General features: G+C 56.3%; 239 protein-coding genes, 4 tRNA genes, 8 pseudogenes and 2 riboswitches (2 of these 253 cut by a window edge). Of the genes and pseudogenes, 146 read left to right on the forward strand and 105 right to left on the reverse strand.

All coding sequences use genetic code 11. From position 1 onward, the window contains the following. Positions 1-399: the beginning of a phosphoenolpyruvate carboxykinase gene (locus ROLI_RS02410; protein ID WP_338469222.1), read on the reverse strand. 1,200 nt of this gene lie to the left of the window's left edge; only the first 399 of its 1,599 coding nucleotides appear in the window; the start codon lies at positions 397-399; its stop codon lies off the left edge, out of view. A gap of 315 nt (positions 400-714) precedes the next feature. Here ROLI_RS02410 and ROLI_RS02415 point away from each other — a divergent pair, with 315 nt between their 5' ends. Genes ROLI_RS02415 through ROLI_RS02445 form a run of 7 tightly spaced genes read left to right on the forward strand, consistent with a single transcriptional unit; the run spans position 715 to position 6,087 of the window. Then, the gene (locus ROLI_RS02415; protein WP_187429090.1) at positions 715-1,416 is read left to right on the forward strand and encodes a response regulator transcription factor; all 702 of its coding nucleotides are present in this window, start codon (positions 715-717) and stop codon (positions 1,414-1,416) included. 41 nt (positions 1,417-1,457) lie between these two features. Next, entirely contained in the window at positions 1,458-3,137 is a 1,680-nt protein-coding gene (locus tag ROLI_RS02420) for a sensor histidine kinase (RefSeq protein ID WP_262386422.1), read from the forward strand. Positions 3,138-3,143: 6 nt separating this feature from the next. Beyond that, the gene (locus ROLI_RS02425; RefSeq protein WP_187429163.1) at positions 3,144-3,593 is read left to right on the forward strand and encodes an HPr kinase/phosphorylase; all 450 of its coding nucleotides are present in this window, start codon (positions 3,144-3,146) and stop codon (positions 3,591-3,593) included. Next, positions 3,590-4,480 (forward strand): RNase adapter RapZ, encoded by an 891-nt coding sequence (rapZ, locus tag ROLI_RS02430; RefSeq protein WP_187429092.1) that lies wholly within the window; start codon positions 3,590-3,592, stop codon positions 4,478-4,480. The genes ROLI_RS02425 and rapZ overlap by 4 nt, the downstream gene beginning before the upstream one ends. Positions 4,481-4,483: 3 nt before the next feature. Next, positions 4,484-4,897, forward strand: a complete 414-nt coding sequence (locus ROLI_RS02435; protein WP_187429093.1) for a PTS sugar transporter subunit IIA — start codon at positions 4,484-4,486, stop codon at positions 4,895-4,897. Next, positions 4,894-5,163 carry an HPr family phosphocarrier protein gene (locus ROLI_RS02440; RefSeq protein ID WP_187429094.1) on the forward strand — a complete coding sequence of 90 codons (270 nt, stop codon included), beginning with the start codon at positions 4,894-4,896 and terminating at the stop codon, positions 5,161-5,163. Before ROLI_RS02435 ends, ROLI_RS02440 begins: the two co-directional genes overlap by 4 nt. A gap of 42 nt (positions 5,164-5,205) precedes the next feature. Further along, on the forward strand, positions 5,206-6,087 hold the full coding sequence (locus ROLI_RS02445) for a lysophospholipid acyltransferase family protein (protein WP_187429095.1): 882 nt from the start codon (positions 5,206-5,208) through the stop codon (positions 6,085-6,087). A gap of 12 nt (positions 6,088-6,099) precedes the next feature. Here ROLI_RS02445 and ROLI_RS02450 read toward each other — a convergent pair whose 3' ends face one another. Beyond that, positions 6,100-6,975 carry a 3-hydroxybutyryl-CoA dehydrogenase gene (locus ROLI_RS02450; protein WP_187429096.1) on the reverse strand — a complete coding sequence of 292 codons (876 nt, stop codon included), beginning with the start codon at positions 6,973-6,975 and terminating at the stop codon, positions 6,100-6,102. 154 nt (positions 6,976-7,129) lie between these two features. Here ROLI_RS02450 and ROLI_RS02455 point away from each other — a divergent pair, with 154 nt between their 5' ends. Next, entirely contained in the window at positions 7,130-7,966 is an 837-nt protein-coding gene (locus ROLI_RS02455) for a DUF6473 family protein (RefSeq protein WP_187429097.1), read from the forward strand. A gap of 155 nt (positions 7,967-8,121) precedes the next feature. Here the strand turns inward: ROLI_RS02455 and ROLI_RS02460 are convergent, their stop codons facing one another. The 6 genes from ROLI_RS02460 to ROLI_RS02485 all read right to left on the reverse strand — a co-directional run bounded on the left by ROLI_RS02460 (position 8,122) and on the right by ROLI_RS02485 (position 12,389). After that, positions 8,122-9,048, reverse strand: coding sequence for an electron transfer flavoprotein subunit alpha/FixB family protein (locus ROLI_RS02460; RefSeq protein ID WP_187429098.1), 927 nt, complete (start codon positions 9,046-9,048; stop codon positions 8,122-8,124). Beyond that, a complete protein-coding gene (locus ROLI_RS02465) occupies positions 9,048-9,806 on the reverse strand; it encodes an electron transfer flavoprotein subunit beta/FixA family protein (protein WP_187429099.1) in 759 nt (252 codons plus the stop codon). Before ROLI_RS02465 ends, ROLI_RS02460 begins: the two co-directional genes overlap by 1 nt. 200 nt (positions 9,807-10,006) lie before the next feature. Then, positions 10,007-10,579, reverse strand: coding sequence for a cob(I)yrinic acid a,c-diamide adenosyltransferase (locus ROLI_RS02470; protein ID WP_187429100.1), 573 nt, complete (start codon positions 10,577-10,579; stop codon positions 10,007-10,009). A gap of 18 nt (positions 10,580-10,597) precedes the next feature. Then, positions 10,598-10,789 carry a twin transmembrane helix small protein gene (locus ROLI_RS02475; RefSeq protein ID WP_187429101.1) on the reverse strand — a complete coding sequence of 64 codons (192 nt, stop codon included), beginning with the start codon at positions 10,787-10,789 and terminating at the stop codon, positions 10,598-10,600. An 81-nt stretch (positions 10,790-10,870) separates the two neighbouring features. Continuing rightward, positions 10,871-11,701 carry an SDR family NAD(P)-dependent oxidoreductase gene (locus tag ROLI_RS02480; protein ID WP_187429102.1) on the reverse strand — a complete coding sequence of 277 codons (831 nt, stop codon included), beginning with the start codon at positions 11,699-11,701 and terminating at the stop codon, positions 10,871-10,873. A gap of 58 nt (positions 11,702-11,759) precedes the next feature. After that, a complete protein-coding gene (locus ROLI_RS02485) occupies positions 11,760-12,389 on the reverse strand; it encodes an SH3 domain-containing protein (protein ID WP_187429103.1) in 630 nt (209 codons plus the stop codon). 190 nt (positions 12,390-12,579) lie between these two features. Here ROLI_RS02485 and ROLI_RS02490 point away from each other — a divergent pair, with 190 nt between their 5' ends. Both ROLI_RS02490 and ROLI_RS02495 read left to right on the forward strand, forming a co-directional pair. Next, positions 12,580-14,883: a DNA topoisomerase IV subunit A gene (locus ROLI_RS02490; protein ID WP_187429104.1), complete on the forward strand. Its 2,304-nt coding sequence runs from the start codon at positions 12,580-12,582 to the stop codon at positions 14,881-14,883. Between the two features lie 33 nt (positions 14,884-14,916). Further along, entirely contained in the window at positions 14,917-15,195 is a 279-nt protein-coding gene (locus ROLI_RS02495; protein WP_187429105.1) for a hypothetical protein, read from the forward strand. Between the two features lie 138 nt (positions 15,196-15,333). Here the strand turns inward: ROLI_RS02495 and ROLI_RS02500 are convergent. After that, positions 15,334-16,272, reverse strand: a pseudogene (locus tag ROLI_RS02500) (PQQ-dependent sugar dehydrogenase); the annotation flags it as partial. 345 nt (positions 16,273-16,617) lie between these two features. Here ROLI_RS02500 and ROLI_RS02505 point away from each other — a divergent pair. Continuing rightward, complete coding sequence (locus ROLI_RS02505; protein WP_187429106.1) at positions 16,618-16,776, forward strand: hypothetical protein; 159 nt, start codon at positions 16,618-16,620, stop codon at positions 16,774-16,776. A gap of 174 nt (positions 16,777-16,950) precedes the next feature. Here ROLI_RS02505 and ROLI_RS02510 read toward each other — a convergent pair whose 3' ends face one another. Continuing rightward, the gene (locus ROLI_RS02510) at positions 16,951-17,226 is read right to left on the reverse strand and encodes a hypothetical protein (RefSeq protein WP_222869417.1); all 276 of its coding nucleotides are present in this window, start codon (positions 17,224-17,226) and stop codon (positions 16,951-16,953) included. Between the two features lie 438 nt (positions 17,227-17,664). On the opposite strand from ROLI_RS02510, the gene ROLI_RS02515 reads away from it, so the two are divergent. Then, positions 17,665-18,798 (forward strand): Fic family protein, encoded by a 1,134-nt coding sequence (locus ROLI_RS02515; RefSeq protein ID WP_187429108.1) that lies wholly within the window; start codon positions 17,665-17,667, stop codon positions 18,796-18,798. A gap of 132 nt (positions 18,799-18,930) precedes the next feature. Here the strand turns inward: ROLI_RS02515 and ROLI_RS02520 are convergent. Then, positions 18,931-19,016: transfer RNA gene (locus tag ROLI_RS02520), tRNA-Leu, on the reverse strand. 217 nt (positions 19,017-19,233) lie between these two features. Between ROLI_RS02520 and ROLI_RS02525 the strand changes: the two genes are divergently transcribed. Then, positions 19,234-20,217, forward strand: a complete 984-nt coding sequence (locus tag ROLI_RS02525; RefSeq protein ID WP_187429109.1) for a complex I NDUFA9 subunit family protein — start codon at positions 19,234-19,236, stop codon at positions 20,215-20,217. On the opposite strand, the gene ROLI_RS02530 is transcribed toward ROLI_RS02525, so the two are convergent. Then, complete coding sequence (locus tag ROLI_RS02530) at positions 20,214-21,017, reverse strand: undecaprenyl-diphosphate phosphatase (protein ID WP_187429110.1); 804 nt, start codon at positions 21,015-21,017, stop codon at positions 20,214-20,216. The two genes, ROLI_RS02525 and ROLI_RS02530, sit on opposite strands and share 4 nt — an antisense overlap. Positions 21,018-21,236: 219 nt before the next feature. On the opposite strand from ROLI_RS02530, the gene ROLI_RS02535 reads away from it, so the two are divergent. The 8 genes from ROLI_RS02535 (at position 21,237) to ROLI_RS02570 (ending at position 32,860) form a co-directional block, all read left to right on the forward strand. Continuing rightward, a complete protein-coding gene (locus ROLI_RS02535) occupies positions 21,237-22,667 on the forward strand; it encodes an NAD(P)-dependent oxidoreductase (protein WP_187429111.1) in 1,431 nt (476 codons plus the stop codon). A gap of 103 nt (positions 22,668-22,770) precedes the next feature. Beyond that, positions 22,771-23,196 (forward strand): GFA family protein, encoded by a 426-nt coding sequence (locus ROLI_RS02540; protein ID WP_187429112.1) that lies wholly within the window; start codon positions 22,771-22,773, stop codon positions 23,194-23,196. Then, positions 23,193-23,672, forward strand: a complete 480-nt coding sequence (locus ROLI_RS02545; RefSeq protein ID WP_187429113.1) for a GFA family protein — start codon at positions 23,193-23,195, stop codon at positions 23,670-23,672. Before ROLI_RS02540 ends, ROLI_RS02545 begins: the two co-directional genes overlap by 4 nt. Further along, positions 23,672-28,204 carry a glutamate synthase large subunit gene (gltB, locus tag ROLI_RS02550; RefSeq protein WP_187429114.1) on the forward strand — a complete coding sequence of 1,511 codons (4,533 nt, stop codon included), beginning with the start codon at positions 23,672-23,674 and terminating at the stop codon, positions 28,202-28,204. The genes ROLI_RS02545 and gltB overlap by 1 nt, the downstream gene beginning before the upstream one ends. A gap of 63 nt (positions 28,205-28,267) precedes the next feature. Next, positions 28,268-28,987: a monofunctional biosynthetic peptidoglycan transglycosylase gene (gene mtgA, locus ROLI_RS02555; RefSeq protein WP_187429115.1), complete on the forward strand. Its 720-nt coding sequence runs from the start codon at positions 28,268-28,270 to the stop codon at positions 28,985-28,987. A gap of 55 nt (positions 28,988-29,042) precedes the next feature. Further along, complete coding sequence (locus ROLI_RS02560; protein WP_187429164.1) at positions 29,043-29,708, forward strand: glutathione S-transferase family protein; 666 nt, start codon at positions 29,043-29,045, stop codon at positions 29,706-29,708. A 40-nt stretch (positions 29,709-29,748) separates the two neighbouring features. Further along, positions 29,749-30,792, forward strand: coding sequence for a tRNA epoxyqueuosine(34) reductase QueG (queG, locus tag ROLI_RS02565; protein ID WP_187429116.1), 1,044 nt, complete (start codon positions 29,749-29,751; stop codon positions 30,790-30,792). A 64-nt stretch (positions 30,793-30,856) separates the two neighbouring features. Then, on the forward strand, positions 30,857-32,860 hold the full coding sequence (locus ROLI_RS02570; protein ID WP_187429165.1) for a hydantoinase/oxoprolinase N-terminal domain-containing protein: 2,004 nt from the start codon (positions 30,857-30,859) through the stop codon (positions 32,858-32,860). A 78-nt stretch (positions 32,861-32,938) separates the two neighbouring features. Here ROLI_RS02570 and msrA read toward each other — a convergent pair whose 3' ends face one another. Together msrA and msrB are read right to left on the reverse strand one after the other, a co-directional pair. Then, complete coding sequence (gene msrA, locus ROLI_RS02575) at positions 32,939-33,454, reverse strand: peptide-methionine (S)-S-oxide reductase MsrA (protein WP_187429117.1); 516 nt, start codon at positions 33,452-33,454, stop codon at positions 32,939-32,941. Further along, entirely contained in the window at positions 33,451-33,900 is a 450-nt protein-coding gene (gene msrB / locus ROLI_RS02580) for a peptide-methionine (R)-S-oxide reductase MsrB (protein WP_187429118.1), read from the reverse strand. The genes msrA and msrB overlap by 4 nt, the downstream gene beginning before the upstream one ends. A gap of 135 nt (positions 33,901-34,035) precedes the next feature. Between msrB and ROLI_RS02585 the strand changes: the two genes are divergently transcribed. Then, positions 34,036-34,557 (forward strand): glutathione peroxidase, encoded by a 522-nt coding sequence (locus tag ROLI_RS02585; RefSeq protein WP_187429119.1) that lies wholly within the window; start codon positions 34,036-34,038, stop codon positions 34,555-34,557. Positions 34,558-34,664: 107 nt separating this feature from the next. On the opposite strand, the gene ROLI_RS02590 is transcribed toward ROLI_RS02585, so the two are convergent. Next, positions 34,665-35,534 carry a DMT family transporter gene (locus tag ROLI_RS02590; RefSeq protein WP_187429120.1) on the reverse strand — a complete coding sequence of 290 codons (870 nt, stop codon included), beginning with the start codon at positions 35,532-35,534 and terminating at the stop codon, positions 34,665-34,667. Between the two features lie 138 nt (positions 35,535-35,672). On the opposite strand from ROLI_RS02590, the gene ROLI_RS02595 reads away from it, so the two are divergent. Further along, entirely contained in the window at positions 35,673-36,299 is a 627-nt protein-coding gene (locus ROLI_RS02595; RefSeq protein ID WP_187429121.1) for a LysE family translocator, read from the forward strand. Positions 36,300-36,359: 60 nt separating this feature from the next. Here ROLI_RS02595 and ROLI_RS02600 read toward each other — a convergent pair whose 3' ends face one another. From ROLI_RS02600 to ade, 3 genes are all read right to left on the reverse strand, one after another. Then, positions 36,360-36,647 (reverse strand): HU family DNA-binding protein, encoded by a 288-nt coding sequence (locus tag ROLI_RS02600; RefSeq protein WP_187429122.1) that lies wholly within the window; start codon positions 36,645-36,647, stop codon positions 36,360-36,362. 140 nt (positions 36,648-36,787) lie between these two features. Continuing rightward, positions 36,788-38,251: an AMP nucleosidase gene (locus ROLI_RS02605; protein WP_187429123.1), complete on the reverse strand. Its 1,464-nt coding sequence runs from the start codon at positions 38,249-38,251 to the stop codon at positions 36,788-36,790. Next, the gene (gene ade / locus ROLI_RS02610) at positions 38,248-40,050 is read right to left on the reverse strand and encodes an adenine deaminase (RefSeq protein ID WP_187429124.1); all 1,803 of its coding nucleotides are present in this window, start codon (positions 40,048-40,050) and stop codon (positions 38,248-38,250) included. The genes ROLI_RS02605 and ade overlap by 4 nt, the downstream gene beginning before the upstream one ends. Before the next feature lie 50 nt (positions 40,051-40,100). Here ade and ROLI_RS02615 point away from each other — a divergent pair, with 50 nt between their 5' ends. Continuing rightward, a complete protein-coding gene (locus tag ROLI_RS02615) occupies positions 40,101-40,520 on the forward strand; it encodes a VOC family protein (protein ID WP_187429166.1) in 420 nt (139 codons plus the stop codon). Between the two features lie 57 nt (positions 40,521-40,577). Here the strand turns inward: ROLI_RS02615 and ROLI_RS02620 are convergent, their stop codons facing one another. After that, positions 40,578-41,447 (reverse strand): LysR family transcriptional regulator, encoded by an 870-nt coding sequence (locus tag ROLI_RS02620; RefSeq protein WP_222869418.1) that lies wholly within the window; start codon positions 41,445-41,447, stop codon positions 40,578-40,580. 107 nt (positions 41,448-41,554) lie between these two features. On the opposite strand from ROLI_RS02620, the gene ROLI_RS02625 reads away from it, so the two are divergent. Genes ROLI_RS02625 through ROLI_RS02655 form a run of 7 tightly spaced genes read left to right on the forward strand, consistent with a single transcriptional unit; the run spans position 41,555 to position 48,777 of the window. Further along, positions 41,555-42,310 carry a class II aldolase and adducin N-terminal domain-containing protein gene (locus tag ROLI_RS02625; protein ID WP_187429125.1) on the forward strand — a complete coding sequence of 252 codons (756 nt, stop codon included), beginning with the start codon at positions 41,555-41,557 and terminating at the stop codon, positions 42,308-42,310. Then, positions 42,300-43,289: a sterol desaturase family protein gene (locus ROLI_RS02630; RefSeq protein WP_187429126.1), complete on the forward strand. Its 990-nt coding sequence runs from the start codon at positions 42,300-42,302 to the stop codon at positions 43,287-43,289. The genes ROLI_RS02625 and ROLI_RS02630 overlap by 11 nt, the downstream gene beginning before the upstream one ends. After that, entirely contained in the window at positions 43,286-44,446 is a 1,161-nt protein-coding gene (locus ROLI_RS02635) for an acyl-CoA dehydrogenase family protein (RefSeq protein WP_187429127.1), read from the forward strand. The genes ROLI_RS02630 and ROLI_RS02635 overlap by 4 nt, the downstream gene beginning before the upstream one ends. Positions 44,447-44,452: 6 nt before the next feature. Continuing rightward, positions 44,453-46,489 carry an acetate--CoA ligase family protein gene (locus ROLI_RS02640; protein WP_187429128.1) on the forward strand — a complete coding sequence of 679 codons (2,037 nt, stop codon included), beginning with the start codon at positions 44,453-44,455 and terminating at the stop codon, positions 46,487-46,489. Continuing rightward, positions 46,490-47,269, forward strand: a complete 780-nt coding sequence (locus ROLI_RS02645; protein ID WP_187429129.1) for a carnitinyl-CoA dehydratase — start codon at positions 46,490-46,492, stop codon at positions 47,267-47,269. Positions 47,270-47,288: 19 nt separating this feature from the next. Next, positions 47,289-48,191 (forward strand): SDR family oxidoreductase, encoded by a 903-nt coding sequence (locus ROLI_RS02650; RefSeq protein ID WP_262386423.1) that lies wholly within the window; start codon positions 47,289-47,291, stop codon positions 48,189-48,191. Positions 48,192-48,201: 10 nt separating this feature from the next. Next, positions 48,202-48,777 carry an exopolysaccharide biosynthesis protein gene (locus ROLI_RS02655; RefSeq protein ID WP_187429131.1) on the forward strand — a complete coding sequence of 192 codons (576 nt, stop codon included), beginning with the start codon at positions 48,202-48,204 and terminating at the stop codon, positions 48,775-48,777. Positions 48,778-48,779: 2 nt separating this feature from the next. Here ROLI_RS02655 and dxs read toward each other — a convergent pair whose 3' ends face one another. The 5 genes from dxs to ROLI_RS02680 all read right to left on the reverse strand — a co-directional run bounded on the left by dxs (position 48,780) and on the right by ROLI_RS02680 (position 53,151). Continuing rightward, positions 48,780-50,702 carry a 1-deoxy-D-xylulose-5-phosphate synthase gene (dxs, locus tag ROLI_RS02660; RefSeq protein WP_187429132.1) on the reverse strand — a complete coding sequence of 641 codons (1,923 nt, stop codon included), beginning with the start codon at positions 50,700-50,702 and terminating at the stop codon, positions 48,780-48,782. A 10-nt stretch (positions 50,703-50,712) separates the two neighbouring features. Continuing rightward, on the reverse strand, positions 50,713-51,582 hold the full coding sequence (locus ROLI_RS02665) for a polyprenyl synthetase family protein (protein ID WP_187429133.1): 870 nt from the start codon (positions 51,580-51,582) through the stop codon (positions 50,713-50,715). A gap of 2 nt (positions 51,583-51,584) precedes the next feature. Next, a complete protein-coding gene (locus tag ROLI_RS02670; RefSeq protein WP_187429134.1) occupies positions 51,585-51,827 on the reverse strand; it encodes an exodeoxyribonuclease VII small subunit in 243 nt (80 codons plus the stop codon). Between the two features lie 113 nt (positions 51,828-51,940). Continuing rightward, positions 51,941-52,642: a response regulator gene (locus ROLI_RS02675; RefSeq protein ID WP_187429135.1), complete on the reverse strand. Its 702-nt coding sequence runs from the start codon at positions 52,640-52,642 to the stop codon at positions 51,941-51,943. Further along, positions 52,639-53,151 (reverse strand): MarR family winged helix-turn-helix transcriptional regulator, encoded by a 513-nt coding sequence (locus ROLI_RS02680; protein ID WP_187429136.1) that lies wholly within the window; start codon positions 53,149-53,151, stop codon positions 52,639-52,641. The genes ROLI_RS02675 and ROLI_RS02680 overlap by 4 nt, the downstream gene beginning before the upstream one ends. 170 nt (positions 53,152-53,321) lie before the next feature. Between ROLI_RS02680 and ROLI_RS02685 the strand changes: the two genes are divergently transcribed. Beyond that, on the forward strand, positions 53,322-54,191 hold the full coding sequence (locus tag ROLI_RS02685; RefSeq protein WP_187429137.1) for a branched-chain amino acid aminotransferase: 870 nt from the start codon (positions 53,322-53,324) through the stop codon (positions 54,189-54,191). A gap of 186 nt (positions 54,192-54,377) precedes the next feature. Continuing rightward, positions 54,378-55,046, forward strand: coding sequence for a VPLPA-CTERM sorting domain-containing protein (locus ROLI_RS02690; RefSeq protein ID WP_262386424.1), 669 nt, complete (start codon positions 54,378-54,380; stop codon positions 55,044-55,046). A gap of 359 nt (positions 55,047-55,405) precedes the next feature. Here ROLI_RS02690 and cobO read toward each other — a convergent pair whose 3' ends face one another. From cobO to ROLI_RS02705, 3 genes are all read right to left on the reverse strand, one after another. Next, positions 55,406-56,005: a cob(I)yrinic acid a,c-diamide adenosyltransferase gene (gene cobO, locus ROLI_RS02695; RefSeq protein ID WP_187429138.1), complete on the reverse strand. Its 600-nt coding sequence runs from the start codon at positions 56,003-56,005 to the stop codon at positions 55,406-55,408. 38 nt (positions 56,006-56,043) lie between these two features. Further along, complete coding sequence (locus ROLI_RS02700) at positions 56,044-57,018, reverse strand: DMT family transporter (RefSeq protein WP_187429139.1); 975 nt, start codon at positions 57,016-57,018, stop codon at positions 56,044-56,046. A gap of 69 nt (positions 57,019-57,087) precedes the next feature. After that, on the reverse strand, positions 57,088-57,468 hold the full coding sequence (locus ROLI_RS02705) for a DM13 domain-containing protein (RefSeq protein WP_187429140.1): 381 nt from the start codon (positions 57,466-57,468) through the stop codon (positions 57,088-57,090). 142 nt (positions 57,469-57,610) lie between these two features. Here ROLI_RS02705 and ROLI_RS02710 point away from each other — a divergent pair, with 142 nt between their 5' ends. After that, positions 57,611-58,204: a TetR/AcrR family transcriptional regulator gene (locus ROLI_RS02710; protein WP_187429141.1), complete on the forward strand. Its 594-nt coding sequence runs from the start codon at positions 57,611-57,613 to the stop codon at positions 58,202-58,204. 10 nt (positions 58,205-58,214) lie between these two features. Here the strand turns inward: ROLI_RS02710 and aroC are convergent, their stop codons facing one another. Beyond that, positions 58,215-59,315, reverse strand: a complete 1,101-nt coding sequence (gene aroC / locus ROLI_RS02715) for a chorismate synthase (protein WP_187429142.1) — start codon at positions 59,313-59,315, stop codon at positions 58,215-58,217. A gap of 93 nt (positions 59,316-59,408) precedes the next feature. Then, a riboswitch (TPP riboswitch) is annotated at positions 59,409-59,509 on the forward strand. 36 nt (positions 59,510-59,545) lie between these two features. Between aroC and ROLI_RS02720 the strand changes: the two genes are divergently transcribed. From ROLI_RS02720 to ROLI_RS02730, 3 genes are read left to right on the forward strand one after another with little or no spacing between them, the layout of a single operon-like run. Then, complete coding sequence (locus tag ROLI_RS02720; protein ID WP_187429143.1) at positions 59,546-60,526, forward strand: thiamine ABC transporter substrate binding subunit; 981 nt, start codon at positions 59,546-59,548, stop codon at positions 60,524-60,526. Next, positions 60,502-62,058 carry a thiamine/thiamine pyrophosphate ABC transporter permease ThiP gene (locus ROLI_RS02725; RefSeq protein WP_187429144.1) on the forward strand — a complete coding sequence of 519 codons (1,557 nt, stop codon included), beginning with the start codon at positions 60,502-60,504 and terminating at the stop codon, positions 62,056-62,058. Before ROLI_RS02720 ends, ROLI_RS02725 begins: the two co-directional genes overlap by 25 nt. Continuing rightward, positions 62,045-62,737 carry an ATP-binding cassette domain-containing protein gene (locus tag ROLI_RS02730; protein ID WP_187429145.1) on the forward strand — a complete coding sequence of 231 codons (693 nt, stop codon included), beginning with the start codon at positions 62,045-62,047 and terminating at the stop codon, positions 62,735-62,737. The genes ROLI_RS02725 and ROLI_RS02730 overlap by 14 nt, the downstream gene beginning before the upstream one ends. Here ROLI_RS02730 and ROLI_RS02735 read toward each other — a convergent pair. Next, entirely contained in the window at positions 62,734-63,177 is a 444-nt protein-coding gene (locus ROLI_RS02735; RefSeq protein WP_187429146.1) for a 6,7-dimethyl-8-ribityllumazine synthase, read from the reverse strand. The genes ROLI_RS02730 and ROLI_RS02735 overlap by 4 nt on opposite strands. Positions 63,178-63,252: 75 nt before the next feature. Next, positions 63,253-63,411: riboswitch (FMN riboswitch) on the reverse strand. A 63-nt stretch (positions 63,412-63,474) separates the two neighbouring features. Between ROLI_RS02735 and ROLI_RS02740 the strand changes: the two genes are divergently transcribed. The 5 genes from ROLI_RS02740 (at position 63,475) to ROLI_RS02760 (ending at position 67,661) form a co-directional block, all read left to right on the forward strand. Continuing rightward, positions 63,475-64,107, forward strand: coding sequence for an FMN-binding negative transcriptional regulator (locus tag ROLI_RS02740; protein WP_187429147.1), 633 nt, complete (start codon positions 63,475-63,477; stop codon positions 64,105-64,107). A gap of 39 nt (positions 64,108-64,146) precedes the next feature. Next, positions 64,147-64,758 (forward strand): glutathione S-transferase, encoded by a 612-nt coding sequence (locus ROLI_RS02745; RefSeq protein ID WP_187429148.1) that lies wholly within the window; start codon positions 64,147-64,149, stop codon positions 64,756-64,758. A 200-nt stretch (positions 64,759-64,958) separates the two neighbouring features. Further along, the gene (gene petA / locus ROLI_RS02750) at positions 64,959-65,519 is read left to right on the forward strand and encodes a ubiquinol-cytochrome c reductase iron-sulfur subunit (protein ID WP_187429149.1); all 561 of its coding nucleotides are present in this window, start codon (positions 64,959-64,961) and stop codon (positions 65,517-65,519) included. 12 nt (positions 65,520-65,531) lie between these two features. Next, a complete protein-coding gene (locus ROLI_RS02755; RefSeq protein WP_187429150.1) occupies positions 65,532-66,860 on the forward strand; it encodes a cytochrome b N-terminal domain-containing protein in 1,329 nt (442 codons plus the stop codon). A 12-nt stretch (positions 66,861-66,872) separates the two neighbouring features. Then, a complete protein-coding gene (locus tag ROLI_RS02760) occupies positions 66,873-67,661 on the forward strand; it encodes a cytochrome c1 (RefSeq protein WP_187429151.1) in 789 nt (262 codons plus the stop codon). Positions 67,662-68,354: 693 nt separating this feature from the next. Here ROLI_RS02760 and ROLI_RS02765 read toward each other — a convergent pair. Then, the gene (locus ROLI_RS02765; RefSeq protein WP_187429169.1) at positions 68,355-69,029 is read right to left on the reverse strand and encodes a Crp/Fnr family transcriptional regulator; all 675 of its coding nucleotides are present in this window, start codon (positions 69,027-69,029) and stop codon (positions 68,355-68,357) included. 413 nt (positions 69,030-69,442) lie between these two features. On the opposite strand from ROLI_RS02765, the gene ROLI_RS23930 reads away from it, so the two are divergent. The 3 genes and pseudogenes from ROLI_RS23930 (at position 69,443) to istB (ending at position 71,666) form a co-directional block, all read left to right on the forward strand. Continuing rightward, positions 69,443-69,772 (forward strand): hypothetical protein, encoded by a 330-nt coding sequence (locus tag ROLI_RS23930; protein ID WP_222869420.1) that lies wholly within the window; start codon positions 69,443-69,445, stop codon positions 69,770-69,772. 11 nt (positions 69,773-69,783) lie between these two features. After that, entirely contained in the window at positions 69,784-70,809 is a 1,026-nt protein-coding gene (locus tag ROLI_RS02775) for a transposase (RefSeq protein WP_187429153.1), read from the forward strand. A 55-nt stretch (positions 70,810-70,864) separates the two neighbouring features. Beyond that, a pseudogene (gene istB / locus ROLI_RS02785) lies at positions 70,865-71,666 on the forward strand (IS21-like element helper ATPase IstB). 81 nt (positions 71,667-71,747) lie between these two features. Here the strand turns inward: istB and mtaB are convergent. Beyond that, entirely contained in the window at positions 71,748-73,004 is a 1,257-nt protein-coding gene (gene mtaB / locus ROLI_RS02790; RefSeq protein ID WP_187429154.1) for a tRNA (N(6)-L-threonylcarbamoyladenosine(37)-C(2))-methylthiotransferase MtaB, read from the reverse strand. Further along, complete coding sequence (gene dapF / locus ROLI_RS02795; RefSeq protein WP_187429155.1) at positions 73,001-73,834, reverse strand: diaminopimelate epimerase; 834 nt, start codon at positions 73,832-73,834, stop codon at positions 73,001-73,003. The genes mtaB and dapF overlap by 4 nt, the downstream gene beginning before the upstream one ends. Before the next feature lie 106 nt (positions 73,835-73,940). Here dapF and ROLI_RS02800 point away from each other — a divergent pair. The 4 genes and pseudogenes from ROLI_RS02800 to ROLI_RS02815 all read left to right on the forward strand — a co-directional run. Further along, positions 73,941-74,016: transfer RNA gene (locus tag ROLI_RS02800), tRNA-Lys, on the forward strand. Between the two features lie 340 nt (positions 74,017-74,356). Then, positions 74,357-75,124, forward strand: a complete 768-nt coding sequence (locus ROLI_RS02805) for a hypothetical protein (RefSeq protein WP_222869422.1) — start codon at positions 74,357-74,359, stop codon at positions 75,122-75,124. A gap of 35 nt (positions 75,125-75,159) precedes the next feature. Continuing rightward, positions 75,160-75,630: a hypothetical protein gene (locus ROLI_RS02810; RefSeq protein ID WP_187429157.1), complete on the forward strand. Its 471-nt coding sequence runs from the start codon at positions 75,160-75,162 to the stop codon at positions 75,628-75,630. A 451-nt stretch (positions 75,631-76,081) separates the two neighbouring features. Next, positions 76,082-76,781, forward strand: a pseudogene (locus tag ROLI_RS02815) (IS3 family transposase); the annotation flags it as partial. A 114-nt stretch (positions 76,782-76,895) separates the two neighbouring features. Here the strand turns inward: ROLI_RS02815 and ROLI_RS02820 are convergent. The 5 genes from ROLI_RS02820 to ROLI_RS02840 all read right to left on the reverse strand — a co-directional run bounded on the left by ROLI_RS02820 (position 76,896) and on the right by ROLI_RS02840 (position 79,739). Then, entirely contained in the window at positions 76,896-77,333 is a 438-nt protein-coding gene (locus tag ROLI_RS02820) for a GFA family protein (protein WP_187431841.1), read from the reverse strand. 44 nt (positions 77,334-77,377) lie between these two features. Next, positions 77,378-77,806, reverse strand: coding sequence for a lactoylglutathione lyase (gene gloA, locus ROLI_RS02825; protein ID WP_187431842.1), 429 nt, complete (start codon positions 77,804-77,806; stop codon positions 77,378-77,380). A 76-nt stretch (positions 77,807-77,882) separates the two neighbouring features. Further along, positions 77,883-78,368 carry a hypothetical protein gene (locus ROLI_RS02830; RefSeq protein WP_187431843.1) on the reverse strand — a complete coding sequence of 162 codons (486 nt, stop codon included), beginning with the start codon at positions 78,366-78,368 and terminating at the stop codon, positions 77,883-77,885. Positions 78,369-78,494: 126 nt separating this feature from the next. Next, on the reverse strand, positions 78,495-78,863 hold the full coding sequence (locus ROLI_RS02835) for a hypothetical protein (protein WP_338469223.1): 369 nt from the start codon (positions 78,861-78,863) through the stop codon (positions 78,495-78,497). A 93-nt stretch (positions 78,864-78,956) separates the two neighbouring features. Further along, the gene (locus ROLI_RS02840; RefSeq protein ID WP_222869684.1) at positions 78,957-79,739 is read right to left on the reverse strand and encodes a YdhR family protein; all 783 of its coding nucleotides are present in this window, start codon (positions 79,737-79,739) and stop codon (positions 78,957-78,959) included. A 152-nt stretch (positions 79,740-79,891) separates the two neighbouring features. Here ROLI_RS02840 and ROLI_RS02845 point away from each other — a divergent pair, with 152 nt between their 5' ends. After that, complete coding sequence (locus ROLI_RS02845) at positions 79,892-80,470, forward strand: TetR/AcrR family transcriptional regulator (protein ID WP_187431845.1); 579 nt, start codon at positions 79,892-79,894, stop codon at positions 80,468-80,470. Positions 80,471-80,600: 130 nt separating this feature from the next. Further along, positions 80,601-81,068, forward strand: a complete 468-nt coding sequence (locus tag ROLI_RS02850; RefSeq protein ID WP_187431864.1) for a DUF1348 family protein — start codon at positions 80,601-80,603, stop codon at positions 81,066-81,068. Between the two features lie 141 nt (positions 81,069-81,209). On the opposite strand, the gene ROLI_RS02855 is transcribed toward ROLI_RS02850, so the two are convergent. Next, positions 81,210-81,461: a hypothetical protein gene (locus ROLI_RS02855; protein ID WP_338469224.1), complete on the reverse strand. Its 252-nt coding sequence runs from the start codon at positions 81,459-81,461 to the stop codon at positions 81,210-81,212. 457 nt (positions 81,462-81,918) lie between these two features. On the opposite strand from ROLI_RS02855, the pseudogene ROLI_RS02860 reads away from it, so the two are divergent. From ROLI_RS02860 to ROLI_RS02870, 3 genes and pseudogenes are all read left to right on the forward strand, one after another. Next, positions 81,919-82,074, forward strand: a pseudogene (locus ROLI_RS02860) (IS5/IS1182 family transposase); the annotation flags it as partial. 391 nt (positions 82,075-82,465) lie between these two features. Next, positions 82,466-83,683, forward strand: a complete 1,218-nt coding sequence (locus ROLI_RS02865; protein WP_338469225.1) for a BCCT family transporter — start codon at positions 82,466-82,468, stop codon at positions 83,681-83,683. A 167-nt stretch (positions 83,684-83,850) separates the two neighbouring features. Next, positions 83,851-84,189, forward strand: coding sequence for a hypothetical protein (locus ROLI_RS02870; protein ID WP_187431847.1), 339 nt, complete (start codon positions 83,851-83,853; stop codon positions 84,187-84,189). Positions 84,190-84,538: 349 nt separating this feature from the next. Here the strand turns inward: ROLI_RS02870 and ROLI_RS02875 are convergent, their stop codons facing one another. Next, entirely contained in the window at positions 84,539-86,152 is a 1,614-nt protein-coding gene (locus ROLI_RS02875) for a P-loop ATPase, Sll1717 family (protein WP_187431848.1), read from the reverse strand. A 456-nt stretch (positions 86,153-86,608) separates the two neighbouring features. On the opposite strand from ROLI_RS02875, the gene ROLI_RS02880 reads away from it, so the two are divergent. From ROLI_RS02880 to ROLI_RS02890, 3 genes are all read left to right on the forward strand, one after another. Next, positions 86,609-87,064: a hypothetical protein gene (locus ROLI_RS02880; RefSeq protein ID WP_187431849.1), complete on the forward strand. Its 456-nt coding sequence runs from the start codon at positions 86,609-86,611 to the stop codon at positions 87,062-87,064. A 59-nt stretch (positions 87,065-87,123) separates the two neighbouring features. Continuing rightward, positions 87,124-87,294 carry a hypothetical protein gene (locus ROLI_RS02885; RefSeq protein ID WP_187431850.1) on the forward strand — a complete coding sequence of 57 codons (171 nt, stop codon included), beginning with the start codon at positions 87,124-87,126 and terminating at the stop codon, positions 87,292-87,294. A 79-nt stretch (positions 87,295-87,373) separates the two neighbouring features. Continuing rightward, positions 87,374-87,640, forward strand: a complete 267-nt coding sequence (locus ROLI_RS02890) for a hypothetical protein (RefSeq protein WP_187431851.1) — start codon at positions 87,374-87,376, stop codon at positions 87,638-87,640. Between the two features lie 511 nt (positions 87,641-88,151). On the opposite strand, the gene ROLI_RS02895 is transcribed toward ROLI_RS02890, so the two are convergent. From ROLI_RS02895 to rpmH, 4 genes are all read right to left on the reverse strand, one after another. Further along, positions 88,152-88,268: an entericidin A/B family lipoprotein gene (locus ROLI_RS02895; RefSeq protein ID WP_187431852.1), complete on the reverse strand. Its 117-nt coding sequence runs from the start codon at positions 88,266-88,268 to the stop codon at positions 88,152-88,154. Between the two features lie 501 nt (positions 88,269-88,769). Further along, positions 88,770-88,994, reverse strand: coding sequence for a membrane protein insertion efficiency factor YidD (gene yidD / locus ROLI_RS02900; RefSeq protein WP_187431853.1), 225 nt, complete (start codon positions 88,992-88,994; stop codon positions 88,770-88,772). Further along, on the reverse strand, positions 88,991-89,404 hold the full coding sequence (gene rnpA / locus ROLI_RS02905; RefSeq protein ID WP_187431854.1) for a ribonuclease P protein component: 414 nt from the start codon (positions 89,402-89,404) through the stop codon (positions 88,991-88,993). Before rnpA ends, yidD begins: the two co-directional genes overlap by 4 nt. Positions 89,405-89,428: 24 nt before the next feature. After that, positions 89,429-89,563, reverse strand: coding sequence for a 50S ribosomal protein L34 (gene rpmH / locus ROLI_RS02910; RefSeq protein ID WP_084350332.1), 135 nt, complete (start codon positions 89,561-89,563; stop codon positions 89,429-89,431). 318 nt (positions 89,564-89,881) lie between these two features. Between rpmH and ROLI_RS02915 the strand changes: the two genes are divergently transcribed. The 9 genes from ROLI_RS02915 to ROLI_RS02955 all read left to right on the forward strand — a co-directional run bounded on the left by ROLI_RS02915 (position 89,882) and on the right by ROLI_RS02955 (position 98,635). Then, complete coding sequence (locus ROLI_RS02915) at positions 89,882-90,610, forward strand: TVP38/TMEM64 family protein (protein WP_187431855.1); 729 nt, start codon at positions 89,882-89,884, stop codon at positions 90,608-90,610. Then, positions 90,607-92,025, forward strand: a complete 1,419-nt coding sequence (locus ROLI_RS02920; protein WP_187431856.1) for an FAD-dependent oxidoreductase — start codon at positions 90,607-90,609, stop codon at positions 92,023-92,025. The genes ROLI_RS02915 and ROLI_RS02920 overlap by 4 nt, the downstream gene beginning before the upstream one ends. Before the next feature lie 15 nt (positions 92,026-92,040). Continuing rightward, positions 92,041-93,474, forward strand: a complete 1,434-nt coding sequence (locus tag ROLI_RS02925; protein WP_187431857.1) for a HAMP domain-containing sensor histidine kinase — start codon at positions 92,041-92,043, stop codon at positions 93,472-93,474. A gap of 106 nt (positions 93,475-93,580) precedes the next feature. After that, positions 93,581-93,657 (forward strand) — tRNA-Arg (locus tag ROLI_RS02930). Between the two features lie 392 nt (positions 93,658-94,049). Further along, the gene (locus ROLI_RS02935) at positions 94,050-95,009 is read left to right on the forward strand and encodes a site-specific integrase (protein ID WP_338469226.1); all 960 of its coding nucleotides are present in this window, start codon (positions 94,050-94,052) and stop codon (positions 95,007-95,009) included. After that, positions 94,987-95,970 (forward strand): hypothetical protein, encoded by a 984-nt coding sequence (locus ROLI_RS02940; protein WP_222869686.1) that lies wholly within the window; start codon positions 94,987-94,989, stop codon positions 95,968-95,970. Before ROLI_RS02935 ends, ROLI_RS02940 begins: the two co-directional genes overlap by 23 nt. Positions 95,971-96,093: 123 nt before the next feature. Next, on the forward strand, positions 96,094-96,303 hold the full coding sequence (locus tag ROLI_RS02945) for an AlpA family transcriptional regulator (protein WP_187431859.1): 210 nt from the start codon (positions 96,094-96,096) through the stop codon (positions 96,301-96,303). Between the two features lie 457 nt (positions 96,304-96,760). Next, positions 96,761-97,930, forward strand: a complete 1,170-nt coding sequence (locus tag ROLI_RS02950) for a type I restriction-modification system subunit M (RefSeq protein ID WP_187431860.1) — start codon at positions 96,761-96,763, stop codon at positions 97,928-97,930. Positions 97,931-98,308: 378 nt separating this feature from the next. Beyond that, complete coding sequence (locus tag ROLI_RS02955; RefSeq protein ID WP_187431861.1) at positions 98,309-98,635, forward strand: hypothetical protein; 327 nt, start codon at positions 98,309-98,311, stop codon at positions 98,633-98,635. Positions 98,636-98,771: 136 nt separating this feature from the next. Here the strand turns inward: ROLI_RS02955 and ROLI_RS02960 are convergent, their stop codons facing one another. After that, positions 98,772-99,521: a hypothetical protein gene (locus ROLI_RS02960; RefSeq protein WP_187431862.1), complete on the reverse strand. Its 750-nt coding sequence runs from the start codon at positions 99,519-99,521 to the stop codon at positions 98,772-98,774. Between ROLI_RS02960 and ROLI_RS02965 the strand changes: the two genes are divergently transcribed. Together ROLI_RS02965 and ROLI_RS02970 are read left to right on the forward strand one after the other, a co-directional pair. Continuing rightward, positions 99,501-99,992, forward strand: coding sequence for a monooxygenase family protein (locus ROLI_RS02965; protein ID WP_222869687.1), 492 nt, complete (start codon positions 99,501-99,503; stop codon positions 99,990-99,992). The two genes, ROLI_RS02960 and ROLI_RS02965, sit on opposite strands and share 21 nt — an antisense overlap. A gap of 189 nt (positions 99,993-100,181) precedes the next feature. After that, positions 100,182-101,311, forward strand: a protein-coding gene (locus tag ROLI_RS02970) for an IS3 family transposase (protein WP_338469156.1) whose coding sequence is annotated in 2 segments (ribosomal slippage) — positions 100,182-100,428 and positions 100,428-101,311 — 1,131 coding nt in all. Because the reading frame shifts where the segments join, the coding sequence is not laid out codon by codon here. Between the two features lie 101 nt (positions 101,312-101,412). Here the strand turns inward: ROLI_RS02970 and ROLI_RS02975 are convergent. From ROLI_RS02975 to lepA, 3 genes are all read right to left on the reverse strand, one after another. Further along, the gene (locus ROLI_RS02975) at positions 101,413-101,847 is read right to left on the reverse strand and encodes an acyl-CoA thioesterase (protein WP_187430438.1); all 435 of its coding nucleotides are present in this window, start codon (positions 101,845-101,847) and stop codon (positions 101,413-101,415) included. Between the two features lie 276 nt (positions 101,848-102,123). Continuing rightward, the gene (locus tag ROLI_RS02980; RefSeq protein WP_187430439.1) at positions 102,124-102,450 is read right to left on the reverse strand and encodes a hypothetical protein; all 327 of its coding nucleotides are present in this window, start codon (positions 102,448-102,450) and stop codon (positions 102,124-102,126) included. A gap of 236 nt (positions 102,451-102,686) precedes the next feature. Further along, positions 102,687-104,486, reverse strand: coding sequence for a translation elongation factor 4 (gene lepA, locus ROLI_RS02985; RefSeq protein WP_187430440.1), 1,800 nt, complete (start codon positions 104,484-104,486; stop codon positions 102,687-102,689). A 72-nt stretch (positions 104,487-104,558) separates the two neighbouring features. Between lepA and ROLI_RS02990 the strand changes: the two genes are divergently transcribed. The 4 genes from ROLI_RS02990 to ROLI_RS03005 all read left to right on the forward strand — a co-directional run bounded on the left by ROLI_RS02990 (position 104,559) and on the right by ROLI_RS03005 (position 107,914). Then, entirely contained in the window at positions 104,559-105,485 is a 927-nt protein-coding gene (locus tag ROLI_RS02990; protein ID WP_187430441.1) for a hypothetical protein, read from the forward strand. An 88-nt stretch (positions 105,486-105,573) separates the two neighbouring features. Next, the gene (locus ROLI_RS02995; protein WP_316247455.1) at positions 105,574-105,846 is read left to right on the forward strand and encodes a DUF6161 domain-containing protein; all 273 of its coding nucleotides are present in this window, start codon (positions 105,574-105,576) and stop codon (positions 105,844-105,846) included. A gap of 301 nt (positions 105,847-106,147) precedes the next feature. Then, positions 106,148-106,624, forward strand: a complete 477-nt coding sequence (locus tag ROLI_RS03000; protein WP_187430443.1) for a type VI secretion system tube protein Hcp — start codon at positions 106,148-106,150, stop codon at positions 106,622-106,624. A gap of 192 nt (positions 106,625-106,816) precedes the next feature. After that, on the forward strand, positions 106,817-107,914 hold the full coding sequence (locus ROLI_RS03005; RefSeq protein WP_187430444.1) for a porin: 1,098 nt from the start codon (positions 106,817-106,819) through the stop codon (positions 107,912-107,914). A 278-nt stretch (positions 107,915-108,192) separates the two neighbouring features. Here ROLI_RS03005 and ROLI_RS03010 read toward each other — a convergent pair. The 6 genes and pseudogenes from ROLI_RS03010 to murA all read right to left on the reverse strand — a co-directional run. Then, positions 108,193-108,435 (reverse strand): annotated as a pseudogene (locus ROLI_RS03010) (nuclear transport factor 2 family protein); the annotation flags it as partial. An 8-nt stretch (positions 108,436-108,443) separates the two neighbouring features. After that, positions 108,444-108,905, reverse strand: coding sequence for a low molecular weight phosphatase family protein (locus tag ROLI_RS03015; RefSeq protein WP_187430446.1), 462 nt, complete (start codon positions 108,903-108,905; stop codon positions 108,444-108,446). Next, a complete protein-coding gene (locus tag ROLI_RS03020) occupies positions 108,906-109,385 on the reverse strand; it encodes a UPF0262 family protein (RefSeq protein WP_187430447.1) in 480 nt (159 codons plus the stop codon). Between the two features lie 70 nt (positions 109,386-109,455). Beyond that, on the reverse strand, positions 109,456-110,760 hold the full coding sequence (hisD, locus tag ROLI_RS03025; protein WP_187430448.1) for a histidinol dehydrogenase: 1,305 nt from the start codon (positions 110,758-110,760) through the stop codon (positions 109,456-109,458). Between the two features lie 48 nt (positions 110,761-110,808). Beyond that, positions 110,809-111,276: a DUF2948 family protein gene (locus tag ROLI_RS03030; RefSeq protein WP_187430449.1), complete on the reverse strand. Its 468-nt coding sequence runs from the start codon at positions 111,274-111,276 to the stop codon at positions 110,809-110,811. Beyond that, the gene (gene murA, locus ROLI_RS03035) at positions 111,273-112,541 is read right to left on the reverse strand and encodes a UDP-N-acetylglucosamine 1-carboxyvinyltransferase (protein ID WP_187430450.1); all 1,269 of its coding nucleotides are present in this window, start codon (positions 112,539-112,541) and stop codon (positions 111,273-111,275) included. Before murA ends, ROLI_RS03030 begins: the two co-directional genes overlap by 4 nt. A 270-nt stretch (positions 112,542-112,811) precedes the next feature. Here murA and ROLI_RS03045 point away from each other — a divergent pair. From ROLI_RS03045 to ROLI_RS03055, 3 genes are all read left to right on the forward strand, one after another. Further along, positions 112,812-112,886, forward strand: a tRNA-Thr gene (locus ROLI_RS03045). A 394-nt stretch (positions 112,887-113,280) separates the two neighbouring features. Continuing rightward, a complete protein-coding gene (locus ROLI_RS03050) occupies positions 113,281-113,817 on the forward strand; it encodes an efflux RND transporter permease subunit (protein WP_262386534.1) in 537 nt (178 codons plus the stop codon). Between the two features lie 42 nt (positions 113,818-113,859). Beyond that, positions 113,860-114,210, forward strand: coding sequence for a copper-binding protein (locus tag ROLI_RS03055; protein WP_262386528.1), 351 nt, complete (start codon positions 113,860-113,862; stop codon positions 114,208-114,210). 49 nt (positions 114,211-114,259) lie between these two features. Here ROLI_RS03055 and ROLI_RS03060 read toward each other — a convergent pair whose 3' ends face one another. Next, positions 114,260-114,790: a Crp/Fnr family transcriptional regulator gene (locus tag ROLI_RS03060; protein WP_187430452.1), complete on the reverse strand. Its 531-nt coding sequence runs from the start codon at positions 114,788-114,790 to the stop codon at positions 114,260-114,262. A gap of 68 nt (positions 114,791-114,858) precedes the next feature. On the opposite strand from ROLI_RS03060, the gene ROLI_RS03065 reads away from it, so the two are divergent. The 7 genes from ROLI_RS03065 (at position 114,859) to ROLI_RS03095 (ending at position 118,114) form a co-directional block, all read left to right on the forward strand. Further along, positions 114,859-115,443 (forward strand): hypothetical protein, encoded by a 585-nt coding sequence (locus tag ROLI_RS03065; protein ID WP_187430453.1) that lies wholly within the window; start codon positions 114,859-114,861, stop codon positions 115,441-115,443. A gap of 101 nt (positions 115,444-115,544) precedes the next feature. Beyond that, positions 115,545-115,826: a hypothetical protein gene (locus ROLI_RS03070; protein WP_222869546.1), complete on the forward strand. Its 282-nt coding sequence runs from the start codon at positions 115,545-115,547 to the stop codon at positions 115,824-115,826. Between the two features lie 107 nt (positions 115,827-115,933). After that, positions 115,934-116,428 carry a DUF411 domain-containing protein gene (locus ROLI_RS03075; RefSeq protein WP_187430455.1) on the forward strand — a complete coding sequence of 165 codons (495 nt, stop codon included), beginning with the start codon at positions 115,934-115,936 and terminating at the stop codon, positions 116,426-116,428. 119 nt (positions 116,429-116,547) lie between these two features. Continuing rightward, positions 116,548-116,673 (forward strand): c-type cytochrome, encoded by a 126-nt coding sequence (locus ROLI_RS03080; protein ID WP_316247456.1) that lies wholly within the window; start codon positions 116,548-116,550, stop codon positions 116,671-116,673. Between the two features lie 66 nt (positions 116,674-116,739). Further along, positions 116,740-116,889 (forward strand): hypothetical protein, encoded by a 150-nt coding sequence (locus ROLI_RS03085; RefSeq protein ID WP_316247454.1) that lies wholly within the window; start codon positions 116,740-116,742, stop codon positions 116,887-116,889. After that, positions 116,886-117,230 carry a copper resistance protein CopC gene (locus tag ROLI_RS03090; protein ID WP_187430456.1) on the forward strand — a complete coding sequence of 115 codons (345 nt, stop codon included), beginning with the start codon at positions 116,886-116,888 and terminating at the stop codon, positions 117,228-117,230. The genes ROLI_RS03085 and ROLI_RS03090 overlap by 4 nt, the downstream gene beginning before the upstream one ends. Before the next feature lie 5 nt (positions 117,231-117,235). After that, entirely contained in the window at positions 117,236-118,114 is an 879-nt protein-coding gene (locus ROLI_RS03095) for a CopD family protein (protein WP_187430513.1), read from the forward strand. A 24-nt stretch (positions 118,115-118,138) separates the two neighbouring features. Here ROLI_RS03095 and ROLI_RS03100 read toward each other — a convergent pair whose 3' ends face one another. Then, complete coding sequence (locus ROLI_RS03100) at positions 118,139-118,411, reverse strand: metal-sensitive transcriptional regulator (RefSeq protein ID WP_187430457.1); 273 nt, start codon at positions 118,409-118,411, stop codon at positions 118,139-118,141. A 171-nt stretch (positions 118,412-118,582) separates the two neighbouring features. Here ROLI_RS03100 and ROLI_RS03105 point away from each other — a divergent pair, with 171 nt between their 5' ends. The 3 genes from ROLI_RS03105 to ROLI_RS03115 all read left to right on the forward strand — a co-directional run bounded on the left by ROLI_RS03105 (position 118,583) and on the right by ROLI_RS03115 (position 120,866). Continuing rightward, positions 118,583-119,041: a DUF305 domain-containing protein gene (locus tag ROLI_RS03105; protein WP_222869551.1), complete on the forward strand. Its 459-nt coding sequence runs from the start codon at positions 118,583-118,585 to the stop codon at positions 119,039-119,041. A gap of 17 nt (positions 119,042-119,058) precedes the next feature. Then, positions 119,059-119,847: a MauE/DoxX family redox-associated membrane protein gene (locus ROLI_RS03110; RefSeq protein ID WP_187430458.1), complete on the forward strand. Its 789-nt coding sequence runs from the start codon at positions 119,059-119,061 to the stop codon at positions 119,845-119,847. Positions 119,848-120,308: 461 nt separating this feature from the next. After that, the gene (locus tag ROLI_RS03115; RefSeq protein ID WP_187430459.1) at positions 120,309-120,866 is read left to right on the forward strand and encodes a YgjV family protein; all 558 of its coding nucleotides are present in this window, start codon (positions 120,309-120,311) and stop codon (positions 120,864-120,866) included. A 60-nt stretch (positions 120,867-120,926) separates the two neighbouring features. Here ROLI_RS03115 and ROLI_RS03120 read toward each other — a convergent pair whose 3' ends face one another. After that, positions 120,927-121,262: a hypothetical protein gene (locus ROLI_RS03120; protein WP_187430460.1), complete on the reverse strand. Its 336-nt coding sequence runs from the start codon at positions 121,260-121,262 to the stop codon at positions 120,927-120,929. A 281-nt stretch (positions 121,263-121,543) separates the two neighbouring features. Here ROLI_RS03120 and ROLI_RS03125 point away from each other — a divergent pair, with 281 nt between their 5' ends. Then, positions 121,544-121,801: a hypothetical protein gene (locus ROLI_RS03125; RefSeq protein WP_222869556.1), complete on the forward strand. Its 258-nt coding sequence runs from the start codon at positions 121,544-121,546 to the stop codon at positions 121,799-121,801. A gap of 146 nt (positions 121,802-121,947) precedes the next feature. Continuing rightward, complete coding sequence (locus ROLI_RS03130; protein ID WP_222869548.1) at positions 121,948-122,265, forward strand: transposase; 318 nt, start codon at positions 121,948-121,950, stop codon at positions 122,263-122,265. Between the two features lie 78 nt (positions 122,266-122,343). Here the strand turns inward: ROLI_RS03130 and thyX are convergent, their stop codons facing one another. Next, positions 122,344-123,276, reverse strand: coding sequence for an FAD-dependent thymidylate synthase (gene thyX / locus ROLI_RS03135; protein ID WP_187430462.1), 933 nt, complete (start codon positions 123,274-123,276; stop codon positions 122,344-122,346). A 183-nt stretch (positions 123,277-123,459) separates the two neighbouring features. On the opposite strand from thyX, the gene ROLI_RS03140 reads away from it, so the two are divergent. From ROLI_RS03140 to ROLI_RS03150, 3 genes are read left to right on the forward strand one after another with little or no spacing between them, the layout of a single operon-like run. Then, positions 123,460-123,888, forward strand: coding sequence for a VOC family protein (locus tag ROLI_RS03140; protein ID WP_187430463.1), 429 nt, complete (start codon positions 123,460-123,462; stop codon positions 123,886-123,888). Then, on the forward strand, positions 123,885-124,598 hold the full coding sequence (locus tag ROLI_RS03145) for a DUF1194 domain-containing protein (protein ID WP_405048988.1): 714 nt from the start codon (positions 123,885-123,887) through the stop codon (positions 124,596-124,598). The genes ROLI_RS03140 and ROLI_RS03145 overlap by 4 nt, the downstream gene beginning before the upstream one ends. Further along, positions 124,582-125,316, forward strand: a complete 735-nt coding sequence (locus tag ROLI_RS03150; RefSeq protein ID WP_187430464.1) for a DUF1194 domain-containing protein — start codon at positions 124,582-124,584, stop codon at positions 125,314-125,316. The genes ROLI_RS03145 and ROLI_RS03150 overlap by 17 nt, the downstream gene beginning before the upstream one ends. On the opposite strand, the gene ROLI_RS03155 is transcribed toward ROLI_RS03150, so the two are convergent. The 3 genes from ROLI_RS03155 to ROLI_RS03165 all read right to left on the reverse strand — a co-directional run bounded on the left by ROLI_RS03155 (position 125,310) and on the right by ROLI_RS03165 (position 126,573). Continuing rightward, positions 125,310-125,822: a winged helix DNA-binding protein gene (locus ROLI_RS03155; RefSeq protein WP_187430465.1), complete on the reverse strand. Its 513-nt coding sequence runs from the start codon at positions 125,820-125,822 to the stop codon at positions 125,310-125,312. The two genes, ROLI_RS03150 and ROLI_RS03155, sit on opposite strands and share 7 nt — an antisense overlap. Positions 125,823-125,915: 93 nt before the next feature. Continuing rightward, positions 125,916-126,182 (reverse strand): succinate dehydrogenase assembly factor 2, encoded by a 267-nt coding sequence (locus ROLI_RS03160; protein WP_187430466.1) that lies wholly within the window; start codon positions 126,180-126,182, stop codon positions 125,916-125,918. After that, positions 126,166-126,573: a helix-turn-helix domain-containing protein gene (locus ROLI_RS03165; RefSeq protein WP_187430467.1), complete on the reverse strand. Its 408-nt coding sequence runs from the start codon at positions 126,571-126,573 to the stop codon at positions 126,166-126,168. The genes ROLI_RS03160 and ROLI_RS03165 overlap by 17 nt, the downstream gene beginning before the upstream one ends. Positions 126,574-126,660: 87 nt before the next feature. Between ROLI_RS03165 and ROLI_RS03170 the strand changes: the two genes are divergently transcribed. Then, positions 126,661-127,863 carry a pyridoxal phosphate-dependent aminotransferase gene (locus tag ROLI_RS03170; protein ID WP_187430516.1) on the forward strand — a complete coding sequence of 401 codons (1,203 nt, stop codon included), beginning with the start codon at positions 126,661-126,663 and terminating at the stop codon, positions 127,861-127,863. A gap of 571 nt (positions 127,864-128,434) precedes the next feature. Here ROLI_RS03170 and ROLI_RS03175 read toward each other — a convergent pair. Continuing rightward, positions 128,435-128,641: a cold-shock protein gene (locus tag ROLI_RS03175; RefSeq protein WP_187430469.1), complete on the reverse strand. Its 207-nt coding sequence runs from the start codon at positions 128,639-128,641 to the stop codon at positions 128,435-128,437. Positions 128,642-128,815: 174 nt separating this feature from the next. Here ROLI_RS03175 and ROLI_RS03180 point away from each other — a divergent pair, with 174 nt between their 5' ends. After that, the gene (locus ROLI_RS03180; protein ID WP_187430470.1) at positions 128,816-129,133 is read left to right on the forward strand and encodes an ArsC/Spx/MgsR family protein; all 318 of its coding nucleotides are present in this window, start codon (positions 128,816-128,818) and stop codon (positions 129,131-129,133) included. Between the two features lie 2 nt (positions 129,134-129,135). Here the strand turns inward: ROLI_RS03180 and ROLI_RS03185 are convergent, their stop codons facing one another. From ROLI_RS03185 to ROLI_RS03205, 5 genes are all read right to left on the reverse strand, one after another. Continuing rightward, positions 129,136-129,684 carry a DoxX family protein gene (locus ROLI_RS03185; protein ID WP_187430471.1) on the reverse strand — a complete coding sequence of 183 codons (549 nt, stop codon included), beginning with the start codon at positions 129,682-129,684 and terminating at the stop codon, positions 129,136-129,138. Next, the gene (locus ROLI_RS03190) at positions 129,685-130,440 is read right to left on the reverse strand and encodes a DNA-binding domain-containing protein (RefSeq protein ID WP_187430472.1); all 756 of its coding nucleotides are present in this window, start codon (positions 130,438-130,440) and stop codon (positions 129,685-129,687) included. It abuts the gene before it with no gap. Beyond that, a complete protein-coding gene (locus ROLI_RS03195) occupies positions 130,437-131,282 on the reverse strand; it encodes a DUF692 family multinuclear iron-containing protein (RefSeq protein WP_187430473.1) in 846 nt (281 codons plus the stop codon). The genes ROLI_RS03190 and ROLI_RS03195 overlap by 4 nt, the downstream gene beginning before the upstream one ends. A gap of 89 nt (positions 131,283-131,371) precedes the next feature. Further along, the gene (locus ROLI_RS03200) at positions 131,372-131,674 is read right to left on the reverse strand and encodes a DUF2282 domain-containing protein (RefSeq protein ID WP_187430517.1); all 303 of its coding nucleotides are present in this window, start codon (positions 131,672-131,674) and stop codon (positions 131,372-131,374) included. 392 nt (positions 131,675-132,066) lie between these two features. Beyond that, positions 132,067-132,450: a hypothetical protein gene (locus tag ROLI_RS03205; protein ID WP_187430474.1), complete on the reverse strand. Its 384-nt coding sequence runs from the start codon at positions 132,448-132,450 to the stop codon at positions 132,067-132,069. Between the two features lie 479 nt (positions 132,451-132,929). On the opposite strand from ROLI_RS03205, the gene ROLI_RS03210 reads away from it, so the two are divergent. Then, positions 132,930-133,271, forward strand: coding sequence for a hypothetical protein (locus tag ROLI_RS03210; protein WP_187430475.1), 342 nt, complete (start codon positions 132,930-132,932; stop codon positions 133,269-133,271). 117 nt (positions 133,272-133,388) lie between these two features. On the opposite strand, the gene thrS is transcribed toward ROLI_RS03210, so the two are convergent. Continuing rightward, positions 133,389-135,335: a threonine--tRNA ligase gene (thrS, locus tag ROLI_RS03215; RefSeq protein ID WP_187430476.1), complete on the reverse strand. Its 1,947-nt coding sequence runs from the start codon at positions 135,333-135,335 to the stop codon at positions 133,389-133,391. Positions 135,336-135,526: 191 nt separating this feature from the next. On the opposite strand from thrS, the gene ROLI_RS03220 reads away from it, so the two are divergent. After that, the gene (locus tag ROLI_RS03220; protein WP_187430477.1) at positions 135,527-135,772 is read left to right on the forward strand and encodes a hypothetical protein; all 246 of its coding nucleotides are present in this window, start codon (positions 135,527-135,529) and stop codon (positions 135,770-135,772) included. A 1,026-nt stretch (positions 135,773-136,798) separates the two neighbouring features. On the opposite strand, the gene ROLI_RS03225 is transcribed toward ROLI_RS03220, so the two are convergent. Next, entirely contained in the window at positions 136,799-137,557 is a 759-nt protein-coding gene (locus ROLI_RS03225; RefSeq protein WP_187430478.1) for an SRPBCC domain-containing protein, read from the reverse strand. A 115-nt stretch (positions 137,558-137,672) separates the two neighbouring features. On the opposite strand from ROLI_RS03225, the gene ROLI_RS03230 reads away from it, so the two are divergent. The 4 genes from ROLI_RS03230 to ROLI_RS03245 all read left to right on the forward strand — a co-directional run bounded on the left by ROLI_RS03230 (position 137,673) and on the right by ROLI_RS03245 (position 140,469). Next, positions 137,673-138,425 (forward strand): carboxylesterase, encoded by a 753-nt coding sequence (locus ROLI_RS03230; RefSeq protein ID WP_187430479.1) that lies wholly within the window; start codon positions 137,673-137,675, stop codon positions 138,423-138,425. A 9-nt stretch (positions 138,426-138,434) separates the two neighbouring features. Then, positions 138,435-138,869 carry a VOC family protein gene (locus ROLI_RS03235; RefSeq protein WP_187430480.1) on the forward strand — a complete coding sequence of 145 codons (435 nt, stop codon included), beginning with the start codon at positions 138,435-138,437 and terminating at the stop codon, positions 138,867-138,869. A gap of 17 nt (positions 138,870-138,886) precedes the next feature. Then, on the forward strand, positions 138,887-139,513 hold the full coding sequence (locus ROLI_RS03240) for a hypothetical protein (RefSeq protein WP_187430518.1): 627 nt from the start codon (positions 138,887-138,889) through the stop codon (positions 139,511-139,513). A 179-nt stretch (positions 139,514-139,692) separates the two neighbouring features. Then, the gene (locus ROLI_RS03245) at positions 139,693-140,469 is read left to right on the forward strand and encodes an alpha/beta fold hydrolase (RefSeq protein ID WP_262386537.1); all 777 of its coding nucleotides are present in this window, start codon (positions 139,693-139,695) and stop codon (positions 140,467-140,469) included. Positions 140,470-140,477: 8 nt separating this feature from the next. Here ROLI_RS03245 and phaZ read toward each other — a convergent pair whose 3' ends face one another. Beyond that, on the reverse strand, positions 140,478-141,755 hold the full coding sequence (phaZ, locus tag ROLI_RS03250) for a polyhydroxyalkanoate depolymerase (RefSeq protein WP_187430482.1): 1,278 nt from the start codon (positions 141,753-141,755) through the stop codon (positions 140,478-140,480). A 108-nt stretch (positions 141,756-141,863) separates the two neighbouring features. Here phaZ and ROLI_RS03255 point away from each other — a divergent pair, with 108 nt between their 5' ends. The 5 genes from ROLI_RS03255 to ROLI_RS03275 all read left to right on the forward strand — a co-directional run bounded on the left by ROLI_RS03255 (position 141,864) and on the right by ROLI_RS03275 (position 146,848). Beyond that, positions 141,864-143,669 (forward strand): alpha/beta hydrolase, encoded by a 1,806-nt coding sequence (locus ROLI_RS03255; RefSeq protein ID WP_187430483.1) that lies wholly within the window; start codon positions 141,864-141,866, stop codon positions 143,667-143,669. 138 nt (positions 143,670-143,807) lie between these two features. Next, on the forward strand, positions 143,808-144,254 hold the full coding sequence (locus ROLI_RS03260; protein ID WP_187430484.1) for a phasin family protein: 447 nt from the start codon (positions 143,808-143,810) through the stop codon (positions 144,252-144,254). A 134-nt stretch (positions 144,255-144,388) separates the two neighbouring features. Further along, entirely contained in the window at positions 144,389-144,946 is a 558-nt protein-coding gene (gene phaR / locus ROLI_RS03265; RefSeq protein ID WP_187430485.1) for a polyhydroxyalkanoate synthesis repressor PhaR, read from the forward strand. A 327-nt stretch (positions 144,947-145,273) separates the two neighbouring features. Next, positions 145,274-146,638: a formimidoylglutamate deiminase gene (locus ROLI_RS03270; protein ID WP_187430486.1), complete on the forward strand. Its 1,365-nt coding sequence runs from the start codon at positions 145,274-145,276 to the stop codon at positions 146,636-146,638. 36 nt (positions 146,639-146,674) lie between these two features. Next, the gene (locus tag ROLI_RS03275; protein WP_187430487.1) at positions 146,675-146,848 is read left to right on the forward strand and encodes a GntR family transcriptional regulator; all 174 of its coding nucleotides are present in this window, start codon (positions 146,675-146,677) and stop codon (positions 146,846-146,848) included. Positions 146,849-147,005: 157 nt separating this feature from the next. Here the strand turns inward: ROLI_RS03275 and ROLI_RS03280 are convergent, their stop codons facing one another. Next, a complete protein-coding gene (locus ROLI_RS03280) occupies positions 147,006-148,235 on the reverse strand; it encodes an aminopeptidase P family protein (RefSeq protein WP_187430488.1) in 1,230 nt (409 codons plus the stop codon). A gap of 127 nt (positions 148,236-148,362) precedes the next feature. Here ROLI_RS03280 and ROLI_RS03285 point away from each other — a divergent pair, with 127 nt between their 5' ends. Beyond that, positions 148,363-149,256, forward strand: coding sequence for a LysR family transcriptional regulator (locus tag ROLI_RS03285; protein ID WP_187430489.1), 894 nt, complete (start codon positions 148,363-148,365; stop codon positions 149,254-149,256). Between the two features lie 41 nt (positions 149,257-149,297). Here ROLI_RS03285 and ROLI_RS03290 read toward each other — a convergent pair whose 3' ends face one another. Together ROLI_RS03290 and ROLI_RS03295 are read right to left on the reverse strand one after the other, a co-directional pair. Continuing rightward, positions 149,298-150,500, reverse strand: a complete 1,203-nt coding sequence (locus ROLI_RS03290; protein ID WP_262386531.1) for an MFS transporter — start codon at positions 150,498-150,500, stop codon at positions 149,298-149,300. Between the two features lie 18 nt (positions 150,501-150,518). Continuing rightward, entirely contained in the window at positions 150,519-151,127 is a 609-nt protein-coding gene (locus ROLI_RS03295) for a dimethylsulfoniopropionate lyase (RefSeq protein ID WP_262386532.1), read from the reverse strand. A gap of 582 nt (positions 151,128-151,709) precedes the next feature. Between ROLI_RS03295 and ROLI_RS03300 the strand changes: the two genes are divergently transcribed. The 7 genes from ROLI_RS03300 (at position 151,710) to ROLI_RS03330 (ending at position 157,670) form a co-directional block, all read left to right on the forward strand. Beyond that, the gene (locus ROLI_RS03300) at positions 151,710-152,396 is read left to right on the forward strand and encodes a DUF1194 domain-containing protein (protein WP_187430490.1); all 687 of its coding nucleotides are present in this window, start codon (positions 151,710-151,712) and stop codon (positions 152,394-152,396) included. A gap of 134 nt (positions 152,397-152,530) precedes the next feature. Then, complete coding sequence (gene sdhC, locus ROLI_RS03305; RefSeq protein ID WP_187430491.1) at positions 152,531-152,914, forward strand: succinate dehydrogenase, cytochrome b556 subunit; 384 nt, start codon at positions 152,531-152,533, stop codon at positions 152,912-152,914. 10 nt (positions 152,915-152,924) lie between these two features. After that, a complete protein-coding gene (gene sdhD / locus ROLI_RS03310) occupies positions 152,925-153,296 on the forward strand; it encodes a succinate dehydrogenase, hydrophobic membrane anchor protein (RefSeq protein WP_187430492.1) in 372 nt (123 codons plus the stop codon). 55 nt (positions 153,297-153,351) lie between these two features. Next, positions 153,352-155,157 (forward strand): succinate dehydrogenase flavoprotein subunit, encoded by a 1,806-nt coding sequence (gene sdhA, locus ROLI_RS03315; protein ID WP_187430493.1) that lies wholly within the window; start codon positions 153,352-153,354, stop codon positions 155,155-155,157. Positions 155,158-155,263: 106 nt separating this feature from the next. Continuing rightward, positions 155,264-155,593, forward strand: coding sequence for a hypothetical protein (locus tag ROLI_RS03320; protein ID WP_187430494.1), 330 nt, complete (start codon positions 155,264-155,266; stop codon positions 155,591-155,593). Positions 155,594-155,612: 19 nt separating this feature from the next. After that, complete coding sequence (locus ROLI_RS03325; RefSeq protein ID WP_187430495.1) at positions 155,613-156,392, forward strand: succinate dehydrogenase iron-sulfur subunit; 780 nt, start codon at positions 155,613-155,615, stop codon at positions 156,390-156,392. Between the two features lie 432 nt (positions 156,393-156,824). Continuing rightward, complete coding sequence (locus tag ROLI_RS03330; RefSeq protein ID WP_187430496.1) at positions 156,825-157,670, forward strand: DUF1989 domain-containing protein; 846 nt, start codon at positions 156,825-156,827, stop codon at positions 157,668-157,670. A gap of 3 nt (positions 157,671-157,673) precedes the next feature. On the opposite strand, the gene deoD is transcribed toward ROLI_RS03330, so the two are convergent. From deoD to ROLI_RS03345, 3 genes are all read right to left on the reverse strand, one after another. After that, positions 157,674-158,378: a purine-nucleoside phosphorylase gene (gene deoD, locus ROLI_RS03335; RefSeq protein ID WP_187430497.1), complete on the reverse strand. Its 705-nt coding sequence runs from the start codon at positions 158,376-158,378 to the stop codon at positions 157,674-157,676. Positions 158,379-158,462: 84 nt separating this feature from the next. Further along, positions 158,463-160,430, reverse strand: a complete 1,968-nt coding sequence (locus ROLI_RS03340) for a protein meaA (protein WP_187430498.1) — start codon at positions 160,428-160,430, stop codon at positions 158,463-158,465. A 98-nt stretch (positions 160,431-160,528) separates the two neighbouring features. Continuing rightward, the gene (locus tag ROLI_RS03345; RefSeq protein ID WP_187430499.1) at positions 160,529-161,122 is read right to left on the reverse strand and encodes a GNAT family N-acetyltransferase; all 594 of its coding nucleotides are present in this window, start codon (positions 161,120-161,122) and stop codon (positions 160,529-160,531) included. Between the two features lie 45 nt (positions 161,123-161,167). On the opposite strand from ROLI_RS03345, the gene ROLI_RS03350 reads away from it, so the two are divergent. The 6 genes from ROLI_RS03350 to ROLI_RS03375 all read left to right on the forward strand — a co-directional run bounded on the left by ROLI_RS03350 (position 161,168) and on the right by ROLI_RS03375 (position 168,187). Beyond that, positions 161,168-162,538 carry a 1-acyl-sn-glycerol-3-phosphate acyltransferase gene (locus ROLI_RS03350; RefSeq protein ID WP_187430500.1) on the forward strand — a complete coding sequence of 457 codons (1,371 nt, stop codon included), beginning with the start codon at positions 161,168-161,170 and terminating at the stop codon, positions 162,536-162,538. Between the two features lie 150 nt (positions 162,539-162,688). Further along, positions 162,689-163,969, forward strand: a complete 1,281-nt coding sequence (gene ccrA, locus ROLI_RS03355; RefSeq protein WP_187430501.1) for a crotonyl-CoA carboxylase/reductase — start codon at positions 162,689-162,691, stop codon at positions 163,967-163,969. 370 nt (positions 163,970-164,339) lie between these two features. Then, on the forward strand, positions 164,340-165,059 hold the full coding sequence (locus tag ROLI_RS03360; protein WP_187430502.1) for an autoinducer binding domain-containing protein: 720 nt from the start codon (positions 164,340-164,342) through the stop codon (positions 165,057-165,059). 128 nt (positions 165,060-165,187) lie between these two features. Further along, a complete protein-coding gene (locus ROLI_RS03365; protein ID WP_187430503.1) occupies positions 165,188-165,853 on the forward strand; it encodes an acyl-homoserine-lactone synthase in 666 nt (221 codons plus the stop codon). Between the two features lie 91 nt (positions 165,854-165,944). After that, a complete protein-coding gene (locus ROLI_RS03370; protein WP_187430504.1) occupies positions 165,945-167,489 on the forward strand; it encodes an ATP-dependent RecD-like DNA helicase in 1,545 nt (514 codons plus the stop codon). Then, on the forward strand, positions 167,486-168,187 hold the full coding sequence (locus tag ROLI_RS03375) for an SDR family oxidoreductase (protein ID WP_187430505.1): 702 nt from the start codon (positions 167,486-167,488) through the stop codon (positions 168,185-168,187). Before ROLI_RS03370 ends, ROLI_RS03375 begins: the two co-directional genes overlap by 4 nt. Before the next feature lie 45 nt (positions 168,188-168,232). On the opposite strand, the gene ROLI_RS03380 is transcribed toward ROLI_RS03375, so the two are convergent. The 9 genes from ROLI_RS03380 to ROLI_RS03420 all read right to left on the reverse strand — a co-directional run bounded on the left by ROLI_RS03380 (position 168,233) and on the right by ROLI_RS03420 (position 177,632). Further along, complete coding sequence (locus tag ROLI_RS03380) at positions 168,233-169,003, reverse strand: TIGR02186 family protein (protein ID WP_187430506.1); 771 nt, start codon at positions 169,001-169,003, stop codon at positions 168,233-168,235. Between the two features lie 2 nt (positions 169,004-169,005). Continuing rightward, on the reverse strand, positions 169,006-169,920 hold the full coding sequence (locus ROLI_RS03385; protein ID WP_187430507.1) for a sulfite exporter TauE/SafE family protein: 915 nt from the start codon (positions 169,918-169,920) through the stop codon (positions 169,006-169,008). A gap of 96 nt (positions 169,921-170,016) precedes the next feature. Continuing rightward, positions 170,017-170,985: an ABC transporter permease gene (locus ROLI_RS03390; protein WP_187430508.1), complete on the reverse strand. Its 969-nt coding sequence runs from the start codon at positions 170,983-170,985 to the stop codon at positions 170,017-170,019. Then, complete coding sequence (locus tag ROLI_RS03395; RefSeq protein ID WP_187430509.1) at positions 170,985-172,079, reverse strand: ABC transporter permease; 1,095 nt, start codon at positions 172,077-172,079, stop codon at positions 170,985-170,987. The genes ROLI_RS03390 and ROLI_RS03395 overlap by 1 nt, the downstream gene beginning before the upstream one ends. A 3-nt stretch (positions 172,080-172,082) precedes the next feature. Beyond that, complete coding sequence (locus tag ROLI_RS03400; RefSeq protein ID WP_187430510.1) at positions 172,083-173,648, reverse strand: ABC transporter ATP-binding protein; 1,566 nt, start codon at positions 173,646-173,648, stop codon at positions 172,083-172,085. 4 nt (positions 173,649-173,652) lie between these two features. Then, entirely contained in the window at positions 173,653-174,648 is a 996-nt protein-coding gene (locus ROLI_RS03405) for a BMP family protein (RefSeq protein WP_187430511.1), read from the reverse strand. 954 nt (positions 174,649-175,602) lie between these two features. Next, positions 175,603-176,637 (reverse strand): hypothetical protein, encoded by a 1,035-nt coding sequence (locus ROLI_RS03410; protein WP_187432153.1) that lies wholly within the window; start codon positions 176,635-176,637, stop codon positions 175,603-175,605. A gap of 14 nt (positions 176,638-176,651) precedes the next feature. Next, the gene (greA, locus tag ROLI_RS03415; RefSeq protein WP_187432154.1) at positions 176,652-177,122 is read right to left on the reverse strand and encodes a transcription elongation factor GreA; all 471 of its coding nucleotides are present in this window, start codon (positions 177,120-177,122) and stop codon (positions 176,652-176,654) included. Between the two features lie 129 nt (positions 177,123-177,251). Then, positions 177,252-177,632 (reverse strand): VOC family protein, encoded by a 381-nt coding sequence (locus ROLI_RS03420; RefSeq protein ID WP_187432155.1) that lies wholly within the window; start codon positions 177,630-177,632, stop codon positions 177,252-177,254. A gap of 77 nt (positions 177,633-177,709) precedes the next feature. Here ROLI_RS03420 and soxR point away from each other — a divergent pair, with 77 nt between their 5' ends. The 4 genes from soxR to ROLI_RS03440 all read left to right on the forward strand — a co-directional run bounded on the left by soxR (position 177,710) and on the right by ROLI_RS03440 (position 182,706). Continuing rightward, positions 177,710-178,165, forward strand: coding sequence for a redox-sensitive transcriptional activator SoxR (gene soxR / locus ROLI_RS03425; protein ID WP_187432156.1), 456 nt, complete (start codon positions 177,710-177,712; stop codon positions 178,163-178,165). Positions 178,166-178,318: 153 nt separating this feature from the next. Next, positions 178,319-179,968, forward strand: coding sequence for an electron transfer flavoprotein-ubiquinone oxidoreductase (locus ROLI_RS03430; RefSeq protein WP_187432157.1), 1,650 nt, complete (start codon positions 178,319-178,321; stop codon positions 179,966-179,968). Positions 179,969-180,099: 131 nt separating this feature from the next. Next, the gene (locus ROLI_RS03435; protein WP_262386699.1) at positions 180,100-181,797 is read left to right on the forward strand and encodes a tetratricopeptide repeat protein; all 1,698 of its coding nucleotides are present in this window, start codon (positions 180,100-180,102) and stop codon (positions 181,795-181,797) included. A 9-nt stretch (positions 181,798-181,806) separates the two neighbouring features. Continuing rightward, on the forward strand, positions 181,807-182,706 hold the full coding sequence (locus ROLI_RS03440; protein ID WP_187432159.1) for a 4-(cytidine 5'-diphospho)-2-C-methyl-D-erythritol kinase: 900 nt from the start codon (positions 181,807-181,809) through the stop codon (positions 182,704-182,706). Here the strand turns inward: ROLI_RS03440 and ROLI_RS03445 are convergent. Next, positions 182,682-183,683 (reverse strand): polyprenyl synthetase family protein, encoded by a 1,002-nt coding sequence (locus ROLI_RS03445; RefSeq protein WP_187432160.1) that lies wholly within the window; start codon positions 183,681-183,683, stop codon positions 182,682-182,684. The two genes, ROLI_RS03440 and ROLI_RS03445, sit on opposite strands and share 25 nt — an antisense overlap. Positions 183,684-183,738: 55 nt before the next feature. On the opposite strand from ROLI_RS03445, the gene ROLI_RS03450 reads away from it, so the two are divergent. The 3 genes from ROLI_RS03450 to ROLI_RS03460 all read left to right on the forward strand — a co-directional run bounded on the left by ROLI_RS03450 (position 183,739) and on the right by ROLI_RS03460 (position 184,968). Further along, the gene (locus ROLI_RS03450) at positions 183,739-183,954 is read left to right on the forward strand and encodes a DUF2007 domain-containing protein (protein WP_187432161.1); all 216 of its coding nucleotides are present in this window, start codon (positions 183,739-183,741) and stop codon (positions 183,952-183,954) included. After that, complete coding sequence (locus ROLI_RS03455; RefSeq protein WP_187432162.1) at positions 183,951-184,691, forward strand: tRNA1(Val) (adenine(37)-N6)-methyltransferase; 741 nt, start codon at positions 183,951-183,953, stop codon at positions 184,689-184,691. The genes ROLI_RS03450 and ROLI_RS03455 overlap by 4 nt, the downstream gene beginning before the upstream one ends. A gap of 112 nt (positions 184,692-184,803) precedes the next feature. Then, positions 184,804-184,968: a YdcH family protein gene (locus ROLI_RS03460; protein WP_187432163.1), complete on the forward strand. Its 165-nt coding sequence runs from the start codon at positions 184,804-184,806 to the stop codon at positions 184,966-184,968. Here the strand turns inward: ROLI_RS03460 and ROLI_RS03465 are convergent. The 5 genes from ROLI_RS03465 to ROLI_RS03485 all read right to left on the reverse strand — a co-directional run bounded on the left by ROLI_RS03465 (position 184,965) and on the right by ROLI_RS03485 (position 190,122). Beyond that, positions 184,965-185,834, reverse strand: coding sequence for a DMT family transporter (locus ROLI_RS03465; protein WP_187432164.1), 870 nt, complete (start codon positions 185,832-185,834; stop codon positions 184,965-184,967). The genes ROLI_RS03460 and ROLI_RS03465 overlap by 4 nt on opposite strands. Further along, positions 185,831-186,775 (reverse strand): transcriptional regulator GcvA, encoded by a 945-nt coding sequence (locus ROLI_RS03470; RefSeq protein WP_187432165.1) that lies wholly within the window; start codon positions 186,773-186,775, stop codon positions 185,831-185,833. Before ROLI_RS03470 ends, ROLI_RS03465 begins: the two co-directional genes overlap by 4 nt. A gap of 308 nt (positions 186,776-187,083) precedes the next feature. Then, positions 187,084-187,806 (reverse strand): acetoacetyl-CoA reductase, encoded by a 723-nt coding sequence (gene phbB / locus ROLI_RS03475; protein WP_187432166.1) that lies wholly within the window; start codon positions 187,804-187,806, stop codon positions 187,084-187,086. A gap of 137 nt (positions 187,807-187,943) precedes the next feature. Further along, positions 187,944-189,119 (reverse strand): acetyl-CoA C-acetyltransferase, encoded by a 1,176-nt coding sequence (locus tag ROLI_RS03480; RefSeq protein ID WP_187432167.1) that lies wholly within the window; start codon positions 189,117-189,119, stop codon positions 187,944-187,946. Positions 189,120-189,279: 160 nt separating this feature from the next. Beyond that, on the reverse strand, positions 189,280-190,122 hold the full coding sequence (locus tag ROLI_RS03485; protein ID WP_187432168.1) for an EAL domain-containing protein: 843 nt from the start codon (positions 190,120-190,122) through the stop codon (positions 189,280-189,282). A 672-nt stretch (positions 190,123-190,794) separates the two neighbouring features. On the opposite strand from ROLI_RS03485, the pseudogene ROLI_RS03490 reads away from it, so the two are divergent. The 3 pseudogenes from ROLI_RS03490 to ROLI_RS03500 all read left to right on the forward strand — a co-directional run. Continuing rightward, positions 190,795-190,938: pseudogene (locus tag ROLI_RS03490) on the forward strand (IS3 family transposase); the annotation flags it as partial. A gap of 65 nt (positions 190,939-191,003) precedes the next feature. After that, positions 191,004-192,110 (forward strand): annotated as a pseudogene (locus tag ROLI_RS03495) (IS3 family transposase); the annotation flags it as partial. A 107-nt stretch (positions 192,111-192,217) separates the two neighbouring features. Next, positions 192,218-192,835: pseudogene (locus tag ROLI_RS03500) on the forward strand (IS110 family transposase); the annotation flags it as partial. 844 nt (positions 192,836-193,679) lie between these two features. On the opposite strand, the gene clpA reads toward ROLI_RS03500, so the two are convergent. After that, complete coding sequence (gene clpA, locus ROLI_RS03505; RefSeq protein ID WP_187428281.1) at positions 193,680-196,001, reverse strand: ATP-dependent Clp protease ATP-binding subunit ClpA; 2,322 nt, start codon at positions 195,999-196,001, stop codon at positions 193,680-193,682. Positions 196,002-196,176: 175 nt separating this feature from the next. Further along, complete coding sequence (gene gloB, locus ROLI_RS03510) at positions 196,177-196,944, reverse strand: hydroxyacylglutathione hydrolase (protein ID WP_187428361.1); 768 nt, start codon at positions 196,942-196,944, stop codon at positions 196,177-196,179. Between the two features lie 62 nt (positions 196,945-197,006). Between gloB and ROLI_RS03515 the strand changes: the two genes are divergently transcribed. The 7 genes from ROLI_RS03515 (at position 197,007) to ROLI_RS03545 (ending at position 204,171) form a co-directional block, all read left to right on the forward strand. Next, positions 197,007-197,741: a class I SAM-dependent methyltransferase gene (locus ROLI_RS03515; protein ID WP_187428282.1), complete on the forward strand. Its 735-nt coding sequence runs from the start codon at positions 197,007-197,009 to the stop codon at positions 197,739-197,741. A gap of 314 nt (positions 197,742-198,055) precedes the next feature. Next, positions 198,056-198,616, forward strand: coding sequence for a F0F1 ATP synthase subunit delta (locus ROLI_RS03520; RefSeq protein WP_187428284.1), 561 nt, complete (start codon positions 198,056-198,058; stop codon positions 198,614-198,616). After that, positions 198,617-200,155 (forward strand): F0F1 ATP synthase subunit alpha, encoded by a 1,539-nt coding sequence (gene atpA / locus ROLI_RS03525; protein WP_187428285.1) that lies wholly within the window; start codon positions 198,617-198,619, stop codon positions 200,153-200,155. Between the two features lie 11 nt (positions 200,156-200,166). Next, a complete protein-coding gene (locus ROLI_RS03530; protein WP_187428286.1) occupies positions 200,167-201,042 on the forward strand; it encodes a F0F1 ATP synthase subunit gamma in 876 nt (291 codons plus the stop codon). Positions 201,043-201,061: 19 nt separating this feature from the next. Then, positions 201,062-202,486: a F0F1 ATP synthase subunit beta gene (gene atpD, locus ROLI_RS03535; protein WP_187428287.1), complete on the forward strand. Its 1,425-nt coding sequence runs from the start codon at positions 201,062-201,064 to the stop codon at positions 202,484-202,486. A 12-nt stretch (positions 202,487-202,498) separates the two neighbouring features. Further along, positions 202,499-202,915 (forward strand): F0F1 ATP synthase subunit epsilon, encoded by a 417-nt coding sequence (locus tag ROLI_RS03540; protein WP_187428288.1) that lies wholly within the window; start codon positions 202,499-202,501, stop codon positions 202,913-202,915. Between the two features lie 458 nt (positions 202,916-203,373). Then, entirely contained in the window at positions 203,374-204,171 is a 798-nt protein-coding gene (locus tag ROLI_RS03545) for a prolyl oligopeptidase family serine peptidase (RefSeq protein WP_222869345.1), read from the forward strand. A 119-nt stretch (positions 204,172-204,290) separates the two neighbouring features. Here ROLI_RS03545 and ROLI_RS03550 read toward each other — a convergent pair whose 3' ends face one another. Next, positions 204,291-204,944, reverse strand: a complete 654-nt coding sequence (locus ROLI_RS03550) for a hypothetical protein (protein ID WP_222869346.1) — start codon at positions 204,942-204,944, stop codon at positions 204,291-204,293. Between the two features lie 530 nt (positions 204,945-205,474). Next, positions 205,475-206,494 carry a ribose-phosphate pyrophosphokinase gene (locus ROLI_RS03555; protein WP_187428291.1) on the reverse strand — a complete coding sequence of 340 codons (1,020 nt, stop codon included), beginning with the start codon at positions 206,492-206,494 and terminating at the stop codon, positions 205,475-205,477. 113 nt (positions 206,495-206,607) lie between these two features. On the opposite strand from ROLI_RS03555, the gene ROLI_RS03560 reads away from it, so the two are divergent. Continuing rightward, positions 206,608-207,207: a 2-hydroxychromene-2-carboxylate isomerase gene (locus tag ROLI_RS03560; protein ID WP_187428292.1), complete on the forward strand. Its 600-nt coding sequence runs from the start codon at positions 206,608-206,610 to the stop codon at positions 207,205-207,207. A gap of 18 nt (positions 207,208-207,225) precedes the next feature. Beyond that, positions 207,226-207,492 carry a hypothetical protein gene (locus ROLI_RS03565; RefSeq protein ID WP_187428293.1) on the forward strand — a complete coding sequence of 89 codons (267 nt, stop codon included), beginning with the start codon at positions 207,226-207,228 and terminating at the stop codon, positions 207,490-207,492. Here the strand turns inward: ROLI_RS03565 and ROLI_RS03570 are convergent. The 7 genes from ROLI_RS03570 to ROLI_RS03600 all read right to left on the reverse strand — a co-directional run bounded on the left by ROLI_RS03570 (position 207,476) and on the right by ROLI_RS03600 (position 213,318). Next, complete coding sequence (locus ROLI_RS03570; protein WP_187428294.1) at positions 207,476-208,516, reverse strand: low specificity L-threonine aldolase; 1,041 nt, start codon at positions 208,514-208,516, stop codon at positions 207,476-207,478. The genes ROLI_RS03565 and ROLI_RS03570 overlap by 17 nt on opposite strands. Then, positions 208,516-208,986 (reverse strand): YcgN family cysteine cluster protein, encoded by a 471-nt coding sequence (locus tag ROLI_RS03575; RefSeq protein WP_187428295.1) that lies wholly within the window; start codon positions 208,984-208,986, stop codon positions 208,516-208,518. The genes ROLI_RS03570 and ROLI_RS03575 overlap by 1 nt, the downstream gene beginning before the upstream one ends. Continuing rightward, positions 208,983-209,915, reverse strand: coding sequence for a bifunctional riboflavin kinase/FAD synthetase (locus ROLI_RS03580; protein ID WP_187428296.1), 933 nt, complete (start codon positions 209,913-209,915; stop codon positions 208,983-208,985). Before ROLI_RS03580 ends, ROLI_RS03575 begins: the two co-directional genes overlap by 4 nt. A 78-nt stretch (positions 209,916-209,993) precedes the next feature. After that, positions 209,994-210,437, reverse strand: coding sequence for a MaoC family dehydratase (locus ROLI_RS03585; RefSeq protein WP_187428297.1), 444 nt, complete (start codon positions 210,435-210,437; stop codon positions 209,994-209,996). Between the two features lie 90 nt (positions 210,438-210,527). Further along, positions 210,528-211,400, reverse strand: a complete 873-nt coding sequence (locus ROLI_RS03590; protein WP_187428298.1) for a TIGR01459 family HAD-type hydrolase — start codon at positions 211,398-211,400, stop codon at positions 210,528-210,530. Positions 211,401-211,954: 554 nt separating this feature from the next. Further along, the gene (locus ROLI_RS03595; protein WP_187428299.1) at positions 211,955-212,875 is read right to left on the reverse strand and encodes a manganese-dependent inorganic pyrophosphatase; all 921 of its coding nucleotides are present in this window, start codon (positions 212,873-212,875) and stop codon (positions 211,955-211,957) included. 89 nt (positions 212,876-212,964) lie between these two features. Then, entirely contained in the window at positions 212,965-213,318 is a 354-nt protein-coding gene (locus ROLI_RS03600) for an MmcQ/YjbR family DNA-binding protein (protein WP_187428300.1), read from the reverse strand. A gap of 210 nt (positions 213,319-213,528) precedes the next feature. Between ROLI_RS03600 and ROLI_RS03605 the strand changes: the two genes are divergently transcribed. The 5 genes from ROLI_RS03605 to ROLI_RS03625 all read left to right on the forward strand — a co-directional run bounded on the left by ROLI_RS03605 (position 213,529) and on the right by ROLI_RS03625 (position 218,314). Continuing rightward, positions 213,529-214,191, forward strand: coding sequence for a DUF2161 domain-containing phosphodiesterase (locus tag ROLI_RS03605; protein ID WP_187428301.1), 663 nt, complete (start codon positions 213,529-213,531; stop codon positions 214,189-214,191). Positions 214,192-214,378: 187 nt separating this feature from the next. Further along, positions 214,379-214,666: a co-chaperone GroES gene (gene groES / locus ROLI_RS03610; protein ID WP_187428302.1), complete on the forward strand. Its 288-nt coding sequence runs from the start codon at positions 214,379-214,381 to the stop codon at positions 214,664-214,666. 89 nt (positions 214,667-214,755) lie between these two features. Further along, positions 214,756-216,399 carry a chaperonin GroEL gene (gene groL / locus ROLI_RS03615; protein ID WP_187428303.1) on the forward strand — a complete coding sequence of 548 codons (1,644 nt, stop codon included), beginning with the start codon at positions 214,756-214,758 and terminating at the stop codon, positions 216,397-216,399. 216 nt (positions 216,400-216,615) lie between these two features. Continuing rightward, complete coding sequence (locus ROLI_RS03620) at positions 216,616-217,350, forward strand: ATP-binding protein (RefSeq protein ID WP_338469227.1); 735 nt, start codon at positions 216,616-216,618, stop codon at positions 217,348-217,350. Positions 217,351-217,465: 115 nt separating this feature from the next. Further along, a complete protein-coding gene (locus ROLI_RS03625; protein ID WP_187428305.1) occupies positions 217,466-218,314 on the forward strand; it encodes a DMT family transporter in 849 nt (282 codons plus the stop codon). Here ROLI_RS03625 and ROLI_RS03630 read toward each other — a convergent pair. After that, positions 218,280-218,735: an NUDIX domain-containing protein gene (locus tag ROLI_RS03630; protein WP_187428306.1), complete on the reverse strand. Its 456-nt coding sequence runs from the start codon at positions 218,733-218,735 to the stop codon at positions 218,280-218,282. The two genes, ROLI_RS03625 and ROLI_RS03630, sit on opposite strands and share 35 nt — an antisense overlap. A 72-nt stretch (positions 218,736-218,807) precedes the next feature. Between ROLI_RS03630 and ROLI_RS03635 the strand changes: the two genes are divergently transcribed. Next, positions 218,808-219,599, forward strand: coding sequence for an alpha/beta fold hydrolase (locus ROLI_RS03635; RefSeq protein WP_187428307.1), 792 nt, complete (start codon positions 218,808-218,810; stop codon positions 219,597-219,599). Continuing rightward, positions 219,586-220,731 (forward strand): alpha-D-ribose 1-methylphosphonate 5-triphosphate diphosphatase, encoded by a 1,146-nt coding sequence (locus tag ROLI_RS03640; protein ID WP_187428308.1) that lies wholly within the window; start codon positions 219,586-219,588, stop codon positions 220,729-220,731. The genes ROLI_RS03635 and ROLI_RS03640 overlap by 14 nt, the downstream gene beginning before the upstream one ends. Positions 220,732-220,736: 5 nt before the next feature. Here the strand turns inward: ROLI_RS03640 and ROLI_RS03645 are convergent, their stop codons facing one another. The 3 genes from ROLI_RS03645 to ROLI_RS03655 form a co-directional block, all read right to left on the reverse strand. Next, entirely contained in the window at positions 220,737-221,804 is a 1,068-nt protein-coding gene (locus tag ROLI_RS03645; RefSeq protein WP_187428309.1) for a 5-(carboxyamino)imidazole ribonucleotide synthase, read from the reverse strand. Next, positions 221,797-222,285, reverse strand: a complete 489-nt coding sequence (gene purE, locus ROLI_RS03650; protein ID WP_187428310.1) for a 5-(carboxyamino)imidazole ribonucleotide mutase — start codon at positions 222,283-222,285, stop codon at positions 221,797-221,799. The genes ROLI_RS03645 and purE overlap by 8 nt, the downstream gene beginning before the upstream one ends. 93 nt (positions 222,286-222,378) lie before the next feature. Beyond that, positions 222,379-222,603, reverse strand: coding sequence for a YdcH family protein (locus ROLI_RS03655; protein WP_187428311.1), 225 nt, complete (start codon positions 222,601-222,603; stop codon positions 222,379-222,381). A gap of 158 nt (positions 222,604-222,761) precedes the next feature. On the opposite strand from ROLI_RS03655, the gene ROLI_RS03660 reads away from it, so the two are divergent. From ROLI_RS03660 to ROLI_RS03670, 3 genes are all read left to right on the forward strand, one after another. Beyond that, the gene (locus ROLI_RS03660) at positions 222,762-223,175 is read left to right on the forward strand and encodes an Hsp20 family protein (RefSeq protein WP_187428312.1); all 414 of its coding nucleotides are present in this window, start codon (positions 222,762-222,764) and stop codon (positions 223,173-223,175) included. Positions 223,176-223,179: 4 nt separating this feature from the next. Further along, positions 223,180-223,413, forward strand: a complete 234-nt coding sequence (locus tag ROLI_RS03665; protein ID WP_187428313.1) for a DUF1150 family protein — start codon at positions 223,180-223,182, stop codon at positions 223,411-223,413. Positions 223,414-223,487: 74 nt separating this feature from the next. Next, a protein-coding gene (locus ROLI_RS03670; RefSeq protein ID WP_187428314.1) for a PhzF family phenazine biosynthesis protein crosses the window boundary here: on the forward strand, positions 223,488-224,252 show its 5' portion. The gene runs 117 nt beyond the window's last position; the window shows 765 of its 882 coding nt (coding positions 1-765); it begins with the start codon at positions 223,488-223,490; its stop codon lies beyond the right edge, outside the window.

Raw genomic sequence — 224,252 nt, forward strand, 5'->3', positions numbered from 1 at the left:
CCCGTGCCAGGCCAGCTCCGTGATCATGCGCACATTGATCGCATGTTTCGGGTCAGCACCGCCAATCAGATCCTGAACGAAATAGTCCCGCCCTCCCATATGCGCAATCATATCCGCATAAAGCGCGTCAAACCCTTCTGGCGACATCGCGGCGTTGTTTTCCCACCAGATCGTTTCCGTAACACTTGGCGTTTTAACGACATGTTTATCCTTGGGGGAGCGCCCGGTGAATTTCCCCGTCGTGACCAAAAAAGCACCGCCTTTACCCAAGCTGCCTTCGCCTCGGCCAAGCGCTTGTTGGATCAAATCGGGCTCGATCAGATTGTAATAAACGGTTCCGGTCCCGGCGATCCCTTGATCTTCAAGCGTAAAATCTGGGTTTACCCGTCCATGTGTCATCTGTCGTTCTCCTTTTCGGCGCAACAGTTACATGCGCATAGGGGTCTTAACATGACGTTTTTGCAATTGAACAGGACGCTTTGAGTCGTTAGCGCCACCATCGTAGATTTTGTTTTGAGACTTTTAAATATGCGCCGATGGCGGTTCGTGTCGCGCGTTTAACTGGTGCATAATTCAGTCATTAGTAATCAAATTATGACCCCAATACCTTCGAGTGTCGTGCTGATTCGCACTTGATCAGAAGTTTAACGGGTAACGACGCATTCTGTTGTCTGAGACTTCAAACAACAAACGAGCAGTACAAGGAAACGGGCAATGTCAAGAATAGCTTTGGTTGATGATGACAGGAATATCCTGACCTCTGTGTCCATGACGCTGGAAGCGGAGGGCTTTGAGGTTGAAACCTACAACGATGGGCAGGCCGCGCTTGATGCCTTCAACAAGAAGCTCCCCGATATGGCAGTGCTGGATATTAAGATGCCGCGTATGGATGGCATGGATCTGCTGCAACGGTTGCGTCAGAAAACAGCGATGCCGGTCATTTTTTTAACTTCGAAGGATGATGAAATCGATGAGGTGCTCGGCTTGCGGATGGGGGCTGACGATTACGTCAAGAAGCCCTTTTCGCAACGTCTTCTGGTGGAGCGAATTCGCGCGCTTCTGCGGCGCCAGGACGCTGTGGCAGGTGATGTGGTTGCCGACAGTGAAGAAACCAAGGTGATGGAGCGCGGCGATTTGCGTATGGATCCCCTGCGCCACGCGGTCAGCTGGAAGGGGAATGATGTTTCTCTGACCGTGACCGAATTTCTGCTCCTACAGGCGCTGGCCCAGCGGCCCGGTTTTGTGAAATCGCGCGACCAACTTATGGATGTCGCCTATGATGACCAAGTCTATGTGGATGATCGCACAATCGACAGTCACATCAAACGCCTTCGTAAAAAAATGCGAACGGCAGATGACGCATTCTCGGCAATAGAGACCCTTTATGGCATCGGGTATCGGTACAACGGGGAATAAGCAGACAAATGGTTTCGGCCGAGAGGAACTTTATACGCGACATGACGCCTCCGCCGGCTCAAAATGATGGTGTTGATGTTGGGGCCGCTACTGATAGGCCGGATGCGGATGAAAATCGAAGCTCGCACAGGAGCCGCAGCATTTTATTCCTGCGTGCGTCGCCGTTGACGCGTAAGATCATCACGCTGAATCTGATTGCGTTGACGTTTCTTTTTGCTGGCTTCGCTTATCTGAGCTCCTCGCGAGATAGTTTGACGTTGCAACGTGCTCTGTCCCTTGTTTCGGAAGCTGAACTGATCGCAGATGTGATCGAGGCCAGGTTGCCGGTGGATCGTTTCGTTAATCTTGCAACAGATGATACAATCGAGTTAGGCGTGTTGTTGGGCGGCTTGAATTTGCGCAGCGGTGTAGAAGTATTTGTGTTTGATCAATCTGAAACGATGATTGCGAATATTGAAGGCAGCCAGGTTTTTGGTCTGGATTCCAGTACGATACACTCTGAGACCTTTTTGACGGATGGATTGGCGTGGCTCTGGGCAAGGGTTTTGGCCCCACTCAAGCTGGGGAAAGAGGCAGATACCACCCCTTTGGAAGAAAAGTTAAAGCCCTGGGTAGGTGATGGTTTCTCCAAGGGGACACAGATACGCAACGAGTTTGACCTGGCGGGTGGTAAACTGTTCGCCGTAGTGACCCCAATATTACATGATGGAACGGCGATTGGCGTCGTCGCCGTTGCTACTGCCGCGGGAGAAATTGATGGGCTCGTTCGCGGTGAACTTGAGAGCGTGTTGCAAATGTTCTTGATCGCAACCGTGGTTTCAATCGGGCTCAGCTTGGTTTTGGCGTCGACCATCGCCAACCCGTTGTGCGCCCTCGCCGCGGCTGCCGAATTAGGTCGCGACAAAAACGCCCGTAAAATGAAACCCGGGCGAATTCGAATTCCAGACCTGACCGCCCGTCCGGATGAAATTGGTCGTCTGAGTGGCGCATTGCGCGGGATGGTCTCGGCGCTCTACAATCGAATTGATGGCAATGAACAATTCGCCGCCGATGTTGCTCATGAAATTAAGAACCCGCTTGCTTCCCTGAGATCCGCAGTCGGCACGTTGCGCATGGTTAAACGTGAAGATCAGAGAGATCGACTGCTGGATGTTATTGATCATGACGTGCGCAGATTAGATCGTTTGGTGAGCGATATTTCGAATGCATCGCGTCTGGATAGTGAACTGGTCAAGGAAGAAGAGGAAGCTTTCGACGTTCTTCTGACGCTGGGCAATCTGGCGAGACACCTGGGGGAGGAGGCGCAATCAAAAGGGATCTCCTTTGTAACCGATTTTCCGCAGGAACCGATCGCCTTATACGGGTTGGAGGCGCGATTGGCGCAGGTATTTGTCAATTTGATTACCAATGCGATTTCTTTTTGCGAAGAGGGTGATACCATCCGTATCTGGGCGCGTACCAAACAGAACCGGGTCCTGATTGTTGTTGAGGATACCGGGCCGGGCATACCTGATGAGGCATTGGCGAAAATTTTCAATCGCTTCTATTCGCAGCGACCAGAGGAGCATTTCGGTAATAACTCGGGGTTGGGTCTCGCGATATCGATGCAGATTGTAGAGGCACATGGAGGGGTCATCTGGGCAGAAAACATCCGACCGACTGCGGTAGATATCACTTCCGAGCCGTTGGGTGCACGCTTTGTCGTGGGATTGCCGATTTGAAGTTTGATGAAGAGTTCGCCTTTTTCCACTGACGGCGCGGCCATCACGCTGCACGCATCTTGCGTTTCCTATCAGGGAAACGGGGTTATTATTCTTGGCGCATCCGGTACGGGCAAGTCGAGTTTGGCGCTGCAATTGATGGCATATGGTGCCGAATTGGTGGCAGATGATCAAACCACCGTGACGGTGCGCAATGGTCTACTTAGTGCAAGTAGCCCGTCGATTCTCAAGGGGTTGATCGAAGCCCGAGGCGTGGGATTGCTGCGGGCAAACCATCTTCCTGAAACGGAGGTTGGTCTTGTTGTCGATCTAGATCGTCTTGAAACCAAACGGTTACCTGAACTGCACAGGACCAATCTGGCTGGGATCGACGTGGTCTGCCTTCACAAAGCTGATTGCCCCCATTTCCCTGCCGCGATTTTGCATTACCTTCGTAGTGGAAGGTGGAAGCCATGAACGAAGATTCCAATACCACGGCGCGTCGCATTGTCCTGGTCAGCGGGCCATCAGGTGCCGGGCGCTCCAGTGCGCTCAATGTACTGGAGGATGCGGGTTTCGAGGCTGTTGATAATCTGCCGCTGCGTCTTTTGCCTCATCTGTTTGAGGCAGCAGGTCATGACCGACCGCTTGCTTTGGGAATTGATCCCCGCAACCGGGAGTTTTCAACAAATAGCGTTATTGATTTATTGGGGGGGCTGGCGGGTATGCCGGGCCTGGCGGCCGAGCTGCTTTATCTTGATTGCAGCACGGATGTTTTGTTGCGCAGATATTCAGAAACCCGGCGACGACACCCTTTGGCCCCCAACGGTCGCCCTTCCGATGGCATCGCGCAGGAATTGCAGATGCTTGAACCTTTGCGTGCGCGTGCGGATGTGCTCATCGACACAAGTGAGCTCAACATCCACCAGTTGCGGGCTGAAGTGGAGCACTGGTTTGCACCTGAAGGCCAGCGACGGCTGACCGTTTCGGTTCAATCTTTCTCCTACAAGCGTGGATTGCCGCGCAGCGTGGACATGATTTTTGATTGCCGGTTTTTGACAAACCCCTATTGGACGCCCTCTTTGCGCGCACTGAATGGCACCGATGTCGCGGTCAAAAACCATGTCATGGCTGATCTAAGATTTGCGGCGTTCTCTGATAAAGTGTTGGATCTGAGCCTGCTGTTGCTGCCGGCTTATCGCGAAGAGGGAAAATCATACTTTTCAATCGCCTTTGGGTGTACGGGCGGCCAGCATAGATCCGTGGTTATGGCGCAAGGACACGCATTGCAGCTTGCAGAGGCAGGGTGGCAGGTGTCAATAAGGCACCGCGAATTGGACCTGCGAAAGAAAGACGAGGCTTGAGCCGTGATCGGTATCGTAATTGTCGCACATGGCGGTTTGGCTAAAGAATACCTTGCTGCTGTCGAACATGTTGTTGGGACGCAGGTGGGTATCAAGGCGATAGGGATTGATGCAGATCACAATCGCGATGCGAAGGAACGCGATATTTGTGTCGCAGCGGATAGTGTGGATACCGGTGGGGGTGTCGTCATTGTGACCGATTTATATGGTGGGTCGCCATCAAACCTCAGCCTGCTTGCCTGCCAACCTGGAAATCGACGGATCTTGTATGGGGCGAATTTGCCGATGTTGATAAAACTGGCGAAAAGCCGTCAGAAAACAGTTCCTGACGCGGTACGGCTGGCATTGGAGGCGGGTAAGAAATACATCGATAGCCATAACATCAGCCATGATCCGGAAAGTAGATCAAATCCATGACCGACTGCACGTTAAAAATTGTGAATGAAAAAGGGCTGCATGCGCGTGCGTCAGCAAAGCTCGTGGAGGTTGTTGAAGGGTTTGACGCGCAAGCCGAGATATCCAAAGACGGGATGACAGCATCAGCAGACAGCATCATGGGGCTTTTGATGTTGGCAGCGTCCAAGGGAAGCTTTATTGAAGTGAGTACGTCCGGCCCCGATGCCGATGCGCTTGCAGAGGCCCTATCGGCTTTGGTGTCAGACATGTTTGGCGAAGGGCAGTAAGGAAACATGCGCGATTTTGAACGAAATACAGGGTAGCAGGTCTTGGTAGAGAGCACGCAAGACGTAAATGTAGCCCAAGGCGAGTCAGAGCCGGTCAATTTTGCGCAATATGACCGCAGAAGCCTTTCCTATGCGTCGACTTTTGAGGATCCGTGGAAGTCAGCCGTGATCCGGGTGATCGAGGCGTTTACAGGAAAACTGACCATTCTGCGTCTGGTCAAGAAGTTCGAACGCCGCGGCACACCCAAGGGTCAGGCGTTCTGGCGGGCTGCTCTTGACGTGATGGGGATCGACCTCCTTACACCACAAGAACAGCTTGACCGGATCCCCAAAACCGGCCCCGTCATCGTGGTGTCCAACCATCCGCATGGCATGGTGGATGGTATGATTTTCGCCGATCTGATCGGCCGAGTGCGGCCTGACTATCGAATTCTGACCCGATCCCTTTTGACAGTGATTGATGAAGTGGCAGGGTCTTACATGATCCCGGTCCCGTTTCCGCATGACCCCAACGCGCAACGCAAAGGCGTGGAAATGCGCGCGAATGCAATGAAACATCTTAAGGAAGGCGGCGTCGTGGCGCTTTTCCCATCGGGTGGTGTTGCCGCATCCGAGACGTTTTTCGGACCCGCGGTTGAGGCGGAATGGAATGTCTTCACCGCTAAATTGATCCGCCGATCTGGCGCGACGGTTGTTCCTCTCAAATTTCTGGGACAGAATTCACGCGCCTATCAGATTGCGAATAAAATATCGCCAATGTTGCGACAAGGTCTTTTGCTGCATGAAGTCGTCCACTCTTTGAACAAGCCGCAAGCGCCCATCGTGGGGCACCCGTTGTCGAACGATGAGTTGCGCAAATGGGATGATGACCCACGTGGCTTCATGGCCTGGCTGCGTGAGCACACGTTGTCCCTGAAAGACTGACCGCAACAGCACCTAGCGGGTGGGTACCGGCGTGTCGCCTCTGTAATCATAAAACCCGCGATCGGTTTTGCGCCCCAGCCAGCCAGCCTCAACGTATTTTGTCAGCAAAGGGCAGGGCCTGTATTTCGTGTCCGCGAGCCCGTCATGCAGCACGTTCATGATGGCAAGGCAGGTGTCCAGACCGATAAAATCCGCAAGTTCCAGCGGGCCCATGGGGTGATTGGCCCCCAATTTCATTGAGCTATCGATGGATTGAACGCTGCCAACCCCTTCATAGAGCGTATAAACGGCCTCATTGATCATCGGCATCAATATCCGGTTGACGATGAAGGCCGGAAAATCCTCGGCGGAGGCCGCCGTTTTCCCCAGACGGTCCACCACTTTTTTGCAGGCGGCAAAGGTCGGCTCATCCGTTGCGATGCCGCGAATAAGTTCCACCAATTGCATCACCGGTACGGGGTTCATGAAGTGGAACCCCATGAATTTCTCGGGCCGGTCGGTCCGGCTCGCCAGCCGTGTAATGGAGATCGACGACGTGTTCGACGTCAGGATCGTATGCGGTTCAAGATGAGGCAAAAGATCTTCGAAGATCGCTTGTTTGACCGATTCCCGTTCGGTGGCCGCCTCGATAATAAGGTCCACCGTGCCGAGTTCGATCAGATTTGGCGTGGTCTTGATACGTTGCAAAGCCTGCGATTGGTCGTCCTGCGTGATTTTGCCGCGCGAAACCTGGCGCTCCATGTTTTTGGCCATCAAGGCCATCGCCGTGTCCAGCGCATCCTGACTGATATCATTCAGGACGATGTCATATCCGGCCAAGGCCATAACATGCGCAATCCCATTGCCCATTTGGCCTGCACCCACAATCCCGATTGTTTTGATGTCCATCGGACGCCCCTTTTCTTTGGCTCATCCTACGGTGCATGTTCAGTCGGTCGCAAGGTCAAGCGTTCGTAAAAATGCAGATCAAATTGTCGGTTTAACAAAATGTAAGGGCGGGTGGTGCAGATTGAACAGTGGGTGATTTAAGTGAGGTGGGTTTATGACCTATGACGTATTGGGAGCGGGGGCTCTCGATTATGCGCCGTGTCGTTATGGCAATTCGAAATTACTGTTCAGAGGGCCTGAACGTAGGATAGATGTCCCCTATGTTGCCTTTCTTGGCGGTACCGAGACCTATGGGAAGTTTATAAAGTGCCCGTATCCGGCGCTGGTAGAAAGCGATTTGGGCGTAAATTGCATCAATTTCGGCATTTCCAATGCGGGAATTGATGTCATGTTATGCGATCAGATGTTGGGTGACGCTGCAAATGGCGCGGAAGTCACTGTGATTCAGGTGATCGGTGCGCAGAACCTTTCAAATCGTTTTTACACGGTGCATCCCCGGCGCAATGATCGGTTTGTAAGTGCCTCAACACTGCTGATGTCAATATATCCAGAGGTCGATTTCGCGGAGTTTCACTTCACCAAGCACATGTTGAGTTGCCTGCTCGAGGTTTCGACCGACCGATTTTCCGCAGTCAAAGCTGAATTGCAAATGGCCTGGTCGGCACGCATGAAGCTGCTGATGAACCGGATTTCAGGGCAAAAGGTGCTGCTCTGGTTTTCGGATCATCCGCCGCTGGAAGAAGGACCTGTCGGGGTGAACCCTTCGATGGAGAAGGCGCCTCTTTTCGTAACACGAAAGATGCTCAAAGATTTGAACTCGATTGCGGATGGATACGTCGAGGTTGTCGCAACGCCACAGGCGCTTGCAGCGGGTGTTGATGGGATGGTTTTCAGCCAGATGGAAGCCATGGCGGCGGCGGAAATGCTGGGTCCAAAGGCGCATGGCGAGGTGGCGCTAAAGCTAGGTAAGGTTTTGCATTCAATGATATAAAAAGAGCCGCGCAGAGGTTTGCGCGACCCTTACGATTAACAAACTGTTCTCCTAGAACGTTCCGGCTTCAGTATGACACATCCCGGATCGCCTTTTTCTTCGAAATTATCGAATGTCAGACATCTAAAAGAAATGCATGCTTGGGCCAAAACGCCTTATAGTTTCTCAATAAGTTCTGGGACGGCGGTGAACAGATCCGCCACAAGGCCGTAGTCGGCAACCTGAAAAATCGGGGCCTCCTCATCCTTATTGATGGCGACAATGATCTTGGAATCCTTCATGCCCGCAAGATGCTGGATCGCACCCGAAATTCCCACGGCCACGTAAAGATCAGGTGCGACGACCTTGCCGGTTTGTCCGACTTGCCAATCATTGGGGGCGTACCCGGAATCGACCGCCGCACGTGATGCGCCGACCGCTGCGCCGAGCTTATCTGCAAGCTTTTCGATCAAGGCAAAATCATCTTCCGACCCCACACCACGACCACCCGATACAACCACACCTGCAGAGGTCAACTCGGGACGGTCACTGGCCGCGACCTTATCCTCAACCCATTCACTCAATCCGGGGTTGGTCACGGCGGATATCGATTCTACTGACGCAGACCCTCCCTCACCGGCTGCATCAAAGGTCGATGTCCGGAAGGTGATAACCTTGATCGCATCGGCGGATTTCACGGTTTGAACCGCGTTGCCCGCATAGATGGGCCGCTCGAATGTAGTGCCATCCACCACACCCGATGCGTCAGAGATCACCATCACATCGAGCAAAGCTGCCACGCGGGGCATGACATTCTTGGCGTCCGTGGTCGCGGGTGCAACGATATGCTCGTAATCGCCCGAGAGCGAAACGATCAGCGCGGCGGTGGATTCTGCAAGGCGATGACCCAAGGATGCATCCTCAGCCACCAGCACTTTGCTGACACCGTCGATTTTGGCAGCCGCTTCACCAGCCGCCGCAGCCGACCCACCCGCCGCGAGCACAGTGACATCGCCCAGCATTTTCGCGGCCGTAACCGCCTTTGCCGTGGCATCCATTGCCAATTCGCCGTCGGTAACTTCTGCAAGGAGTAGAACAGCCATTACACAGCCCCCGCTTCTTTGAGTTTCGATACCAGTTCATCAACAGAACCGACCTTTATGCCCGCGGCCCGCGTTTCCGGCTCGACGGTTTTGACAATCTCCAGCCGCGGCGTCACATCAACGCCGTAATCGGCGGCGGTTTTCTCCTCCATCGGCTTTTTCTTGGCCTTCATGATGTTGGGCAGTGACGCATAGCGTGGCTCGTTGAGGCGCAAATCCACGGTGATGACCGTGGGCATGGTCACTTTGATCGTCTGCATGCCGCCATCCACTTCGCGGCTGACCACAGCGTGATCGCCTTCAATCGCAACTTCTGAAGCAAAGGTCGCCTGGCTCCAGCCCATCAAAGCGCTCAGCATCTGACCGGTGGCGTTCATATCATTATCAATCGCCTGCTTTCCGCATAGCACCAGACCGGGCTGCTCTTCGTCCACGATGGCCTTGAGGATCTTGGCCACGCTCAACGGCTCGATGTCTTGATGCACATCATCGGCTGCGATCACCAGAATGGCGCGGTCCGCGCCCATCGCCAATGCCGTGCGCAGGGTTTCCTGACTTTGCTTGACACCAATCGAAACCACCACGACCTCATCGGCCTGACCGGCTTCTTTCAAACGGATGGCCTGCTCGACGGAAATCTCGTCAAACGGGTTCATCGACATTTTCACGTTGGCAAGATCAACACCCGAACCATCCGCTTTGACGCGGACCTTTACGTTGTAGTCGATCACGCGTTTGACAGGTACTAGAACCTTCATTGGCGGTTATCTCCTTGGAATTGCGACTCACACAATGCGCAAGTCTGACGTTGTCTGAGAAGTGGTTTACCCAAGGCGGTGCGCATGAAACAGCGTAAAATCGTCATGCCTGGGCACAAGAACGCCGCGTTTCCTATGATTCCACTGGATTGTGGCGAAAATTCCCGATCACGTTCCTTTTCCGCTACTACAAATTTGGCCTAGCGGTTGGCACCGGGCACCCACAAAACATCATCCTTGCCACCGTTATTGGCGTGGCGCGCTGCTACGAAAAACCAATCACTCAGACGGTTCAGATATTTGACGGCCGCCGTATTGATTACTTCCATGCTCGCCAATTCCACGCAAAGCCGTTCGGCGCGCCTTGAGACCGTGCGGCACACATGCATATGCGCAGATAAAGCAGAGCCCCCCGGAAGAATGAAACTGCGCAACGCATCAAGGTTTGCGTTCATCGCGTCAATTTCTGCTTCCAATCGGTCGACTTGAGCGCTGATCATCCGCAAAGGCGGGTATTCTGCTTCGCCGTCCTGCTCGATGTCGGGCCGACAAAGATCTGCGCCCAGATCAAAGAGATCGTTCTGAATGCGGCTTAGCGCGTCGTCCATATCCCCGCGCGCTTGCAGGCGCGCGACACCAACAAAAGAGTTCAACTCATCCGAAGTCCCGTAGGCGGTCACACGCAGCGCATGTTTTGCGACACGGGAACCGTTTCCGAGCGCGGTTTCGCCCGCATCGCCGGTTTTCGTGTAGATTTTGTTCAGAACCACCATGGTTTGTTTACCTCTTTTTCAGCGCAAAAGCACATAAGCAACGATCAGGCAGACGGCCACGAATTGCGCTCCGAGCCTGTATCGCATCAACTTGTTCGAGTTCTTCTTATTGAACGCGCCGCCTTTGGCGAATCCACCAAGACCCAGCATCAAGACAATCACCACAGCAATACAGGCGATCACGGCGATTATGAATATTGTGTCACCCACGGCATTCTTCCTTTTCGATCCCAGCCGCACATGTAGGCGGGCAATTGACAAAAGCGAACCGCTTTTTGTGTTTTCCCGACCCTAGGTGCGCGAAAGAACCCAATCGAGCGCCCGCGTCGGCAGCAAGCGGCGCAATATCCCCATAAGATAGGTCGGTGTCGTGACATAGTACCGCGGATTAGGGCGCGGGTCATCCACGGCCCGGATGAGCTTGCTCAAAACAGCATTTGCAGGCAATTCAAAAGCATCGGGTCCGCGCGTTTCATAGAGGCGCTTGTTCAGCCCGGTTTCATATTGCACGCGGCGCACGGAGTTGCGCCAATCAACCCAGCGTTCGAAATGACGCGCTGAGTTCTGACGGATTTTCGATGTCACGGGGCCCGGTTCGATCAGGACAATATGGATGGGCGTGTCGCGCATTTCGATGCGCAGCGTGTCCGTCAGGCCTTCGAGGGCGTATTTCGTGGCATTATACGCCCCGCGCCAGGGCAGTGTGATGAAGCCCAGAACAGAGGAGCATTGAATGATGCGGCCATGCCCCTGGGCGCGCATAACCGGGATGACGGCGCGCGTTAGCTGGTGCCAGCCAAAGAAATTGACCTCGAAAATGGCCCGTAATGCGTCCGTTGGCAGATCTTCGACCGCCCCCGGTGTGCCATGTGCGCCATTGTTGAAAAGCACGTCCAAACGGCCACCGGTTGCGGCCAGAACCTGCGCGAGGGCGGCGTCAATACTCGCAGGGTCCGCGTAGTCCAGTTGTGGGCTTTCAAACCCCTCCATGCGCAGACGTGCGCAATCCTCCGGCTTGCGACAGGCGGCAAACACCCGCCAACCGCGCGCTTTGAGGCCCACCGCGCAGCAATATCCGATGCCCGAAGAGCAGCCGGTGATCAGTATGGTTTTTTGCGTCATGGGGTCTTTCGAGATCGATCGCGCAAAGCAATGACGATTGCGGCGAGGCTGTGCAAGCCTATCCGTTGCTGAGCAGGTAGTCCGCGATCCAGCCCTCCGGCCCACCGGAGACAGCGCGTAATTTCACCCAACCCGTGCCATCGTCCTGAAGTATTTCGACTTCTGTATTGCGTTGCAGCTTGGATACTACATCAAAGCCCGTTCCCGGTCCGCCGCGCATATTCACCACTGCGGCCGACACAAAGCGGATGTCGCGGGGCGCTGACACACTTTGGGAAGAGGCCTGCGCGCGTGATCCGGAGAAAATAATGCTGGGCAAAACCTCATCTTCATCCGGGGTCGCGTCAAAAGTCACAGTGGTCGCGCCGACGATGGAGGGCGATGTGAGCGGCGCAAGCGGCTCTGGTTTGGCGAGGATGGTTGGTGGCGGCGCTGGTTCCTGGGCGCTCAATGCATCATCAAATGATGTTAAACTAAGCGAAAGACGCGTCACTGTGGGGGCATCATCGCTCGATGCCGCCGCGATGGCCTGCATTTTGTCGTGTGAAGATGCGAGAGGCACATCAGGATCCGCCCGCGCGATCACGGCGGCGTCGCGTGCCGCAATGGGATCGAAATCGGCACCACCGCTGATCTCGTAAAACCCCAGCGCCAAAAATGCAAAACTAACTAAAATGAATCGATTCATAACTCTATCCCGCCCAACTTCCTGTCTGCCTAACACAAAACTGAGGGATTTGGATCCTTAACAAATAATAATGGTTTCCGGTGGTGTGGTCATTGCTGTTGCGGTGCGGGGTCTTCAGGTCGCGCCGAGGTCTTACGATTCCGTCATATCGCGCTTGTTCGGCGATGTCCGGAACGATAGACAGCTTCTGATGGCCGATGATATTGACACTCCCGACATGCCCGCCGCTGACCTGTCCGAACCCTTGCGTCGGGCTTTGGGCGAGCGTTACCTGACCTATGCGCTCAGCACAATCATGCATCGCGCCCTGCCGGATGCGCGCGACGGGCTCAAACCGGTGCACCGACGAATCCTCTTTGCGATGCGGGAATTGCGTCTGAATTCAACGGGCGGCTTTCGCAAATCCGCGAAGATTTCCGGTGATGTGATGGGCAACTATCATCCGCATGGGGACGCCGCGATTTATGACGCGATGGCCCGGCTGGCGCAGGATTTCAACGTGCGCTACCCGCTGGTCGATGGCCAGGGGAATTTTGGCAACATCGACGGGGACAACCCCGCCGCCAGCCGATATACCGAAGCCCGCATGACCGCCGTGGCCGAGGCGATGCTGGATGGGTTAAACGAGAACGCCGTTGATTTTCGTGAAAACTATGATGGTACGCTCACCGAGCCGGTCGTCTTGCCTGCGCAATTCCCCAATCTGCTGGCCAATGGGTCGAGCGGGATCGCCGTCGGCATGGCGACCAATATTCCGCCGCATAACATTTCGGAACTCTGTGACGCCTGTATCCATCTGATCAAAACGCCGGATACGCGCGATGATACGCTGTTGAAATTTGTGCCGGGTCCGGACTTCCCGACCGGGGGGGTGATCGTTGAGCCGCCGGAAAATATCGCGACGGCCTATCGCACCGGGCGGGGATCGTTCCGGTTGCGGTGCCGCTGGGAGATCGAGGACCTCGGGCGCGGTCAATGGCAGATTGTTGTCACCGAAATCCCGTATCAGGTCCAGAAATCCAAGCTGATCGAAAAGATCGCCGAACTGATCCAGACCAAGAAAATCCCGATTCTTGCCGATGTACGCGACGAATCCGCTGAAGACGTGCGCATGATCATCGAACCGCGCTCGCGCTCGGTGGATGCGGATGTGCTGATGGGTATGTTGTTTCGCAATTGCGATCTTGAGGTGCGCTTTTCGCTCAATATGAATGTGTTGATCGACGGTTTGACGCCCAAGGTGTGCTCGATGAAAGAGGTGTTGCGCGCCTTCCTCGATCACCGTCAGGAAGTTCTGATCCGCCGCTCCCAGCATCGGCTGGAAAAGATCGATCATCGCCTCGAGGTGCTCGAAGGCTTCATCATCGCCTTTCTCAATCTGGACCGTGTGATCGACATCATCCGCTATGACGACGATCCCAAGGCCGCCTTGATGCGCGAGGATTGGGGCAAGACGCATGCCCGCGCGATGAGCGAGGCCGATTACGTTTCGCCCACTCCGGGCGATGGCGAGTTGAGTGAGGTGCAGGTTGAGGCGATCCTGAACATGCGTCTGCGGTCGTTGCGCCGGTTAGAGGAAATGGAGTTGCTGCGCGAGCAATCCGCGCTGATGGAGGAACGCGCGGGGCTCGAAGACCTGTTGGAAAACCCTCAACTTCAATGGGATAGCATCACAGCACAGCTGCGCGAGACCAAGAAACAATTCGGCAAGGATTACGCGGGTGGCGCGCGCCGTTCCACCTTTGCCGAAGGAGCGGTGATCGAAGAGGTTCCGATCGAGGCGATGATTGACCGCGAACCCATCACGGTTGTTTGTTCTCAAATGGGCTGGGTGCGCGCGATGACAGGGCATATTGATCTGACCCGCGAGCTGAAATTCAAGGACGGCGATGCGCCGCGTTTCATATTCCACGCGGAAACGACCGACCGGCTGCTCGTATTCGGCTCAAACGGGCGTTTTTATACGGTTTCGGCGTCTAATCTGCCGGGCGGCCGCGGCATGGGCGAGCCGTTGCGATTGATGGTGGATCTCCCGAATGAGGCGGAAATCGTTACGATCCTGACCCATCAGGCGGGACGCAAATTGCTTGTGGCTTCCAACGCCGGTGACGGGTTTGTGGTGCCGGAGGATGATGTGATTGCGCAGACGCGGTCCGGCAAACAGGTGTTGAATGTGCGCGGTGAAACGCGGGCCTTGGTGTGTAAGCCGATTGTGGGTGACGCCGTTGCCGTGGTGGGTGAGAACCGCAAGGTGCTGGTCTTCGGGTTGGATGAGCTGCCCGAAATGGGCCGCGGCAAGGGCGTGCGTTTGCAAAAATACAAGGATGGTGGTCTGAGCGATGCATCCACCTTCAACCGCGCCGAGGGCCTGAGCTGGCTTGATCCGGCAGGGCGGACCCGGACGGAGACCGAACTGGCGGAATGGGCGGGCAAGCGCGCCAGCGCGGGTCGTATGGCACCGCGTGGTTTCCCGAGGGATAATAAATTCACCTGAACTTAGAGTTTTTATTGCGTTGGCCGTCGGGTTTTGTCCCTCAAAGCCCGCTTTGCACGTGTCAGAAGAACCACCAACCCAGTCGCCGATACCGAGGTGTCCGAGGCGATCTTTGGGAATGTCGGAAACATGGTGGCGTTCCGCGTCGGGGTCAAAGCAGCACCGCTGCTGGCCCGCATGCTGGCACTGTTTTCTGCCGCTGATTTGCAGAACCAGCCGAACCATCGCGCCAGTGTTCAGGTCATGGCGCGCGATGAACGATTGTCGCCGTTCTCGGCGTCGATGTATCCACCGTATTGGTCAGCGGCATAAGGTGGCTGCTAGGCTTGGATATTACTGCGCGTATTCTGAGGGGATGACCCACTTTGATCCATTCGAAGAGCGCATGTCAGAAGAGCAATTCGACGCATACCTGCAATTATGCAAGGAGATTTTTTTAGACATGCAAGCCGCAGGATCTTGGCCACGGTCATCGACGACCTTGTCCCAGTAGCAATATGGCCAGCCGTAGAATCCACCATCCACGACAGAAGTCAGATAGTCCGGTGGCGTTTCATCCCCAAGCCCATCTCTTTCATTTACCACGGTCCAGAGTACGCCAGTCGATGGTTCCCACGCTGTTCCGACAGCGTTGCGCAGATCGGTTGCAAAGATACGCGCCTTCCCGGTTGCCACGTCCAGTTCCCAGATCGCGGCGCGCCCCACTTCGACCTCCATTCCCTGGTCCGCGATATTGCTCAGGGAGCCAACACCCGCGTAGATCTTTGTCTTGTCCGGCGAGACGATCAGGCTGCGCGTCCAATGGCCGTGGGGTTTGAAGTCAACCAAGGTCTCTCCGTTGCCATTGAGTTGAGTTGCGCCGTCATCGTAATCGAACACTTTGATTCCGTCGGTGTTGCCAAGGTAAAATCGGTTGCCGACGAGTGCCATTCCAAACGGCTGATTTTGATTTTCCACAAAAACATGTCGGTTTTCTGCGACGCCATCTTCGTCTTCATCCCGCCAAAGTGTCACTCTGTTCGCACTCTTCCCAATGGCCTTCACCCGTCGCATCGTCGCCTGCGCGGCGTGATCCATCAGCGTTTTCGGAGGTCCCGCTTGTTCCTTTGATTCCGCAACCAGAACGTCACCGTTAGGAAGAACCTCAATCCAGCGCGGGTGATCAAGTCCCGTGGCGAATGCATTCACCTTCAATCCATCTGCGCAAGTTGGCAGTCTTCCGTCTTTCCAACCTTCTGCAGCGGGCATTTTGATTGTCATGATACCCTGACGCCGTGCGTCAGGAATTTCGGGCTGCAACCCCACCGCCTGGTGCGTTGGAGCGTTGATGCGACGCATGGCGGCAACGGTCCCACCGACGAGCGATGTTGCTTTCGCGAGTAAGTTCATTTGCCCTCGTGTTTAAAACGTTGTTAAGCCCAAGATTGAGTTGTAGCTTAACGGCACCTGCTACGGACTTGAAGACGCGACCTCAGCAGGCAACCGGGCACTCAAGTGCAACGTGGTTACAAATTTGCACTGCATTGGAATGCTTGTGGTTTTTTCGTTTTTTGGTTGGCTTAATCTGTCCGCATACGTAGTGTTCCTGATTGCTGCACGAACTTGCCTCGGGAACAGGCCATCTGACAGGCAGTGATCTGGCCAATTTATAGGATGGATACCCCGCAAAACTCTCAATGTCTCTCAGCGGCGCAACCACTGACCTGACTGGATGCATTAAAAGGACAATATAACATGCCTGACATTACCCAAAAATACTGGAACACCGAAACAAACGCTATCATGGCTCTGCCAGCAGACCGCCCGCACAGGCCCGCCAATGCGGAAACGACCATCGCCACCGTTACATCCGCCATCTCCGCAATGTCGCCAGTCATGGCTTTGGGATGCTAAAATTCTTCTCCGCCTATGAGGATTGGAAGAAGACGCGGGCAGCACAGACCAACAATAAGAACGCGCTCATTTGGTCTGCCCAACAGGTGCGCCCTGAGGTGGCTGTAACCATTGGTCTCCTTCAAGACCGCCACCTTGAAAACACGGGCAAGGAAGTCAGCCGTGCTGAGGTGATCAACGCCTTGGTGGCATCGGGTCTCCCAGTGATGTCAGTGCCTCTTCCACGTATTGCTCAGGGGTGCGCTCTAATGAGCCTGAACGGGTATCCGAGACCAAGCGTTGAAAAGCATCCATTAGGGCTGCATGTTCGCGGACCAAGGCAACACCCTCCGCCTGTCTGCTCATTGCGGCTTGAAAGAACGTCTTAGGAATTACCTTACGGAGGTCTTGAGGAATTCTTCTGCGAAAGGTTTTACGCCCGCTTTTGATCACAACATGTTCAAGCTTCATAAGCACCGCCATAGTCAATGTATCCCCATTGTATCCCGAAATGTATCCGATGAAAGAGGAGAAGTGCCTGTAATGCTTGAAAACAATAGGCTTTTAGCCTATAAAATGGTGCCCAGGGGACGTTGTGAACCTAGTTGTTGTACCCCACTAAATATTATATTTATCAATTAGTTAAGGAGTATCAATATTATAATTGTTGCGGGAATTGTTGCGGGATTTTCAAGTCTGAAGGCTCATCGATCTGAATAAGGTTGTAGCTCATAATAAGGTGTATGTGATTCACTAAAGACTTTGAGTATATCCTGTGCAAGCGTGGATGGTTTGAGGATCAAGACTGGCAAAAAGTGATTGACAAGTTGGTTTGAATCGCACACTTGATACTCACTAGACTTTCTGAATCACAGAGCCTAGAGTGTGAGGGCCAAATCTAGAAGTTGTATGCGCCTACCTATTGATCACTACAGTTTCGACAAAAACGTCGACTATCACTACAACAAGTTTCCGCCGACATCGTTGGACTACGAAAAGCTGTTTGGTCCAATGGGGGACGCACGCGATGCCTTGGCAAGATATGACCAAACCCTCCTAGGGCTTCACAACAGCGACTTCTTAGTTAGTCCTTTGCGCAGACAAGAAGCCGTGGTTTCGTCGCGGATGGAAGGAACTATTTCGACGATTGACGAAGTTTTAAGGTACGAAGCTGACTCAGATGAAGATGTGGGACCGGCAGATGTGAGGCCAACGACGCTTGAAGTGGCGCTTTACTCGGCCGCCCTGAAAAGAGCGCAAAGAAGCGTGGAGGACGGATATCCAATAAACGAGCATTTGATACGTTCGGCGCACAAGACGCTGCTTGGTTTTGGGCGCGGCGCAACGAAAAACCCGGGGCAATACAAAACAGACCAAAATTATGTTGGGGATGATGCTAGGCGCGAAGTGTATTTCACTCCTATATCACCCGGGCAGCTAGCGCCGTCTATGGAGAAACTAGTCGACTTTATGAACGGTGGTGCCCTGCCGCCCCTTCTAAGCGTCGCAATATCTCACGTAGAGTTTGAAGCGTTGCATCCGTTCAATGACGGAAATGGCAGAATCGGCCGTATGATTATTACTCTATTGCTCTGGAAAAAGGGGCTAATAAGCGAGCCACATTTTTACATCAGCGCATTCTTTGAAGAGCGAAAAGTCGAGTATATTGAACGTATGCGTCAAGTTTCGGCTTCAGGGGATTGGACCGGTTGGTGTGCGTTCTTTTTGGAAGCGATCGCCGAACAAGCTCAACACAATTTGGAAACTGCAAAGTCCATCGCCAGCCTGTATGAAGAGATGAAACCGGTATTCAGAGAGACCCTCAACTCTCAGTGGGCGCCATTTGCTCAAGACTTCATTTTTGGAAGCCCGGTATTCAGAAACAACAGGTTTACAACACGAGCTGGAATACCCAAGCCCACTGCTGTTAGACTTTCACGTGCCTTAATGGATGCGGGACTATTGATGGAGCTAGAACCCGCGTCTGGACGTCGTGCGGCACTTTATGCATTTGAGCCACTCATTCGGTTAATCCGCACCTAACCCATCTTAACTCAGTGACAGTACTGTTAGTCAGCATGTTGCGGGAAGTGTTGCGGGTTTTGGTGCAAATTCGCCCGCGGGAATCGAACCTAAGAAATTTTTATCAATAAAATAAAATACTTACAAAAATAATGGTGCCCAGGAGAGGACTCGAACCTCCACACCCTTGCGAGTACTAGCACCTGAAGCTAGCGCGTCTACCATTCCGCCACCTGGGCAGGTGAACTGACGCCAGCGTTTAAGCTGAAGCCTGAGGGGTGTCAAACGAAAACTCGCTCTATATTACTCCGCGAAACGACCCAAAATAAAGCGCCGAATCTTCATATTCTGGCAAGCGACTATGTGTTTTCATACGCAGGCCTGCGCTCAATTGCACCTTGTTTTGCGAAGTTTGCGCAGGTACATCGAATGCAAGTGGATAAGTTGGAGCGAGCAATGCCAAAACTGGTGACGATCTATGGTGGTTCGGGTTTTGTCGGGCGCTATATCGCGCGGCGCATGGCGAAAGCTGGTTGGCGTGTGCGTGTCGCTGTGCGCCGTCCGAACGAGGCGATGTTCGTTAAACCTTACGGCGTGGTCGGTCAGGTCGAACCGGTGCTGTGCAACGTGCGCGATGATGCGTCGGTGCAGGCAGTCATGAAAGGCGCAGATGCCGTCGTGAATTGTGTCGGGATCCTTGCAGAAACAGGCAAGAACCAGTTCGATACGGTACAGGCCGAGGGTGCGACACGGATCGCCCGGATCGCGCGAGAGCAGGGCGTGGATAGGGTGGTGCACATTTCAGCCATTGGTGCTGATGCGGCGTCGGAAAGCCTCTATGCGCAGACCAAGGCGCGGGGCGAGGCGGGTGTTTTGGAGCATTTCCCCGATGCTGTCATTCTGCGCCCGTCGATTGTTTTTGGTGCCGAAGATCAATTCTTCAATCGCTTTGCTTCCATGAGCTGTCTGGGACCAATCCTGCCCGTTGTCGGAGCAGATACCCGCTTTCAACCGGTCTATGTCGATGATGTTGCTCAGGCGGCTGAACGTGCGCTGACGGGCCCGGTGGCTTCCGGCATCTATGAATTGGGCGGCCCGGACATCGCGACATTCCGGGCGTTGATGCATCAGATGTTGAAGGTCATTCACCGGCGCAAATTGGTCATTAACACCCCATTTTTTGTTGCGAGGTTGATGGGGTTTGGGTTCGATATGTTGCAGAAACTGAGCCTCGGTTTATTTACCAACACATTGATTACACGCGATCAGGTGCGCAATCTGTCAAATGACAATGTCGTCGGTGAGGGCGTCAAAACCTTTGCAGATATCGGGATCAGGCCAATTTCAATGTCCTCGGTCTTGCCGGATTACCTGTGGCGGTTTCGCCCGTCCGGACAATACGACGCGATCAAGAAATCTGCCCAAAACCTGCGACCCTAGACGTAGGCATAGATCAGTAAGACGATTCCCAATATGATCCTGTAGATCACATAGGGCGTGAAGCTGACGCTGCGCAGTAAACGCATCATTAAAATCAGGGCAATCAGCGCGGCGAAAAAGGCAAATACCGCCGCGATGAGACCATCCCGCGCGATGGCCCAATCCGCCTCTTGCACCACATCGACGCTGAGAAGCAGGCCGGAGGCTGCGATTGTGGGGATGGACATCAACATGGACAATTTCGCGGCGTCTTCGCGCGCATAGCCCAAGCGGCGCGCGGCGGTGATGGTGATGCCGGATCTGGATGTGCCCGGGATCAGTGCGAGGACCTGAGCGAAGCCCATGAGAACGGCATCCTTGAGCGTCCAATCGGAGGCTTTTTGTTCGGTTTTGCCTGTCTTGTCAGCCCAGTAGAGCACAATGCCGAACCCGAGCATCGTCCAGCCTATCACGGTCACGGAGCGCATTGCCTCGTCTAATCCGCTGAGTTTGATGGCGGCACCGGCGAGTATCACGGGCACGGTGCTTATCGCGAGACAAAGCGCCAGAAAGGCCCCCTTCGTATCAACGCGTCCACGCAGTAATCGCATCGTGCCGTTGAGTGCGATTTTCACATCCGCCCAGAAGTAAGTGACCACTGCAAAGAGAGTGCCAACATGCACCGCGACGTCAATGGCAAGTCCCTGATCCGGTCCCCCGGTCAGGGCGGGCAGGAGCACCAGATGGCCCGAAGAGCTGATGGGGAGGAATTCCGTCAGGCCCTGAATGGCGGCGACAAGGAAGAGCTGGAATAAGGTCATCAAAAAGGTTCCGGGCTATCGCGGTTTCCTGTGGTATAAAGCGAGGGAATCAAAAGAAAAGCGCCAATAAAGGACCGATATGGACCTTTAAATGCTCTGATTTTTCTAATTTTTCCACCATGGACTAAAAATATACATATATAGGGAAGTAATCCTGACTTTATTTCCTGTTTTGGTTCGCGTAAGGCTGCGCATCTGAGTTCGTGGAGGAATTGATCGATGTCCGGACAGCCCATGTTGAAATTCGTGACCGTTGAGCGGGATATGCCCGAGAAACGTACAGCAGATATGCGCCGGGAAGATTTCAATGAAATCTACGCGGAGTATGCTGAGGCCAAGGCGAAGGAGCAATCCAGCCGGTGCAGCCAATGCGGCGTGCCTTATTGTCAAAGCCATTGCCCCCTGCACAATAATATCCCCGACTGGCTGCGGTTGACGGCGGAAGGGCGCTTGCGTGAAGCCTATGAGGTCAGCCAGGCGACCAATACCTTCCCGGAGATTTGTGGCCGTATTTGTCCGCAGGATCGCCTGTGCGAGGGCAATTGCGTGATCGAAAAATCGGGCCATGGCACGGTGACCATTGGGGCCGTGGAGAAATACATTACCGACACGGCCTTTGATCAAGGCTGGGTGCTGCCGATTGCGCCCACACAAGAACGCGCGGAAACTGTGGGTATCATTGGTGCCGGTCCGGGTGGCTTGGCCGCCGCTGACGTTCTGCGCCGCGCGGGCGTGCAGGTGACGGTCTATGACAGCCATGATCGGGCGGGCGGATTGCTGACCTATGGCATCCCCGGTTTCAAGCTGGAAAAAGACATCGTGATGCGCCGCAATGCGCAATTCGAAGAGGGTGGCGTTAAGTTTGAGCTCAATACCACGGTCGGCAAGGATATCAGTTTTGCGGATATTCGAGCGCAACATGATGCGGTGATCATCGCCACAGGTGTTTATAAATCAAGGGAAATTGAAGCGCCGGGCGTCGGCGGCAAGGGCCTTGTGCGGGCGATTGATTTCCTGACGGCGAGCAACCGCAAGAGCTTTGGCGACACCGTGCCGGAGTTCGATTCCGGTGAGTTGAACGCGGAAGGCAAGCGCGTTGTTGTGATCGGCGGGGGCGACACGGCGATGGATTGCGTGCGCACGTCGGTGCGCCAGGGCGCGACGTCGGTGAAGTGCCTTTATCGTCGCGACCGCGCCAATATGCCGGGCAGCCAGCGCGAGGTTCAGAACGCCGAGGAAGAGGGCGTGGTGTTTGAATGGCTCTGTGCGCCCAAAGGGTTTGTGGGCGATCCCGTGACCGGTGTTATGGTGCAGAAAATGCGTCTGGGTGCGCCGGATGCCACCGGGCGTCAGGCCCCGGAAGTGATCGAGGGTGCGGATTATGTTGAGGGTGCGGACATCGTGATCATGGCGCTGGGCTTTGAGCCCGAAGCCCTGCCGACCCTTTGGGACCAGCCCGATTTACCGGTCACGCGCTGGGGCACGATCAAGGCGGAGTTCACCAGCGGCGCGACCGACCTTGAGGGCGTCTATGCGGTGGGGGACATCGTGCGCGGCGCATCATTGGTCGTCTGGGCGATCCGGGATGGGCGTGATTGTGCCGAGGCGATTTTGGGCCGGTTTGGCGCTGCGGCACTGGCGGCAGAATGAGGGTCACGGCCTGTACACCTCCTGTGCACCGATGCTGTGCACCGCCCGCACGGGTCTTGCGTACTAGGGCGCAGCTGCTGACCTTTCGGGCAGAGGATGTGATATGAACGATGCGGCGATGCTTGAAGGGCGCTGCCTTTGCGGCGCGGTCACCATCAAGGTGCATGCGCCGAACCCGCGCTTGCGGGCCTGTCATTGCGGCATGTGCCGCCAACATACCAGCGGGATGTTCATTTCGGTGGATACCGAGCAGGAAGGCATGGTGATTGAAGGTCCCGGCATAAGCTTTCGCTCCTCGGAATGGGCGGAACGCGGTTTCTGCGGCACCTGCGGATCAACACTTTGGTATGGCACCGTTCATGACGGCGCACGTCATCTGGCCGCAGGGCTGTTTGAAAATGCCGCCGGTGGCGAGATGAAGCTGGAATTTTTCGCGGATCAATGTCCGCAGGGCTACGGGTTGCGCGGGGATCACCGCAGGCTAAGCACTGAAGAGACAATTGCGATGTTTAGCGGGGATGACGCATGACGGATGCAGCGGCGAGAGACGCCCTGATTGCACCACACCGGCGCACCGGCCGACTTTCGGGCCGGTGCCTTTGCGGTGCGGTCAGCATCGAGGTTGACGGCAAGTATGTCGCGGCGATCGGTGCCTGCCACTGCGTCATGTGCCAACGGTGGAGCGGGATGCTGTTCGGCTCCTTTGTGGCTGAGACGCAGGGGGTCGCGGTCACGGGGCCCGTGCGCAGCTATGTCTCCTCCTCCTTCTCAGAGCGGGGCTTTTGTGAGACCTGCGGCAGCCCAATCTGGCTGAGGGCCACTGACCGGGATGAACCGGAGATCGAGCTTTTTCCGGGGCTTTTCAAAGAAGCAGCGGATTTTGCGCTTCTGTCCGAAATCTACACAGACCTTGCGCCGAATTATGCGTGCCTCAAGGGTGAACACATCCGCAGAACACGGGCCGAGGTACAGGCCAAACACCCCTTTGTTGAAGGAGACAACTGATGACCACATATGATGACGCATGGGTTGCACGCGAAGAAGCCAAACGCAGCCTTATGGCGGAAAACGGTCTTTATGATACCTCCGAGGAGCATTCCTCCTGTGGCGTCGGTCTTGTAGTGTCCATTGACGGCAAGAAAAGCCGTGGTGTTGTGGAAAACGGCATCAAGGCGCTGAAGGCGATCTGGCACCGGGGTGCGGTGGATGCGGATGGCAAGACCGGGGATGGTGCGGGCATCCACGTGCAAATTCCGGTCGATTTCTTTTACGATCAGGTTAAACGAACGGGCCACGCGCCGCGCAAAGGCGAGTTGATCGCTGTGGGGCAGGTGTTTTTGCCGCGCACCGATTTTGGTGCGCAGGAAACATGTCGCACAATCGTGGAAACTGAAGTGTTGCGCATGGGCTATTACATCTATGGCTGGCGCCATGTGCCGGTGGATATTTCATGCCTGGGTGATAAGGCCAATGCGACCCGGCCCGAGATCGAACAGATCCTGATCTCCAACGCCAAGGGCGTGGATGAGGACACATTTGAGCGCGAACTTTATGTGATCCGGCGGCGCATTGAAAAGGCGGCTTTGGCCGCACAGGTGCCGACATTATATATTGCTTCGATGTCGTGCCGGTCGATCATTTACAAGGGTATGATGCTGGCCGAACAGGTGGCGGAGTTTTACCCCGACCTGATGGATGAGCGTTTCGAGAGCGCCTTTGCGATTTATCACCAGCGCTATTCCACCAATACATTTCCACAATGGTGGTTGGCGCAGCCGTTCCGCATGTTGGCGCATAACGGCGAGATTAATACGCTCAAGGGCAACCTGAATTGGATGAAAAGCCATGAGATCCGCATGGCATCCAGTGCGTTCGGCGATATGGCCGAGGATATCAAGCCCATCGTCGCGGCGGGATCATCCGATAGTGCGGCGTTGGATGCCGTTTTCGAGGTCTTGGTGCGCGCGGGGCGCAATGCGCCGATGGCCAAAACCATGCTGGTCCCCGAAAGCTGGTCGAAACAGGCGATTGAATTGCCGCAGGCCTGGCGCGATATGTATTCCTATTGCAACTCGGTGATGGAGCCCTGGGATGGTCCGGCGGCGTTGGCGATGACCGATGGGCGTTGGGTTTGCGCGGGGCTGGATCGCAACGGGCTGCGGCCGATGCGATACGTCGTGACGAAGGCTGGCATGCTGATCGCGGGTTCCGAGACCGGCATGGTGCCTTTGAACGAGGCCAATGTGGTTGAAAAAGGCGCGTTGGGTCCGGGGCAATTGCTGGCTGTGGACATGAAAACCGGCGAATTGTTCCATGACAAGGCGATCAAGAACAAGCTGGCGGCCTCCCAACCCTTCGGTGATTGGGTGGGCAAGATCAATGATCTCGAAGAGGCGTTGGGCCATGTGACCGAAAAGCCAATTTTTACCGGGGGTGAGCTGCGCAAGCGGCAGGTGGCGGCGGGTTATACCGTGGAGGAGCTGGAGCAGATTCTGGCCCCGATGGCAGAGGACGCCAAAGAGGTACTGGCCTCGATGGGGGATGATACCCCGTCGGCTGTCTTATCCGGGCAATACCGCCCCTTGAGCCATTTTTTCCGCCAGAATTTCAGCCAGGTGACCAACCCGCCTATTGATTCCTTGCGTGAATTCAGGGTGATGAGCCTGAAGACACGCTTCGGGAACCTCAAGAACGTGCTCGATGAGGACAGCAGCCAGACCGAGATTCTGACGCTGGACAGCCCCTTCATGGGTAATGCGCAGTTTCAGGAACTCACCACGCATTTCAACTCGGAACTGGTGACGCTGGATTGTACCTTTACCCCCGGCGGCGAAACCTTGAGCGCGGGGCTTGAGCGTATCCGGGCGGAGGCCGAAGACGCAGTGCGGTCCGGTGCCGGGCATATCGTGCTGACCGATCAGCTGTCGAATGCGGATAAGGTTGCTATGCCGATGATCCTGGCGACCTCAGCCGTGCACAGCCATCTGGTGCGCAAGGGTCTGCGCACCTTTACCTCGATCAATGTGCGCTCAGCCGAATGTGTGGATCCGCATTATTTCGCGGTGCTCATTGGAGCGGGGGCGACCATCGTCAACGCCTATCTCGCTGAGGATTCATTGGCGGATCGGATTGAACGCGGTCTGCTTGATATGACGCTGACCAAGGCGATTGATCGTTACCGTGTGGCGATTGATCAGGGCTTGCTCAAGATCATGGCCAAGATGGGCATTTCGGTTATTTCCTCCTATCGCGGCGGGCTCAATTTCGAAGCGGTGGGCCTGTCCCGTGCGATGGTGGCGGAATATTTCCCCGGCATGACCAGCCGGATTTCGGGCATCGGCGTGATCGGCATTCAGCGCAAAGCCGAAGAGGTTCACGCGCGGGCCTGGGGGGCGGCTTCCTCCGTGCTGCCCATCGGTGGTTTTTACAAGGCGCGCAAATCCGGCGAGACCCATGCCTGGGAAGCGACCTCGATGCATATGATGCAGATGGCGTGCAACAAGGCCTCTTATGAGATGTGGAAGCAATATTCGGCCAAGATGCAGAGCAACCCGCCGATCCATTTGCGCGATCTGTTGGAGATCAAACCGCTGGGCAAATCGATTCCGTTGGAGGAGGTCGAGAGCATCACCTCGATCCGCAAGCGTTTCGTCACACCAGGCATGTCGCTTGGGGCGTTGAGCCCTGAGGCGCATAAGACGCTGAACGTGGCGATGAACCGGATCGGTGCGAAATCCGATAGCGGCGAGGGCGGCGAAGACCCTGCACATTTCGTGCCGGAACCGAATGGGGACAACCCCTCGGCCAAGATCAAACAGGTCGCGAGTGGGCGTTTCGGCGTCACGGCGGAATACCTCAACCAATGCGAAGAGTTGGAGATCAAGGTTGCGCAGGGTGCCAAGCCCGGCGAGGGCGGGCAGTTGCCGGGGATGAAGGTCACGGACCTGATTGCGCGGCTGCGCCATTCGACCAAGGGCGTGACGCTGATTTCACCGCCGCCGCACCACGATATTTATTCCATCGAGGACCTGGCGCAGCTGATTTATGACCTCAAACAGATCAACCCGCGCTGCAAGGTGACGGTAAAGCTGGTGGCCTCATCCGGTGTCGGTACAATTGCCGCCGGGGTGGCCAAGGCCAAGGCCGATATCATCCTGATTTCGGGCCATAACGGTGGCACCGGTGCGAGCCCCGCAACCTCCATCAAATACGCAGGCCTGCCCTGGGAAATGGGCCTCACTGAGGCGCATCAGGTATTGAGCATGAACAACCTGCGCGAGCGGGTGACATTGCGCACCGATGGCGGTTTGCGCACCGGGCGTGATATTGTCATGGCGGCGATGCTGGGGGCTGAGGAATATGGCATCGGCACCGCAGCCCTGATCGCGATGGGCTGCATCATGGTGCGCCAGTGCCAGTCCAACACCTGCCCCGTGGGCGTGTGCACGCAGGATGAATCACTGCGTGAAAAATTCACCGGCAATGCCGATAAGGTCGTGAACCTGATCACCTTTTACGCCACTGAAGTACGCGAAATCCTAGCCCGGATCGGAGCGCGGTCCTTGGATGATGTGATCGGGCGCGCCGATCTTCTGGCGCAGGTCAGCCGGGGATCTTCGCATCTGGATGATCTGGATCTGAACCCGCTTTTAATCACCGTGGATGGGGCAGCCGAGATTGTTTATGACCGCGCCAAGCCGCGGAACCCGGTGCCTGATACGCTGGATGCGGAGATCGTGCGCGATGCCGCGCGGTTCCTGGAGGACGGTGAAAAGATGCAATTGTCCTATGCGGTGCAGAACACACATCGTACCGTGGGCACGCGCACCTCAAGCCATATTGTCAAGAAGTTCGGCATGCGCAATCAGCTGCAACCCGATCACCTGACGGTGAAGTTGTCGGGATCTGCGGGTCAATCGCTGGGGGCTTTTGCCGCACCGGGCCTGAAGCTCGAAGTCTCCGGGGATGCCAATGATTACGTCGGCAAGGGCTTGTCGGGCGGCACGATCGTGGTGCGCCCACCGATGGCATCCCCCATCGAGGCGGCCAAGAATACCATCATAGGCAACACAGTGCTTTATGGCGCGACGGATGGGTATTTATTCGCCGCCGGGCGTGCGGGCGAGCGGTTTGCTGTGCGTAATTCGGGGGCCAAGGTGGTGATCGAGGGCTGCGGGTCCAACGGGTGTGAATATATGACCGGCGGTGTGGCGGTGATCCTGGGCGATATCGGTGCCAATTTCGGGGCCGGGATGACGGGCGGCATGGCCTATCTTTATGACCCCGAAGATAAGGCCCCAGCGATGATGAACATGGAAACGCTGGTGACCTGTCCGGTCACGGTGGATCACTGGATGCTGCAATTGGAAACGCTGATCGAAACGCATCTGCGCGAGACTGGCAGCCGACGTGCGGCGGACATCCTGCAACATTGGGAGAGCGAAAAGCACCATTTTCTACAGGTCTGCCCCAAGGAGATGCTGGTGCATTTGCCCGCTCCGCTAGAGATCGAGGAGACCGCCCTTCCCGCGGAATGATCGCCCGGCTCACCTTGTGTCTTTGCGGTTCACAAGCCCGCTGGGCGACCCTATAGCTAGGTCATGGCACCGCGCGCGAAAAAGAAGGTCGGTAAGGCTCGCTCCTCTGCATCTCTGCGGCGCAGGGTCCGTAAGATCATATGGCGCAGCCTCTTGGGCTTTATCGGCATCGTTCTGCTGCTGATCGCGCTGGGCGCGGTGGTTAACCCGCCGACGACCCCCTATATGAGCGCCGAATCCCGCCGTCTGGGCGGGGTGTCACAGGACTGGGTAGAGATGGCCGCGATTGCGCCAGTGATGGCGCGCGCCGTGGTGGCCGCAGAGGATGCGAATTTCTGTACCCATTGGGGTTTCGATTTGCCCGCGATCAAGGCCGCGATTGCGCAAGGCAGCAATCGGGGGGCGTCTACGATCAGCCAGCAAACTGTGAAAAACGTCTATCTCTGGCATGGGCGCAATTATACGCGCAAGGCTCTGGAAGCCCTGTTGACCCCGGTGTTGGAAGCGTTCTGGTCCAAGCGGCGCATCGTCGAGGTTTACCTGAACGTGGCCGAATTCGACGAGGGCGTGTTTGGCGTAAAAGCGGCGTCGCAGCATTATTTTGGCGTCACCCCGGCGCAGTTAAGCGATGTGCAGGCCGCGCGTCTGGCCGCGATTCTGCCTGACCCCAAAGGGCGTTCGGCCAGCCGCCCGTCTGATTTCGTACGCAAACGGACCCGCGCAATCCTCTCAGGGGCTGCGACAATCGGCAAAGATGGGCGCGCGGCCTGTTTCGAGAGTTGAATTTGGTGGCGGTTGCGGGCATTGAAGGGTGACCTCGAACAACCCGGATTTTGCCATGGCGCGCCTGTTTCACGTCCCCCTCTCGCCGTTTTGTCGCAAGGTGCGTCTGAGCCTTGCGGAAAAGAAGATCGAGGTCGAACTCGTGGAGGAACGCTATTGGGAAGAGGACGCCGATTTCCTGCGCCGCAACCCTGCGGGCAAGGTGCCGGTGCTCAAGCTCGACGGCATCATGATGGCCGAAAGCGGTGCGATTTGCGAGTATATCGAAGAGACGCGCCCGGACCCCGTGTTGATCCCGCAGGATCCGGTTGCGCGGCTCGAAGTGCGCCGGTTGGTGAGTTGGTTTGATGATAAATTTCACCATGAGGTGACGTCCAAACTGCTCTATGAGCGGGTCAACAAGAAGGTCATGGGCAAAGGTTATCCCGACAGCGGCAACGTCAAGGCGGGGGCCAAGGCGATCAAATATCATCTCGATTACATGACCTGGTTGCTAGACCATCGCCGCTGGCTGGCGGGGGATGCAATGACGCTGGCCGATTTTGCTGCTGCGGCGCATCTGAGTTGTCTGGATTACATTTCGGACGTGGATTGGAACCGCTCGGATGTCGTGAAGGACTGGTACGCCAAGATTAAATCGCGCCCGGCCTTCCGATCCATTCTGGCTGATCAGGTGTCGGGGTTTCCCCCGCCGCGTCATTATAATGATCTGGATTTTTGAGGTGGTTTTCGTTGTTTGCATATTTGTGGAACAATGAAAGATGAGTTCGACGCTTAAGTCGAAGCTGGTAGCAAAGGCCTTGGATGAGGGGTTCATCGCCTGCCGGATTTGCCGTCCTGATGCCGTTCCGGAGGTCCCTGCGCGGCTTGAGGCCTTTGTGGCGGCAGGGTATCACGGTCAGATGAATTGGATGGCGGAGCGTATGGCCTGGCGGGGTAATCCAGCAGCGTTGTGGCCCGAGGCGCGCTCCGTGATCATGCTGGCTGAAAGCTATACGCCTGCGCATGATCCGTTGGAGGTTCTGGCCTATCCCGAGCGGGCGGCGATCTCGGTTTATGCGCAGGGGCGTGATTACCATGACGTTGTAAAAAAGCGCCTCAAGCGGGTGGCACGCTGGTTGATTGCGGAGGCGGGCGATGCAGCGCAGGTCAAGGTATTTGTAGATACGGCCCCGGTACCAGAGAAGGCACTGGGTGCCGCGGCAGGGTTGGGGTGGCAGGGTAAACACACCAATCTGGTGAGCCGGGAATGGGGTAATTGGGCGTTTCTGGGCGCGATCTTCACAACGCTGGATTTGGTCCCTGATGCTGCGGAGGTGGATCATTGCGGATCCTGCCGTGCTTGTCTGGATATTTGTCCTACGGCGGCATTTGTCGCCCCTTATCAACTGGATGCGCGTAAGTGTATTTCCTATTTGACGATTGAGTACACGGGCGCGATACCCATTAACCTACGCAAGCGTATGGGAAATCGGATTTATGGTTGCGATGATTGCCTTGCAGTTTGCCCTTGGAATAAATTCGCCGTGGCGGCGCGTGATATTCGATTGCACCCGCGTCCCGAACTGGCGAATGCGCGGCTGGCAGAGCTTGCCCAGCTGGACGACACGGGGTTTCGCATGCTGTTTTCCGGCTCCCCGATCAAGCGGATCGGACGGGATCGGTTCGTGCGCAATGTGCTTTACGCGATCGGGAATTCGAGCTTGCCGGAATTGCGCGGCGTGGCAGTGGGCTTGACGGGTGACACTGATCCGGTGGTGGCGGAAGCAGCGCGTTGGGCCGTGGCGCAGTTGGACGTCGCGTGATGCGAAAGTGCTGGCAAAACCATCAGAACCCGGTCGTTTCAAACGCGAAATGGCGGAGAGTGTAGTGGCAATTTTATTGGGTGTGGACACCGGTGGAACCTACACTGATGCGGTGTTGATCCGCGATGAAACGGAGGTCATCGCCAGTGCCAAGGCGCTGACGACACGCGAAGATCTGGCGATTGGCGTCGGCGGTGCGGTGCGCGCGGTATTGGATGCGGCACAGATCCCCGCCAGTGCCATTTCCATGGCTTCATTGTCCACGACCTTGGCGACCAACGCGCTTGTTGAGGGGCAGGGCGGGCGTGTTGCGCTGATCTATATCGGGTTTCGCGAGCGTGACCTGGGCGCGCAGGGGTTATCGGAGGCGCTCAAGGGGGATCCGTCTCTGATTTGCGCGGGCGGGCATGATCATGCCGGCAATGAGGCGCAGGGGCTGGACGAAGCGGCGATCTGCGCTTTTCTTGAGAGACATGCGCAGGAGGTGAGCGGTTTCGCCGTCGCCGCGCAATTTGCCACGCGCAACCCTGCGCATGAAATGCGTGCAGCGGCGTTGATCAGTCAGATGACGGCCAAGCCGGTGTCCGCCTCGCATCAACTCTCTGCCCGGCTCAACGGGCCGAAACGCGCGGTGACGGCGGTGCTGAACGCGCGGTTGATCGGCATGATCGACCGGTTGATCGGGCGGGCAGAGCAGGTGTTGATTGATCTTGGTGTGGGTGCACCGATGATGGTGGTGCGCGGCGATGGGGCGCTAATTTCCGCCGAACAGGCCCGCGCGCGTCCGATCGAGACCATCCTGAGCGGGCCTGCGGCCTCGATTGTTGGAGCGCGCTGGTTGACCGGGTCGGATCGCGCGCTGGTCAGCGATATTGGCGGCACGACGACGGATATTGCGCTGTTGCAAAACGGCAAGCCGATGATTGATCCGGGCGGCGCCCGCGTGGGCGGTTTTCGTACCATGGTAGAGGCCGTGGCGATGCGCACCACGGGGCTGGGCGGGGATAGCGAAGTGCAGGCCATGGCCGAGGGGTTGCAGGGCGGCGTGACGCTCGGGCCGCGCCGGCTGTTGCCGGTGTCTTTGCTGGCGATGGATGCGCCGGACATGGTGCATACGACCTTGGATAAACAGCTGCGCAGCACCGTGCCCGGTGAGTTTGACGCGCGGTTCGTGCGCGCCATTGCGGGGCTGTCGCGCGAAGGGATCGACTCGCGCGAAGCGGCCCTGTTGGAGCGGATTGGCGGGGATGTGCACCCGCTCTCGGATGTGCTGCGCGCGCGGATCGAACAGGGTGCGCTGGGGCGTTTGGTGGCGCGGGGCTTGGTGCAGGTGAGCGGGTTGACGCCCTCGGATGCGAGCCATGTTCTGGGGCTGGCCGATACTTGGGACGCGGTGGCGGCAGAAAAGGCCTTGACGCTGTTTGCGCGCAAACGGGTCGGCTCGGGGGACCGGTTGGCGGCGGATGCGCCAGCGATGGCCGTGAAGATCGTGGAGCGGTTGCGGTATCAGACGCAACTGGCGCTGTTGGAGGCGGCTTTTGCGGGTGAAAGCGAGGCGTTTGAGGGCGCAGTGGAAGGGCTTGCAGCGCATGAATTGATGCAGCGGGGCCTGCGTGGGGGCGGGGATCTGGTACGCATCAACGCAGGATTGAATGTGCCTGTTGTGGGGCTGGGCGCCTCGGCGGGCAGCTATTATCCACAGGTCGGTGAGGCCTTGGGGGTCGAGATGATCCTGCCGCTTCACGGCGAGGTGGCCAATGCCATCGGGGCGGTGGTCGGACGGGTCACGATGCGGCGCAGCGGAACGGTGACGTCGCCCTCAGAGGGTCGGTTTCGCGTACATCTGGAGGCCGGCCCGCAGGATTTCACCGTGCAGGCGGAGGCCATGGCGCTGCTGGAAAGCACGCTGCAGCGGGAGGCACGCGAGGCTGCACTGGCAGCGGGTGCTGCGGATGTGCAGGTGAGCATGAGCCGTGATATTCGCGTGGCTGGCGTGGAGGCGCGGGAGGTGTTCATCGAGGCGCATGTGAGCGTCGAGGCCACAGGCCGCCCTAGGGTTGCAACATAGGGGTTTCAGGTCCGCAGCATGTGCGGCACAGGCACGTGTCGCCCGCCTGATGGGGTGCGCAACACATGTGATGTGATCCTATTCCGCCGCCTGCGGCGCGCGTTTCGGCAAGACCCAATCGGCGCGCGGGAAGTGGCAGGTATAGCCATTTGGCACGCGCTCCAGATAGTCCTGATGCTCCGGTTCCGCTTCCCAGAATGGGCCGACGGGCTCGATTTCGCTCACTACCTTGCCGGGCCAGAGACCGGAGGCCTCGACATCCGCGATGGTGTCCTGCGCGATCTCGCGTTGCGCCTCGTCCACATAATAGATGGCGGAACGGTAACTGAGACCGCGATCATTGCCTTGCCGGTTTGGCGTGGTCGGGTCGTGGATCTGGAAGAAGAGTTCCAATATGTCGCGGTAGCTGATCACTGCAGGGTCAAAGATGACCTCGATCCCCTCGGCGTGGGTCCCGTGGTTGCGATAGGTCGCATTGGGCACATCGCCCCCGGTATAGCCGACACGGGTGGCCACAACACCGGGGCGTTTGCGGATCAGATCCTGCATCCCCCAGAAACATCCCCCTGCCAGAACGGCGCGTTGATGGCTCATGCCACATCCTCCACTTGATCCAGATATTCGCCGTAACCCGCCGCTTCCATGTCGTCGCGGTGAACGAAGCGCAGAGAGGCCGAATTAATGCAATACCGCAACCCGCCCCGATCCTGTGGCCCGTCGGGGAACACATGACCCAAATGACTGTCGCCGTGGGTTGAGCGCACTTCGGTGCGCACCATACCAAGCGTGGCATCTCGCAATTCGCTCACATAGGCGGGCTCGATGGGTTTGGTGAAGCTGGGCCAACCACAGCCGCTTTCGTACTTATCCGCCGAAGCAAACAGCGGCTCCCCCGACACGATATCGACATAGATCCCCGGCTCCTTATTGCCCAGCAGTTTGCCGGTGCCGGGACGTTCGGTCCCGTTTTGCTGGGTCACGCGGTATTCTTCGAGCGACAGTTTCGAGACCGCCGCATCGGTTTTTTCATATTTGGGCATGAAACGCTCCTTTTAACCTTTCGATATAAGATGGGACAAATCGCGTGGATTAAAAGGGGAAAAGTAGGCGGCAGTCTTCACGTGCTTTTGATCCTACGTGCTCTATATTGGCAACTAACGGTTGAGGAGATTTCAATGATACGGCTTATTGCGATACTCACGGGCTGGGTGATGGCTACGGCGGCGATGGCCGGTATGTCGTCCCATTCCTTCGCGTCCATTGACGGCGGTACGTTGGAGACCTCGGACTGGGCCGGGCAACCGCTGCTCGTCGTGAACACGGCCTCGCAATGCGGCTTCACCGGGCAATACGCGGGTTTGCAGGCGCTCTATGATGAATATCGCGACCGCGGGTTGGTGGTGCTTGCCGTGCCCTCGGATGATTTCAATCAGGAACTCGGGAGCGCCGAAGAGGTCAAGGAATTCTGCGAGATCAACTATGGGCTGGACCTGCCGATGGCAGATATCACGCCGGTCAAAGGGCCCGGCGCGCATCCGTTTTACCTTGATGTCGCCGCGCAGACGGGTTTTCGGCCCCGCTGGAATTTCAACAAGGTGCTGGTCGGGCCAGATGGCACGGTCGTTGGCACCTGGGGGTCGGCGACCAAGCCGCAATCGCCCCAGATCACCCGTGAAATTGACGCGCTGCTGAACTGAGCGCGGGCAGAGGTCCGGGCACTCAGCGATTGTTGGTTCTACGTGCGGGATGGCGCGCTGCCCTGGGGCCATTTGCGCGGGGGGTGCGCGCCCGCAAAATGATGATCCTAACGTTTGGGTTGGCGCGACAGCTGCACCGCCAGGATCCCCAGAGCGATGATCAACACGCCCAGAACGTCGCGCGCGCCGAGGCTTTCGCCGAGCAACAGGGCGGCGATGGCGACACCCAGAAACGGGTTGAGAAAGTGAAAGGTGGCCGCCCGCGTTGCCCCGATGCGGTTGACCAGCCAGAACCATACGAAGGTCGCAGCCAGCCCCGGGATCAGCGTGGTATAGGCAAAGGCCGCTGTCAGCGCCCAGCTTGGTGTGAAACGGGGCGTCTCAAAAAGCGCGGTGGCGATGGCAAGCGCGACGCAGCCCACCAGCATCTGCAACCCCACGATCATCAGGAAGTTCCCCCCAGACGTGGCCCCGCGGACCGAGAGAGTGGCGACCGTCAGCGCCGCGACGCCGATGCCGCAGAGCATCAGCCCAAACAGATCGACACCGCCATTGATGCGTGCGCCCATGATCAGCGCGACGCCTATGAGCCCCGCGACAAGTCCTGCGATGGCCAGCGGTTTCAGCCCTTCTTTGAGGAATACCCACCCGGCAAGTGCTACGAGCAGCGGCATGGTGGAGGCGATGATCGCCGCCACCGAGGCCTCGATGGTTTGCATCGCCACAAAGTTCAACCCGAGGTAAACCGCGTTTTGCAGCACGCCAAAGATGATCGTAGCGCGCCATTGTGCAGGTGTTAAATGCCACGATTGCCCCAGCATCCGCGCAATTGCGACGCCCAGCAGCCCCGAGATCAGATAGCGCAGCGTCAAAGCGGCCAGCGGGGTGGCATCCGCCACGATGATGCGCGCCGAGGTAAAGGCCGAGGACCACATGAGCGCAAAAGCAAGCCCCGCCAGAATCGCGCGTATGTCCATGGATGTCTGTGCCTTCGCCTTGATCGCTCCGGCTGAGTCTTTCGCAATTCCGCAGGGAGGGCAAGCCGCTCTGGTCTGGGCGCAAGGGCTGGGGTAGGAGGGGGCGGGCCGGAAACACCGCGCCGATGGGAGCCTCAAATGATTGCACCGGACGTCATGATCGTGTTCATCACCGCCTCCGTGGCGTTGGCGCTTGCGCCGGGACCAGACAATATTTTTGTGCTGACCCAATCCGCGCTGCATGGGCGCGTGGCGGGGATCATGGTGACGCTGGGCCTGTGTCTTGGCGTGCTGGTGCATACAAGCTTGGTGGCGCTGGGCGTGGCGGTGATCTTTCAGACCTCCGCGCTGTCCTTTGCCGTGCTGAAGACGGTCGGCGGGTGCTATTTGTTGTATCTGGCGTGGAAAGCCTTTGGCGCGCGGCCAGCCGTTATTAACGGGGGCAGGGGCGCGGGGCTTAGCCCTATCCGGCTGATCGGGCGCGGTGTCATCATGAACGTGACCAACCCCAAGGTCGCCATCTTTTTCCTGGCGTTTTTGCCGCAATTTGCCGATCCCGCGCGGGGTCCGGTGACACCGCAAATCTTCATTTTCGGCGGTGTCTTTGTTCTGAGTGCATTGGTGGTATTCGGTGCCATCGCCTGGAGCGCGGGATTTCTGGGCGCATGGCTGGCGCGCACGCCGCGCGCGCAGGTGGTGATGAACCGCATCGCCGGTGGGATTTTCGCAGCCCTAGCGCTCCGGCTTTTCCTGGCGCAGCGCTAGGGCCGTGGCATAAAAAAAGGCCGCCCGAAGGCGACCCCTTGAAGTCGAGCGTTGCAGGCATTAGCCGTTCACGCTGTCCTTGAGCGCTTTGGCGATGGTCATTTTGACCACCTTGTCCGCGTCTTTTTTGAATTGCTCGCCCGTGGCGGGGTTGCGCACCATGCGCTCTGGGCGTTCGCGGCAATAGATTTTGCCAACGCCGGGCAGGGTCACTGCGCCACCGCCGGAAACTTCCTTGGTGATCAGGTTGCAAACGGCTTCGAGCGCCGCGCCTGCGGATTTCTTGTCGCCACCCATCTCTTCGGCCAGGGCCGCGACGAGCTGTGTCTTTGTCATTGGTTTTGCCATGTTCTTATTCTCCTTCGCTGCCCGAACAGTAGGGCCTCATGTCCGAAATCTACCCGGATGTTGTGTATGAACACAACGATTAGTAGAGTAATGCAAGGAAAAACATGCAATATTAACCTATTTTATTGGGTTTTGGGCTCTCAGAGGAAGGCTGTCTCCTCAAAGGAGCGTAATTTCCGGCTGTGGATGCGTTCCAGCGGCATGTCACGTAGCCGTTCCATCGCCTGAATTCCGATCATCAAATGGCGTGTAACTTGCGTTTTATAGAAATCAGACGCCATCCCCGGCAGTTTCAATTCACCGTGCAGCGGCTTGTCCGAGACACATAACAATGTGCCATATGGCACACGAAACCGGTATCCATTGGCGGCAATTGTCGCACTTTCCATGTCGAGTGCCACTGCACGCGACTGGCTCAGGCGCTGCACCGGGCCGGATTGATCGCGCAATTCCCAGTTGCGATCGTCATAGGTGGCGACCGTGCCGGTGCGCATGATGCGCTTGAGCTCATAGCCCTCAAGGTTGGTGACCTGCGCCACGGCCTGTTCCAGCGCGATCTGGATTTCGGCGAGCGCCGGGATCGGCACCCAAGGTGGCAGGTCATCATCCAGCACATGATCCTCGCGCAGATAGGCATGGGCCAGCACGAAATCTCCCAGCGCCTGGGAATTACGCAGACCGGCACAGTGCCCGACCATCAGCCAGGCATGCGGGCGCAGCACGGCGATATGATCGGTCGCGGTTTTCGCATTTGAAGGGCCGATGCCGATATTGACCAGCGTGATGCCGGAGCCATCGGCACGTTTGAGATGGTAGGTCGGCATCTGCGGTGTTTTGATCGGGGCCGCGAGCGGTTGATCCCCGGTGGTGATGGTTGCATTATCGGTCGACACAAAAGCGGTATAGCCGGAGGCCGGATCATCCAGCTGCGCGCGCGCGTAGGCTTCGAATTCCGACACATAGAACTGGTAGTTGGTAAAGAGCACGTGGTTCTGGAAATGAGGCGCATCCGTGGCAGTGTAATGCGACAAGCGCGCCAATGAATAATCCACCCGTTGCGCGGTAAAAGGGGCCAGTGCGCCGACCCCATCCGGGGACACATAGGTCCCGTTGACGATGTCATCGTTGGTCGTCGACAGATCCGGCACGTCAAAAACATCGCGCAGGGTAAATTCGGCGGCTCCTTCCTGGGGCACGGTGATATTGGCGTCATGGGCGACCGCAAAATGCACCGGCATGGGGGTTTTCGAGGGGCCGATGCTGACCGGCTGGCCGTGGTTTTCAATCAACAGGCCGATCTGTTGCACCAGGTAGCTGCGAAACAAATCGGGCCGTGTGATCGTGGCGCGGAAACTGCCGGGTGCTGAGACATGGCCAAAGCTGAGGCGCGTGTCGACCTGCGCATAGCTGGAGGTTTTAAACAGCACTTCGGGATAAAACGCGCGGATGCGTTCGGCGGGCGCGCCGTTGGCAATTGCATCGATGAAATGCGAGCACAGAAAGTGCGTGGCTTGCGTGTAGAGCTCTTCGAGGCGCGCAACGGCGGATTTGGCATCATGGAACTGTTCCGTTGGCGGGGCATCGGGTGTTTTGATCTGTGTCATGAAAGCGGCTCGATTACTGGTATGAATTCAAAGCTGCGCACGTCGACCAATCCAAGGTCGGAAATGCGCAACTCGGGGATGACCACGAGGGCCAGAAGAGAATGTTGCATATAGGCGTTGTTCAGCGTGCAGCCGCAATCGCGCATGGCCTGCATCATCTGGTCTGCCTTAGCGGCGACCTCAGTTGCGAGACGGTCTGACATGAGGCCCGCGATGGGCAGTTCCACGAGCGCCAGTTCAACGCCGTCCCTGAAGATCACGATACCGCCGCCGACCTCGTTGAGGCGATTGGCGGCCATCGCCATATGCGCGCCGTCGGTGCCGACCACGATCATATGGTGGCTGTCATGCGCGACTGTGGAGGCCATCGCCATGGGGCCGTCATACCCAAAGCCCGACACGAAGGCATTGGTCACCGACCCGGTGGCGCGGTGGCGTTCGACCAGCGCGATTTGGCAGACTTCGCCTGTGGCCTGCACGCGGCCCTCTGTGACGGGGAGTTCGAATTGCAGCGCCTTGGTGGGTGCCTGATTTTCCACCACACCAATGACATTGGCGCGAACGGCATTTGCCCCCTTGGGCGCGGGGATGGTGAAATCCTCCGCCGCCAGCGTTTTGCCCATGTTGACAGTCTGGCGCGCGGTATCGGGCCAATTGTAATGTGGGCAATCCACGAGGCAGACGCCGTTTTCGGCCACGATCTGTCCGCGCGCGATCACGGTTTCAATCGGCAGGGTGGTGAGGTCAGAGGTCAGGATCACATCCGCGCACCGCCCCGGCGTGAGCGAGCCAATCTCGCGTTCCAGTCCGAAATGTGTGGCGGTGTTAATCGTGGCCATTTGCAGGGCAATCAGCGGATCACAGCCACAGTTGATGGCATGGCGCACAACCCGGTTCATATGCCCGTCATTGACCAGCGTGCCGGAGTGGCAATCATCCGTGCACAGAATCATATTGCGCGGATCAAGGCCCTTTTCGGTGATCGCGGTGATCTGGGTTTCGACGTCATACCAAGCGGACCCGAGCCGGATCATTGACCGCATGCCCTGGCGCATCCGCGCAATGGCATCGGCCTCGCAGGTGCCTTCGTGATCATCCGCGGGACCGCCCGCCACATAGCCCGCGAAGGCAGGCCCAAGATCGGGCGAGGCATAATGCCCGCCGACGGTTTTGCCCGCGTGTTGCGTGGCGGCGATTTCGGCGAGCATCTTGGGATCGGCGTTTGACACACCGGGGAAGTTCATCATCTCGCCCAGACCGATGATACCCGGCCAAGACATCGCCTCCGCGACATCCTCGGGAGATATTTCAAAACCCGTGGTTTCCATACCCGGTGCGGAGGGCGCACAGGACGGCATCTGGGTGAAGATATTGACCGGCTGCATAAGGGCTTCGTCATGCATCATGCGCACGCCCGCCAGACCCAGAACATTGGCGATCTCATGGGGATCGGTAAACATAGAGGTCGTGCCATGCGGGATCACGGCGCGGGCGAATTCCGCCGGGGTCAGCATGCCGGATTCGATGTGCATATGCCCATCACACAGGCCGGGGATCATATGGCGCCCATTGGCCTGGATGATCTGCGTGTCCGGGCCAATACAATGTGCGGCATCCGGCACCACACAGGCGATGCGGCCTGCGATAATTGCGATATCGTGGTTGTCCAGAATTTCGCGGGTATGGACATTGACCCATTTACCGCCCTGTATAACGGTATCAGCGGGCGCGCGGCCTGTGGCAACGGCAATAAGTTGTGGTGCAGAGTCGGGCCATGTTGGAATAGAAGCTGTCGTCATGTCCCTAGGTGCCACGGGTTTCAGGGATGTTCAAGCATAGAGGGTATATGATGGACTATGAATCGGTCACAGCGGATGATTTCGGCAAAAGCCTGCACGGGATTGGTCTGAACCTGCTGGTGCGGGATGTACGGGCGACGGCTGCGTTTCTGACGGGGGTATTTGATGTTGGGGTGCGCCGGCTGAGCGATGATTTTGCGATCATCACCTATGGGGCGGAAGTTTTTCAACTGCACAGCGATGGCACCTATGGCGCGAACCCGCTGTTAGGGATGCTGCCGGAAAACCCGCCGCGCGGGGGCGGGATCGAGATTCGATTGTATGATACCGATCCCGAGGAGGCAGTGGCCAAAGCGGAAGCAAGGGGTGCGATGATCCTGCAAGCGCCGACAGATAAACCACATGGCCTGCGCGAAGCCTATATCTTATGCGCGGATGGCTATGCCTGGGTGCCAAGTCGACCGCTCTAGCGCGCAACACAGGTGGCCTGAAAGCCCACCCTACGACGTGCACCGTAAGGTGGGCTTTCAGGCCACCTGTGTTGCAAGCCCATGCCGCAGCCAATTGGAAAACGCTTGAGCGGCGGGCATCGCTTGGGCGCGCGGGGATTGGATCAGGTAATAGGCCTCCTGCATCCTTGCGCGGTGAGAAAACGGTACCGTAAGATGTCCCGCGTCGATCAGGCCCTGTGTAATGATATCATGCCCAAGCGCCATGCCACCGCTCGCCACCGCGACGGAAAGAGGGATAGAGTAAGTCGTGGCATAGGTCACCGGCGGTGCAGACCAGGGCAGGGCCTGCTCTTCGGCCCATACCGCCCAGGTCCCCATCATGTTGGCGCAATCATAGAGCGGTTGATCCGCGAGTGTCGCAAGCGTCACCGGATAGCCTGGCGCGCAGACCGGATAATAGTGATCCCTTGCCAGCAGTTCCGCGTGGACCTGATCCGAGGGACGCAGGGAATAGCGTATTTCCACATCGGCCCCTTCCGCCATATCCCGCGCCTCCCACAGCTCGGTCGATATGTTGACCTGAATATCGGGATGGGCGCAGCGAAACTGCGCCAAACGTGGCGCGAGCCATTGGATGGCAAAGGTCAGATTGCATTGGACTTGCAGCACATCATTTTCGTTACGCGTCAGAGCGCGGGTGCCATGGGCCAATGTGCGGAAGGCATCGCGCACCACAGGCAGGTAACTGATACCGGTCTGCGTCAATTCCAGCGCTCGCGTGCGGCGATGAAACAAGGGCCGTCCCAGAAATCCTTCTAGCGATTTAATCTGCTGGCTGACCGCGCTTTGTGTCATGTTCAAATCCCGCGCCGCGCCTGTGAAACTCAGGTTGCGTGCGGAGGCCTCAAAGGCGCGCAGCCAGTTTAGCGGGGGCAGATCGGCCATTATAACGCATCCATTAGTTTAACTAATGGATCACTTACGTTTTTTTCATTCGTCAAACAAGACGCATAGGTGTTGTCATATCGTCGACAAGAGCGAAGGAGTGACCCATGTCCGTGACCGAAATGCGCCCCAATATGGATAACTGGCAGGAGCGCGTCGACCTCGCCGCCGCCTTTCGCTGGACGGTGCGGCTGAATATGCACGAGGCCGTGGCGAACCACTTCAGTCTTGCGATCAACGACAGTGGTACGCAGTTCCTCATGAACCCCAACCAGATGCATTTTTCGCGCATCAAAGCCTCCGATCTTATTGTGGTAGATGTGGAGGACCCGCAGGCGATGGAAGGGCCGGATGCACCCGATCCCACCGCCTGGGGGCTGCACGGCGGGATGCACCGGCATTGCGCGCACGCCCGCTGCGCGATGCATGTGCACTCACCCTATGCCACAGCACTTGCAACCCTTGCCGACAGCCGTTTGCCCCCCGTCGATCAGAACGCCTGCATGTTCTTTGACCGGGTGGTGGTGGATGAAAACTACGGCGGGCTGGCTTTCGAGGAGGAGGGCGAGCGCTGTGCGCAACTCTTTGACGATCCGAAGAAAAAGGTCATGGTGATGGGCAATCACGGCATCCTGGTGATTGGCGATACGGTGGCCGATACCTTCAATCGGATGTTCTATTTCGAGCGTGCTTGCCAAACCTATCTGCTCGCCCTGCAAACCGGGCGACCGCTGCGCGTGCTGCCGGACGATGTCGCCGAAAAGACCGCGCGCGAGATCGAAGAATACCCCGAACAGGACCTGCGCCATCTGGCTGAACTCAAGGCCATTCTGGATGAGGAAGGCTCGAGCTATGCCCAGTGACGCTGAGACCCGCGAGGCCGGACGCTGGAATTTCCGCCCCAAAACGCCGCTCGCACAGAACCCGCTGTTCCAATGGCCGCCAAACCCGCGCGCGATTTTCAAATGGTATGCTGCCTTCTGGCTGGAAATCTCGACAACCACCCTGTGCCTGGTGATCGCATTGCTCGCCTATTTCGCGATTCTGCCCGGCCTCTCAGAGATGCAGGTGCTGGCCTGGGGCTGGGTGTTCAAGGTCTGGCTCGCCAATCTGGTGCCGCAGGTGATCTGCGCCGGGACGCTGCATTACTGGCTGATCATGCGCAAAGGGCAGGGCGACAAAACCAAATACGACCCGCGCGATCAGGCCGACAATAACGGAACCTTCACCTTCGGCAACCAGGTGCATGACAATATGTTCTGGCACATCGCCAGCGGCATTACGCTGTGGACTGGCGCGCAGGTTCTGGTGTTCTGGGGTATGGCGAATGGTTATGCGCCCACTCTCTTGTTTCCCGGTAATCCCTTATGGTTTTTGACGTTTTTCGTTCTGATCCCGATCTGGTCGAGCTTTCATTTCTATTGGGTACATCGGCTGTTGCACTGGCCACCGCTCTACAAAATCGCCCATTCTCTGCACCACCGCAATGTCAATGTTGGGCCGTGGTCAGGCATCTCGATGCATCCGATCGAACACCTGCTGTTTTATACCAACTTCGCGATCCATTTCGTTGTGCCGAGCCACCCTCTGCACGTGCTCTTCCACGGCTATGTGCAATCGACCCATCCGGTATTTTCACATTCCGGGTTTGAGGAACTGGTGATCAAGGACAAGCGCCAGGCCAAACTGGGCGTCTTCTTTCACCAATTGCATCACCGCTATTTCGAATGCAATTACGGCACGGTCGAAATGCCATGGGATCGTTGGTTTGGCAGCTATCACGACGGATCGGCCTGTGCGACGGATGAAACCCGCGCGCGCAAGAAGCAGATGTATACATGAATTATGGATTAACCGACGAACACCAGATGATTGCGGATACCGTCCGCAGTTTCGTGGAAAAAGAGATCTATCCGCATGAGGCATTGGTCGAGCGTACTGGCGAGGTGCCGCAGGAAATCGCCGATGAAATCAGGCGCAAGACGATTGAATTGGGGTTTTACGCCTGCAACTTCCCCGACAGCGTGGGATGCGCGGGGCTGAACCATCTGGAATTTGCGCTGGTTGAGCGCGAGTTGGGGCGCGGGTCCATGGCGCTCAACCACTTTTTTGGCCGCCCGCAAAACATCCTGATGGCCTGTGAGGGGGAGCAGGTCGAGCGCTACCTTATGCCTGCGGTGCGGGGCGCGCGTATGGACGCGCTGGCCATGACCGAACCGGGGGCGGGATCAGACGTGCGGGGCATGAAATGCGCCGCTGTGCGGGACGGCGGGGATTGGGTGGTGAACGGCACGAAACACTTTATTTCGGGTGCGGATCACGCCGATTTCATCATTGTTTTCATCGCCACGGGCGAGGATCAGACCCCCAAAGGTCCCAAGAAACGCATCACCGCCTTTCTGGTGGATCGCGACACGCCGGGGTTCACGATCCGTGAGGGGTATAAATCCGTCAGCCACCGGGGATATAAGAACATGATCCTCGATTTTGATGATTGCCGCTTGCCGGACGCGCAAGTGCTGGGTGCGGTCGATGGCGGGTTCGAGGTCATGAACACTTGGCTTTATGCGACGCGGATCACGGTGGCGACCATGAGCGTCGGGCGGGCGCGGCGCGTGTTTGATTATGCATTGAATTATGCGGCCGAACGCGAACAATTCGGCCAGAAGATCGGCAAGTTTCAGGGCGTCAGTTTTCAGCTTGCGGATATGATCACGCAGATCGATGCCGCGGATTTGCTGACGCTTGCCAGCGCGGATCGCTTGGATCGCGGGCTGCCCGCCAACCGCGAAATCGCCAGTGCGAAACTCTATGCCTCCGAGATGCTGGGGCGGGTCACGGACGCTGCGATCCAGATCCACGGCGGCATGGGGTTGATGGATGATTACCCGCTGGAGCGGTTCTGGCGCGATGCGCGTGTGGAGCGGATTTGGGATGGGACGTCGGAGATTCAACGCCACATCATCAGCCGCGATCTGCTGCGCGCTTTGGGTGCCTGAGGTCTTATGGCGCGGGCTCTGAGGCGTTTGCTCTCCCCTGATTCCGTGGTTGTGATCGGCGGTGGGGAGTGGTGCCGGCAAGTCTTGCACCAGCTTCTGGCGATGGGGTTTGCGGGTGACATCTGGCGGGTGCATCCCGATCCGACGCCGGTCGAAGGGATCCCCGCAGTTGCCACAATAGACGATCTGCCCGGCGTGCCGGACGCCGCTTTTATCGGGGTCAACCGGCATCTGTCGATCAAGGCGGTGGCCGCCTTGTCACGGATCGGCGCAGGAGGGGCGGTGTGTTTTGCGTCGGGCTTTTCCGAGGCCATGTCCGAGGATGCGCAGAGCACGGATTTGGAGGCTGATCTTGTCGCGGCGGCGGGTGACATGCCCCTTCTGGGCCCCAATTGCTATGGGTTCATCAATGCCATGGAAGGCGCGCTTTTGTGGCCCGACCAGCATGGGTGCAGTCGCGTTGCGCGGGGCGTGGCGATCCTGACGCAAAGCTCCAATATCGCGATCAACCTGACGATGCAGCTGCGCGGGCTGCCCATCGCCCGTGTCGTGGCCTGCGGGAATATGGCGCAGACCAGCCAGGCGGAGATCGCCACGGCCCTGCTCGATGATCCGCGCATCACGGCGATCGGTTTGCATGTCGAAGGCTTCGGCGATGTGGCGCAGTGGCATGCTCTGGCGCGCAAAGCCCAGACCAAGGGCGTGCCGTTGATTGCGATCAAAGTCGGTGCCTCAGAGCAGGCGCGCCAGGCGACGGTGTCGCACACGGCCTCGCTGGCGGGCAGCGATGCGGGGGCGGGGGCTCTCCTGCGCCGGTTAGGCATCGCGCGCCTGTTTGATCTGCCAAGCTTTCTGGAGACGCTCAAGCTGCTGCATGTCAACGGTCCGTTGGAAAGCAACGCGCTGTCCTGCATCAGCTGTTCAGGCGGAGAGGCGAGCCTTGCTGCGGACACGGCGGCGGGTCTTCAACTGCGGTTCCCGCCGCTGAGCAGGGATCAGACATCCGCGCTGCGCGACGCGTTGGGGCCGATGGTCGCGCTGTCCAACCCGTTGGATTATCATACATATATATGGGGCGATGCGGAGCGGATGGCGGCGGCCTGGTTACCGATGGCTGCGGCGCATATCGCGCTGGTGGTGGTGATCGTGGATTACCCGCATACGGACGCCAGCGCGTGGGATTGCGCCACCCGCGCCGCGATTGAGGTCCGCCGCGTCAGTGTACGCCCCGTGGCCGTGGTCGCGACCCTGCCCGAGTTGATGCCGCGTGACGTCTGTGAGCGGTTGCTGGGGGCTGATGTAACGCCGATCCATGGTCTGCGCGAGGCGATGGTCGCGGCGCAGGCGGCGGGAAATGTGACGTTGCCACATAGGCTGCCGCCTTTGGGTTTGGGTCCTGCGGTGGCACCGCAGATGCTGAACGAGGCGGCGGCCAAGGCGCTGTTGCACGCGCATGGTCTCGACGTTCCACAGGGTGTTGTTTTGTCCTCGCGCGCCGATGCCAGCCCGGCCGGTGAATTATCGGCGCCTCTGGTCCTGAAGGGGCAGGGGCTTGCGCATAAATCCGAAGTGAGTGCGGTCCTGCTCAATGTATCCCACGGTGGGCTTGCCGCCGCACTGGAACGCATGAAAGCCGAGAGTTTTCTGGTCGAGGAGATGGTGCAAGGTACGGTCGTCGAATTGCTGATTGCTGTGCTGCGCGACGACGCCCATGGTTTCGTTTTGACGATTGCGGCTGGCGGCGTTTTAACCGAACTTTGGCAGGACAGGGTGTCCTTGCTTTTGCCAGTGACCCAAGATGATATCGCAGAGGCGCTGACGGGTCTCAGAGTCTATCCGCTGCTGACGGGATACCGGGGCAGGCCGGGCGCAGATATTGATGCCGTCATCGCTGCCGTGATGGCGCTGCAAGACTGCATTATTGCGCATACAGCTGTGATCAGCGAGGTTGAGATCAACCCGCTCATCTGTACGTCCGAGCGCGCGGTGGCCGCTGATGCGCTGATCATGATGGCCCCGGAAATAGAACAAGAGGAAACATAGATGGACCCGATCAAGACCACCCGTAAAGGTGCCATTTTGCAGGTCACACTGGATAGGCCCAAGGCCAATGCTATCGACCTTGCGACCTCGCGGATCATGGGGGATGTGTTTGCAGCGTTCCGCGACGATCCCGAATTGCGCGTCGCCATCCTGACGGGGGCGGGTGAGAAGTTCTTCTGCCCCGGTTGGGACCTCAAGGCCGCCGCTGATGGCGATGCGGTGGACGGGGATTACGGTGTGGGCGGTTTTGGCGGGTTGCAGGAGCTGCGCGGCATGAACAAACCGGTGATCGCCGCCGTCAACGGGATCGCCTGCGGCGGTGGGCTGGAACTGGCGCTGAGCGCGGATATGATATTGGCGGCTGATCATGCGACATTCGCGCTGCCGGAAATCCGTTCGGGCACGGTTGCGGATGCGGCCTCGGTCAAGCTGCCCAAGCGCATTCCCTATCACATTGCGATGGAATTGTTGCTGACCGGGCGCTGGTTTGATGCGCAGGAGGCCAAGGGCTGGGGGCTGGTCAATGAGATCGTTCCGGCCAGCGATTTGATGGAGCGGGCTTGGGCGCTGGCGGCAACGCTCGCCTCTGGGCCGCCGCTGGTTTATGCCGCCATCAAGGAAATCGTGCGCGATGCGGAGGACGCCAAGTTTCAGGATGCCATGAACCGCATCACCGGGCGGCAATTGGAAACTGTCGACCGGCTCTATGCCTCGCAGGATCAATTGGAAGGCGCGCGGGCCTTTGCCGAAAAACGCGATCCTGTGTGGAAGGGTAAGTGAGGCGGCAGGGCTTGAACCTATGCGCGCGGGCGTCCAGATTGAGGGTATGAAAACACTCCTCTCCATTGGTCACGGCTATAGTGCGCGCGCTTTGGCGGCCCGATTGTTGCCGCAGGGCTGGCGTATCATCGGCACGACCCGAAGCGCCGAAAAAGCCGCGCAGATTGCAGCCACTGGGGTTGAACCGGTGATCTGGCCTGGATGTGATCTGTCTGCGGCATTGCAACAGGCGGATGCGCTGCTGGTTTCGGCCGGACCGGGGCCGGAGGGGGATCCGACCCTCGCGGCGATGCGCGCGGATATCGCGGCGGCGGCTCCAGGTCTGGATTGGGTCGGGTATCTCTCCACCACGGGCGTTTACGGTGATCACCAGGGCGGCTGGGTCGATGAAACATCCCCGCTGACGCCCTCGACCAAACGCGGCCTTGCCCGCGTCGCCGCAGAGACCGCGTGGCAGGCGATACCGGGTTTGAACCTGCATATTTTTCGTCTGGCGGGCATCTATGGTCCCGGTCGCGGACCCTTCGCCAAGGTGCGGGCCGGCACCGCGCGGCGCATCATCAAGGCGGGACAAGTGTTTTCCCGTATCCACGTGGAGGACATCGCGCAGGTGCTGGAAGCCTCGCTCGCGTGGCCCAATCCGGGCGCGATCTATAACCTGTGTGACGATGATCCCGCTCCACCACAGGACGTCATCGCCCATGCCGCGGAGCTTTTGGGGCTTCCGCTACCACCGGAGGTGGATTTCGAGACGGCGGATATGACCCCCATGGCGCGCAGTTTTTACGCCGAGAGTAAAAAAGTGAGGAACGATCTGATTAAGCAGGAGTTAGGTATTCGATTGCTTTTCGCGGATTACCGCGTCGGGCTGAACGCCTTGCTGGAAGAGGAAGAAAGAGATCGGAACGTCTCGGAGATATGACGATTGGCCGTTGACGCGCCTGCTTGACGCTGTGGACGGCGCGGCATCGGATGAAGATGAAACGGTGGCGGTCAGGGAGATCATATCGGAGATCGGCAGCCGGACGGTCACACCTGTCATACTCACCGTGGCCCTATTGTTGATGTCGCCACTCTCTGCAATACCCGGTTTGCCTACGACCGGAGCGATCATCATTGTCATTCTGTGCGTCCAGGCACTATTGGGGCGCCGTTTGTCGCTGCCGCGCCGTCTGATGGAAGCAGAACTGGCGACCTCAAAGGTTGCACATGCGACGGGCTGGCTGCGTCGTCCCGCAAAATGGGTCGATCGGGTGTCACAGCCCCGGCTTCATTTGCTGACGCGCGGGGCGATGCGGATCCTTGTTCTGGGGCTTTGCGCGGTGATTGCATTGTGGTTGCCGGCACTCGAGCTGATTCCTGGCGTCACGACAATAGGGGCCACGGCAATTGGCTTATTTGCTTTCGGCTTATTTGCACGTGATGGGTATTTTGTGATTGCTGGTTTTGTTTTGCTGATGATGATTGGTACGGGGGCTATTTTTCTGCTGAACGCTGCGGCAACCTGACACTAGGCCCGCGCCTCGCCGATCTGCGCCACGCCCAGCACATTCAGGACCTTGCTCTCGATTTCAGCGGCGTTCATGCCCGCGACCGCGTACATATCTGCCGGGCTCGCCTGATCGATGAAGATGTCAGGCAGCACCATGGAGCGGTATTTGAGACCTGTATCAAACACGCCTTCTTCGGCCAGAAGCTGCGCGACATGGCTGCCGAAACCGCCAACAGCGCCCTCCTCAATGGTGATGAGAGCCTCGTGGTCTTCGGCCAGTTGCAGGATCATGTCGCGATCAAGCGGTTTGGCGAAACGTGCATCCGCCACGGTGGGGGTAATACCGCGTGCTCTGAGCGCTTCGGCGGCTTTTTCGACCTCCGCCAGTCGCGTGCCGAAAGACAGGAGCGCAACCCGCGCGCCTTGAGAAATGATCCGACCCTTGCCGATTTCCAGCACCTCGCCGCGTTCGGGCATTTCCACCCCGTTACCTTCACCGCGCGGAAAACGAAAGGCTATGGGGCCTGCATCATATGCGACCGCCGTGGCCACCATATGTTTCAATTCCGCCTCATCGGCGGCGGCCATCACCACGAAACCGGGCAAGTTCGCCAGATAGGCAACGTCAAAGGCACCGGCATGGGTGGCCCCATCCGCGCCAACCAACCCCGCGCGATCAATGGCAAAGCGCACCGGTAGGCGTTGGATCGCCACATCATGCACGACCTGATCATACCCGCGTTGCAGGAACGTCGAATACATCGTGCAAAAGGGTTTCATGCCCCCCGCCGCAAGCGCCGCAGAGAAGGTCACGCCGTGCTGTTCGGCGATGCCCACATCAAAACACCGGCTCGGATAGCGTTCCGCGAAGAGGTTCAGCCCGGTGCCATCGGGCATGGCCGCCGTAACGGCACAGATCTTGTCGTCCGCTGCGGCTTCCTGCAACAGCGTCTCAGCAAAAACGCGGGTATAGCTGGGCGCATTGGAGGGGGCTTTTTTCTGCTCGCCGGTCACCACGTTGAATTTGGCCGTCGCGTGCCCCTTGTCGCGGGCGGTTTCGGCTGGGGCGTAACCCTTGCCCTTTTTGGTCAGCACATGGATCAGGATCGGCCCGGTCGCGCGGGCCTTGACGGTGCGCAATACGGGCAGCAGCTGGTCCATATCATGCCCGTCGATGGGTCCGATGTAGGAAAAGCCAAGCTGTTCAAACAAGGTGCCGCCGACGGCCATGCCCTTGAGGATATCCTTGGCCCGCTTGGCCCCTTCACGAAAGGGTTCGGGCAGAAGGCTGACCGCACCCTTGGCGGCGGCTTTGAAGTCCTGAAACGGCTCTTCGGCATAAAGACGGCTGAGATAGGCAGACATCGCGCCCGTCGGTGGGGCGATGGACATTTCATTATCGTTCAGGATCACCACCAGGCGCTTTTTCAGATGACCGGCGTTATTCATCGCCTCATAGGCCATGCCCGCGCTCATCGAGCCGTCCCCGATCACCGCAATCGCATCGCCCAGACCCTCGGGCACCACGCCGCCCAGATCACGCGCCACGGCAAAGCCGAGTGCTGCGGAAATCGACGTCGAACTATGCGCCGCCCCAAAGGGGTCATAGGGGGATTCGGAGCGTTTGGTGAAGCCGCTGAGACCGCCCTTCATGCGCAGGGTGCGGATGCGGTCGCGCCGTTCGGTCAGGATCTTATGCGGGTAACATTGGTGGCCCACGTCCCAGATGATCTTGTCGCGCGGCGTATCAAACACCGCATGCAGGGCCACGGTCAGCTCGACCACACCAAGACCCGCGCCCAGATGCCCCCCCGTCACCGAGACCGCAGAGATCGTTTCAGAGCGCAATTCATTGGCCAATTGCGTCAACTGGCGATCAGACAGGTGCTTCATGTCGGCGGGGCGCTGCACGGTGTCGAGTAGGGGAGTTTTGGGGGTCATGTCCTGCCTCTCAATGCGCGCGCGTGACGACGAAACGCGCAGCTTCTTTTAGGGTATCGGCGTCCGTTCCGTAACCCGCCAGGCTGTCGCAGGCCTGATCCACCAGATCGGCGGCGCGTTTGCGCGCGGTGTCCAGTCCGAGCAGCGACACGAATGTGGCCTTGCCTGCCTCTGCGTCTTTGCCCACGGCTTTGCCAAGGGTTGCGCTGTCCCCGGTGACGTCCAGCACATCATCCGCGATCTGAAAGGCGAGCCCGAGGGCCTTGGCATAGGCTTGCAAAGCGCTGATGTCGGCGCGCGCCATGCAGGCCCCGGCGGTTGCGGCCCATTCGATCAAGGCGCCGGTTTTGCCTTGTTGTAAGGCGGTAATCTGATCCAGTGTCAGGGGCGTGAGCGCGGTTTCGGCGGCGATGTCCAGCGCCTGACCCAGCACCATGCCCTTGGCCCCACTGGCACGTGCCAGCCGCAGGGCCAGCGTGGCGCGCACGTTTGCATCCGGGCTTGCCTCCTCGCGGCACACCATCTCAAAGGCCAGCGTTTGCAGCGCGTCACCGGCCAGAACCGCCGTAGCCTCATCCCATTTGCGGTGAACGGTCGGCTGACCCCGGCGCAGATCGTCGTCATCCATGCAGGGCAGATCATCATGCACCAACGAATAGGCGTGCAGCGCCTCGATCGCGGTGGCGGGCCAGATCGCATGGGTCGCATCGATGCCATGTAGCCGCGCGCTTTCGAGCACCAAAAATCCGCGCAGCCGTTTGCCGCCATGCGTCGCATGCGCCATCGCCCGCACCACCGGGAGATCATCCAGCGCCCCAAGGACCCCGTCAAAATGCTGTTGAATGGCCTGAGCGGAGGCGCTCAGACGGTCGGCAAACATGCTCAGAGCCCTTTGACCGGCGTGGCACCGGTGGGGTTGCCGTCCCCATCAAGCGTAATGGCGGCGACCTTTTCCTCGGCCTCTTTCAGCTTGGTCTCGCAGCGCGTTTTCAACGCAGCCCCGCGCTCATAAAGCGCGATGCTCTCATCCAGCGCCACATCGCCGCGTTCAAGTTGGCCCAACACTTTTTCCAACTCGGCCATCGCCTGTTCAAAGCTCATCTCTTGCGTGGGTTTTTCGGTCATGGCGCATCCTGTCTGCTGAGTGGCGCTTGTCTAATGGGTTTCGCGCCGATGTGCCACCCCCGGAGCGTGGGATCCACCGCATAAAATGTCCAGGTGATGCCGGTCAGAGCCGCCTATTCCGGGGCCAGCATATAGCCCGCACCGCGCACCGTTTGCAGGTATCTCGGCTGTTTGGGGTCTTCCTCGATCTTGCGGCGTAATCTGGTGATCTGGACGTCCACGGCGCGTTCCTGGGCCTGGCCCCGGTCGCGTCCCAACTCCTCGACCAGCTTGGCGCGGCTTATGGGTTCGTTGCAGCTGGCGGAAAAAATCTTCATCAATTGCATTTCAGTGCCGGTCAGCCGTACCAGCTCTTCGCCCTGCCACATCTCGCCGCGTTCAAGGTCATAGCGGATGGCCCCGAGCGTCAGCACCTTGGGGGCGGCGTGATCTTCGGTGTTTTCGGGCATGCGGCGCAATATGGCGTTGATGCGCAGCAGGAGTTCCTTGGGCTCGAAGGGTTTTGGCAGATAATCATCCGCCCCCGCTTCCAGACCCTCGATGCGGTTGCCGGTCTCTCCCTTTGCCGTCAGCAGCAAAATGGGCAGGTTACGGGTTTCGCGCAGGGATTTCGTCAACGACACACCATCTTCGCCGGGCATCATCACGTCCAACACGATCAGGTCGAAATCCAGACCCGACAGGATGCGCCTCGCATGGGCTGCATCACGCGCCGCCGTGACTAAAAACCCATTCCGCATCAGGAATTTCTGCAACAGCGTGCGGATGCGTTCGTCGTCATCGACGATCAGCAGATGTGCATCCATGTCTTTCATATGCCGCTATCCTTTAACCGCTTGTAGGCAAAACGCATTTCGCCATCCATCATCGCTTCCAGCACTTGCCGGAACCCGGCAACGGCTTCGGGCCCGGCGTCGCGAAAGGCCATGCGCATCCTTGCGCGCTGCGCATCTGAGAGCTTTTGTTCCAGAGCCTGACCCTCCGTGGTCAAAAACAAATGGCGCTCGCGTTTGTCGAGCTTGCCCACCTTGCTTTCCACCAGACCATCCTCGATCAGGGTGCGCAAGACACGGTTGAGCGATTGTTTCGTGACGCCCAGCAGGGAGAGCAGGTTATTGACCGTCGTTCCGGGCGCACGGTTGATGAAATGCACCGCACGATGATGCGCGCGCCCATAGGCCATATCCGCCAGGATACGGTCGGGATCTGCCGTGAAACCGCGATAGGCAAAGAACATCGCCTCGATGCCTTGCCGCAATTGCTCATCCGTCAGAAACAGAAGGTTTTCGCCACTGTGCGCTGTGGTGCTGCGCCCGTCCGCCATAACATGCCTCAGGTATTACAAATCAATTCCGGATCAGCATACGTCAGTGTTGTTGACATTCCAAGGGTGAAGGGCTATCGAATCGCATCTTTTGCGCAACTTTATGTCCGAAACGGTCATATTGGACGCAATAATTGCAAATTTTGAGACGCTCTTGGGAAGGAACGACAATGGCAGGCGCTTATAATGATCGCGACGGTATGATCTGGATGAACGGTCAGATGACCCCTTGGCGCGACGCCAATGTTCATATTTTGACCCATGCCATGCATTATGCCTCCTCGGTTTTTGAAGGTGAGCGGGCCTATAATGGCAAGATTTTCAAGAGCCGCGCGCATTCCGAGCGCCTGAAACGTTCCGCGGAAATGATTGATTTCGAAATCCCATATACCGTGGATGAGATCGAAGCCGCCAAGGTCGAGGTTCTCGCCGCGAGCGGTCTGCAAGACGCTTACGTGCGGGCCATCGCCTGGCGTGGTGCAGGCGAAGACATGGGTGTCGCCTCTGCGCGCAACCCGGTGCAACTGGCCATTGCCGCCTGGGAATGGGGTGCCTATTACGGGGACGCCAAAATGAAGGGGGCCAAGCTTGATATTTCCAAATGGAAACGTCCCAGCCCCGAGACCATCCCCAGCCATGCCAAGGCCGCTGGTCTCTATATGATCTGCACCATGTCCAAACACGCTGCCGAGGCTAAGGGCTGTTCGGATGCGATGATGTTTGATTATCGCGGCTATGTGGCCGAGGCGACGGGGGCAAACATCTTCTTTGTCAAAGACGGCGAGGTGCATACCCCCGATCCCGATTGTTTCCTGAACGGGATCACACGCCAGACGGTGATTGGCATGCTCAAGGAGCGCCAGATCAAGGTGCATGAACGCCACATCATGCCCGAAGAGCTCGAAGGGTTCGAACAATGCTGGCTCACCGGCACAGCCGCCGAGGTGACGCCTGTGGGTCAGATTGGTGATTTTAACTTTGAAGTGGGCAGCATCACGCGCGAAATTGCACAAGGCTATGAGGTTTTGGTGCGCAGCTGAGGTCTGTGGCGGAATGCGCCGGTAACAAGGAGCGGGCCCATAAACCGGGCCCGTCTCGGGAACCTTGGATCTAGGGTTAATAGCCCTTTCTAAAATAGTTAATTGTATGTTAACCAATCGCTGTCGCAGCGAGCGGCTTATAACCAATGACTGAATTTTACGACGTCTGTTGAGAGGACATATAATATGAAAATTACCGGATTGGCTTTGGCCATTGCGATGACTGTGCCGTTTGCGGCCGGTGCTGCGACGATGAGTGCGACGAATTTGACGGTTAATATCTACCAGTCGGATAACACTGGCAATACTGGCAACACGGCAGATGCGATCTTGGCAAATGTGGGCCCTGCAAACTTCCTTGGAACGGCGTCCTTCACAGGGATTTTGGACTTTGACACGCAGGATTCCGCAGACACGTCGACCATCGATGACTGGCTCACAAGCAAGGGTGGCACCTATACCGAACTTGGTGCGGGATTCGATGAAACGCTTAAAATCAGCTTCCCTGACATCGGCACGAACTCCGCCCGGACGACGTGGTTTGAATTCATCGGTGGAAGTGCATCGGTTTTCGATTTTACCGTGAAACATGACGATGGCGTGTGTTTTTACGAAAGCGGTGTGCAGGAAACCTGCTCGCAGACACCCACCCAGGTCGTAACGACAAATGGTTTTTCCTATGACGGCGGCGTTTTCCAACTGTTGTATGCTGCAACAAACGGCGATCCATCGGTTCTGAAAGTGACCAGCAATGACGACGTGACGCTTGAGCCGGTGCCGCTGCCAGCAAGCGCATTGCTTCTGATGGGTGGTTTGGCCGGATTGGGCATGATGCGCCGCCGTCGTAAATCGTAACCTGGCGTAAATTAGGTCTGACAAAGGCGGCCATTGTGCCGCCTTCGTGCTTTTTGATGGTCCATGTTTGAAAATGGATCGCACTACCAACCTCCAGTACCTTTTGCGATGCCGATCACACGGGTGAAGGCTTTGGCGCTCCGCTGGAAAGGGTTGCCTGGCCCGGCTGCGCGTTAAGGTCGGGACCTATGCCATTAGGCTTCGGAGGGGTTATCCGTTGCAATCGGGCATATCAGTATGAGCGCCTGCCCATAGCGCGGGGGCGAGGCGTCTGATATCAAAATAAGCGCAATGAGCAGCGCTGTTTTATCCGCAAATGCCTCAGACTTTGCAGGGTGCATTCCCAACCATTCGACGGTCTAAAAATCAACACCGCGCTGTGCTTTTATGCCCGCCTTATAGGGGTGTTTCACTTCGGTCATCTCAGTGACCAGATCGGCATATTCCATCAATTCGGGTTTGGCATTGCGTCCGGTTAAAATCACGCCGGTGCGTTTATTGCGGCTCTCAAGGCTTTCGATGACCTTATGCACGTCCAGGTAATCATAACGCAGGGCGATGTTGATTTCGTCCAGGACGATCAGATCATACTCACCGCTCTGCATCATCTGCACGCCCTTGGCAAAGGCGGCTTGGGCGGCGGCGATATCGCGCTCCTTGTCCTGCGTGTCCCAGGTGAAGCCTTCGCCCATCGTATGCCATGTGACATCGCCCAGCTGGTCAAAAAACCGCTTTTCGCCTGTGATCCATTTGCCCTTGATGAACTGAACCACACCGACTTTCTGCTTCCACCCCAGCGCGCGGATGACCACACCGAAGGCGCTTGACGATTTGCCTTTGCCATTGCCGGTATGCACCAGAATGAGCCCCTTTTCGGGGTCCTGAGCCGCAGCGACCTTCGCGCGGTGCTTGGCCTGCACCTGTTTCATCTCTGCCTTATGGCTTTCTGCGTCACTCATCGGTTTATCCTCGTGGTTCTGGTTTTGTCAAAAACGCTTTAGGGGGTTCCTGAGGGGGGCATATTGGGTTTTGATTTGCTGCGGTCCAGTCCCAATTGACGTTCGCGCCAAATGATCAGAATACCGCCGGCGATCACCAGGCTGGCCCCTAGTATGATGGGGCCGGTGGGTACCTCGTCAAAGGCGACATAGCCGATGATGCTGGCAAAGATCATCGAGGCATAGTCAAAAGGCGCGAGCATAGAGGCCCCGCCGAAGCGATAGGACGCCGTCACCATGATCTGTGCCACGCCCCCGACCAGACCGGCCGAGATCAGCCACATCAAGACCGAAGGTTGCGGCCAGAGCCAGACAAAGGAGGGATGATCCACGACCAACCCGATGGGCGCGGAAAGGAGCGCGAGGCAGGTGGCCGTCGCGGAGAAGTAAAAGACAATCGCCGCCGTGTGATCGGTCATGACCAGTCGACGGACGTGGATTTGCACAAGCGCGCGCAGGATCGACGCAATAAGCACCATTATGGCCCCCAGCGTGGCGGCTTGCGACATTTCATCGGCACCGACGCTCAGGCGCGGGGCCATGACGATCATCACGCCGATCAGACCCAGCGCCACCGCAGAAAGGCGTATCAGCCTGACACGTTCGCCCAGGAACATCGCGGCAAAGATCACGGCGAACATCGGTGAAGCATAGCCTATCGCGGTCACCTCGGGCAGGGGCAGCAGACCCAGCCCGGCAAAGGTCAGACCCATGGCCGTCGTGCCGAACAGCCCACGCCAGACATGGCCCATGAGGTTTGACGGGATCAGCCCCTGGCGTAATTGTCCGCGTTGCCACAGCCAAAGCAGGATAATCGGCATGGCGCAGAGAGAGCGGAAGAAAACGGCTTCACCGGGGGGCACGTCGTCGGAAACGCTTTTGATGATTGCGGCCATGACCATGAATAAAAAGACCGCGCAAAGCTTCAAAGCAATTGCGCGGCCCGGTCGATGTTGGGTGAGGTCCTGGGCCATGGGCGTTTCTTGCGCCCCTGCACGGGAAAGATCAAGCGCCGGGAAGGGGCGCTCGATCCTGTGTCAGCTTCAGTTCAATGCGGCGACGCCGAGGGGGACCGAGAACTTCAGGCACCAGATGTAGATTTCATTGTAATCGTCGATGTTTACGGAGGCGGGCACGGTATAGACTTGCTTGCCATTGAGGTTTTTGAGTTCACCAAGATCTGCCTCGGGCGCATAGCTGCCATCTTTGCCGAAGGCGACGCGGGGGTCCGGTGCGCCATCCAGCGAGAAGTTTTCGTCCAGTGTGACGGTCGCGGTGCCGTCCGCGTTTTTGACGATACTCACGTTGCCGGCCGTGATGTGGTCGCTTTTTCCGATGAAGCTGCCGGAGGGTTCGGCGGCGGCCCCGAAGGTTGCAAGAACGGTGAGGCTGAGGGCGAGGACGGCATTAACGAGGAATTTCATGATGTCGGTCTTTCTGTTTGAAGCGGTTACGTATTGTGATGACCTGAATTTGTAGTTTGGAACCGATAGGTACAATACACGTTCGCGTGAGTTGTGTAACAGTCAGTTCCGAACTATATGTACCACAACACAGGAGAGGTTTATGGCACGACCCAGAGAGTTCGACCCCGAGGATGCGATCAAACGGGCGACGGGTGTATTTTGGCAAAAGGGCTATCTGGAGGCATCGCTTCCGGATCTGCTGGAGGGTATGGGACTGACGCGTGGCAGCCTCTACAAGGCCTTCAAGGACAAAAAGACCCTTTTTCTGCTGGTTCTTGCGCACTACCAGGATGAAGCGGTCGGGGCGGCTCAGGCGCGGCTGACCAATCCGCAGGTGCCTGATGGGCGGCTCAGGATCCTGAGCCTGTTTCAGGCGCTGGCCACGGCTGTGGCAGCGGGGGATGCGCGGGGGTGTCTGTTGTGCTCGGCGGCGGCGGGCTATGAAATGTCCGATCCGGAAATTGCGGCAGCCGTGGAGCAGGGTATGGAGGGCATCCGCGCCGGGTTGGAGGCGGCGCTGCGGGACTCACTGACACATGCGGACCAATCCAAGGAGGCACAGCGCGCCCTGGCAAACATGCTCCTGACGCAATATATCGGTCTGTGCGTTCTGGCCCGGTCGCGCATGTCGCTGGGCGTGATCGAGCAATGCACGGGCCATGTTGCGCAGTTATTGGGCCTGGAGCGCGCGTAACCGGCGTCTTTTAACCGATCTGGCCTTTGTTTTCCCCGACCTGACCCCGGTGCAACAGCAGGTGATCCAGCAGAACACAGGCCATCATCGCCTCCCCGACCGGCACCGCACGAATGCCCACGCAGGGGTCATGGCGTCCTTTGGTGATGATCTCGGTGTCTTCGCCGCTCCTGGTGATCGTCCGGCGTGTGGTCAGGATGCTGGAGGTCGGCTTCACGGCAAAGCGTACGACGATGTCCTGGCCCGTGCTGATCCCGCCCAGGATCCCGCCCGCATGGTTGGAAGAGTAAACCGGCCCCTCCGGACCCATGCTGATCTCATCGGCGTTCAATTCACCGGTCAGCATCGCCGCCGACATGCCCTCGCCAATCTCCACGCCCTTGACCGCATTGATGCTCATCATCCCCGCTGCGAGGTCCGTGTCGAGCTTGCCATAGACCGGCGCGCCCAAACCCGCGGGTACGCCGCGCGCGACCACTTCGATGATCGCGCCAACCGAACTGCCCGATTTGCGCAACCCATCAAGGTATTGCGCCCACTCCTGCGCCGCCGCGGCATCCGGCACCCAAAACGGGTTCTGATCGATTTGGTTCCAATCAAACCGATCCCGGTTGATCTGATGCGGGCCCATCTGTGTCATGTACCCCTTGATCGCAACGCCTGGAACCAGCGCTGCAAGTGCGGCGCGCGCAAGACCGCCCGCTGCAACACGCGCTGCCGTTTCGCGCGCGCTTGAGCGACCACCGCCGCGATAATCGCGGATACCGTATTTCTGATAATAGGTGATATCCGCATGACCGGGACGGAATTTATCCTTGATATCCCCATAATCCTTGGAACGTTGGTCGGTGTTCTCGATCATCAACTGCACCGGCGTGCCCGTCGTGACCCCCTCGAATGTGCCCGATAGGATCCGCACCTCATCCGCCTCGCGTCGCTGTGTGGTGTATTTATTCTGACCGGGTTTGCGCTTGTCCATCCAGGTCTGGATCATCGCTTCGTCAATCGCCACGCCGGGCGGGCAGCCGTCAACGGTCGCCCCCAGGGCGGGTCCATGGCTTTCCCCCCATGTCGTGACGCGGAAAAGATGGCCAAAGCTGTTCATCGACATTGCACAAACTCCCTTGCTTGCGGTGCTTAGCCGGGCAGGCGGGTCGCCTCAAGAGCTTATCGCTTGCCAATCACCCGGTCGCATATTAACCATCGCCCTACCTCGGGGGGCCATTCCGGCTGAGATGTGTTGCACACGGACCCGTAGAACCTGAACCGGTTAAGACCGGCGGAGGGAAGGTTGAGCTGATCATCCTCTTTCGCCGTTCGACGCATTTGAGAGGATTGATCATGCGAAGAACTCTACTTGCCACCACGCTGCTGCTGGCCACACAGGCCGGGGCTGATACGCCCGTACTCACCGTCTATGCGGGGGATTATTTCACTTCCGAATGGGGCCCCGGCCCGATGATCGAGACGGGATTTGAAGAAATCTGCGGCTGCGATCTGCAATTTGCCACCGGTGATCTGCTGCCGCGCCTGCTGCTCGAAGGAGAGCGGACCAAGGCCGATGTGGTCATCGGGCTGACCTCGGATGTGACGGCCAAAGCCCGCGAGACCGGGCTTTTCGCCCCACATGGGCAGGACAACAGCGCGCTGACACTGCCGATTGAGTGGACGGATGATACCTTCCTGCCCTTCAACTATGGGCACACCGCTTTCATCTATAACGAAACGACCATGGACGCGCCCCCGGCCAGTTTTGCCGATCTGCTGGACATGCCCGATGACGTCAAAATCGTGATCCAGGACCCGCGCACATCGATTTCCGGCCTTGCTTTGGTCCTTTGGGTGCAAGCAGTTTATGGTGAGGAGGCGGGCGACGTCTGGAGCAAACTCGCGCCCAAAATCCTGACCGTGACCAAGGATTGGTCCGCCAGCTACGGCATGTTCACGGACGGCGAGGTCGATATGGTGCTCAGCTACACCACCTCGCCCGCCTACCACATGTTCGCTGAAGAGGATTTCACCAAAAAGGCCGCGATCTTCCCCGAAGGTCACTATTTCATGGTCGAAACCGTGGGCAAAATTGCGCAGACGGACCAACCGGAACTGGCCGATGCCTTCATGGCCTATGTCCTCAGCAATGATTTCCAGCGCATGATACCCACCGCGAACTGGTCGCTGCCCTCGGCTCTGCCAGCGGATCAATGGCCCGAAGGATGGGCGCAATTGCCGCTGCCAGAAAAAGTGCTGTTTTATTCCGAAGACGAAGCAGCTGCCCTCAAGGATCAGGCGGTTGAGACATGGCGCAACGCGCTCAGCCAATAATTGGCAAAACCGGGATCATCGCAGGCGGCTTTGTGCTCGCGGTGGTCTTGTTGGCCTTCCTCGGCATTGGGTTGCGTGCGGATGTCGGGCGCGGTCTTGGCCCGGCGGAATGGGCGGCAATCCGGTTCACATTGTTGCAATCGGCCCTTTCCGCGCTGATTTCCGTGGCCTGCGCGATCCCTCTGGCGCGCGCGCTTGCCCGGCGTCGGTTCATCGGGCGCGGTGTGTTGATCACACTGCTGGGGGCGCCCTTCATCCTGCCGGTCATCGTCGCCGTGCTGGGGCTTTTGACGGTTTTCGGGCGCTCCGGATGGGCCAATGTCGCGCTGGAAGCGGTGGGTTTGCCCTCGATATCCATCTACGGGCTGCACGGTGTTGTTCTGGCGCATGTGTTTTTCAACCTGCCCTTGGCCACGCGTCTTCTCTTGCAAGGTTGGCAAAGCATCCCCGCCGAACGCTTCCGCCTTGCCGCACAGCTCGATTTGCCGCCAAAAATGATCCAGCGCACATTGGAACTCCCGTTATTGTTGCAGATCGCACCCGGCGCAACCGCGCTTATTTTCGTGATATGCCTGACCAGTTTTGCCGTGGCGCTGACGCTGGGAGGCGGTCCTCGTGCCACGACCATCGAACTGGCGATCTACCAGGCCTTTCGGTTTGATTTCGACCTGTCGCGGGCGGCTCTACTCTCCTTTATCCAATTGGGGCTGGCAGGCGGTGCAGCTCTTGTTGCGCTCTGGATTATTCCGAACATCCCCGTCAGCGCGGGGCTGGATCGCGAGTTGCGCCGGTGGGACGCGCGCGGTGGTTTCCAGCGACTACACGATAGCGCCGTCATAACGTTGGGCAGCGCATTTTTGCTCCTGCCGCTCTTCGCGATCGTGCTTGCCGGGTTGCAGGGCCTGCCGCAAATGCCAACCGGTGTCTGGAGAACAGCAGGCAATTCGCTGGGTGTCGCCCTGCTCAGCATCGCCGTTCTGCTGATCATTGCACTGCCCATGGCCGGATGGATCGCTTCGCGCCGCGCCGGGGGGGCAGAGGCCATTGGCCTGATCGGGCTGTCTGCCTCTCCGCTCATGATCGGGACGGGCTGGTTCATCCTGATCAACCCCATCGCGGACCCGGTGCCGCTTGCGTTGCCCGTGACCGCGCTGATCAACGCGCTGATGGCGCTGCCTTTTGCGCTGCGGATTCTGGTGCCACCGATGCGGGATGTGCTGAGCACCTATGACCGCATCTCCCGCTCCTTGGGGCTGGCGGGGTGGTCCGCGTGGCGTTGGCTGGTGCTGCCGCGCCTGCGGGCGCAGATCGGGTTTACCGCGGGATTGACGGGGGCGCTGTCCGTGGGCGACCTCGGCGTCATCGCGCTTTTTGCCGACCCGGATCGTGCGACCTTGCCGTTGCAAATGTATCGTTTGATGGGGGCTTACCGGACCGAAGCCGCGGCGGGGGCGGCTTTGCTGTTGTTGGCGATGGCGCTGGGGCTGTTCTGGATCTGTGACAAGGGAGGCCGCTGGCGTGCTGAGGCTTGAAGACATCATCATAACGCAAGGCGATTTCCGGTTAAGGGCGGGTTTCGATATCGCGACAGGTCGCAAAACCGCTGTGATCGGGCCTTCGGGGTCGGGCAAATCCACCTTGCTGGCGGCCATCGGTGGATTTCTGGAGCTTGGCGGGGGCCGGTTATGGTGGAACGACAGCGAAATCACCAACGCGCGTCCGGGCGCGCGTCCCATTGCCATGTTGTTTCAGGACAACAACCTGTTTCCGCATTTGAGCATTCGCAAGAACATCGGGCTGGGTATCCGCCCCGACTTGAAAGTGTCGCATGAGGATCAAACCCGCATCGACAAGGCCCTGCAACGCGTGGGCTTGCAGGATATGGGGGATCGCAAGCCGGGACAATTGTCCGGCGGTCAACAAAGCCGCGCGGCACTGGCGCGGGTTTTGGTGCAGGGTAAACCCGTGATCTTGCTGGACGAGCCCTTTGCGGCTCTGGGGCCTGCGCTGCGCCAAGAAATGCTGGATCTGGTGCAGGATTTAAGCGCGGAAACCGGCGCGACGCTGTTGATGGTCACGCATGACCCGCAGGATGTCCGCCGCATCGCGGATGACGTGATCTTTGTCGAGGGCGGGCGCGCAGCGGCACCGCAACCGGCGGCGGCATTGCTGGAAAACCCGCCCCCGGCCTTGCGGGCCTATCTGGGTTAGGCGGCCTTTGCGCGCAGCCCCGCGCGGGCCTTGAGGATGCCGAGAGCCGCCTGTGCCGCCTCGCGTCCTTTGGTGATGAAATGCGCCCGGTAGATGGCGTTATGGTGGTCGGTTTCCTGATAGTGGTGCGGGGTCAGGGAGACCGACAATACAGGTATGCCTGTATCAAGGCCGGCGCGCATCAATCCATCCACCACGCTTTGGGCCACAAAATCATGCCGGTATATGCCACCATCCACAACAAAGGCGGCGCAAACCACCGCATGATATTGTCCGCTCGCGGCCAGATCGCGTGCCATCAGCGGCATTTCAAATGCGCCCGGCACGTCGAAAACATCGACCTGTGGGGGTGGGATGGTTTGGATAAAACCCTCATAGGCGCGGTCCACGATATCGGCGTGCCACTGCGCTTTGACGAAGGCGAAACGGGTGTGTGTCATAGAAATCTCCTTTGGTGTTCAGACACGTCCACCCAAGGCGATCACGATTGCGCACGGGCCAAAACCCGCGTGCCTCCGCATTCTCTTTCATCCGGACTATGACCGTCGGCTCTGGCATCTCACCAGATCTGCTGGACCATCGGGCATCCGTCGGAAACCCCATGCGCTCGCGGGCTCGAAGGTCATTGCCCCCATACCGCCGGTGGGGAATTGCACCCCGCCCTGAGAATAGGTCCAGCTTGCCAAGGCATGCCAAAGCCTGCAAGAGGAAATGCGACATAATCCGAGGCCAAAGCGATGCATCCCAACCCGGTTTTCCACACCCAGGAAGACGCCACCAACCACGCCTATGCGCGCGATCGCGCATTTGGAGTGTTGGCGGTGAGCGGTGCGGCTGCGCCGTGGCTGTCGCATATCCCGTTTTTGCTGGATGAGGAGGGGGGGACCCTCTGGCTGCATCTTTTGCGTTCCAATCCGATTGCGCGGGCGTTGAAGGAGGGCGCGCTGCCTGCGCGGATCGCGGTGTCTGGGCCGGACAGCTATGTGTCGCCCGATTGGTACGGCGTGATCGATCAGGTGCCGACGTGGAATTATGTCGCCGTGCATGTCACCGGCACGTTGGAATTGCGCCCGCAGGAGGAATTGCACGCCCTGCTGGATCGCCAGAGCGCGTTTTTCGAAGACCGCCTGCTGCCCAAGGAGCCCTGGACCACCCCGAAAATGTCACCGGGTGTCATGGAAAAGATGATGCGCGCGATTGTGCCGTGCCGTATGGCCGTCACCGGCGTCGATGGAACCTGGAAGCTGAACCAGAACAAACCGGATGACGTCCGCCTGCGCGCGGCAGATCATGTCGAGGCCTTTGGGCAGGGCAGCGATCTTGCCGTCTTGGCGGCCCTGATGCGGGGTGCCAATAGACAGGGCAAATAGCTCTGCTAGGGTCAAACCGAATCGCAAAAGGAAAAACCGATGAAGCTTTTTCACTCTCCCGCCTCTCCCTTTGTGCGCAAGGTGGTGGTTTTACTGCATGAGCTTGAAAAAGCCGATGACGTCGAGCAGGTCGCAGTGAGCACAACCGCTTTTGCCTCCGATCCCGGTCTGGTGGCGATCAACCCTTTGGCGAAACTGCCTGCTTTGGTGCGTGACAATGGCACCACGCTTTATGACAGCCGGGTAATCACCGCTTTTCTGAACGATCTTTACGGGGGCAAGATGTATCCGACGGGCACAACGCGTTGGGAAAGCCTGACGCTGGAGGCGACCGGTGACGGGATCATGGATTGCGCGGTATCGATGGCCTATGAAACGCGGCTGCGCCCGGTAGAGAAGCAGTCCGAGCCCTGGCTGGACGCGCAATGGGCGAAAATTGAACGCGCGGTATCGGTGTTGAATGCGCGCTGGATCAGCCATCTGTCCGGACCCGTTGATATGGGTCATATTTCGGTTGCTTGTGCGTTGTCCTATGTTGATCTGCGTCATGACGCGCGCAATTGGCGCGCGGGCAATGAAACGCTGGCCAAATGGCATGCGGAATTTGATTCGCGTCCGTCGATGGGTGCGACAAAGCCGCCAGTTGGATAAAAAATTGTGGGAGTTAACTTTTTACACGTACGAAGTGCATAGAAAACAATGAGTATGGGGGTGCCTGCGACGGTTTGCGCGTGTTTGTTCACTGGACTGCACGGCGGCACGGCGCTACATACCCGAAGATGATTGGCTGCGATTTTTGCGGCCGTGACATATATTTTGCCGAAAACCGGCCCTGGAAATGGAGTAAACCCGTGTCCCACGCAGAAGACAACGAAGGCACCCGGAGGGATTTCCTTTATTACGCAACCGGCGGCGCAGGGGTCATCGTGACCGGCGCTGCCGTCTGGCCGCTGGTCAATCAAATGAACCCTTCCGCGGATGTACGCGCGCTTTCATCCATTCGGGTGGATATCAGCGAGGTTCTGCCCGGAACGCAATTGACAGTGAAATGGTTGGGCAAACCAGTCTTCATCCGTCGCCGCACCGAAGAGGAGATTTCGGCAGCACGTGAGGTTGAACTGAGCGATCTGCCCGATCAGAACGCTGAGAATGCCAATATCGCCGCAGATGCTGATGCATCCGACGAGAATCGCGCGTTGGATGATACTGGCGAATGGTTGGTCATGATGGGTGTTTGTACGCATCTGGGCTGCGTGCCTTTGGGTGATGCTGGCGATTTTGGTGGCTGGTTTTGCCCCTGCCACGGGTCGCATTATGACACGTCCGGGCGTATCCGCAGAGGCCCTGCGCCTCGCAACTTGCCTGTACCAACAGCAGAATTCGTGGACGAGTCCACGATCAAACTCGGTTAAGGGAGAAACCTGATGGCTGGAATTCCTCACGACCATTACGAACCGAAATCGAACGGCGAAAAGTGGCTTCACAGACGCCTGCCGGTCGTCGGTCTGATGTATGACACATTGATGATCCCGACACCCAAAAATCTCAATTGGATGTGGATTTGGGGGATCGTGCTGACATTTGTACTGATCTTACAAATCGTCACCGGCATTGTACTCGCAATGCACTACACACCACATGTCGATCACGCTTTCGCTTCCGTCGAGCATATCATGCGTAACGTGAATGGCGGCTATATGCTGCGCTACATTCACCAAAACGGCGCGTCACTGTTCTTCGTTGCGGTTTATGCGCATATCTTTCGAGGGCTCTATTACGGCTCCTATAAGGCACCGCGTGAGATCACTTGGATCATCGGGATGCTTATTTACCTCATGATGATGGGGACTGCCTTCATGGGGTACGTCTTGCCTTGGGGGCAGATGTCCTTCTGGGGAGCCACCGTGATCACGGGTCTGTTCGGCGCGATTCCATTCATCGGAGACACTCTTTTGACCTGGCTGCAGGGCGGCCCAGCGGTCGACAACGCGACGTTGAACCGGTTCTTCTCGCTGCATTATCTGCTGCCATTCGTTATCCTGGCCCTTGCGGTCGTGCACATATGGGCATTCCACACGACTGGGAACAACAACCCTACTGGCGTTGAAGTGCGCCGCACGTCGAAGGAAGAAGCAAACAAAGATACCTTGCCCTTCTGGCCCTATTTCGTGATCAAAGACCTGTTCGCGCTGGCGGTCATCCTTGCCGTGTTCTTTGCAATTGTCGGGTTTATGCCAAACTACCTCGGACACCCGGATAACTACGTCGAAGCAAACGCGCTTGTGACACCGTCGCACATCGTGCCTGAGTGGTACTTCTTACCATTTTACGCCATTTTGCGCGCTTTCACGGATGAGGTCTGGGTGGTGCAAATTGCGTCATTTGTGACCGGTGGCATTATCGATGCGAAGTTCTTCGGTGTTCTTGCGATGTTTGGTGCAATCGTCGTAATGGCGCTGGCGCCATGGCTGGACACATCGTCGGTGCGTTCGGGGCGTTATCGCCCGATGTTCAAATGGTGGTTTGCCCTTCTGGTCGTCGATTTCTTCGTATTGATGTGGGTCGGAGCGCGCCCAGCGGAGGAACCCTACAATACGATCTCGTTGATCGCGTCGACCTATTGGTTTGCGTACTTCTTGGTGGTCCTACCGCTTCTCGGCGTTATCGAAAAACCGATAGCTGCGCCGGAAACCATCGAAGATGATTTCACGTCTCTTCATCCAAAATCTACCAACGCCACACCTGCTGAATAAAGGATAAGAGTCATGTTCAGAACACTTACACTTAGTGCTGTGGCGGCTTTCGGGCTGGCCACGGCGGGTCTGGCAGCGGGTTCCTATGACACGCACATCGAGGATTTCGACTTCTCCTTCGAAGGCCCATTTGGCAAATACGACCAGAACCAACTGCAACGCGGCCTGCAGGTCTATACTGAGATCTGCTCAGCCTGCCACGGCTTGAAGTTCGTGCCGATTCGCTCCCTGTCCGAAGAGGGCGGGCCTTCGATGCCGGAAGATCAGATCCGGGCATATGCGGAGAACTTTGAAGTTTTTGACCGGGAGTTAGATGACTTTCGTCCTGCGCGACCAGCTGATAATTTTCCCGAATCGGGTCTGGAAAACGCACCTGACCTGAGTCTGATGGCAAAGGCCCGCGCTGGATTTCACGGCCCCTATGGTCTGGGTATCAATCAATTCTTCAAGGGTATTGGTGGGCCGGAGTATATTGCGTCGCTTCTGACTGGTTATACTGGCGAAGAAAAGGAAGAAGCCGGTGTGACGCTTTACGCGAACACAGCTTTTCCCGGAGGTTGGATTTCAATGGCACCGCCGCTCTATGGTGAAGATGTCGACTATGCAGACGGACACGAGAACGACCTGCATCATATCTCCGAAGATGTTTCCGCTTTCCTGATGTGGACTGCCGAACCAAAGATGATGGCGCGTAAACAAGCTGGTTTTGTCGGGGTTGTGTTTCTTACTCTGTTGTCCGTTTTGCTTTATCTCACGAACAAGCGGCTCTGGGCACCGGTCAAGGGAAAAGACGCCGTTTAAGCGGCTCATCCACCACAGTAAAAAGGCCCCCCTGCATAAGCATGGGGGCCTTTCTGTCTGTACCTTCAGTCACAAAGGCTAATAGCAGACCCTGGGGAGGATAAAATTAGGGAGGTTCAGAGAAACACGGTTAATTCGTCGCTAAAAGCGCCTTTCATCGTGAAGTTGTTCCTACCCCGGCATTAAAAATTTTCTTTACCAGATCGTAGGCCTTGTAAAATCAAGACCGTCACTCACCACCGGTCACCAGTAATGGGTTAACATTAGGTTAATAAAGAATCGCTGTATGTGACCTGGATCACACAAAGAGAAGATCGTGCAGGAAACTCTGGTCCCACCGGTGATCGCAGGGAGGCTTCTGCAACGTAACAGCGGAATTGTAATCTGAGGGTGAGGACGCTTTTCATCTGCCTTGCCTCAAAACCGGTTATTCGTGTCATTGACCAGGGATTGGGCTGCGCGAAATTCACGCTCAGCCTTCAAAAGCCACGCGATGATCGCTTTGACTTTCGAACCGCTGGAGCTTGGTTTCGGAGTGTCGGTCTGGGGGTGGCTTTCTCTTGCCATGTCGTTGCGCTTTCTGTGGTGTCCCGGAAAATGCCGGAGATGTCAGGATCGGACGATTTGTCCTTGAATGTTCCCAACATTGCGCAAAATATTACCGGCGTCTGTGACACGGTTCACATGATACCATCAAATCTGATGTAAATCCGCCATGACCTGTAAAGCGTCCCGGTCGATGACCCGGACCCCACCGCGCGTCGCTTCGATAACCCCTGCACGTTTCCAAAGCGCCAGTGTTTTCGATACAGCCTCTCGGGTTGCGCCCACGAACTCGGCAAGTTCTGCCTGAGACAATGTCAACGTGGATAGTTGCTTTGATCCATCTATCGTCAAATACAGAATTTTTCGGGCCAACCGCGCGGGCATTGGTAAAAACACCTGTTCGTTTAACTGGCTGCTCATCCAACGCATGCGTTCACCGGCCAATTGGATCATGTCGATTCCCACATCCGGTGCGGCGCGAATGGCGCGTAACATATCCGCGTTCCTGACTCCTCGAAGCCGCGTGGGTTCCAAAGCGGTCACCGTTGCGGTTCGGGTTCCAGGATCAAAAAGAGCGATTTCACCAAAAAGAGCGCCAGGACGCATAACATCCAGTGAAAGTTTGCGCCCCTCACGTGAAAGCACGCTGAATTCAAGTGAGCCAGTGATGATAGCATAAAGGGTATCCCCATCCTCGCCTTGTTCAAAGAGGGTCTCCCCAGAAGTGAGTTTGACCTCGGTTGCCACGGATGCCATGAGGTCGGACAGTTCTTTTGAGGCATGCGCCAAAAAACCGGTTTTGGGCAGTGTTACGGTGTCCATCATCACTTCTTTCTGTTCTGACCCTATGTCGCATCAATGGCCTGCACCGTCGCTGCGATTTTGGGGGCAAGCTTGCTCGTCATAGCACAGGTGCCAAGCTGGCGTGTCCCGTCACAGAAAGCAACGACGCGTTAACGTTTTTTTCTATCAATGACCTGAGCCCAGAAACATCCCTCACTTTGACATAGAGTTTCCGCATTTTTGCTGTGCCAGCCCAGGTATCCCCGGTCGGGATTAGGGTTTCCGCACTTTGACCGCACAGGCAGACGGGATGCGTCTGGTGATTTCATCAGTGCTGTCGGGACGGCGCGTTCTTCGTTGGAGTCTCAACCATTGCCCGGCAGTCGCTGCCTGTAGCGATGAAAGGGACCGAGCCTCCAACTTTTCGGCAGTATTTTCAGGCCCATGAAGCAATGAGCGCTCAGACATCCAGCGGGACCAAAAAGCTCTCGCTTCAGAACAACCGGGCACATTTCCTTAACCAGTTCCAAGTCCGCAATGATCTTCTCCAGCCGCGATCTCTCATCTTCCAACTCACGCAACCGCTTCATGTCTGTTGGCAACGTGCCTGCGTACCTCTCAGAGCGTTAAAATGGAGCGTTTCCCTGTACAAACCCCGCTCAGATGGCGTTTTTTCGCTGGCGCATTCCTGGGTGATCCGCCCACCCCTTGATGTGCTGCTGCGAGGTGATCTGAAGCAGGCTATTTTGCCGTTCTTTTTTGAACGGGAGATGGCCGAGTGAAGAGATTGCCAATGCGGAAGATACGAGAGGCGTTGCGCCTGTCACATGGAGGTTTGTCGACGCGGGTGATTGCATCGAGCTTGGGCGTCGGGCGCACGACCCTGCGCGAGTATTTGAGTCGCGCGCGAGACGTGGGTTTGAGCTGGCCGTTGTCGAGTGAGCTCACTGACGCCGAGCTGGAACAGTTGTTGTTTCCACCGCGTCCAGTGGGCAGTTCTGACCTGATCCCATTGCCGGGTTGGGCTTACGTGCACGCGGAGTTGCGACGTAAGGGCGTGACGCTTTTACTGCTGTGGGAAGAGTACCGAGAAGTTCGCCCCGAGGGCTACGGTTACAGCCGATATTGTGAGCTCTACACCCGATGGGAGGGCAAACTGTCGCCAGTGATGCGGCAGCGTCATCCAGCGGGCGAGCGATTGTTCGTGGATTATGCAGGCCACACCGTTGATGTCGTTGACCCGCAGACAGGTGAAGTGCGGACGGCTCAGATCTTTGTCGCGACCTTTGGTGCCAACCGCCGTGCTTTGTTCGAGACGTTGGACAAACCCGCGCTGAAACCGCTGCCTCGTGAGCCATATGTTTACGCCGAATGGAAGAAGTGCCGCGCCGGTCTTGATTACCACGTCGATATCGAGCGGCATTATTGCTCGGTGCCCCATCAGCTCCTGCGCCAAGAGCTCTGGGCATGCATCACAGCCCGCATCGTCGAGATTTATCATAAAGGTCAGCGTGTTGCAGCGCATCAGCGGATATCAGGCAACTGCAAACATTCCACGATCCGCGACCACATGCCTGCCAATCATCGGTATCAGACCGACTGGACGCCGGAACGCATCCGCACACAGGCCGCGCGTATCGGACCCAATGTTGAGACTTTTGTGGAGATGGTCATGCGCAAGCGCCGTCATCCCGAACAAGGCTACAGGACATGTATGGGCGTTCTACGACTGGCCAAAACATTTGGGGCTGCCCGCCTTGATGCAGCCCGCGATCACACATCCCGACATCCGTCACACCACAGGTGTGCCACTCCATGATTATAGCCCGCCTTTGGCGGGACGGGCAGGTTACTTTCATTGAAGAGGAAAATTTATGCTTGATCACCCAACACTCGACCAACTCAAAACGCTCAGGCTCGACGGTATGGCGGAAGCCTTTGCCGAGATGCTAACACAGGACAGCAGTGCCGACCTGACCCACGCCGACCTTACGGCAGATTTGCTATGCAAATCGCCTATCGGGTAATAAATGGCTGGGCTTGCTGATCGACCGCGAAGCCACCAGCCGCGAGACCAAACGATTTGAAAGCCGGATGCGCACCGCGCATCTGCGCCATGTCGGGGCTGCCCCCGAAGACGTGGATTACAAGACCCGGCGGGGCCTCGATAAATCGCTGTTTCAAAATTTGCTGACTGGCAAGTGGATCAGGGACAAGCGTAACTTGATGATCACTGGCCCTTGCGGCGTTGGCAAAACCTGGCTGGCCTGCGCACTTGCACAAGCAGCCTGTCGCGAGGGTGTCACCGTGCTCTACAAACGCACGACTCGCCTGTTCGATGAGTTGGAACTGGCCCATGGTGACGGTCGGTTCCCGCGCATCTTTAAGGCGCTGACGAAGACCCAGCTGCTGATCCTTGATGGCTGGGGGCCAGACCGACTGGACGCCAACCAGCGGCGTGATCTCATGGAGATTGTCGAGGACAGATACGGAAATGGATCAACACTGATCACCAGCCAGTTGCCGCTTTCAACCTGGCACGAGGTTATCGGCGAACCTACCTTCGCAGACGCTATCCTCGACCGGCTCGTACACAATGCCTATCGCCTCGAACTCGACGGGCAATCCTTCCGAAAGCAAGATGCTCAAGCAGGTGACGCCACAACCAAAAACTGATACCTAAAACCAAATGCCTCAAGGCAACGCGTCAAAGCTGGGCGGATACGTCGGAATACGTAGGGGACGCCCAATCAGGGATCAGTACGCCAATAAAGCGTTCTTTGTGTGAGCATTGATGTCGGTCAGAATAATATCACCTTCTTGTCGGGGTCGATCAAAGTGCACTTCGCAGAATTGCTCTGTTCGACCCATTATCGGGCTTTCCATTAAAACGCGGTGGCTGCGTCCAATTTGTCGCTCAAGATGGCGCAAAACCTGGCCCGCTCCTGCTTCTCTCAATTGCCGCGCACGGTCCTTGATATTTCTACCATCAACAGGGGGCATTCGCGCAGCAGGCGTGCCGGGGCGCGCGGAATAGGGGAACACATGCAACCAGGTCAGGTCACATTCTGCCACCAGATCCAGCGAGTTCCGGAACATCGCATCGGTTTCGGTCGGAAAACCCGCAATGATATCCGCCCCAAACGTCATTTCGGGGCGCAACTTGCGGGCGTGCTGGGCAAATGAAATGGCATCGTCCCGCAGATGGCGGCGTTTCATCCGCTTGAGGATCATGTCATCGCCATGCTGAAGGGAAAGATGAAGATGCGGCATCAAACGGGGCTCCGTGGCGATCGCCAGCATCAGGTTATCGTCAACCTCGATACTGTCGATGGAACTGATGCGCAGCCTCGCCAGATCCGGGACCAACTTTAGGATACGCATGACCAGATCACCCAGTTTCGGCGTGGCGGGCAGATCGGCCCCCCAGCTTGTGAGATCCACCCCCGTCAGCACGACCTCGTTATAGCCCTTGTCCACAAGCCGCTTGATCTGATCCACGACAACGCCTGCGGGGACCGAGCGTGAATTTCCACGCCCAAAGGGGATGATGCAAAACGTGCATCGGTGATCACACCCATTCTGGACCTGCACATAGGCGCGGCTACGGGTTCCAAAACCATCGATCAGGTGACCCGCCGTTTCGGTCACGGACATGATGTCATCGACCTGCACAGTTTCCGTTTCACCGATGAAATCCGCAGCGAGCCCTTGCCAGACGCTGCCCTGCATCTTTTCAACATTGCCGATCACGGCATCAACTTCGCTCATACCGGCAAAGGTTTCAGGTTCAGTCTGCGCGGCACAGCCCGTCACGATCAAACGCGCATCGGGATGTGCCCGGCGCAGTTTCCGGATGTCTTGTCGGGCTTTGCGCACCGCCTCGCGCGTGACCGCACAGGTATTGACGATCACGGCGTTTTCGAGTCCGGCCTGCTCTGCCAACTCTTTCATGGCTTCGGTTTCATAGGCGTTCAACCGACACCCCATGGTGGAAAAGATGGGCGCGCTCATGCCAGCGCCGCCAAATATGCCGCGCTCAGCGTACCGTCGAAAACATGCGTCGTAGGACCGGTCATCCACACCCCGTCCTCGCGCCAATCCACATGCAATGTACCGCCGTCCAGATCAACCCTCACGGCGCGTCCTGTCAGGCCCCGGCGTGCGGCCGCAACGGCCGTGGCGCAGCTTGACGATCCGGATGCCAAGGTCGTTCCTACACCGCGCTCCCACACACGCATACGGATATGATCCTGGCCGATGATCTGCGCGATTTGCACGTTTGTGCGCTCAGGGTAGAACGGGTGATTTTCATGCCGCGCACCAAATATTTCCAGATCGATGGCCATCACGTCATCCATGAAGAAGGTGCAATGCGGATTGCCCATACCGGTTGCGACCGGGCGACCTTCCATCGGGAGATCGGTTGTATCCATGTCCTGACTGAGAGGGATGTCGCGCCAATCCAGTTGAGGATGACCCATGTTGACTGCCGTCAAACCCTCGCCCGCGTCTCGGGCCTCCAGAACACCACGTTCGGTAGACAGGGACAATGCGCTTTGACCGGTTTCCTGCATGATCTGGCGCGCAATACAGCGTGTCGCATTCCCGCAAGTCCCTGACAGCGAACCATCCGCATTATAGAACGTCAGATGCGGCATGTCCGACCCTTGCGTGATGAGCGCGAGTTGATCAAAGCCGACCCCGCGGTGTCGGTCCCCCAGCGCCTGCGCGAGTGCCGGGGTGACAGTGATTTCGCGCACCCGTGCATCCAGAACAACGAAGTCATTGCCCAGCCCATGCATCTTGGAAAAAGTTAAGTTATCGGTCGATTTACCATTCATTTTGGCGATATAAGCCCATGCGGCAAAACTATCCAGTGGGTCCAGGCAAAAAGGGCCAATAGGGGCTTGACCCTGCTGCGCCACCTTTCTAAGTAACGCGCTTAGTGGGCCTGTAGCTCAGTTGGTAGAGCAACTGACTTTTAATCAGTAGGTCTCCGGTTCGAACCCGGACGGGCTCACCACTTTCTTTTCATGTGACTAATAACGATAGTTGACCACTTTTCGTAGGATTCTGGTCACTTTTGTCGTAAAACTCGGTCACTCGCAGCTAAGACAGGTAATTCACCCTATATCGGTAAGTGATCCAGGTAGACCTGCAAAGTTTAGTTGACCCAAATTTGAACACCACACAATGAAGTCGATCCCTAATTTACAGTTGGTGGATCCTACTGCTACACAAGATGCAGACAAAGCGAGGAAATCGCGCATAGTCTCGCGGATCGTTACGGACTGGCGAGGACGACAGCTCGCAAAATGATGCGAGCAATAGGTGGCGGTACCCATGCAGACGGGCGTTTGATCATGAAAGCCGGAACTATCATTCCTCAAATGGAGCGGTTTTCAAGTTCGCTGCCCCCATCGGAAGCAGCTATCAAGTTAGGCATTCCTGCAGAAATGCTGATGCAGCTGGTCAAAGCGAGACTTACTGCGATCTGCCCACACATAACTGGAACGATCATGCGTTTCGACCCACAGGCGATTGTTTGCTTCAAGCAGCAGCTCTTTCGTGACAGTGAGGGAACTGACTGTTTGAATGATGAATGGGTGTCTTTGAAGCGCGCAGGCCAAGTTTTTGGCTATAGTCTTGATCACGTGTGCGCGCTGATACTCGACGGCGAACTCAACCAACTTAGACACCGCCCAAATGCATTATCACTCTACGATCTACATCTAAATAAAAAGGAAGTCCTTGGGCGGATGTCAGATGCAGCGGCTATTGGGTGCTCAAAGGCTGATCTTAAGCAGATTCTTGGAATAAATGACCCGACCGTCGCCCAAATTGTCCGTAAGGGTATGATCGCGAGTTTTGGAGTAAAAAACCCCTTGAACCATAGAAAAATGATCCGTTTCACTTCAGAAGCTATCGATAGTTTTTTGCGAGAGTACCTGCCTCTGGGTCTTTTTGCCCGCAATGCCGGGATGCAACCGCGAGCTGCGATGCTGTACATCGAAAAACTGGAGTTGCATGCTCTGGATTGGCCACGAAAATTTAGCAGAGTATACCGACGTACTGGCTTACCTTCTGAGATTGCAAAAATGCAGATAGAATGGAGCCTCCCAACAGGCTAAACCTATGCCTCCAAACAATTTTCATGGAGGTGTAAATGAAACCCGATCCAATAGTAAAGTATCTCTTGGCCTGTGTCGCTGCGCTGAGCGCTGGCGTGGCCTTTGCTTTCAAGTTCCTTTTGGAGGCGCGCGACTACCCTGAACTCTCCCTCGTCATGCTTGCAGTTGTTGCCTTCGTGATTGGTACGATATGTCTGTTCGCGGCCTTGGCCGTTTGTGGCGTTCTCGGTTCTGCTTTTGCTGAAGCATTGAAAACGAAGCAAAACGGCACTGGCGATGCTGTCGAGGATGAAATCAATACCGCCACTGAAATTGAAACCGAAACGTTCACAAAAAAGGTGCCTAGTTTACCTACCAAGATTATCCTCATCATCACAGGTTTCTTCGGGCTCTGCGCAGCGTTCGTTCTCTTGCTTATTGGTTTCGCCGCATTTCATTTCGCGACAGATCATCTAGGAAGTTCTCTGGGCATCTTTCGAGATCACCTTGAATCACAAATCAATTAAGCACTGGGCTTAGCGCAGGTCACAGACGTGGCCTGCGCGTCAGATTGTGCTTTTATGTGTCGAAAGTTGCTGGGGAGTTGTCGTTTGAATTTCCCATACTTCATAAAATTACCGACTTAAGGTCTCAGAAATTACTCGAAGCGCTGTCTTTTAACACAGTGTGACGACTCGTGATGTTTGACCATTTGGGTCATGTTTTTGGTCATTCTAGGCACTAACTTTGGTCATTTGGTCATTTTCGAGATTAAGTCACTGTCAGTAGACCATAAGAGTGCAGATTTGGAGCATAAGCTTGCTGATCTGCCTGTTTGGTCAACTTTCCACACCAATTTGATACTGAAATCGAGATGACTCGTCGCTTTGGGCAAGCGGAGACAATCTCGGTGGATAGTTGAGTTGGTAAGGTAACGGTTCTTGGCACAGTGTACCGTAGGTTCGAATCCTACCACCCAACCGTCCTGCCAGCCGAAGACGGCGGTCTGACTTGGTCACGCTTGCGCACATCCATTGCCCGGCAGTGTATTGAAAATACATGAGAGGGAAGGAGCGGTCCCGTCTCAGCCCGGGCAGCTATGGTCGACCGCGCATGACTGAAGAGCTGAAGGAGATCGGTCTGAATGTTGGCCATCGTCGTGTTGGTCGTCTGATGCGTCAGAACGGAATAACCGTGGTCAGGACCCGTAAACACAAGGTCACAACCATTGCCCGGCAGGCGATTGCACAGCAATCTGCTGAGAGGGGGACAGCGACCATAAGTTCAACATAGCGCCGAACCTGCTGGATCGGGACTTCACCGCAGATGCGCCAAATCAGAAGTGGGCTGGTGACATCAGCTACGTTTGGACCCGAGAGGGTTGGTTGTACCTGGCTGTCATCCTCGACCTGCATTCAAGGCGCGTCGTTGGTTGGGCCGTCAGTAATCGCATGAAGCGCGATCTGGCAATTAGGGCGCTGAAGATGGCGATTGCATTCCGGTTACCGCCGAAAGACTGCATTTATTACCCGACAGGCGATTACAAGGTAATCTGCCGAGAGGGCACCACACGGATCGCGGCAGCCAATATTGTTCTCATGATTATCAGAAGGTCCTGCGCCAGCATGGCTTCAAGGTATCGATGAGCGGCAAAGGAAATTGCTATGATAATGCCGCCCCCTCTCGGCAGATTGCTTTGCAATCGCCTGCCGGGCAATGGTACGCTTTTGAACGGAAAGTGGCTTAAACGAGCACCTGGGGCGGCACAAAAGCGCGACAGGTCCACTTGTTCTCATTGGCGACCCTCCGGGAACGCAGCGTGTCTGGAGACCTTCTCCAGACCAGATGCCCACGCGGGTTGCTCTGAGGCAAATATTCTTATCCGTTCGACCACATTAACCGGATCGCTCAGAGATCCAGCCGGAACGATCATCTTCGTCCCATCACCATTTGGCCAAGGAACTCCCGACCCGCAGACCCGACAGAACGACTTGGAGATATCCCGCCCCGGGACTTGGTAGCTGACGATCTCTCCCGTGCCCGCCAGCCAGTCGAACCCTTCGATGCTCACGAACAGATTGGAAGCAAAAGCAGATCCGGTGATTTGGCGGCACTGTTCACAGCTGCACAGAAGCAGTTTTTCAAACGTGTTGATAACCGCGAACGAGACGACACCACACAGGCAGCGGCCTTTGTTTTTATGGAACGAGTGGTTGTCTAAAGAGGTCATCTGATGGGCCTTTCGAAGTGCATCGCATCGCCTAATTCTGCGCGCTACTTGATTGCCTCGATCAACTCGATGCTGTATCCATCGGGATCGTTCAGAAACGCGATGACTTCTTTTTGGCCAGTCTCGGTGGGCATAAGTTTCATTGGCCCTGCTGGCCTTGTCAACTCCACACCCATTTTTTCTAGACGCGTACAAGCCGCGTAAATGTCCGCGACCTCAAGTGCGATATGACCGTAACCGGTACCTTGTTCGTAACCAGTTTCGTCCCAGTTCCAAGTCAATTCAATCGTCGACGCTGTTGGGCTATCTCCGTATCCCATGAAAACCAAAGTGAAGCGACCTTCAGGGAATGTCTCGCGCCGTGTTTCGTGCATGCCCAATGCGTCTGCGTAAAAGGCGATGGAGCGTTCAAGATCGCCCACGCGGAGCATCGTATACAGAATGCGGCTGGGAAGGTTGGTTAGATCAGTCATTCGGATTTTCCCTATGAGAGGTTAAGTTCCGACAAGCCGCAAAGCACAGCTTGTCGGTTAAAGAGCTAACGAAAGCTTATTGGCATACTTCGCCGCTATAGCGGACAAGCCCTTCAAGGCCATTGGGGTCCCGCAAGTCCACCAAGCCGTAGCTGTTGAAAGAGCCGTTGGCCCCTTCCATTGTGCCGCGTCCGGTGCCCTCTTGGATGTCGTAGGTGATCTCGATCATGAAACGTCCAGGCTTGCCTGGTACAGATGTCAAAATCCCAAGATCTTTCGTCTGGAAGGCACCGCCATCGGCACGGCCAAAGTAATGCTCCATGTCCATTTCGAGGCCTGTTGCCGTTTCGCGCTGGCCAGTGATTTTGCCTGCGGCGTTTTGCACTGTGCCCGTCAACGTGGCGGAGATAATGATAGGATCGCCTTCACCTTCAGCGAAGAAATTCGGGACTGCGACGCCACCGATAGGTGCGCAGACACCGGTACCGGCGGACGCGCTTGTAGCGCCCGAAAGGGAGATACCGGAGGCGAGAGTCAGCGCAACAAGAGATAGTTTAATCATGTTATTTTCCTTTGGTTTACTTGAGTTAAGACGTGGTCGTTTCGTTTGGATGCAACCATCCACTCCGTTGGCCCGCATATCAGGGCCAACGATATCTATTCATTTCGATAGTGTTTTTTTGGTGGTTTAGGCGGCCTTGATGTCCATCACGCTTTGGATGTCGCCAAGCCGGAAGACCTGACCTGCGCCAGCCCAGCCACCGTCGGTCACCTCATACAGCATGGCCCAGTGATTAAGCCTTTCCGCGTAAGGCCCGACAACCTCATCAACGATGCGCCCGATCTCGGCAACCAGGCGCGTTCTGGTCTCATCGTTCAAAGCGCCCTGAGGTGTCGTCACAGCGATACGAAACGGAGGTTTCTCCAGCGACACTCCCCCGACGTAAAATGTGCCCTCAGGTTTTCCATTAAAGTGGGCCCAGACCAGCGATTGTGCACCTGCGCTTTCCAGTGGTGCACCCTCAGCCCTGAGTACGGCATTTGAAAGTTGCGACATCAGCGCATCTTGCTGCAATTTATCTAGCTCACCCTGTGGGGCGTCTACTTGAATGAGTGGCACGAATGTTTCCTCTTCTCTGGTTAGGTTATGTTAGGTGTAATAGGGTGACTTAAGGCCACGGCTGGCGGCCTCAGTGGCGCTTGCATCAAACACACGGGTATAAAAGGCCGCGTTGAGCGTCGCTGCAGTTTTAGGGAAGTCGGCGACTGCGAAAGCTCGCGCATTTTCAACCGTATCGAATGCATCGACACCGCCAAGCGTATTAGTGTGCAACCCACTCAGCCAAAGCTTTGAAATCAAGCCCTTTTGCTGCTTTAGGACAGGGTTTCGATCCCGCCACGGCGCGTTTTGAAAAGGGACGTTGAGCTGCACTTCGGTGTAAACAAACGCGCCCGGCGGTTGTGTTGGGCCCGACCCGAACTGCGGTGACCCTATATCCCGGCTGGCATCCTCAACGACGCTGGCATCAAACACGCGGGTTGTCTGAGCGACGCCAAGGTTTCGGGCAACTGCAGGGAAAAAGGTGGTGCAATAGCGCTGCGCTGTCTCAACACTGTCAAAGCTGTAGATGCCACCAACTGAGTTATTCCCTACTCCCGAGAACCACGTCTTGTTTAGGAACCCTGGCTCATTTGCAATCTGGCCATTCAACTCTTGCCATGGGACATTCTCGAACGGCGTGGAAATTTGCAATTCTGTGTAGACGAATGCTCTGGGGGTCATGTGGTTTTCTCCGTGGTCAATTGCGGCACCGGCCATCGCCAGCTTGCCGCCTGGTGCAAGGTTGGCGGCGGTGGCCGCTGCTACCGCGCCCACAATAACTTTGCGGCGGCTAATCCCTGTTTCGGTCTGCGACTTTGTTTGGTGCTTCATCGGGCTTTCCTTTGTGACAGTAGCACGCGGTTTGGTTGGTTGCGTTGCGGCTGAACTCAATATATAACGATCACTATAATCTAACTATATAACGATCGCTATGTCGTCAAGAAAAAATACCGATCGCTATATAAAAATCGAAAGGACAGCGGATGGCGCAGTTACCAACGAAGAAAGAGCAAACCCGCGCGCGCATTCTGAACGCTGCAAGCCAGAGCTTTAGAAGCAGTGGTTATGCGGGAACCGGAGTTGACGGCATTGCCAAAACTGCCGGTGTCACGTCAGGCGCATTTTATGCTCATTTCGGATCGAAAGATGGTGCGTTTGAAGCCGCACTGGCGGCTGGGCTGGACGAGGTGATTCAGAGCATTCCGAACTTTCAAGCTAAGTTTGGATCTGCTTGGGTTGGTGCCTTTGCCGATTACTATCTAAGTGAAGCGCATCGAAATGACCTCGCCTGCGGCTGTGCGATGACAACACTTTCACCCGAGGTTGCACGGGCTGATCCCGATACGCACATGGCTTATGAAGCGAAAATGAACCGAATTGTGAGTCTGATTGCCGATGGTTTGACTGGCAACTCGCAGGAGGCTCGACACACACGGGCTTGGGCGATGTTAAGTACACTGATCGGCGGGCTAACGCTCTCACGCGCAGTTGCAAACCCCGACATCGCGAACAGGATCGCAGAAGCGGCCCACGTTGCTGCCTTGGCCGCCTCTATGGGCTGAAATTTCGACCAAACCTGGCCGAGGCTGAGGTTGCTCCCAATCTTCCGTTGGACACTTTGCCTCTCGTCAGATCACCCGCCTCACCATTGTAATCTCGCATCGCCCATGAACCTTGATAGGACATAATTCCATTGAAACCCGCTCACCGCTGCCGCCATTCACACGTGAAACTGCAATCCAAAAGGTGCGTCTTGCCGAAGACGGCTGGAACTCACGTGACGCCACCACAGTCGCCACGGCCTACACTCTCGACACCGGATGGCGCAATCGCGTGACCTTTGTAACCAACTGCGATGAGGCGGAAGCGTTCCTGAAAGCAAAATGGCTACGAGAACTCGACTACCGCCTGATTAAAGAACTCTGGGCCTTTAACAACGACCGCATCGCCGTCCGCTATGCCTATGAATGGCACGATGACAGCGCCAACTGGTTTCGCTCATACGGGAATGAGAACTGGGAATTTGCCAAAAACGGTTTGATGCAAAACCGCTTTGCAAGCATCAATGACCTGCCGATTGCTGAAGCCGACCGCAAGTTTCATTGGCAGCAAGGTCGCAGGCTAGACGACCATCTGGGGCTTTCTGAACTGGATTTATGAATGCATGAAAATGGGTAGTTCGAGTAAAGTATCAGTGAGGGTAGATCAGCTACTGATCGGTCAGCGCATTTCACTCATCTGTTCACACCGCAAAATTGAATACCCCCAGCGCGAAGTTACAAATGCTCCGCAGCAAACCATTTATAAGAAAAGCATCTCGACCTTTTTGCGTTTGGCCTGGGCCTTGGGGTTGAAGGAAGACTTGGCAGCCAGTCGGGCAAAGTCACGCGCGTCCTCATGTTCTTCGCGACCGATGAAGCGGGTGTTTGTGTTTGGGCAGCATTTTGGTTTCGACGGGCACGCATCGCATATAGCTTTGGTGGCGCGGTATCTGCGCCGCCCAATTTTTGGCTCTTTCCTGCGCGGATCGGAGTAGTTCCGGCGGGACTGCAATAGGTGCTGACCTTCAGGGCAGGTATAGCGGTCATTGTCTTCGTCCCTCCGAGGTCGTTAAGCCGTTTGGAACCTCGCTCGCGGAATTCATCAGGGCCAGTGGAGGCAATGCCGAAACATAAACAGGTCGGACAGACGACAGTACTGACGAAATGACCGCAAATATCGCCAGAAAACACTTGCAATGCAGGAGCCATCCACAGAGGACGTTCGACGACTTATCGTGATGCTGCGTTTGCAGCCTACATTACCGACATTCGCCGCGTGTGCGAAATCTTGGGCTAGGAGAACTTACAGATGGCGGACAAAGCCGCCTTGCGCGGTCGCGGCTATTGCTGACGCAGCATTTCCTCACACTCGAGGCAGTTTTGTTGCTTCGATGCGGATTATATCACCAAAGCGGCCGTTCATTGGCGGTGACATGGTCACAGTCGAAAGCATCAATTGGTGGGGGTGTTTCGCCCACCTCAAACGCATTCTCGGCCTGGGACGGCTCCGGCTTCGAGGGCCCTGCGGCGTACAGGACGAATTTACGCTCGCAGCAATCGCCCAGAACCTCCGAAAACTTGCAAAACTAAGACCCAAGACCGTCGAAACAAGGATCGCGATATGATCTGAACCGGCAAAACGACAGACCAACAAGCCGCCCAGTACAACGGGCGGAACAATAAGCCCGCGACCAACGCCGCGAGGCGGCCAACTCCCCCCAAGTCACGGCGACTTCTCCAACAAAATAGGCCGATTCTTCAGAATTTTGGACGGCTTCGTTTGCCAATCAAGGCGGTGGATTTTGACCGTGGGGTCACCAATTGGGCGCGCTCCGTCAACTATTTTATGTGGATCTCGAATTGGGCGGAGTACCGCGCCGGAAATTTTTCTGAAATCTGAGTCAGTTTTATGCAATTGTATCAATGTGCACCTGCTTAACAGTAGCCGGTGGGCAGACAAAAACACAAAATCGGTCACTTCATCTCATGAAGAAAGCCGTGACAAGGAAGATACTAATGGCAGCAATACTCACACTCATCATTTCCTTCGGGATACTGCTTGCGCTCGCGCTTGTGGTGTTCTGTGTCATCAAGTGGTGGGACATGCCCGTTATTGGGGTCACACCAGTGCCCTTGTTCACCTTCATCGCAATCTTGTTCACATCAGGACTGGATGTTGGGCTTATCATGTTTCCGTTGGGTGAGTTTCCAACCTACGCCGATACCGCAGGAAATCCAGAATACGGTTTCACCAATCCATTGGCGATCGAGTTTGGGTTCTGGGGCTTTCTGATCTGGGGCTTCTACTTCCTAACAAGCTTCTACTTTTGCGCCATTGAGCCGCGTGTCAAATTCTTTGATATCCCGGTCGTGCGGATCCTAAATAACATTGTTATCATTGGCACATGCGCCTTCACCGCAAGCTTGTTCCTTATTTATCTGCCATTCTACATCCCAGAAATCGGCGATGGTGAGACTGTTGTCGCGACGTTCTATTTGATTGTCTTTTGCGTCATTCTTGCTGCGGCTTACTCAAGCACTGATATCAAGTTTGTCCGCATATTGAGTGTTGGTTCAACCTTCCTCTTCTTGTCACTCATCGTTCTTATGTGGGCAGTTGGCGACCTCGGCATTTCTGGCCTGGCAGGTACTGCTTCAAATATCGGCGGGTATTTCTCAAACATCCATAAGTTCGTCATTCCGATCAACGCATACCATGAATTCTATCTGTTTTGGTGGTTTGCTTGGTCAATCATGATCGGACAATTCACATCACGCTTTGTTGGCGGATTGAAGACGCAGCACCTCTTGCTGGCGTTGCTGGTCATTCCATCAATCCCACTGGCGATTTGGTTCTCGGTCCTCTTCCACTATTACGTCAATGAGATCAGCACAGCTGGGCTACTCAATATGGCAATGGTGGTCGTTGGCATCACATTCGTCATCAACTCTCTGGACAGCTTGATCCGGCTCTATTCGGACAACTTGAACCTTACGACCCGGCGGTTTGGCAAGTTGGGCTATATCGCCGGGAACGTGGCCGTTCTCTTCGGCCTAACCCTGCTGTTCAAAAGCCAGTGGTTGCAGATCCAGTGGATTGGAGCCGTAGTGGTGGCCATTTACCTAGCCTGCGTGATCTACATCTTGTTCCGACACCGCGACTGTGTCTTGTCGATCACCACCTCACCTGAAGAAAACGACCTTGATTTCGAAAAAATCAAAGTGTCGCACTAGTTAAGACAGTAAAGCTGCGCCGGATCCAGAACGGCGCAGCATTTAGATGCTTGTTTTGCCTCTGCAGCCTTAACTGATCTCACGTTAGTGGGTTTTTGACGACAAAACCGGCCTTATGTATCAAACGCACCAAGCGCGTTGCGAATATCTTCTGGTAGGTTAGTAATATGGGATTGATTGCAACCTATAGTGATTTCATGCGAAACGCCGACGCCTATCTCGAGATAAAACTAGACTTGACCGATCCTGTTGAGATTGGAGACTTTGCTGGTTTTGGCGCGGAGTTTGAAAAATATCTTTCAGACAATCACCCTGAGTCAGCAGGCACCGCCAAAATGTATGTTAGTGAGGTCCGCAAGGGTTCCGTGATCGCGGCTATGTTTGCTGGCATTCCCGATCTGATAGGGATGGCTGACGCTTCCTTAATCGCCCTTGGGTTCGGTGCCCTTTTCAACAAAAGGATCAGAGACTTTATTCAGGGCAAGCATCTAGGCGGTGCAAAGTAGTCTCAACTTTCTGATGTAGCGAAGACAGTTCAGGCACTTGCCAATGACAAGAATGGCAAGATGAGCATCAAGGGCCTGCGCCTCAAAGAGACTGAATACGAAACTGAGTTCGAAGCTGTCTTCACTGAGCGCGAAGCAAGAGATGCGCTGGTTACGATCAATAACTAGAAAGAGGAATTGGACGAGCGATAGGTCAGAGTGCAAAGTAATGAATGCTTCTTGGCATGCGAATGTCGACTAGTATCTTCCGAGTACAACTGGGACACTTCTACGGGGGCCGTTCTCAGCCCCAGCACAGCGGTTAAAGTAGAAAGGTTAATCAATTAGCTGCCGCCGCGTAGCGACCGATTTAAATCGGAAGTTTCCGATCGAGATATCCATCAAACTTTAGAAACTTCAAGTGAGGGTAAACGTATTGCACTGAATCAATATTTTCAGCGCTCTCAAATGCACCCGAAAATGCTGGGTGCAGGCAGAATTCATCACTTGGCGCGAATGACAATTGTCCGGGAATTCCGTATTCGAAGTCCGCATCTTTGTACATCGTAGTTTGACCAGTAACCTTACCAATTGCGCCGATCTCAGAGAGAACCTTTCGGAACCTATGAAAATCGATATCTTGGCGAGACTTAAGTGCACCTTTCCCAAATTTCGCATAAACGCTTTCCAGTCGATCCTGACTAAAGTAGCGAGGAAGTTTCTCGACGACTCGATCGCATAGGTCTTCACAAAAAGGAAACTTAGTTTGAAATGCGTTGAAGATATCTCCGCATATGTCTGGTTCAACATTCCTTATTCCATCAACTACGTCCGCTGCATAGTTGAAGCCACCGTCCTCGGCGCTCTTATATATAGAGTTCAATGTCATGATGAATTGACGAGGTAGAAGTTGTGTGTGTCGAAGAACATAGGCCAACGTACCTTCGATCTTTTTCCCTCTATTTACTGTCGTGTCTTTCATGAAATCTGACAGCACAGAATGAACATCTTCACGCTTGCTTAAATCAATTGCCTCGAACTTATTTAGTCTCTGAATATGATTGTGGGCAGCAAGAAAAACTAAGTATCTCCACGCAGCAATTCTCATAAGTTCAATCGGACTCCAGTGCAATACGACCGCATTACCAAAGTCTTTCGTAGCATTCGATGATATCGCCTTTATTTCGAAAAAATGCTCGGCTGGGATGCACAGCCTTATTTGGCGATACCTATTCCCAAATGTTCCAACGCACTTCAGCATTCCCTTCATGATCTCTTTTGTTTCACAATCATCAAGGTCGTATTGCTCCACATTATCCAATATTATAACTGACCTCGTATTCGATTCTTTTAGATAGTAGTCGAGGTCGCTCAGCGCTTCCTGATATCCGTGGGCGGAGTCTGCCAAGAAGTTCGTAATCGAGGCAAGCAATGGGCCGAGGCTATTGTTAAGCTCGACCCGGTTGCTTGCTCTGAATGCTCTTTTTAGATAGCTTTCCTCGCCCATTTTGGGCTTTCTGTCGATCGCTTCTAGGAAAGATGAAATTCGAGGGAAAGGCTCTGCAGGATTGCTGCGAACCACCTCGATCATGTGTTGTACATTCAATACAAACGACCAATAGTCCGCACAACGTTCGGTACGGCCCAACTTAATTTGAGATTCTGAAAATAGCGCGTGGCTTACCTTTTCTGACAGTTTGGCCAAATCTGCAAAGATAATATACTTAAACTTGCCAGCGAGTTCAGTTCTGGAAACAACTGTGGTCTTTCCTGAACCACGCCTACCAACGATGATACTTGGGTCTTTTTGGTAGGACTTCCAAATCGAGTTTCTCGTGTTAAAAATAAGCGGTTGAACTAGCTCATCATCTTTGATGTCTTCACTGCTTCTTGGCCCAAATGGTTGAGCGGGGGTAAAGTATATTTTGATTTTCTGCTTCTGAAAATGACTGAGTTCTTGTAATACCTTGACATTTGGTTCCAAACTTGTCGACCTTTTGATGACCTATGATCTAGCCGAGTGAAGTGCATTTGTCTTCTTTTTTCAAGAGCCTCTGAACATTTGTTGGGGACGGTGGCGCAGAACAAGAAATTCTAGTGAAAATCAAATATGGATACGTTCTGTTAGCCTCTCTACAAGTCAATCATACCTTCGATACCGTTCATCGTTACGAAACCAAGCTTTTGTACCTCCGCCGCGAATTGTCACAAAGTCCAGCTGGCCTATCATCTGGCGCTCAAATCCAACGGCAGCTCAGGACTGGGGTCCGGCCTGTCGGCTTCAAGGAATAGTAGCGAAAGTCTGGTTCGAAGCCTTCGGGATCAGTGTTGAACTCTACGTGAGCGTCCGTATCTTCATCCGTAGCTGCTAACTTTCCAGGCAAAGCGCCAAAATTTATGATATGATAGTAACCATAGTATCTATATTTTGGAGAAGAGAATGGCGATTTTTCGAGCCCAAATTTTCGTTTTGGTCATAGTCGCCGGCCCTAGTTTCGCGCAGGGGTATGATTGGGTGAACGATCCCGAAGGATATCGGCAGCACCCCGAATATGTGAATCGTTTCAACGTGGTTGCGCCGAATTGCGTGCAGCAAGAGCTTACATATGTGAGCGATATTTTGGTGAATTACTCTATGTATATCCGGAATGTGCTTTCTAACCCTGAGTTGCTTGATCAACAGATTCTCGACTCGCTCACAACGCTGTCGCCTTTTTGTTTGCAAGCGACGCGATCAGTGGTTGAACCATATTTCAGCAGCGCCCTCGCCAGAAGCATGGGTGTTTTGATACCGCCTGGATACTCTTTGCCGCTAAGGCCATCCCCTTACCCGGATTCTCCCGTGATTGGTGGAGGCGGGGCGATTTGCGATGCAAGGACCTGCGTCATTCCGTAGTTTGTTGTGCCAGTGAATCTACTGCCGAGCTTTAAGAGCGCTTGAATTTGGAGGTTGATATGGATTGGGATTCTCCCGTGATCGACGTGTTAGCCGTGATCTTCACCGCATTGCTTGCGTACAACGTTGGCGCATCTGGAGCGGGCGCTGTCGGTCAGATGATTGCAGTTACGTTCCTTGTTGGTACCATTGCGCGCCTGCTCTGGTCGTTGAATTACAAGGACGACTAATCGCACTGCTCCTCTCGCATCATCACTTTTAGTATTCATTTGTTGGACACTAACAGTCTCGTTTCATAGCGTACTCGCAATGAGAAAACTCACGGGAGTTTATCTAGCGGAGTTTGAAAACACAGAGGATAAGGTTTCAGCTATTGTTGAAAAAGAAAGCCAAATCAATTTGGCGCAAATGAGACTCCAACAAATGTGGCTCTTTGTTTTCTTCTTCACTGTTTCTACAGGTTTCTCTGCGGGGTTGGCATTAGTTGCTCTGATGCTATGCAGAGTACTTGGAATTGATTTTGATTTTTTCGACATTTGGCGAACCGTGATTGGCCCACCGACATATGAAATCTAGCTCAGACACGTGCAAATCCCTTGGATTTGCAGCGCCCGAACCGCCCCCCCACGGGGCGGGCGCTTCGCTTTTCCCCGCCCCTCGGTTTCGGCGCGGTGCCATGCTGATACGTTTACGCATTTATCCCCGGCGTATTTCTTGCGAAATCCGCGTTCGACATTTCAATCCTGCCCCCGGAAAGCTTGATCTGGGCTGAGCCCAGACCATGCCTCACCCCCCTTGATCCGGATGCAGCCCCAAATTGAAAGAAAACCATATTTCTCGCTTCCCTCTAGGACTTATACCACTCAAGAGAGGTCGCCGGAGGCAACGAATACGGTCTAGCAACTACATTCAGGCTGCGGACGCCGCAGGCTTTATCGACAGCGGCTCAGCGTTGCAAGCAATTGCCCACGACCCTACGAGGGTGTTCCGTCCCAAATGGGGTCGTCGTCATAAAAACCCGACCGCTTTCGCAGGTCGGGCCGAGGATCAGAAATAGCCGATCCGATTTTTTCCATGGGCTTAGCGATCAGATCGCACTGTCCAGCGCTTCACCCGCATTTTGAACATCACGCCCAAGACCCTTGGTGGTTTCGCAGGCGGCAAGTGCAAGGACGGTAGTGAGCAAAATAGCAACTCTGAGCATGGGATCTTCCTTTGGTTGAGGTTATACGCCTAAGCCTTACCCAAATCGCCAGACCAGTTCACCCGAAAAATGGGTATCACCCGGTCAAGCCTCGTTTTTCTGCCCAACGCCCAAGGCTGTTCAAAGCGATCAATGTTCTTTCAACTCCATGAAATATTGTCCGATGCACTCGGCGGGTTTCAGTTCATGGACCATAAATGAAGACTTTTGAACAGGCCCCGCAGATGGCGGAATTCAACGGTATTGAGCTATATAGGAGCCGCTTTCCGGCATGTTTTCAATCTGGGTTTTGATAAACTCTGCCAAAGTGAAACGATTTAGAACCCTCGTTTAGAGCAGGGAGCCACCCGAGCGTCAGCCCGACGAACAGCTTGATGCGTTTGATATATAGGGCCGAAATTGAACGATCTGCTTGTGTTCCTCAAAGTCACCGCTTTGCAATTTAGCATCGATTTTTTGCGGCATCATAATACGAATAGAGCGACACCCCTGCAGCGGGCGTTATTCATCGGGGACAGGGTCATATCCATCGCTGCCCCAGGGGTGGCAGCGCAATAGACGTTTGAGCGTCAAAACTGCCCCTTTGAACCCACCATGTTTTTGCAACGCTTCGAGCGCATAGGCGCTGCAAGTTGGCTGGAACCGGCAATTATGACCCACCCATGGGCTAAAAAACAAGCGATACGCATGGATCGGCAAGCAAAGCACGCGCGCCAGAAGGCTCATGTGGGCGTGCGGTGCAGCCTATCCACGGCCGTCCGAAGATCTGATTGCAATTGGTCAAAGGGCAGTGCCGCCGTGGCCGTACGGCGTCCGATGAGAACGTAATCCGATCCGCTTTGCCCATGCTGGAGCAGAACAAGGCGCGCGATTTCGCGTAACCGCCGTTTGGCCCTATTGCGGGCCACCGCATTGCCGACCTTCTTGGAGCAGGTGAAGCCAACGCGCACACCATCACCGTCATAGGGCGCGCGACGGCGCATCTGAACAATGAAACCGGGCATGGCAACACGCGATGCCCGCGATGCCCGTTGAAAATCAGCCCGAAGGGCAAGGGTTTTCATACGTGAAGGCACCGCCAGAAGCGTTTCTCCGGCAGCACCCTGGCCGGTCGGAGAAGCTTGCGACGGTGTCATCTGTGTCAAACCTGTCAAAAACGCTTACGCGCTTAGCGACTTCCGGCCTTGTGCGCGGCGTGCGTTAAGGATCTTTCGACCTGCTTTGGTCGCCATGCGTGCGCGGAAACCATGGCGCCGCTTGCGCACGAGGTTCGAGGGTTGAAAGGTGCGTTTCATCGCTCCGTCTCCATGTCTGCTATCCAGCGGCGCGGAATCGCCGCGCTGTCTGGTGTTATTTCAGCCTCGTGCTCTAAAGGCCCCGGCGGCTCAAGTCAAACCCCACAGCCGCGTAATCTTTGAAAATTGCAACATTTTCGTCCTAAAACAGCGCGCAGGCGTCAAGTTGTTTCAGTTACCAGTATTTTGACGCCTTTGGGGTATCTAATCTGTCACGGTGGATCAAGCACCCGTGATCACCCTATCGAAGGACGGGCAAAACGGTCATCTACTGTGACACCGCGAAATTGCGCGACGAAAGGACTTAGAGTGTCGGAAATGACGAAAGATGCCAAACCAGGCCCAATGCGAAACCTCCCCTTGATCATCCTTCTGGGCGTTGCTCTGATCGGGGCTTTTACGTTGCGGGATTACCTGAGCTTTGACGCATTGCGCGATAACCGTGAGGCGTTGATCGCTTTTCGCGACGCCAATATGGTTTTGACGGTCTTGGGATTCGTGCTGGCCTATGTGGTCATTGTCGGTTTTTCGCTTCCCGGCGCGTTGATTGCCACGCTGACGGGCGGTTTTTTATTCGGAACTTTCGCGGGGTCCCTGCTAAGCGTCACAGGGGCGACGCTGGGGGCTGTGATCATCTTTCTGGCGGCGCGCCATGGTCTGGGCGACAGGTTAAAGGCCCGCATGGATGCCTCAGAAGGCGTTATTAGCAAGATAAAAACGGGTCTGGATGAAAACCAATGGTCGATGCTGTTTTTTATCCGGCTCGTGCCTGCGGTGCCGTTCTTTGTGGCCAACCTGATCCCGGCGTTCCTGTCCGTACCACTTTACCGCTTTGTGATCTCCACCTTTCTCGGTATTATCCCCGGTTCGCTGGTCTATTCCTCGGTCGGGGCGGGTCTGGGAGAGGTCTTCGCACGCGGCGAAAGCCCGAACCTTGGCCTGATCTTTGAGCCGCATATCTTATTTCCCATCTTGGGGCTGAGCGCGTTGTCTTTACTCCCCGTCATCCTCAAAGCCGTCACCGGCAAGAAAGACCTGACCAAGTGAAACGCATCAAAACGGATATACTGATCATCGGTGCAGGCTCTGGCGGGCTGTCTGTGGCGGCCGGTGCGGCGCAGATGGGAGCGGATGTCGTGCTGCTCGAAGGCCATAAAATGGGCGGCGATTGCCTGAACTATGGGTGCGTTCCCTCCAAGGCGCTGCTGGCCAGTGGCAAGGCGGCTTACGGGCAACGCCACAGTTCGGCGTTTGGCGTTTCAAACGCGCCGGGCGCGGCCGATTACGCCGCCGCCAAGGATCATGTCGCAGATGTCATCGCGCAGATCGCGCCGGTCGACAGCCAGGAGCGGTTCGAGGGGTTTGGCATCAACGTCATTCGTGAATTTGGCCATTTTATTTCTCCGAGTGAGGTGCAGGCGGGAGAGAACGTGATCACGGCCCGCCGCATCGTCATTGCCACTGGGTCCTCGCCGCTGGTGCCGCCGATCCCAGGGCTCGAGACGGTGCCGTTTGAAACCAACGAAACCCTGTTTGATCTGCGGGACGCCCCCGAGCATCTCTTGATCATCGGTGGCGGCCCGATCGGGATGGAAATGGCGCAGGCGCATATCCGGCTTGGTGCGAAGGTAACGGTGATAGAAGGTGCCAAGGCGCTCGGCAAGGATGACCCGGAACTCACCGGGGTCGTGCTGAGCGCGCTGCGCGCCGAGGGCGTAGTGATCGAGGAAGACGCCAAAGCCGCCGAAATCAAGGGCAAGGCCGGTGCTATTGAGGTGGTCACGGAGGATGGCAGGTCGATCAAAGGCACGCATCTGCTGATGGCCGTCGGGCGCAAAAGCAATACCGACAAACTGAACCTCGCGGCTGCGGGTATTGAAACAACGCGCACAGGGATCAAGGTGGACGCCAGCCTGCGCAGCACCAACAAGCGCGTCTATGCCATTGGCGATGTAGCGGGCGGGCTGCAGTTTACCCATGTTGCGGGCTATCATGCGGGCGTGATCATCCGCTCCATGCTGTTTGCGCTACCCTCAAAGGCCAAGACCGCGCATATCCCCTGGGCGACCTACACCGATCCGGAACTGGCGCAGGTCGGCATGACCGAAGCAGAGGCGAAAAAGGAACATGGGATCAACGTTGAGGTGGTCCGGTTCCCCTATCACCACAACGACCGCGCGATTGCCGAACGCAAGAGCAGCGGTTTCATCAAGGTGATGGTGGTCAAGGGACGCCCTGTGGGCGCGTCGATCGTCGGCCATCAGGCGGGTGAGTTGGTTAACCTCTGGGCGCTTGCTTTGGCAAACAAGATGAAGATGAGCCAGATCGCCGCCATGGTCGCGCCCTACCCCACCATCGGGGAGATCAACAAGCGCGCCGCCGGTGCCTATTTCAGCCCACGCCTGTTTGACAGCCCAGCGGTCAAGAAAATCGTAGGGCTTGTTCAACGCTTCGTGCCGTGAAACGCTGCGCAGACCATGTTTAATTCGCTCTCAGGACGGCTTGTTGTATTGACCACCATCTTCGTGATGCTGGCCGAGGTGCTGATTTTTGTCCCCTCCATCGCCCGGTTTCGCGAAGATTACCTGATGAACCGGCTGGAGCGGGCGCAGATCGCCTCGCTCGCCCTCTTGGCGGATGATATGATCGACCGCGAACTGGAGGCGGAACTTCTGGAAAACGCCGGCGTTTTCAACGTGGTGCTGCGTCGCGATCAGGTGCGCCAACTGATGCTGTCCTCCGAACTGCCGCAACCGATTTCGCAGACCTTTGACATGCGTGACAACGGCGCGGCGGTGCTCATAAGCGACGCGCTGACCCAGTTTATCTCGCCCGATAACGAAGTGATACGCGTGATCGGCGCGCCGGTGCGCGACGCCGGATTGCTGATCGAAATCACCATGGAGACGGAACCTCTGCGCGCCGCCATGATCGATTATGGCATTCGCATTTTGATCCTCTCGGCTGTTATCTCCATTTTTACGGCGTTTTTGTTGTTTCTGGCTATGCGAGCGCTCTTGCTCAAACCCATCAAGGGCGTCGTGGGACATATGCAAAATTACGCCGCAGCGCCCGAAGACGCGCGCCGCATCATTACGCCATCGGCCAGTGTAACCGAGCTGCGCGAAGCGGAGGAAGCCCTACAAAAGCTTGAAACCGACCTGACACAGGCCTTGCGGCAAAAAGACCGTTTGGCGCAACTGGGCAGTGCGGTGAGTAAGATCAGCCATGATTTGCGCAACATCCTGACCTCCGCACAGCTGTTTACCGACCGGATCGAGATGAGTGAGGACCCGACCGTCAAGCGCATGGCCCCCAAGCTGGTGGGGTCCATCACCCGCGCCGTACATCTGTGTGAAAGCACGCTGGCTTTTGGTAAGGCCGAAGAGCCGAGTCCGACGCTGACGATGTTACCGCTTGCAGATCTGGTGGATGAGGTCGTCGAAAGCGAGCGGCTTGCCATTGGAGAGTTTGATCTGTCTTTTGCCTGTGATATACCGGATGAGATGAAAATACGCGCGGATCCCGAACAACTTTACCGTGTCCTCGCAAACCTCATCCGAAATGCGCGCCAAGCGATGATCACGAAGAAAATCACTGGCGAGATCAGCGTGAACGCGCGCGAGGATGACCTTGCGTGGTGGATCGATGTGATCGACACGGGTCCCGGCTTACCTGTTAAGGCCAGAGAGCATCTGTTCACACCTTTCCAGGGCGGTGTGAGTAAAGGTGGTTCCGGTCTTGGACTGGCAATTTCCGCGGAATTGATCAAAGGGCACGGCGGCACGCTGGAGCTGGCTGGAACCGGGACGTACGGCACGCATTTTTCAATTTTCCTACCAAAGGGTGACGGCACGCTTGACGCATTTACGGATGTGCAGAGATCTCGCCAACAGGTTGGGCAAAGCTGATTTGCGAACGTTTTTGGAGTATGGCACCGGGGCGATTGTGGCGGTGTCAATTTTCCGTCGAATGGGCTTGCAAACCTGCGCAGGCCCCACTAAACCCCGCGCTAGTGGACCGATAGCTCAGCTGGATAGAGTACTTGACTACGAATCAAGGGGTCGGGGGTTCGAATCCTCCTCGGTCCGCCACTACCACGTTTTTCCGAATTTGAATAGGTCGCCTTGGGCGGCCTTTTTCTTTGCTTAATCGACGCTTACGTCATTTCATCATTGTCTTGAGTTTCTTTCGATGACGTCTATGTTCTTTTCTTGAGTGGTAGAGAATGTGGTATTGTTGAAATGGCACTATCCGGTAAGCTGACAAAGAAACTGGTCTAGAACCTTGGCCCCGGTCGGCATGGCGACGGCAACGGGCTTTACCTCGTGGTCGATCCGTCTGGCGCGCGGCGCTGGATCGTGCGGGTGGTGGTCAAGGGCAAAAGAACAAGAAGGGCGCGCCGTTGCGGACGGACTTTGGTTTGGGCGGCGCTGACATTGTAACGATCAACCAAGCGCGCGAGCGAGCGCTGGAATATCGGCGCATGGCCAAAACAGGCCTGAACCCGCGTTTCAACGCAAAACGCGATATTCCCACATTCGAAGAGTTTGCCAAACAGGTCCATATCGACCGGATGCCCACGTGGAAGAATGCCAAGCACGGCCAGCAATGGATCAACACGCTGCGCGACTATGCCTTTCCCAAGATTGGCCGCATGCCGATTGACAGTGTTGATCAGCCCGAAGTGATGATGTGCCTTGCCCCGATCTGGACGGACAAACACGAAACCGCGAAACGGTTGGCGCAGCGGATCAAGACTGTGCTGGACGTGGCGCGCTCCAAGGGCTTCCGGTCTGGCGAGAACCCCGTCACGGCGATCAAGGACGCGCAGGCGCTCCCCAAGGTTAAAGCTAAGGTCCAGCACCACAAGGCGATGCAGTGGCGCGACGTGCCAGCGTTTTACGCTAATCTGAAAATCCGCAAGGCGATGGCCGCCAAGGCGCTGATGTTCACCTGCCTGACTGGGTCGCGCACGGGTGAAGTGCTGGGGATGCAATGGGCTGAGGTTGATCTGGATGCGCGCGTGTGGACCTGTCCGGCGGAGCGCATGAAAACGGGTGCCGATCACCGCGTCCCGTTGACGGATGAAATGCTGTCGATCATCGAACCGCTGCGCGCGATGCAGTCCGACTATGTGTTTGAGGGCCAGAAACGCCATAGGCCATTGTCGAACATGTCGATGCTGATGCTCTTACGTCGGATGCAGGTGGAAGGCGTCACGGTGCACGGTTTTCGCTCAACCTTCCGCGATTGGGCGTCAGAAGTCGCAAATGTGCCGCGTGAGGTGGCGGAGATGAGCCTTGCCCATCAAGTTGGATCAGATGTGGAACGGGCCTATGCACGGTCTGACCTGCTGGACAAGCGGCGGGAGTTGATGGAGCGTTGGTCAAATTTTGTTTCTAACACGCAAGCTAAGGTAATTGAGCTTCACAAAGTGCGCTGATGAAGACACCAAACCTAGAAACGAAGCACTATCGCAATTTTACGTGGACGTTATGGAAGATTTGCGGATTGATGCTGATGAGCTCGAGATTGAATATGGAGTAAACCCATCTGAATACTACTTTTTTGACGTCCAAAATGACGAAATGTGCCCAATTGGAGAGTCAGGTTTTTCCCTTTATCGTCATCTAAGAGCCACTTTTTCTTACGAATGTACCTGCCTTCAATATGAGTCTGAAAAAGCTGGTTTTGCGCCAATTGCTGATATCGATCCGCTTAAATCCGATAGTGAAGATTGGTCGAACCGAGAGACTTCTGAAACGGACCGGATAGCTCCAAATTCAGAGGCTGAAGAGGCATTGATCTTGCTTTTGGAAGACTATTCAGCTTCGCAAAGACTTTTTAACGTAATGCTCCATGCCCACGGACTTTCACACGTTACCAATACACCTCGTACAGGCGCTCATTTTATCAAAACGTGGGCTGCGCCCTATTCGGATGACTGGTATGCCGCTGAATGTTTCGATCTTTTGTCGGCCATAATGAGGGAAAACAGGCTCGATGAGGTCTCGAGTATTTTAGCTCAAATGACCAAAGCGTATCGTCTGGGCCGTGCTAAATCCGACATGCTCTGGCGCAAACGACATTTTGAGACATCTCGAAGTGGTAAAAAACAATTAGATAGCCTGAAGGCTGCAACTCGCCGAGGGACGGATACAGCCAGCAAAAGAACCAAGACAAAGCTGGCCTGTCTTCAGAAGCTATGGCTGGCAATCTGCAAAGAAGATGAGCTGTTGAGGCGATACGACACGAAGGCAGCGGATACGCTCTTCGATTTCCTGAAGGCCAATTCAAGCGATGCTGCTTATAAATCGCTGAAAATCAGGAAAACAGGAGAGCCAATCGGACAGGATGCAATCCGTCGGTTCATCAGAGAGTTGCGAGCCAGTGGTAAAATCTGAGAAATTACGTCGTGTTTTCCCAAGTTGGGAAATGCCGATGCTTGTTCTCATGCAGCTCTATTCTCAACATGCAAAAAAGCTGAATATTGAGTGTCACCAAAGTAATTCTAAAGCAGGTGACACATGACAAACCTATTCGAGCAAAACCGAAATTACGTTCTGGGTGATCAGGACCTTGAAATCATCGGCGACCGGGACAAACTGGCGCAGTGGCGTCACAAGGGCATGGGTCCGGCGTTCTACAAGCTGGGCCGCAAAATCATCTATCGCGGGGCTGATCTCAACGCTTGGGTTGAGGCCCAGCGCGTCGATCCGAGTATTGAGTGCGCTTAGTGTCTGGGCGTTTCAAGACGCGGGGGATCAAAGCGAACAAAGCCTATCAAGTTGACGAATTGGCCAATGCGGCTCGTGTATCTATCCCAACCGTTCGTAATTGGTTGAAGGCCGGGTTGCAAAAGGTGGATGCTGTGTTATATACAAACTTTCTTGGCCAGCTAAGACTCATCAGCTAAATCGATAATCCTTAGCTGCTTCGGGTGTGCCATCTTCAGCAATATTCAGGCTTTATTGGCTCAACAACGATTCAGTCGTAAGCGTTGCTTCAGGCTATGAAGTTCCATGGTAGGAGTTTTCCAATGTCCTGTTTTTATGTCCATGGACGATAGCTGTGAGGACGCCGGTCAGGTAACGTTGGAATGGATTAAGCCCAAGGCATTTTGTGCCGTTTTAAGGCTTTTCCATCCTGCTCTAATCCTGCATCAAGAATACTCGCAACTAGTGGATGATCCCTATGACCGAAGAACAAAAAAAGAAGCTTGAACAAAAGCTCTGGGACATCGCCAATACCCTGCGTGGCAAGATGAACGCAGACGAATTTCGCGATTACATCCTTGGGTTCATCTTTTACAAATACCTGTCTGAACGGCTTTATATCTATGCCAATACGGTCTTGAGCGAAGACGGTTTGGACTTCGCGGATGTGAATGAAGACTCTGATGAGGGGCGCGCCATTCTGGACGCAGTGGCGGAAGCGTCAATTGACGAACTTGGCTACTTTCTGAAACCTACCGAACTGTTCAGCGCAATTGCCAAGCGGGGCAGTAAGCCGGGCAATTTCATCCTCGAAGACCTCGCTCGCATTCTCAACAGCATCGAACGGTCCACCATGGGTGCGGAATCCGAGGACGATTTTGACGATCTTTTCTCGGACATGGACCTGACGTCGAACAAGTTGGGCCGCACCGAAGAGGCTAAAAACACCCTGATAGCTAAGGTTTTGACCCATCTGGATGAGATCGACTTCGAACTCGACAAGATCGAAAGCGACGTGTTGGGCGACGCCTATGAATACCTCATCGGCAAATTCGCCAGCGGTGCGGGAAAGAAAGCGGGCGAATTCTACACCCCGCAACAGGTCAGCACCATACTGGCGCGGATCGTCACAACCGGGAAAACGCGGATCAAATCGGTCTATGATCCCGCCTGCGGGTCAGGGTCGCTGTTGCTGCGTGTCGCCAAGGAGGTCGCGGTGGGCGACTTCAACGGGCAGGAAATGAACCGCACGACCTATAACCTTGCGCGGATGAACATGATCCTGCACGGGGTGCATTACCGCAATTTCGATCTGAAACAGGAAGACACGCTCGAACACCCGCAGCATGGGAATAAGCGGTTCGAGGCCGTCGTGGCCAACCCGCCGTTCAGCGCCAAGTGGTCGGCCAATCCGCTGCTATTGAATGATGATCGATATAGCCAATACGGGCGGTTGGCATCGGGGTCCAAGGCGGATTTCGCATTTGTCCAGCACATGCTGCACCAATTGGATGACAATGGCACCATGGCGGTGATCCTGCCCCATGGGGTGCTGTTCCGGGGTGCAGCCGAGGGGCAGATCCTTGACCGTGTCGTTTCCGCTGCGGCTCGCTTGAATGTCCGGATTTCCCGCCGCGCAGCGGCGTAGAGTTTTACGCCGTTGCAGCAAATTCCGCGCTGCGAGCGCACGCAGCCCAAAATCAACAGGTCCGGTGTGGGCTCACAGCCGCCTTGCGGCAGCGCAGCGCCCGGATTTCGAACTGAAAGCACTATTCACGCTCTTATTCTGGGCGGCCAGACGGCCGTTGCCAGCCCAAAGTTGACATCCGATCATGAGCCTGTGTGGCGGATGATCGGGGTCGTGCAGACCCACGATATGCTTCATTTACTGTCCACTTTGAACAGAAACTGCCAATTTTAACTAAAAGTTAAATTAAATCGGCAGTCGGCTCGGTGCTCGGTTATCCTCTCTCTAACAAGTTGGCCAAGTGAAAACCAAAGGCCAGGTTCACCGTCGGAGAAAGCTATGACTGAGCAACTGCATGAAATTCTACTGCGTGACATTGAGCAGTCGGTGGATTTGGGACCGTTGTTCGAAGATAAACATCGGCATGAAATGGTATTGGAGCGCATGCAGGCAGAAAGATTTCTGGCGGCATGCACGCTAGACAACGTGGGATCACTCGTCGACGTTTTAGGCGCGGTCCTGAAAAAACGTTCGACAACCGTACTTCACGCGGAAAGCTCAGACGATCAATTGTATGCCATTTATAGAGCGTTCCGGTCGGAACTCAGATACAGTGAGGTTGATGTTGTAATGGCCAGTAAAGATCACGAGTGGGAAGAATTTTGATCGTTTCATAGTTGCGCTGCGGCTCTGCATGATTGGCTAACGTGACGCCGCCATTTCAGCCCAGAACTGACATCGTGTTTATGCTAGAGTTTGCTCTTCGGTTGAAACAGGCTTCTTCGACTTTACAACCAGCCGACTAATTCTTTGATTTGGTCTCAGGCAGCAATGCTTCGAGTAGTCGTTCAAGTAGTCCAATAGAGAAACGCACAGAGTATCCGGCGAAGAAGGCGGCGACGGACCCGATAGCGGATCCAGTTTCCAAATCCAAAGTGGAGGTTGCCGAAAGAAGCCACGGTAGGACAAAACCAAACAGGCCTCCCAGCAACAGTCGCGGCCCCACTTTTCGCTCTTCGCTTGCGTCGAATGTCTGCAGCCTGGTGGTGGTCAGCGCATTATTCAGCAGATGCACCAATGCACCAACGCAGCCAAACCCTACCCATATCGTCCATTGAACAATTGGAGTTTCATGGTTGATTGCCTGATCTCCAAACCCTAGAAAATTTTGGCTCACGAACGCGATGTAGAGCGCGAATAAAAACAACAGGGTAAAACAGACATATTGTGTCACCCGTCGCACAAAACGCCCGGCAACAGAACTTGTAGGGTCGTTCGGATTTGTGCGACGCGTCGCAAGCAGTGAATTTATCGTAACCGGAAGTGCTTCCACTGAGAGTTCTTTTGTAACTTGATTGTAGCAAAACTCAGATTTGTCTTTCGAACTTAGTGACTTAAAAAATATTGGGATGCCATTGATCACCTCAGGGCTATCTAGTTCACCCGGATTTTGACCGGAATAATGTTCGGCAATGGCGAAAAGGCTGTTGACGCTTTCGGTGACTTTTTTGCCGGAAGAAATACAATACCCATGAAGAAGTCGGGCCTTCATTTGCGTGTCAGGATGCTGCAACGGCTGTCGATCTTCGTAATTATTGGGATCGACGCGCAGGGGGTCCAAAAAAGAAAATATGTGTTCGGTGCTTGGCTCGGAAAGGTTATCCTTTCTTTTGTCGGACCGGTCATCATCATTCTGATCTGGCATCAGCTTTGGAACTTTATTTTCTGTCATACGAGCCTATGGTATTTTTTCTTCAAATGGACTTTTCTGAAACCTGTCCTTCCCAAAATTGGGCTGACCAAAAAAATCCTACACACTAAGCTGGTGTTGCGGCAAGAAAATTTGTGGCATTTGCTCGCTGGGCCTGTTCCGCTACCTGTTTGGCACGAGACCTATCAAATAAAGGCGGGGCAGTACGAGGCTGTATATTCCGGGATGCCGCCCTTCGGTTTGGGAAAAGCATCCGAGCTTGTTCCTGCGACGGGAAGTCAGAGTGAAGCGCGCCTGCGATTGAAGGGGTAACGCCGTCTCGCAGCTCAAAAGGGAAGCTTTGTCCCGAGATGTGGCCATCGAACCAACTCAAATGCTGCGCTCGTTCGCCAATGTCTGCATCGGTGAAGCTGCAGCGCAGCGCCGATGAAGGAGATATGGTCTTGCCACGTTTTAGTTCCGGTCTCTTTCGAGCAATGTTTGCTATGAAGGAGATAGAGAATGGCACCGAGATACACAGACGAGTTTCGTCTTGATGCAGTACGCATCGCAACGACCAGTGGGCTGACACGACCGCAAGCGGCAGCGGATTTAGGAGTTGGGCTTTCGACGTTGAACAAGTGGGTTCAAAAGCATCAGCATGACAACCTGATGTCGGGTCCTCACGAGGATGTCGAGAAAGAGAACGAACGCCTTCGCAAGGAAGTTCGGTTGCTTCGCGAGGAGAGGGAAGTGTTAAAAAAAGCGGCAATCTTCTTTGCAGGCCAAAGTCGGTGAGGTTCGCCTTTATCGACGCCTGGAAAGAAGAATGGCCTGTCGAATTTCTTTGCCGCGTCATGCAGGTTACGTCGCGAGGATTTCGCGCGTGGCGAAGCCGCCCGATGAGCCAGCGACAGCGCGACGATATGGTGATCCTGGCGCATATCCGCGAACAGCACCGCTTAAGCCTGCAAAGCTATGGCGGGCCTCGCATGACCGAAGAACTGCAAGAACTGGGTCTGCAAGTTGGGCACCGGCGCGTGGGCCGCTTAATGCGGGAGAATAGCATCAAAATCATCAGGACCCAGAAATACAAGGTTACGACCGACAGCAATCATGCGTTTAACATCGCCCCTAACTTGCTGGGCCAGGACTTCTTTGCAGATGGTCCAAACCAAAAGTGGGCCGATGACATTTCCTACATCTGGACCAGTGAGGGCTGGTTGTATCTGGCAGTGATCCTTGATTTGTATTCCCGTCGTGTCATCGGTTGGGCGGTTAGCAATCGTATGAAGCGGGATCTGGCGATCCGAGCATTGGATATGGCTGTGGCACTGCGGCAACCGCCGAAGGGCTGCATGCATCATACGGATCGCGGGTCGCAATATTGTTCAGGCGACTATCAGAAACGGCTGTCTAAACACGGCTTCCAAGTTTCGATGAGCGGTAAGGGAAACTGCTACGACAATTCCATGGTTGAAACGTTCTTCAAATCACTCAAGGCAGAGCTGATTTGGCGCAACCGCTGGGAAACCAGGCGTAAAGCCGAAGGGGCGATTTTCCAGTATATCAATGGGTTCTACAATCCACGACGGCGGCACTCGTCATTAGGTGGCAAAAGCCCCTTGGCCTTCGAACGAAAGGCTGCCTAAATGAGTTGAGAGACCGGAACGCAACCGCGACAAGACCAGTGGCAGCTCAGGGCCGTCCCTTACATGGTGGGGTGAGCAGGTCACTACTGCGGCTAATTGCTTCACGTGTCTGGTATCCGACGCGGTTGGCCGCTCTCGTCGAGCGCCACAAAGATAAAATCTGCGTTTGTCACCTTGGCTCCGGCCTTATCAAATCGTGCGCGCGCCCAGACGTCGACATGGACGCGCATAGATGTTCTGCCGACCTTTCGGAGAGTTGCATAGAGGGTGACTTCATCACCAACTTTGACGGGACGCAAGAACTGCATCCCCTCAACGGCAACGGTTACTCCTCGACCTTGTGACACCCGTCCAGCCATGTTTCCGGCGGCAAAATCCATCTGAGACATCAACCAGCCACCGAAGATATCGCCGGCCGGATTGGTATCTGCGGGCATTGCAATCGTGCGGATAACAAGAACGCCTTCGTCTTGCTGTCGTCCATGAGAGCCGCGCTCTTGCGCACGGGCGAGAATATCCGCCTCACTATTGCTCATCTTTTATATCCTTCTTTGATGCTAAGAACGCGATCGCGGCGCTTGATTGGGGGGGGCTGCACCGCAGCGTTGGATCTTCTGCGAAAAGTAACTTTGGTCCGGTTGCAGCGCACCCCCGAGCTGTCATTCGAATGTCGGCAATTGGCCGGGACTTCGGCAGTTCATGGACGTGTTCAGCGTAAGATACTTACGTCCACCCTAGTGAATTGTGACCGAGCAGCGTTCTCACTACGAAAATTTGTGTAACCTCGAGGGTAGCCTAACGCAGTATCCCAACTATGCAATTTGTCCGAAACGAAATTCCATATCGCAAAAAAAACCAGCGTAACCGAATGTAATAACAATGTTGTTGTAGCTTGCCGCTTTGTCAAACAATTGAGATTGAAAGGTTATCAAGCGCTCTTCAATGTTTGTCTGACGTTCATCTTCTATTGATTTCTGAATATTATACGAGTTTATCCAGAGCTGGCTGTCTAAAATTCGCCTGACGAAACGTTCGTCAGAAATATCACGGGCCATTCTTTCTAAGCCAATACTCCTGACGTAATCTACAAGGGCGTCGACCTTACGATCTTCTTCCGCTCTTTCATCCTCGGGCATCATTTACATGTGCCTCCTACCCAGTAAACGTTCGAGTGTTAAAATCATCTCAATGATCAGTTCCAGAATCGGCACAACCTGTTCGCAACTGCCACGTCTCCCCACCACACACCCTCGCGCGCCGGCCAGTTGTCTGCCACAACGGCTAACATCACCCCAAGACACCCGAGTGCGGCCGCAATTTACTTCGTGAATCCCTTACCCGCACTGCATTTCATACCATCCCAAAATAGACAGCTTTAGCTGTCCATTTTGAGGGCTGATATGAAAGCTTCTTGCGGAATATCCACTTTCCCAAACTGGCGCATCTTCTTCTTGCCCGCCTTCTGTTTATCCAGCAGCTTGCGTTTGCGCGTCGCATCGCCACCATAGCATTTGGCCGTCACGTCCTTGCGCATCGCTGAGAGGGTTTCACGCGCGATGACCTTGCCGCCAATCGCGGCCTGAATCGGGATCTTGAACATGTGGCGGGGGATCAGGTCCTTGAGCTTTTCGACCATCGCCCGACCGCGCATTTCGGCGCGATCCCGGTGGACCATGGTGCTCAAAGCATCCACCGGCTCGTCATTCACCAGAATGGACATTTTCACCAGCTGGTCGGTGCGGTACCCGATCATCGCGTAATCAAAAGACGCATAGCCCTTGGTCACGGATTTCAGCCGGTCATAGAAGTCAAACACCACCTCGTTGAGCGGCAGGTCATAGACGACCATGGCGCGCGAGCCCGCATAGGTCAGGTCCTGCTGAATGCCGCGCCGGTCCTGGCAGAGCTTCAGCACGTCGCCCAGGTATTCGTCCGGCACCAGGATCGTGGCCTTGATGCGCGGCTCTTCGAGGTGGTCCACGAGGGTCAGGTCGGGCATGTCGGCGGGGTTGTGCAGTTCCGTCATCGTGCCATCCTTCATGTAGATGTGATAGATGACCGAAGGCGCGGTGGTGATCAGTTCGATGTCATATTCACGCTCGATCCGGTCGCGGATGACCTCGAGGTGCAAGAGCCCCAGGAAGCCACAGCGGAAGCCGAAGCCAAGCGCCGCCGAGGTTTCCATTTCATAGGAGAAGGAGGCGTCGTTCAGGGCGAGTTTTTCGATTGAATCGCGCAGTTCTTCGAATTCGGAGGAATCCACTGGGAAGAGACCACAGAACACCACCGGTTGTGCGGGTTTGAAACCGGGAAGCGCGTCTTCGGTGCCCTTCTTTTCATGTGTAATGGTGTCGCCGACGCGGGTGTCGCGCACCTGTTTGATCGAGGCGGTCAGAAAGCCGATTTCGCCCGGACCCAATTCGTCGATCACGGTCATCGCGGGGCGGAACACGCCGATGCGGTCCACGTGGTGCGTGGAATTGTTGGAGAGCATGCGGATGCGTTCGCCCTTTTTCAGCACACCGTCCATGATGCGCACAAGGACGATGACGCCGAGGTAACTGTCATACCAGCTGTCCACCAGCATCGCCTTAAGCGGGGCGTCGCGGGTGCCTTTGGGCGCGGGCAGGTTCTGGACGATGGACTCCAGCGTTTCCATGATCCCCTGACCTGTCTTGGCGGAGACCTGTATGGCACCCGATGCATCAATGCCGATGACGTCCTCGATTTGTTCGGCCACGCGGTCACAGTCGGAGGCGGGCAGGTCGATTTTATTCAGCACGGGGACAATCTCGTGATCCGCGTCGATGGCGTGATAGACATTCGCCAGCGTCTGGGCCTCGACGCCTTGGGTGGAGTCCACGACCAGCAGCGAGCCTTCAACGGCGCGCATGGAACGCGACACCTCATAGGCGAAATCGACGTGGCCTGGCGTGTCGATCAGATTGAGGACGTATTCCTCGCCGTTCTGGGCGGTGTAATTGATCCGCACGGTCTGGGCCTTGATGGTGATGCCGCGCTCGCGTTCGATGTCCATACTGTCGAGCATCTGCTCCTTCATATCCCGGTCGGCCACAGTATTTGTGGATTGGATCAGCCTGTCGGCCAGCGTGGATTTCCCATGGTCGATATGCGCGACGATGGAGAAATTGCGGATATGTGAAAGCGGTGTCATGATTGGGATATGTAGGGGATTTACTGGGCGGTCAAGCTGTGCTGCGCTACTTAGATGAAAGGACACGCTGAATTGGCAAAATTTGAAATTGTGATTCCTTTCGGGCGGTTGGAAGCTAGTTCCTATTCGGAATTGAAGTTATTGGTAGAAACTGAACTGGCCTTCTGGGACCAATTTGATTTTGAGTCATTCGAGGATGGCTTCGAGGATCAAGGCTTCAAACGTATCTCGAACGAATTCAAAGGACGATTGCAAAGTTTTACGAGCTTTTGGCCAAAACACCTGAAGGCACTGGAGGCAATCGACGGTAGAGAATTTGCATCCAAATTTGAAATATTCAATCGTAACGTTGTAGATGACCAGGTTGTTCCGCCCTGGTCTCAAAGTGCTGTAGCGCGTTCCGCAATATCAGAAATGCGACAAAACCGAATAGGTAACGCGGCATTGCTTTTGATCGGTTTTATATGGGACGAGATGCCACGGACGCGGAATCTGAACAATCATCAGTCACAAGACGCCGCATTTTTTGGTGCTGCACGAAGTTTTTATGCTTCCACACTTAGTCTATCTGAAGTCAATACAATGACTGTAGTTAGCGATGTTGCAGATGAAACAATTTTGCTTGCTAAAACAAAGTTACGTGATCTTGCTAGCGAAATTGACGCTGTTCAAAAGGAACGGGAAGACGATACTCAGAGGGTTATAAAACTACTGGAGGAATTCGAAACCCGTAACAAAGCCGTTGTTGACAAATATGGACGCGGCTTGATCGAGCAAAAGAACATGTCAGTTGCCAATGAAGAAAGGCGTCAGGAGACGTTCGATAACTTGCTCGCCGCCTTCAATGTGCATCTAAAAATATCGACACCAGTTAAGCTTTGGGAAAGCCTGGAAAAGCGGCACCGCGACGCGTCTAAGGACGCTTGGATTCTGTTCGTCGTAGGTTGCGTTTGCAGGAATATCCATCATTATTGTTACCTATTTTGGCGGTGCTATTGAACAGGCATTTTTACCGGCCTCGTGTACGAATGGAAACGAGCCAAGTTGCAGTCGGATCTCGCCGAGAGGTCCCCTTATCATCTCGGCAATACTCGCAGTCTCTACCGTCTGGCTATGGTTCTTGCGCCTTCAAATGAAGGTGCACTTGAGTGAAAGGCATCTTTTTCTTGATGCGCGGGAGCGCAAGGCTTTCGCGGAAACATATTTGGCTCTTCTCAAAGGCGGCGACGTCACAAAAGATCATGAAGCGGTGATTCTGCAGTCATTGTTCCGCCCAACTCAAGACGGGATAATAAAGGATGACGGCGGAATAGACGTTGGTATCGCCGGATTGCTTTCTCGGGCTTTGAACAAACAATAATTTCAACGGTTCACGGGTTAGAAAGGTAGGCAGTTTTTCGTAACTCTAATTCCCAATCTGCGATTGGGCAGCGCCCGAACCGCCCCCGTCGTGCTGAAAGTACGCCTACGGCGTGGCGCGGACGCTTCGCTTCCTACTCCGTTTCGTCCGTCGACGGCACAATCTGAACCGTCGCAGCTTTCGATGAGGCCCTGACGCGCCTTCTTGCGCGCATGGCCTCGGAAAACACGCTCGCTACCGACAAAGCGTAATTCGTGCTACGATCCGCTTATTACACAACATATTTCAGGAGAAATTTATCATGGCCATCACAGGATTTCTGAGCATCCCCGATATCGCCGGGGAAAGCACCAATGCCGAACATGCCGGAGAAATCGACGTTTTCGGGCTGCGCTGGGACGTAGAGCAGACCTCTTCGGCCTCTATCGGTCGCATTCGGGGGCGGTCGCGTGCGGTGCGGGGCCCCGTGGTTGTGCATAAGGTGCTTGACGCCGCCTCCCCCTATATCGCGGATGCCACGCACCGCGGCAAAACCTTTCAGGAGGTCGTTCTGACCATCAGCAAATTCACGAACGACATCCGTCTCGATTATCTGATCCTCACCATGGAAAACGTTACCTTCAGCGCCTATGAGGTGGTCAACGAGAGCACAGACACGGATGATATGCAGTTGCTGGAGCGTATCGAAATCGATTCCGGGCGGATGACGCTGAAATATATCGTCCAAAACCACGGTGCCTCAGATGGGGACGAACATGAGGTCAAGTTCAACTATTGAGACCCGAAGGCGTCGCATGGCGCAGGCCAGATCACGTTTCCGACTGTAACAGCTGCGTGCATGAGTTGAAATCGTTGGATTTTCGACCGCATCGCGCGTATCATTAGGGTGTCCATGCGCATGAAAACGCAATCGCCCGCGTCGGATCGTTCGTTTGTCCTGCGTTCCAGTCCCTGAACATAAGGTCGCCCAATGAGACAAGCCCCCAAACTCCGTATCATCGCTCCCCTTGTTGGCGGTATCCTTCTGGCAGCCCCACAATTCGCAGTGGCCCAGGACAGCAGCTTCACGTTTTACGGCCAGCTCAACTTCGGCCTGTTCAGCGCCGATGACGGGACCCAAAGCGAAAGCTATATCGCGGATAACGACAACTCTAATACGCGGATCGGGGCGATCTGGGAAACCGGTCTGGCCAATGGCGCGACGTTGAAATTCCACTTTGAATCCGCTCTTGGATTGACCGGCTCAAGTTCAGTCACACTCGCCGACAATGGTCTGGATTTCGACTGGCGTCGCACCGAGTTGCGCAAGTTCGAGGTGATCTATGCCACGCCGACACGCGGCACCCTGTCCTTTGGTCAGGGGAGCACGGCCACAGATGGCTATGCGGAGGCGGATTTTTCGGGCACCAGCGTCGTCACCTATTCCTCTCTGTCCGATCTGGCTGGCAGCATCGCATTCCGTCCTCTGGGTGGCACACCCTCGGGCATCGACATCGGCGACACATTCAGCGATCTGGACGGCGCGCGCCGGTTCCGTTTGCGCTATGACACGCCTGATTTCAACGGATTCGTGGCCAGTGTATCCGCCGGTGAAGAGGTGCTGGCAGAGGGCAATGACAATGAGTTCTATGACCTTGGGCTGAAATATACGCGCGATTACGGCGACATTAAGGTCGACGGGCGCCTGGGGTATGCGTGGGTCAGCGGTGGTGATGAAAAAGCCATCGGCTCTTTGGCCATGCTGCATAAACCCACGGGGTTGAACGCGGCCTTTTCCACGGGCGCGCAGCAAAACGGTGGGGACGATGATTTCGCCTATCTGAAACTCGGCATCATCCGTAATTGGCTTTCTTACGGCGCGACCGCGATTTCGATTGATGTCTATGAGGGCAATGATTTTGCGATTACCGGGTCGCAAAGTTCTTCGGTCGGTCTGGGCGTGGTGCAACGGTTTGAGGATCAGAACCTCGAAGTCTATGCGGCCTATCGCACCTTTGAATTTCAGGACGCCACGATGCCAGTGGAGGATATCGACGTGATGGTCATCGGCGCGCGCTGGAAGTTCTGAACCCCACCTGGACAACGAGATAGGAAACACTCATCGGCACGATTGAAACCTGCCCCAGCCCACCACCTGGGTTTGCGGATGGGGCTGTGGTCCACGCGGGGAGGATTTGGCCAAGCGGTTGATATTGGGGCTCCCTTTTGTCTCGTGGTCGGTAGATCGCACAGGCGACAATGAATCTCGTGGATTTGTAGCCGGTCCGATAAGGTAGCCTTGACCGGCGCAAAACCGAAACGGGGCCTCATCGTAACACTGTGGATGCATTCCGGACGTGGCTACTGTCCTTCCACGACATATTCCGCCGCCGCGCGCCCCTGCTCAGGCGCGTCGAAAATCACCATATCCACCAGCGTTTCATCATAACAGCGGCTCATATGCGCGCAGAACTCGGCAAATGCGGCCTTCCCGGTTCGCACATTGCTCTCATTGACGTGATGCGCCACATCCTCGGACAAACACGCCAACATGCCCGGCACGTCTTTGGCGTTGAAAGCCTCAAAATACCGTTTCACGATATCTGCCATAAAACCTCTCAAACCCTTTCGGTTGGTTGGCCAAAACGCGCGATAAGGCGCTCCATGATCTGATCACGCGCTTGCCTGTAGCTGACCAGTTTCGCCTCGCGCGTCTCGCCAAGGCCGGTCGGGTCGAGGATCGGCCAGTATTCCACATCCAGATGGTAAAACCGCGTCAGATCCAGCGCGCGGCGTTGCGAGGCCGGGCTCAGCGCGATGACCAGATCAAAGGAGCCCAGATCATCGCCCCAGTTTTCCATCTCATCGAAACTGCGGCTGCGGTGCCGCGCGAGCTCCACGTCCAGTTCCTGACACACGGCGATGGAAAACCCGTCGATCTCCATATCGTTGCTGACGCCAGCGGATTGCACGTAAGTCCCTGTGCCATAAAGCTTTTTCATGATCCCCTCGGCCATCGGCGAGCGCACCGCGTTATGATCACAACAAAACAGAACCGATTGAGGGAGCTCCCGGTCCATTCAGCCTCCGAAGTGCAAAACGCAAATCAGGGTGAACAGGCGTCGCGCGGTATCAGTGTCGACCTCCACCTTGCCCTCAAGGCGTTCCTGCAAGACCCGCGAGCCCTCGTTGTGGATCCCGCGCCGCGCCATGTCGATGGTTTCAATCTGGCTGGGGGGCAGCTTTTTCACCGCGTCAAAATAGCTCTCGCAGATCTGGAAATAATCCTTCACCACCTGACGGAATGGACCCAACGAGAGATGAAATTCCGCCGCTTTCTCCGCTTTCTCCGTTGTCACGTCAAAAACCAGCCGTTTTTCGCGGATCGCCAACCCCACGTGATAGGGACCTTGCGGCACAGCGCGTCCCTCCCGTTCGGGCAGCACGAAGGTGTTGTCTTCCAACAAATCGAACATGGCGACACGACGTTCCTGCTCGATTTCCGGGGTGGCCGGGGGGAGGGCGGAATCGTCAAGGATGATCTCAGAAATACGGGACATGGTCAGGATTCTTTACACAAACAGCAAGATGACAAGTCTTAGCCCAGGTCTGCGCCCAAGAGCAATGCCCCTAGCCGTCGTTGAGCTTGCGCAGCCGCGCGGTGACAGAAAGCCCATGCGCCTCAAGGCTTTCGGAGGTCGCCAGTGTTTCAGCCGCGGGGCCGATGGCGCGCAGGGCCTCAGGTGTCATGCGCGCGAGCGTCGTGCGTTTGACAAAATCCAGCACGGACAGCCCGGAGGAGAACCGCGCAGAGCGCGCCGTGGGCAGCACATGGTTCGGCCCGCCGACGTAATCGCCAATTGCCTCCGGCGTCCATTGGCCCAGAAAGATTGCACCGGCATGGGTGATCTGCGCGCCCAAGCCATCCGGGTCCGCTACGCAAAGTTCGAGGTGCTCCGGCGCAATCCGATCGCTTAAGGCAGTCGCCGTTTCCAGATCCGGCACGGTGATCACCGCGCCGAAATCGCGCCAGCTGGGGCCTGCAATCACGCGGCGTTGCATGGTTTCGAGCCGTTTTTCTACAGCTTTTGCAACCGCTTGGCCGAAACTCGCGTCGGTCGTGATCAAGATTGATTGCGCGCTTTCATCATGTTCCGCCTGGCTCAGCAGATCGAGCGCGATCCAATCGGGATCATTATCCGCATCCGCGATTACCAAAATTTCGGACGGTCCTGCGATCATGTCGATCCCGACCTTGCCGAACACACGGCGTTTGGCCGCCGCGACAAAAGCATTGCCCGGCCCGGTGATTTTATCCACGGGGGCGATGGTTTCAGTGCCATAGGCTAGCGCCGCAATCGCCTGCGCCCCGCCAATGCGGTAGATTTCATCGACGCCCGCCAGCTTGGCCGCCACCAGCACCAAAGGGTTCAGCACACCGTCCGGCGTGGGCACCACCATCGCCAATCGCGGCACGCCCGCGACCTTGGCGGGGATCGCGTTCATCAAAACGGAGGAGGGGTAGGAGGCCAGCCCCCCCGGCACATAGAGCCCGGCAGCGGCGACAGGGGTCCAGCGCCAACCAAGCGTCGCGCCGGTTTCATCCACCCATTCGGCATCCGTGGGGCGTTGACGTGCGTGATAGGCGCGGATCCGGTCAGCCGCCAGGGCAAGGGCTGCGTGTTCCTGTTGGGGCACCTGCGCGGCGGCGGCGTTGATGTCGTCTTCGGAAATGCGCAGGGTTGCCGGTGTCAGGCTTAAACGGTCGAATTTCTGCGTCAAATCAATTACCGCCGCATCGCCGCGCGCACGTACATCCGCGATGATCTGCGCCACGGTGGCATCCACATCCGGGCTGTCTTCACGCTTGGCGCTCAGCAGCGTTTGGAACGCCTCTTCGAAACCGGCGTCACGGGCATTTAGAAAGACGGGCATAGGCTTACCTCTGGCGGATCACTTGGGGTTAGGGCGCGCGCAGCGGCCTCATTCCGGGTGGTTGGGGGTTTTCCTGGAAGGTGCAACATAGGGCTTGGTGACATCTTTCAATGTCGCCTCAAGGGCTTCGACCGACAGGCGGATGGCCCCATCCCCGGCCAATGTCAAAACCACATGGCCTGCCGGGGTGTCCCCCACTTTAAAATCAACCGACAAAATGGAAAGAATGGTTTCGGCGTCGTTTCGATCGATTCCATTGCTGGCAACGCCCTGCACCCCATCAAAAACCAGCACAGATTGCACGCGTTCCGGCGACGTGGCGCGCGCCGGACCCTCTTCCCAGCGGAAGCGGTTCAGCAGCAGGGCAAAGCGGCCCGCCCCCTGGTCCCAACGCATTTCACTGGCGGGGAACACTGCATCCTGCACCAAAGCGGAAAGGACGGTGAGATCTTCCCCATCCAACGCGCCGAGATTCAGCGGGGCTTCATGCCCGTCTTCAAAACGCGCGTCACTCATGTTTCTGGAATCCGTTCGATATCTGCGCCGACGCCGGAGAGTTTAGCGACGACATGTTCATAGCCGCGATCAAGATGATAGACACGCCCTACGCGGGTTTCCCCCTCCGCCGCAAGCCCCGCAAGGATCAGCGACACAGAGGCCCGCAGATCGGTCGCCATTACCGGAGCACCTTTGAGTTTGCTGACGCCCTTCACGGTCGCAGTGCCCCCCTGGACGTCGATATCAGCCCCCATGCGCATCAGTTCGGGCGCATGCATGAAGCGGTTCTCGAATATCTTTTCCTCCAGCACGGAGGTCCCCGACGCCGTGCACAGCAGCGCCATCATCTGGGCCTGTAAATCGGTGGGAAAGCCGGGAAAGGGTTCGGTGGTGACATTGACGGCGCGGATATCGCCATTGCGCCGCTTGACCGACAGACCGTTCGTCGTTTCGCTGACGTCCACCCCGGCGGCGTCGAGTTTTTCGCAAAAGGCCGCGACCAGATCGAGCCGGCCACCCAGCAGTTCGACCTCCCCGCCGCAGATCGCCGGGGCCAGCATATAGGTGCCGAGTTCAATGCGGTCGGTAACAACGGTATGGGTCGCCCCGCCCAGACGGTCCACGCCCTGAATGGTAATCGTGGAGGTGCCCTCGCCGTCAATCTGCGCGCCCATGCTGCGCAAACAGCGTGCAAGATCAATGATTTCCGGTTCACGCGCCGCATTGTTGATAACGGTCGTCCCCTTGGCCAGTGTCGCCGCCATCAGCGCGTTTTCCGTCGCCCCCACGGAGGCAAAATCGAAATCGACCATGCCGCCTTTGAGACCACCAGCCGTCTTGGCGTGCACATAACCGTCCCTGAGGTCCAGCTCCGCGCCCATCGCTTCCAGCGCCTTGAGGTGCAGATCAACTGGGCGCGCGCCAATCGCACATCCCCCCGGCAGGGACACGACCGCATGGCCAAACCGCGCCAAAAGAGGCCCCAGCACAAGGATGGAAGCGCGCATTTTACGCACGATATCGTAATGCGCCATGTGGTTGGTGATGTCGTGGCTGGAGAGCGCGATCACCTGGCCCCCTTGCAACGACGTGACCTCGGCCCCGAGCGATTGCAGCAGTTGCGTCATGGTCTTGATATCAGACAGGCGCGGCGCATTGATCAGCGTCAGCGGTTCCTCCGAAAGCAATGTCGCAGGCATGAGCGTCAAACAGGCGTTTTTGGCCCCGGCAATCGGGATTTGCCCGCTGAGCGGGCCACCGCCCCTGACAAGAATAGAATCCATACGCTTATGCGTCCTTTTTTGAGCCGGTTTGACCCGGTGTGCCTGTTTGTACCCCTGTTGTGCCACTGCGCGCACGGCTCTGTGCCTTGCGTCGCGCAAGATTTTGCTTCAGGGCCGCCTTGAGCCTGTCTGCGCGCGCATCCTTGGGTCCGGATTGTTTTTCGGGGTCTGTTTTCTCAACCATGGTGTCTGTCTAGCTCAGGGCGCGGACCGGGTCCAGATTAGGCTTGCGCAGATGCGGGATTGCGTCTAATCACGCGCCACACCAGCGCTGCTGTAGCTCAGAGGTAGAGCACTCCCTTGGTAAGGGAGAGGTCGAGAGTTCGATTCTCTCCAGCAGCACCATTTCGCTTTTCATTGAAAAATTTTCTCTTAAGTACCTGAAAGGGAACGATAATTTTGGGGTTCCATACACTCCATTTTGGCCACATCTGACCGGCTCTGAAAACGCCAATCTGAGCACAGTTTGACGCATGACGTGATCACCATTTTTGTATATATTCCAAGGGCTTGATAGGAATTTCAAGGCGATTTCAATACAATCCTCTAGCCTTCCCTTCGGTGGCACCGAATTTTCGAGACGCTCATTTAGAACAATCTTCTTACGTTCTAGCTTATCAATCCTAGCCTCATAGGCACTTACAACGGACGCAGTCTTCGCTTCGACGATCCGATCTAGCAGACCTTCGATCTGCTTGTTCACGTCCCGATACTGCTTGCGAAACTCATCCTTATCGCCCTGAGCCGTTGCAAGGCGCATATCCTTGCGGCATTACCCGTCGCACTTGCGGGTGGTGTCTGGCTGATTTGGTATCTGAATTTCGATATTTCGGTCGCCGTGCTCGTCGGTTTTATTGCACTCGCAGGGGTTGCCGTCGAAACAGCGATTGTGATGCTGCTCTATCTCAATCTGGCGTGGGAAAAGCGCAAGAAAAGTGCGTTGGAAGAACGGCGCACGTTGACAGCATTAGATGTCGAGCAAGTCGTGTTTGAAGGTGCGCTTTTACGTGTGCGCCCTAAAATCATGACCGTTGCGACCATCTTTGCAGGCCTGATCCCGATTATGTACGGCCATGGTACGGGGTCCGAAATCATGCAGCGGATCGCGGCACCTATGGTCGGTGGCATGGCGACGGCAACACTGCTGACCCTGTTGGTGATCCCATCCATCTTTGTGATCTGGAAACGCTTTGCGCTATCCCGGGTCAATCGTGAACTGGCGGCAGATTACACAGGCGCGCCAGTTTCCATCCCCAATGCGGTTCCGAGCGAATAATCGTCGGCCCCATACGAAACGCAACCAAAACAGGAGAATGTTATGCGTAAGACCCTTACTTTGATCTCTGGTATTATCTTGTCGTCAAGCATGGCGATGGCCCAATCCACGGATCATTCGACGATGGACCATGGCAACATGGCAATGGACGAGGCGGTTGTGGAAGACGGCGTTCATGTGAAGGCTGTCGTCAATTCCTTCGGCGAAGGCACCGTAAACGTCAGTCATGATCCGATTCCAGAAATTGGCTGGCCAGCGATGACGATGGATATGCCGCTCATGGAGAATGCGGAAATGATGGGTGAAATCGAAGTTGGCGAACCAATCACGATGATGTTGGTCAAGGGCGACGATGGCATGTACGTCGTCGCTGCTCTCATGGCGGACATGTAAATTACAGGTCTGGGTCCGGTTTTGCTGGGCCCAGACCAACACTGAATTTTCAGGGTGTCGGATTGGTCTTTCGTTTTGCCAATTCCCGATAGAGCGCAGGCTGCGAAACGCCGATTTCATCTGCCACCCTGACCCACGCACCTTTTGGCGGCTTTCCATAAAGTTCCAGCCAAGCATCCAGCTTTTCGGAAACGCGCCGCAAGCGCAGGATTTCGATACGTGCCCGTTGGATTTGCACTTCCTTCGCATGAGATTCCATCAAGCTCAGCGCTGTGTTTGGCATCCTTTGAAGTGCTGCAAAAAAGGCCGCGCGCGACACGTTTGCAACCTGCGCGTCAGTTCGGGCAATCGCATCGCAATGATAAGTATCAGCAAACAAGGAAGCCTCGGCCAATGCTGTGTCGGTGGTCGCAACATGCAGAGTAAGCGCCGTGCCATCTGCCATCGGTCGTTCCAGCGCAATTGACCCAGACCGGACAAGAAACATCGATTGAACGGCGTCTTCGCGCCGAAACAACGTCTCGCCCTGTGTGATGGTTCGAAGCCGTGCGTTTTTGAATATTTGGTGCCATTCAGACATGATAGAGATCATATCGACAACTTGTTGCATCCGGTAGTGTGAAGCTGAAATTTACACAGGAGGCACTAATGCGGATCACGATTGTTTTGATAGCTTTGGCACTTGTCGGCGGCGCGGCTTTGGCGGTCGCGCAAACCACGCATACGGATCACGGGGACGATATGGACCATGCGCAGCACGGTCGGGTTGACCCCGCTGGTGCAGTCCTGACCGAACCCGGACAGGGTGCTTTTGCGGCACTGTCAGAAGTTGTGCGCGTCCTAGAAGCTGACCCCAATACAGACTGGGCGATGGTCGATCTATCGGGTCTGCGGGCGCATTTGGTCGATATGGACCGGCTGGTGAAAGGCGCAATCGTGACGGAAACTGTTCTGCCGAATGGTATCAGTGCTGTGGCAATGGGGAATGCGGAAACGATCGTCACTCTTCAACGAATGGTGCCAGCCCATGCTGCGCAACTCGCCAATGATAATCGCTGGACGGTAGAAGCTACGCAAACTGACACCGGCACGGAGTTGCGGGTTACAAGCGATGATCCTGCCGTGATCGCACGGATTAAGGGTCTGGGTTTCTTCGGCCTTATGGCAAGCCAAGACCATCACCGCGAACATCATCTGATGATGGCACGCGGGGAAAACGCGCACGGGCATTGATCCGCCGCGACAGGATATAGTCGCACATTTACTTGCAAATCGAAATATACCCCATATAGGTATATCTTATGTATTTGGTGCGCCTTCTTTTGGTTGTCTTGATGACCTTCTCTGCTTCACTCTCTGGAGCGATGGAGGTTGGCCATGCGTTTGCTTCTGAGGCAGATCATGCAGCGATGGAACACGCCGCTGATGATCAGCCCGTTTGCTGTACCGATAACCCAGAGCGCGCACAGACCTGTCATGTTTTGTCCGCAATTGTTCCTATCGAAGCCTTTGATGGTGTTGCGCCAGATTGCAGTGAAACCGCCTATGCTCGAATTGGCCTTTTGCTGAGCGGTATTGAGCCGTCCGGGCTTCTCGATCCTCCACGCGCCATGTAATGTCTGTCGCATCCTTTAGGGATGCGGTTTCATATCAGAATTCACATGAAAACGGGCGTCGTCCAAGCCTGTTCGACACGGGCACACGCTCTCAAGAGGAAAATCACATGAAACTTATCAAAACACTTTTAGCCATCACGCCGGTTGCCGCTTTGGCGCTTGGAATGGCCTCATTCAGCGCGGTCGGCATGGCCCACGCAGACAGCCATAGCGACATGGCCGACCATAGCACCATGCACGTCACCAAAAGCCCGACCTGCGGCTGTTGTGGCGCATGGGTCGCACTTGCTCGCGAGGAAGGCTACGACATAGAAGTGACAGACACCGATGATGTGACAGACGTAAAGCTGGACGCGGACGTCCCGGGCGAAATGTGGGCGTGCCACACCGCGATGATCGACGGCTATGTGGTCGAGGGCCATGTGCCGTTCGCCGCTCTTGCCCAACTCCTTGAAGAGCGCCCCGACATCACGGGCATCGCTGCTTCGGGAATGCCCTTCGGATCGCCTGGTATGGGGAACGACCCGACTGCGCGTTATGATGTGATGGCGTTCGGCGGCGATGCCGGTGACGGCGAGGTCTTCTATCAGGTCGGTCTGTGAAACAAACTCTCTTAATCGTGAGCGGGGGAGCGGTCCTAATCGGGGCCGCTCTTTATGCCGTCAGCACACTATCGGCTGATGCCGACCGCATCGTCTTGCGCGAAACTTACCCTGAAACTGTGGCTTTGGGCGCTGCTGTATATGAGACAAGCTGTGCAGCTTGCCATGGAGCCAACCTTGAAGGCCAGCCGAACTGGCGCGTATCGGATGAAGAAGGGCGGCTTCCGGCCCCGCCGCATGATTAAACCGGTCATACTTGGCATCATGACGGAGATACGCTGTTCCGGCTGACGAAATATGGGGTTGGCGCATTGATCAATGATCCCGATTACGCCTCAAACATGCCCATCTATGAAGGCGTCCTGAGCGATGAGGAAATTATTGCCGTCCTCAGTTACATCAAATCAACTTGGCCGGATGACATCCGTGCCCGTCACGACGAAATGGAAAACCGACAATGAGACAAAGCATCTTTGCAGTTCTTGCTCTGATCGCAACCGCGACCAGTGTCTGGGCACACTCGAAGGCCGAGGACACGACACCGGCGAATGAAGCGACCGTGACAACAGTTAAAGCTATTGAAATGCGCTTTGATGATCCAATGCGCGTGACAGCAATTACAATGACTGGGCCGGATGGTGACGTGGATGTCGAACGGGAAACCGGCATGGATGCTGTAACGGAGTTTCGCGCAATACCGCCCACCGATCTACCGATTGGCACCTATACAGTTGATTGGCGCGGCCTGTCGGCAGATGGGCATCCAATGCAAGGCACCTTCGGCTTTACAGTCGCCGATTGATCACGGTGGAAGGTCTCGCACCAATCGACGGATGGGCTATCGCGGCCATCATTGCGAAGGCGGCGGGCTATGGTGCGGCGCTTCTCGCCATGGGCGGGCCGCTCTTTGTCGTCACTTTTCCTGATGAATCGGCCGATGTGAAACGACTGGCGAGAAAAGTCGCCGTTATCGCAGCTCTGATCGGGCTTGCCGTGCTGGCCCTGCGTTTCGGTATCCGCGCTGCCCGTATTTCTGGGATGGGGCTGCCGGGGGCCGTTGATCCTATGATGCTTGGCTTTGTTTGGGATAGCCCACTTGGTGCGGCTGCTATTTGGCGCATCCTAGGCGAACTGCTGATTGTCGCGATGCTGATAAGAGGAACAGTAGGCCTTTGGGCCGGGCTGATCGGGGCACTACTGATCGCCGTGTCTTACACATTCGTTGGTCATTCGCTGGGCGATCCACGATGGATTCTTGCTGCGCTGTTGACAGTTCATCTGTTGGCAGCAGCGTTCTGGGTTGGATCCTTGGCTCCGCTACACCGATCAATCATGCAGCAGGACGGCGGACGACTTCTGCACCGGTTCGGGACGATTGCGAGCATTGTGGTCGCGGCGCTTGTGTCGGTCGGCGTGATCTTTGCTTGGCTGATGACTGGATCGGTCGCGGCGCTGTTCACAACTGCCTACGAGTGGACGCTTCTGCTGAAACTCGCAGTGGTGGCGGGCCTCATGGGTCTTGCCGCGCTCAACAAATGGCGGCTCGTTCCTGCTCTCGCCTCGGGCGTACCCTCTGCTGCCCTCCATCTGCGCCGCTCGATCAAGATCGAAGCTGTGGCGGTTCTGCTGATCTTGATCGCGACGGCGACGCTTACATCAGTCACAACACCGCCGGTAAATTTGTAGCTAATCGGCAATGCCGCTAGGCCTCTACTTCGATGCTTTTTGCAAAAGGCCAATCAGCTCATCAAATTTCGCCCGCTGCTCTTCTGGATCACCGCTTTGGATCGCCGTCTCGACACAATGCGCGGCATGGTTTTCGAGGATCAGCTTTTCCACACCTAAGATCGCGGACCGGATTGCCGCTGTTTGCGCCAGTATGTCCATGCAATAGCGATCCGCCTCGACCATGCCTGCTACCCCGCGCACCTGTCCTTCGAGCCTTGAGAGCCGATCCAGTGTCTTATCTTTATTTGCTTTCACGCGGCTTATCCTTGCTTGTTCGGAACCATCGGCTTTCACACTCGTTATATACCCCATAGAGGTATATAACGGAGGCAGACAATGACACATCAGGGCGACACGACAATGCACCCGGACGCGACGCATCACAATAGCCATGGCGGGAAAAACGGCTATGGCCGTTTCTTTGCGATGATCGGCACCTCGACGGTGGTGATATACGGCCTGATGTATCTCAATACCTATGCGCTTGATCACGTTTTCTTCTCGCAAACGCGCATGTGGATGGCGCTTTACATGGGCGGGATGATGGCGATCATCATGCTCGCCTTCATGCTTGGCATGTATTCGAACCGCAAAGCCAATATCGCTATTTTTGCTGGGTCCGCGATTGCGTTCGCTTCCGGTATATACCTCGTGCGCTCACAAGACACTGTGGGCGATGTGGCTTGGATGAAGGCAATGATTCCGCACCACTCCATCGCGATTATGACGAGCGAACGAGCTACCATTTCCGACCCGCGCGTGCGCGAGTTGGCCAATGCGATCATCGAGGCGCAGCGTAACGAGATCGCGGAAATGAAACGATACATCGCAGATATCGAAGCAAACGCCGGTGCAGCCCCCAGCACTCCTCGATCCGAACCCTAAGATAAAGGAACATTATCATGCCCAAAGACACCCGTGACGTTGCCGATGTAACAACAGACCCCGCAAGCACCGCCGCCGGAAAAACAGCCGTTCTCTACCGTATGGCCCTGCCGGACCATCTGTGCCCGTCGGGACAGAAGGCGCGGTGGCTTTTGGACCGTAACGGCTATGAGGTTGATGACCGCGTGTTTCGAGAGCGGCCAGAGGTGGATGCCTTCAAAGAGGAATACGACGTTCCGACCACGCCGCAAATCTGGATCGAAGGTGAACGTGTCGGCGGCTATGACGCTCTGAGACAAAAACTTGCGAACTATGATCCGAAGGCGACGACTTATAATCCAGTAATCTACCTGTTCGCTGTGGCCGCCGCGACAGCGCTCGCGCTTTCCATCGGCTTTCTTGGCGCAATTACATGGCAAACGCTCGGCTGGTTCATCTCGGTCTCGATGATCCTGTTGGGCATGCAAAAGCTGCGCGATATCGAGAGTTTCACGACGATGTTTCTCAACTACGATTTGGTTGCACGCAAATGGGTGCCATACGCCTATGTCTACCCGTGGGTCGAAACTGCTGCAGGCATTCTGATGACTGGCATGCTGTTGACTTGGCTTGCGGCCCCTGCGGCCCTCGTTATTGCCACAATCGGCGCGATCAGCGTCTTCAAGGCTGTGTACATCGACAAACGAGAGCTGAAATGCGCCTGCGTTGGCGGTGGATCAAACGTGCCCCTCGGTTTTGTCAGCTTGACGGAAAACCTCATGATGATGGGAATGGCAATTGTGATGCTCGTCCAGATCTTCGTCTAAAACTGATCTTTTGTGAATCGCATAGTCGGATGTGTCGCGCTAAATCTGCATCGTTCTAACGCTGTTTCTAAAGCGAAAAGTTCGCTTGGTCTGGGATTTAATTACTGGGCGCTTTATGATTTCTGTGGCTTGTTAGAATGACCGCTTTGCCTACCGCGCAGACGCATAGAAATTTACGCCGTTGCAGCAATTTCCACGCTGCGAGCGCACGCAGCACAAAATCAAAAGGTCCGGTGTGGGCTCTCTCGACACCTTCGCTACGATCCGCGCAGATGGCAGCTTTGCCACTTCTCTAACTTTTGAATTAGTCTGTGATGTGAAGGTCAAAGATGTCTAACGCTCAATATCGAACATCTTAACGGCGGCTCCCAATTGGAAACCAGATTTAAGGCCATCGCGCTTTCCTTTTTATCAGATGTGGTGTGATGTTTGGGTGTAACGCAGTTCCTAAGGGCAAATCTGTGGAAGTCTCAAATTGCATCTTCGCATTCAGCACTTGTGGGGCGGCAGGTCAGTTGCTGTTGCCTCAACTCTTTTCTCTGCTGGCATTTGCATTCGGTATCTGGGCAATCAACACGCTCCCACGGGAAACAATGCTGCGGCGCTGGTGCTATTCAGCAGCGGCAAACACCATTCATTTCTTGCTTTTGTCTGAGCCGATTGGTGCTGGGGCAGCATCCATCACAGCGACCCGGTTTCTAGCGGTATCGCTTTTGTCAGGGACGTCCTTTTGGAGCGTGATGGGGCCTGCAGCTTTCGTTGGTATTGGCTTGTTCTACGCTTGGCTGACGCAAACACTAGATGGTTCATTGCTATCTAAACTAGCCTTCCTTACAGGAACTATTGAGAATTTTTTCCAGAATGTTCTCGTTGTGCGCAGTTTCATGGTCGGCACGACTGCGCTCTGGCTGTCATATAATGTGATCATCTTCAGCCCGGTTGCGATCATCTCCGAGGCCAGTTTCCTGATCTATCATCTCGTCAAAATCAGGCAGATAGTTTCGGGCGACAAAACCTAGAGCAGCCTGGCCATTATTCGTCCGAGAAGGATCAACTTATTTCCGCAGACGTGGCCACCATCAGTTTAATCCGATGCGAGACGGATTGAGGCCCGCAAACTCAGGTCCGTCATATTCAACACCATTGCTTGAAGGCGAGCCTGTATTGACCGGCGCACTGTAGGCTGGGTCCGATGCGGGCAGTCGTGACCGCACGGCATCAGGCACATCATTGGTCATCAGGTCATCGAGCTCTGCAAAATCATCATCCGTCAAGCCGCCCTGATCAATCAGGGTTTGCGCGTGATCCAACTTGCTTTGGTAATCGATCAGCTCTTGGCGCTGCTGACTCAGGAGGCGTTTGCTTTCCAAGGTGTCATGGAACGTTTCCCAATTCGGGTGGGTCTCATCAATCATATCTGGATCGATTTCATCGCTGCCAACGGGCGCGCCATGCTCGTCAAAAACACGTACCCCATGGGCGCACGATCCAAGCGTTCAAAACCAACGCGCGAGGCATCATTCCACAGGTCCTTGTCGGTACTGCGAATGGTTAACTTGCACCCCATATCCCGCGCCAGTGCCCAGCCAGACGATTTTCCGGTATTCGGCATCTTCTCGAGCGCTGCGCCCGAACCCGTCGCTCACTCTGCCGCGCGGAGCTGACGCTCCTGATAGTAGCCCCTGAGAAGTTGGATTTGCGTTTCGATGCTCACGCCGTCGTCACGCCATTGCGCGACCAGAGCTTCGGCTTAGGGATCACGCGGCAGCCCTTCAATATCCGCATCCACCATCGCGCTTTCATAACGCTCAAGAGCTTCTGCGTCGGTATCTTCGCCGTTTTGTGTCACAAATCCAGTTTAGCAGAACATTGCTATTTTTGCAAACTTGGAGCCGGGCCAGACAGGTCATCGTTCTCGCGTCTCACCGCCCGCACACAAGCCTCGCTGGCCTGACATCAGCAGAATATGTTAACCGGTCAAAAGAAGACCAAAACCTGAACAGAGCTAACCTAAATTAGCGGACTCATTGGGGAGAAGGTCACTGTAATTCTATTGTTTTTGCGACATATGGTTGGGTGAGTGATGTAAAAAAAAGGTTTTTGAGACAAACCGACACTGATCCGCAATCTGACCGCCGGACATCTTCTGGCGGATATTTTCTGGCGGACAGGGGCTTTGACGCGGATTGGCTGCGAAATGACCTGCTGGATCGTGACATCATCCCGGCCATATCCCCGAAATCTAACCGGAAATTCCCGGCAGAGTTCGACAAGAAGACCTACAATTGGCGGCATCTGATCGAAAACTACTTCGGCAAACTGAAGAAAAACAGAAGCATAGCCATACGCTCGTGCAAAACAGCCCAGAGCTTCAAAGCCTTCATCTCGATTGCGGCGACAATCATCCAAATGCGGTGAGCGTCAACAGCCCATAGTAATTTTTCTTGAATGGATGAAAATCAATACCTTGATGAACCGAAAGTATGTCCTGTCAAATTATTCAGACTTTTCGGTCAACACTTCTTGAAACTCTCTCCATTCGCCTTTCGACATGCCCGACGTTTCTTGCGTAACTGCTTCTCCCTTTAGCATGCGCCGCACACAATTTAACGCCTTACCGGACATGCTGGCACCACCCAGGCGGTAGTCCTCAAAAGCCCGATAGGCGGCGGGGACCCAATCAGCGACCATAGCGCAGATCGCATCAGCATAGACACGAATCTCGTACTGAGCATGGGCATCCGCACGCAGGCGCAAAAAATGGAAAAGGTTGTGTAAATCAACCTTCCAATACCACTGGGTATACACATTGGCAGGAAGGTTCATGCGCGCCAGCTCACGCGCTAATCCGTCTTGTGTTTCGCCGCCGGGCCCATCCTGCGAAATCATCGCTTCGTAGTTATCATAAGCGCGGTTGCTGTCAGATTTCAGGATTTCGAGAACACGAGCTGCCTCAGCCCCCTCGAGAACGCCACCCCGACCCTGATTGTTGACGACTGATTGTGCGTTGATATGCTCCGGGGCCGGAATGTAAAATTCGCGATCAAGGATCGAATAGCGCGCGGAATATTCGTTTACGTTTGCCGTGCGATGCCGAATCCATTGGCGCGCGACAAAAACGGGAAGCTTGACGTGCAGTTTGATCTCGCACATCTCGAACGGCGTAGAATGCCAATGCCGCATCAGATAGCGAATAAGACCTTCGTCGTTTTGCACTGATTTTGTGCCCTTACCATAAGAAACCCGCGCGGCCTGACAAATGGCGGCGTCATCGCCCATATAATCAATGACCCGAACAAAGCCGTGATCCAGTACAGGTTGCGCCTTGTAGAGGTGTTTTTCCATGCCAGAAGACACCGCACGCAGAGTCTGCTGTGGCGCTTGTCGCTGTTCATCGATTTCGGCCTGCTGTTGAGGGCTCAGGGGCATACGGCGTGTCCTTTTTCGGTATGAGTCGCGGGTGACTGTAGCGGGACCAGGGCCCGCGAGAAACCTCGATATGGGGTATTCGAAGAATTCGATTGAGGTGGGCCATAGCCTATGCAGCGGGCTGGTATCTTGGTCCTGGCGTGATAGGTTGAAACGGCCGGGTTAATGCAATGGAGTGATACAATGGGTCTGAAATATCTGCACACAATGGTTCGGGTGAAGGACCTGGAGGCCTCTATGGCGTTTTACGAGTTGCTGGGTTTGCAACAGACGCGGCGGATGGACAGCGAAGGCGGGCGCTTCACGCTTGTCTTCATGGCCCCCCCCGGGCAAGAAGACTGCCCCGTGGAGTTGACTTACAATTGGGACGGCGATGATGCGTTGCCCGACGATAGCCGCCATTTTGGCCATCTGGCGTATCGGGTCGATAATATTTACGAGCTGTGCCAGCACCTTATGGACAATGGCGTGACGATCAACCGCCCGCCGCGCGACGGGCACATGGCGTTCGTACGCTCTCCCGACAATGTGTCCATCGAACTTCTTCAGAATGGCGACAACCTTGCCCCTGCCGAACCCTGGGCCAGTATGGAAAATATCGGCCACTGGTGATCCGTGCGGGCATCATCGGGTTTTTGTTTGGCGCAAATCTGGCAGAGGCGGGGGAGTGCCGTTTGGCCCTCGTGTTGGCTTTGGATGTGTCCAGTTCAGTTGATGCAAGCGAGGATGCTTTACAACGGGGCGGATTGGTCGCCGCCCTCACCTCACCGGAAGTGAATGCTGCTTTTTTTGCAACAAATCAATATGTTGCACTCGCTGCTTTTGAATGGTCCGGCCGCTACAATCAAGAGGTTTTGCTCGACTGGACACCAATTCACAGTCCAGCCGACCTGTTGGGGGCCGCCAACCAGATCGCCAAAAGCAAACGCAGCCACAATGATTTTCCCACTGCAATGGGATATGCATTGGGTTTTGGTGCGGGAATGTTGGAGAGGGCACCCTCGTGTCTTTATAAAACGATCGATATCGCGGGCGATGGCCAAAACAATGAAGGTTTTGGCCCATTGAGCGCCTATGGAGCATTTCCGTTCTCGGATGTCACGGTTAACGGGTTGGTCGTGAACGGCGCGGATTATGAAGCGGAGACAGGTCTGATTGCATTTTACAAGAGCCAGGTTTTGCATGGCCCCGGCGCATTCATCGAAATAGCGCAAGGGTTCGAGGACTACGAGCGGGCGATGCGTCGCAAACTGGAGCGTGAATTGACACCGCCGGTGATCGGGATGCAGGCGCGACAGGGTGATCATGGCCCAAAAGGGTAAAGCCCTTCGTGCCGTCATCGCGGCGGCTCTTGGTGCGAGCCTTCTTGGTCTACCCGCCCATGCGGCATGCCGGCAGGCGCTCGCCATGGGCCTTGATGTCTCCGGTTCGGTCGATTTGCGTGAATATCGGCTGCAATTGGATGGTCTGATAACTGCCTTGAACCATCCGGATGTCGTGGCAGCGCTATTGGCGGCACCTGATGCCCCTGTGTCGCTATTGGTTTTTGAATGGAGCGGCCCGGTGGATCCATCTGTGCTGGTGCCTTGGACGCCGATCAACAACGCTGCGGCCCTTCAAAATATCAGTGAGACACTCGCCACAACATCCCGACGCGATACCTCTCCTGGTACCGCCCTAGGCGAGGCAATGATGCTGGGCGCTCAATATCTGGATCAGCAGTCAGACTGCTGGAAACGAACGCTCGACATATCAGGTGACGGGCGATCAAATTCTGGTCCACGGCCCAGAGACGTGAAACAGGCCATTGACGCGCGGGGCATCACCATCAATGCTTTGGTGATTGGGGCGGATACCCAAACTTCGGATCGCGACCAACAGTCAGACATTGCCGAATTGTCCTCCTATTTTGCCGCAGAGGTTATCACAGGTCCTGATGCATTTGTGCAGGTTTCGTTAGGGTATGAAGCCTATGCGGAGGCCATGACCGCCAAGCTGAAAAGAGAACTTGACGGTATGGCGATAGGACGGCTTCAGTAAATATAGCGGATCTGGTCAGACCAGTAGCGCTCCATCCGTTTAAGAGATCGTGTGATATCATCAATCCCGTCCGGGCCCAAAACGCCCTTGGCCTCCAGCCCATCCGCATGACGCGAGAAGAGGTCGGACACCACATTGCGCACTTTCTGCCCTTTGTCAGTCAGCTTCACGCGCACGGAGCGGCGATCAATCTCGCAACGTTGATGGTGCATGTAACCCATATCAACCAGCTTCTTGAGGTTGTAGCTCACGTTACTGCCCTGATAATATCCCCGGCTTTTCAATTCCCCGGCCGTCACCTCATTGTCGCCAATGTTGAAAAGCAACAAGGCCTGAACCGCATTGATCTCCAGGACGCCGACACGTTCGAATTCATCCTTGATCACATCCAGCAGAAGACGGTGCAACCGCTCAACCAATGAAAGGGCCTCGAGGTAATTGACCATGAAGCCCTGAGACCGATTGGTTTTGGGGGCATCCGTTGGAATAGGATCTTGTATGCTCATCTGCGCGCTCCGGCTCTTTTCAATTTGGCCAGAATTTGCGCTGAAAAAGCCAATAATTCGTTAAACGAACAAAAAGAAGCCGAACGCTCTAGCTCAGATCTCGGTTTTCGGCAGTTGCGCGATAATCCGATCCATCAAGTGTCGATATTGCGCTGGCACAGTCGTTTGCCCGCTAACCCATTGATAAAGGTCATGATCGTTTTCGTTCAGCAGCGCATCATAGAGGCTCAATCCAGCATCGTCCATCGTGTCAAGGTTGGCTTGAGCGAATCTGTCTAAAATCAGATCCATTTCTTTGATACCACGCCGCATCGAACGCATCTTCAACCGCTTGACGCGGTGCTCATGCAACTCGTTCATGCGCCTCGGCTTTCAAAGCGGCACGCAGCTTCTTCTCCAAACGCCCCAATTGCTCCACGCGGGCCTGCATATCCGCACGCAAGTCACGCATCTCGTTGAGGATTTCGGTGGCGGAGGCCGGAAGGCTTGCCTCCTCCATCGGCGCATCCAGGCCTTCGCCCTGCCCATTGATCAGCCACATCATAGACACGTTCAGCAAGCCTGCCATGATCGACAGGCGGTTGGCGCGCGGCTCGCTCAGATCGTTCTCCCAGGACCGCAGCGTGGCAACACGCACACCGAGACGACGGGCCAATTGCGCTTGGGTCATCTCTGCGACTTCACGTGCTGCAGCGACCCGGTCTCCGAAGGTTGCAATCTCCGGGCTGTACCAGTCTTTCGTATCTTGCATGTGTGATCTCCTTCGCGATGATCGCGCTTGAATGGTGGGGGGCCGCCCCCTATTACTCAGCCATTGTCCTATCAAACAGAGGCCGAAATGGAATTCCTGTCTACGACACTTGCCCGCGTCAAACCGTCTCCAACAATAGCGGTTACAACCAAAGCGGCCGAATTGAAAGCCGCGGGGCGCGATGTGATCGGCCTTGGAGCCGGTGAACCCGACTTCGACACGCCCCAGAACATCAAGGATGCCGCTGTCGCAGCCATCGCCGCTGGTAAAACCAAATATACCGCCGTCGACGGAATTCCAGAGCTGAAGAAAGCCATTTGCGACAAATTGAAACGCGACAATGATCTGACGTACACCCCGAGCCAGGTCAGTGTGGGCACAGGTGGTAAACAAATCCTTTACAACGCGCTGATGGCGACCCTGAATGAGGGCGACGAGGTGGTTATTCCGGCCCCTTATTGGGTCAGCTATCCTGATATGGTCCTGCTGGCGGGCGGCACGCCGGTGGTGGCGGAGGCCTCCATCCAGACCGGCTTCAAGCTGACCGCCGACCAGTTGGAAGCGGCGATTACTGACAAAACCAAATGGCTCATTTTCAATTCACCCTCCAATCCAACCGGTGCGGGATACACATGGGAAGAGTTGAAGCAATTGACTGATGTGTTGATGCGTCACCCGCATGTGTGGGTTATGACAGACGATATGTATGAACATCTGGTCTATGATGATTTCAAGTTTTGCACGCCCGCACAGGTGGAACCACGCCTGTATGGGCGCACCCTGACCGTTAATGGTGTGTCCAAAGCCTATGCCATGACGGGCTGGCGGATTGGGTATGCGGCCGGTCCGGAGAAGTTGATTGGCGCAATGCGCAAAGTGCAATCGCAAAGTACCTCAAACCCTTGCAGCATCAGCCAATGGGCTGCCGTGGAAGCCTTGAGTGGAACACAGGATTTCCTTGCGCCCAACAATGAGATTTTTCAACGCCGTCGCGATCTCGTGGTTGAAATGCTGAACGCGGCACCTGGCATCCGCTGCCCGATCCCGGACGGGGCGTTTTATGTGTACCCCTCAATCGCGGAGTGCATCGGTAAAACCTCCAAAGGGGGCGTGAAAATCGTGGATGATGAGGCATTTGCCACCGCTTTGCTTGAGGAAACGGGTGTTGCGGTTGTATTTGGTGCTGCTTTCGGGTTGTCGCCCAATTTTCGGGTGAGTTACGCAACCTCCGATGAGGCGCTCACCGAAGCCTGTAAGCGCATACAAGCCTTCTGCGCGACATTGGTATAGATAATCTCGCCTTGCGTTGTCTCGCAGAGCGCTTTCAAGGCGAGGTCCGATCAGGATGTCCCGGTAGATTCAAGGCACGCTCACCTGCATGACGCCGAAGTGATCTATATTTGCGCCATTTGAGGGGCACCGGTAAAACACCTTCGATGCTTCATAAGTGTTTCAGATGTACAAAACGCATTGATCTACGAGCCGTTACCATGCGGCTTTAGCGGAAAGGGTCGAGGTTTTTGCCAAGGCAGAATGGCAGGGGTAATTGAGCGAAAAGATAGGGTTCTGTACAAGATCATCGCTCTTGCTAGGGCGCTTGCGGCAGATTACGGCGTCTTTGCCTGCCGGGCGTTGGATGAAGCCGGTTATCTGCCGGCCGCCCGCCTAAAAAATGGAGTTGCAGCTCACATCAACCGCTGACTAGCGAACCCGTCAAACTGGGGAGTTTTGAATTGCCGTTGACGGGCTATCAAATGCAGTTTCCAAAATACCAATGGTCCCATCAATGACAGGGTTAAGGGGCCGTCACATAATGCGGATCGAACAATCAACATTACGCTCGTTTGAAACTGTCAGCGATTTACAAGAGCTTTAGAGCATCTGCCATCTGCCGACCATCGCGGCCCTCGGAAAGCTCAAAACTGACCCGTTGATCGTCCGCCAATCCGGTCAACCCAGATCGTTCTACAGCCGAGATATGTACGAATATATCGGACCCGCCATCTTCAGGTGCAATAAATCCATAGCCTTTTGTTGTATTGAACCACTTTACGGTGCCGTTTGGCATTGACCCCATGCCTCCTTGTTTCATTTCCAACCGCATTGGTTGCCCAATGCCGCAACATCCTCACGTGTCTGTATGTTTCCCCTTTAAGAGATTGACCTTCGGCTGTAAAAATCAAGAAAAACGGGTTGGTTCGTCCAAAATTTTGGGCCAAATAGATAGAAATGAAAGAAAAATATGCGTTTATACGGGTTGAAGAACTGCGACACCTGCCGAAAGGCTTTAAAATCGCTACCTCAAGCTGAATTTGTTGATGTGCGTTCAGAGGGCGTGCCTCAAGGGATTCTGGAAGCTGCGCTGACGCAGTTTGGAGATGCTCTGCTTAATACGCGCTCGACAACTTGGCGTGGATTGGATGCAACCGAACAGGCAAGGCCGCCCATGGACCTGTTGATTTCTCATCCAACCCTGATGAAAAGGCCGCTCATCGCTACCGAACATAAAATGTACCTGGGATGGACGGCAGTGACAAAAGAAGCGCTGGGTGTCGCGTAGCGTCATTCTCCTGCGAGGCGTTTTCGCAAAGCCGTGTCAAACGAAAGCGGCCCGGCCCCCTTGATGACCAACACAAAGAGAACAAACACCCAAAAACTTCTCTGATCCAGAATAACGCTGTTGGGAAAGCGGTCAAACCAGGCACCAAAGGTCTCCAAGTGCTCCAGGCCGCCGTGACCAAAAAGATCCGTTAGAGATTGAACCACGATGAACCCGATCATCCCCAGCGCCGCGAGCCGTGTGAATAGGCCCAAAACGATCAAAGCAGGCAAAATAAACTCCGCCCAGGTGCCGGAAACCACAACCGCCCAGTGGAATATGGTAAGCTGAGAGGTGTCATAGGTGACCGCCTCCATGGCTTTCGGAAAAATCTGCGCATAGGCGCCAACCGATGGCTGAAATAACCCGGCGATCCCATCCCCGAGTTTGGTCAGGCCTGAAACCCAAAAATACATCAAAAGAGTTGCCGCAAAAATGAAACGGGCAAGTGTTGGCAAGAGCCAATCCGCCTGCGACAGGCGCTGGGTTGCCGATGTATAGAGGGAGATCATTTACGTTTCCTTTGTCTTGAATTCAGTCAGGGCACCGGTTTGCAGCGCTTGCGTCAATGCTTGGGTGAGATCAAAATCCGGCAGGGTTTGAGCCGTTTTTTCCACAGCCTCGCCAAAGGCGACGCCGCGCGCCAGGTGGTCCAGCCAGATCGAAGCACCAGGCGCAAGTAACACGGGCGTCGGATCGAAGGAGGGCCGCGTAATCATCACGTCCTGAGCCACCGAGCGCGGGGCCGGGGCGTCTTTTTCAAAATTCTTGCGCCAGATATCGTGTAGTGGCCAGCGTGAGCGCAAAATGAAGGTCGAAGGTGCCAATGAAAACCTGAGCGACAAAAGCTGCCCCGGCGCATTGTTGAATACGCCTGGATCAATTGGACCGGAATCTGCGGCGTGATAAGACTGGCGCATGGCAAGATCGAGGCGGGCGCAATCCGCAAGATATCCGGTTCCAGATAGCGGTAAAAAGCTCTCCAGAAAGCGGGGAAATTCAGCCCCGTAAAACATCATGAGTGGCGATTGTGGCGGGTGTTCTCTGACGTAGATCGCCGCAACCTTGGCGAATGTGCTCCCTCCTAACAATCTGTTAACCAACGGAAATCCCGAGTGGAGTGCATCCATCAAGGATGTGACGACGTTATTGCGGTAAACTGAAAACCTGTTTCCGGCACCCTGCGATCCAGGCGACAACACCCCCTCGGGCACGTCAGCGTTTGGATCCAGTACCGCCGCACGAAAGTCCGATTGGGACACGTTCATGAGACCGTGTAAAGAGCATGAGAGGCGCGCGTCGCCTCTTTGCGCAACGTGGGCCAGTCGGGGACGTCTGTGTCCCATTCAACCAGAACCGGCCTTGGACCGGCATTGGCGAGTGTGTAGTTGAGCAGGGCCCAAACCGGATCGACAACGGGCTTGGCATGGCTGTCGATCAGCAAAGGCGCGCCCTGATCATCCATGTCCTCATCATGCCCGCCAACGTGAATTTCACCCACTGCATGAAGCGGGAAGGCGTCGATATAGGATTGCACGGACAACCCCAGATTGGTGGCGGAAATGAAGACATTATTCACATCCAAAAGCAGACCGCATCCGGTGCGGCGTACCAATTCGGACAGGAAATCAGTTTCCGACCATGTGCTTTGCGCAAAGGACAAATAGCTTGAAGGGTTTTCCAGCAGCATTTGGCATCCAAGAACCGATTGCACCTGGTCAATATGCTCGGCAACGCGGGCTAGGGTCGTGTTGGTATAGGGTAGGGGCAGCAGGTCGTTCAAAAAGACACCGTCATGTGTGGACCATGCCAGGTGTTCGGAAAAACTGGCGGGTCGCGACCAGTCCCAAAGGCGTTTCAGGCGTTTGAGATGTTGCTGATCCAGCGCGCTTTCGCCCCCAATACTGAGGCCCACGCCATGGATGGACAGGCTGAAGTCTTCGCATAAGGCGCGAAGTTGCGCGAGCGGACGTCCACCATCACCCATATAGTTTTCGGCGTGAACCTCGATCCACTCAACCGGGCCGGGGTCGGCGCGCAGGTCATCAAAATGTTGTGGCTTGTAACCAACGCCGGGCGCGCACGGCAGGCTGGAGGAGTGATCTAGCATCTCGGCTCTCCACTTTTTCGCGTCAGCTCAAAAATATCGTCGCCCTTGTTCAGCCGTTAGGCACGGCTGAACAAGCGTCTCGTCAGAGTTTAAGCAGGCAGGTCGCGTTGCAACTCTTCCAGAGAGCCTTCGCGATCTGTCCCGTCTGCCATTGCAGGCAGATCAATCTCAGCACAGGTTCCCGCGTCAACCAGCGTCCAGGCGTTGCCTTGATAATCAACAGTGGAGGTTCCGGCACATGTGGTTCCCGGACCCGCGGCGCAATCATTCGCACCGGCGAGTGAAATCCCGTAACATTTTTCTTTGGCTGCCGCTTGAACGGTCGTCGTCTGTGCTGCCATTGCGGCGGCCACGGCACCGGCAATTGCTACTGTTTTCATTGTGCTGGACATATATTTATTCCCTTGTTGCTGACCATAACGGTCTTTCATATGCAAAACCTAACTGTTGTGACGCTGCTTTTCCACTCACGAGCGGGTGTTTCACAGAGGTGTTAGCAAAAAATGTGTATTTGTGGGAATTCCCTGGGTCATTCGCCGTGTTTGCGCCGTGTTTGTTACAAAAAAGAGCTGTAAATGGCAGTGTTCAATGGGGCCTTTGTAAATGTTGCAGAGCAGCGACAATTGGTTTTGACACCCTTCAAATTCTTAATACAATAAAATCAATATGTTGTAGGTCGGAGAATTACAGGGGTTTTGACACTTTTGCTTCTATTAGGATGTATTTGAAGCGGAGAGCGAATAAGCTCGTGAAATAATATGTAATGAAATCAATGTTTGCCGAATTATTTCGGCAACCTTTTAGTATACGGTTTACGCTCGAAAATTTTCGAAAAATCAGATTGAATACCGCTGTTGAAGGCGGCTTCGCAGATCGATTTAAAATTACGTTCGAAGTGTCTCTTTGGGCGGCTCGCATTTCCTGCTTGGGTGTTCACAACCGACATAAAGTCCAACATGGCAGCCGCCGCGATATCAGCGTGGCTAATTCCATTTATCTGGTACAAATCGCCGTTGAATGCTTCTGGGGTATCTTCGGCAAGTGGCATTAATTCTGACAGCAACCGTATCACCACAGAATGACAGAACAGCGCATAATCTTCTGTTCGGAATTCGGGGGCCAGATGTTCGTCAGATCGACCAATAAGCCAGTTGATGCTTACACCCATCCCCTCAGCTATTGAACAGATTGCGTCTAGGCCCGGTCTTTGAGGTTTTATGTGCTTTATCTAGTTCTCAAGCGACCGTTTTGGAAGGCCGCACTGAGCCGCCACCTCTTGTAGAGTGACGCCATAGTATTCCTGAAGCGCGCGTAGCTTCCTTGATACACCTTATGAGGTTCCCTTGTCAGCTACCAACACCGCCAAAGGTGAAAAAATGCCCATTATATTAATATTCAGATGGCGTTTATGTTCAAAGGCTCTTCGCTTCACGCGTGGTGTAGAGACAGGCTGGCCAAATGCCTCTATGCCCAAGGTCTGTCCATCGCGGCAATCTCGCGCCGGTTGCGCGTTACCGACACGATAACGCGCCGCTATGTCAACTGCACCAACCTTCCAGGGACCGGGCGGCGCTTTGACGGTCACAGATGAATGCGAAGCGCTGGGGATAGCGCCACGCGGTTGCTCAGGGAACATCGCGCGATGCGATGACGGATAGCGAAATCAGAGGCCTCATCGCAGAACTTGAGCGCGAGCAGGGCAAGCTTGCTCCTATCGTGGCAAAGCTCAAAGAGGGGATCGACGGCTTGAAGGCCCTGTTAAAACCATCTTCGAAAGGTGTTAAAACGCCCTTGAAAGCCCCTTCGCATGCCGCCCGCCACTTGCGCGAACACCGCCCCGGACGCCCCTCCAAGATCGACAGCGACCCGGAGCTGCATGCGTTCATCAACGCGCGTATCGACACAATGACTTTCCCGGCGCTGGAAAAAGCGGTTGCAAAGAAGTTCCCGCCCAACCGCCGCGTCGGCAAGAACGCCATTCACCAGTGATGGCAAAACCAATCCAGCCCCCCCCAAATCCCATCCTGAATAGCCCGTGGTCACCGAGGATCCTCCGGTATCAAAACCAAGTGATTACCCGTGTCAATAATAATTGTAACTATACAGTTACAATAGATCGGGGGGCGTTGCTTCGATTGCTAGGGCTTTTGAAACCTCATCCAGCGATTGGACGCGGGTTTGCTTTTCTCCCAAACGCCTCACGGTGACGCTGCGCTCCTCAACCTCTCGCGCGCCAACGGCAAGGATCACGGGGACCTTGCCAACCGAATGCTCGCGCACCTTATAGTTGATCTTTTCGTTGCGGATGTCGGCCTCCGCCCGTACGCCCGCCGCGCGCAACTCATCCACCACCTCCAGAACATAGTCATCCGCATCCGAAATAATCGAGGCGACAACCACCTGCCGCGGCGCCAGCCAGAACGGGAGTTTTCCGGCGGAGTTTTCGATCAAAATCCCGATGAACCGTTCAAACGATCCCAAACAGGCACGGTGCAACATATAGGGGCGGTGTTTGGCACCATCCTCCGCAATATAGGTCGCATCAAGGCGTTCGGGCAGGTTTGGATCCACCTGAAACGTGCCGCATTGCCATTCGCGGCCAATCGCATCCGTCAGCTTGAAATCCAGTTTCGGCCCGTAAAATGCGCCTTCGCCCGCATCCAGCGTATAGGGGTGTCCGGTCGCCTTGATTGCGTTTTCCAATGCGGCCTCGACATGGTCCCAGCTTTCCTCGGACCCGACACGTTTTTCGGGCCGTGTGGCAAACATGATCTCGAAACTTTCAAAACCAAGGTCCTGATAAACCGAGGACAGATACGTGATGAAGGCCGCACATTCCGCCTCAATCTGATCCTCGCGACAGAAGATATGCCCGTCATCCTGGGTAAAGCCGCGCACGCGCATAATGCCATGCAGAGCGCCCGAGGGTTCATACCTGTTACAGGAACCGAATTCGGCCATGCGCAGCGGCAGGTCGCGATAGGATTTCAGCCCCTGATTAAATATCTGCACGTGGCAGGGGCAATTCATCGGTTTCAGCGCATTGACCGCCTTTTCGCGGGCGTGTTCCTCGTCGACCTCAACGATGAACATATGTTCCTGATATTTATCCCAATGCCCGGAGGCTTCCCACAGCTTGCGGTCCACGACCTGCGGCGTGTTCACCTCGACATATCCGGCGGCACGTTGTTTGCGGCGCATGTAATCCTGCAAGGTGGTGTAAATCGACCAGCCGTTGGGGTGCCAGAACACCTGGCCTGGGGCCTCTTCCTGCATGTGGTAGAGGTCCATTTCGCGGCCCAGTTTGCGGTGATCGCGCTTGGCGGCCTCCTCCAGCATGTTGAGGTGCGCGCGCAGTTTTTCTTTGCCGGTAAAGGCGACCCCGTAAATCCGTTGCAACATCGCGCGATCACTGTCGCCACGCCAATAGGCCCCGGCGATAGACATCAGCTTAAAGGCATCCCCCGGCACTTGCCCGGTATGTTGCAAATGCGGCCCGCGGCACAGGTCCTGCCAATCGCCATGCCAATACATGCGTAGTGGCTCATCACCCGGAATCGAATCGATCAATTCGACTTTATAGGGCTCGCCTTTATCCTCGTAATGCTGGACCGCACGCGCGCGGTCCCAGACCTCGGTGCGCACGGGATCACGTTTGTTGATGATTTCTTTCATCTTTTTCTCAATGAGGCCAAGGTCCTCGGGCGTGAAAGGCTCCTTGCGGTCAAAATCATAATACCACCCGTCCTTGATCACGGGGCCAATGGTCACCTGCGTATCGGGCCAGATCTCCTGCACGGCGCGCGCCATGATATGCGCCAGATCATGGCGCACCAGCTCATTGGCCTGCGCCTCGTCCTGCAGCGTGTGGAGCGCGATGCTGGCATCGGCGTTGATCGGCCATGCCAGATCAAAATGCACGCCATTCACTGTTGCGCTGATCGCTTTCTTGCGCAGGGAGGTCGAGATGCTGGCAGCCACATCGCCCGCAGTCACACCCACAGGGTAGTCGCGGCTGTTACCGTCGGGAAAAGTCAGAGAGATTTGGGCCATCTTGGGCGCTCCTCGTCAGTTTGGCGCCTACGAGACGCCCGGTTGCGGGTTGGTTTTGGCTGGCACATGACGTTTGCGGGGCCGACTGTCAAGCGAGCGCTACATATGTATACCGAAGAATACGTTGACTGCGACACATCCTGTGTTAAATCCGACAAAGTAGCCACAATCTGAAGCCGAAGGATTTCCTGATGCCACGTTACAATCGTACCTTTGAGTTAAGCATACATGACGTTGACCTCATCGAAGAAGCGCTTCGTGCGCGCGGACGGGAATTGTGCAAATTGCGTCGGGCTTTGTCTGATCAGAACCCCGCAGACCTCCAGTCCATCAGTGTTATTGAAGAAGACCAGCGTGAAAACGCGGAACTGCTGGGCCGCCTGCATAATCAGAAGACTTTCTATCGCCCTGATACCGTGCCTTATGTAAGCGGCTGACGTCAGCGGGGCAGGTGAGCGGTCCGATATTCGGACTGCACCGATCCTGAAGCCGACGTAAGATATGACCTTGCAAGAAGAGGTTCGGGTCGCAAGGATATTGCCGCCTGTTTCGTATTGTTGCGAAATCCTGGACAGGCGTGTTGATTTGGGTTCGTCGCAACGTTGATAATTCGTCGATTGTGTATTTGATAAACCCCTTGGAAGTTCGATGACACGGGCGATTTATTTGCATTGAATAGCGAAGGCTTATAGTGGCAAAGATCAAAAATGCGGCGAAGGGCCTTGCTTCTAAGGCATCCAGACGTCTTAGAGCCTAAGGTTTTCGAGTGCCTTGGAAGGTTCGGTTGGTTCTTGAGTAGTGCGACCGACAGAGAGATATGAAGTAAATCCAAGCCCATCAGGAAGAAAATAGTACGTCCAACTCGACGAGCGCGCGCAAATCTTGGAACCTTGAGCGGATTTAACGTGGCATGATCTGAGGCGTTACCGTTTGACGTATTCGTTACTTTTTCAGCTCCACACCCTTGATAGTTTAAGTGGGAAATTGAAATACGAAGACTGCGTCTCGCTGAAAATTGCATGAAACGTAAAAGCCCATTGGTTCAGCGGTGCCAAAGCAATAAAGGTGACCCGTTCAGTCATCAAACCGGATACGATATGTTCAAAAATTGATCTGCAAGTGTAATTGATGTCGCTTAAGCGACGAGCACGGTTGCGTAAATCAGGTGGTATAGTCCGCTTGCCTCTCCAATACGGCGAGACAAACTCCATGCGGACAGGGGCCGCGAGACATCATTCGGACTCAAAATAGCGAAAACTGTTCACGCCATGTTCGCAAGCACGACATGATTCCGAAAGCCCAGAGCGCAAACCCTATGTAGGGAACGGGCGTGCGAGTGCGCGTCGTTGTGCAAAAGCAAACCGCATGCCCCTGATGTTGTCGCGATTTCAAAGGCACGCGCGTGGGGTGCTCATCTGGGTTTTCCAGATTTGTTCCAGCACATGGAACGACGTGGCAATCGCTCAGGCCTCTTCCGTTTGATATGAAAATTTGATGGCATTCCCGGTTTCCAGCCACGTTTTCAGGCCCGCCAGCGTCCGGGTCCAACCGTCCGCGACGCCTTCCTGTCCGATCGGGATGTCGTAGTGTTCCAAGGTCAGAAGGCAGTTTTCACCCTGCGGTTCAATCAGATAAACGAACCTGGATTTGCCCAACGCGACGTCCGGCCCGGCCCAATGGGGTTCAAAGGTGCTCTCGATACGGGTCTTAGGCGTCAGCTTGGTTTCGGTACAGATCAGCATCAGTGCATCATCGGGTGTGCGAAACACAAGCGCATCGCCGTCGCGCTCACAGCTGCCAGCGACGAAATTGAATTCGGCATTGGCCTCCGGGTCCGTCAAAGCATGCCACAAAGCGTCCTGAGTGCAATGAATGTAGGTCTGCATCATGAAATCTGGTTTGGTCATCTTGGGGGGTCCTTCCAGTTGTGATTTGAGACTTAACACCGCTCGGGCCGCGGGCTGTTCAAGCAGTGGTTCGATCCAGCGGTCTATCACTTCCCGGAGGGGAAGTGCGTTCAGGTAGTGATATTTGAACCTACCCTTTTTGTGGGTCACGATCAGCTTGGCCCCTTCAAGCACGCCTAGATGTTTCATCACGCCAAACCGTGTCATATCCAGCTGTCCCTGAAGATCATGCAGGCTTTGCCCTGGTCTATCACGTAGGCTGTCCAGGAGCTTGCGGCGCGCCGGATCGGCGAGGGCCTTGAAAATCGAATCCATGTATTCCTTATAAGTTACTTTTGTGTCACGTGACAATATGGTAACTTAAATATTTGCGGAAATGGGATTGCCCGGCTTATCCGGTGCGCGCATGATCAGATCAAAAGGATTTCGCATGACCGCGCCAGATTTTTTCAAGGGATCAGAGAACCGCCAGCTTGCCTATCATCGGACGCCGGGCAAAGGCCCCTGGATTGTTTTTCTGGGGGGATTGAAGTCGGATATGGAGGGGACAAAGGCGCTGCACCTGGAAGCCTGGGCGCGCGCGCAGGGGCGGGCGTTCCTGCGGTTTGACTATTCAGGTCATGGTCAATCAACCGGTACTTTTGAGGAAGGGTGTATCGGGGATTGGGCAGAGGATAGTTTCAATATTATTCAAGAGCTTACCGATGGTATGATTGTGCCTGTAGGGTCCTCCATGGGCGGTTGGCAGGCGCTGTTATTGGCCCGGCGCATACCGGAACGGATCAAGGGGGTCGTGACCATTGCGGCAGCTCCGGATTTTACCGAAGACGGGTATTGGGCCGGGTTCACGCAGGCGCAAAAAACGCAGCTGAAAACGGATGGGCGGATAGAAATCCCGTCCGATTACATGGAGCCTTACGTGATCACCTGGCGGATGATCAAAGATGGGCGCAAGCAACTGGTTTTGCGCAGCCCGCTTGCGTTACCTTTTCCCGTCAGGTGTTTGCAAGGCACTGCGGATACGGCGGTGAGTACCCAAACGGCGTTGCGCCTTCTGGAACATGCGGTTTGCCCGGACATGCGGCTGACTCTCGTCAAGGATGCCGATCACCGATTTTCAGATGCGCCCTGCCTTGATCTGATTGAGGCAGCGGTAACAGATATAGTGTCGATCACCACATAGGAGCACGTCATGGATCAAAGGATCAGCCTGATCACGCTGGGTACGCGCGATGTCGCACGGTTGGCGGAGTTTTACGACGCGCTCGGGTGGGAACGAACGGCCTCGCCGGATGGTGTCGTGGCCTATGATCTTATCGGGCAAACGCTTGGACTTTACCCGCTGGATAAACTTGCCGAGGATATTGGGGTTCCTGTGGATCAACTGGGTCACGGGGCCAGCACGTTTGGGCTTAATCTCTCCCAAAAAGAGGCCGTAGCCCCGCTTCTGGAACGCGCGAAGGCAGCGGGTGCAAAGATATTGAAACCTGCGCAAGACGTCTTTTGGGGCGGGCATCATGGCTATTTTTCAGACCCCGAGGGCCATATCTGGGAAATCGCGCATAACCCGTTTTCGCCCTTGCGTGAGGATGGTGCGTTTCGGTGGCTGGGCTATGGGGAGGGCTGATGCGCAGCCCAAAAACCATGTGGAGTCTGGAAACACTCGGGCGCGTGCGCCTGTCAAAGCACTTCTACATGCGCGATTTTCTCTACTCGGAAATTGGCAATATACATGCGGTTCCAAATTTGCCGCCAAACCCGGATTTGGCGATTGCGAATGGGCGAAAACTCTGCACCGAATTGCTCGATCCTTTGGAAGAAACATTCGGTCGCACCGCGATCCGGTCGGGGTACAGATCCCCCAGCCTCAACCGCTATGGCAATGCCCATAAGTTAAATTGCGCCGCTAACGAAAACCCGGTCGAATGCCACATATGGGATCGCGGGGAGGGCGCGCAGGCGATTGCAGGGACATCGCTGGTGATCCCCTGGTTTGCGGATCAATACGCAGCGGGGCGGGATTGGCGCGATCTGGCCTGGTGGATCCATGATCATCTCCCCTATTCCGAAGCGTGGTTTTTTCCCAAACTGGCGGCTTTCAACCTGGTCTGGCGGCCCGCGTCACTGCGCACAATTTCAAGTTACATCGCACCAAGGGGGATGTTGTTGCGTGCGGGCGAGGCGCCGGGTGAAAGCCTGGCGCTGCGCCGTAAACGCTATGAGGATTTTCCGGCCTTTCGCGGGATCAACATGCCTGGCGCGTCATCATGAAGGGAATGACGCCCGCGACCCCGAGGCGCAATGAGGGCCGATGATGACCTGCGCCAAATCTGCCGTTGTCCGGGTGGCGGTGGTTTGGGGGCAGGAAATCGCGCCGCGTTCCAGTACGATAGACAAAAACGGGGGCTGTCAGGACTTGTGCATGAGGAGATTGCACGCGACACTCGCGCCTGAAACTTCAGCCAAAGGCGCGGGTATGGACAACAGATTTTCCGGGTTTTGCGATGGGTTCCGACATGGCTGACGCCCTGGTATTGTTGCCTGGGATGATGTGTGACGCGCGTCTGTTCGGTCCACAGATTGCGGAACTCTCTGCGGATACAACCGTGACCGTCGCCCCGATCACCCAAGGCGAAAGGGTCGAGGAGATCGCCTCCGCCCTGCTTGATCAACTCCCCAAACGCTTTGCGCTGGCGGGGCTGAGCATGGGCGGCATTGTCGCGATGGAAATCCTGCGCCGCGCCCCGGAGCGTGTTTCGCGGGTCGCCTTTCTTGACACGAACCCCCTGGCCGAAACACCGCAGGTTGCCGCCGCGCGCGAGCCCCAGATCGTCGCGGCCCGCACGGGCCGGATGCTCGATGTGATGCGCGATGAGATGAAGCCCAATTATCTGGCACCGGGCCCGGACCGGCAGGCGATACTCGAATTGGTCATGGATATGGCTGACACGCTGGGGCCTGAGGTGTTTATCCGCCAATCGCGTGCTTTGCAGCGTCGGCGCGATCAGCAGAGCACCCTGCGCAAATGTAAGGTCCCTGCTTTGGTGTTATGTGGTCGCCATGATGCGCTCTGCCCGGTCAAACGGCATGAATTCATGTCCGAACTCATTCCCTATGCGACATTGCGCGTGATGGAAAATTCCGGGCACCTTCCGACACTGGAACAACCGGGCGAAACGACCCAAGCCTTGCGGGATTGGATGGGCCTGCCGTTGGTCTTGCGATGAAACCCGGATCAGGCTGCGTTTTTATTCGCAGCCTTGCGTGGTTTTCCCGGTTTTTTGCCACTATTGGCGTCGATGAAATCCAAAACCAGCGGCCGGATATTGCGCCGCCAGCTTTTGCCCGCAAAGATCCCGTAATGACCCGCACCCTCTTCCACGTGGCTGGCTTTTTTGCTGTCAGGCAACCCCGTGCATAGATCAAGCGCCGCGATACATTGTCCGGGCGCAGAAATATCATCCTTCGTCCCTTCAACTGTTTTGACAGCCACGGTCGTGATTTTGCCGATATCGACTTTTTTACCCGCGACCGTGAATTCATTGCGCGCGATTTCACCGTCTTTGAAAATACGCTCCACCGTGCTCAGATAGAATTCGGCCGGCATATCCATGACCGCAAGATATTCATCATAGAACTTGTTGTGTTTGTCGTGATCTGCCGCCTCGCCACGGGCGACGCGCCCGATCTGATCGGTAAAAGCCTTGGTATGGGTTTCGGCATTCATTGAGATGAAGGAACTCAATTGCAACAACCCCGGGTACACAAGCCGCCCGACGCCGGGATACTTGAACCCGACCCGTTGGATCATTATTTCTTCAAGCTGGCCCATCGTCATGCGGTGGCCAAAATCCGTGACATCGGTTGGCGCGGCATTGGGATCGATCGGCCCGCCAATGAGCGTCAGGCTGCGCGGTTGGGCCTCGGGGTCTTCTTCGGCCAGATAGGCCGTCGCGGCGAGCGTCAGTGGTGCCGGTTGGCACACGGCGATCACATGCGTATCCGGACCCAGTTCGCGCAAGAAATCCACAAGATAGAGCGTATAGTCCTCAATATCGAACTTGCCTGCGCTGACGGGAATGTCACGCGCGTTATGCCAATCCGTGATATAGAGATCCGCATCCGGTAATAGGCTGATCACCGTGGAGCGCAGCAGCGTGGCGTAATGGCCCGACATCGGTGCCACGAGCAGCACCTTGCGTTCAGGCACATCGCGTCCGGGGACAACAAAATGCAACAAATCGCCAAAATTGCGTTCAACCACGACCTCTGTCGCGACGACATGATCCTGCCCATCGCTTGAGGTTACGGGCGGGATGTTCCAGTCAGGCTTGACCACCATGCGCTGGAACGTGCGTTCCGTGACCTCGCCCCAGGCCTGCATCCAGGCAAACGCGGGGTTTGGCACCAGAGAAAAAGCGGGGTATGCTCCCATGGCGAGCGCCGTCGCTCCGAGCCATTGGTTCGTGTTGCGGATGGTCTCCATAAGGTCGTAAGTGGCCATGTATCGCATAGGGGTCTCCTTAATGTTATACGTTCTGCTCAGAACATACCGCCGGTGAGCCCCCTGAAAGCCATCGACATTATGCTGCACCTGCAAACATACGAGGGAAAGATTAATATGACAACAGGAACTGACAGTGACCTTATCCCTTCGCAGGAAGTGGTCGAGAAAATGACCGAAAACCTTAAGAAAGTGGAGGAGCTGTCAGAAAGGCTGCACCGCGTATTGACCAATAGGCAAACGCATCACAAGGCGCTGGATGGGCCGAATCAAGAATTATTTGGCAAAGCAGCGCAGGCCTATTTGAGCGAAGCGGTCCATAATCCGGCAAAAATATTCGAACATCAGATGATGTTCTGGTCCGACACCATGAAGCAATTTGTGTCCGCCCAGCAGGAACTGGCAAAGGGCAAGCTCACAGCCCCCGCGGATCCCGGCCCCAAGGATCGCCGTTTCGCCAACCCGCTTTGGGACACGCACCCTTATTTTAATTACATCAAGAAACAATATCTGATCAACGCCGAGACGCTGAGCAAAGCGGTGGAGGACGTCAGCGAGCTGGATCCGGGCGAAAAGAACCGGCTGACCTATTTTGCGCGCCAGATCGTGGATATGATGTCGCCGACGAATTTCCTGGCGACAAACCCGGATGCTTTGGAAAAGGCGATCGAGACCGAAGGGCAGAGCCTGGTGCATGGGCTGGAAAACCTGATCCGCGACCTTGAAGCCAACAAGGGCGAGATGGTGGTGAAACTGGCGGATGAGACCGCCTTTGAACTGGGCCGCAACATCGCCACGACACCGGGCAAGGTGGTGTTTCGCAATCGCATGATGGAGTTGATCCAATATACCGCGACCACGGAGCAGGTGCATAAAACGCCCTTGGTGATCTTTCCGCCCTGGATCAACAAATTTTATATTCTTGACCTGAAAGCGCAAAACTCACTTGTGAAATGGTTGGCGGATCAGGGCTACACGGTCTTTATGGTGTCCTGGATCAACCCCGACCCAACTTATCGCGATATCGGGATGGAGGAATACATTGAGGAGGGGTATCTGACCGCGATCTCGCAGATCAAAGAGATCACCGGTGAAAAGCAGGTGAACGCTGTGGGGTATTGTATCGCCGGGACGACGCTGTCCCTGACCCTATCGCTGATGAAACAGCGCGGCGATAAGTCGGTCAAATCCGCCACGCTCTTTACCGCGCTGACCGATTTTTCTGATCAGGGTGAATTCGCGCCTTTCCTGACAAATGACTTCATTGATGGCATCGAGCAGGAAATCGAGGACAAGGGCGTTTTGCCCTCCGTCATCATGGCGCGCACATTTTCGTTTCTGCGCTCGAATGATTTGATTTATGGCCCCGCGATCAAAAGCTACATGATGGGCGAAACGCCCCCGGCGTTCGATCTTTTGTACTGGAACGGGGATGGTGCCAATCTGCCTGGTAAAATGGCGATGCAATATCTGCGGGGGTTGTGCCAGCGCAATGAGCTCGCGGAGGGTAGTTATGATCTGATGGGTCACAAATTGCGACTTGACGATGTGGATATTCCGCTCTGCGCCATCGCCTGTGAAACCGATCACATCGCCGCGTGGAAGGACAGCTACCGCGGTGTTCAGAAGATGGGATCCAGGAACAAGACCTTTATCGTCACGCAATCCGGTCATATCGCCGGGATTGTAAATCCGCCGACACGTAACAAATACGGGCATTATACAAACCCGGACCTGTCGCTTGCGCATGCCGATTGGCTGGAGGGTGCCGATTTCACCGAAGGCTCCTGGTGGCCGCGATGGGAAACCTGGTTGAAAAAGCAGTCCGGCAAGGTGATTCCTGCCCGTATTCCGGGAACTAAAAGCCATCCCGTTCTCTGTGATGCGCCGGGTACCTACGTTGAAAAGAAGGCAACCCTTTGATTTAATTTCTTTTCTGTATCGGAAAAATAAAATGCTGCAGTGCAGAAAAAGACTTGAAATGCTGCGGTGCAGCATGTATATCCTGTTGCAGACGCGACAAACCCGGGATCATCCGGAAAGCGACGAAAGGACTTCGAAATGACAAAGACACCTGACATGACCGCCGTATTCAAAGACGTTCTGGGCGCATTCCCAGTGGACACCGCTTCAATGGAAGACGCGTTCAAAACAACCGCTTCTTTGAACGAAAAACTCTCCGGCGTTGCTTTGACAGCCGCTGAGAAATCCACCGAGATTTCCAGCAAATGGACACAGGACACATTGGCCAAAATGGCCGCGATGTCCAAAGCAAAAGCCGATCCAGCCGATTACGCCAAAGCGATGACAGATTTCGCTTCTGCTTATTCCGAAACAGCCGCTGAGCACATGGCCGCTTTCGCAGAAGTTGCGAAAAAAGCGCAAATGGAAACAGTTGAGCTGATGATGGCTGCTGGCAAAGACATGGGCGAAGATGCATCCGCCGCCGTCAACAAGGCGACCAAAGACGCAACAGCCGCCGTCAAGAAAGCGACAGCTGCTAAGTAAACGAACTCCCAGTTAGCGCCGACTTCCTCCCTGAATGGCGCCAACGAGAAGGGCGGGCTGATAACAGCCCGCCCTTTCTTTTTGTAAAACCCTGTCTTAAGCTGCAGTGCAGCGTTGGATCAGGGAGAAATCGCGTGGCCAAAACAGACAATCAATTGCTTATCAAGCGATATGCGAGCCGGCGTCTCTACAATACCGAAACCAGCGATTACGTCACATTAGAGGACATCGCCAGCCTGATCCGGGCGGGCCGCGAGGTGCAGATTGTCGACCTGAAGTCGGGCGACGATCTGACGCGGCAGTATCTGCTGCAAATCATCGCAGAACACGAAAGCCGTGGCGAAAGTGTGCTGCCCGTGGATGTGCTCAACGATCTGGTGCGCAGCTATATGACACCGGGCGCAAGCGTGGTGCCGCAATTTCTGCAAGCCTCGTTTGAAATGCTGCGCGATGGGCAATCCCAGGTGATGGACAAAATGACAACCATGAACCCCATGGCCAAGATGCCGGGTTTCGAGTTGATGCAGGCGCAGCAAAAGGCATTTTTGAGTGCGATGACCGGGAGCACGACCGGGTGGAGCGCGCCGGGCCTGGACGATCAACCTGAAAAGGCAAGCGAAACCGGCGAAGACCTTGATGAGATCAAGCAACAACTTGCGGAGTTGCAACACAAGCTTTCCAAGTTGAAGTAAGGGTTTGGGGAGTGACAAGGATGCCAAAGGTGCCACCCACACCGCTATCTCCGGTGAAATCTGAGCTATGACATCCAGTTGCCGGCGTGACGGGCGTACCAGCGGCGTTCATCAAAGGTGTTACGCCCGTCACGCCGGCACTTTGGGCGCTTCCATAATGAATTGCCGCGCCAGGAAAAGACGCGCGGTACCGGGGCGGTGATTAAAAACCTGGAACTGCCCCTCCTGGCCGCTTTAGCGATTTCAACGCTCATGGGGTTCACTTGCAGATTTGCATGCTTAATGGTGCTATTTGAATAGATAAATTCATGTCAAACGGAGCAGGTTATGCAAACGATATGGGCAAAATCTGCGCTGCTGCCGTCGGGCTGGGCAACAGACGTGCGTATCGACGTTGATGCAAACGGGCGGATCAGCGCGGTGCAGGCTGATGCACCCGAACACGGAACGCAGGTTGCGATGCTGTTACCAGCCCCCGTGAACGTGCACAGCCACGCGTTTCAACGCGCAATGGCGGGCTTGACCGAACGACGCGGCCCTGATCCGAGCGACAGCTTCTGGTCGTGGCGCCAGTTGATGTTCCGCTTTCTGGATCGTCTGACGCCCGAGCATATCGAGGCCATCACTACCTTTGTGCAGATGGAAATGCTTGAGGCAGGCTATGGTGCTTCGGTTGAATTTCACTACCTGCATCATCAGCCCGGTGGCGCGCGTTATGACAACATCGCCGAGACATCACAGCGCATCTGTGCAGCTGCGGATCAATCCGGTATGGGGCTGTGTCTCTTGCCCGTCCACTATCAATTCGGTGGCTGTGACGGGCGCGGGTTGGCCGCTGGACAAATCCGGTTCGGCAATGGAATGGAAGAATTCCTAACACTCCACAGCAACGCAGCCGACACAATCAAGGGTATGCGCGCAGATACAATGATCGGCGTGGCCCCGCATTCCCTGCGCGCCGTGGGTCCGGACGATTTGAAAGCCTATGGCGCTGCGTTCCCGACCGGTCCGATCCATATGCATCTGGCCGAACAAAAGGCGGAAGTGGCGGAGGTGGAACAGCTTTGGGGCGCGCGTCCCGTGACATGGGCGCTGGATCATATGGGTCTGGATGAGCGTTGGTGTTTGATCCATTGCACCCAAATGACGTCACAGGAGACAATTGCACTGGCGCGCAGCGGTGCTGTTGCGGGGCTTTGCCCGATCACCGAAAGCAGCCTGGGTGACGGTATTTTTGATGCCCTGCGCTGGCTTGATCACGCAGGTGCCATTGCCATCGGGTCCGACAGCAATATCCGTATTTCGCTCAGCGAGGAATTGCGCAGTTTGGAGTATTCACAGCGCTTGCGCGATGGAACGCGGGCGGCCCTTGCCAGTGTCGAAAAATCGACAGGACGGTGCATGTATGACGCTATCTTGCAGGGCGGGGCCCAGGCGTCAAAACGTGATACTGGCCGTATTGAAACCGGCGCTTGGGCTGACATGCTGGCGCTTGATACGGCTTCGCAACATATGTGGGGCAGGGCGGGTGACACCGCCCTGGATACATGGATTTTTGCCGGTGATGACAGGCTGGTGCGCGATGTTTGGTCGGGCGGACGCCATCTGGTAAAGGACGGGCAACATGTGGCGCGTGACCGGATCGTTGCCGCTTACAAGCGTACCATTGACGCGCTGAAAGACGCGCTCTGAGCGCAGAGATATTTCGTAACTGCAAAGGGTGGCGAAGTGCTGCGCCGCATCCATGCCCGTGAATGGAAACCGGGCGATCTGATCCCGAATGAGGCCGATTTGGCGATTGAGTTTGGCTGCGCAAGATCAACGCTAAATCGCGCCTTTCGGTCTTTGGCACAGCGCAGTTTCCCGGACCGCAAGCGTAAGGCCGTGGCACGCCTCGCTTAACCAACGCATGGGATCACGGGTTAAGTCGAGTGCATGATTTTGCGCGCGTGATGCGGCGCATCCCGCTATGACAGATTTCCGAAGTGTTGTGGTCAGCCTGCGTAAGCGCAGCAGCAGCCCCGGCCCAAAATCGGGCCAGGAGCGTTAGTCGATCCGATCAACCGCCGTTCTTGACGATCAGATGGTCCGGCCCGTAGGCGAAACCAGTGATGTTGCGATTGCCCTGGTTATTTTCATCCGTGATCACCAGAATATCATGTTCGCGGTATCCCCCCGCACCTGGGAGGTGATCGGGGATGGTGATCATCGGTTCCATCGAGATGACCATCCCCGGCTCCAGCACAGTGTCGCAATCTTCGCGCAATTCCAGCCCCGCTTCGCGACCGTAATAATGGCATAGAACACCGAAAGAATGACCGTACCCGAAGCTGCGATATTGCAGCAGGTTTTCGGCTTCATACATTTCGTTCAGCTCTTTAGCGATGTCCGAACATTTTGCACCGGGAACCAGCAGTTCTTTGCCGCGATCATGAACGGCGCAATTCACATTCCACATGCGAATATGCGCCTCGCTTGCTTCTTCGGCGAACAATGTGCGTTCCAATGCAACATAATAGCCTGCAACCATCGGAAAGCAGTTCAGAGACAGTATATCGCCCCGCTCGATTTTGCGGCTTGTGACCGGATTATGCGCACCATCGGTATTCAGGCCCGACTGGAACCAGGTCCATGTGTCCAGCAGTTCGCCATCCGGCCAGACATTTGCAATCTCGCGCACCATCGTGGCGGTGGCGTGCAGCGCAACCTCATGCTCGGGCACCCCGACGCCGATCGCGTCAACGCATGCCGCACCGCCAATGTCTGCAATGCGGGTCATCTTTTCGATATGGGCGATTTCTTCGGCTGATTTGATCATCCGTAACCGCATGGAGGCGGCGGCGATGTCAACGAATTCCATGTTCGGGAATTCAGCTTTGAGCAGGTTCAGCGTGTCGATATTGATATGATCAAACTCGATCCCCAGACGCTTTACGCCACCGGTCAGTTTGCGGATCGCCTGGAAATAATTGTCTTTTTGCCAATCCGTATAGGTGATGTTCTTGCCACCAAACGTCCGCCGCCAGGGCTGGCCACCATCAATGCCGGCGCTGATAGATGTGGAGATATTGTGATCTACAAGCAGACCATAGCGACGGCCAAAATAACAAAACAGGAAATCAGAATAGTAGTTGATGCAGTGGTAGGAAGAGAACAATGCGGCATCAATGCTCTCGCTCGCCATATAGCCGCGGATCGCATCCAGGCGTCGTTGCATCTCGGGTGCTGAGAATGTCTGTGGTGCTGCTTCGCCATTGCTGGTGTAATCTTGAAATCTCTCACGCTCCATCGTGACCTCCTGTCTGGGAAACAGGCCAAAACGGCCCATAATTTGGGGGGTTTCTGCGAAGTGGCGCTTCTTGTCAAACTATGATTTCTCGCTTATAGCATTAGCAAAATTCATGCTTGGTGCTCAAATGTCTTCCCCTCCTCTCAAGGCTCTGCGCGTGTTTGAAACGGTTGCCAGAACAGGCTCCTTTCGCGCGGCGGCCGAAGTTTTATGCGTCACTCAATCGGCGGTCAGCCATCAAATCAGACATCTGGAAGATTGGTTGGGGGCGCCTCTGTTTGAGCGGGAAGGAAACCGCACAAGGTTACTGCCACACGCCTCGGAGCTGTCGCGCAGCTTGTCTTTGTCCCTGGCCGAGATCGACACCGCCTGTCAGCGCGCGCGCGTCAATGAACATAACGAATCCCTGGTGATTGCCGCAATTCCATCTGTCGCCATGTGTTGGCTCATCCCCCGCTTGACCGGTTTCCGCCAAGCACATCCCGACATTGAGACACAGATGCTCTATGCGATGCATGGGCGCGATATCAACTTTCGCAAAGCCCATATCGCTTTTGTTTTTGCACCAAAACCGCCCGATCTGCCGGGTATTGAAACACATTACTTTCTGCCCGGCACCAGTGTCCCTGTTTGCAGCCCGTCCTTGATCGGACAGTCTTCTAAAACGACCCTCTCCCCGGCAAAAATAGTGGAACTGGGTTTGCTGCATGATATCGGTACGACCGGTTGGCAAACGTGGATTGATCAGGTCGGATTGCAAATCTCTACCCCGCTCACGGGAGCCTTGTTCGAGGATTTTAACCTGCTGCGCGCTGCTGCATTGTCGGGGCAGGGTGTCGCGCTGTGCGCCAGTTCAATGATCCAGCCGGATCTGGAGGCCGAGCGGTTTGTGCAGCTTTCGGATGTTTCGGTCTTGAAGGAGCACGCCTATTATATGCTGATCAGACCACATGCGCAGGCAAAAATGATGCAGAAAGTGCAGTCGTTCAGGGATTGGGCGATGGATGCTCGTGGCACCTAACGCCGCTTTGACCGGTAAAGTAATACCGCAACAAAGCTGTTTCAGCGCATTGACCGGCGCAGCGCTAATGTGGCCTCCATCATGGCCAATATTGCGATGACAATCAGAAGGGGCCGCGTGCCGACCTCGACGATCATCCAGCCTGCGATCAAAGGGAAGCCGAATATCCCGACAAAATATGTGAGGGCGAAGAGCTGAAGGGTTTGTGCACCCAGATCTTCGCGCGCGTCGTTTGCAGCCATTGCCACAAGGATCGGGTAAGAGATGCCGTAGCCAATCCCAAAAAGAAACGCTACCATCAGGTACAATGGAAAAATGGCCCCGCTGAAGATGAAAACAACAATGCTCAGCCCCATGACATATTGCAGCAACGCAATCGTGCGATAGGGGTTCTGTCCGCCTTTGAAACGCGCCAACACCAGCCGGAATATCACCACCGTGATTGTGTAGGTCAAAAAGAAGTTGGCGTAATCAAGGCCTCTTGCATCTGCAAAAACGGTTTGAAAGTTGATCATGCCCGCAAAGACGCTGGCACCTATGCAGATCATCACGATCGGCAAAAGAGAGCGCGACGCCACAACACCGGATAAGGCGTTGAGCGTGATCCTTGATGGTGCCTCCGGACGCGGATTGATGGCATGTGTTTTGATAGGATCGTCAAGGAAGAAAAACAGGGTGGCGCTGATGATGCATAAGGTTGCAGTTACATAAAAGGCATCGCGAACAGAGTATCCGGCGCCCTCAAGTACCGATGCGAGGACAGGCGAAAGCCCGAAACCCATCATCACAAAAACCGAGATCAGGGTGAAAAAACGGACACGTTCATCCGCTCTGACCAGCCGTGTCAGAACAATTGGACCCAGCGAATAGGTCAGCCCCCATCCAAACCCGAGCAAAAGACTGGCCGTGACCAGCCAAATCCCGACGACTTCAAGCGAACCATAGAGGTACAGCGACACAGAGATCGCAATGCAGGCCCCGGCCAATGTGCGCAGTCGTCCAAAAAGATCAGAGAGGTGGCCCGAAAAATAGACTGTGACAATCGTTGCGACGGTGGTCACCAAGAGCATCCATCCGACGATCTTCTCGTTGGCCCCAAAACTGTCAAACAAGCGCGGTAGCATGAAAGTCAGTCCATAGGCACCCGCTTGCAGAAAGATCGCCAGGAAATACAAGAAGAACAGTAAGAACCGCGATATGCGCGGATGGGTGGTGCTTTCAACGCCCATTTTATTGCGTATCATTTGTATTATGCAGCAATTTCACGCGGTGCCCGGTTTTTCTTTTAACGCCCAAAAAGCAAGCAGGGGGCGTGCCTGTGTGCGCATGGAGTGAATTATATTATAGGGATTAAAGAAGGTTTCGCCGGTTGTTACATGGACCCAGTCGTTATGACCCTGACAAAATCCTCCCTCTCCCAGAACAAGGTAAGTTTCTTCGGGCGTGTGCCTGTGGTCGGGGTACTGAACATTTGGTCCAAGCAGAGAGACGCCGAGCCAGACATCTTCTCTTTGCTCGAGCCCCTTCGGACCAACCAAAACCGCATTTGCATGGGTGTCTGCAAAATTCTCACTTGCACCGTCCCAATTGCCTTCGCGTTGGTGCCAGACAAGTTGCGGTTCCAGTTCAAAGAAGCATGCTATCAGTTTTCGCAGTACCGGTTCGTCAAATTTTGCTGGATTTGAAAAATCCTCGAGATAGCGGCAAATTGGCAGTTGTGTTCCATTTGGCGTGGATTGAGGCGCCACCAGTGTCAGCTTGGCAAATATGTGGTTGATAGATTGTATCGCGCGCGGGTCTTTCGCCTGCGCAGAAAACGCATTTTTTGCAGCGTCTAAGAAGATTTGCAGTGCATGGTTACGCATGGCCATATCTGAACTCCATCAGGCACGCTTCGTTGTCGATATTTCGCATGCAGCAGCATGTGTCGCTTAGCTCAAATTTGCAAACCAACTCTGCGGCTTAGAAGCGTTTTAGGTGTTGCGTGCAAGAACAGAAAGTTGCGCCAAAACCGGGTGGCAAGTCGCCGATATTCTTGTTGCTGTGTTTGTTTTGTTACGAAAAGGGCGCTCAGGTCTTTCTTCTGCGCACAATCGCAGATGCGTTGCTTGTCGCCCAAACGCGCAGCCCCGTGAGACCTGCGAAAGCGTCAGAAATTCCCCGCGCCGCTTTTGAGGCTCTGGCGGATGCGTTTTATGCGCAGCCCGATGTGTCGGTGCAGGGCTGGAACATCCCGACATCCCGCTGATTTTTACCGGGCACGGGGGCGTTGGCACGCTGCTTTATTGTCATCTGGCGGGGCATCCGATTTCGCGACGTTGGGACCAGACCGGCGGCGGGCATTGGTTCCGGTTTGCGGCGGATATGTCCTCGGTTGAGCAAGGCTGGGCTGCGATGGAAACCTTGAGCCGATAGGGGTCGGCAAACTGCGTGGTTGCCGTTAAGATCATGTCATGAAGTGTTTTTGCCTGATCCTTGCGACTTTTATGGTCTGCGCACGTGCGGCAGCGGCCTGCCAGCTTGCACTGGTGCTGGCGGTGGATGTATCGGGATCGGTGGATGCGCGTGAATATGATATCCAGATGCAAGGGCTGGCGGCGGCACTGCGCGACGGAGTCGTGGTGGATGCTTTGATTGAGCAGGAGGCACAGGTAACGCTCATCCAATGGACAGGGTCCTCGCGCCAGCGCCAGACGATCCCCTGGCGCGGGATGTCATCGGCGGCGGATGTCTATGCGCTGGCCAATGAAATCGGTACGAACAGCCGGGTTTGGCGCAATTATTCCACAGCTATTGGCGAGGCGCTCATCGCCGCCGAAGACGCTTTAGCGGGGCTTGGCCATTGTAAACGCAAGGTTATTGACCTGTCGGGTGATGGGGTTTCAAATGAAGGGATCATGCCCTTTGAGCGTCATGCAGCCCTTGGTGCGATGGGGGTTACAATCAATGCGCTGGCGATTGAGACCGATGAGGATGATCTGACGGCGTGGTTTTACGAGAACCTGATCCTGGGTGAGGGGGCTTTTGTCATGACGGCGCGGGGTTTTGAGGATTACCCGGCCCAGATCCGGCGCAAATTGCAGCGCGAGACCACAAGGCAATTAAGTGATTTGCATCAACGTGATCACACGTTGGATTAGTGTGATCACAATTGCGGTAAATGCGGAAATTATGTAGCCTCCGCGCCAATTAACCGCGCCTCAACCCGGTTGGGGTAGGTGACAAGAGCGCAATAAAGTATAAAAGACACAACAGGGAACAAAAGGAATCTACCATGGCTGATGTCAATCGGGGCAACCGCCCCTTGTCGCCGCATATTTCGATTTATCGCCCACAACTGACCTCAATGACCTCCATCCTGACGCGGATCACGGGCAATGCCTTGCTGGTTTCCTCGCTGCTGGTTGTCTGGTGGTTTCTGGCGGCGGCAAGTTCGCCGGAATATTTCGCGCTTGCCGATGCGGTTCTGACCAGTTGGTTTGGTGATTTGGTCATGACCCTGTCGCTTTGGGGTTTGTGGTATCATACGCTTGCGGGTGTGCGCCATCTGATCTGGGATCAGGGCGTCGGCCTTGATCTGGAAACAGCCTATAAACTTGGCTACGCGGTGATCGGCGGCTCGGTGCTGCTGACCCTGCTCACCATTGTGATCATCTGAAGGGGGCGACATGAGCTATCTGACCGACCGCAAACGCGCCATGGGCATGGGATCCGCGAAAACCGGAACCGAACATCACTGGTCAATGACCGTAAGTTCGGGCGCGCTGCTGATCCTGATTCCGCTGTTTGTCTTTACTTTCGGGCCTATGCTGGGCGCATCCTATGAAGAGGTCACCGTCACCTTCAATCGCCCGTTCCCGGCGGTGGTTGCAGGATTGACCATCATCGTGACGTTCAAACATTTCGCCAGCGGTGTGCAGGCGCTGATCGAGGACTATGTGCATGGTTTGGCCCAGAAGATCGCAATGGTCGCCATGACCTGTGTGTCCTATGCGGCGATGGCGGTGGGCCTTTATGCAGTCGTGCGCCTCGCCCTTTGAAGAATGCTGCGCAGGTTCGGCCTGCGCCGCTTAATTGAGACCAGGAGAGAATTCCATGGCAGCTTATGAATACGAAACACATGAATATGACGTGGTGGTTGTCGGGGCTGGCGGTGCAGGCTTGCGCGCAACGCTGGGCATGGCGGAGCAGGGGTTGCGCACGGCCTGCGTGACCAAGGTGTTCCCGACGCGCTCCCACACGGTCGCCGCGCAGGGCGGGATCGCGGCCTCGCTCTCCAACATGGGCCCGGATAATTGGCAGTGGCATATGTATGACACCGTCAAGGGGTCGGACTGGCTTGGCGATACAGACGCGATGGAATACCTCGCGCGCGAAGCCCCCAAGGCGGTCTATGAGCTGGAGCACTACGGCGTGCCGTTTTCGCGCACGGAAGAGGGCAAGATTTACCAGCGCCCCTTTGGCGGGCACACCACCGAATTTGGCGAAGGCCCTGCGGTGCAGCGTACCTGTGCGGCCGCCGACCGGACGGGCCACGCGATCCTGCACACGCTTTATGGGCAGTCGCTGAAGAATAATGCGGAATTCTATATCGAGTATTTCGCCATCGACCTGATCATGTCCGAGGATGGCGTTTGCCAGGGTGTGATGTGCTGGAAATTGGATGATGGCACGCTGCATTTATTCTCGGCGAAAATGGTCGTGCTGGCCACCGGCGGTTATGGTCGTGCGTATTTCTCTGCGACCTCTGCGCATACCTGTACTGGCGATGGCGGTGGGATGACGGCGCGGGCCGGCTTGCCATTGCAGGACATGGAGTTTGTCCAATTCCACCCGACCGGTATTTATGGCGCGGGGTGTCTGATTACTGAGGGCGCGCGCGGCGAAGGCGGGTATCTGACCAACTCGGAAGGCGAGCGCTTCATGGAACGCTATGCGCCCCAATATAAGGACCTCGCGCCGCGCGATTATGTGTCACGCTGCATGACCATGGAAATCCGCGAGGGGCGCGGCGTTGGCAAAAACGGCGACCATATTCATTTGAACCTCAACCACCTGCCGCCGGAGACGTTGAAACTGCGCCTGCCGGGTATCTCGGAGAGCGCGCGTATCTTTGCCGGGGTGAACCTCAACAAGGAACCGATCCCGGTCCTGCCGACCGTGCATTATAATATGGGGGGTATCCCGACGAATTATTGGGGTGAGGTTTTGGCCCCGACAACGGATGCGCCTGACCGCGTGTCCCCGGGCCTGATGGCCGTGGGCGAGGCGGGATGTGCCTCGGTGCATGGGGCGAACCGTCTGGGGTCCAATTCGCTGATTGATCTGGTGGTTTTTGGCCGCGCTGCCGCCATCCGCGCGGGCAAGATTGTGGACCCTGACAGTGCTGTGCCGAAACCGAACATGGCTTCCGTTGAGGCGGCCCTTGATCGCTTTGACAACACGCGCCACGCCAAGGGGCACATGCCGACGGCTGAGTTGCGCCTTGAAATGCAACAGACCATGCAGAAGGACGCCGCCGTTTTCCGCGCCAATGAGACACTGGCCGAGGGCAAGACCGCGATGGAAGACGTTGCGGGCAAATGGGCGGATGTCGGCGTGACCGATCGCAGCCTTGTGTGGAATTCCGACCTGATGGAGACGCTGGAACTGGCAAACCTCATTCCCAATGCGGTGGCAACGATCACCGGGGCAGAGGCGCGCAAGGAAAGCCGAGGGGCGCACGCCCATGAGGATCATCCGACACGGGACGATGAAAACTGGCGCAAACACTCGCTGATCTGGTTCAAAGGCAGCAAAGCGATGCTGGGGTATCGCGGCGTGCACGAGCAACCGTTGACCAGCCACAATGACGGCGGGATCGACCCCAAGAAGATCGCCCCAAAGCAGCGGACGTTCTGATCCAGATGCAGAGTGATGTATTTCTTGTGTCGCTTGCAGCAATGGCTTCTGCAACAGTCAGATCCGCGATGGGGTCGATCCATTTCCAATTGATAAAGAGGGCATCATGATCCGTTTTTCCTTGCCGCTGATTTTGACTATTTCGGGCTGCGCCGCGATCCAGCAAACCACGGATCAGGTTGGTCGCGATGCGGCCAAAACCGTGATGCCCGAAGCCCTCGCGATTTACTTTCCGCAAGTGCCAAAGCAGTTGTTTCAACCCTTTACCAATTGCGTCATCGACAACGCCGATGCGAGCGAGGTGCAATCCCTGGCCGCCGATGCGGTCACGGGGGCGGATGAGAACACTGCTGCAACGATTAAATCGGTCCTGACGCGACCTCAAACCCAAAATTGCCTGCGTGCCGCTGCTCCGGCCGCCCTTGCAAGTTTTTAGCCCAGACAGGAGACCCGACATGGTTCAACTGACGCTTCCCAAGAATTCCCGCATGACCAAGGGCAAGACCTGGCCCAAGCCGGAAGGCGCGAACAACCTCAAGAAATTCTCGATCTATCGCTGGAACCCGGATGACGGTGAAAATCCGCGGGTGGACACCTATTTCGTGGATCTGGACTCCTGCGGTCCGATGATGCTGGATGCGCTGATCAAGATTAAGAACGAAATTGATCCGACGCTGACCTTCCGACGTTCCTGCCGCGAGGGGATCTGCGGGTCCTGTGCGATGAACATCGACGGGATCAACACGCTGGCGTGCATCTATGGCATGGATGAGGTGAAGGGCGATGTGAAAATTTATCCGCTGCCGCACATGCCCGTGATCAAGGATCTGATCCCGGATCTGACGCATTTTTATGCGCAGCACGCCTCCATCATGCCGTGGCTGGAGACCAAGACCAACCGCCCGGCCAAGGAATGGAAGCAATCCATCGATGATCGCAAGAAACTCGATGGCCTCTATGAATGTGTGATGTGCGCCTGTTGTTCCACGTCCTGTCCCAGCTATTGGTGGAACGGCGATCGGTATCTTGGGCCGGCGGCTTTGCTCCATGCCTACCGCTGGATCATCGATTCGCGAGATGAGGCGACAGGTGAACGGTTGGATGAACTGGAAGATCCGTTCAAACTCTATCGCTGTCACACGATCATGAATTGCGCCAAGACCTGTCCCAAGGGTTTGAACCCCGCCGAAGCCATCTCGAACATCAAGAAAATGATGGTTGAGCGCCGCGTTTGAGGGCCTTTTGCCATAGGGAAATGGGGCGGATTGAATCGTGTCTCAGGGCGCGGTGATCCATCTGTTTATTCTGATGCGAGCGCGTTTTAAAATGTGATGGGTCATCGCAGAATGCGCATTTGAAAATGCCGGACGTCTACCGGCGCATGCAAATGTGGCCGCATGGTTTTTGGGCTAGGGTGCGCTTATGCACATCATAATCGGACTGCTTATCGCATTTGTCGCGGTTGCGATCTATGCGCGCCGGAACCGGGCAACGCGGCGATGTCGGTGGCGTGAGGATCGTCGTGGAGATCGCGGCAGCTTGAGAAAATACCGATGTGCGGCCTGTGGTGCCGAGGCCTACACAGCACAGAAAGGCCCGCCGCGCGATTGCAAATCTGACCTGCCCCCGGTTTGATGGTGTAGAACTGAGGTCTATAGGAGATGGCAATGATACAACCCGCAGATGCGCAGGCGCGCCGCGCGATCAAACCGGTGATCTGTTATCCCGTCGAGACCTTGCCAGCGCCGGATATGCCTCTTTACCAAGCCGCCCGCGAGAGCCTGACGAAGCAGGGCGAGGTTCTGGTTCCGGCGCGCGAGGCGCGTTGTTTTTCGGTGCCAGCGGGGTGTTTTTTTCGTATTTCCAGCATTGAGGGGCCGCAGGTGGGCGATTTGAACCTGTTCAACGCGCATGATCTGAGCGAGCGATTTTATTCGGGTAAAACCAGGGCCCTGCACGGAACGCATATCACAACCGGGCAACGCATGTGGTCGAGTTTCCCGCATTTGCGGCCAATGGCCACGATCACCCATGACACGCTGGGCTGGTACGGTATCGATGCCTTTGGCGGTTCAGTACATGACGTGATCGGAACGCGCTGTGACCCCTATACCCACGCGCTTTTGTCGGGCGGCGGGCAGTATCATCACTGTTGCCATTCAAACCTCACGCGGTCTTTGGCGGATCATTTAGGAGTGTCGCGCCGCAAGGCGGAACCGCATGTGCATGACGTACTCAACGTGTTCATGTGCACGGGTTTTACACGTGATACCGGCCAATATTTCATGAAAGCCTCGCCGGTGCGGCCTGGGGATTACCTGGAATTTTTTGCTGAAATTGAACTGCTGGGTAATCTGAGCGCCTGTCCGGGGGGCGATTGTTCATCCGAACATTCCAGCGATACGGCGGCGTGCTATCCGTTATTAGTAGAGGTGTTTGCACCGGAGGCAGCCACTTTGACGCATTGGAATCCGCCTGTTGCTAACCAATATGACCGCACGCACGGCATTTAGCGCCTAGGCAAAAGCCGCGTCGAGCGCAATTTCGACCATATCGCCAAAGGTTTTTTCGCGATCCTCTGCTGGCAGAGCTTCCCCGGTTTGCAAATGATCGCTGACGGTGAGGATGGCGAGGGCGCGTCGCCCGTGACGCGACGCCAAGGTATAGAGTTCAGCGGCTTCCATTTCCACGCCCAAAATGCCATGCCGCACCATCTGCTCATCGAGATCGGGGCGTTCCGAGTAAAACACATCTGAGGAATAAATGCCGCCCACATGGGTCTTTGTCCCTTTGGCCTTTGCGGCTGCGACGGCGGCGGCCAGGAGATCAAAATTGGCAGTAGGCGCGTAATTCACCTCACGGAAAATGCCCGATGAGGGCGACGTGATCGTGCTGGCCGACATGGCGATGATCACATCACGCACCGCCACATGCTCCTGCATCCCGCCACAGGAACCGATGCGGATCAAACTTTGCACATTATACTGTGAAATCAATTCATTCGCGTAGATCGAAAGCGATGGCATGCCCATACCAGAACCCTGGATGGTGACGCGCTCGCCTTTGTAGGTGCCGGTAAATCCGAGCATACCGCGCACTTCATTGACCAACCGCGCGTCGGTCAAAAAGGTTTCGGCGGCCCATCGCGCGCGGTAAGGATCGCCCGGCATCAGAACGGTTTCGGCAATATCACCGGGCGCGGCACCAATGTGGATGGTCATGTTTTGCGTCCTTTTCTTGGTCGCGCGCAACTTGCATGTGCAGAGGTTTGGGAACAAGGAAAAAACACCGCTGTGACGTACGGTTTATTCTGCGGCAACCGCCTGTGGATCGACCAGGGTCACGATGTCCATCATGATTGTGTTCAGCTCGAAGTCCTTTGGCGTGTAGACCCGCGCCACGCCCATGGCGCGCAGCCGCTCCGCGTCATCATCCGGGATGATACCACCGACGATCACCGGTATATTGCCCAGGCCCGCCGCGCGCATCTGCTCCATCAGGTCCTCGACCAGGGGAATGTGGCTGCCTGACAGGATCGACAGGCCGACGACATGGGCTTCATCCTCAAGTGCTGCGGCGACGATTTCGGCGGGCGTCAGGCGAATGCCCTCATAGGCGATGTCCATGCCGCAATCGCGCGCGCGCACGGCGATTTGTTCGGCCCCGTTGGAGTGACCATCAAGGCCGGGTTTGCCGACCAGAAACTTCAACCGCCGCCCCAGTTTATCGCTGACCACATCCACGGCATCACGCAGATCATCGAGGCCTTCGGTCTTGTTGGAGCGTGATCCGGACACGCCCGTCGGCCCGCGGTATTCGCCGTGCACCGCACGCATCTGCGCGGCCCATTCGCCCGTCGTGACACCGGCCCTGGCCGCTGCAATCGAGGGTTCCATAACGTTGCGCCCTTCGGCGGCGGCGGCGCGAAGATCGGCTAGCGCCCTTTTTACGACATCTGCGTCACGCGCATCGCGCCAGGCGTCCAGTCGCGCGATCTGCTCGGCCTCGACCGCTGGGTCGACGATCATGATACCACCATCGCCGGTCATCAAGGGGGACGGTTCGCCCTGCGTCCATTTGTTCACGCCAACGACGATGGTTTCACCGGCCTCGATCCGGCCCAGACGGTCCGCGTTGCTGTCCACAAGACGCGCTTTCATGTAATCAATGGCCTCAATGGCACCGCCCATACCGTCGAGATTGGCAAGCTCGGCGCGTGCACCCTCCTTGAGGGCCTCGACCTTGGCATCCACGGCCGGGTTGCCGTCAAACAGGTCATCAAATTCCAGCAGGTCGGTCTCATAAGCCATGATCTGCTGCATGCGCATCGACCATTGCTGATCCCAGGGACGTGGCAGGCCAAGCGCTTCGTTCCAGGCGGGCAATTGCACGGCGCGCGCACGGGCCTTTTTGGAGAGCGTGACGGCGAGCATTTCGATGAGGATGCGATAGACGTTGTTTTCGGGCTGTTGTTCGGTCAACCCGAGGCTGTTCACCTGCACGCCATAACGGAATCGGCGGTATTTCGGGTCCTCGACACCGTAACGTTCCAAACAGATTTCATCCCACAGGTCGACGAATGCACGCATTTTGCACATCTCCGTCACGAAACGGATGCCCGCGTTCACGAAGAACGAAATACGCCCCACCAATGCGGGGAAATCCTCTGCCGGTACGCGCGGTTTGAGCGCATCGAGCACGGCCGTGGCGGTGGCCAGCGCAAAAGCCAACTCCTGTTCCGGCGTCGCGCCCGCCTCTTGCAAATGGTAGGAGCAGACATTCATCGGGTTCCATTTGGGCACGTTCGTGTAACAATATTCGGCCACATCCGCGATCATCTTGAGGCTGGGTGCGGGCGGGCAGATATAGGTCCCCCGGCTAAGGTATTCCTTGATCAGATCGTTTTGCACGGTCCCTTGAAGGGCAGACACATCCGCCCCCTGTTCTTCGGCGACGGCGATATAAAGCGCCAGCAGCCAGGGTGCGGTGGCATTAATTGTCATCGAGGTATTCATCTGATCAAGCGGGATATCATTAAACAGCGTGCGCATATCACCCAGATGGCTGACCGGGACGCCAACCTTGCCAACCTCACCGCGCGCCAGAATATGGTCGCTGTCATACCCGGTTTGCGTCGGCAGATCGAAGGCCACCGATAGCCCGGTTTGTCCTTTGGCCAGGTTCGAGCGATAAAGCGCGTTGGACGCTTGCGCGGTTGAATGTCCGGCATAGGTTCGGATCAGCCAGGGTCGATCTTTTGCGGCATTGGACATAGGAACCTCACGACTCATTTGGGTAATTTAATTACGTTGATGTGTTGATACTTGAAATAATATACCGGTGTCAATTCGCTGCATTGCGGCATGATGCGTCAAGCTTTTGTGGTGTGCCAGAGCATCTGCGTCGCGGAGTCGAATCGGAAAACAAATCGAAAGAGGCCGGTGTTTTCTGTTTTTGTCGCCTCAAAGCCGCAACGCATATAAAGCGCTTTTGCGCGCGGGTTGGTGTTGATGACATCCAGCCGGACGGCGGATTTGCCCAGACTGCGGGCGTGTTGTTTGATCGTTTCGAGCAATGCGGTCCCCAGACCCAATCCACGCGCCGTGGCCTCCACGCAAATGCCATCCATCAGCAGGATGTCAGGTTCCACATCGCGTTCCAGAACCGTCAAGAGTAGCCCGCGCCAAAGCCCACCCCAGTCGCCGTAGAATTGTTTGAGGTCACTATATTCACCACCGACCAACGCACCCTGCGCCGTTTTGAACCCGGCAATGCCCAGAATCTCCCCGTGGGCGTTGCGTGCCACAAGGGCAAATTCCGGATCCATGACCTGGCACAGGAACGCTTTTGCCCGTTTGTGCGGTCCCAGCACCCGACCCAGCTTGGCGCCAAAGGCCTGCCAGTAAAGTGCTGCAACCTGATCGTGTTCGTCGGGGCAAAATCCGGGCGTGATGACAAATTCCATCCTTTTTATATTGTCCTTGTCGTGCGGGCCTGCAAGGGTCAGATCATGTCGCAGATCGTGGAAATCCCTCTTTGGCTTTTTGTGCTGATAGTGCTCTTTGCGGCGGTCACTTTTGCGTCGCATTTTCTGTTTCCGTCGGTGCGCTGGTTTTTTCGCCGCCGTCTGGAACGTGCTGTTACACGTCTCAACACCCGTCTGACGCGCCCGATTGAACCGTTCAAGCTGGCGCGGCGCTACGATATGATCCAGCGGCTGATCTATGACCCGGAGGTGACGCGCGAAGTTGTCACCTATGCCAAGAATAACAATGTACCCGAAAACGTTGGCTTTGAGCGTGCGCGCGTCTATGCCCGCGAGATCGTGCCAAGTTTCAGTGCCTTTACCTATTTCGGATTTGGCATCCGTATGGCGCGGCTTTTGGTGCGTTCCATCTATACGGTCTGGACGGGTCCAAACAATGACGCGGTGATCCAGAGCATCCCCAAAGACGCCACGATTGTTTTTATCATGAACCACCGTTCCAATATGGATTACGTGCTGGTCACCTATCTGGCCGCGCGCACCTCCGCCTTGTCTTATGCGGTTGGGGAATGGGCGCGGGTCTGGCCGCTCAGCCGTCTGATCCGGATGACGGGGGCCTATTTCATCCGACGCAAATCGCGCGGGGGGCTTTATCGCAAGGTGCTGGCGCGGTATGTTCAACTGGCCACGGCGGGCGGTGTAGCACAGGCGATTTTCCCCGAGGGTGGCTTGAGCCTGAACGGGCGTCTGATGCCTCCGCGCGTGGGTCTGCTGAGCTATGTGCTGGAAGGGTTTGATCGCGAGGAAGGGCGTGACGTCGTCTTTGTGCCGGTGGCGATCAACTATGATCGCGTGTTGGAAGATCGCGTCTTGATTGCGGCCGCCGCGCGCGGAGATCGCCGGTTTGGCGCGCGTATTTCGGTTGTAGTTCGCTTTATTCTGTCCAAATTCTGGCAAGGGCTGCGGGGTCGTATCACCCGCTTTGGGACAGCAGCAGTAGTTTTTGGTGAGCCTCTATCGTTGCGTTCATGGGGGGCGGGTGACACGGTTGATGATCTTGCTCACACTATGATGGCGCGTATCGAGGAGGTGATGCCGGTCTTGTCTGTGCCCCTGGTCGCGCGGGTTTTAGCGCGCCAGAGCGAGGCAATCTCCTTAGGTGATCTTGTCATGACCCTGGAGCGAGACCTGCCGGACCTACGTGACAGGATGCCAGCCCAAATCTGCGAAAACCTGCCAATGGCAGTCGAACAGGCGTTGATTCAATTGAAAAACCATAAGGTGATCGAAGAGACGTCAGAAGGCTGGCGTGTTATCCCTGACCAGATATCGGTGATTGCCTTTTACGCCAATTCCATCGCGCATCGTTTCCCCGATGATGCGAGTGCAGCGTAATTGCTGCGGCTGCTCGGTTATAAAATTACAAAAATGATCTCTGGGATGTTGCAATATTGCGCAACAGGTCCTATCCAATCGTCATGACGTTGCGGTTCTGCGCTGCAGCGCGATTGAATATGGAACGATTTTTAAAAGCTGGAGGCTGGAATGGCACTGGACACGACGATCGCGCAATATGACGCACCCCAAAAGGACCTCTATGACATGGGGGAAATGCCCCCCATGGGTCATGTGCCCAAGCAGATGTACGCTTGGGCCATCCGTCGCGAACGCCACGGCGAGCCGGATACCGCCATGCTGGAGGAAGTTGTGGATGTCCCGGAACTGGACAGCCATGACGTGCTTGTCTTGGTGATGGCGGCTGGTGTGAATTACAACGGCGTTTGGGCCGCGTTGGGTCAACCCATCAGCCCGTTTGACGGTCACGGCGAACCCTATCAGATTTGTGGCTCGGACGCTTCCGGTATCGTTTGGGCGGTCGGGGATCGTGTAACGCGCTGGAAGGTCGGCGATGAGGTGGTCGTGCATTGCAACCAGGATGATGGCGATGACGAGCATTGTAACGGCGGCGATCCGATGTATTCGCCCAGCCAACGGATTTGGGGCTATGAGACCCCCGATGGCTCCTTTGCGCAATTCACTCGCGTACAGAGCCAGCAGCTGATGCCGCGTCCCAAGCATCTGACCTGGGAAGAAAGCGCGTGTTACACGCTGACGCTTGCGACGGCATATCGGATGTTGTTTGGCCATGAGCCGCATGATCTGAAACCCGGTCAGAACGTTCTGGTCTGGGGCGCGTCAGGGGGGCTTGGCTCCTATGCGATCCAATTGATCAATACCGCCGGGGCCAACGCGATCGGCGTGATTTCGGATGAAAGCAAGCGCCAGTTCGTGATGGACCTGGGGGCAAAGGGCGTCTTGAACCGCAAGGATTTCGATTGCTGGGGCCAGATGCCCACCGTGAACACGCCCGAATATGCGGTCTGGTTCAAGGAGGCGCGCAAGTTTGGCAAAGCGATTTGGGACATCACGGGCAAGGGTGTAAACGTTGACATGGTGTTCGAGCACCCCGGTGAGGCCACCTTCCCGGTCTCGACTTTTGTGGTGAAAAAAGGCGGCATGGTCGTGATATGTGCGGGTACGACAGGGTTCAACCTGACGTTTGACGTCCGTTACATGTGGATGCACCAAAAGCGGTTGCAGGGGAGTCACTTTGCCCATCTCAAGCAAGCCTCGGCTGCGAATAATCTGATGCTGGAGCGCCGGTTGGACCCTTGCATGTCCGAAGTCTTCAGCTGGGCGGACCTGCCACAGGCTCATATGAAGATGCTGCGCAATGAGCACAAGCCGGGGAACATGTCGGTTCTGGTTCAGGCCCCGACGACAGGGTTGCGCACCCTGGAAGACGCGCTAGAGGCGAAGCGTTAACAAGACACCGTTAACGTTTGCAATGACTAACGCCCGCGACTCATGTATATTGGGAGCGGGCGTTTCTCGTTATACGTGTGTATTTCTATCGTTTCAGACACTTAGCATTTTGGGCCTCACTATTTCTGGGGAGTATATAAATGCGAATTTCGGACCAGCCTTTCACATGTTAGAGTTGTGTTAGTTCGAAATTAACCTATAAAAGGCGAGTCTGATATGAGAAGTGACTGGATACTGGACGTTCTGACGGACCTGAAAACTTTTGCAACTGCGAATGACTTGCCGGTACTTGCCGAGCAGTTGGACGACACAGCAATTGTTGCTCTCGCCGAGATCGCCGCCCTTCACGATAGAACGCAGGGCAACACAAATGGTGACGACCAATCGAGCAGAAGCGATTTTGGAGGAATTGGATCAAGCGGACACGCTTGACAAACTCTACCGCGTCACGTTCCGCATGCGAGACGTTTATGACGTCAAGCATGTGGTCTATTATTGGGTCAATAGCGTTGGTGAAAACTATGGAGCTGGGACGTATAGCCCCGAATGGGCCGAACGCTACGTAGAGAAGGACTACAACAAGATCGATCCGGTTGTTCTGGGCTGTTTTCAGCGATTTGACCCAGTAAACTGGAAAGACCTTGATTGGTCCTCCAAGGCCGTAAAGGGCTTCCTGAAAGACGCGATGGATCACGGTGTGGGCGCGCAGGGGCTCGCAATTCCGATCAGAGGACCAAGTGGACAATACGCGGTTCTGAGCATCAATGACGCAAGAGAAGACGATGATTGGGATGTTTTCATTCGCGAATACAAACGCGATTTCATGATCATTGCTTATGAGTTCAACAAGAAAGGCCTGGAATTCGAAGAGCGCGGCGCCGACCAGATGTTGGGCAAACTGTCACCGCGCGAATTGAGTGCACTGACATATCTTGCGCGGGGTCTCAGCCGGGTTCAGGCCGCGCATCACATGAAGATTTCAGAGCATACATTGCGCGTCTATATCGAATCCGCGCGCCATAAGCTTGGCGCTTTGAACACCACCCACGCGGTGGCGCGCGCCATCAACAGCGGTCTGATCGTCGCCTGAAACCTTAACAAGACGTAGCTGTGCTTGCACGGTCCCCTAAGATTCGGGAAAGCCAACCGCACGCCCAAAAAAGCCAGCGTTAATAAAAATACCCCAGATTGTGTCAAACACAACGCTGGAGACGCAACATGCTGCATTACATCTACGGAACCGATCTCGCCAATTTTCCGAAACTGCGCGACACAATGTTCCGCGACCGCGCTGCCCAATTCGCCAACCGCCTGGGATGGGATGCGGTCACAGTAGATGAAAACGGTCATGAGATGGATGGCTATGACGCGCTGAACCCGCTTTATATCATCTGGGAAATGCCCGACGGCACGCACGGCGGCTCTATGCGGATGATGCCGACGGTGGGTGAAACCATGGTCAACGATCATTTTGGCCATCTGACCGGGGGCGTAAAAATCCAAAGCCCGTTGATCTGGGAATGCACGCGCTTTTGTATCTCGCCGCGCGCAGATCGCAAGGCTACGGCGGCCCTCGTTGTCGCAGCGGGCGAGTTGATGGATGAATTCGCGCTGGAGCATTTCGTCGGCGTGTTTTTTGAAAAAATGAACCGCGTTTTCAGCCTCAGCTACATTGATGCCGATGTGTTGGGTGTCGATCCGCAAATGGATGCTGCGGGGGATCGTATTGCCGTGGGGACATGGGAAATCACGCCTAAAACGATCGAGCGCAATCTGGCACGGGTTGGTATCACCCGTGAGATGTCAAAAGACTGGTTCCGTGCCTCTTTCAACCGGAATTATGTGCCCACACCGGCCCCGGTCGAATTCAAGATGTGCGCCTGAGCACGGCGATCCGTACCCGCGCGCCAAAGCGGGGCGGGGGGTGACGGCAATTGATCTGGTTCCCGGTGCGATCCCCTTGTAGGGTCGCGCCATGACCAGCTCTGCTCTCATATTTTCTGATGATCAGGCCGCCGCCTTTGATCGCGTCGCCGATGTCCTGCGCAGCGCAGGGGTTGATCTGAATGATCAGCTTTTAACGCCGCCAAAAGGTGCCGCCACATCGGTGATGGCGGTCACGGGCAAGGCGGGGTCGGGCAAAACCCTATTGCTCGCGGAGCTTTACAAAGCGCTGCAAAGTGCCGGTGTCGAAGTCGTTTCAGGCGATTACGAATCGCGCAAGCGCCGGGACAAACGTTCGCTTGCTATTCTCGCGCCCACCAATAAGGCCGCCAGTGTTCTGCGCCTGCGCGGGGTCCCGGCCACGACGATTCACCGTATTCTCTATACGCCGGTTTATGACCCCCAATATGAGCAATTGGCGGAATGGCTGGCCACAGGTGGCGATGATCGCCCCGAGATTGAGGGGCTGAGCGACATCGCGTTGGATCGCGCCGTGGCGTTTTATGCGAGCAACAAATCAATTCCGGGCGCATTGGCAGCGGCGGGGTTGCGTGGATCGGATTTTATTACCGGCTGGAAGCGACGTGAGGAGCCTTTGGACATTGGCTTCGTGGATGAATCCTCCATGCTGGATGACAAGCAGTTCGAAGACCTCAAGGAAATTTTTCCGACCTTGTTGTTGTTTGGCGATCCGGCACAGCTTGCGCCTGTCAATCAATCCGGCACGATGGTATTTGAAAAATTACCCTCAAACAGGGTGCTGGAGCTCAGCCGAATTCACCGACAGGACGCAGATAACCCGATTCTTGATCTTGCGCATGCGCTGGGCGATCCCGATCTCAGTTTCGAGCAGTTTGAAAATATGGTTGAGCAGGCGGCGGCGCGCGATGATCGTGTCATCTGGGGTCAGCGCGTCGAGGTCGACCTGATGGCGCGCAGCCCGGTTCTGGTCTGGCGCAATGCCACGCGCATCCGTCTGATCAATGCGTTTCGCCGGGTCCACGGTGCTCCGGAGGATGCCTTGCTGGAAGGCGAGCCACTCATTTGTGACGGGCTGGAACTGCCCTTGAAACACCGCAAGAAACGTCTCGATCTGGAGGCGCGCGGGTTGATCAAAGGCGCGCAGGTGATTTTCCTGGGAGAGGGACGCAAGCCCGGCTTCAGCCGCTTGCATGTGATGAGTGCAGAAGATCCGCAGGTCTCGGCGGCCTCGATCGTCAAAATCGAAAAACCTGATGAAGAAGAGCCATTCATCCCTTTTGCCGCGCGGATGGGCGCGACCTTTCTGCACGGTGCCGCCGTCACGATCCATAAAGCGCAGGGCAGCCAGTGGGACACGGTACAGGTCTTTGCGCCGGATCTTTATGCGGCGGCGCGGATGGGGCGCTCGGAGGCGGGACAGCCGCTTTGGAAACGTCTGGCCTATGTAGCGATCACGCGGGCGCAAGAGCGGCTGATCTGGGTGGTGCGCAACCGCCTGTCGATGCCCACAGGACCGTTGATTGTGGATGATTTGCGGGCACTCCCGGCGGCACACCTGTCGCTAGCACAGCCCCCATCGGAGGAAGTTTTATGAAATCGATCATCATTACAGGGGCCAGTTCGGGGATTGGGCATGCCACCGCCAAGGTGTTTTTGGACGCCGGTTGGCGCGTCGGTCTGATCGCGCGCCGTGCGGATCGGTTGGAGGCTTTGGCGGATCAATATGACACAGCTGTGCCGTTGCCAGCCGATGTGAGCGACGCGAACGGCATGCAGGCTGCTTTTGAGGCTTTCGGGCATATCGACGTTCTGTTCAACAATGCTGGTTTGTTTGGGCCATCGGCCACCATTGATGAGATCACGTTGGAGGATTGGGCGCAGGTGATGCAGGTCAACATCGGCGGTATGTTCATTGCGGCCCGCCTGGCCTTTATGAAGATGCGCGCGCAGGACCCCCAGGGCGGGCGGATCATCAACAACGGATCATTGTCCGCGCATGTGCCACGGCCCAATTCGGTCTGTTACACCACGACGAAACATGCGGTGACCGGCCTTACCAAGACGCTGTCTCTGGATGGGCGGTCGTTCAATATTGCCTGCGGTCAAATCGACATCGGTAACGCAGAGACGGATTTGCTCAGGCAGCTTAAGGCGTCGCAACCGGGGACAGAGACAATGGATGTGGGCAATGCCGCGCGCTCTGTCCTGCATATGGCTGAGATGCCGACAGAGGCGAATGTGCAATTCATGACCGTCATGGCGACGCGTATGCCCTATATCGGGCGGGGCTGAAGGGAAAGAAGGTGGCCTGAAAGCCCACCTTACGGCGCGCGCGGATCAGGCCCGAAAAATACGGAAGACGGCGGAGGCACCCCAACCGGCGGCGATGGCGATCCCAATCGACATCAGGCCATAGAGCAGCGGCTGGTTGCGCGAGAGCTCAAAGAGCCAGCGCTCCATGCCGACCTTTTGGACGTCGATGGTCGTTTCGTAACTCGAGATCACGTTGCCGTCGCGGGTCAGAAAAATGCGCGTGGCATAATCGCCTTCGGTCAGCGCTGCGGGCAGGCGCACGGCGGTGCGGAACAGGGTTTGTTCGCTGACGGTAACCGCACCCTCACGTAGTTGGTAAAGATCGGACCGACTTCGGATACGAATCAGGGCTTCGGTAAAGCTCTCGGAATCCTGAATGGTTGCCGGAGCCCCGACCGAGCGAATGGCGCGTGGAACCGATATGCGGTGGCGCAGGTCTTCGACGTCTTTGAGCACGTCGCGCAGGGGGCCGCTGGTTTGAACGGCGTAAAAGCTTGGGGCACGGTCGACCTCCACGGCATCTACGTTAACCCAGATGCCGAGCCGTTTTTCCTTGCGCCGCACAGTCAGGGGCGTGGAGGGGCCAGCCACGGTCACGATGACCTCAAGGGGGGGGCCGTCCGGGATCGCCTCTTCGCGTTTGACCGCCCCGAAAATCAGGATGTCGGAGCCATCAAAGCTGGTTGTGATCGACACCTTATCCTTGCTGAGGCCAAGGACGACTTCCTCGGCTCGGATCGGAGTGGTGAGGAGAAGCGTGACGCTCAGCAGCACACCGAAGAGACGCCATGACATGCTCAATGCCCCGACGCCGCGCCGATGGAGTAAAGCTCCGATGGCATCAGCAGCAGATCAAGCGCGAGTTTGCCACAGACCGCGAGCACCATGACCGCAAGCCAGATGCGCAGCTGTTCAGCCTTCATTTTCACGCCAATGCGGGTGCCGATCTGCGCACCGATGACACCGCCCACCAGCAGCAAGACGGCCAGGACGATGTCCACCGTGAAGTTGGTTGTGGCGTGTAAAAGCGTGGTGAAGGCGGTCACAAAGATGATCTGGAACAGCGAGGTCCCAACCACCACCTTTGTGGGCATGCCCAGGAGGTAGATCATCGCAGGCACCATGATGAAGCCGCCACCCACGCCCATGATGGCCGCCAGAATGCCAACCGAAACACCGACCAGAAGGGGGGGGATGACAGAGATATAGAGACCCGATACGCGGAATCGCATTTTGAAGGGCAGACCGTGGATCCAATTATGTTTCTTGCGCACCGGGGCCTTGCCCGCCTTGGTGTTGCGGATCGCGTTGAGGCTTTCGATGAACATCAACCCGCCGATCACGCCCAGAAACACAACGTAGCAAAGCTTGACCAGCAGGTCGACCTGGCCTTGTGCCTTGAGATAGTTGAACACGATGACGCCCAATCCGGCCCCGACGAGACCGCCGACAAGGAGGACAGTGCCCATCTTGAGGTCGACGGTTTTACGTTTGAGATGCGCCAGGACGCCGGAAAAGGAGGATGCCACGATCTGGTTTGCCTCAGTCGCCACCGCGACCGCGGGCGGGATGCCGATCATGAAGAGAAGCGGCGTCATCAGGAAGCCGCCGCCGACACCAAACATGCCCGATAAAACGCCGACGATTCCTCCCAGCCCCAATAATAGAAAGGCGTTTACCGATAGTTCGGCGATAGGAAGGTAAATCTGCATGGGTTTTGTTAAAGCACAGACGGGCATGAAATCAATGCTGATTGCTGCCGTGCAGCGATCAGGACCGATATAAATCGCGATTCTGGACTTAAGACGTCAGCGTTCCTTGACGTAGGGTTGCCCGCCCGCGCGTGGCGGGATCGCCTTGCCGACGAAACCAGCCAGAATGATCACCGTCATCACATAGGGTAATGCGCCGAGCAATGCGCCCTGCACCTTGATGCCCAGTACCGCCTGAATGATATCGGGGCGGGTTTCAAGTGCGCCGAAAAGGCCGAAAAGCAGGGTGGCATAAAGGGCGTACCAGGGGCGCCATTTGGCGAAGATCAGAGCCGCAAGTGCGATGAAACCGCGCCCAGCGGACATGTCCTTGACGAAACCGGCCTGCAACGCGGTGGACAGGTAAGCGCCCGCAATACCGCAGAGCACGCCGCAGATCATCACCGCCGCGTAACGCAACCCCACGACGGAAACGCCCGCGGTATCCACAGCTGCCGGGTTTTCACCAACGGCGCGCAGGCGCAGGCCAAAGCGGGTACGAAACAGGATCCACCAGGTCAGTGGGACCATGGCGAAGGCGACATAGACGAGGATCGAATGCCCGGAGATCAGTTCCGCGTAGATTGGCCCCAGAATGGGCGTGGAGGCAAGCGCATCGGCAAAGGGCAGGGTGATGGGTTCGAACCGCGCGCCGCCCATCAGAGAGGGGGTGCGCCCGCCTTGGCTGAACCAGTCCTGTGCAATCAGCACGGTGAGGCCAGCGGCGAGGAAATTGATCGCGACGCCTGAGATCAATTGATTCCCGCGAAAGGTGATGGAGGCCAGCCCGTGCAGCAGGCTGAAGGCCATGGAGGCGGCAATTCCTGCCGCGAGGCCGATCCAGACCGACCCGGTCAGCGCGGCAATGGCAGCGGAAAAGAACGCCGCGGCCAGCATTTTGCCCTCAAGGCCGATGTCGAAAATGCCCGCACGTTCCGAGAAAAGCCCCGCCAAACAGGCCAGAAGCAGCGGTGTTGCCAGCCGCACCGTGCTGTCGAGCAATTGGATCAGCGTGAGGAAATCCATCAGCTGTTCCCCCGGCGCATCATCAGAAACAGGCGCTCCAGCGGCATGCGCACCATGTTATCCAGCGCGCCGGTAAAGAGGATCACAAGCGCCTGAATGACCACGATCAATTCGCGCGGGATGTTGGTCCAGAGTGCGAGTTCCGCGCCGCCCTGATAGAGGAACCCAAAGAGGATCGCCGCAAGGAAGACGCCAAACGGGTGGCTGCGCCCCATGAGCGCCACGGCGATGCCGATGAAACCCGCGCCCTCCACCGCGTTGAGGACAAGGCGTTCGGCCTCGCCCATGACGTTGTTGATCGCCATCATGCCCGCCAAGGCACCGGAAATCAGCATGGCGATCATCGTGATCGCAGTGGGGGAAATGCCGCCGTATTTTGCCGCCGGTTCGGATTTTCCATAGCTGCGGATTTCATACCCGAGCCACGTCCGCCACAGCAAAAACCACACCAGCACACAGGCGATGAGGGCGATCAGGAAGGTCACATTGGCCGGGGCGGCTTTGGAGAAACTGATGCCGAGGGGGGCGAGGATGTCGTGCAGGGTGGGCAGGTGAACGGCTTCGGGAAAGCGCGCGGTGGCCGGATCCATGCTGCCCGCCGGGCGCATCAGGTTCACCAGCACATAGTTCAAAACAGCCGCGCCGATGAAGTTGAACATGATGGTGGTGATGACGATATGGCTGCCACGTTTGGCCTGTAGGAAGGCCGGGATCGCCGCCCATGCCGCCCCAAAAAGCGCTGCCGCCAGTGTCGCGCCGAGCAGCGCCAGCGTCCAATGCGGCCAGGGGATCAGCAGGCAGGCCAGCGCCACGCCGAGCCCCCCCAGCATCGCCTGCCCCTCGCCGCCAATATTGAAAAGCCCCGCGTGAAAGGCCACGGAAACCGCCAGCCCGGTAAACAGAAAGTTCGTCGCGTAATAAAGCGTGTAGCCCCAGCCATAGGTGCTGCCCAGGGCACCCGTGACCATCAGCTTCACCGCTGCAACAGGGTCCTCCCCAATGGCGAGGATCACCAGCGCCGACAGGATCGCGGCCAGCAGCAACGAGATCAGCGGTACGAGGGTCACCTCGGCCCATTTTGGCATCACTTCCATCGCCTAAGCCCCCACACCGGCCATTAGCAGCCCCAGTTCTTTTTCGTCGGTTTCAGAAGACAACCGCTCGCCCATGATATGCCCATCGAACATCACCGCCACGCGGTCCGAAAGCGCGAGGATTTCTTCCAACTCCACCGACACCAGCAGGATGGCCTTGCCCTTGTCGCGCAGGGCGACGATCTGTTGGTGGATGAACTCGATCGCGCCAATGTCCACACCCCGCGTCGGTTGCCCCACCAGCAACAGATCCGGGTTGCGTTCAATCTCACGGGCCAGGACGATTTTCTGCTGGTTTCCGCCGGAGAAATTCTTGGCGGCCAGTGCCGGGTTGGGCGGGCGCACGTCAAAGCGCCCCATTTTGGCCTCGGTATCCGCGCGGATCGCGGCATTGTTCAGCAGTAATCCGGATTGATACCCTGGATCGCGGTGATAGCCAAAGGCCGTATTCTCCCAGGCGGAAAAATCCATGATCAGCCCTTCGCGCTGACGGTCCTCGGGGACATGCGCAATGCTGCGCGCCCGTCGCGCGCGCCCATCCGCAAGCTTGCCGTTCAGATCCAGCGGCTGGCCGTTGACCTGAATAACGCCTGTGCCGGTGGCATAGCCGCCCAGCACTTCCAGCAGTTCGGATTGCCCGTTGCCAGCCACGCCCGCGATGCCCAGGATTTCGCCTGCACGAACCTGCAAATCAATGCCCTTAAGGCGCTCAACGCCCTTCTCATCGACCACGCGCAGGCCTTTGATATCCAGCACGACCTTACCGGGCGTTGCGGGTGTTTTATCCACGCGTAACAGGACCTTGCGGCCCACCATCAATTCCGCCAGTTCCGCCGGAGAGGTTTCCGCCGTCTTGACCGTCGCGGTCATTTCGCCGCGCCGCATGACGCTGACCGTATCGGTGGCTTCCATGATTTCGCGCAGCTTATGCGTGATCAGGATGATGGTTTTACCCTCAGCGCGCAGCCGGTCCAGAATGCGGAACAGCTGATCCGCCTCGGCCGGGGTCAACACGCCTGTGGGCTCATCGAGGATCAGGATATCGGCCTGCCGGTAGAGCGCCTTGAGGATTTCCACGCGCTGTTGCATGCCGACGCCGAGGTCTTCGATCACTGCATCCGGGTCCACATTCAGCCCGTATTCGTGCTCCAATTCCAGCAACGTTTTGCGCGCCTTGGCGAGCGAGGGGCGCAGGAGCCTGCCGTCTTCGGCCCCCAGAATGATATTCTCGAGCACGGTGAAATTTTCAACCAGCTTGAAGTGCTGGAACACCATGCCGATGCCTGCAGCAATGGCCGCCTGACTGTCGGGGATCTCGGTCTTTTTGCCGCCAATGAAAATTTCGCCGCGGTCGGCTTTGTAAAAGCCATAAAGGATCGACATCAGCGTCGATTTACCCGCGCCATTCTCGCCGATGATGCCGTGGATCGTGCCGGGCATCACCCGGATCGAGATGTCCTTATTGGCCTGAACGGGTCCAAAGGCCTTGGAAATGCCCTTGAGTTCGATGGCCGCAGAGGCGGCAGGAGCGGCAGTTGCCTGCCGCCCCGAAATGTCACTGGCGTTCATGTCCTTAGAAGCTCAGCGCAGGGCAGCTGTCGTCTGATGTGTAATCATGCACGGCCAGATCACCCGCCGCGATCTGGCTGGCGGCTGCGTCCACGGCGGCCTGCATATCTGCACTTACGAGGTCGGCGTTGAATTCGTCCATGGCATATCCGACACCGCCATTGGCCAAGCCCATGACGTTAAATCCTTTTTCCATACCCGGACCGTCGGACATCGCCTGGAAAACAGCATTGTCGACACGTTTCATCATGGAGGTCAGGACCTTGCCCGGATGCAGGTGGTTCTGGTTGCTATCCACACCGATGGACAGGATATCCTCATCCGCGGCGGTTTGCAGAACACCAACGCCGGTACCGCCGGCCGCTGCATAAACCACATCCGCGCCCTGGCTGATCTGCGCTTTGGTCAGCTCCGATCCCTTAACCGGATCATTCCATGCAGCGGGGGTCGAGCCGGTCATGTTGGAGATCACGGTGGCGTCCGGGTTCACAGCCTTGACGCCCTGTGCATAGCCACAAGCAAATTTACGGATCAGCGGAATGTCCATGCCGCCGATGAATCCAACGGTGCCGGATTGCGACGCTTTGGCCGCCATCATGCCGACAAGGTAGGACCCTTCATGCTCGTTGAAGACAACCGAGCGCACGTTGGGCGCATCCACCACCATGTCGATGATCACAAAGTCGGTGTCTGGATAATCACTCGCGACCTGACCCAACGCATCGCCAAAGGCAAAGCCGGTCATCACGATGGGGTTGGAGCCGGATTCGGCAAAACGGCGCAGAGCCTGTTCGCGCTGTGCTTCGGATTGCAGCTCGATGTCGCGGAACGTGCCGCCGGTTTCTTCGGCCCAACGCTCAGCGCCGCGAAAGGCGGCCTCATTGAAGGATTTATCGAACTTGCCGCCCAGATCAAAGATCAGCGCAGGTTCGGCCAGTGCGGCACCAGCAGAAAGCGCGAGGCCCGCCGCCCCGCCAAGGAATTTTTGCATAAGGGTCATTTAGGTGTCTCCCGGTTGGTAATTCTGGAGCGTTTGGGGGCCCGGCTGAGCCCGTCATCGCCCAATATGAGCAGATTTATTCTGTTCCTGCGCAAATTAGGACCTAGCTGACCGGCAGGGTCAACCGGTTTTTGACGCATTCCCGTTGAATCAGGGGCGCTTACCAAGCCTTAAAGCGGTTTGCGTTTAATCTGAATTGATTTGTGTTTCCCAAAGGAGTCTTTGTCTGTTTCATTTTCAGTGTGGAGGTGGATGATGGGCAAACCTCTTTCTTTAGATTTTCGGCACCGGATTTGCGGGTATGTTGCTGCTGGGAACTCTTGTCGTGCAGCAGGGCGCATTTTTGGTGTCAGTGCGGCAACGGCGGTGCGTTATGCTGCGGACAAACGAGAGCGGCGCGACGTCACGCCCAGACCACAGGGCGGGCCGGTGGGCCGGATTTGGCCAGCTGGCACCGTATAAGGATTTCTTAATCGGGATTATCCGTGCCGAACCAGACATAACATTGCATGCACTATCGGGCGCGTTGGAAGACACGTCTGGCGTATCCGTTCACCTCTCATAAATTCACCGCGCCTTGGTACGCGCCGGGTTCTCATATGGAAAAAGGACTTATCGCACAGGAACGTAATCGGCCTGCCCTGCGCAAGTCAAGGCGGGGGTGGATCAACCACCGCCAGCCGCGCATGCGCCAGGAGCCAGGAGCCAGGAGCCACACAGACTGGTCTTTATTGCTTCTGGGGACATTGCTGCGCAATACCCTGACGGCCAGTGGATGAGATGGCTTTCTCAAAGCCCATCTGAGACGGATCGGACCAAAAACGTTTGATACAAACTTCCAGGCCCTCGGCGACATTTATGATCCGTTTGATCCAAGCAAATGCTGAAACCTCCTCAAAGCTGCCGGATATGCCTCAGATCAAATGCAAAATGCTTTAATTAAGTATGTAGGCCCTAATCAAAGGTCCCCGCGACACGCCCCAGTAACATGAAGGCCCGCGCAGTCCTTGTTTCGGCGAGGGCTGAAATATCGCTATCCGTTGCGTTTGGTTCAAATTCGGCAAAGGCCTTGTCAAAGCGGCGCAAAAAGTGGTGCGCGGCATCGCGGAAAATCGGATCCTGCTTCATGCGCCCGGAGGTCAGCGCCAAGGACGAGCGGTCCCGCACGCCCCCCAGACCCGCGATGGCGCGCCCGCGTGCGCCCTGTCCGAAATGGCGCCAGATTTCCGGCTTGGCGCGGTCGGGCCGCAGATCATCCATGTAAATGCCATCCTGGCTCAGCAGCGTCAGGATATCCTGCGCGGCCTGGATGAGTTGCGCGGTCGAGCGGTCCTTCAAAGCGCGCCGCAGGGCGGAAAACCCGGCCTCATCTTCGGCGGTTTCAGGAAAATGTAGCGCGCGGATGAAATCCTCATTGGCCAGCGGTGGGGCCATATCCACGGCCTGCGTGCCCAAGGCGAGCGCGGGTTGGTCATCGGTTTGCGTGTTCTTTTCCGGCGCGGGGGCGGGCGCGCGCTCTTGATCCCGGCGCGACGTAAATGTGGCCAATACGGTTTCGGTATTGCGCGCCGCGGCGGCGATTTCGTCGAGTTTACGCGCCACACTGGCGGGTTCATGGCCCAGCGTCCCGCTTTGGCTTTGCGCGATATAGGCATGGCGGATGGCGTCGATGGCGGCCTGCAGCCGCTGGCTTTCTTCGCGCATCACACGGCTGGAACGCGCCGCGGTAGCCGCAACCCAGATCATCGCAACCGGCATAAAAACCGCCAGCATGGTCAGCAGAAACTGCATCCCGCCGCCCGGTTCATCCACATTGTTCGGCACCAGCGTGAAAAACACGATCGCGCCCAACAACCAGACGCCTGACAGCGCCAGTGCGACGATTTCGATGCTGGTGATGCCACCCGAATGCGGTTTGTCATAGATGCCAAGAGGCGTCGGGCGGGCCCGTGTCTCATTGCTCTCGGCCTGTTCATTTGTATCAGCCATGTCCGCAGGTCCTGTCAGGCATAGACGATTTTAAGCACCTCATAGGATTTCTCACCACCCGGGGTGCGCACATTTACGCTATCGCCTTCGTCCTTGCCAATCAGGGCGCGCGCAATCGGCGATTTTATGTTCAACAGACCTTTTTCGACGCTGGCCTCATGTTCGCCTACGATCTGCCAGGTTTTTTCCTGATCGGTGTCTTCATCCACCAGCGTGACGGTTGCGCCGAATTTGATGGTGCCGGACATTTTGGAGGGATCAATGACCTCAGCCAGACCAAGCACGCCCTCCAACTCCTTGACCCGACCTTCGATGAAGGAGTGTTTTTCGCGCGCGGAATGATACTCTGCGTTCTCGGACAGATCACCATGCTCACGTGCCTCGGCGATCGCCTGAATGATGGCGGGGCGTTCCACGGTTTTCAACTTCTTGAGTTCCGCTTCCAGATCGTCGTGGCCCTTTCGGGTCATTGGGATTTTGTCCATCGGTATCGTCCAGGAAAAGGTGCGGCCCGCCGGAAGAAACCCGTGGGCCGCAGGTGAGAGTTGGCATTTACCAGACCGAATGGCGAAGCAAAATGCAAGGGGAACCGTCAGGCGGGCCCCCACAGATCACTAATCGTATTGCACGACCTCGTATTCGATATTGTCGTGGTCATGGAAATAAAACCGGCGACCGGGCTCATAATCGGCGTGATTGACGGTCGTGAAACCCGCCACCTTTATCGCCTGCTCCGCCGCATCGATATCCTCAACCGTCACGGCGATATGATTGAGCCCGCCGTTTGTCTGGTAACTGTCAGGTTTTGGCGTGATGCCTTTGCCGGGCGTATAAAGCGCCAGGTACTGCGTCTCTGTTCCGACATGGATGGATTGACCGCCATCTATCGCGGCCCCTTTCCAACGGATGTGCCACCCAAACAGATCACACATCCACGCCGCCGTCGCGTCATTGTCCGAGACCGTGACATTTGCGTGTTCGAGCATCGCGACCATTTGTTTTCTCCTTTGAATGAGTTTTGATGTCACCTATCGTAATTTCTAAACCTAACTTTAGGTCAAGGAATTTCTTGATGGCACTGCATGACGGGCTTTCCATTGGTGCGCTGGCGGATCGGACCGGTTTGGCCGTATCGGCCATTCGCTATTACGAGGCGCAGGGCTTGATCAAACCCTGGCGTAACGCGGGCGGGCAACGTCGGTTTGAACGCTCCGATCTGCGTCGCCTGAGCTTTGTGATGATCGCGCAGCAGTTCGGATTTACCCTGCCACAGATTCGCGCCGAACTGGATCGGTTGCCCGGCGGGCGCACCCCAACCAAGGCGGATTGGGCAAAAATCAGCGCGGGGTTTCGCGCCAGTCTCGACCAAAAGATCGACACCCTGACCCGCATGCGGGACAATCTGGACGGCTGCATCGGCTGTGGCTGCCTCAGCCTGCCCAATTGTGCGCTCTATAACCCCACGGACAAAGCGCGCGAAAAAGGGCAGGGACCGCGGTATCTGATGGGGGATCGCCCGGAAACGTAACGTGATCACGCGCTGTTCGGCGTTGAACGCGTCGCTTTTACCCATATGTGACGTCCAGTTGCGATTGCATTGGGCCATAACGTGGTTTAGCCAAACGCGAACGATTGTTGCGCAGTCGCGCCAGCGCCGCGAAGATAATTAGGGGAGCCGGACATGTCCGAGAACGAACGTGAAACCATGGAATACGACGTTGTCATCGTGGGTGCTGGCCCGGCCGGGCTGTCGGCCGCCATTCGCCTCAAGCAGTTGAATGCGGATTGCGACGTGGTCGTGCTGGAAAAGGGCTCCGAAGTGGGCGCGCATATCCTGTCGGGTGCTGTGCTCGATCCGGTGGGTCTTGATGCGCTGATCCCGGATTGGAAAGCGAAGGGCGCACCGCTGAATGTGCCGGTGATTGAGGATAAATTCTACATGCTGGGCGAGGCGGGGCAGATTCGCATTCCCAATGCGCCGATGCCACCGCTGATGAACAACCATGGCAATTACATCGTCTCAATGGGTAATGTGTGCCGCTGGATGGCTGAACAGGCCGAAGAGCTGGGCGTTGAGATTTTCCCCGGCATGTCCTGTTCGGAGCTGGTGTACGGCGAGCAGGGCGAGGTCAAAGGCGTCGTGGCAGGTGAGTTCGGCAAGAACTCTGATGGCACGAAAGGCGATGGCTATGAGCCGGGCATGGAGCTGCATGGCAAATACGTTTTCCTCTCCGAGGGCGTGCGCGGCAGCCTGTCCAAACAGGTGATCGACAAATACGACCTCTCCGCCGGGCATGAGCCACAGAAATACGGTCTTGGCATGAAAGAGATCTGGGAGATTGACCCCGCCAAGCACAAGGAAGGCTCCGTCACCCACACGATGGGTTGGCCTTTGAATGGCAATGCGGGGGGTGGGTCTTTCATCTACCACCTTGAGAAAAATCAGGTTTATGTCGGCTTTGTGGTGCATCTGAACTACAAGAACCCGCATCTGTTCCCCTATATGGAGTTCCAGCGTTTCAAGCATCACCCCATCGTGGCGAACCTGCTGGAGGGGGGCAAGCGCATCGCTTACGGCGCGCGCGCGATCTCCGAGGGCGGGTTTCAGTCGATGCCGAAAATGGTGGCACCCGGCGTAGCACTCTTGGGGTGTTCGGTGGGCATGGTCAACGTGCCGCGCATCAAGGGTAACCATAACGCAATGCTCTCGGGGATCGCGGCGGCAGAAGCTGCGATGGAGGCCATCAAGCATGACCGCAGCGGTGATGAGCTGAGCGCCTATGAGGTCGAGGTTCGCAACGGCCTGATCGGCAGCGATCTGCGTAAGGTGCGCAACGTCAAACCGCTCTGGTCGAAATATGGCCTGACGGCGAGCCTTATGATGGGCGGGCTGGACATGTGGACCAACACGCTCGGGTTTTCATTCCTCGGCACGCTGGGACACGGCAAATCGGACGCGGAAGCGACCGAGGAGGCGTCCAAACATGCGCCCATCGATTATCCGAAACCAGATGGCAAACTGTCTTTTGACCGGCTGACTAATGTCGCGTTTTCCTTCACCAACCACGAGGAAAGCCAGCCTGCACACCTGACCCTCCGGGACGCGTCGGTGCCGGTGAACATCAACTTGCCGAAATTTGCAGGCCCCTCGGCGCGTTATTGCCCAGCGGGTGTTTATGAGTTCGTGGAAGAAGCCGGCAAGGACACGCGCTTCGTGATCAATTTTCAAAATTGCGTGCATTGCAAAACCTGTGATATCAAGGATCCGGCGCAAAACATCGTTTGGACCACACCGCAAGGTGGAGACGGGCCAAATTACCCCAACATGTAGGGTGCTATGGCGTCCAACGGAGCGGGGTGCTTGCGAAGGGTAGGACCCCAGTGCCATTGCGCCTGAGCCGCAACATGTTACCGTCTGGTCAACCTCCGTATCCAAAAAGGCATAAGCTTGTGTTCCGTAGAATGATGACATCCGCAGTCGCAATCGGGCTTTGTATCGCCTCTGCGGCCCCTTTGGCGGCGCAATCCAATGCGGGCGCGTACCTTGCGGCGCGCTCTGCCGCGATCCAAAGCGACTTTGAACAGGCGGCCTCCTATTTTACCCAGGCGCTCACGCGGGATCCGCGCAATTTCGGCTTGATGGAAAGTGCTGTTGCCTCGCAACTTGCGCTGGGACGCATTGATCGTGCCGTGCCGATTGCGCAATCCCTCAAGGCTTCGGGGCAAAGCAGCCAGGTTGGTGAGCTTGTGCTGACCGCCCATAAAATCCTGCAACAGGATTTTGCCGCTCTTGAAGCAAAACCCATTGCGGACGCAGGCATCGGCCCCCTTGTGGATGGCCTGGTGCAGGCCTGGGCCTTGATGGGAAGTGGCAAGGTCTCCGAGGCGCTGGCGGGTTTTGACGAGGTTGCCGCGCAACCCGGCCTTATGGGGTTCGCGCTCTATCACAAGGCGATGGCGCTGGCGTCGGTGGGCGATTTCGAGGGCGCGGAACGCATTTTCGACGGCGATACCTCCGGGACGGTCATCCAAACCCGGCGTGGTGTTTTGGCGCGTACCGAAATCCTCTCTCAGCTGGGGCAGGGGGACAAGGCGCTGTCGCTCTTGCAGCAGATGTTCTCCGGCGCGACTGATCCGGAGATTGAGCAAATCATCGTGCGGCTAGAAAATGGCGAGCAAATCCCGTTTCAGCATGTGAACTCTGCGCAGGACGGCTTTGCGGAGGTCTTTTTCTCGGTTGCTGCGGCTTTGCGCTCTGAGGCCGGACCGGAATATATTATCCTCTATGCGCAGATTGCGTTGAATTTGCGCCCCGATCACGTGGATGCGCTGCTTCTGACGGCGGATATCTTTGAGTCGCTGGGTCAATTTGACGAGGCGATCAAGATTTACAAACGCGTTCCGGCAAACGACCCAAATTACCATGCAGCCGAGCTTGGGCGCGCCGAAGCGCTGCGTAGTTCTGATCGCCCCGAAGCGGCGATTGAGGTGCTCGAACAGCTGGCGCGCAGCCACGGCGAACTTGCGACGGTCCATTCGGCTTTGGGCGATGCGCTGCGCCGCGAAGATCGGTTTGGCGAGGCCGTTGCGGCCTATGACGCGGCTGCTGAGCTGGTCACCGACAAAGGCGGCCCAAGCTGGTTCCTCTATTACGCGCGCGCGATTTCGCAGGAACGTCAGGGGAATTGGGAAGCGGCAGAGAGTGATTTCCGGGCCGCGCTGGAGATCAACCCGAACCAGCCGCAGGTGTTGAACTACCTTGGCTACTCCCTTGTAGAAAAAACACAAAATCTGGACGAAGCCCTGGAAATGATCGAACGCGCGGTCGCCCTAAGCCCGGATAGCGGGTATATTATCGACTCGCTGGGCTGGGCGCTCTATCGCCTCGGACGTTTTGAAGAGGCCGTGCCCCATATGGAGCGCGCGGTGGAATTGATGGCGGTGGACCCGGTGGTTAATGATCACCTGGGCGATGTTTATTGGGCTGTGGGGCGCAAACGCGAGGCGGAATTCCAATGGGCGCGCGCCTTGTCCTTTGTGGATATGGACGACCCGCTGAGCGAGGCTAAACCCGACCGGATCCGGCGCAAACTTGAGGTTGGCCTCGATGTGGTGCTGGAAGAAGAGGGCAGCGACCCTCTGGAAGTCGCGCGGGATTGAGCCGGTATCATGGCTGATCTGGCGCAAGCTGTGCGGGTGTTCGCCCCGGCCAAGATCAATCTGACGCTGCATGTCACGGGCCAACGCGCGGACGGATATCACCTTTTGGATTCTCTGGTGGTCTTTGCCGATGTCGGGGATCACCTGGCGGTTCACAGGCAGGACGGTTTTTCGATGCGCGTGGAGGGGCGTGAGGCCGCAGCGGTACCGGCGGATACGGACAATCTTGTGCTGCGCGTCGCTGCTTTGTTCAAAGACCTGCAGGGTGCGCGGTTTCACCTCCTCAAAGAGCTGCCTGTTGCTTCTGGCATCGGCGGCGGGTCTGCGGATGCAGCGGCGGCTATGCGCGCGCTGGCGGCTCTTTCTCAGGCGGGCAATGCGCCTGACATGGCCGATGTTTTGCGACTGGGAGCGGATATCCCCATGTGCGTTAGATCGGATGCGGCGCGGGTGCGGGGGATCGGTGACAGGATCGAGCCCCTGACAGATTTACCGCCGCTCCATGCCGTTCTGGTCAATCCGCGTCGCGCGGTTTCAACGCCCAGCGTGTTCAAGGCTTTGCGTAATCGCAATCAGCCGCCGATGCCCGAGACCCTGCCGCACTTCGCGGATGCGTCCGACATGGCGGCTTGGCTGGGCACACAACGCAACGACCTGGAGGCCGCAGCCACATCGGTGGACCCTGCGATTGCGCAGGTAAAGGCCGCTTTGGAAGCGTGCCAGGGCTGCATGTTGGCACGTATGTCAGGGTCAGGTGCCACATGTTTCGCGCTGTTCGCGGACCACCGAACCGCCAAAAATGCCGCCGCGCGCCTGTGTGAGGCACATCCCGACTGGTGGATTAAACCTGCGCGCCTGGGCGATCAGAGCCAGCGCGCAGCGCCTCAGTTAATCCGCTCAACTACATAATCGGCCAGATCATTCAGCATGTGTTTGACCTCGTGATCCGGCAGCGGCGTCAGCGCCGATTTCGCCTTTGCCGCCCAATCCCGCGCTGCTACGGCCGTATCCGTCAGGGCCGCATGTTTGTGCAGATAGGCAATGGCAGTGTCGAGATCGGCGTCGGTCTGTTTGCCTTTTTCGATGGTGCGCTCCCAAAAGGCGCGCTCTTCCGCCTCTGATTTGGCAACCGCCTTGATCAGGGGCATTGTCAGCTTGCGTTCACGAAAATCATCCCCGATGTTCTTGCCAATTGCGCCCGCATCCCCTTGGAAATCAAGCAAATCATCGACGATCTGGAAGGCCACGCCCAAGGCATCGCCATAATCAAACAGAGCTCGTATCTGAGCCTCGGGCGCATCCGCGATGACGCCACCCACCTCCATCGCCGCCGAAAAAAGCGCCGCCGTCTTGCCGCGCACGACTTTTAGGTACACCTCTTCTGTGGTGGCCAGATCCTGACTGGCGGTCAGCTGTAAAACCTCACCTTCTGCAATGGTCGCAGAGGCATTTGCCAGAATATCCAACACCCGCAAGGAGCCGGTTTCCGTCATCAACTGGAAACTGCGCGCAAAGAGATAATCGCCCACCAGAACGGAGGATTTATTGTCCCAGAGCAGGTTCGCCGTGGGCCGCCCGCGCCGCTGCCCGCTCTCATCGACCACATCATCATGCAGCAGCGTCGCCGTATGGATGAACTCCACCGTCGCCGCCAAATTGATATGATAGCGGCCTTCGTAGCCGCACATATGCGCCGCCGCGAGCGTCAGCATGGGGCGCAGGCGTTTGCCGCCTGCCTCCACCAGATGCGCGGTGACCTCGGGGATGCGCGGGGCATGCTCGGAAGCCATGCGCGTGCGGATCAAATCGTTCACCGCGAGCATATCGGCGGCCAGAAAGGTGGCCATCCTGTCATGCGGTTTTTGTGATTTCTCACTCATTGGCATCAACTTCCCGTTTGCAGGCTCGACAACATGGCCAGCTTGCCCTTACATCCCTGATATGAAGGAACTTTTGCGCAGCACCGACCCGACGATCATCGCCTTTGCCATGGCCCTTCTTCAAGGCGAGGATATAGACTGCTTTGAATTGGACGTAAACATGAGCGTGCTCGAAGGTAGCATAGGCATTTTTCCGCGCAGGCTGATGGTCCGCCCGGACGATCACACAGCGGCGCTGCGAGTGATGCGTGACAATGAAATCCCATTGGGAAAATGATGGATGACCTGACGCGGGACGCCTTTCTGGGCGGCTTGGTGCAGTTGTTGCAGCCGCGTGTGGGGTACCGGGCCGGCGTTGATCCGGTGCTTTTGGCAGCCAGCGTGCCGGCGCAGGCAGGGCAAAGCGTGCTGGATCTGGGCTGCGGTGTCGGGGCGGCGGCCCTATGTCTTGGCGCGCGGATTGCGGGGTTATCGCTCACCGGTGTTGAAATGCAGGCCGAGTATGCACAACTTGCCGCGCGCAATGGCGGTGGCAGGCTGGAAGTCGTCGTCGCGGATTTGAACGACCTGCCTGCGGATTTGCGCGAACGCCAGTTTGATCATGTCATGGCCAACCCCCCGTATTTTGACCGAAAGGCTGGTCTTTCCGGTCAAAATGCTGCGCGTGAGGCGGCGTTGGGCGAAGCGACGCCGCTGGCGGTTTGGATCAAGGTGGCGGCGAAACGCGTAAAACCCAAGGGGCAGGTGCATTTCATTCACCGTGCGGAACGCATCCCCCAAATCCTTGAGGCTCTGCCCGATCATATGGGAAGTATTGAGATCTTGCCGATCAGCCCGCGTATCGGTCGTGCGGCGGAACTGGTGATCCTGCGGGCGCGCAAAAATGGACGGGCTGCTTTCAAATTGCATGCGCCGCTGATTCTGCACGAGGGGGCGCGGCATCTCAGGGATGGGGACAGCTATGCGCCCCGTATCAAAGCAATTTTGCGGGATGGGACGGCGCTTGATTTTTGAGCGACGTTAATACAATCTTAACGGGAGTCGTGTGCATGCTGCTAATGCGGCGTGACTTGAAGCGCAAGGTGTGCTCCACTCGATGTCGTACCGATGCAAACAGGAGGAATGGATGAGCGTTACTGCACATGTCGAGCAACTGAAGAGAAAACATCAGTCCCTGAGCGATGCCGTGGAAGAGGCGCAACGCGCCCCCGGTATTGATGACCTTGCAATCGCCGATCTGAAGAAACAGAAACTACGTCTCAAAGAAGAAATATCGCGATTATCGGCCTAGTTTCGAGAAGACAGACTGGCGCGGGCCGCGATCACCGCCCCGCCAGTTACCAAAATTGCCGCGATACCCAGCGTTGCCGAAAATGCTGTAACGCCCGCAACGACCAGCACACATGTCGACAAAAGAGGTGCCGCATAAGACGCTGTGCCCAAAAGCTGTATGTCGCCCTGCTTGACCCCAATATCCCAGACGAAAAACGCGAGCCCAACCGGCCCCATGCCTAGAAGTAAAGTGGACCCCCAAGCGATTGCGGTTTGAGGGAATATTGTTTGCTCGAAGATGAGATGCAGCGGTAGCGACAGCGCAGCCGCAGCGAGGCAGAAGACGGTCACAGATTGCGTTGGTGCCGTTCCAACCAAACGGGACAGCACCGAATAGCCCGACCAGGTAAAAGCGCAGACAAGCGCCAAAAGGTAGCCAGCCATATGCGCGGTCTGAAATCCAGCGTCACCGCCCGATAAAATCAATGCGGCTCCAGTGAATCCGATTGTGGCACCGATCAAATGGCCCTTTTTGACCCGTTCACCCGGCAAAAACCCTGAGAGTATCACGATCAGCAACGGCCATAGATAAGCGATCAAGCCAGCCTCTGCCGCCGGGGCCAAGCGCAGGGCCGAAAAATACAAGGCGTGATACCCAAAAAGACCTAGTGAACCAAAGACATAGACCCGCAAAGGCACTGCGCGCAATGCGCCCAGCCCAGTGGAAAAATGCGTCCAGATCAGGCCGGAAACCCCGCCGATGGTAAAACAGATCGTATTGAGCAGCAGCGGTGGCGTCGGAGCTGAACCGACCGTTAACAGGGCCAGCAGGGACCACAGGATCACTGCGATGAACCCGATCAACGTCGCGCGGTGCCGCGTCATGGGTCTTCTCCGGTGGGTTCAAGGATACGTAGCGCCTCGGTAATATGGGTTGTCTTGCTGATCTCATGCAGCATCCACTCGCGGAAGGCTTTGACCTGCGGTCGGGTTTCATTTCCCAGCGGACACAGAAAGCGAAACTGTGCACCGGTCGAGATTGCCATGTCAAAAGGCATCACCAACCGACCGTCGGCAATGTCCTTCACCACCAATGCGCGGCGCCCCAGAACAATACCGACACCGGCCAAGGCGGCATCCACGGCATGATCGGCCTGGCTGAACCGGGGGCCGTGGCGTGGATCAAAGTCAATGCCCATCGCGCCAAACCAGGCTTTCCAGTCGCATGGGGGGCGCAGGAAATTAATCGAATCATCAAAGATCAAAGGCGCACGGGTGAGGCTTTCGGCATCGGGGTATTTTTTTGCCAGTTCAGGCGTCATGACAGGGGCCACCCACTCCGTCGCCAGGGGCAGAGAATAGAGCCCTTCGTAGGGATCGTGCCCGAAGCGGATGGCAACATCTATGGCGTCGCGACCGAAATCCATGATTTTCAGCGAGGCGGAAAAACGCAGTTCGATCTCCGGATGCGCCTGTGCAAATTCATAAAGCCGGGGTGCCAGCCATTTTGCGGTAAAGGCGGGGCCAGCGGTGACGGTTAGGGTCTGTTCGTCCTGAAGCCGCTGTGCCGCGCGCCAGGCGGCGGAGAGTTTTTGAAACCCATCGGCGGCACCGGGAGCCAGTGCCGCGCCCGCTTCGGTCAATTCGACCGCCCGATTGAGTCTGCGGAATAAGGGCGCGCCCAGATGTTGTTCAAGGGATTTAATCTGGAAGCTCAAGGCGGCCGGGGTGACCGAAAGCTCCTCTGCGGCCTTGGCAAAAGACATATGCCGCGCCGCCGCTTCAAAGGCACGCAAGGCGGTCAGGGGCGGCAGGCGTTCAATCATTTCACATCAGTATAACTTAACCGAACGGATTAAAAGTCTCGTTTGTCAGTTATGTTTGCGAATGACATATTGAGGTCAGATCAAATTCACTGATGCTCTGAAAGGACCAAACCTATGTTCGAAGCCTCCACAACCGCCACAACCCGTAATGCAATGCAACGTGCGCATGAAGAACGCGCGCAAGCCATGAAAGACGCATGGCACTGGTTGTTTCCTTCTTCCCGCTGATGGGCTGCAGCCATCTTACGGGATACGAAAAGGGCCGGTCACGGTGACCGGCCCTTTTTGTCTGCGCGTCTGTCGAAGGGTCAGACGAAAAACTGCGCCCCATTGGCCGAGATGGTCGATCCGTTCACGAAGCCGGAATCGTCGGATGCCAGGAACACAACGCAACGCGCTATTTCTTCGGGCTCGCCCAAGCGACCGGCTGGTATCTGAGCGATGATCGATTCGCGTACTTTCTCCGGGACGGCCATGACCATATCCGTGGCGATATAGCCGGGGCAAATCGCGTTTGCCGTGATGCCTGCGCGCGCGCCTTCCTGGGCGAGGGATTTAACAATCCCAAGGTCGCCTGCTTTCGTTGCGGCATAATTCACCTGAGCGAATTGGCCTTTCTGACCGTTGATCGAACTGATCACGATGACGCGACCAAATTTGCGCTCGCGCATACCGGGCCAAACCGGATGGACGGTGTTGAACACACCGGTGAGGTTCGTGTCGATGACCTCCTGCCATTGCTCGGGCGTCATTTTATGGAATGGCGCGTCGCGCGTGATCCCCGCATTGGCAACTACCACATCAATCGGGCCCAGATCCGCTTCGACGCTGGCGATGCCGTTTTTGCTCTCGCCGTAATCCGCCACGTTCCACTTATAGGTTTTGATGCCTGTTTCGGCGGTGAATTTCGAAGCGGCTTCATCGTTGCCGGCATAGGTTGCCGCCACCGAATAACCGGCGTCCTTGAGGGCGGTGGAAATCGAAGCGCCGATTCCTCGGCTGCCTCCTGTGACGAGTGCGACGCGGGACATTTGGGATTCTCCTCTGAATTTCTGATAATCTTGTTACGTACTCCATTCGCATTGCGCAATATTATTACGCAATGAATTTTGGAGTTAAGTGCGAAAGAGTGCCGGGCGATACGAGGCCGCATCGCCCAGACGTCACATCAGGGGCGCTCAAGGCACATGGCAACACCCATACCGCCGCCGATACACAGCGTCGCCAGCCCTTTTTTGGCGTCGCGGCGTTTCATTTCGAACAGTAGCGTGTTCAAAATCCGTGCACCTGAAGCACCGATGGGGTGACCGATTGCGATCGCACCACCGTTCACGTTCACAACATCCGGGTTCCAGCCCATATCCTTATTCACAGCACAGGCCTGCGCAGCAAAGGCTTCATTGGCCTCGACCAGGTCCAGATCTTCCGCTTTCCAACCCGCTTTTTCGAGTGCCTTGCGGCTGGCGTAAATCGGACCGGCCCCCATGATGGACGGGTCGAGGCCGACCGTGGCGTAGCTGGCGATGCGCGCGAGAGGTTCGATACCCCGTTTTTCGGCTTCATCCGCTGACATCATCAAAGCTGCTGCGGCGCCATCGTTCAGACCCGACGCATTAGCGGCCGTCACCGAACCGTCTTTGGTAAAGGCTGGGCGCAGTTTTTGCATGGCTTCCATCGTGGCACCGTGACGGATGTATTCATCCTGGTCCACGACCGTGTCGCCTTTACGGCCCTTGACCGTAAAGGCCATGATTTCATCGGCGAATTTGCCAGCTTTTTGAGCAGCTTCGGCCTTGTTTTGCGAGGCGACAGCAAAACTATCTTGTTGTTCGCGGCTGATTTGCCATTTTTCGGCAACGTTTTCAGCGGTTTGCCCCATATGATAGCCATTGAAGGCATCCCAGAGGCCGTCACGGATCATGGTGTCGATATATTTCATATCGCCCATTTTATGTCCGGCGCGCAGGGCTGCGGCATGTGGCGAAAGGGTCATGTTTTCCTGTCCGCCCGCCGCGACGATGCTGGCATCGCCCAATTGAATGTGCTGCGCAGCAAGGGCAACGGAGCGCAATCCCGAACCACAGACCTGATTGATCGACCAGGCCGCGCTTTCCAGGGGTAAGCCAGCGTTGACATGCGCCTGACGCGCGGGGTTTTGTCCCTGTGCAGCCGTGAGAACCTGACCGAGTATGGTTTCGGAGACTTCGGAGGGATCCACACCGGCGCGCGCAACGATTTCTTTGAGCACGGCGGCCCCGAGATCATGGGCAGGGATGGTTGCGAAAGATCCGCCAAAGCTGCCGACAGCGGTACGGGCTGCGGATGCGATAACAACATTTGTCATAGAGATAAGTCCTTTGCCATTTCTGGTAAGGAACGCGGCACTCGCGTCTCATGGTCCCCTACCGATGATGGTGCAACGCTTATCTCATTCGTTAAGGGGCGGCAACCAATCGAAATATGTCGTGGCCTTTTTGGGCGGCGCGATTAGGTGAACAGGATGCTCAGGACGCTATTTTTTTTTCTCGTTCTACGAACCAATGAGGGTGCGTCGTAGCCGCAGCGTAGTAGTGGCCTTGGAGACAGTCGATACCCAAGGCGATGAGCGTATCAGCGTCCTCCTTGGTCTCCACAAATTCGGCAACCGTGAGCATATCAAAATGGCGCGCGATGGATACGAGAGCTGCGGTCAATGCCTGGTTGTCAGGGTCAGAGGCGATGCCCTGAATGAATTGTCCATCGATCTTCAGGATATCGAAGCAAAAGTCCTTGAAGTAACTCAAGGCTGTGTACCCAGCACCGAAGTCATCGAGCGCAAAGCAAATCCCTTTTAGCTTGAGGCGGTCCATGAAATCGACCACCTGTTCGGGCGCGGTCACCGCCGAACTTTCGGTAATTTCCAAAATCAACCGTTCCGCAATGAGGCCGTCGCGGTTCAGCCACCTGTCCAGGGTCCGGTTCCATTGCCGAGAGCCGATAGAGCGGGCTGACATGTTTATAGACAAGCGCAGTCCCGGATTTTCATGTAGCGCTCGCAGCCCCTGAGCGAGGGCAAGGGTGTCCAATTGTCGACCCAATTCGGTATTCTCAATTGTACTCATGAAATGAGCCGCCGGAATAACACGGCCTGTTGCATCCAATACACGAATCAGACCCTCGTAAAAGGCGACTTTTGTTGGATTTTGGGCCTGCATGATAGGTTGATACGCCAGCATGACCTGCTTGTGTCTGACAGCGTCGGCTACCATTTGCATGACGTTCTGATCACGTTTGGAGAGCGTGAAGGCGAGAGGGTTGATCGTACCGGCGGGAATCTCTGCAAGCTGTCTTTTTTTTAGTTCGGACATGGTAACCTTCATATTGACGCGTTCAATCACTGTGGAGCGCAAATCACTAAGATCGGGTGAATTTTCCTATTTTGTTCTTGATGTCTGTCGAAGGCGGGTATCCCTGCCTGTCGTGACTTTTGCTGGGCTCTGTCGAAGGAGGGGGCAATTCGTAAAGAGGCTGTTCTAGAAAGAGGTAGGTACTGAAGGGATTGTAAGCAGATCCTTTGGAAATTGAGCCAGCTGGCAGATATTAGACGTCTGGCTTGGAATGATGTGTTTTAAGCATGAGTTTATAACGAGAATTCGTAAATAACTGCAGCAAGCTATACATGATTGTGGTAGCCAGATAAAAACTGGCTGTGTTCTGGAGTTGTTCGTTCGAATGTGCGCCGATGTTTGTTTGAAATGCCTTTCCTCAAATATGACCGAACGGTTTTAGCCCACTTTCCAAAACCGCCGCCTCTGTTTGTCGAAGCGACGCAAATAGTTCTATCCGCGATAGGTGATAGGAGGGGCTGTTTTTGCGGAAGATAGCCATCGTGCCCTGCGTCTGGATGTCTGCCGTCAGTTCAGGCCATGAAGAGCCGCTGAATGAGCACCATTGTAATGGTAGCGGGACGCCAGAAAACGAGCTTTTAATCGACCGATTAAGCTGATCTTCTCGCATGAGCCGCGCAATAAATGCAGGGGCAATATTTGTCCATTCGATATACCGAGCGGTTGGCCCTCGCAGGGATCGAGCCCTTGGTTGGTGCTGTCGGTGATTTCTATGACAATGCCTTAGCCGAAACAATAAACAGCCTTTACAAAGCCGAAGTCATCCGTCGCCTAGGGCGTGGACCTGTCGCGGTTTGATGCCGCTCCTTTGATAGCATTTACTGCACCAAAGGAGACGGACTATGGGACTGAAACGAACGGACGAATTCCGCCAAGATGCAATGCGTATCGCATTGACCAGTGGGCTGACGCGCAAGCAGGTGGCTGACGATCTGGGTGTCGGGATGTCGACGCTGAACAAATGGATCACCGCGCACCGAGATACAGACGTGGTGTCGAAAGAGGATTTGAGCCTCGCTCAAGAGAATGATCGACTTCGACGGGAGAACCGACTCCTGAAGGAGAAGAGGGAGATCTTAAAAAGGGCCACCCAGTTCTTCGCGGGCCTAAAGCAATGAGATTTAGGTTTATCCACTGCCCGGCAGTGCATTGAAAATGCACGAGAGGGGAAGAACACAGGTGCAGCTTCCCAGCCAACCGGTTGTGCAATGTTGTGGGCGTCAGCACAAGCGGGCTACGCGCATTCCGCAACCGTCCTGCCAGCCGAAGACGGCGGTCTGACTTGGTCACGCTTGCGCACATCCATTGCCCGGCAGTGTATTGAAAATACATGAGAGGGAAGGAGCGGTCCCGTCTCAGCCCGGGCAGCTATGGTCGACCGCGCATGACTGAAGAGCTGAAGGAGATCGGTCTGAATGTTGGCCATCGTCGTGTTGGTCGTCTGATGCGTCAGAACGGAATAACCGTGGTCAGGACCCGTAAACACAAGGTCACAACCATTGCCCGGCAGGCGATTGCACAGCAATCTGCTGAGAGGGGGACAGCGACCATAAGTTCAACATAGCGCCGAACCTGCTGGATCGGGACTTCACCGCAGATGCGCCAAATCAGAAGTGGGCTGGTGACATCAGCTACGTTTGGACCCGAGAGGGTTGGTTGTACCTGGCTGTCATCCTCGACCTGCATTCAAGGCGCGTCGTTGGTTGGGCCGTCAGTAATCGCATGAAGCGCGATCTGGCAATTAGGGCGCTGAAGATGGCGATTGCATTCCGGTTACCGCCGAAAGACTGCATTTATTACCCGACAGGCGATTACAAGGTAATCTGCCGAGAGGGCACCACACGGATCGCGGCAGCCAATATTGTTCTCATGATTATCAGAAGGTCCTGCGCCAGCATGGCTTCAAGGTATCGATGAGCGGCAAAGGAAATTGCTATGATAATGCCGCCCCCTCTCGGCAGATTGCTTTGCAATCGCCTGCCGGGCAATGGTACGCTTTTGAACGGAAAGTGGCTTAAACGAGCACCTGGGGCGGCACAAAAGCGCGACAGGTCCAGTCCGGGCGGTGATGTATGAATATGGCCATGTTTTTCCGCTAGGCATTGCGAACCTCAAGCGTATCGAGGCCACCCTTGAGGGATCGAACGGAGAGCTACCTGAACTGGCCCTTGAAGCGTGCCGAGATCTCATTTTACAGATCGCCGAGAAGACAGCCCGAATTGAAGCCAAAACGAAGAAAGCCAAGGTCCTGTCAAAGAATGCGGATTTAACCCGGCAATTACAGACGATGCCAGGCGTTGGACCTCTAACGGCGTTAGCTATTGAAGCTTTTGCTCCGCCGATGAGCAGTTTTAAATGTGGGCGGGATTTTGCCGCCTGGCTTGGTTTGGTGCCCCGTCAACATTCCTCAGGCGGCAAGGCCCGGCTTGGGCGGATCTCAAAAGCAGGGCAGGCTGACATTCGCCGGCTTTTGATCATTGGAGCAATGATGCGGCTCAACTGGCTTGGACGCAAGTCGATCCGGCCAGGCTCGTGGCTGGCGCGAATGTTAGAGAGAAAGCCTCGGATGCTGGTGGCAATCGCATTGGCAAACAAAATGGCGCGCGCGATCTGGGCCATGATGACGCATAATGAAGATTACAGAGATCCGACGCAGGCGGCAGCAGCAGTATGACGCTAGCTCTGCGCACAGCAATCTGACGTCGGTGAAGGAGGTGTGAGAAGTCGATGACCTGAATGGGCAAATTGATCGAATAGACCTGGATTAGGAAAACCAAGACTACCGGCTGAGCAGCAAAGCTCGTACGTCAGATTTGGACCTGATCCGCAGATCACCATACCGGCCAGCGGCTGCTGAAGTGCCGCACTCAAAGGCCTGATAGAAGACCGCACTCAATCACATGCTTACAGCGTCAAAAACAACTTGCACCATAGGCGGTAACCATAAAAGGCGGTCGTGGTTTAGTCCTATTTATTGATCTAAAAGAAAATTCGAGAATTGATCTAAAAACTGCGGCAAAGGCGGCTATTGCATGGGCTGATCTAATTGAAAGCGTCGGCGGTCATTTTGATCCATCCTGGCCGCCTACGATTGATCTGGTTTCTTCTGAGCCGGGCAGCCAAAAGTTAAAGATTGTCATATCTTCGCTAGTCGACGACCCCAAGGCCACCATTAGAGCGGCTATCATTTCATCTATCATATTGATTATAGGGACAACGGTGCGGTGGGGGATAAAGCAAGTTTTGGAGTATAGGTCTGGACCCGACGCGCCTGCCCAAGTCCAAAATCTGTCGGTCGGAGATCGGGAGTCGATTGCACAAGATGTTGTAACCTCGCTTCAGGCGAAACGCATCCAAGGGTGTGAGCATGGTTCAACAAACTTGCGAAAAAAAGTCGTATAAAAGGTCAAATCGCTCTAGAACGCCCAAATGTCAGGGGTGCTGCCAAGTATAAAAGACGAAAAAAAGCCCCGTCATATCAGAAAATGACGGGGCCAGCCGGTTGTCTTTATGCGACTTTATTCTGCCGTCAGCAGAGGAGGTTTATTGCCGGACAGTCGAGGTTTTTCAGGCCCTTCAATTTTCAGGTCGATCTCACCGGCCTTTACGCCCACCTTCACGATCCCACCCTTTGCCAACTTGCCGAACAGCAGGTCTTCAGCCAAAGGTTTTTTGATGTGCTCTTGGATCACACGTCCGAGCGGACGCGCGCCCATTTTTGTATCATAACCCTTGTCTGCCAGCCATTCTGCTGCGGGTTTAGTCAGCTCAATCGTCACGTTGCGATCCATCAATTGCGCTTCCAGTTGCAGGACAAACTTCTCAACCACACGCAAGATGACTTCCTTGGGCAGTGGTGCGAAGCTAATCACGGCATCAAGTCTGTTCCGGAACTCAGGCGTGAAAGTCCGCTCTATTGCAGCCGTGTCCTCGCCGGTCCGACGATCGCGCCCAAAACCGATGGCCTCTTTGGCTTGCTCGGACGCACCGGCATTGGATGTCATGATCACAACGACATTGCGAAAATCAACGGTACGCCCGTTGTGATCTGTGAGTTTGCCGTGATCCATCACCTGCAACAAGATATTGTAGACGTCCGGATGGGCTTTCTCCATCTCATCGAGCAGCAAAATACAATGAGGGTGTTGATCTACGCCATCCGTCAGCATCCCGCCCTGGTCAAAGCCGACATATCCCGGAGGGGCTCCGATCAAGCGGCTCACGGCGTGCTTTTCCATGTATTCGGACATATCAAAGCGCAGGAGTTCGACGCCAAGCGTATCCGCTAACTGCTTGGCGACTTCGGTCTTTCCGACGCCAGTCGGGCCTGCAAAAAGGTAATTCCCGATGGGTTTTTCCGGCTCGCGCAGGCCTGCGCGAGCCAGTTTGATCGCAGAGGACAAGGCTTCGATGGCTTTATCTTGACCAAACACCACACGTTTCAGGGATCCTTCTAGATCCTTCAGCACTTCGGCATCGTCTTTGGAGACGTTTTTGGGCGGAATGCGCGCGATCTTGGCGACGACATTTTCAATTTCCCGGGTGCCGATTGTTTTGCGGCGCTTGGCCGCGACGACAAGATGTTGCGCCGCACCGGCCTCGTCGATCACATCAATCGCGGAATCGGGCAGTTTGCGGTCATTGATATAGCGAGACGCCAGTTCCACAGAGGATTTAATCGCATCTGCCGTGTATTTGACAGAGTGGTGCTCCTCAAAATAGGGTTTCAAGCCACGCAGGATTTTTACCGCATCCTCAACCGACGGTTCATTCACGTCGATTTTCTGGAACCGGCGGCTGAGCGCGCGGTCCTTTTCGAAATGCTGGCGGAATTCCTTGTAGGTGGTTGAGCCCATGGTGCGCAATTTGCCGCCCGCAAGCGCCGGTTTGAGCAGATTGGAGGCATCCATCGCCCCGCCAGAGGTCGCACCCGCGCCGATCACAGTGTGGATTTCGTCGATAAACAGAACCGCGTCTTTATGGTCTTCCAGCTCGGAAACAACCGCCTTCAGACGTTCTTCGAAATCGCCGCGGTAGCGTGTACCGGCCAGCAGCGCACCCATATCGAGTGAGTAAATAGTCGCGTTTTCCAACACTTCCGGTGTTTCACCCGCAACGATTTTTCGCGCCAAGCCTTCGGCAATTGCCGTTTTGCCTACACCGGGGTCGCCCACCAGAAGCGGGTTGTTCTTGCGCCGACGACACAGCACTTGAATGCAGCGTTCCACCTCAGACTCGCGTCCGATCAGCGGGTCGATGTCGCCCTCGCGTGACTTGGCATTGAGATCCACGCAGTATTTTTCCAGCGCACTCTCTTTTTTATCGCCCTCGGTAACACCCTGGGTCTCTTCTTCATGCTCGGGCGCGCCGGAAACCGGACGTGGCTCGCCGTAAGCGGGATCCTTGGCGACACCATGCGCGATGAAATTAACCGCATCATAACGCGTCATATCCTGCTCTTGCAGGAAGTAGGCGGCGTTGCTTTCGCGTTCAGCAAAGATCGCAACCAACACATTTGCGCCTGTCACCTCGGTGCGCCCGGAGGACTGCACATGGATTGCGGCCCGCTGGATGACGCGCTGGAATGCAGCCGTCGGCACGGCTTCGGAGCCATCGACATCGGTGACCAGATTGCTCAGGTCCTCGTCTACGAATTCCACCAAGGTCGCGCGTAAATCGTCAATGTCGACGCTGCACGCCTTCATGACGCGCATGGCATCGGGCTCGTCAATCAGGGCCAGCAGAAGGTGCTCAAGTGTTGCAAATTCATGTCGCCTGGCATTGGCCAGCGCCAATGCAGAATGTATCGCCTGTTCAAGTGTGGTCGAAAATGAAGGCACAATATGCGCTCCTTCTGATCGGGGTCGGTGGGGGATCTGAAAGATGTCGATCCATGAGCCGACCATGGCCTCATAGTGTTAGAGTTTGGTTGATCGCAGCCCGGCTTCAAGTTTTTTCTTCACTTTTTTGATGAAAAATAATGTGAAGATGTAAATAAGGGCTGTGTTGCAGGCGTTAGAAGGCGTCCTTTCGGGCACGGATTTCAGCGAAGACCTGAGCATCCGTTGCGTCTGGCATGTCCAGACCTGCGCGAATGTCAGCGTTGGCGGCGCGCAAAAACGGATTTGTCGCCGCCTCCAGCGTCAGAAGTGAGGGAACGGTGGGGCTGCCAGCGGCGCGTGCCGAGACAATCTTTTCATTCCGTGATATAAGATCAGGATTATGCGGATCAATGGTTAACGCGAACTTAGCGTTGGATGCGGTATATTCATGTCCGGAACAAATAATTGTGTCGCCGGGCAGCGCCGCCAACTTGCTCAGGCTCTGCCACATCTGATCGGCGCTGCCCTCAAACAGCCGCCCGCAGCCCAAAGCCATCAGACTGTCCCCGGTGAACGCCGCCGATGCATCCGCCATGTAATAGGCAATATGCCCCTTTGTGTGGCCGGACACATCCATGACCTGAACCGAATGGCCCGCGAAATCGAACGACTCCCCATCTGATAACGAGCGGTCCAGGGGGGGCAGTCGATGCGCATCCGCCGCAGCCCCGGTGACGCGGGCGGGGTGCGCCTCCAATACCTTAACCAACCCCTGCACATGATCGTCATGATGATGCGTGATCCAGACCTCGCTCAACACCCAGCCGCGCGTGGACAGCGCCTCTAGGATCGGTGCGGCCTCGGGAATATCGACAAGCGCGGTCTGCCCGCTGGCGGTATCATGCACCAAAAACGCGTAATTATCCGACAGGCAGGGGATGGTCACGATCTCGACGGGCATGGTCATTTACTTCCACTTTTGCAAAGCTGTTGCCAGAGTGACCGATACCGAGGCTGGCCGCAATGCATCTGGACGTTCAGGACCTGCGAAATTTCTACTACCGCTCCGCTTTGGGGCGGGCGGCGCAGTCGAGCCTGCAATCGCGCATGCGCGAGATCTGGCCCGAGGCCAAGGGACAGACGGTGGTGGGTTTTGGCTTTGCCGCGCCCTTGCTGCGTCCCTACCTCAAGGATGCGCGCCGCGTGATTGCCTTGATGCCTGGGCCACAGGGGGTGATGCCCTGGCCGCCGGGCAAACCCAATGTTTCGGTGCTCACCGAGGAAACACAATGGCCGCTGGAAACCGGCCATGTGGACAAATTGGTGCTGCTGCATGCGCTGGAGACCTCCGAGCGCGCCTCAGACCTGTTGGAGGAGTGCTGGCGCGTGCTGGGACCGGGGGGGCGGGCGCTGTTCATCGTGCCCAACCGCGCGGGACTTTGGGCACGGCGCGACCGCACACCCTTTGGCTTTGGGCGTCCCTATTCGCCGGGACAACTCGAAACGCAATTGCGCAAACATCAATTCCTGCCGGAACGCCACGCGGGCGCGCTTTATCTCGTGCCTTCGACAAAGCGGTGGTGGATGAAAACCGGTGCTGCCTTTGAAAAATTCGGTCGCCGCATGCCGACCATGATGGCGGGGGGGGCCTTTATGGTGGAGGCCACGAAACTGGTCTACCCGCCCAAGGGCAAGGTCGAACGCAGCCGAAAACTGCGTCCCAGCGCCGTTTTGGAGCCGGCCGCGAAACCGGTTTGATCATGGGTCGGGGCTTTCGCGGGACGCTGATACGACCTCAAATGCCGGTTTTTGCAGCATGGGAATCGCAAAACCGCTCCAGATTTGTGTCATTTGCGGATTTTTATTACGGGCCAAACCGCCGCAGCCAAGCCAAGTGCCTGAAATAACGAAGAAAGTGCCAAAACCGCTGATCACGATCTCATGTTGCGGGGTCTGATCCTCTCTGCTACATCACCGCTGATTTCGACGTCTTGAGTAATTCAAGCCGCGCCAACACTCTCGGTGACGCGACCTCTTCGCATATCCGGGGCCAGAACATCGGAAGGGTGGACGTGTCAGAACCAGCTTCGATTTCCACAAGCATTGCCGGGCGTTATGCCACGGCGGTCTATGAAATTGCCAAGGACGCCAATGTCGTCAAAGCGCTGGAGGCTGATCTCGATGCGCTCCGGGACGCTCTTGCGGATAGCGCGGATTTCCGTGCGCTGATCCATTCGCCGATTTATTCGCGTGAAGAACAGGGTGCTGCGATTGCCGCGCTGGCCGCGAAAATGAAGCTGTCGGATACGGTCGCCAATACGCTGGCCCTGATGGCACAAAACCGCCGCCTGTTCGTCTTGCCGCAACTGGTGTCGACCCTGCGCGAGATCATCGCCACCGAAAAAGGCGAAGTCACTGCCGATGTGACCTCTGCCAAGGCGCTGACCAAGACGCAGAGCGACAAGCTCACCAAATCACTCAAGGCCTCTACAGGCAAAACCGTCACACTCAATACGACCGTGGATGAAAGCCTCATCGGTGGTCTGATTGTCAAAGTTGGTTCGCGCATGATCGACACCTCGATCCGCGCGAAACTGAATTCCCTCCAGAATGTAATGAAAGAGGTCGGATAAATGGGTATCCAAGCAGCAGAAATTTCTGCGATCCTGAAGGACCAGATCAAGAATTTCGGTCAAGAGGCCGAAGTGGCCGAAGTAGGCCGTGTGCTTTCCGTCGGTGACGGCATCGCGCGCGTTTACGGGTTGGACAATGTCCAGGCCGGTGAGATGGTCGAATTCCCCGGTGGGATTCAGGGCATGGCGCTGAACCTCGAATCCGACAACGTCGGTGTGGTTATTTTCGGTTCCGACCGTGACATCAAAGAAGGCGACACCGTCAAGCGCACGAATTCCATCGTGTCCGTGCCCACGGGCGACGAATTGCTGGGCCGTGTTGTGGATGGTCTGGGCAATCCGATTGACGGCAAGGGCCCGATTGGCGCGAAAACCTCCTCCGTGGCAGACGTTAAAGCGCCGGGCATTATCCCGCGTAAATCTGTGCACGAACCCATGGCGACTGGCCTCAAATCCGTCGATGCGATGATCCCGATTGGCCGTGGCCAGCGCGAATTGATCATTGGCGACCGTCAGACTGGTAAAACCGCTGTGGCGCTCGATGCGATCCTGAACCAGAAATCCATCAATGATGCGGCTGGCGATGACGAGGGTAAGAAGCTCTATTGCGTCTATGTTGCGATTGGCCAGAAGCGTTCCACCGTGGCACAGCTGGTGAAAAAGCTCGAAGAGACCGGCGCGATTGAATATTCCATCGTTGTGGCCGCGACCGCTTCCGAGCCTGCACCGATGCAGTTCCTCGCACCTTACTCCGCGACCGCGATGGCCGAGCATTTCCGCGACAATGGCCGTCACGCGCTGATCATCTATGATGATCTGTCCAAACAGGCCGTGTCCTATCGCCAGATGTCCCTGTTGCTGCGTCGCCCACCTGGTCGTGAAGCTTACCCAGGTGACGTTTTCTATCTCCACTCCCGTCTGCTGGAACGCTCCGCGAAACTGGGCGATGATGCCGGTAACGGCTCTTTGACGGCGCTGCCGATCATCGAAACCCAGGGCGGCGACGTGTCGGCGTTTATTCCGACCAACGTGATTTCGATCACAGATGGTCAGATCTTCCTTGAAACCGAACTGTTTTACCAAGGCATCCGCCCTGCTGTGAACACAGGTCTGTCGGTATCGCGTGTGGGCTCCTCCGCTCAGACCAAGGCGATGTCCTCGGTGGCCGGACCGGTGAAACTTTCCCTCGCGCAGTACCGCGAAATGGCGGCTTTTGCGCAGTTCGGTTCCGACCTTGATGCCTCCACACAGCAATTGCTGGCCCGTGGCGCGCGTCTGACCGAATTGATGAAACAGTCGCAATATGCACCTTTGACCAACGCGGAAATCGTCTGTGTGATCTTCGCGGGGACCAATGGGTTCCTCGACAAGGTTGCCGTCAAGGACGTCGGGCGTTTTGAGGCCGGCATGCTGGCGCATCTGCGCTCCAAGCATAAAGCGTTGCTGGATGACATCACCAACAACGATCGCAAGGTGAAAGACGAATTGGCCGACAGCATCAAAGCTGCGCTCACCGAATTCGCCGCTGATTTCGCTTAAGAGGTAGGCCCATGCCCAGTCTTAAGGACTTAAAAAACAGGATCGAGTCGGTCAAATCGACCCGCAAGATCACCAAGGCGATGCAAATGGTGGCAGCTGCAAAGCTGCGCCGTGCGCAGGAAGCTGCGGAACAATCGCGCCCCTACACAGAACGGTTCAACGCCGTGATGGCAGGGCTCTCAGCCTCCGTTGGTGGATCGGATTCCGCACCTAAACTGCTGTCCGGAACGGGCAGCGACAAGGTGCAGCTTCTAATCGTCATGACCTCTGAACGCGGCCTTTGTGGTGGCTTCAACTCCAACATCGCGAAACTTGCTCGCACCCATGCGCAAAAACTGATGGCGGCTGGCAAAGAGGTAAAAATCCTCACTGTCGGCAAAAAAGGCCGCGATCAGATGAAGCGTGACTATGGCAAGTTTTACATTGGTCATGTTGATATGACCGAAGTGAAGCGCGTAGGCTATGCGGACGCACAGGGCATCGCCAAGGATGTGCTGGCGCGTTTTGACGCAAGCGAATTTGACGTCGCCACGCTGTTTTACGCGAAGTTCGTCAACGTCGTGACGCAGATCCCGACCGCACAGCAGATCATCCCGGCCCAATTCGACGCGCCCGAGGGTGATGCGACGTCCGAACTGTTCGATTACGAACCCTCGGAGGAAGCCGTTCTGGCAGATTTGTTGCCGCGCGGTGTGGCCACGCAGATATTTGCGGCCCTGTTGGAAAATGGCGCATCCGAGCAAGGCTCACGGATGTCGGCGATGGACAATGCGACACGCAACGCGGGCGAGATGATCGACAAACTGACCATCCAATACAACCGCTCGCGTCAGGCCGTCATCACCAACGAGCTGATTGAAATCATTTCCGGCGCGGAAGCGCTGTAGAACACATCGGAGAAACGACATGGCAAACGCAGTCGGCAAAATCACACAGGTCATCGGCGCGGTCGTTGACGTTCAATTCGGCGATCACCTGCCGGAAATCCTGAACGCGCTGGAAACAGACAACAATGGCAACCGCCTCGTGCTCGAAGTGGCGCAACACTTGGGCGAAAACACCGTGCGCACCATCGCGATGGACGCCACAGAGGGTCTCGTCCGCGGTCAGAAAGTGACCGACACAGACGGTCCAATCTCGATCCCGGTGGGCAATGCGACGCTGGGTCGGATCATGAACGTTGTGGGCGAGCCCATCGACGAAAAAGGCCCCGTTGAATCGGATGAAAAACGCTCGATCCACCAGGATGCGCCTGCGTTTGATGAGCAATCCACCACCTCCGAAGTGCTGGAAACCGGCATCAAGGTGATTGACCTTTTGGCACCTTACGCCAAGGGCGGCAAGATCGGCCTCTTCGGCGGTGCGGGCGTGGGTAAAACCGTTCTGATCATGGAATTGATCAACAACATCGCCAAGGTGCACTCGGGTTTCTCCGTGTTCGCCGGTGTGGGTGAGCGGACGCGTGAAGGGAACGACCTTTACCACGAAATGATCGATTCCAACGTGATCGTGCCTGACAATCTGACTGAGTCCAAAGTGGCGCTGGTTTACGGCCAGATGAACGAACCTCCCGGCGCGCGTATGCGGGTTGCTCTGACCGGTCTGACATTGGCCGAGCAGTTCCGCGACCAATCCGGGACCGACGTTTTGTTCTTTGTGGACAACATCTTCCGCTTTACACAAGCCGGTTCCGAGGTGTCTGCTCTCTTGGGTCGTATCCCGTCTGCGGTTGGCTACCAGCCAACGCTGGCCACCGACATGGGCCAGATGCAGGAGCGTATTACCTCCACGAAGGCCGGTTCGATCACCTCCGTGCAGGCCGTTTACGTGCCTGCGGATGACCTTACCGACCCGGCACCTGCGACCTCCTTTGCGCACTTGGATGCAACGACCGTTTTGTCGCGTGCGATTTCCGAATTGGGCATCTATCCTGCGGTTGATCCGCTTGATTCCACATCACGTCTGATGGATCCATCGGTTGTGGGTGACGAACACTACCAAGTGGCCCGTGACGTTCAGGGCATCCTGCAACGCTACAAATCCTTGCAGGATATCATCGCGATCCTCGGCATGGATGAACTCTCCGAAGAGGACAAACTGACCGTGGCCCGTGCCCGGAAAATCCAACGCTTCCTCAGCCAACCCTTTGATGTTGCTAAAGTCTTCACCGGGGCGGATGGTAAACAGGTGCCGCTCACGGAGACCATCGAGAGCTTCAAAGCGGTTGTGGCCGGCGAATATGACCACTTGCCCGAAGGTGCCTTCTACATGGTTGGCGGCATCGAAGAAGTGAAAGCGAAAGCCGAAAAAATGGCGGCAGACGCCGCTTAAGGAGCCCGCACAATGGCAGATACGACGCAATTTGATCTGGTCTCGCCCGAACGGCGGCTTGCCTCTGCGCAGGTCGTATCCGTCCAGATTCCGGGCGCTGATGGCGACATGACAGCGATGGCGGGCCACGCGCCCACCATCACCACCCTGCGCCCCGGCGTGCTCAGCACGGAAGGCCCGGACGGTAAATCCGAATATGTCGTGACGGGTGGTTTTGCCGAAATCACCGCTGCTGGCGTCACGGTGCTGGCCGAACGCGCCATGCCGCGCGCCGAGGTCACATCGGAGCATATCGCGGAACTGGTCAAAGAAGCCGAAGAGGCGCTTAACAACGCCAAGTCGACCTTCGTGAACGAACCCGGTCCCGTGGATGATGCGGCCAAGCTCCTCGCCGATATGGTGGCCGTGGGCGATCACATCCGCGTTTGATTGCCCCATGATCCGTCCGCGAGCGGCTTTTCGTTGAGCGCACGGCGGGTGAAGTTTGGGTGAATACCGCAACCATATATGTAATATTGTAATGGCCGCGCCCGATATCAGGCGCGGCCATTTTTATATCAAATTCATACGAAGCGATGGGGTGCTGCCGGTTTGATTTGATGGAATCTTGCCCCCATGATCAATAAGTGTGGCGCTAAACCAGCGTTTGTATTCCGTGCTAAACTTCAAAGGAGGCAGGTTGCGTTGGGTCTAATTTGGACCAGAGTGCAGCGCGCGTTAGGGTGTTGCTGGCGGTAAGATTGGGGTGAGCAAAATCCAGGTGCACAACCTATATAACCAGACATAAAGTTCTTAAGATCGAAAATCATAGCGGTTTTACCGTTTTTTAGGGTCCTGATGTCCTAATGGAAGCGTCGCGGAAACCATAGGGCGGGATTGGCCATATAATGAAGACACGAAGCTGCAACGTGGCCTTGGCCATTTGTAACGTATTTTTCGCGATGTTTTTGATTATGGGGCAGGGCGCGTATGCGCAGACCGGTGATTTTGAAATCGAAACGATTCCCTACCCTGCTGACGTGGCGCGCGTTGGCGCAAATGTCAGCTATACCGCCCCCGCTTTTGCCGAACTGCAGCGCAGCATCAGTTTTGAGGGCCAGCCACGCCGTTATTATCTATATGCTCCTGCAACCTCGACTAAGGCACCGCGTCCGGCGGTTTTGCTGCTGCACGGCGCACAACGATCGGGGCGTTCGATGATCGACATGTGGTGCCAAACAGCGGATCGGCACGACATGATCCTGATCGCGCCCGATTCCTTTGGCCCGAGCTGGTCTCCGGTGGAGGATCATCCGAATTTTCTGATCACTGCGCTGCGCGATGCAAATGAGCAGGTGCCGCTTGATACTTCACAGCTCTATCTTTTTGGTCATTCCGCTGGGGGCATTCTGGCAACGCTCTATGCAAACCGCGTGGGGACGCCCTGGCGTGCCGTGGCGACTCACGCAGGCATATTGGACGCGTCTCAGGTCCTTCCGGCCCAAATCGCCCCACCCATGCGCCATTACCTTGGCCTGAATGATCATCTGTTTTCCGGTCGCGCCGCGCAGGTAACAGGGGAGGCGCTTTCCGCGGCAGGCCATGATGTTGATCTGGTTATGATCCGCGGGCACAGCCGTTGGTATTATGAGATCGGACCCCATCTGAGTGAAGCGGTTTGGCGCTACTGGCAGAGCCTCGACTGAGGGACTGTTCTGTGTTTACACCTTTCAGAATTCGTACCCCTTTGGGTCCGTCCAGTCTGTATTTGGCCAATCATAAGGCCACAATCATGAACCAGGCGGTGTCTGTGCCGTTTGAGCCGCTATTGGCAAATTGGGTTCCGAAAACTGCAATTATTTGGTATCATATCGCCGAGATACCATTGTGCATTGCGGTAAAAACTCTGCGCGGCCATTTCCCAGGCTTTTCCGTAGGGGGCATGCTTTTTCGCGTCTGCAAGTGCTTGATAGTAGGACTGCATCGATCTTTGATAGGATTCGAAAAGACCCTGACAAAATTTGACATGCAGCCTGCGTAACTCACCGGTTTTGTTTGTTACAATCGTTTTCGCAATGATGTCGCGCGATGTCGCACTTGCCGAGACACAAATTTGAGCCGGTTTCACGGCTGCTTTTTCCAAACCACTTTTTTTGATTTCTTTTGTTGCATTGCGAATTGGCACGGTCGGTTGGGGTATGTCGTCAGGCTTCTCTTTGGGGCCAACCCGAATAAACACGCCGGGTTCTTTGGGTTTGGGGTTCACGCCAATCACCGCATTATCACCAACAGGAATTTCCGGTTTCACCTTTCCGGCAAGTTCTTCAACAGCTTCCTGTAAAGGGTTCACGCGCTCGGCGGTTGGACAGTCCGGCAGGCAGTCCAATGGCCCGGTTGGTTGGACAGGGCAATTTGGCCCGGGGCAGGGCTCCCTGAAGACCTGCGCAGGATCGAGATTCGGCGTCGGTTGGCGAGGCACCTTCCCGTCCTGAGCTCCTGCCATCCCGAAGGACAAAAGTAAGGCCAAACAAGAAAAGGTTCCGAGCCGCCGCATTTTCGCCCTCGACTTACAATTTCAACGACAAGTCTGACATATTTTTTGAGTCTCTGCCAAAGAAAGTGAAAAACAGTCAAATTACGAAGCTCTCTTGTTAGGGACCGGGCAGGCAAGGCCCTGCCTGGGTTTGCTGCGGCTGCATGTCATTTTGAGCCATAGCATAGGGTGATCCGCGAGGAGTCTGTCTCGTGAAATCATACGTCCAGATGGGTGGCGATGGCACTTGTCGTGGAGCGCCGGCTCGAAGTCTTCGCGTGACGTTCGAACGCGTTGACAGGAGATACTCAGGCTCGCCGCAAAGAGGCATATTACCCCGAATGACGCATTACCCCTTGATCACAACCCCCTGCACTCAGGCTGTAAATCGCGTTCTGGCCTTAAAACAGGTCTGTTTGATTCGCTCATAGCAGCGGCCCACCAACCCCAGGGCACCAGACGGTTTTACCTGCGATTTACTCAGCGGCATACATCCCATCATAGATCGGGCTCAGCGTGTCGGCCTCAAACAATGACGATACGGATGTCCCACTCCAGATGTTCAGAATGGCCTGCGCAAAGACAGGCGCTGTCGGCACGATGCGGATGTTGGGTGCGGATTTGACCGCATCGGTCGCCGCGATGGTGTCGGTGATGACCAGCGATTTCATCACGGATTTGGTGACGCGTTCCACAGCGGGGCCAGACATGATCCCGTGAGTAATATAGGAATGTACTTCCTTGGCACCATTCTCAATCAGAACTTCGGCAGCCTTGCAGAGCGTGCCGGCTGTGTCGCACATATCATCCACGATCAGGCAGGTTTTCCCGGTCACATCCCCGATCACGGTCATTTCCGCGACTTCACCGGGTTTTTCGCGGCGTTTGTCCACAATGGCCAATGGCGAGTTGATCCGCTTGGCCAATTCGCGCGCGCGCGCCACACCGCCCACATCCGGAGAGACGACCATGAGCTCGTTCATCCGGCCCTTGAAGGCGGTCTTGATGTCCAGCGCAAAGATCGGTGAAGCATAAAGGTTGTCCACGGGAATGTCGAAGAACCCCTGGATCTGCGCGGCGTGCAAATCCATTGTCAGCACCCGCTCGATCCCCGTGCCGACGAGCATATTTGCAACCAGCTTGGCCGTAATCGGCGTGCGCGCCTTGGTACGCCGGTCCTGTCTGGCGTAGCCGAAATAGGGCAAAACGGCCGTGACCCGCGCCGCTGAAGACCGCCGCAGCGCATCGGCCATGATCAGCAGTTCCATCAGATTGTCATTGGCCGGATTGGACGTCGATTGAACAATGAACATGTCCTCTCCGCGCACGTTCTCGAAGACCTCGACGAATATCTCGCCGTCATTGAACCGCTCGACGCGGGCATCGACCAGCCCGACTTGTTTGCCACGATGCATCGACATACGTCGCGCAATGGCGTTGGCGAGCGGCATATTGGCGTTACCGGCGATGAGTTTTGGTTCGTGGAATTCTGGCATGAGGGGCGATCCTGATGTTGCAGCGGGCAAATGTGACAGATTCGTGATGTTGACTCCCCCTACCACGCCCTTACCAATCGGCAAAGAACCACACCCCTATCAGGAGCCGCTAAATGGCACATATTGACCTCTTTTTTTCAACACTGTCGCCCTATGCCTACCTGGCCGGGAACAGGGCTGAAGCGGTGGCGGCCAAACACGGCGCGACCATCACCTACAAACCGCTCGACATCATGGCGCTCTTTGGGCGCACCGGGGGGACGCCGCCCAAGGATCGCCATTTCAGCCGGGTCGAGATGCGCGCGCAGGAGTTAGTGCGTCAGGCCAAGCTGCTCGACATGCCGCTCACCCTCAAACCCGCGCATTGGCCAACAAATGCGGCACCGTCTTCTTATGCATTCATCGCTGCGCAAAACGCAGGAGGCGGTGATCTGGGCAAGTTGATGGCGGCGATCCTGCGTTCGGTCTGGGCGGATGAAAAAGACATCGCGCAGGACGCCGTCGTGCGCGCCTGCCTTGAGGAGGCCGGGTTCGACCCGAGCCTTGCGGACAGCGGGTTGCTTGAGGGCGCCGAAACCTATGCCGCCAACCTCGAAGAGGCTGTGGAGCGCGGCGTGTTCGGCGCGCCCTTCTACATCACGGACACGGATGAACGCTTCTGGGGGCAGGATCGGATCGACCATCTGGGCGCCCATCTCGCCGGGAAACTGTGACGTCAGGTTTTTGTCCCTATGCGCGACATTTCGGGCATGGGGCGCGCGCCGTGCTGGCGGTCCGTTGCAGGCTGGGACATTCCGGTGCTTGTCGCGGAATGTGCCATGCTGTGGGTCCTTGACCTGCCGAGTCCTGCCAAAAGCGGTGACTGGGACGGGGCGGTCGATCTGCACTATCCTTGTACGGACGCGGCCCTGGCGCATGTGCCGCGCCGCATTGGCGTGATCGGGTATTTGTTTGGGGCTATGGTTGCGGATGAAATCGGCGCTACGCGAAGTGGCTGAGGAATAGATCAATCTGATCGGTCGTGATCGACCAATCACAAACGAGCCGCGCCGCGAGGAGCGCATCCGGCGCGCCGCTTTCAAGCCCCGGTTCCCACATGTTATACGCCGCACCCGCGTCGTGCAGGCGCTGATGAATGTGGCGGGGGAACCGGGTAAACACCATATTCGCTTGGGGTTCATGCAGGAATTCGGCCCCCGCAGCGCGCAGGCCCGCAACCAGATAGGCGGCGTTCTCATTGGCGCTCTTGGCGGCCTCAAGCCACGCGCCTCCCGCCAGATATCCCGCCATCTGCGCCGATAAAAACCGATGCTTGGAAAACAGATGCGCTCCGCGCTTGCGGCGTAATTCGAACTCCCTGGCCTTGGCGGGGTCAAAGAAAACCACCGCTTCCACGCCCAGACAGCCGTTCTTCGTACCGCCAAAGCTCACCACATCGACACCCGCTTTCCAGGTCATTTCGGCGGGTGTGCACCCCAAAGCGACCAGCGCATTGGCAAAACGCGCCCCGTCCAGATGCACGGGCAGATCATAGGACTTGGCCACGGCGCAAAGCGCGTTCAACTCCTCCACGGTGTAAACACTGCCGCGCTCTGTCACCTGTGTGATCGATACCGGTCCGCGCTCGCCGCCATGCACACCGCGCACCCCTTCGGTCTCGATCCGCGCGTGCAGACCCTCGGGCGTCATCTTGTCGGGGGTGTCGACAAGGCACAGTTTCGCGCCGCCTGAATAAAACTCCGGCGCGTTACATTCATCCTCCTGGATATGGGCGACCTGGCTGCAAAACACCATCTGCCAGGGTTGGGCATAACAGGCGAGTGCCAGCGCATTCGCCGCCGTCCCCGTGGCCACCAGATAGACCACCGCCTCCGGGGCCTCGAAAATCGCGCGGATTGCGGCGCGGACCTCCTCCATGATGGGATCGGCCCCATAGGGCAGGGCAAAGCCCGTATTGGCTGCATTAACGCGCGCCATGACTGAGGGCAGGGCGGGCCCGGCATTGTCGGAGGAAAAATACATCAGATCGGCTCCTCGATGATATGCTCTTCCCACTCATCCTCGGGAATGTCGAATTCGCTGAGCGTCCAGCCTTGTACCGACACGCCGGCATCATGCACGGATTGCGCCGTGCCGGTGATCAGCGGATGCCAATCGGGCAGGGGTTTGCCCTGCCAGAGCAAACGGTAAGCGCAGGTCATGGGCATCCAATAGGCGTGGGTATCCAGATTATCCGGTTTCAGCACAATGCAATCGGGCACGAACTGGTGGCGGTTGTCATAATGGGCACAGCGGCAATTGGAATCGTCCAGCAACCGGCACGCGATCCGGGTCAGGGCGACGTCGCCGCTGTCCTCATCTTCCAGCTTGTTCAGACAACATTTGCCGCAGCCATCACAAAGCGATTCCCACTCCTTTTGGCTCATTTTGGCCAGCGGTTTACGCTCCCAGAACCGGTCTTTCAGGCCCTTGCGGTCAATCGGATCGCTCACAGCGCGCTCAATATGGCGCGTGCCTCGGCGCTGTCGGCATCCATTTGCTTGATCAGCGCGTCCAATCCGTCGAACTTTGCCTCCGGACGCAGATGTTCAACCAGTGCAACCGAGAGGGGCGTACCATAAAGGTCGCCCTGAAAGTCAAAGATGAAACTCTCCAGATTGGGCCGGTTCTCGCCAAACATCGGCCGTACGCCCATGGAGGCGACACCCTGATAACTGCCCTCGTGCGGCCCTTCCAGCACATCCACCAGCACCGCATACACCCCAAAGGCGGGCGGGTGCAGCCCGTCGATGGACATATTCGCCGTCGGGTATCCCAACTCGCGCCCGCGTTGTTCGCCGCCGATCACCGGTCCTTCGATACGGTGCCAATGCCCCAGCATGGAGGCGGCCAGTCGCGGATTGCCCTCGCTCAGAGCCGTGCGGATCGCGGTGGAGGAGATGGTTTTATCGGATTGCGCGATCAATTCGGCGATTGTCACGCAGAAGCCCATCTCCTTGCCAAACGCGCGCAGGTGTTGCGCTGTGCCTGCGCGCCCTTTGCCAAAACAGAAATCCGCCCCCACGATCACATGTTTCAACCCGAAACCATCGGCAATGACTTTGAGGGCGAAGTCTTCGGGGGTGAGCGCGGCCAAGGCGGCATTGAAGTTGAGTTCGTACAGCTGGTCCACGCCCAGCTTTTCCAACCGGCTGGCCCGCGCTTCGCGGCTCATCAGGCGGAACGGCGATGCGTCGGGGGCGAAATAATCGCGCGGATGGGGCTCAAATGTGACGACACCCAGCGGTGCTGCGGGTTCGGCGCGCCGGGCAAGATCAATCACCGATTGATGGCCCAGGTGCACACCATCAAAATTGCCGATCGCGGCACTGGCCCCCCGAGTGTCGGGGTCAACAAACTGATAGTCGCGGATGATCCTCATGGCCCCTGCGTACCCGTCGCGCGCCAGACACGCAAGCGAGCGGGCGCGCGATTATTGCGCAACAGCCCTGCGCATGGATCAGTCGAATTTGCGCGACGGCGCCATGACCGTAGCTTCACCGATCAGCACTTTTTTACCGTCCACGGCGCAGTGGCATTCCAGCTTCACGCGCCGCTTGGCCATTTCGATGTCGATGACCTTGACCTCGGCGTGGACCAGATCCCCCGGACGCACGGGTGCGAGGAATTTCAACGATTGGCCCATATAGACGGTGCCATGGCCGGGGAGCTGCTCGCCGATCACCGCGGAAATCAACCCAGCGGTCAGCATCCCGTGGGCAATTCGACCCTCAAAGATCGTGTCGCGCGCATAATCATCATCCAAATGGACTGGGTTCCGGTCGGTGGATATTTGGGCAAACATCTCGATGTCAGCGTCCGTCACAACCTTTTGCAGGGAGCGCGACATGCCCATTTCGATGTCTTCGATGCAGATGGTGCCACGGGGCAGATTGTCCAACATGATGACCCTTCTGGTAATTTTCTGACCATTACGACATGAGTGTTGAAACTTTATTACTTCGCAGATGCAGAAAAGCAAGAAGAAAATAGGTCAGCGCAGATACCCTATTGTGTAAGTTGGATTGGACATTTCCTTTTCTAAATAATCCTTTAGGGCGTTGGGATCGGGATCCTTTTGGGTTTTGGTCTCAGAGGCCGCCAGCCCCCCCGAAATAAACAGCGAATCGATGTCTTCTCCCATCGCGCCCGCGATGTCGGTCAGCACACCATCACCGATGGCCAAAATCCGGCCGTCCGCAACATCCGTTCCCAATGCCGCCAGCCGGCGACGGGCCAGATCGTAGATCGGCGGGTGGGGTTTGCCGAAATAGAGGCTTTCGCCGCCCATCTCCGTGTAAAGCTGGGCCAAAGCCCCTGCACACCATTCACGTTGCTCGCCCCGGTCCACGATGATATCGGGATTGGCGCAGAGCAGCTTGAGCCCGCGCTGCTTGGCAACCAGAAACTCCGGGCGCATGACCGCCGGGTCCGCAAGCGGATCATGCGGTCCCGTGCAGACAATACCGGTGGCTTCTTCCAGCGGGACGGTGCGCATTGTCACGGGGTTATCAACAACGCCGATCGGCTCGAAAAACCGCTCATCACCCGGATAACCGATGTGCCAGACGGCCTCTCCCACCACGCCGCGAAACATTGCGGACCGGGCGCTGTCGCCGGATGTGGCGATGGTATCCCAGCTGTCATCGGGCACACCAAACGCCACCAATTGCTTTTCGACACCTGCGCGCGGGCGTGGTGAGTTCGTCACCAGCACGACTTTGCCCCCCGTTGCGCGATAGGCCTGCAATGCGCTGACGGCCTCCGGCAAGGCTGCGATCCCATTGTGAACGCATCCCCAGAGATCGACAAAGAGCGCATCATATTGGGTGGAAATATTGGAAAGTGATTTGATGATCTGGGTCATATTTACCCCTCGTTTGTCAGAATATGGGTTGGCGCGAACCTTGTGTGGCAGGGTGGCGGCGTCAAGGGGGACAGATCATGAAGGACGCAGTGCCGCAAGCCCGGCCTTTCAGGTCCTGCTGCACGCCCTCTTGTGAAGCGCAGTTGCGCAGGGTTGACCGCTCGCCATCATGGCAGTTCCCCGGATAAACCGCCGGGTCCTGTCTGCCGGGCGCAATGCCTCAACTGAACTGGCTCAAGGACTGCGTCAGTGTCGGTATGTCGTCATAGCCCCGTGCCGCCTGTCTTGCACCTGCTGTCGTTCTTCCGGGTGCGGACTACACATCGGCAGGATCCGGACCCGAATGGCTTTCAATACCTTCCGAAAGAAATGAATGCATTTTCCGGCGCTGGCAGAGCCCGCATCCACGCCTGAGCGCGCGGATAGAGGGGATGACTCCAAATACCGACCCTAGCAGCCCGCCGCCAACCTTCCGGTTTGAATAGCCGGCACCCCCTTAGAGGCATGGTTAACCTACGTGAACCAAAGGGGCCTGGCGGTTGCAAACGGGTGGATTAAACTTTGAGGTTTGGAATGATCTGCTTTTTGCGGCTCATAATTCCGGGCAACACCACTGTGTCACCGTCAACAGAAGCGCCAAAGCTCTTCTGAGCCACCGATTTCACAAAGTCATTCGGGACCAGCAGCGTGGCTTCCTCGTTCAAGATATCGACCACGAAGAGCAAGACCTGATCCGCGCCGTCCTCACTGGCAACACCCGGCATCGCGGCCATGAGCGCGTCCTTGCGCGCCAACACCTGCGCTGGTGAGGTGGTTTCCAGCACGGAGACGCGGAATTGTTTCCCGTCTACGGCGTATTCCTTGCTGTCCATGCGCAATAATTCGGCTTCGGAAAATGCTGATACATCGGACTTTGCTGCAAACATTTCAGCGGCATACTCGGCGATGTTAATGTCGAGCGCCTGCGCCAGATCCCACGCGATTGCCTTGTCCTCATTGGTGGTGGTTGGGCTGCGAAACTCCAGCGTGTCGCTGAGGATACAAGACAGCATCGCGCCCTGGATGTTCTGCGGCATCTGGGCGATGTCCTTGCCGATCATCTTCCACATCAAGGTCGCCGTGCAAGCCACTGGTTCTATACGAATATCAATAGGACCTTTGGTTTCCAATCCCCCGACCAGTTTGTGGTGGTCAATGATGCCTTGAATGTCGGCGTCATTGATATTGTCGGGCAATTCGGCGGGGTTATTGGTGTCCACGATCACAACGGGCGTGTCCGCAACCAGCTCGGAGATGATTTCGGGCTTATCCAAAGACCACCGCTCCAGTACGAACAGAGCTTCTGTGTTAGGTTCACCCAAAATAACAGCTTTGGCTTCCACGCCTTTGATATTATTTAGATACCATGCCCAGATGATCGGCGATCCGGTGCTGTCGGTGTCGGGAGATTTGTGGCCAAAGACGAGCGTGGTCATGCGAAGAATCCTATGATTGCAGATGTGAAATTTCGCGCCTTATAACATGGGCTGGGGTCTTGTCACCCCGAAGACGCTGCAACGCAGCATCACGGGTTAATCTCCGCGCGTTTCTTTTTGCTGAGCCCTGCAACCACCATATCATAGGAGGCATGCAAGTGTTCTCGCAATTCAACATCCGACAGGCCGGGCTCGGCGTAATGCTGTAACCATTTCAACCCGCGGGACGCCATATAGGGCGCGGGCCGTATCCCCGGCGTGTCCGGCAGAACCTCAAAGGCGAGGTCCGATGCTTTGAACGTGAAGGCATCGGCTCCGTCGTTCCAGCCGCAGATGGCAAAGACCTTGCCGCCGACCTTCCAGACGTCCGAATTTCCCCATTGCACGACATGGGTTGTGGCGGGCAGGATTGCGCAAAATACGTTGAATTCTTCGCGGGTCATGGGGGGATGTATAGGCTGTGGTGATTGTAACGTCACCCTAAACCTGCTCCTGTGCCGGGTGTCAGAGTAGCAGGATGTGGAGCCGTTCTGGCCATGCGCCGATATGCTAATCGCCGGCGCAAGGCGCTGAAATGGCGCGGGCCAGTTGAGTAAGCGGGAGGGGCAACAATTTCGAAACCGGTAAAAAATAGGGTCAGCCCGCCGAGGGAGATGGACCTCTATCCTCCCATCAAACGGGTGCTGGAGGGTCAGGGGTATGAGGTAAAGGCCGAGGTTGGCGCGGCAGATGTCGTGGCCCTGCGTGGATCTGAGGATCCGGTGGTGGTGGAGTTGAAGCTATCCCCTTCGCTGGCGTTGTTTTATCAATGCATCGCGCGTTTGGCTGTGACGGATGCTGTTTACATGGGTTTCGTGCATCAACCCGGCAAGCGAGGGCAGAAGTCACGCAAGCAGGTGATTTCAATGGCGCGCAGGTTGGGGTTGGGGGTGATGACGGTGCGCTTCTCGGATGGGTTTGTAGAGGTGCATTGCGATCCGGGGCCTTACACGCCGCGCAAATCGCTCAAGCGTAAAGCCGCGATGATTCGCGAGTTTGCGCGCCGCACGGGCGATCCCAATGCCGGGGGGCAGACGCGTTTGGGGTTGGTCACGTCCTATCGTCAGGACGCTTTGCGATGTGCGGCGCATCTGGCCGAGAACGGCGAGAGCCGGGGGGCGCAGGTTGCCAGGGCAGCCGGGGTGCCGACAGCCACGCGTTTGATGCGCGACAATCATTATGGCTGGTTTGAGCGTGTGTCCAAGGGGGTTTATGCCCTGACGGATGAAGGACGTGCGGGGCTGGTGCATTGGGCATATAGCTGGGAGGACCCTTAAGCGGGCTGGTGATTTTACAAGGTGTGAGTGTGATAAATTTTTCACGATCGGGCTGTTGACACCTTGTCGGGTGATGCCTAGCTATGCGCCGTTAGCACTCGATAGGCATGAGTGATAACGGTTCGGGTGTGAAAGACTTGACCCCGGATCAATTGGGAGAAACTTTGAGCCTTAAGGAGCTGCAAAGATGGCATTGAAACCGCTTCATGACCGCGTGCTGGTACGCCGCACGGAAAGCGAAGAGAAAACATCCGGTGGATTGATCATCCCCGATAGCGCAAAAGAAAAGCCCTCCGAGGGTGAAGTTGTCGCTTGCGGCGAAGGTGCGCGCAAGGACAGTGGTGAGCTGATCGAGATGGCCGTCAAGACGGGCGACAAGATCCTGTTCGGCAAATGGTCCGGTACAGAAGTCACGCTGGATGGCGAAGAACTGCTGATGATGAAGGAAAGCGATATCATGGGGATCATCGAGTAAGCCACCGGGCCGGCTCGATGGTGGCCTAAAAGCCCACCCTACGACATATCGCTGAACTTAACTGATTATTCTCAAGAGGAGAAATGAATATGGCTGCTAAGGACGTCAAATTCGACACCGACGCCCGCAACAAAATGCTCAAGGGTGTGAACATCCTGGCAAATGCGGTAAAAGTCACGCTGGGCCCGAAAGGTCGTAACGTGGTTCTGGACAAATCTTTCGGCGCTCCGCGCATCACCAAAGATGGTGTATCCGTGGCGAAAGAGATCGAACTGGAAGATAAGTTCGAGAATATGGGCGCACAGATGGTCAAGGAAGTTGCTTCCCGAACCAACGACGAAGCAGGCGACGGGACAACCACGGCGACTGTTTTGGCCCAGGCCATCGTCAAAGAAGGCATGAAATCGGTTGCGGCTGGCATGAACCCGATGGATCTCAAGCGCGGCATCGATCTGGCGACAGCGAAAGTCGTCGAAGCGATCAAAGCGGCGGCGCGTCCTGTTTCGGACAGCGACGAAGTTGCGCAGGTCGGTACGATTTCCGCCAATGGCGAATCTGAGATCGGTCAGCAAATCGCGGATGCGATGCAGAAAGTCGGCAATGAGGGTGTGATCACCGTCGAAGAGAACAAAGGTCTGGAAACAGAAACAGACGTTGTTGAAGGCATGCAGTTCGACCGCGGTTACCTGTCGCCTTACTTTGTCACCAACGCCGACAAGATGACAACCGAGCTGGAAGACTGCATCGTCTTGTTGCACGAGAAGAAGCTGTCTTCTTTGCAGCCCATGGTGCCGCTCCTGGAGCAGGTCATTCAGTCGCAAAAGCCACTGCTGATCATCGCAGAAGACGTTGAGGGCGAAGCCCTGGCGACATTGGTTGTGAACAAATTGCGTGGCGGTCTGAAAATCGCAGCGGTCAAAGCACCTGGTTTCGGCGATCGTCGCAAAGCCATGTTGCAGGACCTTGCGATCCTCACAGGTGGTCAGGTGATTTCCGAAGATCTGGGCATGAAGCTTGAGTCCGTCACAATGGACATGCTGGGGTCTGCCAAGAAGGTTCAGATCACCAAGGACGAGACCACAATCGTTGACGGTGCCGGTGAGAAAGCCGAGATCGAAGCACGCGTGACGCAGATCCGTACGCAGATCGAAGAAACCACATCCGATTATGACCGTGAAAAGCTGCAAGAGCGTGTTGCCAAATTGGCAGGCGGTGTTGCTGTGATCCGCGTCGGCGGCATGACAGAAACCGAAGTCAAAGAGCGTAAAGACCGCGTTGATGATGCGCTGAACGCCACACGTGCGGCTGTTCAGGAAGGTATCGTCGTGGGTGGTGGTGTTGCACTGGTTCAGGCCGGTAAAACGCTCAGCGACCTCAAGGGTGCGAACTCCGATCAGGACATCGGTATTTCGATCATCCGTAAAGCGCTCGAAGCACCGCTGCGTCAGATCGCAGAGAACTCTGGTGTTGACGGTTCCGTTGTCGCGGGCAAAATCCGTGAAAGCGACGATCCCAAGTTCGGCTTTAACGCGCAGACCGAAGAATATGGTGACATGTTCGCTTTCGGTGTGATTGATCCAGCCAAAGTGGTGCGTCATGCATTGCAGGATGCAGCCTCCATCGCCGGTCTGTTGATCACAACAGAAGCCATGGTTGCAGATAAGCCCGCCAAAGAAGGCGCGCCTGCCGGTGGTGGCATGCCCGACATGGGCGGCATGGGCGGCATGATGTAAATCAGCTGACTTGCTACAGGATTGGGCTCGCCTTCCGGCGGGCCCTTTTTCGTTTGGGGGCGGGGCGTGTCGTAACCAAAAGATCGCTCCTCCCGCAAAACGGCGTTGGCTGTCCTGCCGCGCGCGGTGTGTGATCGTGCACAAGGGGCTGTTAACAGTGTCTTTAGCAGGCGGTGCTAGCCTGCGCGGGTCAACCACTCCAAGGATCGCGCCTCCATGAACCGCACTGTTTCAATAGATGAAGCCGACACACCTCTTGCGCTGAGCAATACCTCGCCTGATTCCAAGGAAATCGAGGATTTCATCTATTTGATCAGCCATGATGTACGCAACTCCGTGCGTGCCTTGATCGAATTGCCGCAATGGATTGTCGAAGACCTTGAACAGGCGGGTGTGAAGATTGACGGGCCGGTTGCCGAAAGTATCGACCTTATGAATCGACATACAGGCCGGTTGGATCGGATGCTTGTGGATCTTCTGACCTTTTCACGCATTGGACGGATGCAGAAAATTGAAACCGTTGATGTCGGTGCGGCGCTGGACGACGTACTCGAAGATGCGCGCATCCCCCCCGGTTTTCAGGTTTCACGGGAGTTGGAGTGCACCGAAGTAAGGATGGGAGAGCGGGATTTTCTCACGCTGTTGACGTCATTGATTTCTAACGCAGTTAAGCACAATGAAGCTGCGACAGGCAGGATTATTATATCCTGCCGTCGCGATGGCGCGCATGTGTTGGTTTCTGTTAGCGACGATGGGCCGGGCATTCCGCATGCCTATCGTGACCGTGTTTTTGGGGTCATGACCACGTTGAAGCCGCGCGACGAGGTGGAGGGCAGCGGAATGGGACTGGCGATTGTCCGCAAAATTGCGAAAATCTACCATGGTGACGCAAAAGTTATCGAAAACGGAAACGGTACGGGAATAACTCTGGAAGTCAAATTGGAGGCCTGATTCACCGGTTTTGAATGCGAGTTGTGGCATGAAGTGGCCCCGTTTTGGCTTTTGGCTGTATCGCAGCCCGAAACAGCTTCTTGGCCTGTCACAATAGAACCGATAAGCCACAATCATGCGTATCGTCCTTCTGACATCCTTCACAATGATCGCCTTTGCGGCGAATTCTCTTTTGACCCGGCTAGCGGTTGAAACCGGCTCCATCGACCCGAACAGTTTCGCGCTGATCAGGGTTCTTTCGGGGGCCGTCGTCCTCGCATCGATACTGTTCTTGAGAGGCGGCAAGCTACAGCTGTTCGCACCCGCTCGGTTTCTTGGGGCGGCTAGTCTGGCCGCCTATATGGCTGGATTTTCTTTGGCTTACCTGACATTGGATGCCGGGCTTGGCGCGCTGATCCTTTTCGGCGTGGTGCAAATGTCGATGTTCGCGCAGGGTGCCGTGACCGGCAAACGCCCCACGACACGCCAACTCGCGGGTGCCGCGCTCGCATTTACCGGGCTACTTTTCGCGCTTTGGCCTGGAAATGGGGGCCAGTCTGATCCAGTGGGCGCCGGTTTCATGGTTTTGGCGGGGCTGGGCTGGGCCGCCTATACGATTTCCGGCCGCGGCACCGCTGATCCTCTGGCAGCAACGACCGCAAACTTCATACTTTGTTTGCCGCTGTTAACGGTTCTAATCGCCGGTTTCGTGACACATGCCTCTTTGATGGGGGTCGGTCTGGCCATCGTCTGCGGGGGTATCACGTCGGGCTTGGGCTATGCGTTATGGTACAGGGTTTTGCCGAGGCTGCAGGGCAATGTGGCTGCAGTCGTTCAGCTCAGCGTCCCCCTCATCGCGCTGCTTGGGGGCGGGCTGTTGCTGGGGGAGACCTGGACGCCAATGTTGCTGGTCGCGACGGTTCTGGTCATTACCGGAATCGCGGTGGCCGTCATATCACGATCCGTTCCAGCGGATCGTAAGTGAAGCCATTGGCTTGTGAAAACGCAACCTGGGCCAGGCTCGCGGGTTTGAAATGAAGCTCCGTCATTTCGTCTTCGCGCGCCCAGACGTGGCGGTTAACGATATTCTCCGGGTCCTTCCAATCCTCAGCGATGTGATGCGTCCCGAGAAGTTCACAGCGGAAAAATACTTCGACCTGGTGAAACCCGGTGCGCGGATCATGAAACTCATTCACCAGACAAGGCGTGTTCACGCGCACCCGCAATCCGGTCTCTTCGTGAACTTCGCGCACCAGATTTTCGGGCAAGGAGGTGCCTGGCTCCACGCCGCCTCCCGGAGCGCATAAAAGCGTGCTGCGCGCCTTGGGCCAGGCGTTCACCAAGAGCAGCTTTGCCTCGTGGATAATCACAGCACGGGCCGCGAGACGGACAGGTTTTTTGAGCATTGCGACAGATTCCGATAAAACCGCGTGGCGTTACACTTTCGCTGGATCAATAATGACACTATCTCCGGGGGTATGACCAGAGCCGTGAAAACTCTTCTGACCGCCTGTGCGCTGATCCTGGCCGCCTCATCGGCCTCTGCGCGCTGTGTGGTGTTGTTGCATGGGCTGGCGCGCACCGAATTTTCCTTTGCTTTGATGGAGGCCGCATTGAATGCAGAGGATTACACGGTCGTGCGTCCGGGGTATCCGTCGACAACCGCCCCCATTGCGGATCTGGTGGCGCGCACGTTGCCTGATGCCATGGCCAAATGCGGTCCACGCGGCCAGGTTGATTTTGTAACCCACTCCATGGGTGGCATTTTACTGCGCCAATGGGTCAGCGATACGGCACCGGAGCGGCTGGGACGCGTGGTCATGCTGGCCCCACCCAATCAGGGCAGCGAGGTTGTTGATGCCTTTTCCGATATTGAGGCCTTTGACTGGATCAACGGGCCGGCGGGCGGCCAATTGGGGACCGGGCCCGATGATTTGCCACGCAGCCTGCCCCCTGTAACCTTCGATCTTGGTGTGATCGCAGGCGATCAATCGCTCAATCCGTATTTCTCCTCGCTGTTACCGGGGCGTGATGATGGCAAGGTTTCGGTTGCCTCGACGCGGGTTGCGGGCATGAATGACCACATCGTTTTGCCGGTTACGCATACTTTCATGATGAATAATCCACGCGTCATTGCGCAGACGGTGTCTTTCCTGACGACGGGAAAATTTGATCGATCCCTGTCGTGGTTTGATGCCGTGCTCTCCCAATTGGGGTGTCCGGATGGTAATTGCATACCGGATGTGGGGGCGATGATTGGCGAACCTTGAGTTTCAGGGCGGGCAGGTTCTGCTCCCATCGGGGCTTGCGCGCGAAACCCTGGCGATCTCGGGGGATGTGATCGCGCCGCCCTGTGATGCGCGCGCCATTGATCTGCGTGGGTTTTGGGTGCTTCCCGGTATCATCGATCTACACGGGGATGGCTTTGAGCGACATCTGGCACCGCGCCGCGGGGCGATGAAGCAGATGGCCGAAGGGATTGTCGCCACCGAAGCGGAACTTGCGGCAAACGGTATCACCACGGCGATCTTGGCGCAGTTTATCAGCTGGGAAGGGGGGCTGCGGGGCGAGCAATTTGCAGATCAGGTGTTCTGCGCAATTCGGGATACGGCACCGCACCTCGTGACGGACATTCGCGCGCAGCTCCGGCTCGAAATCCACCTGTTGGATTTGTTTCAAACCCTGCCGGATCGCATGATCGATTGGGGTGTCGATTACATCGTGTTCAATGACCATCTGCCACACGCGCGTCTGGCGCAAGGACGTCAACCGCCCAGGATGGTGGGGCAGGCGTTGAAGGCGGGGCGCAATCCGGAGGCTCATTTTGCGATGATGCTGGCCCTGCACGCACAGGCGCGCGACGTCCCCGCAGCTTTGGACGAACTCTGCGCCGCCTTGCAAAAACGCCAGATCCGCATGGGCAGCCATGATGATGCCACGAAATCTGCGCGTGATACCTGGCACCGGCGGGGGACCTGTATCGCGGAATTTCCCGAAACGCTGGAGGCTGCAGAGGCTGCGCGGGATGCGGGGGACGCGGTTATTCTGGGCGCACCAAATGTCGTGCGCGGCGGTTCGCACAAAGGCAACGTCTCGGCGCTGGAGCTGATTTCCATGGGGCTCTGTGACGCGGTGGCTTCGGATTATCACTATCCGAGCCCGCGGCGCGCAGCCTTGATACTGGCCAAAAGCGGGGTTGCCGATCTGCCCACGGCCTGGGGTTTGATCTCGGCCGGGCCCGCGCGCATTTTGGGGTTGGAGGATCGCGGGACGCTTGAGGCGGGCAAGCGCGCCGATATCGTCATTCTAGATGCTCAGACCCAGCGGGTTGCCGCGACGATGGTCGCCGGGCGCTTCAGCTATATGTCAGGTGAAATCGCGGAACGTTTCATCGCGCCCTAGCGCACCTACTTAACGATCCGGTTGACATGGCCCATCTTGCGTCCCGGCTTGGTTTCGGATTTTCCATATAGATGCACGGCGCAATTGGGCTCTTTTGCCAAATCCGCCACCTGTTTCACATCCGCACCAATCAGGTTTTCCATGATCACATCGGCGTAGCGGGATCCATTGCCCAAGGGCCATCCGGCCAGCGCGCGGATATGTTGTTCAAACTGATCCACGGTGCAGCCGTTCTGGGTCCAATGCCCTGAATTATGCACGCGCGGTGCGATTTCATTCACGATCAGACCGGCGCGGGTGACAAAAAGCTCAACCCCCAAGACGCCGACGTATTCCAGCGCATTCAGGATCTTTGCCGCGATTAAAACCGCGTCCGTGCGCATTGAGGCGTTCAGCCGCGCGGGGACTTTTGTCGTGTGCAGGATGCCGTCACGATGGACGTTTTCGCCCGGATCAAAACAGGCGATATCGCCTTGCGGGCTGCGTGCCGCAATGACGGAAACCTCATGGGTGAATTCCACGAACCCCTCCAGGATCGCGGGTTGTCCGGCCATGTCTGCCCAGGCGGGCGCGATATCCTGTGGGGTTTTCAGGCGGGCCTGGCCCTTGCCGTCATAGCCGAAACGGCGGGTCTTGAGGATGCCAGGCGTGCCAATGGTCTCAACGGCTTTTTCGAGCGCGTCGTGGTCGGGGACATCGGCAAAGGGCGCAACCGTCAGGCCTAGGTTTTGTAGAAATTGCTTTTCGCTCAGGCGGTCCTGACTGACCCGCAGCGCCTCACGACCCGGGCGGATTTGCACGTATTTTTCGATGATATTCAAAGCAGAAGTCGGAATGTTTTCAAACTCATAGGTCACGATATCGACGCTTTGTGCAAAGCGGGCCAGCGCGTCAGCATCTGTATAGGGCGCGGTTGTGAGCCGGTGTGCAACCTGCGCGGCGGGCGGTTCGCCGCCGGGCTCAAACACATGCGTCTTGAAGCCCAGTCGCGCCGCGGCAACCGACAGCATCCGGCCCAATTGCCCACCGCCCAGAATTCCGATCGTTGCACCGCTTGAGAGGGGGTCAGACATCGCTTGGCATCTCGGGAATGGACGCAGAGAGGGCCGCGCGCCATGCGTCCAGACGTGTGGCAAGTGCGGGGTCTTGCAAAGCAAGAATGCCAGCGGCCATCAAGGCGGCATTTGCCGCACCCGCCACGCCGATTGCCATGGTCGCCACCGGATAGCCGCGCGGCATCTGCACGATCGAATAGAGCGAATCGACCCCGGAGAGCGCCTTCGTCTGTACCGGAACGCCCACGACGGGGACGCGCGTTTTTGACGCCATCATGCCCGGAAGATGGGCGGCACCTCCGGCACCGGCGATGATCACCTGCAGACCGCGTTCAGCCGCCGTTTTGCCATAGTCCCACAGCCGGTCCGGCGTGCGATGCGCCGAAACGATCCGGGTCTCATAAGCCACCCCCAATTCGTCCAGCAGAGTTGCGGCCTCGCGCAGGGTGGGCCAGTCGGACTGGCTGCCCATGATAATTCCGACAACAGGTACGGTCATGTCAAAGGCTCCTCCGGCCCAATGTCTAAAGGCGGCACTATAGCCAAACCGCGCGCGTAGGCAATGCGCTGAAAATCCTGTCTCAAAAGGGGCTTAGGCGATAATGTCGGGGGTCAGGCGATCTTCGATCTGAGCGATAAGATCCTTGAGGCGCAATTTGCGTTTCTTCAGCCTTTGCAACGTCAATTGATCCCCCACGCCTTTTTCGCTCAGCGCCTGAATGGCGTCATCCAAATCTCGGTGCTCGCGTCGAAACACGGCAAGTTCGACACGCAAGACTTCGTCCGTTTTCATGGACAGATCGGTGGGGGCATTCATTTTGTATGATTCCGTTTGACGTCTCGCGCCTAACATAAGCGTTCACCATCTCCGCGCCTAGCCCTTGTGTCAGCGCATGTTGTTACCCATATTTAATATGTAGGCGGCCGTTGTGGAGCCTGCAGATGACTGTCGCTTGTCGCATGAGGACGTGTCGCATGACTAAAATGACCTTGGCTTCTTATCCCCACATGCTGGGGTTTGAACAACTCGAACGCCTGCTGGAGCGCACCGCGAAGTCCGGCAACGAAGGCTATCCGCCTTTCAACATTGAACAAACGTCGGATCTCTCTTACCGCATCACGCTTGCTGTGGCCGGTTTCGCCGAAGACGACCTTTCGATTACCGTCGAAGATCGTCAATTGGTGATCCGCGGGCGTCAGCACGATGATGGTGAGGGGCGAGTTTATCTGCACCGGGGTATTGCCGCAAGACAGTTTCAGCGCAGCTTTGTGCTCGCCGATGGCGTGGACGTGGGCGAGGCCATTATTGAAAACGGCCTGCTGCACGTGGATCTGAGCCGGGCAAAGCCGCAAACGGTGGTCAAGACGATCAACATCAAGAAAGGGTGAGCAGATGCAGGAACCACAAGAACCAGCTGAAACGGCACCGAGTGAAAACCGCATCGTCTATGTCAAAGTCGTTGATGTGAAGGAATTACCCAGCGAAGTCCGCGATCAGGCGGGCGATTTGAACCAACTCTACGCGGTGCATGACAGTGAAGGGCAGCAACTGGCGCTGGTGGCTGATCGCAACCTGGCCTTTCGTCTGGCGCGGCAAAACGATTATGCGCCCGTGGCGGTGCATTGACGCACTGACAGGGGAAGGAAATTGGTGGAATGGGCCGCGGGGTGACTGCGGCCTTATGCCGTTTTGGGGGGATTATGAGGTTTGATTTCGATTGGGTGGATGCCTTCAGCGATGTGCCCTTCGGGGGCAATGGCTGTGCGGTTGTGCATGGGGGCGCGGAGCTGTCGAATGCCGTCTGCATGGAATATGTCAAGGAAACATCCTTGGTGGAATGTACCTTTACCGGGCCGTCGGATGTGGCGGACCTGCGGGTGCGGTATTTCCTTGCGAGCCGTGAAATTCCTTTTGCCGGGCACCCCACGATTGCTACCGTAATGGCGGCGCGTGCGCGCGGTTTGGTCTGTGATGGCGCGTTAACGCTGGAGACGCAGGCCGGGATCATCCCGGTGGAGGTTCACGGCAGCCAGGTCAAAATGACCCAGAACACGCCTGTTTTTGGCAAGAAGGTTCCCAAGGAAATCGTGGCTGCGGTCGGCGGTTTGGATGCGGGCGACATCATCGCGCCGCCGCAGATCGTATCCACTGGCCTGCCGTTTTGCGTCACGGTCCTTAAGGATCGCACGGCGCTGGATCGCTTGGTGCTGGACGTACCGGCGCTGCACGCCTTGGGGCGTTTTCTGGACCAGCCTGACATTGATTTGATGGAACCCTTTTGGGTCACCATGTCAGGTGCAACCGCGCAGGGCGACACGTATTCCCGGCTGCTTTTGGCACCACCAAGCCCGGCAGAGGATGCCTTTACCGGTTCGGCCACGGGCGCGATGGCGGCCTATTTGTGGGAAAACGGCCTGATCAACTCTCCGGATTTTATTGCCGAGCAAGGGCACAGCATAGGCCGT

This window comes from Roseobacter fucihabitans (assembly GCF_014337925.2).
Taxonomy (GTDB): Bacteria; Pseudomonadota; Alphaproteobacteria; order Rhodobacterales; family Rhodobacteraceae; genus Roseobacter; species Roseobacter fucihabitans.

Coding starts and splice junctions, on each gene's coding strand:
- ROLI_RS02710 (WP_187429141.1), top strand. CDS start 57,611: ATGGCACGACCCAGAGAGTTCGACCCCGAGGATGCGATCAAACGGGCG.
- ROLI_RS03300 (WP_187430490.1), top strand. CDS start 151,710: ATGAAGTGTTTTTGCCTGATCCTTGCGACTTTTATGGTCTGCGCACGT.
- purE (WP_187428310.1), bottom strand. CDS start 222,285: ATGACCGTACCTGTTGTCGGAATTATCATGGGCAGCCAGTCCGACTGG.
- ROLI_RS02455 (WP_187429097.1), top strand. CDS start 7,130: ATGACCTATGACGTATTGGGAGCGGGGGCTCTCGATTATGCGCCGTGT.
- ROLI_RS02505 (WP_187429106.1), top strand. CDS start 16,618: ATGCCTGACATTACCCAAAAATACTGGAACACCGAAACAAACGCTATC.
- ROLI_RS02630 (WP_187429126.1), top strand. CDS start 42,300: ATGCCCAGTGACGCTGAGACCCGCGAGGCCGGACGCTGGAATTTCCGC.
- ROLI_RS02760 (WP_187429151.1), top strand. CDS start 66,873: ATGTTCAGAACACTTACACTTAGTGCTGTGGCGGCTTTCGGGCTGGCC.
- ROLI_RS03470 (WP_187432165.1), bottom strand. CDS start 186,775: ATGATTGAACGCCTGCCGCCCCTGACCGCCTTGCGTGCCTTTGAAGCG.
- ROLI_RS02525 (WP_187429109.1), top strand. CDS start 19,234: ATGCCAAAACTGGTGACGATCTATGGTGGTTCGGGTTTTGTCGGGCGC.
- ROLI_RS03440 (WP_187432159.1), top strand. CDS start 181,807: ATGGCTGATCTGGCGCAAGCTGTGCGGGTGTTCGCCCCGGCCAAGATC.
- ROLI_RS02830 (WP_187431843.1), bottom strand. CDS start 78,368: ATGATTAAACTATCTCTTGTTGCGCTGACTCTCGCCTCCGGTATCTCC.
- ROLI_RS02615 (WP_187429166.1), top strand. CDS start 40,101: ATGGACTATGAATCGGTCACAGCGGATGATTTCGGCAAAAGCCTGCAC.
- ROLI_RS02690 (WP_262386424.1), top strand. CDS start 54,378: ATGAAAATTACCGGATTGGCTTTGGCCATTGCGATGACTGTGCCGTTT.
- gloA (WP_187431842.1), bottom strand. CDS start 77,806: ATGACTGATCTAACCAACCTTCCCAGCCGCATTCTGTATACGATGCTC.
- ROLI_RS02740 (WP_187429147.1), top strand. CDS start 63,475: ATGCATCCCAACCCGGTTTTCCACACCCAGGAAGACGCCACCAACCAC.
- ROLI_RS02765 (WP_187429169.1), bottom strand. CDS start 69,029: ATGGACACCGTAACACTGCCCAAAACCGGTTTTTTGGCGCATGCCTCA.
- ROLI_RS03290 (WP_262386531.1), bottom strand. CDS start 150,500: ATGATACGCAATAAAATGGGCGTTGAAAGCACCACCCATCCGCGCATA.
- ROLI_RS02480 (WP_187429102.1), bottom strand. CDS start 11,701: ATGACGCAAAAAACCATACTGATCACCGGCTGCTCTTCGGGCATCGGA.
- ROLI_RS03195 (WP_187430473.1), bottom strand. CDS start 131,282: ATGCTAGATCACTCCTCCAGCCTGCCGTGCGCGCCCGGCGTTGGTTAC.
- sdhD (WP_187430492.1), top strand. CDS start 152,925: ATGAGCTATCTGACCGACCGCAAACGCGCCATGGGCATGGGATCCGCG.
- soxR (WP_187432156.1), top strand. CDS start 177,710: ATGGCACTGCATGACGGGCTTTCCATTGGTGCGCTGGCGGATCGGACC.
- ROLI_RS02965 (WP_222869687.1), top strand. CDS start 99,501: ATGAAGAAGTCGGGCCTTCATTTGCGTGTCAGGATGCTGCAACGGCTG.
- groL (WP_187428303.1), top strand. CDS start 214,756: ATGGCTGCTAAGGACGTCAAATTCGACACCGACGCCCGCAACAAAATG.
- ROLI_RS03430 (WP_187432157.1), top strand. CDS start 178,319: ATGTCCGAGAACGAACGTGAAACCATGGAATACGACGTTGTCATCGTG.
- ROLI_RS02490 (WP_187429104.1), top strand. CDS start 12,580: ATGGCCGATGATATTGACACTCCCGACATGCCCGCCGCTGACCTGTCC.
- ROLI_RS03590 (WP_187428298.1), bottom strand. CDS start 211,400: ATGACCCAGATCATCAAATCACTTTCCAATATTTCCACCCAATATGAT.
- ROLI_RS02530 (WP_187429110.1), bottom strand. CDS start 21,017: ATGACCTTATTCCAGCTCTTCCTTGTCGCCGCCATTCAGGGCCTGACG.
- ROLI_RS02605 (WP_187429123.1), bottom strand. CDS start 38,251: ATGACACAGATCAAAACACCCGATGCCCCGCCAACGGAACAGTTCCAT.
- ROLI_RS03465 (WP_187432164.1), bottom strand. CDS start 185,834: ATGACGCGGCACCGCGCGACGTTGATCGGGTTCATCGCAGTGATCCTG.
- ROLI_RS03485 (WP_187432168.1), bottom strand. CDS start 190,122: ATGTCCGAACTAAAAAAAAGACAGCTTGCAGAGATTCCCGCCGGTACG.
- ROLI_RS02880 (WP_187431849.1), top strand. CDS start 86,609: ATGGCGATTTTTCGAGCCCAAATTTTCGTTTTGGTCATAGTCGCCGGC.
- sdhA (WP_187430493.1), top strand. CDS start 153,352: ATGGCAGCTTATGAATACGAAACACATGAATATGACGTGGTGGTTGTC.
- ROLI_RS03165 (WP_187430467.1), bottom strand. CDS start 126,573: ATGCAAGATACGAAAGACTGGTACAGCCCGGAGATTGCAACCTTCGGA.
- ROLI_RS02545 (WP_187429113.1), top strand. CDS start 23,193: ATGACGGATGCAGCGGCGAGAGACGCCCTGATTGCACCACACCGGCGC.
- ROLI_RS02515 (WP_187429108.1), top strand. CDS start 17,665: ATGCGCCTACCTATTGATCACTACAGTTTCGACAAAAACGTCGACTAT.
- mtaB (WP_187429154.1), bottom strand. CDS start 73,004: ATGAGCGCGCCCATCTTTTCCACCATGGGGTGTCGGTTGAACGCCTAT.
- ROLI_RS03065 (WP_187430453.1), top strand. CDS start 114,859: ATGCGGATCACGATTGTTTTGATAGCTTTGGCACTTGTCGGCGGCGCG.
- ROLI_RS03665 (WP_187428313.1), top strand. CDS start 223,180: ATGCAGGAACCACAAGAACCAGCTGAAACGGCACCGAGTGAAAACCGC.
- atpA (WP_187428285.1), top strand. CDS start 198,617: ATGGGTATCCAAGCAGCAGAAATTTCTGCGATCCTGAAGGACCAGATC.
- ROLI_RS02755 (WP_187429150.1), top strand. CDS start 65,532: ATGGCTGGAATTCCTCACGACCATTACGAACCGAAATCGAACGGCGAA.
- ROLI_RS02805 (WP_222869422.1), top strand. CDS start 74,357: ATGAAAGCCGGAACTATCATTCCTCAAATGGAGCGGTTTTCAAGTTCG.
- gltB (WP_187429114.1), top strand. CDS start 23,672: ATGACCACATATGATGACGCATGGGTTGCACGCGAAGAAGCCAAACGC.
- ROLI_RS02470 (WP_187429100.1), bottom strand. CDS start 10,579: ATGGTGGTTCTGAACAAAATCTACACGAAAACCGGCGATGCGGGCGAA.
- ROLI_RS02650 (WP_262386423.1), top strand. CDS start 47,289: ATGCGCGCGGGCGTCCAGATTGAGGGTATGAAAACACTCCTCTCCATT.
- ROLI_RS03375 (WP_187430505.1), top strand. CDS start 167,486: ATGAAATCGATCATCATTACAGGGGCCAGTTCGGGGATTGGGCATGCC.
- ROLI_RS02945 (WP_187431859.1), top strand. CDS start 96,094: ATGACAAACCTATTCGAGCAAAACCGAAATTACGTTCTGGGTGATCAG.
- ROLI_RS03420 (WP_187432155.1), bottom strand. CDS start 177,632: ATGGTCGCGATGCTCGAACACGCAAATGTCACGGTCTCGGACAATGAC.
- ROLI_RS02415 (WP_187429090.1), top strand. CDS start 715: ATGTCAAGAATAGCTTTGGTTGATGATGACAGGAATATCCTGACCTCT.
- ROLI_RS03230 (WP_187430479.1), top strand. CDS start 137,673: ATGACCGCGCCAGATTTTTTCAAGGGATCAGAGAACCGCCAGCTTGCC.
- ROLI_RS02950 (WP_187431860.1), top strand. CDS start 96,761: ATGACCGAAGAACAAAAAAAGAAGCTTGAACAAAAGCTCTGGGACATC.
- ROLI_RS02840 (WP_222869684.1), bottom strand. CDS start 79,739: ATGAAGCACCAAACAAAGTCGCAGACCGAAACAGGGATTAGCCGCCGC.
- ROLI_RS03240 (WP_187430518.1), top strand. CDS start 138,887: ATGTGGAGTCTGGAAACACTCGGGCGCGTGCGCCTGTCAAAGCACTTC.
- ROLI_RS02685 (WP_187429137.1), top strand. CDS start 53,322: ATGGCAGGCGCTTATAATGATCGCGACGGTATGATCTGGATGAACGGT.
- ROLI_RS03090 (WP_187430456.1), top strand. CDS start 116,886: ATGAGACAAAGCATCTTTGCAGTTCTTGCTCTGATCGCAACCGCGACC.
- ROLI_RS02645 (WP_187429129.1), top strand. CDS start 46,490: ATGGACCCGATCAAGACCACCCGTAAAGGTGCCATTTTGCAGGTCACA.
- ROLI_RS02595 (WP_187429121.1), top strand. CDS start 35,673: ATGATTGCACCGGACGTCATGATCGTGTTCATCACCGCCTCCGTGGCG.
- ROLI_RS03635 (WP_187428307.1), top strand. CDS start 218,808: ATGACCAGAGCCGTGAAAACTCTTCTGACCGCCTGTGCGCTGATCCTG.
- ROLI_RS03350 (WP_187430500.1), top strand. CDS start 161,168: ATGTCGCAGATCGTGGAAATCCCTCTTTGGCTTTTTGTGCTGATAGTG.
- ROLI_RS03235 (WP_187430480.1), top strand. CDS start 138,435: ATGGATCAAAGGATCAGCCTGATCACGCTGGGTACGCGCGATGTCGCA.
- ROLI_RS03105 (WP_222869551.1), top strand. CDS start 118,583: ATGATCGGCACCTCGACGGTGGTGATATACGGCCTGATGTATCTCAAT.
- cobO (WP_187429138.1), bottom strand. CDS start 56,005: ATGAGTGACGCAGAAAGCCATAAGGCAGAGATGAAACAGGTGCAGGCC.
- ROLI_RS03370 (WP_187430504.1), top strand. CDS start 165,945: ATGACCAGCTCTGCTCTCATATTTTCTGATGATCAGGCCGCCGCCTTT.
- yidD (WP_187431853.1), bottom strand. CDS start 88,994: ATGAGCCTTCTGGCGCGCGTGCTTTGCTTGCCGATCCATGCGTATCGC.
- ROLI_RS02890 (WP_187431851.1), top strand. CDS start 87,374: ATGAGAAAACTCACGGGAGTTTATCTAGCGGAGTTTGAAAACACAGAG.
- ROLI_RS02820 (WP_187431841.1), bottom strand. CDS start 77,333: ATGACCTCTTTAGACAACCACTCGTTCCATAAAAACAAAGGCCGCTGC.
- ROLI_RS03005 (WP_187430444.1), top strand. CDS start 106,817: ATGAGACAAGCCCCCAAACTCCGTATCATCGCTCCCCTTGTTGGCGGT.
- sdhC (WP_187430491.1), top strand. CDS start 152,531: ATGGCTGATGTCAATCGGGGCAACCGCCCCTTGTCGCCGCATATTTCG.
- ROLI_RS03595 (WP_187428299.1), bottom strand. CDS start 212,875: ATGACCACGCTCGTCTTTGGCCACAAATCTCCCGACACCGACAGCACC.
- ROLI_RS02675 (WP_187429135.1), bottom strand. CDS start 52,642: ATGAAAGACATGGATGCACATCTGCTGATCGTCGATGACGACGAACGC.
- ROLI_RS03585 (WP_187428297.1), bottom strand. CDS start 210,437: ATGTTGGACAATCTGCCCCGTGGCACCATCTGCATCGAAGACATCGAA.
- ROLI_RS03410 (WP_187432153.1), bottom strand. CDS start 176,637: ATGGCTGATACAAATGAACAGGCCGAGAGCAATGAGACACGGGCCCGC.
- ROLI_RS03255 (WP_187430483.1), top strand. CDS start 141,864: ATGACAACAGGAACTGACAGTGACCTTATCCCTTCGCAGGAAGTGGTC.
- ROLI_RS02725 (WP_187429144.1), top strand. CDS start 60,502: ATGGCGCAACGCGCTCAGCCAATAATTGGCAAAACCGGGATCATCGCA.
- ROLI_RS02865 (WP_338469225.1), top strand. CDS start 82,466: ATGGCAGCAATACTCACACTCATCATTTCCTTCGGGATACTGCTTGCG.
- ROLI_RS02915 (WP_187431855.1), top strand. CDS start 89,882: ATGACGAAAGATGCCAAACCAGGCCCAATGCGAAACCTCCCCTTGATC.
- ROLI_RS03170 (WP_187430516.1), top strand. CDS start 126,661: ATGGAATTCCTGTCTACGACACTTGCCCGCGTCAAACCGTCTCCAACA.
- ROLI_RS03380 (WP_187430506.1), bottom strand. CDS start 169,003: ATGTCATGGCGTCTCTTCGGTGTGCTGCTGAGCGTCACGCTTCTCCTC.
- ROLI_RS02625 (WP_187429125.1), top strand. CDS start 41,555: ATGTCCGTGACCGAAATGCGCCCCAATATGGATAACTGGCAGGAGCGC.
- gloB (WP_187428361.1), bottom strand. CDS start 196,944: ATGCCCGTCGAGATCGTGACCATCCCCTGCCTGTCGGATAATTACGCG.
- ROLI_RS02700 (WP_187429139.1), bottom strand. CDS start 57,018: ATGGCCCAGGACCTCACCCAACATCGACCGGGCCGCGCAATTGCTTTG.
- ROLI_RS03630 (WP_187428306.1), bottom strand. CDS start 218,735: ATGCTCAAAAAACCTGTCCGTCTCGCGGCCCGTGCTGTGATTATCCAC.
- ROLI_RS02620 (WP_222869418.1), bottom strand. CDS start 41,447: ATGGCCGATCTGCCCCCGCTAAACTGGCTGCGCGCCTTTGAGGCCTCC.
- ROLI_RS02665 (WP_187429133.1), bottom strand. CDS start 51,582: ATGTTTGCCGACCGTCTGAGCGCCTCCGCTCAGGCCATTCAACAGCAT.
- ROLI_RS03015 (WP_187430446.1), bottom strand. CDS start 108,905: ATGGACCGGGAGCTCCCTCAATCGGTTCTGTTTTGTTGTGATCATAAC.
- ROLI_RS03160 (WP_187430466.1), bottom strand. CDS start 126,182: ATGAACGAGTTGCATGAGCACCGCGTCAAGCGGTTGAAGATGCGTTCG.
- groES (WP_187428302.1), top strand. CDS start 214,379: ATGGCATTGAAACCGCTTCATGACCGCGTGCTGGTACGCCGCACGGAA.
- ROLI_RS02925 (WP_187431857.1), top strand. CDS start 92,041: ATGTTTAATTCGCTCTCAGGACGGCTTGTTGTATTGACCACCATCTTC.
- ROLI_RS03320 (WP_187430494.1), top strand. CDS start 155,264: ATGATCCGTTTTTCCTTGCCGCTGATTTTGACTATTTCGGGCTGCGCC.
- rnpA (WP_187431854.1), bottom strand. CDS start 89,404: ATGACACCGTCGCAAGCTTCTCCGACCGGCCAGGGTGCTGCCGGAGAA.
- ROLI_RS03605 (WP_187428301.1), top strand. CDS start 213,529: ATGGACCTCTATCCTCCCATCAAACGGGTGCTGGAGGGTCAGGGGTAT.
- ROLI_RS02460 (WP_187429098.1), bottom strand. CDS start 9,048: ATGGCTGTTCTACTCCTTGCAGAAGTTACCGACGGCGAATTGGCAATG.
- ROLI_RS03060 (WP_187430452.1), bottom strand. CDS start 114,790: ATGTCTGAATGGCACCAAATATTCAAAAACGCACGGCTTCGAACCATC.
- ROLI_RS02535 (WP_187429111.1), top strand. CDS start 21,237: ATGTCCGGACAGCCCATGTTGAAATTCGTGACCGTTGAGCGGGATATG.
- ROLI_RS03560 (WP_187428292.1), top strand. CDS start 206,608: ATGGCACATATTGACCTCTTTTTTTCAACACTGTCGCCCTATGCCTAC.
- rpmH (WP_084350332.1), bottom strand. CDS start 89,563: ATGAAACGCACCTTTCAACCCTCGAACCTCGTGCGCAAGCGGCGCCAT.
- ROLI_RS02955 (WP_187431861.1), top strand. CDS start 98,309: ATGACTGAGCAACTGCATGAAATTCTACTGCGTGACATTGAGCAGTCG.
- ROLI_RS03385 (WP_187430507.1), bottom strand. CDS start 169,920: ATGCAGATTTACCTTCCTATCGCCGAACTATCGGTAAACGCCTTTCTA.
- ccrA (WP_187430501.1), top strand. CDS start 162,689: ATGGCACTGGACACGACGATCGCGCAATATGACGCACCCCAAAAGGAC.
- ROLI_RS03445 (WP_187432160.1), bottom strand. CDS start 183,683: ATGCCAATGAGTGAGAAATCACAAAAACCGCATGACAGGATGGCCACC.
- ROLI_RS02560 (WP_187429164.1), top strand. CDS start 29,043: ATGGCGCGCCTGTTTCACGTCCCCCTCTCGCCGTTTTGTCGCAAGGTG.
- ROLI_RS03030 (WP_187430449.1), bottom strand. CDS start 111,276: ATGAGTGACGCGCGTTTTGAAGACGGGCATGAAGCCCCGCTGAATCTC.
- phaZ (WP_187430482.1), bottom strand. CDS start 141,755: ATGCGATACATGGCCACTTACGACCTTATGGAGACCATCCGCAACACG.
- ROLI_RS03365 (WP_187430503.1), top strand. CDS start 165,188: ATGCTGCATTACATCTACGGAACCGATCTCGCCAATTTTCCGAAACTG.
- ROLI_RS03580 (WP_187428296.1), bottom strand. CDS start 209,915: ATGAGGATCATCCGCGACTATCAGTTTGTTGACCCCGACACTCGGGGG.
- lepA (WP_187430440.1), bottom strand. CDS start 104,486: ATGACACCGCTTTCACATATCCGCAATTTCTCCATCGTCGCGCATATC.
- ROLI_RS03620 (WP_338469227.1), top strand. CDS start 216,616: ATGAACCGCACTGTTTCAATAGATGAAGCCGACACACCTCTTGCGCTG.
- atpD (WP_187428287.1), top strand. CDS start 201,062: ATGGCAAACGCAGTCGGCAAAATCACACAGGTCATCGGCGCGGTCGTT.
- ROLI_RS02835 (WP_338469223.1), bottom strand. CDS start 78,863: ATGTCGCAACTTTCAAATGCCGTACTCAGGGCTGAGGGTGCACCACTG.
- ROLI_RS03200 (WP_187430517.1), bottom strand. CDS start 131,674: ATGTCCAGCACAATGAAAACAGTAGCAATTGCCGGTGCCGTGGCCGCC.
- dapF (WP_187429155.1), bottom strand. CDS start 73,834: ATGAATGGTAAATCGACCGATAACTTAACTTTTTCCAAGATGCATGGG.
- ROLI_RS02450 (WP_187429096.1), bottom strand. CDS start 6,975: ATGGACATCAAAACAATCGGGATTGTGGGTGCAGGCCAAATGGGCAAT.
- ROLI_RS02980 (WP_187430439.1), bottom strand. CDS start 102,450: ATGATGCCCGAGGATGAAAGAGCGGAAGAAGATCGTAAGGTCGACGCC.
- greA (WP_187432154.1), bottom strand. CDS start 177,122: ATGGACAAAATCCCAATGACCCGAAAGGGCCACGACGATCTGGAAGCG.
- queG (WP_187429116.1), top strand. CDS start 29,749: ATGAGTTCGACGCTTAAGTCGAAGCTGGTAGCAAAGGCCTTGGATGAG.
- ROLI_RS03400 (WP_187430510.1), bottom strand. CDS start 173,648: ATGAACGCCAGTGACATTTCGGGGCGGCAGGCAACTGCCGCTCCTGCC.
- ROLI_RS03180 (WP_187430470.1), top strand. CDS start 128,816: ATGCGTTTATACGGGTTGAAGAACTGCGACACCTGCCGAAAGGCTTTA.
- ROLI_RS03540 (WP_187428288.1), top strand. CDS start 202,499: ATGGCAGATACGACGCAATTTGATCTGGTCTCGCCCGAACGGCGGCTT.
- ROLI_RS03120 (WP_187430460.1), bottom strand. CDS start 121,262: ATGATTGATGAGACCCACCCGAATTGGGAAACGTTCCATGACACCTTG.
- ROLI_RS02600 (WP_187429122.1), bottom strand. CDS start 36,647: ATGGCAAAACCAATGACAAAGACACAGCTCGTCGCGGCCCTGGCCGAA.
- ROLI_RS02895 (WP_187431852.1), bottom strand. CDS start 88,268: ATGCTCAGAGTTGCTATTTTGCTCACTACCGTCCTTGCACTTGCCGCC.
- ROLI_RS03190 (WP_187430472.1), bottom strand. CDS start 130,440: ATGAACGTGTCCCAATCGGACTTTCGTGCGGCGGTACTGGATCCAAAC.
- ROLI_RS02705 (WP_187429140.1), bottom strand. CDS start 57,468: ATGAAATTCCTCGTTAATGCCGTCCTCGCCCTCAGCCTCACCGTTCTT.
- ROLI_RS03655 (WP_187428311.1), bottom strand. CDS start 222,603: ATGAATGCCCCCACCGATCTGTCCATGAAAACGGACGAAGTCTTGCGT.
- ROLI_RS03150 (WP_187430464.1), top strand. CDS start 124,582: ATGGCCCAAAAGGGTAAAGCCCTTCGTGCCGTCATCGCGGCGGCTCTT.
- ROLI_RS03405 (WP_187430511.1), bottom strand. CDS start 174,648: ATGACCCTTATGCAAAAATTCCTTGGCGGGGCGGCGGGCCTCGCGCTT.
- ROLI_RS03020 (WP_187430447.1), bottom strand. CDS start 109,385: ATGTCCCGTATTTCTGAGATCATCCTTGACGATTCCGCCCTCCCCCCG.
- ROLI_RS02585 (WP_187429119.1), top strand. CDS start 34,036: ATGATACGGCTTATTGCGATACTCACGGGCTGGGTGATGGCTACGGCG.
- ROLI_RS03645 (WP_187428309.1), bottom strand. CDS start 221,804: ATGTCTGACCCCCTCTCAAGCGGTGCAACGATCGGAATTCTGGGCGGT.
- hisD (WP_187430448.1), bottom strand. CDS start 110,760: ATGCCCGTCTTTCTAAATGCCCGTGACGCCGGTTTCGAAGAGGCGTTC.
- ROLI_RS03175 (WP_187430469.1), bottom strand. CDS start 128,641: ATGCCAAACGGCACCGTAAAGTGGTTCAATACAACAAAAGGCTATGGA.
- ROLI_RS03530 (WP_187428286.1), top strand. CDS start 200,167: ATGCCCAGTCTTAAGGACTTAAAAAACAGGATCGAGTCGGTCAAATCG.
- ROLI_RS03450 (WP_187432161.1), top strand. CDS start 183,739: ATGAAGGAACTTTTGCGCAGCACCGACCCGACGATCATCGCCTTTGCC.
- ROLI_RS03210 (WP_187430475.1), top strand. CDS start 132,930: ATGACGGATAGCGAAATCAGAGGCCTCATCGCAGAACTTGAGCGCGAG.
- ROLI_RS03340 (WP_187430498.1), bottom strand. CDS start 160,430: ATGTCCAATGCCGCAAAAGATCGACCCTGGCTGATCCGAACCTATGCC.
- ROLI_RS03455 (WP_187432162.1), top strand. CDS start 183,951: ATGATGGATGACCTGACGCGGGACGCCTTTCTGGGCGGCTTGGTGCAG.
- ROLI_RS03070 (WP_222869546.1), top strand. CDS start 115,545: ATGACCTTCTCTGCTTCACTCTCTGGAGCGATGGAGGTTGGCCATGCG.
- ROLI_RS03220 (WP_187430477.1), top strand. CDS start 135,527: ATGCCACGTTACAATCGTACCTTTGAGTTAAGCATACATGACGTTGAC.
- murA (WP_187430450.1), bottom strand. CDS start 112,541: ATGGATTCTATTCTTGTCAGGGGCGGTGGCCCGCTCAGCGGGCAAATC.
- ROLI_RS03075 (WP_187430455.1), top strand. CDS start 115,934: ATGAAACTTATCAAAACACTTTTAGCCATCACGCCGGTTGCCGCTTTG.
- ROLI_RS03140 (WP_187430463.1), top strand. CDS start 123,460: ATGGGTCTGAAATATCTGCACACAATGGTTCGGGTGAAGGACCTGGAG.
- ROLI_RS23930 (WP_222869420.1), top strand. CDS start 69,443: ATGAGCGCTCAGACATCCAGCGGGACCAAAAAGCTCTCGCTTCAGAAC.
- ROLI_RS03185 (WP_187430471.1), bottom strand. CDS start 129,684: ATGATCTCCCTCTATACATCGGCAACCCAGCGCCTGTCGCAGGCGGAT.
- ROLI_RS02440 (WP_187429094.1), top strand. CDS start 4,894: ATGACCGACTGCACGTTAAAAATTGTGAATGAAAAAGGGCTGCATGCG.
- ROLI_RS03435 (WP_262386699.1), top strand. CDS start 180,100: ATGATGACATCCGCAGTCGCAATCGGGCTTTGTATCGCCTCTGCGGCC.
- ROLI_RS02465 (WP_187429099.1), bottom strand. CDS start 9,806: ATGAAGGTTCTAGTACCTGTCAAACGCGTGATCGACTACAACGTAAAG.
- ROLI_RS02680 (WP_187429136.1), bottom strand. CDS start 53,151: ATGGCGGACGGGCGCAGCACCACAGCGCACAGTGGCGAAAACCTTCTG.
- ROLI_RS03600 (WP_187428300.1), bottom strand. CDS start 213,318: ATGACCCGCGAAGAATTCAACGTATTTTGCGCAATCCTGCCCGCCACA.
- ROLI_RS03280 (WP_187430488.1), bottom strand. CDS start 148,235: ATGGAGCGTGAGAGATTTCAAGATTACACCAGCAATGGCGAAGCAGCA.
- ROLI_RS02640 (WP_187429128.1), top strand. CDS start 44,453: ATGGCGCGGGCTCTGAGGCGTTTGCTCTCCCCTGATTCCGTGGTTGTG.
- thyX (WP_187430462.1), bottom strand. CDS start 123,276: ATGCCCCTGAGCCCTCAACAGCAGGCCGAAATCGATGAACAGCGACAA.
- dxs (WP_187429132.1), bottom strand. CDS start 50,702: ATGACCCCCAAAACTCCCCTACTCGACACCGTGCAGCGCCCCGCCGAC.
- ROLI_RS03460 (WP_187432163.1), top strand. CDS start 184,804: ATGAGCGTTACTGCACATGTCGAGCAACTGAAGAGAAAACATCAGTCC.
- ROLI_RS03325 (WP_187430495.1), top strand. CDS start 155,613: ATGGTTCAACTGACGCTTCCCAAGAATTCCCGCATGACCAAGGGCAAG.
- ROLI_RS03390 (WP_187430508.1), bottom strand. CDS start 170,985: ATGGATTTCCTCACGCTGATCCAATTGCTCGACAGCACGGTGCGGCTG.
- deoD (WP_187430497.1), bottom strand. CDS start 158,378: ATGACCATCCACATTGGTGCCGCGCCCGGTGATATTGCCGAAACCGTT.
- ROLI_RS02745 (WP_187429148.1), top strand. CDS start 64,147: ATGAAGCTTTTTCACTCTCCCGCCTCTCCCTTTGTGCGCAAGGTGGTG.
- ROLI_RS02720 (WP_187429143.1), top strand. CDS start 59,546: ATGCGAAGAACTCTACTTGCCACCACGCTGCTGCTGGCCACACAGGCC.
- ROLI_RS03225 (WP_187430478.1), bottom strand. CDS start 137,557: ATGGATTCGATTTTCAAGGCCCTCGCCGATCCGGCGCGCCGCAAGCTC.
- phbB (WP_187432166.1), bottom strand. CDS start 187,806: ATGTCCCGCGTCGCACTCGTCACAGGAGGCAGCCGAGGAATCGGCGCT.
- ROLI_RS03345 (WP_187430499.1), bottom strand. CDS start 161,122: ATGGAATTTGTCATCACGCCCGGATTTTGCCCCGACGAACACGATCAG.
- ROLI_RS02540 (WP_187429112.1), top strand. CDS start 22,771: ATGAACGATGCGGCGATGCTTGAAGGGCGCTGCCTTTGCGGCGCGGTC.
- ROLI_RS03515 (WP_187428282.1), top strand. CDS start 197,007: ATGCATCTGGACGTTCAGGACCTGCGAAATTTCTACTACCGCTCCGCT.
- aroC (WP_187429142.1), bottom strand. CDS start 59,315: ATGTCGATGAACAGCTTTGGCCATCTTTTCCGCGTCACGACATGGGGG.
- ROLI_RS02635 (WP_187429127.1), top strand. CDS start 43,286: ATGAATTATGGATTAACCGACGAACACCAGATGATTGCGGATACCGTC.
- ROLI_RS02670 (WP_187429134.1), bottom strand. CDS start 51,827: ATGACCGAAAAACCCACGCAAGAGATGAGCTTTGAACAGGCGATGGCC.
- rapZ (WP_187429092.1), top strand. CDS start 3,590: ATGAACGAAGATTCCAATACCACGGCGCGTCGCATTGTCCTGGTCAGC.
- msrB (WP_187429118.1), bottom strand. CDS start 33,900: ATGCCCAAATATGAAAAAACCGATGCGGCGGTCTCGAAACTGTCGCTC.
- ade (WP_187429124.1), bottom strand. CDS start 40,050: ATGACGACAGCTTCTATTCCAACATGGCCCGACTCTGCACCACAACTT.
- ROLI_RS02485 (WP_187429103.1), bottom strand. CDS start 12,389: ATGAATCGATTCATTTTAGTTAGTTTTGCATTTTTGGCGCTGGGGTTT.
- ROLI_RS02935 (WP_338469226.1), top strand. CDS start 94,050: ATGGCCAAAACAGGCCTGAACCCGCGTTTCAACGCAAAACGCGATATT.
- ROLI_RS03395 (WP_187430509.1), bottom strand. CDS start 172,079: ATGGAAGTGATGCCAAAATGGGCCGAGGTGACCCTCGTACCGCTGATC.
- ROLI_RS02810 (WP_187429157.1), top strand. CDS start 75,160: ATGAAACCCGATCCAATAGTAAAGTATCTCTTGGCCTGTGTCGCTGCG.
- ROLI_RS03155 (WP_187430465.1), bottom strand. CDS start 125,822: ATGAGCATACAAGATCCTATTCCAACGGATGCCCCCAAAACCAATCGG.
- ROLI_RS03055 (WP_262386528.1), top strand. CDS start 113,860: ATGCGTAAGACCCTTACTTTGATCTCTGGTATTATCTTGTCGTCAAGC.
- ROLI_RS02735 (WP_187429146.1), bottom strand. CDS start 63,177: ATGACACACACCCGTTTCGCCTTCGTCAAAGCGCAGTGGCACGCCGAT.
- ROLI_RS03285 (WP_187430489.1), top strand. CDS start 148,363: ATGTCTTCCCCTCCTCTCAAGGCTCTGCGCGTGTTTGAAACGGTTGCC.
- ROLI_RS03270 (WP_187430486.1), top strand. CDS start 145,274: ATGCAAACGATATGGGCAAAATCTGCGCTGCTGCCGTCGGGCTGGGCA.
- ROLI_RS03000 (WP_187430443.1), top strand. CDS start 106,148: ATGGCCATCACAGGATTTCTGAGCATCCCCGATATCGCCGGGGAAAGC.
- ROLI_RS03545 (WP_222869345.1), top strand. CDS start 203,374: ATGAAGACACGAAGCTGCAACGTGGCCTTGGCCATTTGTAACGTATTT.
- ROLI_RS02960 (WP_187431862.1), bottom strand. CDS start 99,521: ATGAAGGCCCGACTTCTTCATGGGTATTGTATTTCTTCCGGCAAAAAA.
- ROLI_RS03660 (WP_187428312.1), top strand. CDS start 222,762: ATGACTAAAATGACCTTGGCTTCTTATCCCCACATGCTGGGGTTTGAA.
- ROLI_RS03565 (WP_187428293.1), top strand. CDS start 207,226: ATGCGCGACATTTCGGGCATGGGGCGCGCGCCGTGCTGGCGGTCCGTT.
- ROLI_RS03295 (WP_262386532.1), bottom strand. CDS start 151,127: ATGGCCATGCGTAACCATGCACTGCAAATCTTCTTAGACGCTGCAAAA.
- ROLI_RS03625 (WP_187428305.1), top strand. CDS start 217,466: ATGCGTATCGTCCTTCTGACATCCTTCACAATGATCGCCTTTGCGGCG.
- ROLI_RS03330 (WP_187430496.1), top strand. CDS start 156,825: ATGATACAACCCGCAGATGCGCAGGCGCGCCGCGCGATCAAACCGGTG.
- ROLI_RS03260 (WP_187430484.1), top strand. CDS start 143,808: ATGACAAAGACACCTGACATGACCGCCGTATTCAAAGACGTTCTGGGC.
- ROLI_RS03110 (WP_187430458.1), top strand. CDS start 119,059: ATGCCCAAAGACACCCGTGACGTTGCCGATGTAACAACAGACCCCGCA.
- ROLI_RS02845 (WP_187431845.1), top strand. CDS start 79,892: ATGGCGCAGTTACCAACGAAGAAAGAGCAAACCCGCGCGCGCATTCTG.
- ROLI_RS03570 (WP_187428294.1), bottom strand. CDS start 208,516: ATGTATTTTTCCTCCGACAATGCCGGGCCCGCCCTGCCCTCAGTCATG.
- ROLI_RS02870 (WP_187431847.1), top strand. CDS start 83,851: ATGGGATTGATTGCAACCTATAGTGATTTCATGCGAAACGCCGACGCC.
- thrS (WP_187430476.1), bottom strand. CDS start 135,335: ATGGCCCAAATCTCTCTGACTTTTCCCGACGGTAACAGCCGCGACTAC.
- ROLI_RS02975 (WP_187430438.1), bottom strand. CDS start 101,847: ATGAGCAATAGTGAGGCGGATATTCTCGCCCGTGCGCAAGAGCGCGGC.
- ROLI_RS03555 (WP_187428291.1), bottom strand. CDS start 206,494: ATGCCAGAATTCCACGAACCAAAACTCATCGCCGGTAACGCCAATATG.
- ROLI_RS02590 (WP_187429120.1), bottom strand. CDS start 35,534: ATGGACATACGCGCGATTCTGGCGGGGCTTGCTTTTGCGCTCATGTGG.
- msrA (WP_187429117.1), bottom strand. CDS start 33,454: ATGAGCCATCAACGCGCCGTTCTGGCAGGGGGATGTTTCTGGGGGATG.
- ROLI_RS03360 (WP_187430502.1), top strand. CDS start 164,340: ATGGTGACGACCAATCGAGCAGAAGCGATTTTGGAGGAATTGGATCAA.
- mtgA (WP_187429115.1), top strand. CDS start 28,268: ATGGCACCGCGCGCGAAAAAGAAGGTCGGTAAGGCTCGCTCCTCTGCA.
- ROLI_RS02775 (WP_187429153.1), top strand. CDS start 69,784: ATGCGGAAGATACGAGAGGCGTTGCGCCTGTCACATGGAGGTTTGTCG.
- ROLI_RS03205 (WP_187430474.1), bottom strand. CDS start 132,450: ATGGGTGTAAGCATCAACTGGCTTATTGGTCGATCTGACGAACATCTG.
- ROLI_RS02425 (WP_187429163.1), top strand. CDS start 3,144: ATGAAGAGTTCGCCTTTTTCCACTGACGGCGCGGCCATCACGCTGCAC.
- ROLI_RS03480 (WP_187432167.1), bottom strand. CDS start 189,119: ATGACAAATGTTGTTATCGCATCCGCAGCCCGTACCGCTGTCGGCAGC.
- ROLI_RS02885 (WP_187431850.1), top strand. CDS start 87,124: ATGGATTGGGATTCTCCCGTGATCGACGTGTTAGCCGTGATCTTCACC.
- ROLI_RS02420 (WP_262386422.1), top strand. CDS start 1,458: ATGACGCCTCCGCCGGCTCAAAATGATGGTGTTGATGTTGGGGCCGCT.
- ROLI_RS02510 (WP_222869417.1), bottom strand. CDS start 17,226: ATGAAGCTTGAACATGTTGTGATCAAAAGCGGGCGTAAAACCTTTCGC.